Annotated in this window: 219 protein-coding genes, 3 tRNA genes and 4 pseudogenes (1 of these 226 cut by a window edge); 223 read left to right on the top strand and 3 right to left on the bottom strand. The window is 35.4% G+C overall.

The window, feature by feature from the left end:
* The 181 genes and pseudogenes from APF76_08260 to APF76_07360 all read left to right on the top strand — a co-directional run.
* Positions 1-2431, top strand: partial view of a hypothetical protein gene (locus APF76_08260; GenBank protein ID KUO50630.1) — the 3' portion only. The gene continues 353 nt to the left of window position 1, outside the view; 2431 of the gene's 2784 nt are visible here — the last part of the coding sequence; its start codon lies beyond the left edge, outside the window; it ends in the stop codon at positions 2429-2431.
* Positions 2432-2457: 26 nt separating this feature from the next.
* Positions 2458-4632 carry a (p)ppGpp synthetase gene (locus APF76_08255; protein ID KUO50629.1) on the top strand — a complete coding sequence of 725 codons (2175 nt, stop codon included), beginning with the start codon at positions 2458-2460 and terminating at the stop codon, positions 4630-4632.
* A gap of 26 nt (positions 4633-4658) precedes the next feature.
* Positions 4659-5111, top strand: a complete 453-nt coding sequence (locus APF76_08250; protein ID KUO50628.1) for a D-tyrosyl-tRNA(Tyr) deacylase — start codon at positions 4659-4661, stop codon at positions 5109-5111.
* Between the two features lie 14 nt (positions 5112-5125).
* Positions 5126-5743 (top strand): MBL fold metallo-hydrolase, encoded by a 618-nt coding sequence (locus APF76_08245; protein KUO50627.1) that lies wholly within the window; start codon positions 5126-5128, stop codon positions 5741-5743.
* A gap of 3 nt (positions 5744-5746) precedes the next feature.
* On the top strand, positions 5747-7228 hold the full coding sequence (locus APF76_08240; protein KUO50626.1) for a hypothetical protein: 1482 nt from the start codon (positions 5747-5749) through the stop codon (positions 7226-7228).
* Between the two features lie 43 nt (positions 7229-7271).
* Positions 7272-9074 (top strand): aspartate--tRNA ligase, encoded by a 1803-nt coding sequence (locus APF76_08235; protein KUO50625.1) that lies wholly within the window; start codon positions 7272-7274, stop codon positions 9072-9074.
* A gap of 16 nt (positions 9075-9090) precedes the next feature.
* A complete protein-coding gene (locus APF76_08230) occupies positions 9091-9822 on the top strand; it encodes a thiamine biosynthesis protein ThiF (GenBank protein KUO50624.1) in 732 nt (243 codons plus the stop codon).
* A 119-nt stretch (positions 9823-9941) separates the two neighbouring features.
* Positions 9942-10271: a thioredoxin gene (locus APF76_08225; GenBank protein ID KUO50623.1), complete on the top strand. Its 330-nt coding sequence runs from the start codon at positions 9942-9944 to the stop codon at positions 10269-10271.
* A gap of 95 nt (positions 10272-10366) precedes the next feature.
* Positions 10367-11668 (top strand): AAA family ATPase, encoded by a 1302-nt coding sequence (locus APF76_08220; protein KUO50622.1) that lies wholly within the window; start codon positions 10367-10369, stop codon positions 11666-11668.
* Between the two features lie 181 nt (positions 11669-11849).
* Entirely contained in the window at positions 11850-12302 is a 453-nt protein-coding gene (locus APF76_08215; protein ID KUO50621.1) for a hypothetical protein, read from the top strand.
* A 32-nt stretch (positions 12303-12334) separates the two neighbouring features.
* Positions 12335-13501 carry a cysteine desulfurase NifS gene (locus APF76_08210; GenBank protein ID KUO50620.1) on the top strand — a complete coding sequence of 389 codons (1167 nt, stop codon included), beginning with the start codon at positions 12335-12337 and terminating at the stop codon, positions 13499-13501.
* Between the two features lie 22 nt (positions 13502-13523).
* The gene (locus tag APF76_08205) at positions 13524-13892 is read left to right on the top strand and encodes an iron-sulfur cluster assembly scaffold protein (GenBank protein KUO50619.1); all 369 of its coding nucleotides are present in this window, start codon (positions 13524-13526) and stop codon (positions 13890-13892) included.
* Positions 13893-13912: 20 nt separating this feature from the next.
* On the top strand, positions 13913-14995 hold the full coding sequence (locus APF76_08200; GenBank protein ID KUO50618.1) for a tRNA-specific 2-thiouridylase: 1083 nt from the start codon (positions 13913-13915) through the stop codon (positions 14993-14995).
* Positions 14996-15114: 119 nt separating this feature from the next.
* Positions 15115-15597, top strand: coding sequence for a hypothetical protein (locus tag APF76_08195; protein ID KUO50617.1), 483 nt, complete (start codon positions 15115-15117; stop codon positions 15595-15597).
* Positions 15598-16030: 433 nt separating this feature from the next.
* The gene (locus APF76_08190; GenBank protein ID KUO50616.1) at positions 16031-17074 is read left to right on the top strand and encodes a hypothetical protein; all 1044 of its coding nucleotides are present in this window, start codon (positions 16031-16033) and stop codon (positions 17072-17074) included.
* A 153-nt stretch (positions 17075-17227) separates the two neighbouring features.
* On the top strand, positions 17228-19873 hold the full coding sequence (locus tag APF76_08185) for an alanine--tRNA ligase (protein ID KUO50615.1): 2646 nt from the start codon (positions 17228-17230) through the stop codon (positions 19871-19873).
* Between the two features lie 91 nt (positions 19874-19964).
* Positions 19965-20225 carry a hypothetical protein gene (locus APF76_08180; GenBank protein ID KUO50614.1) on the top strand — a complete coding sequence of 87 codons (261 nt, stop codon included), beginning with the start codon at positions 19965-19967 and terminating at the stop codon, positions 20223-20225.
* A gap of 64 nt (positions 20226-20289) precedes the next feature.
* Positions 20290-21240: an aldo/keto reductase gene (locus APF76_08175; protein ID KUO50613.1), complete on the top strand. Its 951-nt coding sequence runs from the start codon at positions 20290-20292 to the stop codon at positions 21238-21240.
* A 12-nt stretch (positions 21241-21252) separates the two neighbouring features.
* The gene (locus APF76_08170) at positions 21253-21672 is read left to right on the top strand and encodes a Holliday junction resolvase (GenBank protein KUO50612.1); all 420 of its coding nucleotides are present in this window, start codon (positions 21253-21255) and stop codon (positions 21670-21672) included.
* Between the two features lie 223 nt (positions 21673-21895).
* Positions 21896-22189, top strand: coding sequence for a hypothetical protein (locus tag APF76_08165; protein ID KUO50611.1), 294 nt, complete (start codon positions 21896-21898; stop codon positions 22187-22189).
* A gap of 87 nt (positions 22190-22276) precedes the next feature.
* The gene (locus tag APF76_08160; GenBank protein ID KUO50610.1) at positions 22277-23317 is read left to right on the top strand and encodes a hypothetical protein; all 1041 of its coding nucleotides are present in this window, start codon (positions 22277-22279) and stop codon (positions 23315-23317) included.
* A gap of 95 nt (positions 23318-23412) precedes the next feature.
* Positions 23413-24060, top strand: a complete 648-nt coding sequence (locus tag APF76_08155; protein ID KUO50609.1) for a hypothetical protein — start codon at positions 23413-23415, stop codon at positions 24058-24060.
* Positions 24061-24062: 2 nt separating this feature from the next.
* Positions 24063-25283, top strand: a complete 1221-nt coding sequence (locus tag APF76_08150) for a peptidase U32 (protein ID KUO50666.1) — start codon at positions 24063-24065, stop codon at positions 25281-25283.
* Positions 25280-25504, top strand: a complete 225-nt coding sequence (locus tag APF76_08145; GenBank protein ID KUO50608.1) for a hypothetical protein — start codon at positions 25280-25282, stop codon at positions 25502-25504. Before APF76_08150 ends, APF76_08145 begins: the two co-directional genes overlap by 4 nt.
* A gap of 108 nt (positions 25505-25612) precedes the next feature.
* On the top strand, positions 25613-27124 hold the full coding sequence (locus APF76_08140; protein ID KUO50607.1) for a hypothetical protein: 1512 nt from the start codon (positions 25613-25615) through the stop codon (positions 27122-27124).
* 76 nt (positions 27125-27200) lie between these two features.
* Positions 27201-27860: pseudogene (locus APF76_08135) on the top strand.
* A 331-nt stretch (positions 27861-28191) separates the two neighbouring features.
* Positions 28192-28380: a hypothetical protein gene (locus tag APF76_08130; protein ID KUO50606.1), complete on the top strand. Its 189-nt coding sequence runs from the start codon at positions 28192-28194 to the stop codon at positions 28378-28380.
* A gap of 155 nt (positions 28381-28535) precedes the next feature.
* Positions 28536-30008 carry a hypothetical protein gene (locus APF76_08125; GenBank protein KUO50605.1) on the top strand — a complete coding sequence of 491 codons (1473 nt, stop codon included), beginning with the start codon at positions 28536-28538 and terminating at the stop codon, positions 30006-30008.
* Positions 30009-30119: 111 nt separating this feature from the next.
* Positions 30120-30824, top strand: coding sequence for an RNA polymerase subunit sigma-70 (locus APF76_08120; GenBank protein KUO50604.1), 705 nt, complete (start codon positions 30120-30122; stop codon positions 30822-30824).
* Between the two features lie 92 nt (positions 30825-30916).
* A complete protein-coding gene (locus APF76_08115; protein KUO50603.1) occupies positions 30917-32005 on the top strand; it encodes a hypothetical protein in 1089 nt (362 codons plus the stop codon).
* A 172-nt stretch (positions 32006-32177) separates the two neighbouring features.
* Complete coding sequence (locus tag APF76_08110) at positions 32178-32678, top strand: HAD family hydrolase (protein KUO50602.1); 501 nt, start codon at positions 32178-32180, stop codon at positions 32676-32678.
* A 9-nt stretch (positions 32679-32687) separates the two neighbouring features.
* Positions 32688-33554 (top strand): hypothetical protein, encoded by an 867-nt coding sequence (locus tag APF76_08105; GenBank protein KUO50601.1) that lies wholly within the window; start codon positions 32688-32690, stop codon positions 33552-33554.
* A gap of 16 nt (positions 33555-33570) precedes the next feature.
* Positions 33571-34566: a hypothetical protein gene (locus APF76_08100; protein KUO50600.1), complete on the top strand. Its 996-nt coding sequence runs from the start codon at positions 33571-33573 to the stop codon at positions 34564-34566.
* 33 nt (positions 34567-34599) lie between these two features.
* Positions 34600-35343 (top strand): peptidase A24, encoded by a 744-nt coding sequence (locus APF76_08095; GenBank protein KUO50599.1) that lies wholly within the window; start codon positions 34600-34602, stop codon positions 35341-35343.
* 120 nt (positions 35344-35463) lie between these two features.
* Positions 35464-35823 (top strand): hypothetical protein, encoded by a 360-nt coding sequence (locus tag APF76_08090; GenBank protein KUO50598.1) that lies wholly within the window; start codon positions 35464-35466, stop codon positions 35821-35823.
* 147 nt (positions 35824-35970) lie between these two features.
* A complete protein-coding gene (locus APF76_08085; protein KUO50597.1) occupies positions 35971-37104 on the top strand; it encodes a type IV pili twitching motility protein PilT in 1134 nt (377 codons plus the stop codon).
* Between the two features lie 260 nt (positions 37105-37364).
* A complete protein-coding gene (locus APF76_08080; GenBank protein KUO50596.1) occupies positions 37365-38573 on the top strand; it encodes a secretion system protein in 1209 nt (402 codons plus the stop codon).
* A gap of 4 nt (positions 38574-38577) precedes the next feature.
* Positions 38578-39303 (top strand): hypothetical protein, encoded by a 726-nt coding sequence (locus APF76_08075; protein ID KUO50595.1) that lies wholly within the window; start codon positions 38578-38580, stop codon positions 39301-39303.
* A gap of 11 nt (positions 39304-39314) precedes the next feature.
* Positions 39315-40319, top strand: a complete 1005-nt coding sequence (locus APF76_08070) for a hypothetical protein (protein KUO50594.1) — start codon at positions 39315-39317, stop codon at positions 40317-40319.
* A 3-nt stretch (positions 40320-40322) separates the two neighbouring features.
* Positions 40323-40958, top strand: coding sequence for a hypothetical protein (locus APF76_08065; GenBank protein KUO50593.1), 636 nt, complete (start codon positions 40323-40325; stop codon positions 40956-40958).
* Positions 40959-41495, top strand: coding sequence for a hypothetical protein (locus tag APF76_08060; protein ID KUO50592.1), 537 nt, complete (start codon positions 40959-40961; stop codon positions 41493-41495). It abuts the gene before it with no gap.
* Between the two features lie 23 nt (positions 41496-41518).
* The gene (locus APF76_08055; GenBank protein KUO50591.1) at positions 41519-43201 is read left to right on the top strand and encodes a type II secretion system protein GspE; all 1683 of its coding nucleotides are present in this window, start codon (positions 41519-41521) and stop codon (positions 43199-43201) included.
* A 59-nt stretch (positions 43202-43260) separates the two neighbouring features.
* Positions 43261-44865: a hypothetical protein gene (locus tag APF76_08050; protein ID KUO50590.1), complete on the top strand. Its 1605-nt coding sequence runs from the start codon at positions 43261-43263 to the stop codon at positions 44863-44865.
* 55 nt (positions 44866-44920) lie between these two features.
* Positions 44921-46111: a hypothetical protein gene (locus APF76_08045; protein KUO50589.1), complete on the top strand. Its 1191-nt coding sequence runs from the start codon at positions 44921-44923 to the stop codon at positions 46109-46111.
* Between the two features lie 30 nt (positions 46112-46141).
* The gene (locus APF76_08040) at positions 46142-47653 is read left to right on the top strand and encodes a hypothetical protein (GenBank protein KUO50588.1); all 1512 of its coding nucleotides are present in this window, start codon (positions 46142-46144) and stop codon (positions 47651-47653) included.
* Between the two features lie 14 nt (positions 47654-47667).
* Positions 47668-48210, top strand: a complete 543-nt coding sequence (locus tag APF76_08035; GenBank protein KUO50587.1) for a hypothetical protein — start codon at positions 47668-47670, stop codon at positions 48208-48210.
* 18 nt (positions 48211-48228) lie between these two features.
* On the top strand, positions 48229-49338 hold the full coding sequence (locus APF76_08030) for a type IV pili twitching motility protein PilT (GenBank protein ID KUO50586.1): 1110 nt from the start codon (positions 48229-48231) through the stop codon (positions 49336-49338).
* Complete coding sequence (locus APF76_08025; protein KUO50585.1) at positions 49335-51887, top strand: hypothetical protein; 2553 nt, start codon at positions 49335-49337, stop codon at positions 51885-51887. The genes APF76_08030 and APF76_08025 overlap by 4 nt, the downstream gene beginning before the upstream one ends.
* Before the next feature lie 138 nt (positions 51888-52025).
* A pseudogene (locus APF76_08020) lies at positions 52026-52358 on the top strand.
* 430 nt (positions 52359-52788) lie between these two features.
* Positions 52789-53304, top strand: coding sequence for a shikimate kinase (locus tag APF76_08015; protein KUO50584.1), 516 nt, complete (start codon positions 52789-52791; stop codon positions 53302-53304).
* Positions 53297-54355 carry a hypothetical protein gene (locus APF76_08010; GenBank protein ID KUO50583.1) on the top strand — a complete coding sequence of 353 codons (1059 nt, stop codon included), beginning with the start codon at positions 53297-53299 and terminating at the stop codon, positions 54353-54355. The genes APF76_08015 and APF76_08010 overlap by 8 nt, the downstream gene beginning before the upstream one ends.
* Before the next feature lie 85 nt (positions 54356-54440).
* Positions 54441-55358 carry a hypothetical protein gene (locus APF76_08005; protein ID KUO50582.1) on the top strand — a complete coding sequence of 306 codons (918 nt, stop codon included), beginning with the start codon at positions 54441-54443 and terminating at the stop codon, positions 55356-55358.
* 114 nt (positions 55359-55472) lie between these two features.
* Positions 55473-55679, top strand: coding sequence for a hypothetical protein (locus APF76_08000; GenBank protein KUO50581.1), 207 nt, complete (start codon positions 55473-55475; stop codon positions 55677-55679).
* Positions 55680-55864: 185 nt separating this feature from the next.
* Positions 55865-57391, top strand: coding sequence for a hypothetical protein (locus APF76_07995; GenBank protein ID KUO50580.1), 1527 nt, complete (start codon positions 55865-55867; stop codon positions 57389-57391).
* A 17-nt stretch (positions 57392-57408) separates the two neighbouring features.
* On the top strand, positions 57409-58608 hold the full coding sequence (locus APF76_07990; GenBank protein ID KUO50579.1) for a hypothetical protein: 1200 nt from the start codon (positions 57409-57411) through the stop codon (positions 58606-58608).
* 480 nt (positions 58609-59088) lie between these two features.
* On the top strand, positions 59089-59460 hold the full coding sequence (locus APF76_07985) for a hypothetical protein (GenBank protein ID KUO50578.1): 372 nt from the start codon (positions 59089-59091) through the stop codon (positions 59458-59460).
* Positions 59457-59927: a hypothetical protein gene (locus APF76_07980; protein KUO50577.1), complete on the top strand. Its 471-nt coding sequence runs from the start codon at positions 59457-59459 to the stop codon at positions 59925-59927. The genes APF76_07985 and APF76_07980 overlap by 4 nt, the downstream gene beginning before the upstream one ends.
* A gap of 25 nt (positions 59928-59952) precedes the next feature.
* Positions 59953-60381: a hypothetical protein gene (locus tag APF76_07975; protein KUO50576.1), complete on the top strand. Its 429-nt coding sequence runs from the start codon at positions 59953-59955 to the stop codon at positions 60379-60381.
* Positions 60382-60441: 60 nt separating this feature from the next.
* A complete protein-coding gene (locus tag APF76_07970; GenBank protein ID KUO50575.1) occupies positions 60442-61371 on the top strand; it encodes a hypothetical protein in 930 nt (309 codons plus the stop codon).
* Complete coding sequence (locus tag APF76_07965; GenBank protein ID KUO50574.1) at positions 61371-61898, top strand: hypothetical protein; 528 nt, start codon at positions 61371-61373, stop codon at positions 61896-61898. Before APF76_07970 ends, APF76_07965 begins: the two co-directional genes overlap by 1 nt.
* A gap of 25 nt (positions 61899-61923) precedes the next feature.
* Positions 61924-62667, top strand: a complete 744-nt coding sequence (locus tag APF76_07960) for a hypothetical protein (GenBank protein KUO50573.1) — start codon at positions 61924-61926, stop codon at positions 62665-62667.
* A gap of 64 nt (positions 62668-62731) precedes the next feature.
* Entirely contained in the window at positions 62732-63469 is a 738-nt protein-coding gene (locus tag APF76_07955; protein ID KUO50572.1) for a hypothetical protein, read from the top strand.
* A gap of 148 nt (positions 63470-63617) precedes the next feature.
* Positions 63618-65039, top strand: coding sequence for a peptidase C69 (locus tag APF76_07950; protein ID KUO50571.1), 1422 nt, complete (start codon positions 63618-63620; stop codon positions 65037-65039).
* A 24-nt stretch (positions 65040-65063) separates the two neighbouring features.
* Positions 65064-66407 (top strand): peptidase C69, encoded by a 1344-nt coding sequence (locus APF76_07945; protein KUO50570.1) that lies wholly within the window; start codon positions 65064-65066, stop codon positions 66405-66407.
* Positions 66408-66459: 52 nt separating this feature from the next.
* Positions 66460-66855: a 3-dehydroquinate dehydratase gene (locus APF76_07940; GenBank protein KUO50665.1), complete on the top strand. Its 396-nt coding sequence runs from the start codon at positions 66460-66462 to the stop codon at positions 66853-66855.
* Positions 66856-66871: 16 nt separating this feature from the next.
* Entirely contained in the window at positions 66872-67939 is a 1068-nt protein-coding gene (locus APF76_07935) for a Xaa-Pro dipeptidase (GenBank protein ID KUO50569.1), read from the top strand.
* A gap of 49 nt (positions 67940-67988) precedes the next feature.
* Positions 67989-68546 (top strand): elongation factor P, encoded by a 558-nt coding sequence (locus APF76_07930; GenBank protein ID KUO50568.1) that lies wholly within the window; start codon positions 67989-67991, stop codon positions 68544-68546.
* Between the two features lie 73 nt (positions 68547-68619).
* A complete protein-coding gene (locus tag APF76_07925) occupies positions 68620-69087 on the top strand; it encodes a hypothetical protein (GenBank protein KUO50567.1) in 468 nt (155 codons plus the stop codon).
* A 115-nt stretch (positions 69088-69202) separates the two neighbouring features.
* Entirely contained in the window at positions 69203-69940 is a 738-nt protein-coding gene (locus tag APF76_07920) for a hypothetical protein (protein KUO50566.1), read from the top strand.
* A gap of 473 nt (positions 69941-70413) precedes the next feature.
* Positions 70414-71409 (top strand): hypothetical protein, encoded by a 996-nt coding sequence (locus APF76_07915; protein ID KUO50565.1) that lies wholly within the window; start codon positions 70414-70416, stop codon positions 71407-71409.
* 13 nt (positions 71410-71422) lie between these two features.
* A complete protein-coding gene (locus APF76_07910) occupies positions 71423-71944 on the top strand; it encodes a hypothetical protein (protein ID KUO50564.1) in 522 nt (173 codons plus the stop codon).
* Positions 71945-71958: 14 nt separating this feature from the next.
* Positions 71959-72159: a stage III sporulation protein AC gene (locus APF76_07905; protein KUO50563.1), complete on the top strand. Its 201-nt coding sequence runs from the start codon at positions 71959-71961 to the stop codon at positions 72157-72159.
* Between the two features lie 15 nt (positions 72160-72174).
* Complete coding sequence (locus APF76_07900) at positions 72175-72564, top strand: stage III sporulation protein AD (GenBank protein KUO50562.1); 390 nt, start codon at positions 72175-72177, stop codon at positions 72562-72564.
* A gap of 9 nt (positions 72565-72573) precedes the next feature.
* Positions 72574-73758, top strand: coding sequence for a stage III sporulation protein AE (locus APF76_07895; protein ID KUO50561.1), 1185 nt, complete (start codon positions 72574-72576; stop codon positions 73756-73758).
* A gap of 7 nt (positions 73759-73765) precedes the next feature.
* The gene (locus tag APF76_07890) at positions 73766-74410 is read left to right on the top strand and encodes a hypothetical protein (GenBank protein KUO50560.1); all 645 of its coding nucleotides are present in this window, start codon (positions 73766-73768) and stop codon (positions 74408-74410) included.
* An 18-nt stretch (positions 74411-74428) separates the two neighbouring features.
* Positions 74429-75040 (top strand): hypothetical protein, encoded by a 612-nt coding sequence (locus APF76_07885; protein KUO50559.1) that lies wholly within the window; start codon positions 74429-74431, stop codon positions 75038-75040.
* Positions 75037-75603, top strand: a complete 567-nt coding sequence (locus APF76_07880; GenBank protein KUO50558.1) for a hypothetical protein — start codon at positions 75037-75039, stop codon at positions 75601-75603. The genes APF76_07885 and APF76_07880 overlap by 4 nt, the downstream gene beginning before the upstream one ends.
* A gap of 79 nt (positions 75604-75682) precedes the next feature.
* Positions 75683-76066 carry an alkaline-shock protein gene (locus tag APF76_07875; protein KUO50557.1) on the top strand — a complete coding sequence of 128 codons (384 nt, stop codon included), beginning with the start codon at positions 75683-75685 and terminating at the stop codon, positions 76064-76066.
* A gap of 27 nt (positions 76067-76093) precedes the next feature.
* Positions 76094-76492 carry an alkaline-shock protein gene (locus APF76_07870; protein KUO50556.1) on the top strand — a complete coding sequence of 133 codons (399 nt, stop codon included), beginning with the start codon at positions 76094-76096 and terminating at the stop codon, positions 76490-76492.
* Positions 76493-76506: 14 nt separating this feature from the next.
* Positions 76507-77046, top strand: a complete 540-nt coding sequence (locus APF76_07865; GenBank protein KUO50555.1) for a hypothetical protein — start codon at positions 76507-76509, stop codon at positions 77044-77046.
* 12 nt (positions 77047-77058) lie between these two features.
* Entirely contained in the window at positions 77059-77280 is a 222-nt protein-coding gene (locus APF76_07860) for a hypothetical protein (GenBank protein ID KUO50554.1), read from the top strand.
* A gap of 27 nt (positions 77281-77307) precedes the next feature.
* A complete protein-coding gene (locus tag APF76_07855; protein KUO50553.1) occupies positions 77308-77712 on the top strand; it encodes a hypothetical protein in 405 nt (134 codons plus the stop codon).
* 4 nt (positions 77713-77716) lie between these two features.
* Complete coding sequence (locus tag APF76_07850; GenBank protein KUO50552.1) at positions 77717-78661, top strand: O-sialoglycoprotein endopeptidase; 945 nt, start codon at positions 77717-77719, stop codon at positions 78659-78661.
* Between the two features lie 68 nt (positions 78662-78729).
* A complete protein-coding gene (locus APF76_07845; protein ID KUO50551.1) occupies positions 78730-79578 on the top strand; it encodes a ferredoxin-NADP reductase in 849 nt (282 codons plus the stop codon).
* A complete protein-coding gene (locus APF76_07840) occupies positions 79566-80957 on the top strand; it encodes a dihydropyrimidine dehydrogenase (protein ID KUO50550.1) in 1392 nt (463 codons plus the stop codon). The genes APF76_07845 and APF76_07840 overlap by 13 nt, the downstream gene beginning before the upstream one ends.
* A gap of 22 nt (positions 80958-80979) precedes the next feature.
* Entirely contained in the window at positions 80980-82113 is a 1134-nt protein-coding gene (locus APF76_07835; GenBank protein KUO50549.1) for a hypothetical protein, read from the top strand.
* 50 nt (positions 82114-82163) lie between these two features.
* The gene (locus APF76_07830; protein KUO50548.1) at positions 82164-82394 is read left to right on the top strand and encodes a hypothetical protein; all 231 of its coding nucleotides are present in this window, start codon (positions 82164-82166) and stop codon (positions 82392-82394) included.
* Complete coding sequence (locus tag APF76_07825; protein KUO50547.1) at positions 82394-83284, top strand: hypothetical protein; 891 nt, start codon at positions 82394-82396, stop codon at positions 83282-83284. The genes APF76_07830 and APF76_07825 overlap by 1 nt, the downstream gene beginning before the upstream one ends.
* 684 nt (positions 83285-83968) lie before the next feature.
* Complete coding sequence (locus APF76_07820) at positions 83969-84580, top strand: hypothetical protein (protein ID KUO50546.1); 612 nt, start codon at positions 83969-83971, stop codon at positions 84578-84580.
* Between the two features lie 50 nt (positions 84581-84630).
* A complete protein-coding gene (locus tag APF76_07815) occupies positions 84631-86514 on the top strand; it encodes a 1-deoxy-D-xylulose-5-phosphate synthase (GenBank protein ID KUO50545.1) in 1884 nt (627 codons plus the stop codon).
* Positions 86515-86519: 5 nt separating this feature from the next.
* Positions 86520-87317, top strand: coding sequence for an RNA methyltransferase (locus APF76_07810; GenBank protein ID KUO50544.1), 798 nt, complete (start codon positions 86520-86522; stop codon positions 87315-87317).
* 141 nt (positions 87318-87458) lie between these two features.
* On the top strand, positions 87459-87989 hold the full coding sequence (locus APF76_07805; GenBank protein KUO50543.1) for a hypothetical protein: 531 nt from the start codon (positions 87459-87461) through the stop codon (positions 87987-87989).
* On the top strand, positions 87989-88855 hold the full coding sequence (locus tag APF76_07800) for an NAD(+) kinase (protein KUO50542.1): 867 nt from the start codon (positions 87989-87991) through the stop codon (positions 88853-88855). Before APF76_07805 ends, APF76_07800 begins: the two co-directional genes overlap by 1 nt.
* On the top strand, positions 88848-89417 hold the full coding sequence (locus tag APF76_07795) for a hypothetical protein (protein KUO50541.1): 570 nt from the start codon (positions 88848-88850) through the stop codon (positions 89415-89417). The genes APF76_07800 and APF76_07795 overlap by 8 nt, the downstream gene beginning before the upstream one ends.
* Before the next feature lie 48 nt (positions 89418-89465).
* Positions 89466-89918, top strand: coding sequence for an ArgR family transcriptional regulator (locus tag APF76_07790; protein ID KUO50540.1), 453 nt, complete (start codon positions 89466-89468; stop codon positions 89916-89918).
* Positions 89919-89931: 13 nt separating this feature from the next.
* Positions 89932-91623 (top strand): hypothetical protein, encoded by a 1692-nt coding sequence (locus APF76_07785; GenBank protein ID KUO50539.1) that lies wholly within the window; start codon positions 89932-89934, stop codon positions 91621-91623.
* A 213-nt stretch (positions 91624-91836) separates the two neighbouring features.
* A complete protein-coding gene (locus APF76_07780) occupies positions 91837-93156 on the top strand; it encodes a hypothetical protein (protein KUO50538.1) in 1320 nt (439 codons plus the stop codon).
* Between the two features lie 183 nt (positions 93157-93339).
* Positions 93340-94113, top strand: coding sequence for a sporulation transcription factor Spo0A (locus tag APF76_07775; GenBank protein KUO50537.1), 774 nt, complete (start codon positions 93340-93342; stop codon positions 94111-94113).
* 99 nt (positions 94114-94212) lie between these two features.
* Positions 94213-95478: a hypothetical protein gene (locus tag APF76_07770; protein ID KUO50536.1), complete on the top strand. Its 1266-nt coding sequence runs from the start codon at positions 94213-94215 to the stop codon at positions 95476-95478.
* Positions 95479-96323: 845 nt separating this feature from the next.
* Positions 96324-96917, top strand: a complete 594-nt coding sequence (locus APF76_07765) for a hypothetical protein (protein KUO50535.1) — start codon at positions 96324-96326, stop codon at positions 96915-96917.
* A gap of 16 nt (positions 96918-96933) precedes the next feature.
* Positions 96934-97341: a hypothetical protein gene (locus APF76_07760; protein ID KUO50534.1), complete on the top strand. Its 408-nt coding sequence runs from the start codon at positions 96934-96936 to the stop codon at positions 97339-97341.
* Positions 97342-97381: 40 nt separating this feature from the next.
* Positions 97382-98122: a hypothetical protein gene (locus APF76_07755; GenBank protein ID KUO50533.1), complete on the top strand. Its 741-nt coding sequence runs from the start codon at positions 97382-97384 to the stop codon at positions 98120-98122.
* Between the two features lie 33 nt (positions 98123-98155).
* Positions 98156-99331 carry a hypothetical protein gene (locus APF76_07750; protein KUO50532.1) on the top strand — a complete coding sequence of 392 codons (1176 nt, stop codon included), beginning with the start codon at positions 98156-98158 and terminating at the stop codon, positions 99329-99331.
* 33 nt (positions 99332-99364) lie between these two features.
* On the top strand, positions 99365-100081 hold the full coding sequence (locus APF76_07745) for a hypothetical protein (protein ID KUO50531.1): 717 nt from the start codon (positions 99365-99367) through the stop codon (positions 100079-100081).
* Between the two features lie 5 nt (positions 100082-100086).
* Complete coding sequence (locus APF76_07740) at positions 100087-101265, top strand: hypothetical protein (GenBank protein ID KUO50530.1); 1179 nt, start codon at positions 100087-100089, stop codon at positions 101263-101265.
* A 31-nt stretch (positions 101266-101296) separates the two neighbouring features.
* Complete coding sequence (locus APF76_07735) at positions 101297-102661, top strand: type II secretion system protein E (protein ID KUO50529.1); 1365 nt, start codon at positions 101297-101299, stop codon at positions 102659-102661.
* Positions 102658-103629, top strand: coding sequence for a hypothetical protein (locus tag APF76_07730; protein KUO50528.1), 972 nt, complete (start codon positions 102658-102660; stop codon positions 103627-103629). The genes APF76_07735 and APF76_07730 overlap by 4 nt, the downstream gene beginning before the upstream one ends.
* Before the next feature lie 27 nt (positions 103630-103656).
* Positions 103657-104574 carry a hypothetical protein gene (locus APF76_07725; protein ID KUO50664.1) on the top strand — a complete coding sequence of 306 codons (918 nt, stop codon included), beginning with the start codon at positions 103657-103659 and terminating at the stop codon, positions 104572-104574.
* Positions 104575-104584: 10 nt separating this feature from the next.
* The gene (locus tag APF76_07720; GenBank protein ID KUO50527.1) at positions 104585-107155 is read left to right on the top strand and encodes a hypothetical protein; all 2571 of its coding nucleotides are present in this window, start codon (positions 104585-104587) and stop codon (positions 107153-107155) included.
* On the top strand, positions 107133-107486 hold the full coding sequence (locus APF76_07715) for a hypothetical protein (GenBank protein ID KUO50526.1): 354 nt from the start codon (positions 107133-107135) through the stop codon (positions 107484-107486). Before APF76_07720 ends, APF76_07715 begins: the two co-directional genes overlap by 23 nt.
* A 617-nt stretch (positions 107487-108103) precedes the next feature.
* Entirely contained in the window at positions 108104-110314 is a 2211-nt protein-coding gene (locus APF76_07710) for a hypothetical protein (GenBank protein ID KUO50525.1), read from the top strand.
* Positions 110315-110470: 156 nt separating this feature from the next.
* Positions 110471-111604: a thiamin pyrophosphokinase gene (locus tag APF76_07705; GenBank protein ID KUO50524.1), complete on the top strand. Its 1134-nt coding sequence runs from the start codon at positions 110471-110473 to the stop codon at positions 111602-111604.
* A gap of 22 nt (positions 111605-111626) precedes the next feature.
* The gene (locus APF76_07700) at positions 111627-112292 is read left to right on the top strand and encodes a glycosyl transferase (protein ID KUO50663.1); all 666 of its coding nucleotides are present in this window, start codon (positions 111627-111629) and stop codon (positions 112290-112292) included.
* A gap of 5 nt (positions 112293-112297) precedes the next feature.
* Entirely contained in the window at positions 112298-113104 is an 807-nt protein-coding gene (locus tag APF76_07695) for a hypothetical protein (GenBank protein KUO50523.1), read from the top strand.
* A gap of 36 nt (positions 113105-113140) precedes the next feature.
* Entirely contained in the window at positions 113141-114208 is a 1068-nt protein-coding gene (locus APF76_07690; GenBank protein ID KUO50522.1) for a hypothetical protein, read from the top strand.
* 244 nt (positions 114209-114452) lie between these two features.
* Positions 114453-115001 (top strand): hypothetical protein, encoded by a 549-nt coding sequence (locus APF76_07685; GenBank protein ID KUO50662.1) that lies wholly within the window; start codon positions 114453-114455, stop codon positions 114999-115001.
* Complete coding sequence (locus APF76_07680; GenBank protein KUO50661.1) at positions 114982-115647, top strand: hypothetical protein; 666 nt, start codon at positions 114982-114984, stop codon at positions 115645-115647. Before APF76_07685 ends, APF76_07680 begins: the two co-directional genes overlap by 20 nt.
* Positions 115648-115704: 57 nt before the next feature.
* A complete protein-coding gene (locus tag APF76_07675; protein KUO50521.1) occupies positions 115705-116337 on the top strand; it encodes a hypothetical protein in 633 nt (210 codons plus the stop codon).
* A 78-nt stretch (positions 116338-116415) separates the two neighbouring features.
* A complete protein-coding gene (locus tag APF76_07670) occupies positions 116416-116895 on the top strand; it encodes a hypothetical protein (GenBank protein ID KUO50520.1) in 480 nt (159 codons plus the stop codon).
* A 72-nt stretch (positions 116896-116967) separates the two neighbouring features.
* Positions 116968-117861 (top strand): recombinase XerD, encoded by an 894-nt coding sequence (locus APF76_07665; protein ID KUO50519.1) that lies wholly within the window; start codon positions 116968-116970, stop codon positions 117859-117861.
* Between the two features lie 72 nt (positions 117862-117933).
* Positions 117934-119103 (top strand): phosphopentomutase, encoded by a 1170-nt coding sequence (locus APF76_07660; protein KUO50660.1) that lies wholly within the window; start codon positions 117934-117936, stop codon positions 119101-119103.
* A 13-nt stretch (positions 119104-119116) separates the two neighbouring features.
* Positions 119117-119941 carry a purine-nucleoside phosphorylase gene (locus APF76_07655; GenBank protein ID KUO50518.1) on the top strand — a complete coding sequence of 275 codons (825 nt, stop codon included), beginning with the start codon at positions 119117-119119 and terminating at the stop codon, positions 119939-119941.
* 2 nt (positions 119942-119943) lie between these two features.
* Positions 119944-121260: a thymidine phosphorylase gene (gene deoA, locus APF76_07650; protein ID KUO50517.1), complete on the top strand. Its 1317-nt coding sequence runs from the start codon at positions 119944-119946 to the stop codon at positions 121258-121260.
* Between the two features lie 113 nt (positions 121261-121373).
* Positions 121374-122525 carry a hypothetical protein gene (locus tag APF76_07645; protein KUO50516.1) on the top strand — a complete coding sequence of 384 codons (1152 nt, stop codon included), beginning with the start codon at positions 121374-121376 and terminating at the stop codon, positions 122523-122525.
* A gap of 196 nt (positions 122526-122721) precedes the next feature.
* The gene (locus APF76_07640; protein KUO50659.1) at positions 122722-123012 is read left to right on the top strand and encodes a hypothetical protein; all 291 of its coding nucleotides are present in this window, start codon (positions 122722-122724) and stop codon (positions 123010-123012) included.
* A 13-nt stretch (positions 123013-123025) separates the two neighbouring features.
* Positions 123026-123475: an anti-sigma F factor gene (locus APF76_07635; GenBank protein KUO50515.1), complete on the top strand. Its 450-nt coding sequence runs from the start codon at positions 123026-123028 to the stop codon at positions 123473-123475.
* A gap of 9 nt (positions 123476-123484) precedes the next feature.
* Positions 123485-124261: an RNA polymerase sigma-G factor gene (locus APF76_07630; GenBank protein KUO50658.1), complete on the top strand. Its 777-nt coding sequence runs from the start codon at positions 123485-123487 to the stop codon at positions 124259-124261.
* 97 nt (positions 124262-124358) lie between these two features.
* Entirely contained in the window at positions 124359-124616 is a 258-nt protein-coding gene (locus APF76_07625) for a hypothetical protein (GenBank protein ID KUO50514.1), read from the top strand.
* A gap of 144 nt (positions 124617-124760) precedes the next feature.
* Positions 124761-125336 carry a stage V sporulation protein AE gene (locus APF76_07620; GenBank protein ID KUO50513.1) on the top strand — a complete coding sequence of 192 codons (576 nt, stop codon included), beginning with the start codon at positions 124761-124763 and terminating at the stop codon, positions 125334-125336.
* The gene (locus APF76_07615; GenBank protein KUO50512.1) at positions 125320-126837 is read left to right on the top strand and encodes a spore gernimation protein GerA; all 1518 of its coding nucleotides are present in this window, start codon (positions 125320-125322) and stop codon (positions 126835-126837) included. The genes APF76_07620 and APF76_07615 overlap by 17 nt, the downstream gene beginning before the upstream one ends.
* A 98-nt stretch (positions 126838-126935) precedes the next feature.
* The gene (locus tag APF76_07610) at positions 126936-127910 is read left to right on the top strand and encodes a hypothetical protein (GenBank protein ID KUO50511.1); all 975 of its coding nucleotides are present in this window, start codon (positions 126936-126938) and stop codon (positions 127908-127910) included.
* Positions 127907-129016 carry a CoA protein activase gene (locus APF76_07605; protein ID KUO50510.1) on the top strand — a complete coding sequence of 370 codons (1110 nt, stop codon included), beginning with the start codon at positions 127907-127909 and terminating at the stop codon, positions 129014-129016. The genes APF76_07610 and APF76_07605 overlap by 4 nt, the downstream gene beginning before the upstream one ends.
* Positions 129001-129972, top strand: a complete 972-nt coding sequence (locus tag APF76_07600; protein ID KUO50509.1) for a 2-hydroxyglutaryl-CoA dehydratase — start codon at positions 129001-129003, stop codon at positions 129970-129972. Before APF76_07605 ends, APF76_07600 begins: the two co-directional genes overlap by 16 nt.
* 185 nt (positions 129973-130157) lie before the next feature.
* Entirely contained in the window at positions 130158-131468 is a 1311-nt protein-coding gene (locus APF76_07595; GenBank protein KUO50508.1) for a diaminopimelate decarboxylase, read from the top strand.
* 322 nt (positions 131469-131790) lie between these two features.
* Entirely contained in the window at positions 131791-134394 is a 2604-nt protein-coding gene (locus tag APF76_07590) for a hypothetical protein (GenBank protein KUO50507.1), read from the top strand.
* 2 nt (positions 134395-134396) lie between these two features.
* Positions 134397-135032: a hypothetical protein gene (locus APF76_07585; protein KUO50506.1), complete on the top strand. Its 636-nt coding sequence runs from the start codon at positions 134397-134399 to the stop codon at positions 135030-135032.
* 32 nt (positions 135033-135064) lie between these two features.
* Positions 135065-136051 (top strand): tryptophan--tRNA ligase, encoded by a 987-nt coding sequence (locus tag APF76_07580; GenBank protein KUO50505.1) that lies wholly within the window; start codon positions 135065-135067, stop codon positions 136049-136051.
* Positions 136035-136760 carry a hypothetical protein gene (locus tag APF76_07575; protein ID KUO50504.1) on the top strand — a complete coding sequence of 242 codons (726 nt, stop codon included), beginning with the start codon at positions 136035-136037 and terminating at the stop codon, positions 136758-136760. Before APF76_07580 ends, APF76_07575 begins: the two co-directional genes overlap by 17 nt.
* 21 nt (positions 136761-136781) lie before the next feature.
* A complete protein-coding gene (locus APF76_07570) occupies positions 136782-137315 on the top strand; it encodes a segregation and condensation protein B (GenBank protein KUO50503.1) in 534 nt (177 codons plus the stop codon).
* Positions 137316-137411: 96 nt separating this feature from the next.
* Entirely contained in the window at positions 137412-138095 is a 684-nt protein-coding gene (locus APF76_07565; protein ID KUO50502.1) for a hypothetical protein, read from the top strand.
* A 32-nt stretch (positions 138096-138127) separates the two neighbouring features.
* On the top strand, positions 138128-138529 hold the full coding sequence (locus APF76_07560; GenBank protein ID KUO50657.1) for a sporulation protein YtfJ: 402 nt from the start codon (positions 138128-138130) through the stop codon (positions 138527-138529).
* Positions 138530-138653: 124 nt separating this feature from the next.
* Entirely contained in the window at positions 138654-139247 is a 594-nt protein-coding gene (locus tag APF76_07555; protein KUO50501.1) for a spore maturation protein, read from the top strand.
* 5 nt (positions 139248-139252) lie between these two features.
* Positions 139253-139789, top strand: coding sequence for a spore maturation protein (locus APF76_07550; protein ID KUO50500.1), 537 nt, complete (start codon positions 139253-139255; stop codon positions 139787-139789).
* 90 nt (positions 139790-139879) lie between these two features.
* A complete protein-coding gene (locus APF76_07545; GenBank protein ID KUO50499.1) occupies positions 139880-140593 on the top strand; it encodes a pseudouridine synthase in 714 nt (237 codons plus the stop codon).
* Positions 140594-140683: 90 nt separating this feature from the next.
* Positions 140684-140917 (top strand): hypothetical protein, encoded by a 234-nt coding sequence (locus tag APF76_07540; GenBank protein ID KUO50498.1) that lies wholly within the window; start codon positions 140684-140686, stop codon positions 140915-140917.
* 145 nt (positions 140918-141062) lie between these two features.
* Positions 141063-141521 carry a hypothetical protein gene (locus APF76_07535; protein KUO50497.1) on the top strand — a complete coding sequence of 153 codons (459 nt, stop codon included), beginning with the start codon at positions 141063-141065 and terminating at the stop codon, positions 141519-141521.
* A 95-nt stretch (positions 141522-141616) separates the two neighbouring features.
* Positions 141617-142618 carry a ketol-acid reductoisomerase gene (locus tag APF76_07530; protein KUO50496.1) on the top strand — a complete coding sequence of 334 codons (1002 nt, stop codon included), beginning with the start codon at positions 141617-141619 and terminating at the stop codon, positions 142616-142618.
* 103 nt (positions 142619-142721) lie between these two features.
* Entirely contained in the window at positions 142722-143480 is a 759-nt protein-coding gene (locus APF76_07525) for a hypothetical protein (GenBank protein ID KUO50495.1), read from the top strand.
* A gap of 71 nt (positions 143481-143551) precedes the next feature.
* Entirely contained in the window at positions 143552-144778 is a 1227-nt protein-coding gene (locus APF76_07520) for an FAD-dependent oxidoreductase (protein ID KUO50656.1), read from the top strand.
* Between the two features lie 27 nt (positions 144779-144805).
* Positions 144806-145264 (top strand): hypothetical protein, encoded by a 459-nt coding sequence (locus APF76_07515; GenBank protein KUO50494.1) that lies wholly within the window; start codon positions 144806-144808, stop codon positions 145262-145264.
* 11 nt (positions 145265-145275) lie between these two features.
* Entirely contained in the window at positions 145276-145689 is a 414-nt protein-coding gene (locus tag APF76_07510) for a HutP (GenBank protein ID KUO50493.1), read from the top strand.
* The gene (locus APF76_07505; protein KUO50492.1) at positions 145689-146054 is read left to right on the top strand and encodes a chorismate mutase; all 366 of its coding nucleotides are present in this window, start codon (positions 145689-145691) and stop codon (positions 146052-146054) included. Before APF76_07510 ends, APF76_07505 begins: the two co-directional genes overlap by 1 nt.
* Before the next feature lie 40 nt (positions 146055-146094).
* Positions 146095-147108 (top strand): 3-deoxy-7-phosphoheptulonate synthase, encoded by a 1014-nt coding sequence (locus APF76_07500; GenBank protein KUO50491.1) that lies wholly within the window; start codon positions 146095-146097, stop codon positions 147106-147108.
* 96 nt (positions 147109-147204) lie between these two features.
* Positions 147205-147861 (top strand): cytidylate kinase, encoded by a 657-nt coding sequence (locus tag APF76_07495; GenBank protein KUO50490.1) that lies wholly within the window; start codon positions 147205-147207, stop codon positions 147859-147861.
* 5 nt (positions 147862-147866) lie between these two features.
* Entirely contained in the window at positions 147867-148475 is a 609-nt protein-coding gene (locus APF76_07490) for a hypothetical protein (GenBank protein KUO50489.1), read from the top strand.
* A gap of 71 nt (positions 148476-148546) precedes the next feature.
* Positions 148547-150625: a hypothetical protein gene (locus APF76_07485; protein KUO50488.1), complete on the top strand. Its 2079-nt coding sequence runs from the start codon at positions 148547-148549 to the stop codon at positions 150623-150625.
* Positions 150609-151646, top strand: coding sequence for a hypothetical protein (locus APF76_07480; GenBank protein KUO50487.1), 1038 nt, complete (start codon positions 150609-150611; stop codon positions 151644-151646). Before APF76_07485 ends, APF76_07480 begins: the two co-directional genes overlap by 17 nt.
* Before the next feature lie 311 nt (positions 151647-151957).
* Positions 151958-153187: a sodium:dicarboxylate symporter gene (locus tag APF76_07475; protein ID KUO50486.1), complete on the top strand. Its 1230-nt coding sequence runs from the start codon at positions 151958-151960 to the stop codon at positions 153185-153187.
* A 135-nt stretch (positions 153188-153322) separates the two neighbouring features.
* Positions 153323-154075, top strand: a pseudogene (locus tag APF76_07470).
* 76 nt (positions 154076-154151) lie between these two features.
* A complete protein-coding gene (locus APF76_07465) occupies positions 154152-155303 on the top strand; it encodes a hypothetical protein (GenBank protein KUO50485.1) in 1152 nt (383 codons plus the stop codon).
* Between the two features lie 24 nt (positions 155304-155327).
* Positions 155328-156218: a hypothetical protein gene (locus APF76_07460; GenBank protein ID KUO50484.1), complete on the top strand. Its 891-nt coding sequence runs from the start codon at positions 155328-155330 to the stop codon at positions 156216-156218.
* A gap of 85 nt (positions 156219-156303) precedes the next feature.
* On the top strand, positions 156304-156489 hold the full coding sequence (locus tag APF76_07455) for a hypothetical protein (GenBank protein KUO50483.1): 186 nt from the start codon (positions 156304-156306) through the stop codon (positions 156487-156489).
* Between the two features lie 21 nt (positions 156490-156510).
* The gene (locus APF76_07450) at positions 156511-156972 is read left to right on the top strand and encodes a hypothetical protein (protein ID KUO50482.1); all 462 of its coding nucleotides are present in this window, start codon (positions 156511-156513) and stop codon (positions 156970-156972) included.
* A gap of 19 nt (positions 156973-156991) precedes the next feature.
* Positions 156992-157423 carry a hypothetical protein gene (locus APF76_07445; GenBank protein ID KUO50481.1) on the top strand — a complete coding sequence of 144 codons (432 nt, stop codon included), beginning with the start codon at positions 156992-156994 and terminating at the stop codon, positions 157421-157423.
* Positions 157424-157458: 35 nt separating this feature from the next.
* Complete coding sequence (locus APF76_07440) at positions 157459-158817, top strand: hypothetical protein (GenBank protein ID KUO50480.1); 1359 nt, start codon at positions 157459-157461, stop codon at positions 158815-158817.
* The gene (locus APF76_07435) at positions 158786-160105 is read left to right on the top strand and encodes a ribosome-associated GTPase EngA (protein KUO50479.1); all 1320 of its coding nucleotides are present in this window, start codon (positions 158786-158788) and stop codon (positions 160103-160105) included. The genes APF76_07440 and APF76_07435 overlap by 32 nt, the downstream gene beginning before the upstream one ends.
* Positions 160106-160121: 16 nt before the next feature.
* Positions 160122-161150 carry a glycerol-3-phosphate dehydrogenase gene (gene gpsA / locus APF76_07430; protein KUO50478.1) on the top strand — a complete coding sequence of 343 codons (1029 nt, stop codon included), beginning with the start codon at positions 160122-160124 and terminating at the stop codon, positions 161148-161150.
* Positions 161151-161351: 201 nt separating this feature from the next.
* A complete protein-coding gene (locus tag APF76_07425; GenBank protein KUO50477.1) occupies positions 161352-162830 on the top strand; it encodes a stage IV sporulation protein A in 1479 nt (492 codons plus the stop codon).
* Positions 162831-163124: 294 nt separating this feature from the next.
* A complete protein-coding gene (locus tag APF76_07420) occupies positions 163125-164153 on the top strand; it encodes a hypothetical protein (protein ID KUO50476.1) in 1029 nt (342 codons plus the stop codon).
* A 120-nt stretch (positions 164154-164273) separates the two neighbouring features.
* On the top strand, positions 164274-164792 hold the full coding sequence (locus tag APF76_07415) for a hypothetical protein (GenBank protein ID KUO50475.1): 519 nt from the start codon (positions 164274-164276) through the stop codon (positions 164790-164792).
* A gap of 44 nt (positions 164793-164836) precedes the next feature.
* A complete protein-coding gene (locus APF76_07410) occupies positions 164837-166780 on the top strand; it encodes a C4-dicarboxylate ABC transporter (GenBank protein KUO50655.1) in 1944 nt (647 codons plus the stop codon).
* 235 nt (positions 166781-167015) lie between these two features.
* Positions 167016-168296, top strand: a complete 1281-nt coding sequence (locus APF76_07405) for an O-acetylhomoserine aminocarboxypropyltransferase (protein KUO50474.1) — start codon at positions 167016-167018, stop codon at positions 168294-168296.
* A 223-nt stretch (positions 168297-168519) separates the two neighbouring features.
* Positions 168520-168975 (top strand): ACT domain-containing protein, encoded by a 456-nt coding sequence (locus tag APF76_07400; protein KUO50654.1) that lies wholly within the window; start codon positions 168520-168522, stop codon positions 168973-168975.
* Between the two features lie 7 nt (positions 168976-168982).
* Positions 168983-170284 (top strand): homoserine dehydrogenase, encoded by a 1302-nt coding sequence (locus APF76_07395; GenBank protein ID KUO50473.1) that lies wholly within the window; start codon positions 168983-168985, stop codon positions 170282-170284.
* 226 nt (positions 170285-170510) lie between these two features.
* On the top strand, positions 170511-171755 hold the full coding sequence (locus tag APF76_07390) for an aspartate kinase (protein KUO50472.1): 1245 nt from the start codon (positions 170511-170513) through the stop codon (positions 171753-171755).
* 101 nt (positions 171756-171856) lie between these two features.
* A tRNA-Pro gene (locus APF76_07385) sits at positions 171857-171933 on the top strand.
* Positions 171934-172583: 650 nt separating this feature from the next.
* A complete protein-coding gene (locus APF76_07380) occupies positions 172584-175427 on the top strand; it encodes a hypothetical protein (GenBank protein ID KUO50471.1) in 2844 nt (947 codons plus the stop codon).
* Between the two features lie 740 nt (positions 175428-176167).
* Positions 176168-177652 carry a threonine synthase gene (locus tag APF76_07375; protein ID KUO50470.1) on the top strand — a complete coding sequence of 495 codons (1485 nt, stop codon included), beginning with the start codon at positions 176168-176170 and terminating at the stop codon, positions 177650-177652.
* Positions 177653-177681: 29 nt separating this feature from the next.
* Positions 177682-178899, top strand: coding sequence for a phosphoglycerate mutase (locus tag APF76_07370; protein KUO50469.1), 1218 nt, complete (start codon positions 177682-177684; stop codon positions 178897-178899).
* A 351-nt stretch (positions 178900-179250) separates the two neighbouring features.
* Positions 179251-180249, top strand: a complete 999-nt coding sequence (locus APF76_07365) for a hypothetical protein (protein ID KUO50468.1) — start codon at positions 179251-179253, stop codon at positions 180247-180249.
* An 807-nt stretch (positions 180250-181056) separates the two neighbouring features.
* Positions 181057-181569, top strand: coding sequence for a cytoplasmic protein (locus APF76_07360; GenBank protein KUO50467.1), 513 nt, complete (start codon positions 181057-181059; stop codon positions 181567-181569).
* Positions 181570-181725: 156 nt separating this feature from the next.
* On the opposite strand, the gene APF76_07355 is transcribed toward APF76_07360, so the two are convergent.
* Positions 181726-182640 carry a hypothetical protein gene (locus tag APF76_07355; GenBank protein KUO50466.1) on the bottom strand — a complete coding sequence of 305 codons (915 nt, stop codon included), beginning with the start codon at positions 182638-182640 and terminating at the stop codon, positions 181726-181728.
* 326 nt (positions 182641-182966) lie between these two features.
* Between APF76_07355 and APF76_07350 the strand changes: the two genes are divergently transcribed.
* Complete coding sequence (locus APF76_07350) at positions 182967-184376, top strand: glutamate synthase (GenBank protein ID KUO50465.1); 1410 nt, start codon at positions 182967-182969, stop codon at positions 184374-184376.
* 336 nt (positions 184377-184712) lie between these two features.
* Positions 184713-184934, top strand: a complete 222-nt coding sequence (locus tag APF76_07345; protein ID KUO50464.1) for a hypothetical protein — start codon at positions 184713-184715, stop codon at positions 184932-184934.
* Positions 184935-184965: 31 nt separating this feature from the next.
* On the opposite strand, the gene APF76_07340 is transcribed toward APF76_07345, so the two are convergent.
* The gene (locus APF76_07340; protein KUO50463.1) at positions 184966-185445 is read right to left on the bottom strand and encodes a DNA-binding protein; all 480 of its coding nucleotides are present in this window, start codon (positions 185443-185445) and stop codon (positions 184966-184968) included.
* Positions 185446-185642: 197 nt separating this feature from the next.
* Here APF76_07340 and APF76_07335 point away from each other — a divergent pair, with 197 nt between their 5' ends.
* From APF76_07335 to APF76_07200, 28 genes and pseudogenes are all read left to right on the top strand, one after another.
* Entirely contained in the window at positions 185643-185897 is a 255-nt protein-coding gene (locus APF76_07335; GenBank protein ID KUO50462.1) for an iron transporter FeoA, read from the top strand.
* A 2-nt stretch (positions 185898-185899) separates the two neighbouring features.
* A complete protein-coding gene (locus tag APF76_07330) occupies positions 185900-186682 on the top strand; it encodes an iron transporter FeoB (GenBank protein KUO50653.1) in 783 nt (260 codons plus the stop codon).
* Positions 186670-188055, top strand: a complete 1386-nt coding sequence (locus APF76_07325) for an iron transporter FeoB (GenBank protein KUO50461.1) — start codon at positions 186670-186672, stop codon at positions 188053-188055. Before APF76_07330 ends, APF76_07325 begins: the two co-directional genes overlap by 13 nt.
* 196 nt (positions 188056-188251) lie before the next feature.
* Positions 188252-189439: a hypothetical protein gene (locus APF76_07320; protein KUO50460.1), complete on the top strand. Its 1188-nt coding sequence runs from the start codon at positions 188252-188254 to the stop codon at positions 189437-189439.
* 10 nt (positions 189440-189449) lie between these two features.
* Entirely contained in the window at positions 189450-191693 is a 2244-nt protein-coding gene (locus APF76_07315) for a hypothetical protein (GenBank protein KUO50459.1), read from the top strand.
* 76 nt (positions 191694-191769) lie between these two features.
* Positions 191770-192150 (top strand): S-adenosylmethionine decarboxylase proenzyme, encoded by a 381-nt coding sequence (locus APF76_07310; protein KUO50458.1) that lies wholly within the window; start codon positions 191770-191772, stop codon positions 192148-192150.
* A 186-nt stretch (positions 192151-192336) separates the two neighbouring features.
* Positions 192337-193077 carry a hypothetical protein gene (locus APF76_07305; protein ID KUO50457.1) on the top strand — a complete coding sequence of 247 codons (741 nt, stop codon included), beginning with the start codon at positions 192337-192339 and terminating at the stop codon, positions 193075-193077.
* A 21-nt stretch (positions 193078-193098) separates the two neighbouring features.
* The gene (locus APF76_07300) at positions 193099-193821 is read left to right on the top strand and encodes a demethylmenaquinone methyltransferase (GenBank protein KUO50652.1); all 723 of its coding nucleotides are present in this window, start codon (positions 193099-193101) and stop codon (positions 193819-193821) included.
* An 83-nt stretch (positions 193822-193904) separates the two neighbouring features.
* The gene (locus APF76_07295; GenBank protein ID KUO50456.1) at positions 193905-194894 is read left to right on the top strand and encodes a pyridoxal-5'-phosphate-dependent protein; all 990 of its coding nucleotides are present in this window, start codon (positions 193905-193907) and stop codon (positions 194892-194894) included.
* Between the two features lie 203 nt (positions 194895-195097).
* Entirely contained in the window at positions 195098-196450 is a 1353-nt protein-coding gene (locus tag APF76_07290; GenBank protein KUO50455.1) for a hypothetical protein, read from the top strand.
* A 169-nt stretch (positions 196451-196619) separates the two neighbouring features.
* Positions 196620-197006 carry a hypothetical protein gene (locus APF76_07285; protein KUO50454.1) on the top strand — a complete coding sequence of 129 codons (387 nt, stop codon included), beginning with the start codon at positions 196620-196622 and terminating at the stop codon, positions 197004-197006.
* Positions 197007-197322: 316 nt separating this feature from the next.
* Entirely contained in the window at positions 197323-198027 is a 705-nt protein-coding gene (locus tag APF76_07280) for a metal-dependent hydrolase (GenBank protein ID KUO50453.1), read from the top strand.
* A 109-nt stretch (positions 198028-198136) separates the two neighbouring features.
* A complete protein-coding gene (locus APF76_07275) occupies positions 198137-199258 on the top strand; it encodes a hypothetical protein (protein ID KUO50651.1) in 1122 nt (373 codons plus the stop codon).
* Between the two features lie 176 nt (positions 199259-199434).
* A complete protein-coding gene (locus APF76_07270; GenBank protein ID KUO50452.1) occupies positions 199435-200067 on the top strand; it encodes a succinate dehydrogenase in 633 nt (210 codons plus the stop codon).
* Positions 200068-200080: 13 nt separating this feature from the next.
* Positions 200081-201844, top strand: a complete 1764-nt coding sequence (sdhA, locus tag APF76_07265; GenBank protein ID KUO50451.1) for a succinate dehydrogenase — start codon at positions 200081-200083, stop codon at positions 201842-201844.
* A complete protein-coding gene (sdhB, locus tag APF76_07260) occupies positions 201837-202583 on the top strand; it encodes a succinate dehydrogenase (protein ID KUO50450.1) in 747 nt (248 codons plus the stop codon). Before sdhA ends, sdhB begins: the two co-directional genes overlap by 8 nt.
* Before the next feature lie 136 nt (positions 202584-202719).
* Complete coding sequence (locus APF76_07255) at positions 202720-203688, top strand: heptaprenyl diphosphate synthase (GenBank protein ID KUO50449.1); 969 nt, start codon at positions 202720-202722, stop codon at positions 203686-203688.
* Positions 203689-203753: 65 nt separating this feature from the next.
* Positions 203754-204389: a hypothetical protein gene (locus tag APF76_07250; GenBank protein KUO50448.1), complete on the top strand. Its 636-nt coding sequence runs from the start codon at positions 203754-203756 to the stop codon at positions 204387-204389.
* A pseudogene (locus tag APF76_07245) lies at positions 204374-205648 on the top strand. The gene APF76_07250 and the pseudogene APF76_07245 overlap by 16 nt, the downstream one beginning before the upstream one ends.
* 61 nt (positions 205649-205709) lie before the next feature.
* A complete protein-coding gene (locus APF76_07240; GenBank protein KUO50447.1) occupies positions 205710-206654 on the top strand; it encodes a hydroxymethylbilane synthase in 945 nt (314 codons plus the stop codon).
* A complete protein-coding gene (locus tag APF76_07235) occupies positions 206644-208161 on the top strand; it encodes a HemD protein (GenBank protein ID KUO50446.1) in 1518 nt (505 codons plus the stop codon). The genes APF76_07240 and APF76_07235 overlap by 11 nt, the downstream gene beginning before the upstream one ends.
* Positions 208162-208204: 43 nt before the next feature.
* Positions 208205-209383: a radical SAM protein gene (locus APF76_07230; GenBank protein ID KUO50445.1), complete on the top strand. Its 1179-nt coding sequence runs from the start codon at positions 208205-208207 to the stop codon at positions 209381-209383.
* Between the two features lie 97 nt (positions 209384-209480).
* Positions 209481-210401, top strand: a complete 921-nt coding sequence (locus tag APF76_07225; GenBank protein ID KUO50650.1) for a delta-aminolevulinic acid dehydratase — start codon at positions 209481-209483, stop codon at positions 210399-210401.
* A gap of 19 nt (positions 210402-210420) precedes the next feature.
* The gene (locus APF76_07220) at positions 210421-211413 is read left to right on the top strand and encodes a radical SAM protein (GenBank protein ID KUO50444.1); all 993 of its coding nucleotides are present in this window, start codon (positions 210421-210423) and stop codon (positions 211411-211413) included.
* Complete coding sequence (locus APF76_07215; protein ID KUO50443.1) at positions 211413-211874, top strand: transcriptional regulator; 462 nt, start codon at positions 211413-211415, stop codon at positions 211872-211874. The genes APF76_07220 and APF76_07215 overlap by 1 nt, the downstream gene beginning before the upstream one ends.
* The gene (locus APF76_07210; protein KUO50442.1) at positions 211871-212341 is read left to right on the top strand and encodes a transcriptional regulator; all 471 of its coding nucleotides are present in this window, start codon (positions 211871-211873) and stop codon (positions 212339-212341) included. The genes APF76_07215 and APF76_07210 overlap by 4 nt, the downstream gene beginning before the upstream one ends.
* Positions 212342-212392: 51 nt before the next feature.
* Positions 212393-213688, top strand: coding sequence for a glutamate-1-semialdehyde aminotransferase (locus tag APF76_07205; protein ID KUO50441.1), 1296 nt, complete (start codon positions 212393-212395; stop codon positions 213686-213688).
* Positions 213689-213939: 251 nt separating this feature from the next.
* Positions 213940-215937 (top strand): hypothetical protein, encoded by a 1998-nt coding sequence (locus APF76_07200; GenBank protein ID KUO50440.1) that lies wholly within the window; start codon positions 213940-213942, stop codon positions 215935-215937.
* Here APF76_07200 and APF76_07195 read toward each other — a convergent pair whose 3' ends face one another.
* Complete coding sequence (locus APF76_07195; GenBank protein KUO50439.1) at positions 215938-216384, bottom strand: hypothetical protein; 447 nt, start codon at positions 216382-216384, stop codon at positions 215938-215940.
* 246 nt (positions 216385-216630) lie between these two features.
* Between APF76_07195 and APF76_07190 the strand changes: the two genes are divergently transcribed.
* The 12 genes from APF76_07190 (at position 216631) to APF76_07135 (ending at position 230615) form a co-directional block, all read left to right on the top strand.
* Positions 216631-216813: a hypothetical protein gene (locus tag APF76_07190; GenBank protein ID KUO50438.1), complete on the top strand. Its 183-nt coding sequence runs from the start codon at positions 216631-216633 to the stop codon at positions 216811-216813.
* Between the two features lie 126 nt (positions 216814-216939).
* Positions 216940-218079 carry an N-6 DNA methylase gene (locus APF76_07185; GenBank protein ID KUO50437.1) on the top strand — a complete coding sequence of 380 codons (1140 nt, stop codon included), beginning with the start codon at positions 216940-216942 and terminating at the stop codon, positions 218077-218079.
* Between the two features lie 169 nt (positions 218080-218248).
* Positions 218249-220135, top strand: coding sequence for a glycogen-branching enzyme (locus tag APF76_07180; protein KUO50436.1), 1887 nt, complete (start codon positions 218249-218251; stop codon positions 220133-220135).
* Complete coding sequence (glgC, locus tag APF76_07175; protein ID KUO50435.1) at positions 220111-221310, top strand: glucose-1-phosphate adenylyltransferase; 1200 nt, start codon at positions 220111-220113, stop codon at positions 221308-221310. Before APF76_07180 ends, glgC begins: the two co-directional genes overlap by 25 nt.
* A 26-nt stretch (positions 221311-221336) precedes the next feature.
* On the top strand, positions 221337-222446 hold the full coding sequence (locus tag APF76_07170) for a hypothetical protein (GenBank protein ID KUO50434.1): 1110 nt from the start codon (positions 221337-221339) through the stop codon (positions 222444-222446).
* Positions 222447-222464: 18 nt separating this feature from the next.
* Positions 222465-223889 carry a glycogen synthase gene (locus APF76_07165; GenBank protein ID KUO50433.1) on the top strand — a complete coding sequence of 475 codons (1425 nt, stop codon included), beginning with the start codon at positions 222465-222467 and terminating at the stop codon, positions 223887-223889.
* A gap of 16 nt (positions 223890-223905) precedes the next feature.
* Positions 223906-226317, top strand: a complete 2412-nt coding sequence (locus tag APF76_07160) for a maltodextrin phosphorylase (protein ID KUO50432.1) — start codon at positions 223906-223908, stop codon at positions 226315-226317.
* 96 nt (positions 226318-226413) lie between these two features.
* The gene (locus tag APF76_07155; GenBank protein KUO50431.1) at positions 226414-228375 is read left to right on the top strand and encodes an alpha-glycosidase; all 1962 of its coding nucleotides are present in this window, start codon (positions 226414-226416) and stop codon (positions 228373-228375) included.
* 16 nt (positions 228376-228391) lie between these two features.
* Entirely contained in the window at positions 228392-229900 is a 1509-nt protein-coding gene (locus APF76_07150; protein KUO50430.1) for a 4-alpha-glucanotransferase, read from the top strand.
* Between the two features lie 75 nt (positions 229901-229975).
* On the top strand, positions 229976-230359 hold the full coding sequence (locus APF76_07145; GenBank protein ID KUO50429.1) for a hypothetical protein: 384 nt from the start codon (positions 229976-229978) through the stop codon (positions 230357-230359).
* A 95-nt stretch (positions 230360-230454) separates the two neighbouring features.
* Positions 230455-230531 (top strand) — tRNA-Pro (locus APF76_07140).
* Between the two features lie 9 nt (positions 230532-230540).
* Positions 230541-230615, top strand: a tRNA-Glu gene (locus tag APF76_07135).
* The last annotated feature ends 71 nt before the right edge of the window (positions 230616-230686 follow it).

Here is a 230686-nt window from a genome sequence, read left to right as displayed (position 1 = left end):
CTTACAGAATGGTTATGGTTTAAGTTTGGAAATGCTTCCAGCAATAGAAGAAAAGAATTGCTCTCTAGTTATTACCGTTGATTGTGGAATTAATTCTCTTGAGGAAGTAAAGCTTCTAAAAGATAAAGGCATAGATGTAATCATAACAGATCATCATCTTCCAGGGCCCATTCTTCCTGAAGCATCTGCAGTTATTAATCCAAAATTAAAAGCACCAAAAGAAGCCTATGATCTAGCAGGTGTAGGAGTAGCGTTTAAACTTGTTCAAGCCTTATCTGAAAAATTACAATTAGAAGATCAGACCCATGAAATGCTAGATTTGGTGGCATTAGGAACAGTAGCTGATATTGTTCCGCTATTTGGTGATAACAGAATCCTAGCAAAAGAGGGTTTGGATGCACTTTCTACAACAAAAAGAAAAGGCCTAAAAGCATTGATAGATGTTTGTGGCATTAAGACAGATACCATCACTACCCAGGAGCTATCCTTTGGACTAGCACCAAGGATAAATGCGGCTGGAAGAGTAGGAGATAGTGGGCTAGCCCTTGAACTATTGTTGACAAAGTCAATTCAAAGGTCTGATGAATTAGCTAAAATATTAGACAGAACAAATAAGGAAAGACAGGTTATTGAGGGTGCTATTTTGAACCAGGCTGATGAAATGCTTAATCAACTTGACTTATCAGCACAGAGAGTTGTAGTTTTGGCCTCAGAACTTTGGCATCCAGGTATAGTTGGAATTGTAGCATCACGCCTTGTCAGTAGGATTTATAAGCCTGTAATTCTTATTGCTCTTGAAGGAGACAAAGGGAGGGGCTCTGTAAGAAGTATTTATGATTGCAATATTCATGAAGGTTTAAAATATTGTTCAGGGGTTCTAGAAGAATTTGGTGGTCATGAACAGGCCGCAGGTCTTACAATTTCACATGACAAAATTGATGAATTTAGAAAAAAGATTAACAGTTGGGCTTGGGATAACCTTAATGAAAATATATTTATTCAAAAAGTATTTGGAGATGTAGAAGTGGTTCTTCCAGAGCTTCATAAGGAGCTAGTAAAAGAGCTTGAAAACCTGGCACCCTTTGGAGAAGGTAATCCAAGTCCCCTTTTAATGTGCAGAGGATTAAAGGTTATAAAATCAAAAAAAGTTGGCAAGCTTGAAAATCATTTAAAAATGTTAGTTAGTTCTGAAGCGGCAACGATAGATGCTATAGGATTTAGACTAGGAACTTATGATGAAATTGCAAGTTCAGGAAACATGGTTGACCTAGCTTTTCAATTAGAAACTAACTTATGGAATGGAATTGAAAGTTTACAGTTAAAACTAAAGGATATTAAAGCCTCAGGATATAATAATGAAATTCAAATAGCGTCTCAAGACCCAATAGCAGAATATGATCCTAAGGATGATATAAAAGACCAATATGACTTACAAGCCATGTTTAATCATTTCTATAAAGACAAACACCATAAAAACCTATATGTTGTTTGCGAGACCGTAGATTTTAGTAATATTTTATTTAAATATTGGAATTCATATTTAAAAAATCTTACCATAGAGTCATATTTTCTATCTGGAAAAAACACATATGCTGAAATTGACCATATAATACAAAGTGAAAAGCAGAAGATAATTTTTGTATCAAGTGCCTTCTGGAATTATTATCAAAGCTTAATTGATAGCAGTAGTAGTGCTGTAATTAGGATTGATGCTTCATTAAATAATAACTCCACTAATGTAAATAACATAGTGGCTAAAATAAACTATTCTTCCATTTCATTAGGGGAAACTATAGATTTTAGTAGTTCTAATCCTTGCATTATTTGGGTTAAAGGCAAATCTGGAATGAAAACCATCTTAAGTAAATTACAAAGTACTAAGAATTCTAATAGTATTTCCATCTGGGATCCTGAATTTAATTATTATAAGCAGGGAGAAATGCTAGAAAGATTTAATAAAGGAATAACCAATGCTTTGGTTACATACCATTGTTTACCGAGAGGTTATATTACTAGGAAATCTATGGATGTATTTTTCGAGTTTCCCCTTGATAGGTTCAATTGGAATTATCTTATGATACCTTCAGATTCTACTCTTTTATACGCAGGACAAGACATTAAAGACATTAGTAATTTAATACAAGGTATGTTTCCAACTAAAGATACATTAAAGCTAATATATAAACTCGCAAGGCAGTTTAAGAGGGAATTAATAGATATTGAATATGGAAGAGTTCAGGAAATTTTAACTAGACAGGGAATAAATATAAGCGAAAAGTCTTATAAAAATATGCTTAATATATTTCAAGAACTTTCCTTAACTGGTAAGGCTGACGATCCTCAAGTTGATTTGAAAGAATCGTGGAGATATCAGGAAAACATACAACAGGAGCAGGCTATTAAGGAATTTTATAATGCTTTTGTACAGTAGTGGGAGAGTTGGGAAGGGGATAGTCTTTGCCTATAACAGATCTGATAAATCAAGTAAAAGAATATAACCCTGATGCAGAAGTAGATGTCATAATGGATGCATATGAGTTTGCCAAAGAGGCTCATACAGGACAGCAGAGAAGGTCTGGACAGGAATACATAGTTCATCCTGTGGAAGCAGCGCAAATATTGGCCGATTTACATATGGATGTAACTAGTATAGTTGCCGGGCTTCTTCATGATGTAGTAGAAGATACAAACATATCTCTTGAAAAAATATCTGAAGCTTTTGGTGAAGATGTCGCTCTTTTAGTTGACGGGGTTACAAAACTAAGCAGAATAGAGTTTAAATCAAAAGAAGAACAGCAGGTAGAAAACCTTCGAAAAATGTTTCTGGCAATGGCTAAGGATATACGAGTAATAATCATTAAACTTGCTGATAGACTCCACAATATGCGAACACTAAGACACCAACCAGCAGAAAAGCAAAGAGAAATCGCTGAGGAAACCAAAGAAATCTTTGCCCCACTTGCTCATAGGCTGGGCATCTTTAAAATTAAATGGGAATTGGAGGACTTAGCATTACGTTATATGCATCCTGAGAAGTATTACCAGCTTGTTCAGTCCATTTCTATGAAACGACAGGAAAGGGAACAATATATTAATGAAGTAATTGAGATTTTAAAAATTAAGTTGGATGAAGTAGGCATAAAATCTGACATTCAGGGGCGTCCAAAACATTTTTATAGCATATTTAATAAAATGGAAAAGCAGAAGATAAATATCAATGAGATATATGATTTAATTGCTGTTCGTCTTGTTGTAGATACCGTAAAGGATTGCTATGGTGCTCTTGGCATAATTCATACCCTATGGAAACCTATTCCTATGCGCTTTAAGGATTATATAGCAATGCCAAAACCAAATATGTATCAGTCTTTGCATACTACTGTTTTGGGTCCCCAAGGGGAGCCTTTTGAGATACAAATCAGAACTTGGGAAATGCACAAAACAGCTGAATTTGGTATTGCTGCCCATTGGGAATACAAAGAAGGGCATACGGGTGATGAACATTTTAATGAAAAGCTAATCTGGCTACGTAGGCTTTTAGACTGGCAAAGAGATCAAAAGGATGCAAGTGAGTTTATGGAGTCTCTTAAGGTGGATTTCTTTTCAGACAGGGTCTATGTATTTACTCCAGCAGGTGATGTTATTGAGCTGCCAGCTGGTTCTGTGCCCATTGATTTTGCATATAGAATCCACTCCGATGTGGGGCATCAATGTGTAGGAGCAAAGGTAAATAGCAAAATGGTTCCATTAGACTATCAGTTGAAAACAGGGGATATTGTTGAAGTCCTCACGTATAAAAGTAGTGGACCAAGCAGGGACTGGCTTAGCCTAGTACAGACTTCCCAAGCTAAAAATAGAATCAGGCAATGGTTTAGAAAAGAACAAAGAGAAGAAAATATTATTAAAGGAAGAGACTTACTAGAAAAAGAATGTAAGAAGCTTGGACTTCCCATGGGTGATACCCTAAAAACCAATAATCTTATTGAAGCCGCCAAGAGATATAATATATTTAATGTTGAGGACCTTTATGTAACCTTTGCAGAAGGAGCCTTAAGTGCAATACAGGTTTTACATTGGATACAGGAAAACTTTAAAATAAAGGTTAAAAAAGATCTCAAGGAAGAGGCTCAGGCCCAGGGAGCTGAAAAAACACTTAAACCTTTTTCTGGTTATGGAAAACCTTCAGGTGGTGTGAGGGTTAAGGGAATTGATAATTTACTAATTCGCCTTTCAAGATGCTGCAATCCATTGCCAGGTGATGAGATAATAGGATATATAACAAAAGGCAGAGGTGTATCCATCCACAGAACAGATTGCCGCAATATAGCTGGGAGTAATAATGAGCAGGAAAGGCTTATTGATGTGGTTTGGGACACTAAAACAGACGCAGTATATCAAGTTGAAATAGAAGTAAGTGGTATGGATAGACCTGGATTTGCCCTTGATGTTATGAATGCAGTTTCTGATGCCAAAACAAATGTAAATGCTATAAATGCAAGATCAACCAAGAGTAAGGTTGCAATTGTTGATATAAAGATAGAAATTCGTAATATTGGACATTTAAAAATAATACTTGATAAGCTAAAAAAGGTCAAAGATGTGATGGAAGTAAAAAGGTTAACACCGTCATAACCTAAATTGGGGAAGGAGGCGTACTTGTGAGAGCAGTAGTACAAAGAGTTTCATCTGCTTCAGTAAAAGTGTCAGGCCAAATAACCGGCCAGATTAAGACTGGAGTTCTCATATATCTAGGTGTAGGTAAAGGTGATTCTGAAAAAGATGCAGACTATCTAGCAGACAAAATATCTAACCTAAGGATATTTGAAGATGATGCAGGTAAAATGAACCTTTCACTTATTGATAAACAGGGACAGGCCTTAATAGTCTCTCAATTTACACTCTATGGCAACTGCTGTAAGGGTCGTAGACCAAGCTTTGGGGATTCTGCACCACCTGATGAGGGTGAAAGGCTTTTTAGATATTTTGTCGAACAAATGCAAAATAAATGGAAAATTGATGTTGGAACTGGTATATTTAGAGAATATATGATTATTGATTCTGTAAATGAGGGTCCTGTAACAATGCTTTTGGACAGTTCTAAACTTTTTTGAAAGGGTGAGATATTGTGTACTTTAAAACATTACCTGTAGGTAGTTTACAGAGCAATGCATATCTATTGGGCTGTGATAGAACTAAGAAATGCCTTGTTATTGATCCAGGAGATGAAGGAGAAAGAATCCTTAGTATTATAGAAAATGATGGCTATAAGTTAGAGATAATAGTCAACACCCATGGTCACTATGATCATATTGGTGCTAACAGCTTTCTTAAAGAAAAAACAAGTGCCCAAATTTATATCCATGAAGCAGATAAGGAATATTTAAAAGATGAGAACCTCTGCTTAAAGGCATGGGTTCCAAATGCAGAAGAGCTAGTTGAGGCAGATGTTTTATTAAAAGAAGGGGATAAGATAACTCTAGGGGATATCTCCTTAGAGGTAATACATACTCCAGGCCACACTCCAGGTTGTATTTCACTCAAAGGCCATGATTTACTGTTTACAGGAGATACTCTCTTTGCAGGTTCAATTGGCAGAACCGATTTGCCAGGAGGAGACTATAATACTATAATAAATTCACTAAAGGTTAAGCTAGCGTCTCTTGATGATAGCCTACCTATATATCCAGGTCATGGTCCAAAATCTAATCTAGGGTACGAAAAGCAAACCAACCCATACTTTTAAATAATGAACTACTATGTGAAATTTTCGCCAGAAAGCCTTGTAAAAACAATTGAAGATTTATTTTTAATATATTTTCCATTTCAAAAGATTAGTGAATGGACTCCTGGAAATCAATGTCACTTTGAAATAAAGTATCAAGTTAATGACACTAAAATAATAGTTAAAGCAACTAGCCATTGGCAAAAGGAAATTACAATAACTGAAGTAAGAGAAGAAATGGAAGAACATTTGAGAAGTCAGCTCAGAAGATTAGTTAGACTTGCCTTTTATAAGTTACTTTTAGAATTATTTAAACAAGACGAAAAACCATGGGGAATACTGACCGGGGTTAGGCCTACTAAGGTTGTTCACAGGCTCCTCGACCAAGGTTTAGGAAAAGCGGAACTGGATCAATATCTCAGAAAAGAATTTTGCCTAAGTGATAAAAAAATTCAAGTTGTGAAAGAGGTAGTCCAAGGCCAGAAAAAGCTATTCAAACAGATTAGTAAGAAACAAATTGGTATTAATCTATATATAGGAATACCGTTTTGCCCATCTAGATGCCTTTATTGTTCGTTTCCTGCGTATGAGGTCAAGAAGTTTTCTAACAGGATTAATGGTTATCTAGAAGCCCTAAAAAAAGAGATAAAGGAATTTCTTGCAGCTATAGAAGATTTTGATATTAATGTAGAATCAATTTATATTGGAGGAGGAACACCAACAGTATTAAATAGCTTGCAACTAGAAGGCCTTCTAAAAACATTAGCACCTCTAGTTTCTGGGTATAATCTAAAAGAATATACTCTTGAGGCGGGTAGACCAGACACAATAGAATATGACAAGCTTAAAATTGCAAAGGAATATGGGGTAACTAGGGTTAGTGTAAACCCCCAAACAATGAAGCAAGAAACACTAGATTTAATAGGTAGATTACATGCAATATCACAGATTTACGAAGCAGTATCATTGGTGCACAAGCTTCAATTAAAGTTAAATATGGATTTAATTTTAGGATTACCAGGTGAGAGCTCAGGTGTGGTTAAGAACTCTACAGAAAAGCTTATTGAGCTAAAGCCTCATAACATAACAGCCCATATACTGGCAATTAAAACTGCTTCAAAGCTTAGAAGGATTCAGGTTCACCTTCCAGAACCTTCAGAGGTATCTGATATGTATTACAAGGCTAATCAAATTCTTAGGGAAAATGGCTTTGACCCATATTACCTTTATCGACAAAAAAGAAGCTTAGGAGATCTTGAAAATACAGGATATTCTCTTAAGGGTGAGGAAAGCTGGTATAATGTAATGATGATGGAAGAAAGACAAACCATAATTGGATTTGGCGCAGGTGCAGCATCAAAATTTATCCATCAAGATGCTTTTAATATTCATGGAGTTTATTATAATCCCAAGGATTCAATAATATATGGGCAGAGAGAAAATCTAGTGCGTGATAAAGTGAAACTTCTATTAGAAGTTTTAACTAATAAATCTACAATTAACTAGATAACAATTAAGATTTTCTTATATACAACAAGGAGGAAAAAACATGTCAGTAACTGCAGAGAGCTTAGCAGGCTTAAAAAGGAGTCACCATTGTGCTCAACTAACAAAAGAAAACCTGGGTGAAAAGGTTACCCTAATGGGTTGGGTTAATAAAAGAAGGGATCATGGTGGACTAATTTTCTTAGACCTAAGGGATATAACAGGTATGGTACAGGTTGTCTTTAGTCAAGAAGTTGACCAAGCTTCCTTTAATAAAGCTGAGGATGTGCGTAGCGAATTTGTTTTAGCAATAGTAGGAGAAGTACGTCCAAGACCTGGAGGCACAGTGAATCCTAATTTACCTACAGGAGCAGTTGAAGTTTATGCTAGTGAGCTTAAAATTCTTAACCCTGCAAAAACGCCACCTTTCTATATTACTGAAAATGTGGACGTAGATGAGAATGTTAGGCTTAAACACAGATATTTAGATTTAAGAAGACCTGATATGCAGCAAATAATGATCCTAAGACATAAAGTTAATAAAGCCATCAGAGATTATCTTGACAAGGAGAATTTTCTTGAGTTAGAAACCCCTATACTAACAAGAAGTTCACCAGAGGGGGCAAGAGACTATTTAGTTCCTAGCAGGGTGCATCCCGGAGAATTTTATGCCTTACCCCAGTCACCGCAAATTTTCAAACAGCTCCTAATGGTTTCAGGGATGGACAAGTATTTTCAAATAGTTCGCTGCTTTAGAGATGAGGATCTTAGAGCAGATAGACAACCAGAATTTACTCAGCTAGACATGGAGATGTCCTTTATAGATGAGGAAGATATATATAAGCTTCTGGAAGAAATGATGGCCTTTGTTGTAAAGAAAACCTTGGGGAAAACTATACCAACGCCATTTCCTAGGATGACTTATGATGAAGCCATGAGTAGATATGGATCTGATAAACCAGACCTAAGATTTGAAATGGAGTTAAAGGATGTATCAAATATAGTTGTAAATTCCGATTTCAAAGTCTTTGCAAGTGTAGTTAAATCAGGTGGTCAAGTAAAGGCAATTAATGCTTCTGGCTGTGGTAATTATTCAAGAAAAGAAATAGATGACCTGACGAAGCTTGTTTCCATCTATGGTGCAAAGGGACTAGCCTGGATTATTGTAGGAGAAAATGGTATAAAATCACCAATTAGCAAGTTTTTAAAAGAAGAAGAAATAGCTGGGATTTTACAAACACTAGACGGAAAACCAAATGATTTGCTTCTTTTTGTAGCAGATAAACCAAATATAGTAGCTGATTCTCTAGGTCATTTAAGGGTAGAGATGGCAAAAAGATTGGATTTATTAGATGACAAAAAATTAAAATTTACATGGGTTACTCGCTTTCCCCTATTAGAATATGATGACGATGAAAAGCGTTGGGTATCCATTCACCATCCATTTACTGCTCCTGTTGATGAAGACCTAGAAAAGTTAGAATCTGAACCTGGCAAGGTAAGAGCCAAGGCTTATGACCTCGCCCTTAATGGACTAGAGTTAGGTGGAGGAAGTATTAGAATCCACAGTAGAGATATTCAGGAGAAAATATTTAAGCTTTTGGGTTTAGATAAAGAGAAAACTGAAAGTAAATTTGGTTATATGTTAAAAGCCTTTGAATATGGAACTCCTCCCCATGGCGGAATTGCACTTGGTATGGATAGAATGATAATGCTCCTAGCAGGGAAATCTAGTATCAGAGATGTAATTGCATTTCCAAAAACGCAAAGTGCTTCAGATCTTTTAACTGAAGCTCCATCAGCAGTTGATCAGCCGCAGCTTCAAGAACTGCATATTCAAACAGTATTACCCGAAGGGGAGAAATAGCAAAGAAGGTTTTAAAATGCGTTTTTCAAGAACAGAGATGTTGCTAGGACAAAAGGCAATGTCTGAAATAAAAAAGAAAAAGGTACTTGTCCTGGGAATTGGAGGGGTTGGTACCCATGCCGTTGAAGCACTTGCAAGGACAGGCATAGGAAGTCTAACCTTAGTCGATCATGATCTCATTGCAGTCACGAATATCAACAGGCAGCTTCATTCCCTGGAAAGTACAGTAGGTAGAGCAAAGGTAGAAGTAATGCAAGAGAGGGTAAAAGATATTAATCCAGTGATAGATGTAAAAGCATTACAAGAATTTTATTCACCAGATAGGGGAGACTACTTTTTAACTACTGATTATGATTTTGTGATAGATGCAGTTGATAATGTCTCTGCCAAATTAGATATTATAACTCGGTGCAAAACCAAAAACATTCCAATCATCTCAAGTATGGGTGCAGGAAACAAAATAAATCCCCTGACTCTTACAATAGATGACATTTCCAAAACCACGGCATGCCCCTTAGCTCGGGTTGTACGCAGAGAACTGAGAAAAAAGGGTATTTCAAATGGTGTGCCAGTAGTATATTCACCTGATACGCCATTACAGGTAATACAAGAAAGTACAGAGAATATTCCTCCAGGAAAAAACTCAATACCTGGATCAATTTCTTTTGTACCAGCTGTGGCCGGCTATTACCTAGCCTATTATGTTATTTCATATTTTGTAGATTCTGTGAAGGTTCGTTCAGAATGACCTACTTATATTGCTTTAGATTATCATATATAATATAATCTGACTATCGAGCTAATATAGTTAGCTCATTATTACATAGTGTGTTCACAACTTGATTATCCTGAAAGGAGAGAGTTTAAATGGCAAGTGACAAGATAGTAAAAGTATTAGATAGTAATTTTGAAACAGAGGTATTAAACTCAAAGGAAACAGTTTTAGTTGATTTTTGGGCTGCCTGGTGTGGACCATGTACAATGATTGCACCAGTAATTGATGAAATAGCAGAAGAATTAGCTGGAACAATTAAAGTGGGTAAGCTGAATGTTGATGAAAATCCACAGACTCCAGCTCAATTTGGAGTAATGAGTATACCTACGATGATTATATTTAAAGATGGAGACGAGGTTGAAAGGATAGTTGGCTTTAAAACCAAAAATGATCTATCATCGCTTTTAAAAAAGCACTCTTAAAAACTGGGTAAGTATACATTAAGCTTTCAGTTGCCTTTACAGCACTCATTAACTGTAGAAGTAATTGAAAGCTTTATTTAAAGGATGGTTAAAAGATGGACTTATTTTCCTTTTCAAAAGACCAAACGCTAAAACGATCAGCCCCACTCGCCGTTAGGATGCGACCTAGAAACCTAGACGAATTTATTGGGCAGGAGCATATTCTAGGTAAAGGCAAATTTTTAAGAAGGGCAATTGAGGCAGACAGGTTAGGGTCACTTATATTCTATGGACCTCCAGGTAGTGGAAAGACCACTCTAGCGAAGGTTATTTCCAATCTTACTAAATCCCATTTTCATAGTTTAAATGCAGTTACTTCTGGAGTAGGAGATTTAAGGCGTATTATTAAAGAAGCAGAAGAAAGATTAGGAATGTACAATGAGAAGACAATTCTTTTTATCGATGAAATTCACAGATTTAACAAATCACAACAGGATGCGTTGCTTCCATCTGTAGAAGATGGAACCTTAACCCTTATTGGAGCAACTACTGAAAATCCATATTTTGAGATTAATGGCCCATTACGATCTAGGTCAAGAATCTTTCAATTGGCTTCTTTAAATGAGAAACAAATAGAGAATATAGTGACAATAGCATCAAAAGATGAGGAAAGAGGTCTAGGTAATTATAAATTTCAGGTTACAGAAGAAGCTATCAATCATTTAGTAAAATGTGCTGGCGGTGATGCCAGAATAGCCCTTAATTCTCTGGAAATGGCTGTACTTACAACAGCACCAAACTCACAAGGAATCCGTGTCATTGATCTAGGTATAATAGAGGATTGCTTGCAAAGACCTGCGGTTAATTATGATAAAACTGGAGACTATCACTACGATGTAATTTCAGCTTTTATAAAAAGTATTCGTGGTTCTGATCCTAATGCCACTATCCATTACCTAGCTAGGATGCTTGATGCAGGAGAAGACCCTAGATTCATTGCCAGAAGGATGATTGTTCATGCTTCAGAGGATATTGGGATGGCTGACCCACAGGCTCTACAAGTTGCAGTAGCTGCTTTTAATGCATTAGAGTTCATTGGATTACCTGAAGCAAGGATAAATCTAGCACAGGCTGCACTACATCTAGCGCTAGCACCTAAAAGCAACTCTGTAATAACAGCCATAGATGCTGCTTTAAGTGATATAAGAAATGGAGAAACAGGTGAGGTACCCTCTCATTTAGCAAATGGTCATTACAAGGGAGCTAAAGAACTTGGCAAGGGGATAGGCTATCTTTATCCTCATAGTTATCCAGATAACTGGGTGGAGCAGCAGTATCTTCCTGATAAATTAAAGAATAAGAGGTACTATCTTCCTAAGAATAAAACTGAAAAAGATGGAAAAATTAACTCTGAGTAAAAAACTTTAGTTTAAGCATTGACATTTCAATAAATATCATTAATATATTAATAAGAGGATACCCAAGTAGTTTACTCGGTTTTAGCTTGATTAACTTAGCAGAAGCTTTTTTTTATACTACCACAAAGTATAAGTGCCCTAAAGGATGGTATTAAGTTTTCAAAAAGTGGGGTGGTTTAAAATGAAATTATCCACCAGAGGAGAATACGGCTTAAGGGCAATGTTTGAATTGGCTATGCATTATGGTGGAGGTCCTATTCCACTTAAGCTAATAGCTGAGAAACAGTCTATCTCAGAACCTTATTTAGAGCAACTACTAGCTAGTTTGAGAAGAGCAGGATTGGTAGAAAGCACAAGAGGAGCTCAGGGAGGATATAATCTGGCAAAAAGCCCAGAGAAAACTTGTGTAGGAGATATTATACGTACACTAGAAGGTTCTCTTGGTCCCATGGACTGTGTAAATGAAGAAAATCAGGATAATGCATGTGTTAGAGCTGGTGGTTGTGCAACCAAAATGGTCTGGGAAAAAGTTAGAGATAGCGTTACACAAGTTCTAGATTCTATAACACTAGCAGATATGTGTGCTGAAGTTAAAAAAGAAGGTTTAGTGGAAAACAAGCGGCTGGGGACTTAATAACCCGCTAAAGATAAACAGGAGGAATTGAGATGAGAAAAGTTTATTTAGACCATAGTGCTACCACAGCGGTAAGAAAAGAAGTCGCTGACTTGGTGGTAGAATATATGGTAGACAAGTTTGGCAACCCATCAAGTATTCATAGCTTTGGTAGAGAAGCCAGAAAAGCTCTAGATGAAGCTAGGGAAAAAATAGCAAACCTTATAGGTGCAGAACCTAAAGAGATATTCTTTACTAGTGGTGGTACAGAATCAGACAATGTTGCTGTACTCGGTGCAGCCTTTGCTAACAGTAAAAAAGGTAAGCATATTATCACTTCTTCAATCGAACATCATGCAGTAATGGATACTTGTAAATATTTAGAGAAGCAGGGCTTTGAGGTGACATATCTACCTGTGGATGATCAGGGATTAATAAGGGTAGAAGACCTTGAAAAGGCAATCAAGCCAGAAACTATTTTAATATCAATAATGCATGTAAATAATGAAATTGGAACTATTCAGGATATCTCGGAAATGGCAAAAATCGCTAAGGAAAAGGGTATTCTCTTCCATACAGACGCTGTACAAAGCTTGGGCAAAATTTCTGTAAAAGTCAATGAACTTAATATAGACATGCTAAGCGGATCAAGTCACAAGATTTATGGCCCTAAAGGTGTTGGAGTTCTATATGTAAGAAAGGGTGTTAAGCTAAACAGCATCATGTTTGGTGGTGCACAGGAGCGTAAGAAAAGGCCTGGAACAGAAAACCTTAGTGGAATTGTAGGTTTTGCTCTAGCTGCAGAACTTGCTGAAAAGGAAATGGAGCAAGAGACAGAAAGACTCAGTAAATTACGTGATAAGCTAACAAAGGGTATTTTAGAAAACATACCTCATACAAGATTAAATGGTCATCCAGAAAAAAGAATTGCCAGCAATGTGAACGTTAGTGTAGAATTTATTGAAGGTGAATCATTATTATTGAGTTTAGATATGAGAGGGATAGGAGCGTCTAGTGGTTCAGCTTGTACTTCAGGTTCTTTAGACCCATCCCATGTACTCTTAGCTATGGGCTTGTCTCATGAAATAGCACATGGTTCATTAAGGATGACATTAGGTAGAGAAAATACCGAAGAAGATGTTGATTATGTTTTAGAGGTGCTTCCTCAGATAGTTGATAGATTAAGAGCAATGTCACCTTTATATAATAAACACAAATAGCTTTAAGGGGGAGAAGACAAAGATGTATACTGACAAGGTTATGGAGAATTTTACTAATCCAAAAAACGTAGGAGAAATAGAGAATGCGGATGGAGTAGGTCAGGTTGGTAATCCTACCTGTGGCGATATTATGAAAATGTATATTAAGGTAAAAGATAACATTATAGAAGATATAAAGTTTAAGACATTTGGATGTGGAGCTGCTATTGCCACAAGCAGCATGGCAACTGAACTTGCTAAAGGTAAAACCATTGAAGAAGCCGAAAAACTTACAAATAAGGAAGTTGCCGAATCTTTAGGTGGTCTACCAGGAACAAAGATGCACTGCTCCAATTTAGCTGCCGATGCATTACACAAAGCAATTGAGGATTACAAATCAAAGCAAAAGTAGAATTAGGTGATGAATAAATAATGCCAAAGAAAGTATTAGTTGCCATGAGTGGTGGTGTAGACAGTTCGATAGCCGCCCATTTGTTAAAAGAAGAGGGTTATGAAATAATTGGAGTTACAATGCAAATCTGGCCTGAGAATCAGCCTCCTTCTGAAAATGATACAGGTTGCTGTAGCTTGAGTGCTGTTGACGATGCCAGAAACGTCGCAAATAATTTAGGAATACCTTTTTATGTAATGAACTTTCGTCAGATTTTTCAAGAAAAGGTTATTGACTATTTTATAGATGAATACATGAAGGGGAGAACTCCAAACCCTTGTATTGCTTGTAACCGGTATGTAAAATTTGATGCTCTTCTTGATAAGGCCATTCAATTAGAATTAGACTATATTGCTACAGGCCACTATGCTAAAATCTACTATGATGATGGCAGACAAAGATATCTCATGAAAATAGCAGAGGATTTAAACAAGGATCAAACCTATGCTCTTTATGGCTTTACCCAGGAACAACTTTCTAAAACACTAATGCCATTAGGTGAATATACTAAGCCTCAAATTAGAAAAATTGCAGCAGATCTTAACCTTCGGGTTGCAGACAAGCCTGAAAGTCAGGAAATTTGCTTTGTACCAGATAATAATTATAGAAATTTTCTTCAAAGCAATGTAGACTCTATTAAAAAAGGATCATTTCTGGATACAGCTGGAAATATCATAGGTACCCATGAGGGAATACCCTTTTACACAATAGGTCAAAGAAAGGGTTTAGGCTTAGCACTTGGATATCCCGCTTATGTGGTGGATATCCTTCCAGAAAAAAATGCAATAATAATAGGGAAAAAAGAGGAAGTATTCTCAAATGGCTTATATTCGTACAATAACAACTTTATAATGTTTGAATCATTAGAACAACCAATGGAGGTTCAGGCAAAGATACGCTATAAATCTGAACCTAAAAAAGCAATGATATATCCCGAAGAGAGTAGAGTGCGAGTAGAATTTCTGGAGCCCGAAAAAGCTATCACCCCAGGCCAGGCAGTTGTTTATTATCTTGACGACCTGGTAGTAGGTGGAGGTACAATAGGCGAAAGGTTAAAGCCTTAATCACTAAAATTTAAATACAGTTTTTTAATTTTTAAAGAAAATGTGTCATTTAGTGGCGCATTTTTTTTATAATATCTGGTAATAATATTTAATAAATGGAAAATCATAAGAGTGAAAAAATGTATAAATCAAACGATTTAATAGGAAAGCCTGTAATTTCAGTAGATAGTGGCAAACAAATTGGTGTTATTAAGGATCTGATTTGTTTATGGAAAGAAGGGCTGGTTAAGTCGCTTTACTTGGAAACAGGAAATATAATTACCAAAGATGATGCCTCTGTCCCAATAAGCAGTTTCAAAAAGTTTGCCGGAGATTGGGTTCCGCTAGTTACTCTCGAAAAATTAGAGGAATTAGAAAATCAAGAAGAGCAATATTGGACTAAATGCAAAGGTCGGAAAATAGTTTCCAATTGGGGACGAGAAATAGGATTTTTGACAGAGATTTGCTTTTCCTTCCCAGAAGGCAAAATAGATCATTTAGAAATCTCTGATGGATTACTTAAAGATTTTCTAAATGGAAGAGAGAAGATTCTCTTTAGAGACATTGAAACCTTTACAGAAAATATGATAATTATCAAAGAAAAGCTAGGAGGTGATACTTAGATGAATAATTGTCCCCTTTGTAATGGCAGAGCAGTAGGAAGGGTAGCTACAAATCAATATTATTGCTGGAACTGCTTAATTGAATATGATGGTAATAATAAGATCTATGAAGTAGAAGAGGACGGTTCACTCACAAGTGCAAAGTGAACTCGTTCAGCCAAAGCTGAACATCGGGGAATCAGATGGAGACTCTACTCCACCTGATTTAGAGCCCACTTATAGAAGTGGGGGTTAACCCATATAGAAAAAAATTTTGATAAATTTATCCGAGGTGACGATATAATGCGTGGCTTTTTAAATGGAATTGTTACAGGTGGCATTATTGGAGCAATAGTTGGAGCATTCCTGATACCTGCTAAAAAACCTGTCGTTAAAACTAAAGGCAGAATAAGGAAATTGCAGGCAAAGGTCGATGAATTGATGGGAAAGTAAAATGAATATGAAACTACTATGCCTAAGCCAGAGAAATAAAAGACTAATGCTACTAATTGGAGCATTATTACTAGTAATATATTTTTTATACATAGTCCGAGTGATATTACCCCCATTTATACTAGCATTAGTTTTGGCGTATTTACTGAATCCATTTGTAACATATATAGAAATTAAAGGAATTAATAGAGCTTTATCTATTTTCATAGTATATGCTTCTGTATTAACAGGCGTGTCGTTAGTTACGCTATATGCCTTTCCCGTCATAGCAAGAGAGGTAGAGAATTTTTCTCAGACGATTCCAATCTTAACTGCCCAACTACAGCAAACCATTACAGGTTTCTATGAAAACTATCAAAGGATTCAGATACCAGAAAGCCTTCGCCAGGTGATAGATGAAACAATTAATAATATTGAGCAGCTTTTAATTACCAGCCTTGATACCCTCGCAGACCGTATGTTGGGACTTTTTTCAGGCCTGGTTATTATTTTGTTAGCACCAATTCTAGCCTTTTATATTTTAAAAGATAAAAAGGGTATCAGTCAACGCATTATGAGTCTTTTCCCAATATCCATTCGTAAGGAAGTTTGTTATTTATGGAAGGATATCGACAGAGTTCTAACCAAATTTATTCGGGGCCATCTTCTCGTAGCATTTTTGGTAGGCCTTATGACAGCAATTGGTCTAACAATAATTAATCTAAGATTTGCCATTCTCTTAGGAATTATTGCAGGTGTTTTTGACCTAATACCATATTTTGGACCAGTAATCGGAGCTGTACCTGCTATTTTGATTGCACTACTAGATTTAAAAATAAAAGTACTATACGTCATACTACTTATGGTTGTTGTCCAGCAAGTAGAGTCCAATATACTATCTCCAAAGATATTAGGGGAAAGTGTTGGACTTCATCCACTAACTGTAATATTTGTAGTTCTTGCTGGAGGTCATTTATTTGGAATAATAGGTCTTCTTGTAGCTGTACCAATTACTGCAGTAACAAGAATTATCATAAATTATTGGGTTGATAAGATTATGACTTGATTCTTGATTTTGCTGTAATTGACATGCTTGGTTACATTTAGGTATAATATACGGGACATTATTACAAAGTGTTACCTCGTCAATAGGCTTTGTTAGTGACGGGGTTTATATATGTACATATGAACTAAGAACTTACTTCAAGGAGTGATTGTTTTGCAGGGAAAAGAATTAAGGGAGGCCTTTTTGAACTACTTTGCAAATAGGGGACACAGGATTGTTGAAAGTTCATCTCTTGTTCCACATAATGACCCTACTTTGCTATTTACAAATGCAGGAATGGTTCAATTTAAAGACCTATTTACAGCTATGGAGAAAAGAAACTATAAAAGGGCAGTTACTGCCCAAAAGTGTGTAAGAGCTGGTGGGAAGCATAATGACCTTGATACAGTTGGTAGAACTGCAAGGCACCATACCTTTTTTGAAATGATGGGAAACTTCTCCTTTGGTGACTACTTTAAAAAGGAAGCAATTGAGTATGCCTGGGAATTTCTTACTAGCGAGCTAAAACTGCCAAAAGAAAGATTATGGGTTACCATTTATTTAGATGACGATGAAGCATACGAACTATGGTTGCAAAATACTGATGTTTCAGAAGATAGAATAGTTCGGTTAGGAGAAAAGGATAACTTCTGGGCTATGGGAGATACAGGCCCCTGTGGGCCATGTAGTGAAATTATCTATGATAGAGGTGCAGAGCATTCATGTGAAAGCTCAGAATGTGCCCTAGGAGCTTGTGATTGTGACAGATGGTTAGAAATATGGAATCTTGTGTTTATGCAATTTGAAAGAGATGCAGATGGAGATTTAACACCCCTACCTAGACCAAGTATAGATACTGGGATGGGCTTAGAAAGGGTAGCCTCTATTCTCCAAGAGGTAAACAGCAATTATGATACAGATTTAATGAAGCCATTGCTTCATTGGGTTGAAAAGCATACTGGCAAACAATATTCTCCAGGTGAAGAGGGCTTTCCATTTAGGGTTATAGCCGACCATGCTCGCTCCTGTACATTCCTGATTGCCGATGGTGTTCTACCAGGTAATGAAGGAAGGGCTTATGTTTTAAGGAGAATTCTCAGAAGGGCAGTTCGGTTGGGAAAAGTAATCGGGATCGATAACCCATTCTTAAACAAAATGGTAGTAGAGGTTGGCAAACTCATGGGCGGAGCCTACCCACAAATAATTGAAAAGCAAGAACACATTCAAAAAATTATCAAACTAGAAGAAAAGAAATTCCATGAAACAATTAATGAAGGAATGAAAATGGCAAACGATATAGTTGCTACTGTTAAAAAAGAAGGAAAAACACATATTCCAGGGCATGAGGCCTTTGTATTATACGACACCTTTGGCTTTCCTCTTGATTTGACCAAGGATCTAGCAGAAGAAAACGGTATAGATGTAGATACTGAAGGTTTCCAGAGAGAGATGGAAGAACAAAGACAAAGGGCAAGAGCCGCTAGAGACGATGCTAAGGGCTGGGATTTTTCAGCTACTTTTATAGGCGCGTTAGGTGAGATAGGAAAGACAACCTTTATTGGATATGGACAAACCTCCAACGAAACTAAGCTATTATCTATAATAATAGGAGATAAATCAGTAGAAACTGCTAGTAATGGTGATGATGTATTTGTTTTATTAAAGGAAACACCCTTTTATCCTGAAGGCGGTGGTCAAATAGGAGACCAAGGGGAAATTGCTAATAAAAATGGCAGGATAGAAATTATAGATACTAAAAAGCTTCCAGATGGAAAAATTATTCACATTGGTAGAGTTGTTGAAGGTAGCATGCGTGCAGGCAGTATGGTAAGTGTATCAGTTAACAGTCATAGAAGGTTAAATACAGCAAGAAACCATACAGCAACACATTTACTTCACCAGGCATTAATGGACGTTCTAGGAGACCATGTTAATCAGGCAGGATCCTTAGTAACTCCCCAGCGACTGAGATTTGACTTTAATCATTTTAATGCAGTTACCAGTAAAGAAATAACACAAGTCGAAGATATTGTAAATAGACAACTGCTCTTTGGAAACCATCTTAAGTTTTTTGAAACTTCATTAGAAGAAGCCAAGGAACTTGGTGCTGCAGCCCTATTTGGTGAAAAATATGGTGAAAAAGTAAGAGTTGTTCAGATAGGGGATTATAGCTTGGAGCTTTGTGGGGGTACCCATGTGAATTCTACATCAGAGATTGGGATTTTAAAGATTATAAGTGAGGGTGGTATTGGTTCGGGGTTAAGACGAATTGAAGCCATTACAGGACCTGAAGCCTTAAACTATTTAAATACAATGGAATCTATCACGAAAGAGATCGGGAATACTTTAAAAACTGATTCAGAACATATAATTTCCAAGGTTGAACAGCTTATTTATGAGAATAAGGAAAAATCACGAGAAATTGAAAAACTTTCTACAAGACTAGCTAGTTATCAGTCACAAAATTTACTTGATAGTATTATAGATATAGAAGGAGTAAAACTCCTTGCAGTAAAGGTAGATGCTAGAAATATGGATGCCCTGAGAAATATGGGTGATACATTTAGAACAAAACTCCAGTCAGGAGTAGTGGTGCTTGGAGCATCCATTGAAGATAAGGCTAGTTTCCTTGTGATGGCAACTAAAGATGTTGTTGATAGAGGGGTCCATGCAGGTAATATAATTAGAGATGTTGCTAAAATTGCTGGTGGTGGCGGTGGAGGCAGGCCTGATATGGCTCAAGCAGGTGGTAAGGATCCTTCGAAGATAGAAGAGGCTTTAAATGCTGCAAAAAGTATAATACAGGGCCAGATTAAATAGTTTTGTACTGTCATTTTTTCTGGGAATAAAGGAATACTACTTATAAGTGCAGAACTTATTTAACAAGTGCCTATTCTGGGGAGGGAATTAAATGGGAAATAACAATATGGATCAAACCATGATGTTTAAGGCCAAAAAAGAAGAAGAATTTAAAGCCAAGGACATTTTGTTTGAGGTTCATGAAGCACTTAAAGAGAAGGGTTATAATCCCATAAACCAGCTAGTAGGATACCTCTTGTCTGGTGATCCTGCATACATTACAAGTCATAATAATGCTAGAGGTCTTATTAAAAAATTAGAGCGGGATGACCTTTTAGAGGAATTACTAATATACTATTTAAACAAGGAATAAAGAGAGGCTAATAAACCCTGTGCTTTTTCATGGGGTTTATTTTCTTTATGGGAGGTTAAATAAAGTGTTATACTCAAACCTTGGTAGGACAGGCCTTGAAGTCTCAAGAATCTGCTTCGGGACCCTTACCATAGGACCATTACAGAGGAATTATACTGTATCCCAAGGAACAGCAATACTCCAAAGAGCTGTTGAGAATGGAATAAACTTTTTTGATAGCGCAGAAAGCTATGCGACATATCCATATTTAAAAAAACTGATTCAGGTTACAGATAAGCAATTGATAATTGCCAGTAAATCGTATGCATATACCTATAAGGGTATGATGGAAAGTATAGAGAAAGCTAGAAAGGAAATTAATAGAGATTACATAGATATTTTCTTGATGCATGAACAGGAATCCATACTTACATTAAAAGGCCACTCCCAAGCATGGGAGGCTCTAATACAGGCAAGAGAAAAGGGTTTAGTAAGGGGCATAGGCATATCAACGCATCATGTAAAGTGCGTTTCTGCAGCTCAGGAGTTAGAAGGCATTGATGTTATTCACCCCATCGTCAACTACAAGGGTTTAGGCATAGTAGATAGTACTATTTCGGATATGCTCCAGGAAATAAATAAAGCTAAAGAAAAAGGTATTGGTATCTACGGGATGAAACCCTTAGGAGGAGGTAACTTATCCGGTAATTACTTAAAAGCACTCCAATATGCATTTTCTATCAAAGAACTTGATTCTATAGCCCTGGGAATGCAGAGTCCATTAGAAATAGATGCCAATTGCATGATTCTGGAAGAAAGTCCAATTCCAGAATCATTACACAATCAATTGCTAGAAAATGGTAAAATTCTTCATATTGAACCTTGGTGTATTGGTTGTGGAAAATGTGTAGAGAAATGTAGTCAAGGAGCTTTACAGATAAATGATTTTAAAGAAATTATTGTGGAACCAGAAAAGTGTATCTTATGTGGTTACTGCTCAACAGTATGTCAAGATTTTTGTATAAAAGTTTTTTGAGGTGATTAAACAATGAAAAGAATTGCAGGTTTAGATGTTGGCGAAAGAACCATTGGAATTGCAGTAAGTGATTTACTGGGTATAACTGCCCAAGGACTTGATACAATAAGAAGAACTGAGTTAGAAACAGATTTACAAGCAGTAGCTACTATCCTTAAAGACTATGAAGTTAATCTTATAGTTGTAGGACTACCAAAAAACATGAATAATACAATAGGACCCTCTGCAGAAAGGGCAAAAAACTTTGGAGAGATGCTTGCAGAAAGGACAGGCCTAAAAACTAAGTATTGGGATGAAAGATTAACTACAGTTAGCGCTCAAAGAGCTCTTCTTGAGGGTGATGTTTCCAGAAAAAAAAGGAAGAAAGTTGTAGACAAAATTGCTGCTGTGATCATATTACAAAACTATATGGATAGTACTAGCATTAGATGATTTTAAACTGAAAGCTATATTTGAAGAATTCATGTAGTTTTTCCTTTTTGGCAGGAGTTATTGTCCTTAATGGAAAAGTGTTAATAAAGTTTAGAATTGGTAATAATAAAAAGCATATACTGGACAAACAATTGTAACAAAAGGTATGATTGTCAAAACCATAGCTTATTAAGATTATAATGGTTGAGATGAAATATATTAATAATTAGAGGCGGTGTTAATGATGACAGAACATAATAATGAAAACTTTGAGATGGATAATACCATCACTTTAGTTGATGAAAATGGTGGAGAAATTGAATTTGAAATAATTGATATGATCGAGGTTGATGAGGAAGAGTATGCTATCCTCTTACCAAAAACAAATGATGGCGTTGGTGAAGAAGCTATCATTCTTAAAGTAGGTATTGATGATGAGGGTGAAGAAATGCTTTATGAAATTGAAAGTGACGATGAGTGGGAAATGGTTGCAAACATATGGCAAGAAAACCTAGAAGAAGATGATGATGTACAATAGTTACTTAACTTTACATAACTTATCTTGTAGAAATTAGTAGATATATGTATAATAGGTTGAGTAAAAGCCTTTCAGGAGTTGATTAAATTGGAACTCAAAGCAAATACTCAACCTAAAAAGTTTTCAAAGATAAAATTAGTAAGTGTACTGTTGTTAATAGTTGCCGTATTGTTCCTCTCCTTTGCCTATCTAAAGATAGGACAGTACGCAAGCCCAGTAGATGCAGACAGTCATCAATACGTAGCAGTTGAGATAAAAAATAATACTGGAACAGGCCAGATAGCACAGCAGTTGTTTGACAATGGGCTAATCCATAATCCTACATTTTTTAGGCTATATGTAAGAAATCAGGGACTAGATAGGCATCTTAAAGCAGGTAGATATGATTTAACTCCATCAATGTCAATGCCTGAAATAATTGATAGACTTCAAAAGGGCCAGTTGAATTTGGTATCTTTTACAATTCCAGAGGGACTTACACTTGAACAGATCGCAGAAAATCTTGAAAGACAAGGTGTAGCTGAAGCTGAGAGCTTTCTAAAATTATCAGAAGAAGGGGAATTCAAATTCCCCTGGATAAATGATCTTCCATCAGGGCCATTGAGATTTGAAGGTTTTTTGTTTCCTGATACATATCGAGTACCTGAAGGATTTTCTGAGGAAAACATAATCCAGATGATGCTTGATAGATTTACAGAAGTGTTTACTGAGGAGTACGAAGAACAAATGCAAGCACTTAATATGAATCTTCTAGAGGTTATCACTTTGGCATCAATTCTTGAAAGAGAAATCAAAAAACCTGAGGAACAAGCCATTGCTTCAGCTGTTTTTCATAACAGGTTAGCAAAGAAAATGAGACTAGAATCCTGCGCTACCGTTCAGTATGTCTTGGGTGAAGTCAAAGAAGTGCTTCTATATAGTGACCTTGAAATTGAATCGCCATATAATACCTATATAAATGATGGGTTACCACCTGGACCAATTGCAGTCCCAGGTAAGGCAGCAATTCATGCAGCCCTATATCCTACTGATGATGATTATCTGTTCTTTGTTGCTAAACCAGATGGTTCTCACCACTTCAGTAGAACTAATAAGGAGCATGAAGCAGCAAAAAGAAAGTATTTATGATAAATAACAAGAGTACTTAAGACCCTTTTCCTGAAATGGACACATAAAAGGGTCTATTCTATGAGAAAATATATAGTTTAGGAAGAGAGTTGCCCATGTTGGATAACACTTTGTTATACGAATACCTAAAAAAATTGGTTCCAAAAAGGGATTATCTATTAAAGCAGATGGAGCAGGAGGGATTAGAAGAAAAAATTCCAATCGCTGAGCCGCAGACTACAGGACTTCTATATCTATTGGCAAAAATGAATCATAGTAAAAATGTATTGGAGATTGGTACAGCTACAGGTTACTCCACTATCTGGCTTGCAAGGGCAGTAGCTCCTCATGGAAAGGTTACCACAATTGAAATAAACCAATTAAGACATAGACGAGCAAGGGAGTACTTCCAACGGGCAGGCTTGGACTCGAACATTACTCCTTATTTGGGAGATGCCTTACAAATCCTTCCCCAACTAAGAGGAGAATTTGATTTTATATTTATGGATGCAGCAAAAGGACAATATATAGCCTTTTTTGAGTATGTATATAGACTACTGGCTCCAGGAGGAATTCTTGTTGCAGATAATGTACTATTTAAAGGCATGGTTGTGCCAGGTACAAAATATCCTCGAAGGAAAAGGACAATAGTGGTGCGATTAAGAAAATTTTTACGCATGTTAAATAACCATCCAAACCTGGTAACAAGTATTTTGCCAGTAGGGGATGGAGTGGCTTTATGTTTGAAGGAAAGGAAGGAATAAACTTGAAAAAACCTGAACTTTTGGCACCTGCTGGTGACATGGAAAAACTAAAGTTTGCCCTACTGTATGGCGCTGACGCAGTTTACCTTGCTGGAAAGCAGCTTGGCTTACGAGCTTCAGCAGGCAATTTCACCCCGGGAGAAATGCAGGAAGGGGTAAACTATGCACATAGTTTAGATAAAAAAGTCTATGTGACTGTAAATATCCTAGCACATAATGATGATCTAGAAGGGCTAGAAGCTTATCTGCAAAGCCTTGATGCCATGAAAGTAGATGGCATCATAGTTTCAGACCTAGGTATAGTAAAGATCGCAAGAGAGATTGCTCCCCAGTTACCAATACACTTAAGTACCCAGGCAAATACCACAAACTGGGCAGCAGCAGAGTTTTGGAAATCCTATGGTATCAAAAGAATAGTTTTAGCAAGAGAATTGTCCTTAAAAGAAATTACAGAAATAACCACTAAGGTTGATATAGATATTGAAACCTTTATCCATGGGGCCATGTGTATGGCTTATTCAGGTAGATGTCTTTTAAGTAATTTTTTAGTAGGTAGAGGTGCTAACCAGGGAGAATGTGCCCAACCCTGCAGATATAAATATTATCTCGTTGAAGACAAAAGGAAAGATCGGGTTATGGAAATCCAAGAGGATACAAGGGGTAGTTACATTTTTAATTCAAAGGATTTATGTATGCTTGCGCATATCCCAGAAATGATAAATGCAGGTATTAAATCATTAAAAATTGAAGGAAGAATGAAAAGTGTCCATTATGTTGCTACAGTCGTCAAAGCTTATAGAATGGCAATAGACTCATATTTCCAAAATCCTCAGGAATACATATTTGATAGAAGCCTTCTTGAAGAGGTGACGAAGGTAAGTCATAGAGAGTATACTACTGGCTTCTATTTCAAGAAAATAAGTTCAGAAGATCACAATTACAACACTTCGACCTATAAACATAATTATGACTTTATAGGTATCGTGCTTGGATATGATAATGCTGATGGAATGATTATAGTAGAGCAAAGAAACAACTTCGGTGTAGGAGAAACAGTAGAGTTTTGTCCACCACAGGGAGCAAGTTTGGAGATAACTGTAACTGAAATGTATGATAGGAATAAAGAAAAAATCGAAAAGGCTCCCCACCCCCAACAACTAGTATACATTACTTGGCCAAGAGCATACCCTGAAAATACTTTGATTAGAAGAAGAAAACGATGAATTTCGATAAGGAAATCTCCATTCTGGTGAAGGTAGCAACAAGTGAGATAGATTTTTTAAATAAGATTTTAGAGGGGTACGAGGGGACAGCTCTAGTTACTACAGAAAATCCACAGGAAGGCCTAGTAAGACTTTATACTGCTTTATCAATGAAAACCATGCTTCTGGAGCTCTTACAAAAATTACCTAGAGAAGTGAAAGTTATTGATATAACTGAATAAGATTTCCACCTTTTGTCAAAAATATACATATTGAACTAATCCTGTGGGAAACTCCACCTGAATAAAGAATTCTATTTATGTATATTTAAAATTAGAAGGTGATTTTTTATGAGAAACTTTTCACATAGACTCTCTACACTACTTATAATCCTACTAATATCCTTTACTCTTTTATTAATTAGGTTAGTATATATTCAAGTAATCAACGGTGATGATTTGCGTCAGAGAGCATTTGATGTACAAAATAAATATCTTAATGCCGAGGAGATTCCTAGGGCAGATATTGTTGATAGAACAGGAATAAGTCTTTTAGGTAATCAAGTAGAGACAAGAGAAGTAATGATAACAAATGACAGGGGAATATTTATTAGTGACAATAAGGAGGAACTAGTTCAGGTAGCTGATTTAGCAGAAAACCAGTTTTTTTACCTGCCTGTCACTACACGCTATGGAAACGAATCTCTTGCCAGACACCTTATAGGTCACCTTGTGGAAGGTAGAGGAGCTAATGGCCTTGAGCGTATTTATGATGATTATCTAATAAGTTCCTCAAAATATCTATGGAAAATAGTACTGGATGGAAGAGGAAACGTAGTACAAGGCTTAAGCTTTCAAAGAGAAGAAAGAGATGTAGCTCGCAATAAGCTCATCTTAACACTTGATCGGGAAATACAAGAGATAGTAGAACTAGTCATGGAGAACCATGGTGTGTCAGGTTCGGTAGTAGTCATGGATCCCGAAAATGGTGATTTACTTGCCATTGCAAGCAGACCAAATTATGACCAAAATAATTTACTAGATCATATCGATGAAACTAATCTTTTAAATAAGGCATTTCAACACTATTTTCCAGGCTCACTATTTAAAACATTTATTGCTGCAGCAGCTCTTGAAGAAGGTGTTGTAAAAACTACAGATCAATTTTTATGTACAGGAGCTTACGTATTTCCAACAGGTCTAAGTATAAGTTGCTGGAAAAGTAAAGGCCATGGACATCTTAACTTAATAGAAGGCATGGCATACTCATGTAACCCAACATTTATTGATGTTGGATTAAGGTTAGGAAGAGAAAACATAATTAAATATGCTGAGAGACTCAAACTTACTGATAATACCGTAATGGGGTATCCTCAAAATACGATTAATAGAATTGACATTGATTACGGACCAGGAAAAATAGCAAACGCCTCCTTGGGTCAAGAAGGCGTTATGCTAACTCCAGTTCAAATGGGAGTGCTTATATCATCTATTGCTAATGGAGGTTATGCAGTAACTCCTCGTGTTGTTAAAGGGATTAAGGACAATAATGACAACCTTGTGGAGGAAGTAATTCCTATTCCTCCCTATAAAATTTGGTCAGATGATACAGTTGCTGCCTTACAGGAAATGCTTTATGCAGTAAACAGATGGGGAACAGGTACAAATGCATGGAGCAATAATTACCCATCTGCTGGAAAAACAGCATCAGCTGAAACAGGTAGTGGGGTAAATGCATTATTCTCTGGCTATTATCCTGTTGATAACCCCAAATATGTTGTTATAGTAATTGTTGAGGGTGGAAGAAGCGGCGGAGGTGACGCAGCTCCAATTTTCAAGGATATACTGGAAACTATTGGATAATAATTTTTTTATATTAACCCCGAATATGGTAAAAACTAAACCAGATAAAATTTTTACTATTTAAGGAGTGAATATATTGTTTAGACATGAAAAACGTCTTTTACATCCCGTGAAAGTAGATCAACCAAATCCAACATATGCAGCCATGCTACAAGAACAGTTGGGCGGAGCTAATGGTGAATTAAAAGCAGGCATGCAATATTTTGTACAAAGCTTTAGAATTAAAGATAAGGCTATTAAAGACTTATTCTTAGATATTGCTGCAGAAGAATTTAGCCACATGGAAATGGTTGCTACAATGATATCCATGCTAAATGGACATGATCTGCAGGGAAACTATGCAACAGCCAACCTCCAACCACATGTTTTAGGTGGTTTAACTCCTAACCTAGTCAATGCTTCGGGAATGCCATGGACAGGAAACTTTATAAACTCAACAGGAGATTTACCAGCTGACCTATTGTCAAATATTGCTGCAGAACAAAGAGCAAAGGTAGTTTACGAATACCTTCATCGCCAGATAAACGACAAAGGTGTGAGGGAAACGATCGACTTTCTATTAAATAGGGAAGAAGCTCACAATGCACTTTTTAGAGAAGCATTAAATAAGGTAAAAGATACTGGTTCAAATAGAGATTTTGGTGTGGATGAAGATGCAAGGCTTTACTTTGATTTATCTTCTCCAGGAAAACATTTTCAAGCACCTCAGCCAACTCCTCCAAGCTTTAGTAACCCTAGGGGAACGAACCATAATCAAACACAGCAGCACGGGCAATCCTATGCCCAGCAACAGGCGCAGCATCAGCAAATTCAACAACAACAACAACAACAACAACAACAATACTATCAGCATCATCACAATCCAAATCAAAACCAAAACCAAAACCAAAACCAAAATCCAAATCAAAATCCAAACTATCAGTAATCACTTCAATAGTAAGCACAACCCCCTGGTTATAAACACCAGGGGTAATTTTTTCCTTGGATAAATATTTGTTAATGAGCCTCAATTATAGTATCATAGTATCGTTGTAGAAAATTGACAAATGTTTGGAGAGGTGATAGTGATGCCAACGTACGATTTTAAATGTAAGAAATGTAGTCATAAGTTTAGTGATTTAGTTCCTATGAATCAGAGAGATAAGGTTAAGTGCCCAGAATGTGGTCACGAAACAGAGCAATTGTTTACCTGGGGAGGGAACTTTTCCATTGGTAATTCTGGTGAGGCATGTGATACATCAAAGAAATTCACCTGAGCATAAATAGAGACCGGTGGTCTCTTTTTATATATAAAAGCTAAAATAATATGTATCGCCTTTCTTATTAGCTGACTATAATATATAAATAATACATTGATAATTATGATATAATTTACTTAAAATAATATGATAAAGCTAAAGGAGTTAGATACATGTACAGCTTACTTCAATCTCTTTATGAGATTATACCGGCTACAATTGCATACATATTTTCTCTTTTAGTATTTCTCACAGGAATAGTAATCTTTTTTGAGAAAAGAAATCCTTCCCAGACTGTAGCATGGCTATTAATACTACTTGTATTTCCGGTAGTAGGCTTTGTGCTATACTTCTTTTTTGGAAACAACATTAGAAAAAGAGCCCTTTTCAAAAGAATGAAGCTAGATAATGGACCTATTGATTGTTATCAGCTTATCGAATCACAGAAGGAAAGGGTTACCCAGAAGCTGGTTTTTTGCTGTGATGAATTCAGAGATGTCAAACATAAGCTAATCAATCTCCTATTAAACAATTCAAAAACACCCTTCACATACAACAACAAATCTGAGGTTCTAACTTATGGTGTTGATGCATTTGATTCAAAAATTGAAGCAATGGAAAACGCAAAGCATCATATTCACCTGGAGTACTTTATTGTCAAGGATGATAACCTTGGTAATAAAATAAAAGACTTACTAATAAAAAAAGCCAAGCAAGGGGTTAAAGTAAGATTTATTTATGATGGATTGGGAGGCATCAACTTAGGCAAAAAGTTTATAAATGATCTTAAAGCTGCTGGTGTACAAATAAAAGCCTTTCTCCCAATTAAGGTCCCTTTTTTTAGTAGTGAATTTAACCACAGAAACCATCGAAAGATTCTAGTAATAGATGGAACCACAGGATACCTTGGAGGATTAAATATAGGAGATGAATATATTAATAAAAACCCCAATTATCCATATTGGAGAGATACTCATATAAAAATTCAAGGAGAAGCAGTTTACATAATTCAAAATGTTTTTTTAAAGAATTGGCGTTTCTTAACTGGTGAGGAAGTAGAAGGTAAAGACTACTTTCCAAAGCAGGGTAAAGTAGGACACGAACTAATTCAGATTGTACCTAGTGGTCCAGACTATGATTGGGAGTCGATTCAACAGGCATATTTCTCAATTATTACATCTGCCAAAAATAAGATTTATGTAACAACACCCTATTTAATACCCGATGAAAGTATTACTATGGCGCTTAAAACAGCTGCTCTAAGCGGTGTTGAAGTAAAGATAATAGTACCGGGTATTCCAGATAAAAAAATTGTCTATTATGCTACCACCTCATATTTTGAAGAACTAATCCAAGCCGGAGTTAAGATATTTGTTTACAAGAAAGGCTTCATCCATGCGAAGGTGCTTACAGTAGATAATACTATTGCATCAATTGGTACCGCTAATTTTGATAACCGTAGTTTTTTATATAACTTTGAGATAAATGCTTTTTGTTTTCATTCAGAAACAGTAGCACGTCTGGATCTTGATTTCTACAACGACCTCAAGGAATGTGAACAAGTAACATTAGCGGCGTTAGAAAATAAAACCCTTTGGGCAAGATTTATGGAATCAATTGCAAGGCTTGCATCACCCCTATTGTAAAGGATTAAGTATTTTCTATCATCTTCCAATAAATACCTTATACCTATACAAGCACAAATCAATACTACACTCCATATAATATAAGGTGACTCTTTTGGAGGTGGTAGATTAATGCATCCTGGTTTAGTTGGTTTGCTAATCGCTTCTATTGTAAAAGGTATAGCACTTTTAGTTTCATATATTAGTAATAATACTTTTCCTCATCCTCTATCAGAAGAGGAGGAGTATATCTATTTAAAAAGGCTAAAAAGAGGCGATGAAAGAGCTAGGCACACATTGATTGAACACAATTTACGTTTGGTTGCTCACATCACTAAAAAATTTGAAACAAGTGGTGAAGATGTTGATGACCTCATATCAATAGGCACCTTAGGTCTTATTAAAGCAATTAATACATTTAATCAGGATAAGGGAACCAAGCTTGCCACCTATGCTGCACGTTGTATTGAGAATGAAATTCTTATGCATCTAAGGGCTACCAAAAAAATTAAAGGCGAGATATCCCTCTATGATCCAATTGGAGTTGACAAGGAAGGTAATGAATTGACACTATTAGATGTATTGGGAACTGATCATGATGTAGTTGCACTTAAGGTGGAAAATGATCAAGAAAAGAAGAGAATAGTTGAAATGGTAAAAAAACTAAAAGGCAGGGAAAGAGAAGTACTACAGATGCGTTTCGGACTTTTCAATGGATTTCGTAAGACCCAGAGGGAAATAGCTAAAATGCTGGGAATATCTAGATCATATGTGTCAAGGATAGAAAAAAAGGCTATAAAAAACTTAATAAAGGAATTAGAGTCTGATGAAAAATGAAAAGCTCATCTTAATTAAAAGGAATTATTCATAATTAATCGAATATTAATACATAGTTTGTTAGTGTATGATATGTAAGGAGTGTACCTGATTTGTATATAGCAACACAGTTTTCTAAACTACAAAAAGGAATGAAACTTTCCAAACCCATCAGGACTTCTGTATCCTATAGTGTTTTACTTGCAGAAGGAACAGTTATCAATGAGAAGCATCTTAATTACCTGTATAATAAATCATTGGATACAATATATATTAAAGTAGAAGACGGAACCTTAAAAAAGGTGCTGGGAGATGAAATAAAGGTCTTAGATGCTCTTCCGGATTGCAGAACAAAAGAAGCATACTTAGATATATTGTGTACCATGCATAATATCTTTACCATAGGCAGAGAAGATAAGGAAATAGATTTTAAACCAGTAGATGATGTGGTAAAAAAACTTATTACTGAAGTCACTATAAGTGAAGACATGGTAATGCAGTTAACTTCATTTAGAAGCTATCATGAGTATACATTGACCCATTCTATCAATGTAGCACTTTTGGCAGTTTTTTTAGGTCACGTTCTAAAGCTTCCTATGTCATTATTAAGAATTATTGCATATGGTGGTCTTCTCCATGATATTGGAAAACTTAGAGTTCCTGCAGAAATATTAAATAAGCCTGGACCTCTAAATGAGGAGGAACTTGTAGTTATTCGTATGCATCCTATTTATGGCTATGAAATGATGAAAGAAAAGGCTCCCAAGTTAGATGAGAGATTCCTAGATATTATACTACATCATCATGAAAAAACAGATGGGTCCGGTTACCCTGAAGGAATATCTGGAGAAGACTTATCCTTACCAGCGAGGATAGTAGCGGTAGCAGATGTCTATGATGCACTTAGTAGTACCCGTAGCTATAGACAAAGAATGCTTCCTCATGAAAGCATAGAATATCTCTTTGTAGATGCTTGTCGTAAACATCTTGATGAAGATATGGTGAAGGCCTTTATTCATGGTGTAACAATATATCCCGCAGGAACAAAGGTAGAGCTAACAAATGGTCAACGAGGGTCTGTAATAGGTTTTCAAGAATTCTTTCCCATGCGACCTACTATAAGATTAGAGGATACATCTGAAATCATAAACCTACTATACATGCCAAATGTATTAATTAAAAATATAATACACCAATCATAACTGGCCTTTAGAGCCAGTTTATTTATGTAACTGGTAAAACTTTGATTTATTACACCAATATGTTAAAATTGCATAAGCATACATAAGTCAGGGACATTCTAGGGGACATTCCTTTCATGCAGGATGACTCCGAATTCAGCAGGGGTGTCCCCGTTCATTAAGGAGGAAAACAATGTTTGATAAATTAAAACCAAAACTTTATGTAGATTCAATATATCAGATTGACTTTGTTAAATTAAAGAAAAACGGTATTAAAGGTATAATCATAGACCTTGATAATACAATTACTGAATGGGACAACCCATGTCTGTCTGAGACAGCATGTGATTGGTTTAAACAAATGAAGGAAGCAGGTCTTAAGGCTTGTATAGCTTCTAATAATAGTGAAAGTAGAGTTGTCAAGGCAGTAGAACGGCTAGGCATACCATATGTTGCAAAGGCAAAGAAACCACGCAGGAGGGCCTTTAGAAGAGCAATGGGAATATTAAAGACAAAACCACAGGAAACCGCTGTTGTAGGAGATCAGATATTTACTGATGTACTTGGGGGGAATCGTTTAAACCTTTTTACAATCCTGGTAGTACCCTTAAATACTAAAGAATTTATTGGTACGAGACTTGTTAGAATTGTAGAAAGAAGGATTCTTAAATCCCTCGTACCAAAAAAGGACTGATAACTAAATATGAAAAAAACTATTAACGCACAAACAAAGCTTTTAGGACTTATAGGCAGTCCTGTTGGACACAGTCTTTCTCCCATGATGCACAACCATCTTTTAGGTCTGCTGGACTTAAATTATGTCTACACAGCTTTTGATTTAAAGCCTGAGCTTTTGGGTGATGGAGTAAAAGGATTAGTTGCTTTAGGAGCAAGAGGTTTTAATGTTACAGTCCCACATAAGGAGAAAATACTTCCTTTTCTCGATGAAATAGAAGCTAACGCAAAAATAATTGGTGCAATTAATACAATATTAGTAGAAAATGGTAGAACTTTTGGGTATAATACAGATATTACAGGCTTTAAGAAGTCAATATTGAGGGCAGGGTTTTCCCCAAAGGGCAAGACTGTCTCGGTTCTAGGGGCAGGGGGTGCTGCGAGGGCAGCCATCATAGGCTTAAGTGAATTAGAAGCTGCTGTAATAAATATCATCAATAGGGATCAAGAAAGAGCCCAAACGATAATAGAGACTTATGAAAAAGATGCTATAGATAACATTAAGAATATTCACACACAGGATACAGAAGAAGCTCTAAGGCAAAGCAGTCTAGTTGTAAATGCGACATCTGTGGGCATGAAGGGTTACCTTTCTGAAGTTAGTCCTATTCCTGGTGAATATCTTAATAATGGAATCTGGGTTTGTGATTTGGTCTATAACCCACTAGAAACTATCTTTCTAAAAGAAGCAAAAAGAAATGGATGCATTATAATTGATGGGCTAGATATGCTTGTGCACCAGGGAGCAGATGCCTTTAAAATCTGGACTGGTGTGGAGCCACCAAGACAGGAAATCAAAAAGTTTTTAATAAACCAGATAGCCAATGGTTATTGAAAGGAGGATAGAGAAAATGGACGATTATAGCTACAGCATTTCCGGGGAGATAAACAAAAAACGTAGTAAGCAAAAGAAGTATTATGGACTAATTATTTGCGCTTTATTATTATTGATTTTTTGTACAAATAGTGCAGTTGTAGCAAACAATCAAGGTATTATTACACTAACAATTAACAGTCATGCAATAAACTTTCCTAATCAGCTTGTAATCGAAGATGAAAAGGTAGTAGTTCCATTAAGGGGAGTCTTTGAACTCCTAGGAGCAAAAGTCAACTGGGATGCAAGCCAGGAAAAAATCACCATTACAAGAGAAGGCAATATTACTGAAATGTTCCTTGGTGAAAAAACAATAGTTGTCAATGGACAAGCTAAAAGAATGACATTAGCACCCTACTTAAGTGATGACAATAAAACCATGGTCCATATTAGAGTTGTGCAGGATGCATTTGGAAGCTTCTTGGAGTGGGATCAAGATGTCTTTGCAGTAAACATTTGGGATGAAAACTTTGTGGGCGCAGACAGGGTTGTAGATATTATTGGAAAACCTAAACCAATTGCAGTTGCCAGCAATACCCAAAATACCACTACCCCAGCAACAACTACCCAAACAACAACTACTAGGACAAGCACTAGCAGCAATAGTGCAGTTAGTCCAAGTACAAGTTCAACTCCGGTTGAGCTAGCCCCAGTATTTACACCAAGTCAAAGTACGGTATATTATACTGTGCAGACTATAAGCTTGGAAAATGGCGGCAAATATGTTGGACATGTTGTAAATGGTAAGTTTCACGGTGATGGCAAGATTACCTGGCCTGATGGTTCTTCCTATGAAGGACAATGGAGAAGCAGCCTCTTGCATGGATATGGAACCTATATTTACTCTGATGGTTCTTCCTATGTAGGAGACTTTAAGGATGGGAAACAACACGGCTTCGGAATCTATACCTATTCAGATGGTTCCAGCATAGATGGATTGTGGCAAAATGGCAGATGTATTGAGCAGTATTAATTAGACTTAAATTAAATAGAAGGAGAAAGTAAAATGCTTTTACTTATAGTTATATTGGGTTTGCTTATCGGCTCCTTTTTAAATGTCTGCATTTATAGAATACCTAAGGGGGAAACGGTAGTCTATAATTCATCACATTGTACTCACTGCAACACGGCTTTAAAGTTTATGGATCTTATACCTGTGCTTAGCTACATTTTCTTAAATGGCAAATGCAGGTACTGCGGTGAAGGAATAAAGGTGCGCTACCCTCTGGTTGAATTATTCACAGGGGGTATTTTTTTTCTTACTTATCTATATATTGGTTTTGATATCCTTTTAATTAAATACCTTGTCCTTTTTTCCATTCTTATAGTTATTACCTTTATAGATTTAGATCATAAAATTATTCCTAACAAACTAATTTTAATCATGCTTATTTGGGGTATCATCTGGCAGATTTTTCATCCAGAAATAGTGTGGATTAGTGCAGCCGCTGGAGCATTGCTTGGTGGAGGACTTCTCCTCTTAGCTGCAGTAATAAGCAGGGGCGGCATGGGTGGAGGAGACATCAAGCTCATGTTTGCAGCAGGCTTTATCCTTGGTTTATCCAACACAGCACTAGCCCTATTCCTTGGTTTTCTCTCTGGAAGCATCATAGGAATAGCCCTGATAGTATTGAGGATAAAAAGCAGAAAAGACCCCATCCCCTTTGGCCCCTTCCTAAGCCTTGGCATATTCATAGCAGCACTCTGGGGATATGAGATCATAGATTTATATCTATGCTTAATGTTTTAATAAAAACTTGGCACCTGCCAAGTTTTCTGTATTTTATTAACAATACCTTCATTTAGAGGGTATTGTTTCCTTTTTTGAAACATAATATTGTCATAGATAAAGAACTAAGGAAAGATGTCTATGACTAGGGAAAATATAGATTCGGTAGCTGTAAAACCTACTTTTAGGTTGTTGGCGCTTTTGCTTATAGGAGTAGGAATATCTAATATCCTGGATTACTTTCTAACCCTTTATGCAGTAGAGCAGGGGTTTAGAGAGGGTAATCCTATTATGAATGCAATTCTTGATACTTCCTATTTTCCAAGTGTGAAGCTTATAATAGTTCCATTATTTTTATATTTTATTTGGCATGTGCGCTCTAAGATCGGTTATAAAATATATTATTATGCCTGGTTTATCTTTATTGTATATATTTCTCTGATGGTCTACTATCTATGGCTTTATTGGATTGGATACTTAAGCTACGAAATTATGTTGTGATTTTTGGGGGCATTTTTGGAGAATTTCAAAAATACCTCTGTTTTTTTTGTCAAAGTATGGTATTATTTGTAATATAGAAGGATATTTAAATGTAAAGTGTAATTTGCAGTAGATCTTCATGGAATAATGAGGAGGATTTATAAATATATGAATATTAGTGAATTTGAGCATATTTTTGAGGAAATATATCCTGTCAATATAGATAAGCTCTTAGAAGCTACAGTTAGAAACTCTGGTTCAGACTTGCATTTAGCTGTTGGTATACCGCCAATGGCCAGAATAAAAGGGAAATTAGCACCTCTAGATTTTCCTGTTCTTACTGCTGAAGCTATCGAAGAATTAGTATTATCCATTGTTGAACCAGAGTATAAAAGGTATTTTGAAGATAACCTTGAGCTGGATATTTCCTATTCACTAGCAGGAGTTGCACGTTTCAGAGGAAACGTTATGAAGCAAAGGGGAAGCTTGGCTGCTGTTTTCAGGTCTGTTCCATTTGAGGTGCCAGACATAGATATATTAGGTATTCCTCCATCAGTCAAGGAACTTTGCTATTTATCAAGGGGCCTTGTTTTAGTAACTGGACCTACAGGAAGTGGCAAATCAACTACTTTAGCGGCCATGATAGATGTAATCAATACTGAAAGAAAACTAAATATAGTAACGATAGAAGACCCTATAGAATTCTTACATAAGCATAAGAACTCAGTTGTAAAGCAAAGAGAGGTTGGACTAGATACCCGCTCCTTTGCAAATGCCTTAAAGCATGTTTTAAGACATGATCCAGATGTTATCCTTATAGGTGAAATGAGAGATGTTGAAAGTATATCTATAGCACTAACTGCAGCAGAGACTGGTCACCTGGTATTTTCAACACTTCATACCCAAACTGCTCCTCATACAATTAACAGGGTTGTAGATGTATTTCAAGATTACCGAAGAGATCAGGTTCGTCAACAGCTTGCAAATACCCTTAGAGGTGTAATTTCACAGCAGCTTTTACCTACTGCCGATGGAGAGGGACGAGTAGCGGCAGTAGAATTTATGAAGGATACTCCTGCTATTCGAAATATGATTCGAGATGGAAAGGAACACCAGTTATATAGTGCCATTCAAACAAACCGCAACATGGGAATGCAGACAATGGACCAAGCTTTAGCCGATTTATATGCAAAAGGAAGGATAAAAAGAGACATAGCCTTAGAATATTGTATAGATAGAGTCGAAATTGAAAGGATAATGCAAAGAATTGAGAGCAACTCAAGTTCTTTTTGGAATAATTAACAAAAAGCATGAATTTTTGTAGAATAAAAGGATTCTTCCTAGTTCTTGGCGAATATGAGTATTTATTACTAAATTTCCATTAATGCATAATTTAATATTCAAAATTTTTGGGCAAAACCATCGAAAGATGGTGACTGCAAAGCCATTGGGTCTAAAGCTCTAATTAGTAGGGTTACGATAGCCAGGTTGCCATTTTGGGGTAACTATGGCTTTTTATTTGTTCATTTTTAATAATTTACTCATAAGTGAGGTTTGGTTAAATGGGAGTATATTCTTATGAAGTTATTGATAAACTAGGAAATTCGTCTACTGGTGATATAGAAGCCGATGATACTTCAAATGCAACTCGAAAGCTTCGTGAAAAGGGTTATATGGTAATAGAGATAAAAGAAATTAAAGGTTTAACTCAGGTTTCTTTTTTTCAAAGACCTCGCAAGGTAAAGCTTGGTGAATTGAGTTTATTCAGTCGTCAATTAGCTGCTATGCTTGATGCTGGTATTCCATTAACGCGAGCTTTATTTACGTTAAGTCGCCAAATTAATAACCCCACCTTCAAAAAAACAGTTGCTCAAATTGCTTCTAGTGTGGAGGGTGGCATGAGTTTCACAGAAGCACTAGAATTATATCCAAAGATATTTTCTTCACTTTATATTGGAATGATCCAGGCGGGTGAGATAGGAGGTACGCTTGAAGAATCATTACAAAGAATCTCAGAACAATTACAAAAGGATAAAACGCTTAGAGATAATATTCGTTCAGCTTCTGTTTACCCATTAGCGGTGCTTGGTTTTGCTGCTGTTGTTTTGACAGTCATGATGGTTTTTATTGTTCCTATATTTGTAAATATGTTCCCAGCAGGAACAGAACTTCCACTTCTGACAAGGATTATAGTTACATTATCAGATTTAATAAGAGGGTATTGGTATTTTTGTATAATTGGAATTTTAGCAGTTGTTTTCGGAGTACGCTATTATTTGAAAAGTCCAACAGGAAGCTACCAGTGGGATAAGGTAAAGCTTAAATTACCCGTATTTGGCTCCTTGATTCATAAGGCAGTCCTTGCTAGATTTTCAAGAACATTAGCAACGTTGTTATCAGGCGGTATTCCTGTAATGCAAGCATTAGAGGTTTCTGGACCTGCTTCGGGGAACCAGATTATCGCTGAAGCTGTGAATAATGCTAGAGAAAAGATCCAAGAGGGAAGAAGCATTGCCGAACCATTAGAGGAAAGTGGTCAGTTTCCTCCAATGGTGATACATATGATAGCAGTTGGTGAAGAAACCGGTTCACTTTCAACACTTTTAAATAGAATTGCAGAGTTTTTTGAGGATGAAGTTACCACCATGACAAAGGGTTTAACATCACTACTCGAACCAATTTTATTAGTTACTATAGGTATCCTGGTTGGTGGAATGGTTATAGCATTATACTTACCGATTTTTACGGCAATTACCAAAGTAGGGGGATAAATTAATGGGTGTAAGTGCTATTAATAAGCTACAAGACAATAAAGATGCTTTAGAGGTTGCCGCCTTAGATTATTCAAAAAGTGGAAGAAAGGAAGCATTAGATAGATTGTTAGATGCAGGCAAGGGTTTAGTGAATTATTATGCTAAACAATATTCTGGTGGGCGTATCATAGAAGACTTGGTACAATCTGGTTATGAGGGATTAATAAAAGCGGCAAAAAGGTATGACCCAACTAGACAGGTAAAATTTTCGACTTTTGCTTCTCATTATATTATGGGAGAAATAAGGCATGAAATATCCAGAGAAGCTAAATATGACCGAACTGATTGGATTATTAAAATACAAGTTAGGGTTAGAAATGCAGAGGACCAACTAAGACAGGAATACGGAAGGGAGCCTAGCTTAAGTGAAATAGCCAATGCCGTAAATATTCAGGAGCAGGGTGTCGCACAGGCAATGCTTGCTGGTAGGGTACCTTTAGATGACATTGATATTTCTAGTATTAAAAGCATTTACCATGAAAGCTTTCAGCTTCCTATTGAAGATCGCATCTTAGTAAGACAAGCTATTGAAAAGTTAAGTAAAATTCAACGTCAGGTAGTATACCTTATTTTCTATAGAGATTTAAACCAAACACAGGTTGCAGATGAGCTTGGTATTAATCAAAGACGTGTATCAAGAATATTACACCAAGCTTTAGGTAAGATTAGCTCTTTATATCATGGTTAGGGGTTGAGTATATGTTTTCATTTGGTACAAAAAGGGTGGTTGGTTTAGAAATTGACGATTGTGAGATCAGAGCGGTTGAGCTTGAAAAAAAGGGCGACATTGTTAATCTTATCAATTGGGGCAGAAAGAACCTTTCACCTGGATTAGTTAAAGACGGTATAATTGTTCAAGCTGATAAAGTGGGAGAAGAACTATCTGAACTATGGTTAGAGAAAAAATTTAAAAGCAAGGATGTAGTGACAGGCGTCTCTAACCAGGGTGTATTAGTAAGATTTGCTAATTTTCCAAAGATGCCCCAAAACAAGCTTCACAATTTTATCAGATATCAATCGCAGGACTATCTTCCCGTTTCTCTGGATACAATTGTATTTGACTACTCAATTATTGCAGAAGAAATTGAAGATGAGCATAAGAGTTTATTGGTTCTTCTTGTGGGTGCAAAAAAAGATATGATTGATAATTACGTTAGAGTTATGAGGCAAGCAAAGCTTGAACCTATAGATATCCAGGTTTCTCCATTATCATTGATGAGATTAATAGATAAAGAAGAATCAAATAAGGTTCTTGCCATTGTGGATATTGCTTATGGGTTGTCCAATATTGTTATTTCAGAGAAGGGCGTGCCTAAGCTAGCCAGAATGGTTCAATCTAGTATTCTAAATGCTGCACAGGTATCTGCTTGTACTGCTGAGGAGTTGGTATCTGGAACAAAAGAATTCATGCCCGATGCAATGCTTGCTTGGAGCGAAATACTAGCTGGAGAGATTCATACTTCAATGGGCTATTATCTAGCACAGAAAGGCGCTCAGGATGTGGATAAAATAATTTTAAGCGGTTTGGGTGCAAGTTTTGACGGGTTAGCTGAAAATTTAATGCAGATGTTGAGTATTCCTGTTGAGCTAATAAAACCATTTAAGGGTATTAGTGTAGATAGCAAGGTAAAAAGTGAAATTTCATATAAATCCTTAGATTTTGCCTTGAGTACAAGTTTGGCTTTGAGGGGAATGGAGGTATAGATATTGAATAATATAAGTTTGCTGCCACCAGAAATAAAGTTATATAAACAATCAAGGCAGAAAATGATGAACTACTCCTTTGCATTTATAATCGGTCTTATGGTCCTTTTGATTATTTATTTTGTTCTAATATTTGCTAACGTGCAGGCCAATTCCGAGTTGAATAAACTAAAAAAGGATAGAGCTACTTTGGATAGTGAAATACAGGTGCTTGGAAAATATGAGGATTTGCAGCAGCAGGTCATATTTGTTAACCAAACCTTTGAAAAAATTATGAATAATGTTCCTGATTGGGACGATTTGCTTGTAAATATAGGCTTAAATATCCCAGATGGTGTATGGCTTACAGATATGACAGCTACTCAAAGTAAAAGTAAAACTAAAAATGAAGATGAAGGTGAAGGTGAAGGTAAATCTACTACTGGGGGAGATTTGCTTGTTAGGGGCCTGGCAATAAACAATTCCCTGATCGCTAGCTGGTTAGATGAGATCCAAAAAATATCTCATGTTCAAAATGCCAATATTAGCTTCGCTAGTAAAAGGGTTGTTGATAACCAAAATGTTATACAATTTGAAATCAAGGCATCTATAACTCCCGGTGAATATGAAATACCCTTTTCAAAGGGGGTCTCCCAATAAATGGAAAAGAAGATTAATCTAAAAAAAGTTTCAATTGGTATATTAGGTGTAGCGGTATTGGGATTTATGCTTTTTTCAATGTACACACAGTTTATGTCTTTACAATTAGTTAAAGAGGATATATCCAAGGAAGAATTACTAATAACAAAAGCGGAAAAGAATCTTAAGGCTTTGAAGAGCCTTAAGGAACAGGAAGAGCTAATGTTAGCGCATGTTAAGCTATTAGACGAAGCAATGCCACCTAGTGCGGATGAATATGGTGCCATATTATACATTCAAGAAGCATTGCAGTTTCCAGATAGTGAAGTCATAGATATTCGATTTTCAGACAGGGTTTCTAATGGTGATTATAGTGAAATGCCTGTAAAGGTTGGTTATGAAGGATATTATCACGGATTAGTTACATTTTTGGATAACTTACAGAATGGCTCAAGAATAGTTCGAATAGATGGTGTAAAGATAGCTCGTGGAAGTGAAGGATTTCCGCAGATAAAGGCTGACATAGACATGAGTACATTTTATACTGATGAAAAATGAGTTGCTAAGCGGGGTGCACAATTTTGAAATTTACAGACCTTAAAAGCTATATTGGAAGCTATCTAATCGAAAAAGGTGAGATAACAGAAAAACAACTTCAGGAAGCTTTAATATATCAAAATAACTCTAAAGGTACAAGAAAATTTCTTGGTCAGGTGTTGGTGGATTTAGGCTATACATCTGAAGAAATGGTTGCTATGGCAGTTGCAAAACAGGCGGGAGTTCCTTTTGTTTCTTTAGAAAAATATGAAATAGATAATGTAGCAGTATCTATACTAGACCAGACAATAATTAAACGGTATCAAGCATTACCAATTGCTTTTGAAAATGGAAGACTGGTAGTGGCAATGGTCCAACCAAGAGATGTTATTGCAATTGATGATTTGCGTATTATCTCAGGATATGAAATACAACCCGTGTTGGTTACTGATAGCGAATTAGTAGCTTCTATAGAAACAAGAAGTAGAACGAACTTTGATGTTGAACAGGCCCCTGAAGAAGATGTAGATCAGGAAATTGTACCAGGGCATGATGCTGCAGAAAAACCAGCAGTAAAACTAGCTAATCTTATCCTTAGCCAAGCAGTCCATACTAATGTAAGTGATATACATGTTGAACCGCAAGAGAGAAGTCTAAGGATACGCTATAGGATTGATGGGGTTCTCCATGAGACGATGAGACCGCCAAGACGTTTGGCACCATCACTTGTTTCTCGCATAAAGGTTATGGCAAATATGGATATAGCAGAAAGGCGTATTCCTCAGGATGGCCGTACTACTTTAAAAATAGATGGAAAAACCATTGATGTTAGGGTAGCTTCTCTTCCATCAGCATTTGGGGAAAAGCTTACATTACGAATACTTGATAGAAGTTCTGAGCTTATAACCTTAAAAGACCTAGGATTTCCAGTTAAGCTGTTAAAGCACTATGATCAAATAATGAGATTGCCCTATGGTTTTATTCTTGTTACAGGACCCACTGGTAGTGGTAAAAGCACTACTTTATATTCCAGCTTAAAAGTGCTGAATTCTGTTGACAAGCACATTATAACTATAGAAGATCCAATTGAAAGGCGATTAGATGGTATTAATCAGATTCAGGTAAATAATCAAGCAGGAATGACATTTGCTTCTGGCTTAAGATCAATTCTTAGGAATGACCCAGATATAATCATGGTTGGGGAAATTCGAGATCATGAAACAGCTCGTATAGCAGTTGAATCAGCTTTAACTGGGCACCTGGTATTATCTACTTTACATACAAATGACTCTGCTGGCGCTATTACACGATTGGCAGATATGGGGATAGAGCCTTATCTTACTGCATCTTCATTAATAGGTGTTGTAGCTCAAAGGTTGGTAAGAACTTTATGCTCCCACTGTAAAAAGCCCTATGATATAAGCAGAAAAGAATTGTTAAAGAGTGTTCCAGATTTTCCTCTAGATAATGGAGAGGAAATTATTCGCCTTTATAAACCACAAACCTGTATTAAGTGTAGTGAAACAGGCTATAGGGGGCGTGTAGGTGTTTATGAATTTTTAATAATGAGTGAAGGCATTGGCAAGCTAACTCTTATGAGAAGTTCAACCAAAGAAATAAAAGAGATGGCTGTAAAAGAAGGAATGATAACCCTAAGGCAAGAGGGTTTGTTGAAGGCAAAGAAAGGTATCACCTCTCTTGAAGAGGTATTAAGGGTAATCGTATAGGTCTTATATTTTCTTATTTAATTTTCTAAAATTCAAAAGTGAAGGGATGTGCTGGTGGGGTGAACGATCTAAATGTCAACAAGGAGTTCGAAAAAGAAGGTCGCATAAAAGACTTTATTTCTCAAAATAAAAGACTGGTTGTTCTATTAGCAATATTAGCTGTCGTTATTATAGTTGGGATTTCAGTTAATGTCTGGGTTAATAATGCAAATAAAGTAGCAGAAGAAGAATTAATAATACCAGAAGCTGATATCATAGAAGACCAGATTGCCGAAATTCTACCTAAAACAGAAAGAACAGTAGAAGGTGATGAACTAACCACTAGCCCAGGTTCTATCCCTAAAGATCCATTCATGGGTCCTATGGTGCTTTTAGGTGTTATAACTGGGGGAAGAGATGATAATATTGCTATTATTAAATCAGGTAATACAACATATGTTGTAAAAGAAGGCGAACAAATACTTGATTATTGGAATTTAAAGGCGGTAAATGGAGACTCTGCTGTTTTAGAATCTGATGAGAGAGAAACTATGCTTAAGCTATCCGGAATGGCAATAAATTCTGAATCAACTTCTGCAACAACAAGCAATACTGTAAGCCTAGATGTTAGGAATGCTGATGTTAGAGATGTTTTATCTGCGCTAGCAATAAAGCTAAATGCAAATGTAATTTATACTGAAAAGCCTACCAATATAACATTAAAAGTAGAAAATGTTACATCCGTTAGAGCTTTAGAAATGGTGGCACAAAACCTTGGCTATAGCTATGCTCGACAAAGTGGATTGTATGTTGTTGGTAGCTCTAACAAACTTCATTCAGATTTTTTCAATCAAATGGTACTTACCAGATTTAATCTTATCTTCATTGAAGCAGAAATTGTAGAACCCCTTATAGGCAGGTTAAGTTTACCGGTAAAGAGTATTAGAATTCCAACAAACCAACAAGCAATTTGGATACAAGGTACACCACAAGCAATTCTTAAGATGCAAGAATTAATAAATGCTATTGATAGACCGGAAAATGCTGATGATGAAGAGATTTCTCTTGCATATAGATCTATTTGGACAAATGTTATTTCTCCATCTAGAGTTACCGAACTTTTATCTGATGCAGGTATGGATGTGGAAAATTATGTTATACTAGGCAGTAGACTACTTGTTTTTGATAAGGATTTATTCAGCAGGTGGGAAGAGATTGAAACACTTGTTAGAGAATTAGATAATATGAATGCAAGTGAATATAGGGTATTCGCTTTTGCATTAAAAAATACTGTGGCAAGAGATGCAGCTGAGAGACTTGATCAGTTTGATTATGAGGGTGTAAAAACTATTACTTTCAATTATCCTCAGTTTGGTCAGGAAATACTGGTTATTTGTCCACCACACTTAGAATCACAGGTATACAGTAGTTTAGTAAGTCTTGACGGCAATCGTAAAAAGATTAAAGCTCCTATTACTTCGGCTACTGGTGAAAATGCTAAGAGCATGCTTACGGCAAAGCGCACGCTTTTAAGTGAGTTAACTGATGTATCAGTAAAGGATATGTATCTTTCAGAAAACTTATCAGGAGATAGAGATGCTCCTCATTATGTATTATGGATTGAGGAAACACCTGATAAGATTCAATATCTTAATGAAATGATATTGAGGTTTGATGAGAAGTAATTTCAAGGTAGGGTAGGTTACCCCTACAAAAGAGTAAAAGGTGAGGTGAATATTAATGTTTAAAAAAAATGAGGAAGGAAGCGCAATGATTGTAGCTATCCTTGTTGTCCTTGTCCTCACTCTTCTAGGAACAGCCCTATGGAACTATAGTATGGCAGATACTATTCAAACTGCTAGAGAAGAAAAAAGAATGCAGGCATATTATCTTGCTCGTTCAGGAGCAGAAGCTGTAGCCGAAAACATAGTGAATGATACTGATAAGCTAATTTTAAAAGAGCTTGATAATTTAGGTGGTACAATCGAGCCCGCACCTTCCTATTTGGATGGTTCTACCAACCGATACTTTGAGGTTAAGATAGAAAGGCAGGATAGCAGGACATTATTAATAGAATCTATTGGAACTGTTGATGATTTATCCCAAAAAGTTACTGTAAAACTTGTTGGTGATAGTACGGGTGGATTTTTTAACATGACATTGCTGGCTAAAGGTGATATTACCTTTAGTGGGAATAAATATACCATTGACGGTTCAGTTGGATCAGCAAAGTCTGAAGATGAAGATCCATTTATTGGTCAGCACCTTCCAGATGATTTAGTGTATGATGTTTATCATCCATTTCCTCGTATTGTAATTCCTAGCTTTAGTGATGAAGTTTTAGAAGAATTCCAACCATTAGAGGATTATTCTCTTGGAAATACTGAAACAGATATTATTGACGAGAATACGATAGCTGATAGCTTTGATATTCGAGGTACCCTTACATTTAGCCCAACTGGAAATGAAGACATGTATGTTATTGTAGATGAGGATTTTGTTTTAAAAAGCAACTTAACAGTAGATACATCTTTGGGTGATGTTTACATTATATGCGATGGCAATTTTAATCACGACGGTACCATAGAGGTTTATGGGGGAGGAAACTTAATTATTTATGCAAATTATTATGTTAGCTCAGGAAACAGTACAACTATAACAAAACACGATAGTTTACCTAATGCACAGATATTTGTATGGGTATTTGGGCCTAACGGATTAGACCTTGGGGGAACTGTTGAAGCTAGTGGTGGATTTTATGCTGACATTGGAGATGCAAGCATTAAGGGAACCATTACGCTTAGTGGTTCAGTTATAGCAAACAATATAAAAGTAACAGGTGATTCTACTGTAAATAGTGAAGAATTAGAAGACGAAGGGGTAGCCCCTGATGTAGTTGAAGAGTATAGGATAAGCATATGGGGAGATTAGACCAAAGAATTTTAAAGGTAGTGATGGAAAATGCTTAAGAAGAAGGCTTTTCACCAGGATGGATTCACATTAATAGAGGTTCTAGTTGCTCTTACTATTTTGACTATCATTATAGTATCTTTTACAACCCTGTTTACTAGCAGTTATATACATATTATGTCTGCGGGTAATAAGAGTAAGGCAAACTATGAAGTTCAAAAGGACATGGAATCTAAGATAGCAGATGAAGGGGCTGATACCCACTATATTTTAGGTGTCAACTTTGATGGTTTTTATTTGGATATTCCAGGAGGACTTATTAATATTATAAAACCGCAAGGTGAAAGATCTTCAAAAGCTTCTGCATTTCTTCCTATAGTTGTTATTATAGATCCAGACCCTAAATACCTTGTAAAGATTGGCGAATCACAGGTAATTACTGTTAATATATTTGCTAGAAATGCTAATGGAATGAGCGTTAAAGCAGAGTATATCAGAGAATCAAGCGAAACTCCTATTGCTGTATCTAATACCGAAACCATTTCGAATAATGGAGTAGATTCAGATTTAACTTTAACTATTGACGACTATGGAGATGACGATGATTTTGATAATAAAGTATTTATAGAAGACATAATTAGGGTAACTATCTTCGATGATAATAATGAAAGCAGCTACGAGGCCTTATATAGGATATTTATTCCTACATTTTTAGCAGCTGGACCTGCCAACAAATTATTTGTTTCTGCAATAGGTGAAGATTGGAATTCAAATACATATACAACTGACGGCAAGAATATATATGGAGTTTCTAAGGTACCATCAGGTTTTCTAGCTGTAGGAGAATCTGGTGTTATATCCACTTCAGATGATGGGGTTTCATGGACAAAACGAAGGTATAATATTTTGAATGGCAGCAATCTAAAAGATGTGGCTGGTAATTCTAATACTATCATTGCTGTAGGAGAAAGTGGAACTATATTATACTCCAACGATCAAGGGGTAACGTGGAACGATTACGATGATGAGGGTATAGAGATAACTAATAATATTAATTCTGTTACATGGGGTAATAGTATGTTTGTTGCAGTAGGTGATGGTATTCTAACTTCAAGTGATGGTATTAATTGGACTGTTTCACAAGAAGTATATAGCTTAAACTCTGTAGCATCAGTATCAAACGATGTAATTGAAGGTGTTGATTTTGTAGCTGTTGGTGACGATGGAATTATTTTAACTGCAACTAAATCTACATCTACAAGTGACTTAACTTGGACAGAAACAGACTTTGGCGGTTCAGACCTTAAAAGTGTTACTGCTAGTGATGACGGTACATTAGTAGCTGTTGGAGAAGGGGGAAAAATTATCTATTATTTTGATGATGATACCTGGAATGAGATTAATGTAACCACGAACACATTAAATTCTGTTACCTGGGCTTTTAGTACATTTGTAGCTGTTGGGGATAATGGAGCAGTTCTTACTTCACCTGATGGAATTTATTGGACAGTTGAAACCTCAGACATTACGGATCATTTATATAGTGTAACTGGTAGAGATTGATGAGAGGTTATTTTATGAAAAAGACTACTTATGTTAAAAGTGAAAAAGGTTTCTCTCTTATAGAGTTAATTCTAACTCTAGCTCTTTTGGGTATTGTACTAGCTGTGGGCTATAACTTTTTTTTCTTTGGGCAAAGGTCATTTGCTATGGGAGAAGCGCAATCAGTTATCCAAAGTAGTGCTCGTAATACTGCAGCCATTATAACAAAGGACTTACGCAATGCCACAGAGATTACTCTTTTAGAAAGCAACCCCAGTATCGTTCCCGACGATAAAAGAGCTTTTTATCTAGATGGAAACATAATTTATCAAAAAGTCGGTACCTCAAATTTATATCAAACCGAAGCTTTTTTAGCTTCGGATGGTTTAAGCTTTAAACTGTCAGAAATTAATCTAAGTGATAAGTATAAACGATATGTATTAACCTTTACTATTATTGGTGAAAAAGAAGGTAAAAGCTATGAAATAGTGTCAAATATTCTTCTAAATAATGCTAAAATTTTAGGAGATTCGCTTGACAATACCAAGAATTTCATAGCTATAGAATACAAGAAATAGAAAGGGGACGGTTTAAAATTGGCAAATATTCATGATTTATTAAGAACTGCAGTTGATAGAGGTGCGTCCGATTTACACATAAAAGTGGGGATTGCACCTTTTATAAGGATAAATGGTGTATTAGAGACGCTAGATTTGCCTCCCCTTAGTTCAGATGATACATTAGGACTCTTAAATCAGGTTCAGGTTAATCCAGACAAACTGGAAATATTTAAGCAAACGGGTGAGATAGACTTTTCATATACCTGTAAAGAATTAGGATATTTCCGCATAAATGCATATAAATACAGGGATGCAGTAGGTATTGCATTTAGGGTAATAAATAGTGTTATACCCTCTATCAATGAATTAGGCCTTCCTGAATCTATTAAGATTCTTGCAAGACGTTCGTCTGGGCTCATCTTAGTTACTGGGCCTACCGGCATCGGTAAATCCACCACATTAGCAGCAATGATAGACTTAATAAATAAGGAAAAGTTTTGTCATATCGTAACCTTAGAAGATCCCATTGAATATCTTCATACACATAAGAAAAGTATTGTAACTCAAAGAGAGATTGGTAGAGACAGTAAAAGCTTCCCCAATGCTCTGCGAGCATCCCTACGCCAAGATCCAGATGTAATTATGGTAGGAGAAATGAGGGATTTAGAGACCATATCAATTGCAATTACTGCAGCCGAGACGGGACATTTAGTAATGGCTTCATTACATACAAAGGATGCTGCTCAAACTGTGGCACGTATCATAGATGTATTTCCTTCCAGCCAGCAGGAACAAATACGAGTCCAATTGGCAAACACACTAGCTGGTATCATCTCCCAAAGACTTATCAAACGAGCTGATGGAAGGGGCAGAATAGCTGCTGTTGAAATTTTGTTATGTACCCCTGCTATTCGTAACCTTATAAGAAATAATAAAATCCACCAGATTTATTCGTCAATACAGACAGGCTCCAAATATGGAATGCAGACCCTTGACAGTCAATTACAGATATATTATGAGAGGGGTATTATAGTAGCTGAGGATGCATTAGAGTATGCTGTTGATCAAGAAGCAATGATAACTTATTTATATGGCAAGGGTAGTAAGGTTTTTAGTAATCATGGTGTGGGGGTGAATAATAGATGAGAAAGAGAGCATTAATTCTCTTGATTTTTTTTGCAATGACCTTTTTATGTGTCAGCACAGTTGATGCAGCTGTCACTAATCAGGACAAGTATGATGCTGGTCAGAGGATGGTAAATCTTGAAATTGTTACAGGTTTTCCAGATGGCTCACTTGGACTTGAGCAAAGTATTACTAGGGCTCAGTTTGCTAAAATTGCCTTAACACTAAAAAGCTTTGATGAGACTGATGCCATGAAGGAAAATTTCACTAATTTTAAAGATGTTACAAAGGATCAGTGGTATACTGGTTGGGTGAATCTGGCATATAAGCATGAGATTATTATAGGGGACCCGTCTGGCTATTTTAGACCAAATGACACTATATCTTATCAGGAAGCAGTAACAATTCTTTGCAGACTGCTTGGATATGAAAATCTTCCATATCACTGGCCTGATAATTATCTTGAACAAGGTGAAGAAATAGGCTTAATAGAAGGATTATTTGAAAGACCGGATTTTCCCGCTCCACGTGGAGATGTATTTGTTATGTTAAGTAGGGCCTTAGATAAGCAAGTTGTTTCATGGAATACCAGGGAAGGTGAATTTTTACCCAATGAGGATATGGATACATTGTTAAACACAATGTTAGAGGACAATGAATCTATCACAGGCCGAGTTACCAAAAACTTCAGAACTGAGAATAGCTATAATAGGAATGAGGTTTGGATAGAGGCTGAAGATGAAAATGATAGTGGACTATTTAGCTTGAGGACCAATGATAATACTGATTATCTTTTAGGTCTAAATGTAAAGATTAAACATGATGATGGTCTAATATTTTCTCTAAATGTCATTACTGAACCAGATGAGATTAAGCATAGTACTGTTTCCCAATTTAGGGAGGCAGTAGATAGGAGACCTGCTGATACAACATTTAAAGGTGATAAAACCAAGTACAGGTTTAGTGATGATTTTATATGCTATGTTAATTTCTCTGAAGGCTCACTTAAGGACAAAACCGATTACTTTGGAAAATTTGTACTTGAAGAGGGTAAAATTGCATTTGCTAGTATCTATGAATTTTTGCCAGAACTAAATGGTGCTGTTGTTAAAGATGCTTCTGCGCGTTCCCTAACCATTTGGAATGATCTAGGGATTGAAGACACCTTTGAATTTAGAGATTACAGGAATGTGTATCTTGTTGATACTAACCTCAATGACATTAATCTTGATGTGCTTAGGGCAGATAAACTAGTATATGGGTTTAAAAATCGTAATAATGAGCTCCATCTAATAGTAGATGGAATAAATACAGGCGGAGAACTTACTAATATTGCAACTAATAGTATTACGGTCAATGGTACAGAATATGTTGTAAATTCTAATTATGCCACCTTTTCAACAGACAGCGACAGCTCCATTCAATGGTATAACTTCGATGCAAATAAGTTAGCCAATTTGAGGACTAAAGAAGTACAGCTCTTACTTGATATGAATGGAGAAGTGCGACACATTCGTAACACAGTTAAAGAGGAGACAGATGAGTATTTTGGTATTCTTATTGATGCCTATGGATCAGATTTTATTAATCACAGGATTTTTAGAGTATTTACCTATAAGGGTTCTACTACTGCTTATTCAGTTGAAACAGATAGTGAATGGAGAATATTTGGAAGTTCATCAGGTTTCTTTAAGTTTGATGATAAGAAAAAACTTTATGTTCCCATTAGGTATGAGCTAAATGATGATGGAGATATTAAGGAAGGGTCTCTAAGGATAATCTTAGATCCTAGCGAGATATACAACTATAATGAGTTCAATCTATCAGGCAGGGGAGCTGAGCTACTTACTGAATATCCATTATATAATCTTAAGAATATGGAGTTTGGCGGAAACTTTAACTATATCCAGGAAGGCAGCAGAAAATTCTTCATTAACAGTAATACACTTATAATGAAATATGAGAAGGATGAAGATGGCTCTCATCATAAAGAAACCCTTCTTACATGGGATAGTATTAGAAATAAGATTCCTGAGAATTCACAGGCCTATGTAGTAGGTGCACCTGGTGGAGAAGCCAAGTTTGTAGTATTTCATACAGATTTTGAACAGGTAGCAGGTCAACCCTACTATGGAATTGTAACAGAGACTCCATATGCTAAGGGTGATCAGTGGGTTGCCAAGATTAATGTGGCCGAAGAGGGCATTAAAGAGTATTATGTGGAGAAAAAGACATCCCTGGGTCGGGGTAATATAGTTAAATTTTTTGCTTATAGTAATGGTGATATAGATATTATAACTAGGTATGGAAGTAGTACAAAAACTGACTTTAGAGATGTATACAAAACCGTTGGAGAAAAAGAAGATGATTATATTGAGCTTGAGCCAACTGGTGAGGGTGGAAGCACCTTCTGGTATGAGTTTACAGATGATACATTAATATTTGACTATGATAAATCACGCTACACATTCAGTTTAGGTAGGAGTACTATTAAGAAAAATGATAGAGTTATAGTTCTTGATGACGATAGAGTTATTAAAGTGATTTTAAAAGTAAACCATATTCATTAGTTGGAGCTTTTACTTGCTTTGTATAGGATGTGAGTTGCTATGAGGTTTAATAAAAGTCTATTATTTGTGTTAATTATTTGTTTTAATATCGTCTTTTTAAACGATACTGTTCTAGCAAGCAATTTAGAAGATTATAGGGTGTATGTTAACAACGCTTCTGTTAAGCTTGATGTACCGCCTGTGATTATTGATCACAGGACATTTATTCCTTTAAGAAATATAGCTGAAGCCATGGGAGCACTAGTGGAATGGGAAGATTCTACTGAAAGCATAACAGTAATAAAGGCTAAAAATACGATTATCTTAAAGTTAGACAGCAAAAATGCTCTTGTTAATGGAATGAATAAGGATTTAGATGCTCCAGCAAGGCTTATTAATGGAAGAACCATGGTACCTTTAAGGTTTATAGGAGAAAGTCTTGATGCAGCAGTAGGTTTTAATGAAAATTCCAAGTCGATAATAGTTAATTTTGGAGTGATTAATGTCCCAAATGAAAAGCCTAGTGGTCTCGTCTTTAAAACAATAAATTTTCCTAATGATGAATTATATCAGGGTGAAACAAAAGATGGAAAGATGCATGGTCAAGGGACTTATACATGGCCTTTTGGTAAAAAATATATAGGAAGTTTTGTGGATGGAGAGATAGAGGGCGAGGGTGTCATGAACTTTCCTGATGGCGCTCAATACAGGGGTGAATTTTACAAGGGTTATATGCACGGCAATGGTAAATATATCTGGTTTACGGGAAGAATAGATGAAGGCATGTGGCATTTGGGAAAATATATGGGTGAAATGTAAAAATTCTCAAACTGTTTATTGATTTAATGAACATAAAAGCAATATAATTATAAATATGGTAATGTTGTTAACAAAAATATTTGCATACGTGAGGCGGTTGAGAATGAAAAATAATATTATTTTAATTGGTTTTATGGGAACAGGAAAGACGGCTGTTGGAAAAAGGTTAGCAAATAAACTAAAAATGAAGTTCTTTGATACAGATGAAGATATAGAAAAAGTTTCTGGAATGAGCATAGGCAAGATATTTAATGATTATGGTGAAGTAAGGTTTCGTTCTGAGGAAGCACTTGCCGTAATGAGAGCTAGTAAGCAAAATAATTATGTTATAGCTACTGGTGGAGGAGCTGTACTGTTTCCTGAAAATATTGATTTACTTGCAAAGAGTGGGATAATTGTGGCTTTGGACGCAAGTCCTGAAGAAATACAAAAGAGGGTCTCTAAAAGAAATAGCTTCAGACCACTACTAGGTAATGATAAATCCATTGAAAACATTACTAGATTACTGGAACAAAGGATACCTATCTATAATAAGGCAGATTTTAAAATAAATACCACAGGCAAAGAGCTTGAAGAAGTGGTTGATGAAATAGTGGGGTTATTAAAAAGCAATGGATAGACTACAGATTGGATTAGGTCAAAATAGCTATGATATTATACTTGCCTCTAGTGCTATAAGTGAAATCATACCACATATAGAAAATTTACATGACACTAAGAAATGTTGTATTGTTTCACAAAATAATATCTTCAAATATCATGGACTGGAACTATTTAAAATATTAAAAAGTTTGGGCTATGATGTAAATATTCATATTGTTCCTGATGGAGAGAAGGCAAAAAGCATAAAGTATTGCCGCAACCTCTTTGATTTTTTGTTAGCAAAAAATTATGACAGGCATTCACTTCTTATAGCACTTGGTGGAGGAGTTGTAGGGGATTTAACTGGATTTGTGGCTGCAACTTATATGAGAGGTATCCCATATATTCAAATACCCACTACCTTATTATCAGCTGTCGACAGTAGTGTTGGTGGTAAAACAGGTATTAACTTTGGTGGTATAAAGAATATAGTAGGTGCCTTTTATCAGCCTAAGCTTGTATTTATTAATACAGAATTTTTAAAAACACTTCCTGAAGCGGAGTTTAAAGCTGGTTTGGGGGAAGTTATTAAGTATGGGATCCTGGATGGTAAAAATTTTTTTAATGAATTATCAGAAAAAGTAAACATAATAAATCCCACCTATGAAGGGTTGCCTGCATTAATCAAAAGTTGCTGTGAAATTAAAGCACGAATTGTTGAAGAAGATGAAAAAGAGCTGACCGGAAGTAGGATGCTTTTAAATTTGGGTCATACAATGGGTCATAGCATTGAAGTACTAACAGGCTTAAGGCATGGAGAGGCTGTAGGGGTTGGAATAGTTTATGTTGCTAAACTATCCAAGAACCTAGGCTATTTAAAAAAAGATGAGGCTAAAAGGATAATTGATTTAATTAAAAAGTCAGGGTTACCCTGGGAAATACCAACCTGTATAAATCAACAGTCACTACTAGAGCTTATAGAAAAAGATAAAAAGCAGATTAGGGGCAAGGTTAATTGGGTTATACTTCATGGAGTAGGAGATGTACGCATCCATTCTCTTGCAAATTCAGAAATACCTATCATATAGGTATTTCTGAATTTGCTTGTATTCTTTTGTGAGATAATTAATTTATACCATATTATACATAAAGTATTAGAAAGAAGGTAAAGACTTGAACTCTAAGCATGCATTTGCTGTTTTTATAGCATCTTTTTTATGGAGTTCGTCCTATTCACTATCTAAATGGACTTTGGATTATTTTCCACCATCTACACTAGCTTTTATCAGATTTTTAATTACTATAGCTCTTTTAGGTACCACTATTCTGGTTATGAGAAAAAATGTAGCATTAGGTAGCTTACGGTTACATAAAATTATAGCTTTATCTGGTGTATTAGGATACACTATGTTTTATGTATTGCAGAACACGGCATTATTATATTGTTTTGCAAGTGATGCAGTACTGCTTGCTACGTCTTTTCCTGTTATTACGGCAATTATTGAAAGACTTGTCTTTAAAAAACCTATTCCAGCAACAAATTGGTTAGGTATTGGAGTTGCCATTATTGGAGTGACAGTAATTATTCAACCCTGGGCTGTTGGCAATACTATGAATCCCGAAAGATTACTAGGTATAGGGCTTACCCTGCTAGCAGGAGTCTGTTGGGCAATATATGGGTTGATTATTAATAGACTTCAAGATGTTGATACTTCGCTCATTACCCTTTGGCAGGTTCTTTATGGAAGTATTATGTTGCTGCCTTTTGTTTTATGGGAAAGACCAGTTTTCACAGGAATTCCTCCCACAGCCTGGTTTATACTTGTCTATCTTGCCTTATTTAGCTCTTTAATAGCATATTTACTATATAATTACGGCTTAAAAGGTATTCAACCTAATCAGGCAGTAAATATTCTTAATACAATGCCTTTATTTGGCTTAATAGTAGCATATTTTCTTCTGGGTGAATCCCTTAACTTAATCCAGGGTTTTGGTGGATTAATAGTAATTCTTGGTGTATGCCTCAGCCTTTCAAAGCAGGATGATACTTCTCCTGCAGTATTAAAAGTATCAGAAGAAAAAGTAATCTAAAAATACTCAGATCAATTTCTGGGTATTTATTTTTTTATAAAAATAGTTAAATAATTAACAACATAGGAAGACTTAGCATATTATATATTACATTAATTAGAGGAGGGATTTCTAATGGGTAGACCAGGGCATGGACCAGGTCCAGTATTGCCAATCTTTGGTGATGATAACATTCTTCTCATTTTGTTACTGCTGTTACTTTTTATGGGTAAAGATGACCATCATAAATGTGGTAGAGATGATTCGTTTTTGATCATCATCATAATACTGTTTTTCTTTCTTTTCCCAAAAAACTCATTCCCACTAGATGCTGAAGAATAATTATTAAAATGAGTGGATGATGGCTTGTAAAACTTCTTTTCTTTCAGTCCCCCAGTCTTAATGGCTGGGGTTTTGTCTTTGTTGGAAATATTTTAACTAATTAGACATATTTATGCAGGAATTTGCAATAATTCCAAGAAATATAATATTTAGTATATTATAAATACGTTTAAAAGGATTTAATCATGGAAAAAGGAAATCTCGAGATTGATCCAAATGTTTTATATCTAATTCCAAAAGCTATTATTCTTCGTCACAGGGTATTTCCCATTGAATTAAAGGAGAAGGTCCTTAAGGTAGCCGTGGTTGATTCCTTTAATGTTGTTGCTTTTGATGATATATACCTAGCAACTGGGTTTGAGGTTAAGCCTTTTATAGTTAGTGAAGAAGAGATTGATGAAATAATAGATAAATACTATGGTTATTCCGAACTAGATAGTAAGGCTATAAAGGAAATTTTGGAAATAGGAGAAGATGATGATAATTCAAACCTCTATAATGATGACCCTTCCTTTTCTGATCTAGAATTAAATGATGCTCCAATAATAAAAGTTGTTAACTCTTTAATTTATAAGGGAGTTATGATGAAGGTTAGTGATATACATCTAGAACCAATGCAGGCAATGGTTAATGTTCGTTTTCGAAAGGATGGAGTATTGCTAGAAATTACTACCCTGCCAAAGGCATTTCATTCATTAATGGTTTCCAGAATAAAGATTATTGGCAAGATGGATATAGCTGAAAAGAGACTCCCCCAGGATGGCAGGGCAAATTTTACATTAAACAAAAAACAAGTAGATTTAAGAATATCGTCCATACCAACAGTATTTGGTGAGAAAATTGTTATTCGTTTGTTAGACAAATCCACTATGCTTATTGGTTTAAATAAGCTTGGCATGGAGGAAAGAACATCAAATATATATAAGAAGTTAATCAAGAAGACCTATGGAATGATCCTATTTACAGGTCCAACTGGGAGCGGAAAGACTACGTCACTTTATGCCACCTTGAATCATTTAAAAAATCCTTTTCAAAATATAGTTACTATAGAAGACCCAGTAGAGTACGTTCTTCCAGGTATTATGCAAACAGGGGTAAATAATAAAATAGGTTTAAACTTTGCATCAGGGTTAAGGGCTATCTTACGTCAAGACCCTGATATTATTATGTTGGGAGAGATTAGAGATAGTGAAACTGCGGCAGTAGCAGTACAGGCTGCCATAACTGGTCACTTGGTCTTTAGTACTCTTCATACTAATAATGCTTCGGGAGCAATAGTAAGACTGATAGATATGGGAATTGAGCCCTTTCTAGTATCTTCTGCTATCATTGGTGTAATATCTCAAAGGCTAGTTAGAAAGGTATGTGCTTATTGCAAGGTTGAATATTCAGTTTCAGAGGATTCATTTGAAAGAACTATCTTGAAGATATCTCAAGATGAACCTCTAATTTTATATAAAGGTCAAGGCTGTTCTAACTGCAATAATACTGGATTTAACGGTAGAGTAGCACTATTTGAAATTCTACTAGTGACAAGTGATATTCACAAACTAATTCTTAATAAAGCATCTACAGGAGATGTTTTTCAAAAGGCCGCAAAAGAGGGTATGATGACATTTTCTGAGGATGGTATTGCGAAGGTTTTAAAGGGTATCACTACTTTAGAAGAAGTTAACAGAGTTGCCTTTGGGGTAATGGATGAATACATCTAAGATGTGTGGGTGTTAAGATGACAATTTTCAATTACAGGGTTATAGATGTCAAAGGACAGTACCAGGAAGGCACTATTGAAGCTGATGATATTAAGAGTGCTGCTATGAGATTAAGAGAGCAGGGCCTATATATAGTAAGGCTTAATAATAATAGAAAAAATTTAACCTTGGCAAATTATTTTAGTTCAGTCAAAGCAATAAATTTAGCAAATTTTAGTCAGCAACTTGGTGTGCTGGTTAATGCAGGTATCCCCTTGGTATCAGCCCTTGAAGTAGTTGAAAAACAAAGTGATATCAATAAAATGCATAAATCCATTAAAGCTGTTAAAGAGTCACTTATGGAAGGTAAGAACTTTCATGAAAGCTTAAAACAGCATCCAGATATTTTTGATTCAATGATGATTAATATGATTCAAGCAGGCGAGCTGGGAGGGGTTCTTGGAAAAATTCTTGCCAAATTAGGGGAGCATTATGAAAGGGAGCATGAAGTTAGAGAAAAAGTTAAGGCTGCTTTGACCTATCCAGTACTTGTTTTGCTTATATCCATTGTTGCGATTGTATTCATGATAGCATTTATACTACCTGTATTTGCAGGAATGCTTGGCGAAATGTCCACGTCTTTACCCTTACCAACAAAAATTGTTTTGAGTATTAGCAGTCTATTAAGGAACTACTGGTATATTAACATAATTGTTGTATTTGCGCTGGTAATTTCTTTGTTACTCTATGCCCGTTCAGCAGGAGGAAAAAAGGTTGTAGATGAGATAAAGATTAAGTTTCCATTGCTTGGTAATCTTCATCAAAAGGTAATAGTGGCACGTTTTTGCAGAACACTTGGTATACTTCTAGGAGCTGGTGTACCAATACTTCAAGCACTAGAAGTAACAACCCAAACAACAGCTAATACAGTATTTATAGAAGTATTGCACAAATGTAGAGATGTTGTAATGGATGGGAAAAGTATGGTAAAGCCATTACTGGATTCAAATATTTTTCCTTATATGGTTGCCCATATGGTAAAAGTTGGTGAGGAAACTGGTAGCTTAGATATACTTCTAATACAGGTTGGAGATTATTTTCAGAGGGAAGTAGACAGGGAAATGGACAACCTTTCAAACCTGATTGAACCTGTGATGATAATTATTGTGGGTGGAATGGTTGGATTTTTAGTAATGTCAATGGTCTTACCTATGTTTACAATAATCTCTTCCTTTTAATAAAGCTTTTGGGGTTGGTATTGGTGAGAAGTCTAAAAGGCAATAGCGGATTTACACTAATAGAAATTGTGATCGTGATTACAATCTTAGGTATATTAATGGGACTTGCTACACCCATAGTTAATAAAACTGTAGAAAGGCACTCGGTTACAGCATTTGAAGAGAATTTGCCGGAGATATAAGACTAATCCGACACACAAACATCTATGGTGAAACGACAGTTAAAATTCAAATCTTAGGGGATAAATATGTTATTAAAAAAGGTACTAAAGTTATTGAAACTAAAAAAGCTCCAGCAGGGGTAAGATTTTTAGATAGATATGGTTCAGAAATATTTTTCTCAGGCTTTGGAGTCCCCCTCGGATTAGGGGCCGCTACCATAGATATTACAAACAGCTACGGAAACATTTATGAAGTTATTATTATGGTTAATACAGGTAGGGTATGTGTTAAACCCCACCCAGAAAAATGGTGATATTAATGAAATCAACTGTAAATTCTAAAGGCTTAACATTGATTGAGGTTGTTGTAGCTTCACTTTTATTGGTATCCGCCCTAGCACCCATATTTACATTAATGCATTCGTGCCTTAATAGCTTTCATTCTGCCGGAGATAGAAGTCAGCTTGTTGCTGCTGGAAAGGCTGTTATGGAAGAATCTTTGACCTCCAGTAACCTGAGCATAGGGGAACAAAATGGACTTAGTTATTTTGAAAATCCAAAAATTAAATATGATATGTTAATTAGTAATTATCAAGATAGCTATGTGATGCGTAGCATTGAAATAAAGATCTATGAAATAGATTATCCAGAAAAACCAATATTTTTTAATACTGTTAGGGTAAGAAGATGAAAAAAGTATTTGATGAAAATGGATTAACCCTGATTGAACTAATTGTAACAGTCACCATCATCTCCTTTCTACTGGCAGGAATTTATGGAATACTAGGAGGCACCTTTAAGCTGTGGCAGCAGGGAAGTGAAAAAATAGATATCCAGCAAAATGCTCGCATTGCCCTTAACATGCTGGAAACCGATATTAGGAGGGCTGATAAGGTTTACAGCTATAGTGGGCCGTCTAGCCTGTATCTTAGTGTTAACAATCAGCAAATTCGTTACCATTTAAGTGGCACCCAAATGCTAAAGGCTGCAAGTGGCCAGGGCAATAATCCAGTTGCCTATAATTTAAAAGAGCTTCAGTATAACTATTACCCAACAGTTAGCTCTTGCACTCTTGTAGAGGTATATATGGAGCTTGAAAGCCAGGGCTACGTATATGAACTATCCTCAAAAATTAATGTTCGTGCATCAGATTTTTGACCAATTAAAACTAAGGAGTAAAGCTGTGGGCGAAAAGGGAATTGCTATGCTTTCTGTAATACTAGTTCTACTAATATCGATAGTTCTTTTAAATGGATTAATGGCAATGACAGTTACAGAAGTAAAGATTGCCATGAATGATCAACATGAAGCTCAGTCCATCTATTTGGCTGAGGCGGGAAATGAAATAGCTATAGATCATCTCTATAATAATCCATATTTTCGTGGTGAGCTTCTAAATCTCTCAACTTTTGATAAGCCCATTCATTTAGGAGAAGGCAGAATTAATAGTATTAAAATAGAAAACAGTTCACCTAATATACGACTTACTTCTGAAGGAGAGGTAGGCGGAATAAAAAGAAAAATTTCTCTTTTAGTAAAGGTAACTGTGGTAGAGGAAGAAGAGATTACTGAAATCTTTATTAATAAAATAAAGTGGCTATATGCTTTTTAAGCTTAGCCAGAGACTAGTCAAGGCAAAAGTAAAGTAAATCATAGGATGGGGTGTCTATGGTTGTTTAAATTTAAAAGTAGAAATTCACAACAATTAGGAATAGAGATTAATGGTGATAATCTGACTATTGTATTATGTAAACAAAGTAAATCAGAAATTAATTTTGAAAAGTTATCTATAAATTTGGAAGGTGGCACAGTAGAAAATGGATTGTTTTTAAATCCCCAGCATCTACTAACAACACTTAGTTCTATTGTAGAAGATAACAATTGGCAGGGTTTAAATGCTGTAACCACTATAGTTAGCCGTCAAATGGTAGTTAGGCATCTTGAACTGCCGATGATGCATGATAATGAATTAGCGGAGACAATAAAATGGGAGATTGCCCAACATATACCCTATGGAGAAGAAGAAGCGGTAGTTGACTGGCATAATCTAGGATCAATGAAAAAAGATCAACCCAATCTGACTACGGTGCTCCTAGCAGCAATTCCAAAAGAAACAGTTTATTCATATTATCAGATTTTTAAGGAAGCTGGAGTTAATTTGCAGGCAATAGATATTGTACCTGCAGCACTTAGAAGATGGCTTTTATATTCGGGTTTTTATCAATGGCCAGATGTTGATGTACTGACAATCACAATTGTAAATATAGGAGATGAAATGATAAACCTAGTTGTTATTAGGGAAGGTGTTGTTCAGTTTGCACGTTCTCTTGCATACGGGAAGCAGCACTTTTCCTCGATCGAAACCGAGGATTTAATTTCAGATGAATTATACAGATCAATAGAATACTATCAAAATCAGTACAATGGACAAAGGGTTGCTAGAATAATATTTACAGGTGCAACTGAAGCAATGAATGGTTTACATAAAAAATTAGCAAAGAAAGTAGAAGCTCCTTCAGAATTAGGGTCTATTCCTGCAATAGATGAACTTGAGCCAAATTACGCAGTTGCAGCAGGACTTTCTCTAAAGGGGGTAGTTTAATGGCGGAAATAAATCTCTTGCCTAGTAAAATCAGGCCCAGGAAGTCACTTGCATTTTCCAAAAAGTACTTAATTATCTTAATCTGCTTGCTTTTGCTGTTAAGCTATTTTTTAGTGAATCGGATGATACTCCAAAACTATATCAAGGCTACTGATAATTTGAGGTTAGACATATCACAAATTGAAAATCTTTCTGAAGAAATTGTTACCCTGAAATCTCAGAATGTAGTTCTTGAAAATAAAATTGAAAGCTATAGTACGTTGCTGGCAGAGCATAGTTCCTGGGGCGAAAAATTAAACGATATAAATTCATTAGTTCCTAGTCAATCTTGGATTACTGAATTACATATGGAAGAGGATAAATTTCTAATGATTAATGGATATGCTCTATCATTAGGAGAAATAGCGACATTTATTGCTTATCTCAATGATCAGCAATACTACTCATCAGTACGACTACATAATGCTACTGAAGTAAATCAGGATGAAATAATCCTGTTAAGGTTTGAAATAGTATGTGGTATCTAATCCAGATAGGAATTTGGGGGTAGCTATGAATTTTGATCTTAAGGATAGAGAAATCAAGCTAATATATCTATTGATATTTCTTATTATAGTAGTTGGAGTGTTTAAAATAGTAGGTACACTATCTCCGCAAACAGCTAATGCTAAAGAGGAACTTGTTGCAAAAAGCTTGGAAAAAGATAGGCTGCTACTTAAAGCTGAAGAACTAGATGAAATGATTGCAAAAAATAGCTTTCTTCAAAGTCAGTTAGAAGGATTAAAAGATCGTTTTATTTTAGAAGCGGAGGATGCAGCCTTTGTAATGTCTGAGGGGCAGGGAGAAGAAATATTGATAAAGTCTATCACACCCAAGGATGTATTCCCAAGTGAGTTTTATTTTACCAATTCATATATCATAGAAATCCAAGGAATGTATCCAGATATTGTACGTTTTATAGCTGGATTAGAAAGGAAACCGGTAAGCAGGGTTGTTGCAGTAAATTTAGAGCTTAATCATCAACAAATGAATGTTCAGGGGACCATTGCTTGGGAAATGTATACTCTTAATGAAAGAAACGTAGCAATTATACCAGCGGTTTCAATTGAACATGGTAGAGCAGATCCATTTAAAGTTCCAGATGAATACCTGGGTTTTGTATTTGCAGAAGAAATTGATGAAGTAAATCAAAAAATCCATGATAGTAATGAGATTTATGAGGATAACACCTCTGAAAATCAAGAGGAAGTGCCATTTATCTACGAAAACAGCTATAAGTTCCCAATAAAACAATAGAAACCTTTCCAATAATAAATAAATAATGTTAAAATGTATTAAGAAGTGGGGGAAAATCTTTCCAATGAAAAAATTGGCAGTATTTAGTGTTCTTCTATTTATTAGTATTTTCTTGAGTCAATCGTTACTGGCTTCTGGATGGATACTTAGGGAATATCAGGGAATGACAGGTAATATAAAAATATTGGTTAATAATACTCCTGTTAAAACGACGGTAGAGCCATTCATTTTATCACATGAAGGGGTTACCATGGTTTCCCTAAGAGATTTATCTGAAGCTTTAGGATTTGATGTTGAGTGGAACGATACAACAAACACAATTTCCATAACTGGTGATCTATTGAATGAGCTTAATACCTGGGTTGGTAAAACCAAAAGGAAAATAACAGATATTAAGGTTATCCGTAATGTTGGACCATATTATGAAAAAAAGGTCAACAATTATCAAATAGCAGGCAGGCCTTTTGCTTCTGGAATTGCTGTTAATCTTGACCAGGGGAAAACAGAACTTGTTCTTGATATAAATAGAAAATATTTATCCATGGAGGGTTACTTTGGTATAGACGACGACACAATGAACAGCTCTGGAGGTTACTTCCTAAGGATTTTTGGAGATGATCGACAACTTTTTGTATCGGAGCTAGTAAACCCATCAGATTATCCAAGATACATAGCTCCAGGAGAGATAGACTTGACTTACATTAACCGATTGACAATTAGAATGGAATGGGAAGAAATAGAGACTGGAGATTATAACAATCTTACGGCAGTCCTTGCAAATTTTAATTTTTACGAAAAATAACCAGTTTAAGAATGCAAATCAACATCTGGGATATTATTTTTTTTGCTGAAGAATACTAATAGAGAAACTAAAATCTAGAAGAAAATCTTGCTATGTAAATTTACAGAATTTATGAGGTAGAATATTTCTGAAACAATGAGGTGATTAAGTGATAAATAAGACAGATTTACAGGAAGTACTAGCCGTAGCAAAAAAATTTGGTGGAGATTTTGCTGAAATTTTTATTGAGAAAAAAAAGAGTTCTGGAATAGGATTAGAGGCTGATAAGATAGAAAGAGTGGTTAGTGGAGTAGATATAGGTGCTGGTATCAGAGTTATTATAGGTGAAAACACCTCTTATGCCTATACAAATGACCTATCATTGGATTCTTTAATCAAGGCTGCTCAAATAGTTGCAAAATCAGCAGGCAACAAAGAAAAATCGGTAACCATTGATTTATCAAAGGTACATAGTGCAGTCAATAGTGGAGTAGAAAAGGAGCCTGACTCAATACCAATTGAGAAAAAAGTTGAAAAGGTAGTTGAAGCAAATAAGGTTGCCAGAAGAATAGATGATAGAATCAAGCAGGTAATGGTGAGCTACGGAGATGTTGTTCAGGAAGTTATCATTGCCAATTCATTAGGAGAAATGGTTGAAGATAAGAGAGTAAGAACTCGTTTTATGGTTAATTCAGTAGCAGCAGAAGGCTCTTTAATACAGACTGGTTATGAAGCTGCAGGGAGTTTTGCAGGTTTTGAATTATTTGATGAAGTGGACTCCATAGAAATTGCTACTAAAGCAGCAAACCGAGCTATTAAAATGCTGGAAGCAAAACCTGCTCCTTCAGGTAGAATGCCTGTGGTTATGACTTCTCACGCTGGGGGTACAATGGTTCACGAAGCTTGTGGACATGGCCTAGAGGCAGACCTGGTTCAGAAAAAGCTTTCAGTATATGCTGGTAAAAAGGGGCAACAGGTTGCAACCCCAGAAGTAACAGTTATTGATGATGGCACAACAAAAAAGTACGGCTATATGTCCTGGGATGATGAAGGAGTAAAAAGCCGCAAGAATGTACTGATTAAAAATGGTGTTCTAGAAGAATTCATGTATGACAGGCTCACAGCAATGAAGGAAAATAGAGAATCAACTGGCAATGGAAGACGTGAGTCCTATCAAAATAGACCTATTCCTAGAATGACAAATACATACATTGACAAGGGCGACATAGACCCTGAAGAAATTATCAAAGCTACTAAGAGAGGTCTCTTGGTTGAGAAGATGGGTGGAGGACAGGTTAATACAACTAATGGTGACTTTGTATTTGACGTTGCTGAAGGCTATTTAATAGAAAATGGCGAAGTGAAGGAAGCTGTTAGAGGCGCTACATTGACTGGAAATGGACCCAAGGTTCTTAGTAAGATAGATATGGTTGGCAATGACTTAGGTTTTGCAATTGGTACATGTGGTAAAGATGGTCAGGGTGTTCCAGTATCCGATGCCCAGCCTACACTTCGAGTTAAAGAATTAGTAGTAGGTGGTACAGAAGCCCCGGGTTCTGGACCTGAAATAAGAAGAATTCGCAGACTCTAATCTATTAGAAAAAGAGGGAAGATAATGGAACAAAAATATTTGAAAATTGGACAGGGTTTAGTTACAAAAGCAAAAGAACTAGGTGCCGACTCTGCTGAAGTTTACATAATGCAGTCTCAGGACCTTTCTATTGAGGTATCTAATGGGGAAATAGAGACTCTTAAAAATGCTGAAGCAAGAGGTCTTGGAATCAGAGTTTATAAGGATCAAGGAATGGGGTATTCTTTTTCAGCAGATTTTTCTGGTACTGCTTTAGAAAGTGTTATTCATCAGGCAGTTGCCAATGCTGCAATAGTTGAAAAGGATCCATTTAATAAAATGCCTAGTGGTAATTTTGATTATCCCAAGCTAGAGCTATACGACCCAGAGATTGTTTCTACTGACTTGGAAGATAAAATCAACCTTGCTAAAGATATAGAAATAGCTGCAAAAGCAGAAGATAAAAGAATAACAATTACGGAAAACTCTACTTACCAGGATTCGGTATATTCAGTTACCATCGTAAACTCAAATGGCCTTGATGCAGTATATAGAGGTGCATATTGTGGTGGTTACGCATTTTTAGTAGGTGAAGAAGAAGGTGATAACCAAACTGGATTTGCTGTTCAGTATGGTCTAAAATATTCCCAGCTTAACCCACAAAAGATTGGGCAGGAAGCAGCTCAAAAAGCAGTAAGAATGCTGGGCGCTAAGGAAATTTCTAGTCAAAAAGCAACAGTTGTTCTAGATCCCTATGTGGTGACTAATTTCCTAGGTGTATTATCACCATCACTATCTTCCGAATCTGTTCAAAAGGGTAGATCACTCTTTACAGGTAAAATCGGAGAAATGGTTGCTGCAAAAAATATTTCTATAATTGATGATGGGATTCTACCAGGTGGCATAGCATCATCTCCCTTTGATGGGGAAGGTGTAAGTAGTCAAAAGACAGTACTAATTGAAAATGGAAAATTAAATGGCTTTTTGTATAATACCTATACTGCTGCCAAGGATAATCTACAATCCACAGGTAACAGCACTAGAGGATCATATAAATCTACTCCCGAAGTAGGAACTACAAACTTCTATATTGCAAAGGGAGATATTTCGCGAGATAAGTTAATAGGTGAAGTTGATAACGGGCTATACGTTACTGAAGTTATGGGCATTCATACTGCAAATCCTATTTCAGGCGATTTCTCTGTTGGGGCAGCGGGAATATGGATTAAAAATGGACAATTGCAGGGTCCTGTAAGAGGAATAGCTATAGCTGGAAATATAGCAAGTCTCTTAAAATCAATTGACGGTGTGGCTGATGACCTAACCTTCTTTGTGGGCAAAGGTGCTCCAACTGTTAGAATCAGCGAAATGGTTATTAGCGGAAACTGAGAAATGGGGTGAGGAAGTGAAGATATATGTGATTAATGGTCCCAATCTTGATATGTTGGGTAAGAGACCTGAAAATATATATGGCAAGGTTACTTTAGAAGAGATTAATAAGGATATTAGTAGTAAAGCAGTAGAGTTAGGTATTCAGGTTGAATTCTACCAGTCTAATCATGAAGGTGAATTAATAGATATTATCCATAAAGCAAATAGTGAAGCTGACGGGATAATTGTAAATCTAGGTGCTTATAGTCACTATAGTATTGCTTTACGTGATGCTGTAGAAATTCTCTCTATTCCTGCAGTTGAAGTTCATTTATCAAACATCTATGCTAGAGAAGATTTTAGGCATATATCCTACATTTCACCCTTGGCTGCTGGAGTAATATGTGGTTTTGGTCCTTTAGGATATAGTCTTGCTTTAGTTGCAATTAGGGATATTTTGGTGTGAATAAGGGGGAGTTATTTTGAATCAAAGAATAGAAAAAATACGAGCTTATTTAAAAGAAAAGGATATTGAAGCTTTCTTAATAATAAAACCTGAAAACATTAGATACTTAAGTGGTTTTACAGGCACTAGTGCGCAACTATTGATTACCAAAAATAGAAACTATCTAATTACTGATTTTAGATATATTGGTCAAGCCAAGCTACAATCTCTAGATTATGATGTTGTTAAGCAAAAGGGCAAATTTATAGATGAAATAAAAGAACTTTGCCAGCATGAAAACATTAAACAGATTGCCTTTGAAGAAGAGCAGATGGTCTTTAAAATGTACGAGACATATTATCAAGCTCTGAAACCAATAAACTTTGTACCTTCTTCTCAATTTTTGAAGACTATTAGATCTATAAAAGATGAACAGGAAATTATGCGCTTAAAGAAATCAGCTGCCTTGGCTGATGAAGCTTTTTCTCATATTATTTCATATATTAAGCCTGGTGTAAGTGAGAAAAAAATTGCGCTTGAACTAGAGTTTTTTTTAAGAAACAAAGGTGCTGACGCTATATCCTTTGATTTTATAGTCGCATCTGGGGAACGTGGTTCTTTGCCTCATGGAGTTGCTTCTGAAAAGATTATTTCTACTGGAGAGCTTGTGACAATGGACTTTGGATGTATTTATAAAGGCTATTGTTCTGATATAACTAGAACTGTTTGTGTCGGCACACTTGAAGCTAAACAAAGGGAAGTATATAATATTGTTCTAGAAGCGCAACTTGCAGGTGTAAATTGCCTAAGAGCTAATATGAAGTGTGAAGACCCAGATCAGGTATCACGTGAAATTATAGAAAAAGCAGGTTATGGTGAGTATTTTGGGCATAATCTTGGTCATTCTGTTGGCTTGGAAATTCATGAGGAACCTAGACTTGCAAAAGGTAATGAAGACCTTTTGCAACCTGGAATGGTTGTTACGGTTGAACCAGGAATTTATATACCCGGGTTTGGCGGGGTAAGAATAGAAGATATGATCTTAATTCATGAAAATCACATAGAAATTTTGACAAAATCATGTAAAGATATACTGGTTTTATGATAGAATGTAGTTTGATGACAAACGTCGAATAAAGGAGGTTAGATGAAAAATGATTTCTACTAATGATTTTAGGACTGGTGTAACAGTTGAAATTGACGGAGATATTTTTACAGTTGTTGATTTTCAACATGTTAAACCGGGTAAAGGAGCAGCCTTTGTTCGCACAAAACTAAAAAATATTAGGACAGGCGCTGTAGTTGAACAAACCTTTAGAGCAGGAGAAAAAGTCCCCAAGGCTCATATTGAGAAAAAATCAATGCAATATTTATACAATGATGGAGAAAGCTATGTAGTAATGGATAATGAATCATATGACCAGATTAATTTACTAAAACATCATTTCGATGGAAAGGAAATATTTCTTAAGGACAACATGACTTTAAGTGTTTTGATGTTTGGAACTGAAGTCATTGGAGTTGAGCTTCCTATGCACGTAGAACTTGAAGTCGTTGAAACAGAGCCTGGCATAAAGGGAGATACTGCTACTGGTGCCACTAAAGCAGCTACTGTGGAAACTGGAGCTATTGTACAAGTCCCCTTATTTATTGAACAGGGTGATGTTCTAAGGATTGACACAAGAACTGGACATTACATAGAAAGAGCATAACAATGTTTTAAAATCAATTGATAGAGGTTACACTATTTAAGAATATGATGAAAAAAATGGAGGTGTAAGTAAGATGGAAGATATTAACCAAAAAGTTAGTTACTTAAAAGGTTTAATGGAAGGCATGGATATTAAAAAAGACAGCAAGGATGGTAAGATTTTTGGTGCAATTGTAGATATTCTTGACGAAATGGCTGACGAAATCAACGAATTACAAGAAGTTCAGGGAGAGATTGAAGAGTATCTAGATAATATGGATGAAGATTTGAGTGATCTTGAAGACGATTTTTATGACGAAAGTGAGTGTTGTGATCATGATCATGATGAAGATGATGATGATGATTTTGATCCAGACCAAGACTATGTAGAGGTTGTATGTCCAGATTGTGGTGATACAGTCTGTTTCGAAGCAGACATTTTAAATGATGAAGATTTAATTGAAGTTACCTGCCCTAATTGTGATGCAGTAGTTTTCATTAATGATGAAGAACTTGCTGTTGAAGATGCTGATAATGAAGATGAGGATGAGGATGATCTATAAGATAGAGTTATACTAAGAATTTATGGACCTAACAAAAGTGCTTTTTATAAGCACTTTTGTTTTGCTATTATATTATTATAGAATAGCTTGGCTAAGGTTAATGGGGGAATGGAAAATGTCAGTATGGGAAGTAACTTTAATTGGTCTTGTTACTGGAGTAGTTGGTACAGGCCTAGGAGCTCTTTTTATCCTCCTTTTGGGTAGACCAAGAAATGATCTTATGGGAGGCATCCTTGGTTTTGCTGCAGGAATCATGGTTACAGTTATTTTTATGGATTTAATACCTGAGGCTATGGAAATTGGCAACTTTTTTTCTGCTTTTATAGGAATTATACTAGGAGTTAGTTTAATAGTAATCTTAGACATAGTACTTCCTCATGCCCACTTTTTTGATGAAAGTGATGCTAATTCAAAGTTTATCAAAGCGGGTGCAATTCTAAGCCTTGGTGTAGCTCTACATAATTTTCCTGAAGGATTTGCTATAGGTGCTGGATATTCAGCTGGCACTCATCTTGGATTAACCCTAGCCCTTATGATATTAATACAAAATATCCCTGAGGGAATGGCACTAGTTGTTCCATTGATTGCAGGAGGCCTTAAAAAATCTAAAGCCCTAGGACTTGCAGTTTTAGCTGGAGTGCCAATGGGAATTGGTGCCTGGTTGGGTTCTATAATTAGTTATATGTCTGATTTAGTTTTATCAACAGGTTTAGGATTTGCGGCAGGGGCCATGCTTTATATTATCTTTGATGAATTAATTCCTAATGCCAACCAGTTATCGGGTACCCATACAACTACATTTGGGACAGTTGCTGGAGTTATCTTGGGCATATTAATTTCAAATCTAGTTTAAAACCGTTAAAACTGAATTATACAATGCAAAAAGGGTAGTTTGGAATATTCCAGCTACCCTTTTACGATATTATATATGCTTGACTTATTAAGTATGAATTACTCTTCTACTTTCTCAAAATCATCCTTGCCGGCTCCACACTCTGGACAAACCCACTCATCTGGAATCTTCTCAAAGGCAGTTCCTGGTTGAACATCATTGTCAGGGTCTCCTTCTGCAGGATCATAAATATAACCACAGATTATACATTCCCATTTTTCCATTAAACCTGTCTCCCTTCAATAAATTTTATTTCTGTATCTCTATTTTAGTTTCCAATTTGTTTTTGTCAAGGGCCATAAGAGTAAACACATAAAAAATTTATATTCCTCTTCTTCTCAAAGTTCTTCAACACTATCTGAGCATTGTAGTTTTTGTGCATAATTTGGGCTGGCTCATAATAAGATTAGATATGAGAAGGGAGTGAACAAGCTTTGTCTGTAGTTTTAAGACCAAGGGTGGAAGAAGTACAAGTAACAGCAAATAAGAACCCACCACAGGAAATCTTGGACATACTTCCTGCACCCATTAAGAGTATATTTCTAAAAAATTGGGAAAAGAACACTAGTATTGAGGAGATAAGAATTAGAAAAAGTAGGCCTCTAATACTTAGACTAGCGCAAGGAGAAGTTTTCCATCATGATTTTGTAATATCTGATCAACTATTTGAAAATACCCTAAGAATAATAAGTAAAAATTCTCTATATGCTTTAGAAACTGAGCTCAGGAATGGTTTTATAACGATTAATGGTGGACATCGTGTAGGCTTTGTTGGGGAAGCAGTAACTGAAAGGGATCATATCAAGACCCAAAAAAATATTGCTAGCCTCAATATACGTATAGCACGATCTGTAGCTGGGTGTGGAGCAGAAGTTATTCCTCATATGATAGATATGCCTAACAAAAGTATTTTGCATACTATAATTGTATCTCCTCCAAGGTGTGGCAAAACTACACTTTTAAGAGATTTAGTACGATCCATAAGCTATGGAGTAGCGAAGCATAACCTAGCTCCATTACAAGTAGGTCTAGTGGATGAGAGGTCGGAAATAGCAGGTTGTTTTCACGGGATACCCCAATTAGATGTTGGACCAAGGACTGATATCCTTGATAGGTGTCCTAAGGATCAAGGAATGATAATGCTAATTAGGTCCATGGGTCCTGAAGTGATAGCAACAGATGAGCTAGGTACTCCAAAGGATGTAGATGCAGTTCGTCAGGTTGTAAATGCAGGTATTAAGTTTATAGCTACAGTCCATGGGGATAGTTTTGAACAGTTAAATAAAAGACCGTATTTAAAAGAATTACTAGCCATGGGTATATTCCAGAGATATATTTTCCTAAATAAGTTTGGTATTGGTACATGGGTTAAGGATATTTTAAACTCTCAAGGTGAAAGTATATTAAAGTTCAAGAGAGCTAAACCATGACTGGGGTGATTTTATGGTGATAAAGTTTGTAGGTTCTATTCTAATAATTGCAACATGCAGTTATTTAGGTTTCTATTTCGGAAAACAATACAATGCCAGGCTTGAACAGATAAGAAAGTTAAGAAGCTCTTTGAAAATGCTTGAAACGGAAATCAGCTATTCAATCAATCCCTTGCCTGAAGCTTTATTTAAAGTTGGTTCACGTATCAAGGGGCCTGTCCAAACCCTATATGAACATACATCAGATCTTCTCATTAAAAACATGGGCTTACCAATGGACGAAATATGGAGAACTGGATTAAATAGGCTGGCTGAAGAAAGCTCTTTAAAAAAGGAGGAGTTAGACGTCTTGGATGACTTTGGTATTGGTTTAGGGGGTTCTGATAGAGAAGAACAGCTTAAAAATTTACTTATGGTTCAAGAGCAACTAAAGGTAATAGAATCAAATGCTGAAAATGAAAGAAATAAATACGAAAGAATGTATAAAACTTTGGGTGTCCTTGCAGGAATAGCACTAGTATTGATATTAATCTGATGGGGGAAGGTATAATGTCAAATTTGGATTTAGTTTTTAAGTTGGCTGGCCTGTCTATGATTATTACTGTTATTCATCTTCTTTTGAAGCAGGCAGGAAGAGAAGATTTCGCCTATTTATCCTTGCTAGCGGGTGTAACAATAGCTCTGCTAATGGTTGTACCAGTAATTGTAGAGCTCCTTTCTACTGTGAGGTCTGTATTCCAACTATACTAAAGGGCGGTGGCTAAAATGGAGATTTTGCAAATTGTAGGTTTAGGTTTAGTTACTGCTATCATCATAATTCTAGTTAAGCAGGCTAACTCTCCAACTATTGCGGTAATTCTTAGTATACTTGTTGGTGCCACAATCTTTCTGATGATGCTCACTAAAATTGGTGCAATCATCGACATCCTCCAGCAATTAGCGGATAGGGCAAATGTAAATCAATTTTATTTGGCTACAATCTTAAAAATAATTGGAATAGCATATATAGCAGAATTTGGATCTCAAATGTGCAAGGATGCTGGTGAGTCAGCTATAGCTAGTAAAATCGAATTTGCTGCTAAAATTTTGGTAATGATCCTTGCAATACCTATATTTGCTGCCATTTTAGAATCAATAATTCGTTTGTTGCCATGAGGTGTTAATATGAGAAAAATTTTATTTATAGCACTTGTTTTGCTGCTTTATACATTACCCAACCCAGTAATCGCTGATACAGAAGAGGCCTACACTTATGATATAGAAGAACAAATAACTGAACAGCTAGAAGACTTAAACCTTACAGATATTGAAGAGTTTATTCACCAGATAGACCAGGAGGTTGGCCAATATATACCGGAAATATCTATCAAGAACACTATTCAGGGTATTAGAGATGGAAGTATAAGCCTACAAATTGGCGAAATCTTTAATGGGGTATTAAGGTATATATTTAGAGAATTTATCGCCCATTCAGCTCTACTAGGAAAACTGATTGTACTAGCAATGATCTGTGTTGTATTGCAGAATCTACAGTCAGCCTTTGCTGGCAGTACAGTAGGTAAACTATCCTATGGAATTACATATCTGGTTTTAATAACAGTTGCTGTAAGTTCCTTTATCCTAGTTATTGATACAGGCAGAACAGCAGTTGAACAGATGGTAACCTTCGTACAAGCCTTGATACCCATACTGCTAACCCTATTAGCAGCCATGGGAGGATTTACAAGTGCAGCCTTTATTCATCCATTTATGATGGTGTCCTTGGCAGTAATAACTACAATTATAAGTACAATAGTGTTTCCCATGATTCACTTTTACGCTGTATTAAGCATTGTCAGCCACATATCAGAAAAATTTAAAGTCAGCCAGCTAGCAGGATTAATAAAGGATGTAACATTAGGGATATTGTTGCTTTGTATGACGATCTTTGTAGGTGCCTTGGGATTTCAAGGGGTTACTGGTGTAGTGGCGGATACATTAACCTTAAGAACTGCTAAGTTTTTAACAGGTTCTTTTATACCAGTTGTAGGGCATATGATGACGGATGCCTTAGAAGCAGTTGTAGGTACCTCAATCCTATTAAAAAATGCAATTGGTATGGTTGGAGTTTTGGTACTACTAGCTATTTGGATATTTCCCATGTTAAAAATACTAGTAATAGGCGCCATTTACAGGCTTGCAGGCGCTTTGGTACAACCTTTTGGTGAAAGTCAAATCGGTGAAGCTTTGCAAACAATGTCAAAATGTATCAACCTGGTCTTTGCTGCTGTAGCTGCTGTTGGACTGATGTTCTTTATTGCTGTGAGTATCATTATAGGACTAGGTAACGTGACGGTTATGATGAGGTAGGTGTTTGATGGTGTTAGATGCACTTGGCGGATTAGTCAGCAATATTGCAATGATTGTAATACTGGCAGTCTTTGTAGAAATGCTTTTACCAGATAATCATATGGCAAAATATCTAAGATTGATAATGGGTTTATTTATAATAGTAACCATACTATCTCCCATAATGAGCTTACTAGAGAAAGATGACTCCTTTGAAGTTGCGACATGGAATTTTGCTGGGGATAATCGCCAGTTGGAATCTATCTTAAAAAAGGGTGAAGAAATTGGAAACTTAAATATGGAAAAAGCCTCCCAGGAGTATATAAGTAGAATTGAAGGTCAAATTATTGCACTTGTTAGGCTTATTCCAGAAGTAGATAAGGTGACTGCTGCGGTGACGATGCATAGTAATGAAGATGTAAGGTTTGGCGCTTTAAAAGGTGTAACAATTTGGGCTACACTAGCTGATCATGATTCTACTACAGAGGAAGATCTCATGCCAAACATAGACCCTATAAATATAGATTTAAGCAACAGTACATTAGAAAATGAAGCAAACCAAGCTACTGAAAGTGAAACACATGACCTTGATAAAATTGATAACCAAATAAGAGATACATTAACAAGTTTTTACGGTTTAGAAAGAAACCAAATTCAAATTAAGTGGAATTAATGGGAGGGTATTATTAAAATGGAAAGTAAAAAAGCCAAGGGTCCAAAACTTCCTGAAATTAAACTGCCTGCAAAGCAAAAAAAAGTTATATTAATTGCAATATTAATACTTGGATTTGGTATAATGCTAGCTGGTTACAAAGGGATACCTACAAGTAATGATACTATGCGTGTTGACGAACAGATTAATGAAATAGCACCTGTTTCTTATACATCTGCAATTACCCAAGCTGAAGCAGCACTTGAAAAAAGACTTGTGGAGATCTTATCTCAAATGAACGGAGTGGGCAAGATATCAGTTTCTGTAGCTTATAAAGAAAGTCCAGAATATGAATATGCAGTCAATGTAAGTACATCAGAGAAATCTATAACCGAAACTGATCAATCTGGGGGTAATAGAGTCACTTTAGATACTACCGAAACAGGGAACCTTGTATTAATAAGATCTGCAAGTAATACTGGGGAAAATCCTGTTGTAGTAAAGGAAATTAAACCAGAAATATTAGGAGTTCTTGTTGTTGCAGAAGGTGCCAGCAGTCCAATGGTAAAAGCAGAATTAACTAGGGCAGTTCAAACCCTACTTGGTATTAATCTAGATCAAGTTAATGTCGTATCGGGAGTAGGAAGGTGAATAAAATGACTATAATAACTAATAGGTACACTTTAGGGTTGGTGTTAGTTGCATTATTTTCAGCAATGCTATACATAGGCTATTTAGAGTTAAAACCCCAAGATAATCTTGCAATTATTGATACAGCTACCGAAACCAATGAAGAACAATTTGCTTGGATAAATGAAGACTATACGAATCTTAGCAAGCTCCCTGAGGGAACTGAGTTTTTTATTGAATATCGTTTGGATAGAGATAGAACTAGGGAAAGGCAATTAGACCTCTTACAAAATATAGTTGAAGATCCAAATTCTGTAGCTGAAACAAGACAGGAAGCACAGCAAAAGATATTGCAAATATCTAATTATCTAGATCAAGAGCTACAGCTTGAAAACCTTATAAAGGCAAAAGGCTTTAAGGATGCAGTAATCTTTATACAACCACAATCAGTTTCAGTAGTTGTCAATCAAAAAGAATTTGATAGAGACGAAATAGCACAAATCACAGATTTAGTAATTACAATAACCAGTCAAAACATAGAGAACATTTATATTATTCCCAATGAAGAATTATCGAATAAGTAAACTAACTGCTACTCTATTAGGTTTACTCTTTCAATCAATATGGTATAATATAGAAAATGTATTCGAGGAGGTATAAGTAATGGAAAATACTGAGTATAGAATCGGTAAGGTTAAAATAGCTGATGAGGTAGTAGCTACTATTGCTGGTTTGGCAGCTACAGAAATATCTGGGGTTGCCGCAATGAGTGGTGGAGTTGTTGGTGGAATAGCCGAAAAACTTGGCAGAAAGAACCTTTCTAAAGGTGTAAAGGTTGAAGTTGGTGAAAAAGAAGCTGCAGTAGATTTATTTATTATTGTTGACTTTGGTGCTAGAATACCTGATGTAGCTGTAAAGATTCAAGAAAACGTTGAAAAAGCAATAGAAACCTATACAGGTTTGAAGGTCATTGAAGTAAATATTCATGTTCAAGGAGTATCATTTAAAGTTGATGAAGGTACTGAGGGCGAACCAAGAGTTAAATAGAGATTAATCGTTAAGGGGAGGATTAGAATGAATACAGAGAAAGTAGAAAAAACTGAATTACAACTTGGACAAATAAAGATGGCTGATGAGGTGGTGGCTATTATAGCCGCATTGGCAGCTACTGAGGTTCCTGGTGTTAAAGCTATGAGTGGTGGAATTGTTGATGGTATAGCTGAGGTTCTTAGAAGAAAAAATCTTACCAAGGGTGTAAAAGTTGAAGTTGGGGAAAAAGAAGCAGCGGTGGATCTAAATATTATTATAGAATATGGATCAAAGATTCCTGAAGTAACTTCAATGATACAAGAAAAGGTATCAAAAGCTATTGAAAGCATGACTGGTCTTAAGGTTGTTGAAGTTAATATCAATGTTCAGGGTGTATCTTTTAAAGATGAAACTGTTGCTGAAGATCTTCATAGAGTAAAGTAGAAACGAGGTGCAACATGAACTTTGGGAATAAAATATCAAACATTTTCTTTTCTTTGTTGGGACTAACCCTTTCAGTAATTGTTTTTTTAGCTGCATTAGGCTGGATAGTGCCCATAAGCTTATTATTGGAACAGCTTGAACTCAGAGATGCAAGATTGGCAATTGCTGCAATTTCATTATTGGTAGCTATATGGGCAATTTATTCACTACAATTAGGTTTCAAGAAAAAGTCTGAAACTAGTTACACTCATATAGAAACAACAGATCATGGGCAAATACATATCACAATGGAAGCAATCGAAAACTATATTTCTCGAGCTGTTGTAACAATTAAAGAGGTAAAGGAAGTCAAGCCCCGTATCAAATTACTTCCTGAAGGTATGGCGTTATTGCTAAAAATAACAATTATTCCAGATACGAATGTTCCAAAGGTAACCAAGGAAATTCAGGAAAAAGTATCAGAATACCTTAGGGAATATGGTGGCATGAAGGTTTTAGATATAGAGATAGTAGTAGATAAAATAGCCCAGCCAGTTAGAAGTAGGGTAGATTAAGAGGTGTTGGTTATGGACTGGAGCAAAATTTTAACGGATGCTGTTACATTACATAGGGGCAAACTAATTGGAGCTACAATTGGTCTTGTATTTGGTCTGTGTACTATATTTTTTGGTTTTTGGAAGGCGCTTTTTCTTGGTGTCTGTATTTACGTTGGATATTTTGTAGGTCGCAGAATGGATAAAAACGAAGATTTTAAAGAATTACTAAGAAAATTTTGGGGTAATTCATAAGTAGTTATCAGATAGGAGGATGCTGTTTTGAGCAGAAAGGTTGCCAGGGAAAAAGCAATGCAAACACTTTTTGAAATAGAGTTATCAAAAATAGAAGCACAAGAAGCAATAGCAAATGTCATAGACCCATCTGAGCTTGATGAGCAGGGCAAAGTTTTTGCCCGTGGATTAGTCATAGGGACCCTAGAAAAATTGGCTGAAATAGATAAAAAAATAAAAGAAAGCGCAGTAAAATGGCAACTTGAACGCATAGGAAATGTTGAAAAGACAACCTTAAGAATTGCAGTTTATGAACTTTTATATGTAGATGATGTACCTGATGCTGTTGCTATCAATGAAGCAATTAATCTTGTAAAAGTTTTCAGCACAGAAAAAGCAGCTCCATTTGTCAATGGAATTCTAGACAAAATTGCTACAGATAATAGAAGGTGAAATATTGTTTTTAGGTATAGATACAAGCTGTTACACTACTTCAGTAGCAGTAGTGGACAAGTTCGAATCTTTAATATGGAATAATCGGCAGCTACTGTCTGTGCCAGGAGGAGAAAGAGGACTACCCCAGTCAGAGGCATTATTTAACCATTTAAAACGGCTGCCCCAAGTATTGGAGGATACGGGTCAGTCTTTTTGTTATTCGCAAATACAGGCTATATGTGCCAGCACCAGGCCTAGGCCTCAAATTGATTCCTATATGCCAGTATTTACAGTTTCAGAGAATATCGGAAGGATAACTGCCACATTACTTGGAGTTCCATTTTTAGAAACCAGCCATCAGGAAAACCATCTAAGGGCTGGTATTTGGTCTGGAAAGATTCCAGATAAAGAATTTTTAGCCCTTCATGTATCAGGGGGTACTACAGAGCTTTTAAAGGTTTTCTGGGAAAAGGACAAAGACTTTAAGATAGATTTATTAGGAGGTACCATTGATCTACATGCTGGTCAGTTTATAGATAGGGTAGGAGTTGCACTTGATCTGCCCTTTCCAGCCGGATCACACCTGGAAAAATTAGCACTTGAAAGTGATAAGGCTTTGGAAATTCCATCATGGGTCAAAGGGTATTCCTTTAGTTTTTCAGGCCCAGAAACCGCCGCCCAAAGGTATATGTCAGACCAAGAAAGACCAGCAAATATTGCCAGAGCTGTTGAAAATTGTATAGCCAAGACAATAGAAAAACTATTGCTTGATGCCATAAGTAAGGAAAAGATAAACAGTATTTTGCTTGTAGGTGGTGTATGCGCCAATTGGCATATTAGAAGTAGACTTAAAAAACGCTTAGAACACAATGCTGTGGGCGCAAAACTGTTTTTTGCTGCTCCTGAATTTAGTAGTGATAATGCAGTAGGAACCGCTCTGATAGGAAAAGATCAGTTTGCAAAGTAGATAAAGTACTGGTAAAATTGTAACATAAAACAGCTTGTATTCTTAAACTGTATAAGGGGGTAATCATAATGTATGAAATAGTAAAGAAAAGAGTTCTTGCACCTACAATCAAACTAATGGAGATTTCTGCTCCTAGGGTAGCAAGAAAAGCTCAGGCAGGTCAGTTTATCATAATAAGGATAGATGAAAAGGGTGAAAGAATTCCTTTAACAATTGCTGATTACAGTAGGGAGCGAGGTACTATTACTATAATCTTTCAAGAAGTAGGTAAAAGTACTATCCAAATGGGAATGCTTGAAGAGGGAGAATCTGTTGTAGATTTTGTTGGTCCTTTGGGAGTAGCAACTGAAATCGAAAAATTCGGCAAGGTAATATGTGTTGGCGGTGGCGTAGGAATAGCCCCCATATACCCAATTGCACGTGCCTTAAAAGAAGCTGATAATGAGGTAATATCTATAATTGGCGCAAGGAACAAGGATTTATTCTTTTTTGAAGATGAGATGAGAAATGCCAGTAACGAACTATTAGTGACAACTGATGATGGGTCATATGGTCAAAAGGGATTTGTGACTGACCTATTAAAGAAGATACTTGATGAAGATAAAGATATAAAAAAAATATGGGCTATTGGTCCTGTTGTCATGATGAAGGCTGTAGCTGAGCTTACTCGTCAGTATGGCATTTCTACAATTGTTAGCATGAATCCCATTATGGTTGATGGAACCGGAATGTGTGGCGCATGCAGAGTAGCTGTCGGCGATGAAACAAAATTTGCTTGTGTAGACGGACCTGAGTTTGACGGTCACCTAGTAGATTGGCAACTTGCCATGAGAAGACTTGCGATGTTCAAAGATGAAGAAAAAGCAGCAATGAATTCTCATTGTGGTGAAGGAGGTTCTTGCAAATGTCAAAAATAGTTAAAGAAAAAACAGCAATGCCCACTCAGGAAGCAGCAATAAGGGTTAAAAACTTTAACGAAGTAGCAACAGGCTATGATGAGGAAATGGCACTTAAGGAAGCTAGTAGATGTATCGAATGTAAAAACCCAAAATGTGTGCAGGGATGTCCCGTTGAAGTTCAAATTCCTGAATTCATTAAACATATTAAAGAAAAAGATTATTTAAGTGCAGCACTTAAGATAAAGGATAAGAATAACCTGCCTGCAGTTTGTGGTAGAGTGTGTCCTCAGGAAAGCCAATGTGAAAAGTATTGTATAATGGGTAAAAAAGGTGATCCAGTAGGAATAGGAAGACTTGAGAGATTTGCTGCAGACTTTGAGCTTCAGCAAGGTGTAGGAAAACCTGAAGTCCCAAGCGCTAGTGGTTATAAAGTAGCCGTGATTGGGGCCGGGCCTGCTGGTCTGACAGCCGCTGGAGATCTAGCAAAAATGGGACACGAGGTAACAATATTTGAAGCCTTACATGTTGCAGGTGGAGTTTTAATGTACGGAATCCCTGAGTTTCGTCTTCCCAAAGAAGTAGTTCAAAAAGAAATAGACTACATTAGGCAACTTGGAGTCAAGATAGAGATTAATTCAGTTGTTGGCAAAATGATTACAGTAGATGAGCTGCTTGATGAAGAAGGTTACGATGCTGTATTTATCGGTACAGGGGCTGGATTGCCAAATTTCATGAAACTCCCTGGAGAAAACTTAAATGGCATCTACTCAGCTAATGAATTTTTAACACGTACCAACCTTATGAAGGCATACAAGTTCCCAGAATACAACACTCCTATTAAGACAGGTCAAAGAGTTGCTGTATTAGGAGCAGGGAATGTGGCAATGGATGCTGCAAGGACAGCATTAAGACTAGGTGCAAAGGAATCATTTATTATCTACCGTAGATCAGAGGCTGAAATGCCTGCTAGGGCAGAGGAAATCGAACATGCTGTGCATGAGGGAGTACAACTTAAGCTTCTAACTAGCCCAGTTGCCTATTCTGGCGACGAGCAGGGTAAGCTAAAGGAAATGACATGTCTCAGATATGAGCTTGGAGAACCTGATGCTTCAGGACGAAGAAGACCTGTTCCTATTGAGGGTTCAGAGTTTAAGATGGAAATCGATGCAGTAGTTGTTGCAATAGGACAAGGTCCAAATCCGCTAGTTTTAAACACCACACCAGGTTTAAAACTAAACAAGTGGGGTAATATAGAAGCCGATGATAACGGTTTAACTTCCAGAGAAGGAGTATTTGCTGGAGGGGATATAGTTACGGGTGCCGCAACTGTTATTCAAGCCATGGGAGCCGGCAAAGTTTCTGCTCGAGCTATAGATGAGTATTTAAAATCTAAATAATTATTGGAGGCTACTAAAAACTGTGTTAAGCCACCAAAAGGTATTATCAATTTCACAGCTAACAGAATATCTAAAAAATCTTCTTGAATCAGATCCTCGCCTCTCAAACCTTTGGTTGAGAGGCGAAGTTTCTAATGTGAGCAAGCCTGGATCAGGACATTTGTATTTAACATTAAAAGATAAAGACGCTATCTTAAAGGCAGTAATGTTTCGATCAGACTTCTCTCGAATTCCATTTAAAATAGAAAATGGATTAGAAGTTGTTGTTCGAGGAAGAGTAGCCCTTTATCCAAAGGGCGGCACTTACCAATTGTACTTACAAGAAGTGTTTCCCCAGGGCATTGGAAGCTTGGAACTCGCTTACCAGCAATTAAAGGAATCTTTTTCAAAACAAGGTTTCTTTGATACTGAACATAAAAAGCCCCTTCCCAGAATGCCACAAAAAATAGGGATTATAACCTCGCCAACAGGTTCAGTTATTAAAGATTTTATTAAGGTTGTTCGTAGAAGATTTCCTTCTGTAGACATATATTTGATACCCACTACAGTTCAAGGTGACCAAGCTCCCCCGCAAATAGCTAATGGCATAAAAATCTTTAATGAGGATTTTTCAGTAGATGTTATTGTTCTAGCAAGGGGTGGTGGTTCCATTGAAGAATTATGGGCATTTAATACAGAGGAAGTAGCAAAAGCAATCTTTGCTTCAGAGATTCCCATAGTATCTGCAGTAGGCCATGAAACAGATTTTACTATATCAGATTGGGTGGCTGACCTAAGGGCTGCAACACCGTCAGTTGCAGCTGAACTTGTAGTGGTCTCATTAGAGGATTTAAAAAGTAGACTAGCTAAAATGGAAAGACATTTATATCAGTCAGCTAACAGTCTCATAAGGCATCATCAGGAAAGACTAAATGGAGTAGAAAACAGACTTCATTTTTCTGGAGAGAGCCTTTTAACAAAAAAGGAAAACAAGCTAGCCAATTTAGCTGTTCAGCTACAAGCACTCAGTCCACTAAAGGTATTAAGCAGAGGATATTCTGTTTGTCAGGATGATCATGGTCAAACAATTCTAAGCAGTAATCAAGTAGATATCGGAAGTGAAGTCAAGGTTATCCTTAATGAAGGATTCCTTGAATGCAAGGTAGAAATGAAGTAATATCTTAAAGTATTACGCCAAATTAGTTAGTTGAAAAGGTGGGGATTAATATGACACAAGTATTTGAAACGGACATTAGCCGTTTAGAAGAAATTGTTAATCTCCTTAATAGTGATAGTATCTCTCTACAAGAAGGTCTAGAACTCTTAGAAGAAGGAGTAAGTTTGGTAAAAAAATGTAATTTACAGTTGGAAAAAGGCAAAGGAAAATTACAGTTGCTTCTTGAAGGGGATAAAGGTATTGCTGTTTGGGATGCACAGGATTTGGAAGGAGATATTTAATGACTTTTGATTTAAAAACCTATCTTCATAAACAACAGGAGCTTGTAAACCAAAATCTTCAAAAATTTCTGCCACTAAAAGGAGACTATCCAAAGGAAATTATCGAAGCGATGAGGTATAGCATCTTTGCAGGCGGTAAAAGATTACGACCAATCTTAACTATTGGAGCATGTGAGACTGCTGGGGGAATTGTTCAGGACGCTATCAAGGCAGCCTGTGCAATGGAATGTATACATACTTATTCTTTAATCCATGATGATCTCCCTGCCATGGATGATGATGATTTTCGTAGAGGTATGCCAACCTGTCATAAGGTATATGGAGAAGCAATTGCTATTTTAGCTGGAGATGCTCTATTAACCTATGCCTTTGAACTATTAGCTGATGCTAATTATAATAACAAAACCCTTCTAAAAATTATTAAGGAAATCTCAATTGCTGCTGGACCAAAGGGTATGATAGCTGGACAAGTTGCTGATATGCTTTCAGAAAATGGTCAAAAAGAAAAATCAACTGATCTTTTGGACTATATCCACAAAAACAAAACTGGGGCCTTGTTTAAAGCATCTATCAAAAGTGGGGCGTTAATAGCTGGTGCTAATGATGTAGAATTAGCCGCATTTGACTCCTATGCCCATCATTTCGGTTTGGCGTTTCAAATAGTAGATGATATACTTGATATAGAAGGAACAGCTAGTGAGTTGGGCAAGCCAGTTGGTAGCGATGAAAAGAATCAAAAACTTACCTATCCTTTATTATACGGGTTAGAAAAGTCTAAGGAAATGGCATTAGAAAATGTGAATTCAGCCGTTAATAGTTTAAATATTTTTGGCAATAAAGCTTTACCACTAATTTTCTTAGCACAATATATATTAACTAGAAAAAAATAAGATTGCAATTATACTTAGTATGTGTTATACTATCTGTCTGATTGGACTGATAGGTGGAGCAATATCCTAGTCGGGATCCATTTTCTTGAAGACGGGCCTAAAAATTCGTCAAGGGCACATCGATGAAGTTCCTGGTGCTGGCTGTCGACGCCCAGTTGGGGGTTGGTGCTGGGAGTTAAGGGGGCGGGGCGATCTACAATGGCATGTAGGCGTGGACCCTACCCCCGCGGAGACCCAAGTGCGTGGTTTTTGCTAACGGGCAAAAGGTACGGCTTGGGGTAGAAACCTGTAGCTTGGTATGTAAAAGTGCTAGGTGCAGTGTAGCCTGCCTTGAGCGGTATTAGCGGGATGTAACACATAAGTACTGTATGTTGAAGGGCCCTTTGGCATACTGTATGTTACAGAAGCTTTTACTGCAAAAGAGGATAGAGATAATCGGAACCGCAGAAGAAAATTCCTAGGCTGTTCATCTTTGATGAGATTTATCAGGGATTAAAGTGCGTACTAAACGGCAATCTAGCACTATTTACGGTAACGAAATAGAGCAGCCCTTAAAGGGAAACCGCTATTGTGGTAACACATAGTGAGCTGTTGGGAAAACCAGCTGGACCTAAGACGCAACATTTACTTGATAAATCTCCATCTATCAGTACTGGTTAGATATCCATTTTAGGAGGAAGTATTATCTTGGCAAAATCAACGAATAATATACATAATGCTCTTAGACACGGTTTGATAATTGGTGCAGGAGCTTTTTTTTTAGCAATTTTAGCAAGCTTAGGTGCAAAGGTACTTTTAGATAACATTACTTCTTTAATAATAGCTTTAATATTATTACTAATAATTATACTCATAGGTATTATCTTTGATATTATTGGAGTTGCAGCAGCAGCGGCAGATCAAGCACCACTAAACGCCAAATGTGCGAAAAAGATACATGGTGCTGCTCACGCAATTGGGTTAGTTCGTAACGCTGATAAAGTAGCTAGCTTTTGCAATGACGTTGTAGGTGATGTTAGTGGTACACTAAGTGGAGCAGTTGGAGCAACAATTGTTCTGAGAATAATACTATATGCACCTTCATTTAATGAGGTTATTATTGCTACTTTAATGACAAGCCTTATTGCTGCCTTAATTGTAGCAGGTAAAGCCTTTGGTAAAACTTATGCAATACGCAAAGGTACAGATATTATTTTTAATTCAGGTAGATTACTTGAATGGATGGAAAGAAATTTGAAGATCAGAATTATACAGGATGCAAGAAGTAAGAGGCAAGAAGCAAGATGCAAAAAATAATATAAGAAGCATACAAGATGTAACCTTGCATCTCGAAAGGGGAGGCAGAAATGATTTTAGAAAAGATTTCAGGGCCGCAGGATTTAAAGAGTTTATCTATTTCTGAACTTGAGCAGCTAGCTAAAGAGGTTCGTGTTAAATTATTGGATACTGTATCAATAACAGGAGGACATTTAGCTCCCAGCTTAGGAGTAACAGAATTAACCATAGCTCTGCACTCAGTATACAATTCTCCCTCTGATAAAGTTGTATGGGATGTAGGTCATCAATCTTATGTACATAAACTAATTACTGGACGTTATGAAAAGTTTCATACCTTAAGACAATACGGTGGCATCAGCGGTTTCCCAAAAAGGGAAGACTCTGAACATGACCACTTTAATACAGGACATAGTTCTACTTCTATTTCAGCTGCTTTAGGCATGGCTTTAGCTAGAGATCAAAAAGCAGAAAATAATTCTGTGGTAGCAGTTATTGGAGATGGAGCTCTAACAGGTGGCATGGCATTTGAGGCGTTAAACTATGCAGGCGATCTACAACTGGATCTAACTGTAATCTTAAATGACAATAAAATGTCAATTGCCGGAAATGTTGGAGCACTATCTAGTTATCTAACTAGACTTCGCACCGATCCAAAATATGAAAAGGGAAAAGAAGAAATTGAAAACATTTTAAAACGCTTACCTAGAATTGGCAGTACTGTAGTACGTTTAGCAGATAGGCTTAAGGATGCCCTTAAATACCTAGTAGTACCTGGTATGCTTTTTGAGGAACTAGGTTATACATACCTAGGACCTGTTGATGGCCATAATATCCTTGCTGTTCAACAGGTTCTAAAAAGTGCAAAATCTACTAAGGGTCCTGTTTTAGTTCATGTAATAACTACCAAGGGCAAGGGCTATGAACCAGCAGAAAAAAATCCCAATACATTTCATGGGACAGGCCCCTTTGAATTAGCAACAGGAAAGTCATTAAAAAAACAATTAATTCCTAGCTATACTGAAGTCTTTGGTAAAACTCTGGTAGATTTAGCTAGAAATGATAAAAGAATACTTGCGATAACTGCAGCTATGCCAGATGGTACAGGGTTAAACTATTTTGCAGATGAATTTCCAACTAGATATTTTGATGTAGGTATTGCAGAACAAAATGCAATTACCATGGCTGCCGGATTAGCAACTCAAGGATTTATTCCTGTAGTAGCTTTATACTCTACATTTTTACAAAGAGCCTATGATCAGATTATCCATGATATCTGTTTGCAGAAGCTACCTGTTATCCTTGCCATTGATAGGGCTGGTCTTGTTGGAGAAGATGGGGAAACACACCATGGCTTATTTGACATCTCATTTTTAAGAAATATTCCAAACCTCTTATTTATGGCTCCCAAGGATGAAGCTGAATTGCAACAAATGCTCCTGACTGCTATTAAAAGCGGTGGACCCGTTGCTATACGTTACCCCAGAGGTGCTGGAATAGGTGTGCCTCTTCAAAAGAAAATTCTACCATTAGAAATTGGTTCGGGTGAAATCTTGATTAAAGGCAAACACCTTACTATAGCTGCAGTTGGACCCCATGTATATACTGCTCTTAATGCTGCAGATCTGCTTCAAAAGCAGGGTCTAAGCTGTACTGTTATTAATCCAAGGTTTATTAAGCCACTTGATAGCAAGTTAATTATAGACTCTATTAAACAGACTAAAAGACTAATTACAGTTGAAGAAAATTTCGTAGCAGGTGGTTTTGGATCTTCTCTTATAGAATTATTAGCGGAATATGATATAAATGGGATAGAGATTAGAAATATAGGTGTAAAGGACAATTTTATAACCCATGGCTCACAAAGTCTTTTAAGGCAAAAGATTGGCTTGACTCCTGAGGGAATAGTACAAGCTGCTGCATCAATGGTTGGGTTAAAAGTTGCTAACAGGTAAAGCAAATGGTTAAAAAACGTTTAGATGTGCTAGTAGTTGATAAAAACCTAATTGAAAGTAGAGAACAAGCCCAGAGGGCTATTATGGCTGGAGAAATACTTATAAATGATATTCGTATTACTAAACCTGGTACAAAGGTTGATGATGATTCGAACATAAGATATACAGGCAAAGCTCAACCATATGTCAGCAGGGGTGGACTAAAACTAAAAAAAGCAATTGATACTTTCGCTATAGATTTTACTGATAAAATTGTGATTGACATTGGGGCTTCTACAGGTGGATTTACGGACTGTGCACTAAAGCACGGTGCACAAAAAGTATATTCAGTTGATGTGGGCTATGGACAATTAGCCTGGAGCTTGCGTAATGACTCTCGTGTTATTGTCATGGAAAGAACAAATGCCAGGGGATTGACCCAGGACATGTTTCTTGAAAAAGTAGACATTATTATAATGGATGTGGCCTTTATTTCAATAACCAAAATAATGCCTCAACTCCTACAGCTTATTAAAAATGATGGAATAATAATTACATTAATCAAGCCACAATTTGAAGCTGGCAGAGAAAATGTAGGTAAAAAGGGTGTAGTCAAAGACCCAGAGATTCATAAATCAGTAATCAGAAGTGTAATATCTGAAGCTGAAAAGGTTGGTTTATACGCAAAAAAATTAGAACATTCCCCTATCCGTGGTCCAGAAGGTAATATAGAGTTTTTGCTGTTGCTAGAAGCTAATGGGAAGGTGGAAGCAGATGAGAATTTAATAAACAAAACTGTTGAAGGCAGTCAGCAGTTACGTTAATATCTGAATTAAGAATACAGAAGTCCGAATTCAGAAGACAAAATTAAGTAAGAAAGTGGCTTAAATGCACTTTCTTTTTTTATGTACATAAAAAAGGAAAACTTATGCATTCTGTTGAATAAACTATCAGAGGTGGTTAGTTTGTCTTTCTATGATCTAGGTTTTTTATTTTTGATAATTGGTGTAATTTTGTTTTATAATAGATTCACAAAATATAAAAAAAATAGGCAGATGGAGATGTTTGCCTCCCTGGGGAAAAAAGAACAGGAACTTTTAGAAAACCTAGAGGAGAAAGGCTATAAGATAAAAAAAATCAACCCAGACATATCAGTCATTATAGAAGAAGATTATAAAACCTATTCAGATAATTTTAGGTTTCCTTTTATAGTTAATAAAAATAAGAATGATTACTTAGTAAAGATGAGGAAAGAAAAGGAGTCAATTCGTATTTCAAGCAGTAGATATAGAAAGGGTCTTTTGACTGAGTGCTCTATTTTTAATGTTCAGGGAATTGTTGTTGCAGATACAACAGGGAAATTAAGAGAGTTTAATATTAACCTACCTAAGAAAAGGCTATTACCAAAGTTAATACTAATATCCATAATAACTTTTTCTGCAGGTTTTTACATTGCATTAAGAATTTTTGAATATCTTTCACAAGGGGTTAAATAATGAAAAAGATTGGTTTTATCGTTAATTTAAGAAAAGAGTCCGCACCTAAAATCGCGCATCAAGTCATTCAATGGCTCATAAAAAACAATATAGAGGTGTATTTAACTACTGAAACTGCTGATATTTTATCTTTGCCAGAGTATGGCGTAAAGACTGATGATATGTTTTCTATGTCTGAATGTATCCTTGTCCTTGGTGGTGACGGTACACTTCTAAATACTGCAAGATGTGTTGCAGGCAAAAATATACCGCTACTTGGTATTAACCTAGGGCAGTTAGGCTTCCTTACCGAACTGGAAGTAGATAAGCTCATTTATGGTTTAGAGGAACTAGTTTCTGGCCACTATCACATCGAGGAAAGAATGATGTTAAAAGCAGATGTATATAGAAACGGCAAGATTACTGGAAATTTTCATGCTCTAAATGATATTGTTATAACCAAGGGTGCCTTTGCCAGAATGATTGAAATGAATACATATGTAGATAGTGAGTTTTTGACCAACTATCCAGCAGATGGTTTAATTATATCTTCACCAACTGGATCAACTGCTTATTCACTATCAGCTGGTGGACCCATTGTTTCACCTGATATTGATGTCATAATTATTACGCCAATTTGCCCACATACCTTGTATGCTAGACCGGTTATTATATCCCATAATCAAAGTGTTAGGGTGGTACTTGTTTCAGATTCTGGCGAAATAATGTTAACTGTTGATGGGCAGGATGGTTTTCTTCTAGATGCGAAGGATGAGGTTATAGTAAATAAGTCTAACCTTACAACAAGACTTATTAAATTACGTAATAGATCATTTTATGCTATTTTGAGAGAGAAGTTAAAAGACGGGAGCAGGAATCGTGAATAAAATTCTTGCTAAAGTAACCACAATGTGTCATGAAATAATTAGTAAAACTGTTAGTGAAGGAGACCAGGCTATAGATGCTACTGTAGGTAAGGGGCAGGACACTCTTTTTTTAGCTAATTTAGTAGGTAATAATGGACATGTTTATGGTTTTGATATTCAAAAAGAGGCCATAGAAATTACCCAAATCCAACTTGCAGAAAATAGTTTGTCTAGTAGAGTATCTCTTTTTAATACAGGACATGAGAATCTTGATGAGTATATAATTAATCCTGTAAAGGCCATTATGTTTAACCTTGGCTATCTGCCAGGTGGAGATCATAAAGTAATTACTAGCACTGAAACTACAATCGTAGCTCTAAAAAAGTCAGTATCTTTACTTGCACTTTATGGGATTTTGTCAGTAATAATTTACCCAGGTCATCCTGGTGGGGATATTGAAAAAGAAGCAGTAGAAAGCTTTTTCAAAGTATTACCCAAAAATGAATTCGATGTGATAAAAGTAACCCTTTTTAATAAAATAGATAGTTCTCCATACATAATTATTGCTCAAAGAATTCATTAACTATGAAGGGGGAAAGTAGACAAACCTTTTAAAAAGGTGTCTGATAATATGAAAAATTTAAGACAACGAAAGATTTTAGAGCTAATAAAGAGTTATGACATAGAAACCCAAGAGGATTTAGTAAATAAACTACGTGAAAGCAGTTTTGATGTAACTCAGGCCACAGTATCGAGAGATATTAAGGAATTAAGCCTAATAAAAATTGCCACTGGAAATAACAAGTACAAGTACTTTGTAACAGCAGAACCTAGGCACAATCTAAATATGAATAGGTTGAGTAAGCTATTAAAGGATTCTGCCACAAGTATAGATTATAGTGATAATCTTATTGTAATTAAAACCTTGCCGGGAGTAGCAAATGCTATTGCTTCCTGTATAGACCATATTCAATGGCCTGAGGTAATTGGTACTATTGCTGGGGATGATACAATCCTTTTAGTAGTTAAGCCAAAAGAGGCTGTTCAAAGAAATCTTGAGATTCTTAATAAGCTTTTAGAATGAGAGGTGATCTGCCATGCTGCAAGAATTACATATCGAGAATTTTGCTTTAATAGAAGAAATCAATATAGAGTTTCAAAAAGGCTTTAATGTATTATCAGGTGAAACTGGAGCTGGTAAATCTATACTCATAGATGCTGTCGGTTTACTGTTAGGCGATAGGGCCTCAATTGAGTATATTAGAACTGGTAGTGCAAAGGCCATTGTCCAGGGTGTATTTTCTTTTGAAACGTCTGAAAATAATATATATAATACTAATCTTGAGGAAATTGGAATAACCCCAGAGGAAGATGGTGCCATTATCCTTACTAGAGAAATTAGTGAAAATGGCAAGAATGTATGTCGTATTAATGGACGAACAGTCACTCTTTCAAACTTTCAAAACTTAAGTCGTTTGCTAGTTGAAATCCACGGACAAAATACTACCCAGCAGCTAACATCTTTATCTAAGCAGGCAGAATTACTCGATCGTCTCGGAGGCAAAAACTTACAAAAATTACGCTTTCAAATTAATGAAAAGTATATAAACATAAAATACTTAGAAAAGCAAAAAAGCAGACTTCAAGAAATAGTTAGCAAGGGTCTTCGTGAAAGAGAGTTTCTCCAATATCAATTAGAAGAAATTTCCCAGGCCGAGCTTAATCCTGGGGAAGAAGAGATTCTCGAAAAAGAACTTAAGGTTATGGGAAGTGCTCAAGAATTACAGGGTGCTTGTGAGGAAGCAAATTCTCTTCTCTTTTCAGGAGAAAGTACTGAAACTAGTGCATATGACCTAATTGGCCTGGTAATTGATAAATTTCGAAATTTACGTGGATTAGATGAGAATTTAGATGGGTCTCTATCTGAATTAGAAAATTCTATGTATCAGCTTCAGGAGTTAGCAATTAATTTTAAAAACTACCCTCAAGATCTGAATTATGATCCATATAGAATGAAGCATGTAGAGGATCGACTTGCATTAATAAGTAAATTGAAAAGAAAGTACGGAAATGATATTGAAAATATTATTTCATTAAAGGAAAAGCTCGCAGATGAATTGTATGAGCTGGAAAATGCAGAGGAAATGCTAAAGAACATAGAGGATAAAACTTTAGTAGCTACACAAGAATATGATAGCTTAGCACAAGAAATTCACTCTTTAAGAAGATGTACTGCTGATAAACTTCAGGTAAAAACAATGAAAGCATTAAATGATTTAGTAATGCCTAATGTTGAATTTATGATTTCTATTGAGCCTTTAGCTGATCGAGGACCATTTGGTAATGACAAAATTGAGTTTCTTATTTCACCAAATCCTGGAGAACCTCTTAAGCCCTTAGCAAAAATAGCTTCAGGTGGAGAAATGGCTAGGATTATGCTCTCACTAAAAAGTATCTTAGCAGAAGTTGACAATGTACCTGTATTAATTTTTGATGAAATTGATTCTGGAATTGGTGGTTTAGTGCTAAAGCCGGTTGCAGAAAAACTTTCAGAGACAAGTCAATTTTGTCAAATAATCTGTGTTACCCATTCACCACATATAGCAGCTTTTGCAGATTCTCATTATTATATCCAAAAATTTAGCGAGAAAGATAAAACTCATACAAAAGTTTCAAAACTTTGCAAAGAAGAGGAAAAGGTTGCAGAATTAACTAGAATGCTGGGAGCAACTACCAAAGCTAAAGAACATGCTGTAGAATTACTAAAACAGAGCTTGAAGTGCAGTTAAATCTAACTGCACTTTTTTTATTCTATTAGCGCATCTTTTTTTATACTATCAATGAATTCACAAAGAAGTTTATATTAACTTGGATAGTCAGTATTGCCAGGATAAGAAAATTGCCTGAAGACACACTAGAAACAAAAGAAATAATAAAAATTATTTTTCTGTACGGGTGTCAAAAATGAATCGGGGAGACTAAAGTACAGGAGTGAATGTCATTTGCGCAAAAGTAAGTTTAGCAGAATTTATGCATTCATTATCATTGCAGTTGTTTTAGCCATAAGCTTCAGTCCCCAGATGCAAAGTTACTTCTTACTTCCAACAACACAGAAATTATCAGTTGGTGATGAATTTAATTTACCTTTAGTTTTTCCCAAAAAATTAGTTAATAATTTTAAAATGCAAATTCATGATGAAAGTGGTCTGGTAAAATCGTTAGATTTGTCTTCAGGTACCAAAAAATTTTTAAATAGTGGAAATTACACAGCAAAATTAAGTTTATTTGGTTTAATACCACTAAAGGAAATTAAAGTTGATGTTGTACCACAAATTAAAGTTTATCCATCAGGACATTCGATTGGCGTTGTTTTAAATGCACAGGGAGTTATTGTAGTTGGTTTCTCACCAGTTACAAATGAATCTAATACAGAAATAGAACCTGCAAAGGATCAAGGAATCCAAATTGGAGATATAATTTCCAAAATTAATAATCAAGCTGTAGGTAGTGATCGTGAGCTAGCAGAACTAATTGACAAGTATGGACAATTAGAGAAACAGCTTACAATAGAAGTTATTAGAAATGGCTTGAAAATGGATTTTTCCATTGAACCTGTTAAATGTGGTGATACAGGCAGATATAGAATAGGTTTATATGTAAGAGACACAGCAGCAGGAATTGGGACTCTTACCTTTTTTGAACCCTCAAATGGAAAATATGGAGCATTAGGTCATGTAATAGCAAATGCTGATATCAAGGAAGAACTTAAAGATGGAATGGGAAGAATTATTTCAGCTTCTATTCAAAATATCACTTTGGGACGAAAAGGCTACCCAGGTGAAAAAATAGGTAGTTTTAGTAATGATAAGGTTTTGTCAGGTGGAATAATGAAGAATTGTAATTTAGGTATTTATGGAATATTGGATACAATACCAAAGGATACCTACTATAGTGAACCTATACCTGTAGCTTACGCAAATCAAATAACTCCTGGTACTGCTCATATACTAACAGTACTAGAAGGTGATACTATTGAAAAGTTTGAAATTCAAATTGAAAGAGTAATTTCTCATCAAAAGGAAAATGGTAAAGGTTTAGTATTAAGAGTTACTGATCCAAGATTAATTGAGAAAACAGGTGGAATAATTCAGGGAATGAGTGGTAGTCCAATTATTCAAAATGGTAGGCTCATTGGTGCGGTGACACATGTATTTGTACAAGATCCAACCAGAGGATATGGAATCCTTGCAGAATGGATGCTTGAGGAGATTGGAATCATTCCAGAAGAACTAGTTACTGACTCAGTTTTGTCAGCATCATAATACCTTTAAACATACAGTAATCTTGAAGAAGCATACGCTGTATGTTTTCTTTTTGTGCAAAAAGTAAAATATTTGACGAATTTTAACTAATATTGTGATATTACAAAAAGTGGCAGGAAAAGCCAAATTTATGTTGAAATAATAAACCCAACTAGTAAAACTAATACAGGGAGTGTGGGTTAAGTGGATGAACCAATAAATGTTTTAGTTGTGGACGATAATAGGGATTTTTGCGGCATTCTAGGGGAGTATTTCTCGAATCAAAAAGATTTAAACCTTTGTGATACAGCTTATAATGGCATTGAAGCCTTAAAAGCTATCCAGGAAAAGGAACCAGATGTAGTTATTTTGGATATCATAATGCCTCATTTAGATGGAATAGGTGTTTTAGAAAAATTAAATTCTATAGATCTAAATGTTAGGCCAAAGATTATTGTGTTAACTACTTTGGGTCAGGAAACAATGACACAACAATCCTGTGATTTAGGAGCAGACTATTACATATTAAAGCCCTTTGACTTAGATGTGCTTGGTACAAGAATCAAGCAACTAGTAAGAGGCGAATCAACAGGTGGCGGTTCTAGAAATGGTATGGTTAAAGGTAAAAGCCTGGATATTGAAGTTACAAAAATCATTCACCAAATGGGTGTGCCAGCTCACATTAAAGGATATCAATATTTACGAGATGCGATTCTTATGGTCATTGAAGAAGTCAATTTACTTGGTGCAGTTACAAAGGAATTATATCCTCTTATCGCTAAGAAATACATGACTACCCCAAGCAGAGTAGAAAGAGCCATCCGACATGCCATTGAATTAGCCTGGGATCGTGGTAATGTTGATATGATGAACCGCTTTTTTGGTTATACAATTAATGTGGAACGGGGTAAACCAACCAACTCAGAATTCATCGCCATGGTAGCAGACAAGCTAAGACTTGGGAGTAAGGTAGGGTAAAAATTATAATAAGTCATCAATACTATACATAAAGGAAAACTCTCTGTTTTGAGTTTTCCTTATTTATTAATGTCTTTTTTTAGAAAAAAGGAGTATTAAATGTTAAGGTATAATATAAACCCGAAAAGAAACATCTTTTACAAAACTGCTTTTGATATACGTTATCTAATATTATGTTTCATGGTTATGGTTTATCCTTTGATTGTAATACCGAATCCATATAATAATTATTTTTACTTTCCTAGGTATGTAATACTAGCAATTATATCAATAATTATTATATATTCGATATTGCGAGAAAAAGTAAGGTTCAATTTAAGACATCCAGTTTTTATTCCATTAGGTTTCTTTCTTTTGTTTGGACTGCTTTCTACTGTCCTAGCTCCATACCCATTTACAGCTTGGGTGGGATTCGACATTTATGAAGGAACTACTGCTCGTTTTACAGGATTTAGCACATGCATTTTTTGTGCTCTGTTGTTCTTAATCGCATATAACACAAAACAAAGTAAAAATATTCTATATTACATGGTAATTACAGCAACAATCGTATCATTTCTAGGGCTTCTTCAACACTTTGGTATTAATTTTATTCCACATGAAGATTTTAGAACAGGAATCCGTAGTTACAGCACAATGGGAAATCCTAATTTTTTTGGAACCTATACAGTTTTTATCTTACCTGCTACCATGCTTTTGTATTTCTTTACTGGTAAAAAGCAATGGCTTATATCTACAGCTTTAATATATTCGGGCTTATTAATATGTGTAACAAGAGGAGTCTGGATAGCCTTTTTCTTCGCTTTTATTGTTATTTCAGTCTATATCTTAAGACATAAAGACATGCGAAAAAAGTACCTAACCATGGTCTTTCTACTTATTATTGTTACTGGAATATTACTACCAACAAGCAATGGACTTATTTATAAAAGGATTTTTAGCATTCCAGATCAGATTGAAGCATCAGTAAAAATGGAGGATGATGGTGGCTCCTATAGGATATACATTTGGAAGGAGTCAGCGAAATTAATTCCCCAAAACTGGGCATTTGGTATTGGACCAGAGCATCTAGGATACGCAGATATTCGACCCAAAATCAATCTAGCAGATAAGGTTCATAATGTTTATTTAGAAATTATAGTTACAATGGGTGCCTTTGCTTTTTTATCTTACATATTGTTTCTAGGCTATTTTTTAAAGCCATGGAAAAATGAATTTGGTCTCATATATTTTATAATGATTTTTTCATATCTGCTACAAGGAATCTTTAATATAGATGTAATAATGGTAATGCCACTATTTTGGATTGTGTTAGGTCTATCATTATCAAATGAAAAGCACTTAAAAAGCCATATCTATACTTAATACGTTATAACTTATTAAGATTTAGGGTATTAATAATAATATTTTTTACTTTATAAAAAATTCTTACCAATATGTCGAAAATAAAACCAATATTTTGCAAAGGTTTAGATGGGCCATAGGCTCATCTTTTTCTTATTGTTACAATATCCTGCCTAAATAGATGGGAATTATAGGTTTATTGTCGGAATAAACTGTAAATAATTGCCTTATTATGACAAACTATTTAGAAGTATCACCTTATAATTATAATCGTAGCCTAGTCCAATATAACTATAAAATATAGGTCTTATTACCTACAATCTGGTCAGAGGCTGCAAAAGGGCATATTGCCTAATATAAAAATTAATTTTAAAAGGGAAAGGAGGTTAGTTAAATGTTAAATATTTTAAAGAGATTAGTTAAGGATGAAGAGGGTCAGGGTTTGGTGGAGTATGTTTTAATAATAGCGGTAATATCTCTAATAATTATAGTTGCAGGTAAACCTTTAGCTACTGCAATTAAGGAAAAGTTTGAAGAGGTCGGAGACGAACTCACAACTTAGGACTAGAATAGAAAACATCAACAGCAATCTACTATTTAAAAATAGGTTGCTGTTGAACCTTATTTATTAAGTAGGATTGATTGTTATGAAATATCTAAAGATTTGTAGATAAAATCTATGAAGAGCATATAGAATCTGTTTTCTAGTGAATTTGGACAAAGAATAGTTGAATACAGTCTTATTATTAGCTAAATTGTTATTGTTGTTTTTATAGCAGTAGAAACATTAGGTGTGACTTTACTAAGCTTGTACAACGATGTAGTGTCTAATTGGCCATAAATATTTGTTAGAATGGAGCTTGTGAATGTATTTAGAATATAATGTTTACTTACTCTCTATACTACTTATACTATCACTCTTTTTTGATATAATAACGAAAAAAATCCCCAACATGCTTACCTTTCCGGTAATGCTTTTGGGTTTAATTTCATATACATATACAGGTGGTTTAACAGGTTTTTGGTTTAGCTTTTCAGGTCTTCTTGTAGGAATAGGAATTTTCTTAATTCCCTTTATTTTAGGGGGAATGGGAGGAGGAGATGTAAAGCTTTTAGGTGCTATAGGAGCCCTAATGGGATCCCAATTTGTTCTAATAGCTGCTCTTTACACGGCCATTGCGGGAGGCATTATTGCACTTATTATACTTTTACACAAAGGTCGCCTGTTCCTGATGATTAAAAAAGGTCTAGTGAAAATAGCCAAACCAATCTCAAATAGCTTAGCACTAACATTCAAATCTGTTTGGTTTGAAAGAATGGCTATAAATCTTTCTTTAGCAGATGCAGAAACACAGAAACAAGAACCCATAAAGTTCGCCTACGGAATAGCAATAGCCTTAGGAACCCTAATAGCCCTAACTGATTTTAGCCAAAAACTTTTCATCGCAGGTTTATTCTAATAATCGAGGTGGTACCTTGAATTTCTTATCAATTTTTAGAAAAAATGAAAAAGGCCAAGGTTTGGTTTCTTTTGCATTAGTATTACCCATACTTGCTATGTTAATCTTTGGAATTATACAATTTGGATTTATCTTTTATAGTCAGATTACAATAACGAGTGCTGCAAGGGAAGGAGCTCGTATGGCATCTGTAGGAAAACAGGATCAAGAAATCATAAATAAAATTAATAGTATTACATCTAGTATTCCATTACTAACTGTCTATATGAATAACGTTACTATATCCAATAGAGTTATTGGTTCAGAAGTAGAAGTTTTTGTTCCAGCTAGTGTGGAGATTATTGTACCAATTTTAGATAAAGCTGTTGGTGATGATTTTATTATAAATGCAAAATCAACAATGCGAAACCAAGCAATAAATTAGTTAGAAGTTTTTGTATTAAATGTTCTAAGAGGTGAAAACATTGAACAGTTTTTATAGTAAACAGGATGAAAGAGGTCAAGCTCTCGTAGAATTTTCATTGATTTTACCTTTGCTTTTATTATTAATATTTGGAATTATACAATTTGGTATTATTTTTAGTTGTTATATTTTAGTTAATAGTGCTTCAAAAGAAGCTGTGCGAATATCTGCTGTAACAGACTTGAATGATACTGACCATGAAGCAATTAATAAAATAACCCAAATAACATCTCCATTTCCATTTTTAAATATTAAAAGTATAGATATCTCCCCTGAACCTAGTGCTCGTATTCAAGGAGAAGATGTAATGGTTATGATTGATGCTTCAGTTGGTCTAATTGTACCACTAGTATTAAATGAAGAAATAGATTTTCCTATAATAAGTGCAAGAATGAGATATGAACCACATAGTCTAATAATTGAAGGCTCAGAAGAATTTGTTCTTGAAGAATTAAGCTTAAATCAGTCGGGTGATAAACTTCGAGTTAGCGTTGAATTATTAGATGGAGCTGGAAATCCCATTGGAGATGCTTTAATATATCTTGAAATTGATTATGAGGGTACTGTTATCGAAGGAGGAGCATTTACTTTGACAACTAATACCAACCATGGTAAAGATCAAGAGGTTGTGGACTTTAACAATAATAACAAAGGTACTTATACTGTTACTTTATATAGTATAACAACTTCAGACGGAACAATATATGAACAAATATACACTGATAGTGTTTATGTGAAGTAAATAACGAAATAGATGGTCAAGGGGGCAGTTTTAGTGAAACTAAAGAATACTATAGTAAAAAACAATAAAGGAGCAGTTCTTGTTATTGTTGCAGCATCCATGATCTTATTGTTGGGGCTAACAGCGTTAGTTACGGATGTGGGCTACCTTTACTTCCAAAAGAGGAATATGCAAAATGGAGCTGATGCTGCTGCTCTAGCTGCAGCATGGGAATTGCCAAGTGGCAATATTCAAACAATGGCCTCAGACTATATAGCAAAGCATAGTATTACTGGTGTTGTATATGCTCAAGCACAGAATAATAGTACTGAGGTAAGAGTTGATGTAATGGATTCTTATCCACGCCTCTTTGGTAGAGTTTTTGGTAGTTCTGATTATATAGTAAGTGCTGTAGCAACTGCAAGACAAAGAGTCACAATCGGTGGATTTCAACCTTTTGCTCCACATCCCAAAAACTATACATATGAACCGTTATCCTGTTCCTCCAATGTAGAACCTATTCTAACTATAGAAGACCATGAATTTCTTAAAGGTCGAGATATTAATAGTTTAGACAAGAAGTATTATTATTATTTTGATACAGATACAAATACAGGTCACTATTATCATGCGGGGGACCCAATTTTAAATGACTATACATATGTTGGATATGATCCTTATACTGATAAAACACAACGGCTAGAAAATTTTAAAACTGCAGTTATTCTAAATGTGATCATTGGAATTATTGTAGATGCCCAAGGGTTAACAGATAGTGCTAATTATGGACTATTAGATATGACAGGACTTAAACCAGCTGCAGGTAAAAATAATCTAGAGTGGTGGATTACAAATCCTGATGAATTTGAAATAGAAGAAACTACTAGTTTAACTCAAGATACTGAACCTGGTAAAGCAAATAAAATATTTCAAAGTAATTATGAGGATGGCCTTTCTCCTATAGATTATATGCTGGATCAGTCTGGTGGGGAATACTTCATAATTTTGCCTCACCCATCAGTAGCTTTAAATGCACCTCATTCACCTATAGTACCTGGTGATTATCTCATAGCTAAAATAAACACCGATCCAGATGATTATAGCTGTGATGACTTTAGATTAACAGGTAAAATAATCCACATTTATAACCCATATAATCCTGATGACCAAATTCTATTACAACAAGCAGGAATAAGAAAAAATAGTCCATTTCTAATAAAAAATCATTAAAAATATACCTTACTGAAAGGAGTGTCCAGTTCATTGAAACTTAATAAACGCATATTAATATTTGCTATTATCTTAGGTCTTATTACTGCAGTAGCCTTAAACTTTTATATTAAAAGCCTTGACAAACCTGCTTTAGTTGCTGTTCCCCATTCTGAAGTAATTATAGCAAAGACTACAATACCTGCCTATATTAGGATTACTGAAGAGATGTTGGACAAGCAATCAATGCCATCTGATGCTGTCCATCCTGAGGCAATAACCAGTATGGATAATGTAGTAGGAGGAATTTCAAAATCTGAGATTATTAAGGGAGAGCAGGTGCTATCAGGTAGAGTAGTGATGGATGAAACAAAAGCTACATTATCATATAGAATACCTGAAAACATGCGTGCTTTTACAATTCCAATAGGAGAGGTTAGCGGAGTAGCAGGTTTTATTTCTCCAGGGGACAAGGTTGACATACTAATATCTTACTCTGATGAAAAGATTAATGATGAGCTTACTACATACACCATGTTTCAAAACATGGAAATTTTAGCTACTGGTGAACAGACCCAGCCCAAAGATGATGCTACGAGAAGTGTAGTGAGTACATTAACTTTACTAGTTACGCCTGAAGAGGCTGAAGTACTAGTCTATTCCCTACAAAGCGGAACTTTCCATCTAACACTTCGTTCACCAGTAGATACTTCTACGGCTGATGTAGACAGTTTCAATTCTACCAATTTCGATTCATTCAGAGAGAGGTGATAGATATGGAAGTTATAAAGGTTGTAGTAGTCGAAAAGGATCAAGAGGAAAGGGTAGCTATCACCAATATGCTATCTAATGTTGAATACATTAAGGTTATAGGTGATGCTGAGAATCAGGAGCAAACCTTTGACTTACTGGAAAACTCTGATCCCGATGTGTTAATTATTGGCGTGGACATAGATGAAAATGGTTACAAGCTAGCTGAAAAAATAGCAGGAGAATATCCTGGAATCTGTACAATAATAGCTGAAACAGAGATGGGTGAAGAAACCTTAAGAAAAGCTATGTTTGTAGGTGCAAAGGATGTGATAGTTCAGCCCTTTACACCCTCGAGGCTTGTTGATTCCATTTATCGTAGCTACCAGACAGAGAAAAAGAAACAGGGTGTTCAAAGGGATAAAAATCCCACACTTAGAAAACAGGCAAAACAGGGGCAGGTTATTACAGTTTTTAGTACAAAGGGTGGAGTGGGTAAAACCTTTGTTTCTACAAATCTAGCTGTTTCACTTGCAGAAGTAACAGGAGAAAAAGTTGTTTTGGTTGATTTGGATTTAGATTTTGGCAATGCTGCATTAGCCTTAAATATTATGCCTAGATATACAATATCAGATATTATCAATGACATTCGTAATTTAGATAGAGATTTAATGGAAAGCTATTTAATTCCCCATAAGTCAGGAATTAAAGTTCTACCAGCTAATTCTACACCCCAGATAACTGAATTTATTACTGCAGATCATATTCAAATTATCTTAAGGATACTTCAGAGTAGCTTTGACTATGTAGTGGTAGATATGCCTGCAAGGTTTTATGAACCAGTTATGCCTGCTTTTCAGGCAGCAGATATACTCATGTTAATAACTACACCAGATGTTGCTACCTTGCGTAATATCAAGGCATCTCTTTTAACCTTACATGATTTGAATTATCCGAGAAAGAAAATAAAAATACTCTTAAACAGGGCTGAATCAAGGGGAGAAATAAGGGTAAAGGATGTTGAGACAACTTTAAATACTAGCCTTGCAGGTATTATTCCTGCGGAATATAAGATGGTACTCTCCTCATTAAATAAAGGTGACCCAGTAGTATCACTATATCCTCGTGCAAAGATAAGCAGAAACTTTTTAGAGCTCGCTCGGAAAAGTATGAGTAATGAAAATGGTCAGTTGAAAGTAAATTAGTATAAAATCCTTTACAAAAGGTGGGATATAAGTGTTATCAAATGATCTTACTCTAAATGGTTCCAAAAGGCCCAAACCGGTAGAAAATATTGTTAACAAAAGAAAGGAATTAGAAGAGATAGCCTCAACTACTTTAGGATATGTCATAGATAGTATTGGTAACAAACAGATAGAGACCCTTCAGAGAAAAGAAATTATTGAACAAATCAATGACAGTTTACATAGTACCCTTGAAGAACAAAATAGGCACCTGTCTCACCCTGATAAACAAAAGATAGTAAATACAGTTGTTGATGAGATCCTTGGGTTTGGCCCTATAACTCCATTAATTAATGATCCAACTGTTACGGAAATCATGGTAAATGGTCCCCAAAAGATTTATGTGGAAAGAGAGGGTAAAATTTATAAAACAGAAATAACCTTTAGAAATGATTCCCATGTAATGCATATCATAGACAAGATTATCACTCCCTTAGGTAGAAGAGTAGATGAAGGCTCTCCCATGGTGGATGCACGCTTACCTGACGGTTCTCGTGTAAATGTAATAATTCCACCTTTGAGTGTTATAGGTCCATCAATTACCGTTCGTAAATTTGCTACGGATCCCTACACCCTTGAGGATTTAATATCCTTTGGAACTTTAACAACGGAAATGGCAAAGTTCTTAAGGTCATGTGTAAGGGCAAGAACTAATATAATAGTTTCTGGTGGTACTGGTAGTGGTAAGACTACTTTTTTAAATGTGCTATCTAGCTTTATCCCCCACTCTGAGAGGATTGTAACCATAGAGGATGCTGCTGAATTGCAGCTCAAACAGGAACATGTTGTGACTCTCGAAAGTCGTCCATCAAATATAGAAGGAAAAGGTCTTGTAACAATCAGAGATCTTGTTATAAATTCTCTTCGTATGAGACCTGATCGGATAGTGGTAGGAGAGGTTCGTGGAGGAGAGTGTCTTGATATGCTTCAAGCAATGAACACCGGTCATGATGGCTCAATAACCACAGTTCATGCTAACAACCCAAGGGATGGCCTGGCTCGTCTTGAAACAATGGTAATGATGGCAGGAATGGATTTACCATTAAGAGCCATTAGAGAGCAGGTTTCATCTGCTATTGACTTAATTATTCATAGTGCTCGTTTTATTGATGGTACTAGAAAAATAACAAAGATATCAGAAGTAGTAGGTATGGAGGGAGATACAATCACCATTCAGGATATTTTTGTATTTAGGCAGGATGGCTTTGATGAAAAAGGAAATATCATAGGTAAAAATATTCCTACTGGGATCATACCTAAATTCATGGAAAAGTTTAAAGCACATGGAGAAAGCACCTCTACTGCTGTATTTAAGGCAGTTGAAGAAACTGATAATATCTGGAGGACTTTTAAATGATCTTCTATTTAATATTACTAGGGGTCTTTTTGACTGTAATTCTATTAACTATAGGCATATATACTTTAATATTTAGCTCCAGGTTGAAGGTGCTTAATAGAATTGACACCTATGCAAATGTAAAGAATAGTAGCTATTCTAAGGAAGACAGTAAAGCTAAGGGTTTTCGAGAGGAATTCTTTAACTTAATGGGTGCCTTGGGAAAACTGTTTTCTCGTGAGGCCTATAAAGAAAGCATCCAGAGAAAATTAAACCAGGCACATGTTTTAATGAAGGCTGAGGAATTTTTTGGTGTTTGTCTAGCAACTGCCTTAGGTATCTTTCTTCTCCTATTTTTAATTTCAAGAACTTTAATTCTGGCAATAACTGGAGGATTATTGGGCTTTAAGCTACCTAATATCCTCTTAGATATTAAGAAGAAAAAAAGAATGAGAGCTTTAAACTCACAATTACCTGAAGCTCTTACCATTATATCTAACGGTTTACGCGCTGGGTTTAGCTTTCCCCAGGCAATGTCTGTAGTTAGTAAGGAAATGGAAGCTCCCATTGCAGAGGAGTTTGGCAGGGTTATTAGAGAGAACTCATTAGGTAAACCAATGGAAGAGGCACTCCAAAATTTATCAGATAGAACTGATGATGAGGACCTGGATATGTTTATTACAGCACTACTTATTCAAAGACAGGTGGGGGGTAACCTGGCTGAAGTTCTTGATAATATATCCAATACTATTCGAGAAAGAATCAGAATTAAGGGAGAAATCAGAACTTTAACTGCTCAGGGCAGATTGTCAGCTATCATTATCTGTGCCTTGCCTGCTGTGGTAGCTGGAATTATCACTCTTATGAACCCAGAGTATATGCTTGTTCTTATTCAAGAAACAATGGGTTTGATTATGATAGGTACTGCCGTATTCTTTATGATAGTTGGCGTAATTCTTATTCGCAGAATAGTTGATATTAAGGTCTAGTAAAGAGAAGGTGAGATAATGGAATATATAATAGGAATACTTGTTTTTAGTACAATAGTTACTTTTGTTTTAATTCTCTATGAAGTGATTTTTGCAAATAAAATTGCAATTACTGAGAGACTCCAAGAGATTAAAAAGATAGGCAGGGAATTGGAAGATGATAATGATTTACGCAAGCCCTTTATCGAAAGAATCATTAAGCCTGCCTATTGCAAGCTTGGTAATATTTTAGGGAGTCTGGCGCCTAAAGAGATTAAGCATAAGGTTGAAAAGAAGATAATATATGCAGGTAACCCCTGGAATTTAACCTTTAATTCTTTTTTAACCATGCAGGTCGTATTAGGTGTTTTATTATCATCTATTTTTTTAGTCATATTTAAGCTAGTAGATATCCAAAGTGACAGGTTATTTCTAATTCTCATTGTGATGTTTTTGTTTGGATTTTTCCTGCCATCGGTAGTTTTAAGTTCAAAGGTAGCTAATAGGCAAATGGAGATTCAAAACAGCTTGCCTGATATGCTTGATCTTCTCCTGGTCACTGTTGAGGCGGGGTTGGGATTTGATATGGCTTTGAAAAGAGTTGCTGATAAAATGCCAGGAGAGTTGAGTAAGGAATTAAATCGTGCTCTTGATGAAATGCGTCGAGGTAGAACCAGAGAGGAGGCTCTCAGGGGTATTACAAAAAGAACAGGTGTAGCAGATTTGTCGACCTTTATTAGTGCCATCATTCAGGCAGAGCAATTGGGAAGTAATATTGCCAATACATTACGAATTCAGGCAGTTTCCATGAGACATAAAAGGAGGCAGAGGGCAGAAGAAAAGGCCATGAAAGCCCCTATTAAAATGCTTTTCCCATTAATCTTTTTTATCTTTCCAACCTTGTTTGTAGTTTTACTAGGACCAGCTGCTATTCGAATTATGCAGGCCTTTGAGACAATGTTTTAGGGGGTAAATGATGTTTTTAGCTAAAAGCAGTAGCAGGCTAATTATAATACTTTTGATTATTTTTGCTATTTTATCTCTGTGTCAAATAACTAATGCCTCTGAAGAACATTCAGAGCTAGCAAAGGAAAACCTTTGTGTTGTCCTTATAATAGACATATCTGGCAGCATGGCTGATACTGATCCACAAAGGTTACGTGAAACTGCTGCCAATATCTTTATAGATTTGTTAAGTCAAGATGACTACCTTGGTATCATCACTTTTGATGATAGAATTGAGGTAGTTGTTCCCATTCAGAAAGTAGCAAGTAATTCGAATAAAGAAGTAATTAAAAATACCTTATCTGGCAAGCCTGATCAACGTGGAAATACTGATTACACAGGAGCATTTGAGGCTGCATACGACCAGTTACAGCAGCTTGACCAGGAAGATTTAAGACCTGTTGTCATATTTCTGACAGACGGAGAGCCTAATCCTGATTCACGGCGAAGCAATGATACCGCTTTTATGAAAACATATATGGAATCCATGTGGGAAACCGTAACAAATTTTACTCTTCAAAGATATCCCATTTATTCTGTTGCCTTTAGTAACGAAATTGATCCTGATATTATTAATAAAATATCTATGGATACAAAGGCTGAAGCCTATATTTTAGATACTCCTTCTGATTTAGCACATACCTTTTATAATCTCTTAGGAAAATTAAAAAATCGCAATAATATATATGACGAAGATTACTTACTCACAAATACTGGAGAAACTCTTAGCTTTTTTGTAGATGAATATACCAATCAGGTTAATTTACTTTTTTTAGATGCCCCAGATTCTGATTATGAAATAAAGATTAAGAAGCCTGCAAATATTGATTTAATGGATGAGGGTATTACGGAAAGCATAGAAGATAATTATCGGATTCTTACCCTAGCTATGCCTGGAGAACACCATCTTGGAGAGTGGGAAATTGAAGTTTCAGGTAGAGGGAGTATTCGCCTGATGGCTGATCTAGATATTTCTCTAAAGGCCTGGCTCATGTCTCCAGTACCCTATTCACAGCACTCCTTAAATGAGTCTGTAGAATTTAAGGTGTATGTTCCTCTGGGTGGTACTACAAACCAAAATCTTGATGTGACTGTTGAATTAACAAAGCCTGGACAGGATAGACCTGAAATAGTGAAGCTTAAGCAAGAAAATGGATATTTTATAGGCATTTATGATGGAGCCAATCTGGCTGGCACCTATGATATACAGGTAAACTTACTTATGGATAATAAGGTGGTAAATACATCTTCCACAAAGCTATATGTCAAGCTTCTTCCTAGCCTTTTAACAGACTTCTGGATAGAAGATGGTTATAGGATAGGGGAAGAAGTTATAGTAACTGCTTCTCTATCAATTGGAGGAAACCGTATTACTGAAAGTAATGACTTAAAGGTTGAAAGCTTTAACCTTGTAGTTGACTATGAGGATGGTTATTCGGAATTTATTGCTTTAAATGATAGTGGAGCTGCAGAGCATGGAGATATTAGAAGTGCTGATGGTATCTGGAGCAATAGGCAAGCCTTTGATCGTGCAGGCATAGCAGAAGCTATGATAATAGTTGTGGGGGAATATAGAGGGGATGAATTTATTCTAGAGAAAAAACTAGGAGGTTTTTTAGTAGCCCCACCAGGAAATATAATTATCAATAATTCACAGGGAAGTTTATGGAGTGTTTCAGGGGGAGTTTTATCTATTCCTTTAGAAATTCAAAACATATCACATTTTAAAGAAACACTTTTTATAGATATGGAAAGTAGCTTGGGAAAACTAGTTAATACCCAAATAGTACTAGAACCAGAGGAAACTAAAACATTATATATAAATGTTGAAATGGCTACTGAACTAGAAAAAGAAGGTTATCTATTACCATTATCCTTTAGAACGGATAATGAATTAACCAGGCTAGAAGCTAATAGCTTAAATGTCCCAGTTGATATAGTTTCTAAAGGAGAGTATTTACTTAAAAAATATTACTCAACAATAGGTCTTCTCGTCTATATTTTAATTGGATTTATGGCAGTAGCTATCCTTATTTATGCTTTAGGCTTATTACTATATTTTATTCTTATAAAGCCTAGATCTATAATTTCAGGTGAACTGTCATATTGGATATCTTCTGATAATCCATGGAGCAGTATTCCAAAGAAGGTTCAATTAAAACCATTTAAAAAGAATAAGGTGATTGTTTCATTTAATCCCGACAACCAACAGGCAGATGTACATGTGAAAAACAGGGAATTTGATTACGATATTATCCTGCAAGTTATTACCGATGAAAAGACAAAAAGGTTTATACAGGGATGGAAGGTACTTCTTAAAAGGAAGCAACCCATTTCATTAAGGGTTAAGTGTACTCAACCTGGGGTACTTGAATTAAATGGTGAAATATATAGTCAAAGGGATTTACATCACAGAGATAAGTTCACTTCAGGAGGATTTGGTTTTCAATATACTGCCCCTAGTAAATTATCTAGGGAAACGTACCAAGGAAAAAACATTTTGGAAGGTAAGGTATCTAATGATAAAAGTCAAGGTGTTTAATGAATCAAAAAATACTATTCTCCTTGAAGAAGTAGAGATAGCTGATAGTTTTTTCTTAAGACTTAAAGGTCTTTTAGGTAAATCATCTCTACCACATGGGAAGGGTATAATTATTAAGCCATGTAAAGCAGTTCATACTATGGCAATGTCATTTACAATAGATGTTGCCTTTGTTGATAAAAATAATTACATCTGCCACATTATTGACTCTATGCTACCATATAAGTTTAGTCCTACTATTCGAAAAGCAGATTATGTAATTGAAGCTCCTGCAAGTACCTTTAAGACTTCTGGAACTAATTTAGGAGACAAGATTAAGCTTATATCGTAAACTATTATTTTTAGTTTTCGACATTTTTTTGGTTAATTTGAAAGTAAATTTACCACTTATGCTTTACTATACTATTTTAGACAAGTTATTAGATAAAATCTTCTATATTAGCTAAAATTCTTTGTCGAAACTATGTTAAATAACATGTTATCTGTAACTTATTTTTATTATTCCTGTGTGTATTTTCGCAGGATTTTTTACTTTATCAACCTTAAGATAGTACTTAGGAATTATTGTTAATAAATACCTATCTAATTTTCTAATAGTAAGGGGTGTGTCTAATGATAAAAAAACTTTGCGATAAATGTGGAAAATTTTCCTATTCAGCCTCATGTCTGGGTGAATGGCGCTGTCCTACCTGTGGTCATGATTTAACCAAAAGACCCGTGATGAAACTTCAGGAATCAGACATAGTAAAAAAATCAGATAATATATACACAGTCAATTTTAAATAAATATACCCATATTACTTTTACATTTTTTTTGCATCAAAAACAAGTCTTGATACTTGTCGCAGCGCATAAATAATAATAGTAGATATAGAAGGGTGGTGGCCATGGGATAAAGGTTATAGTTTTAGTATTTATAATATGAAAATTGAAGAAGGGAGGTAAAGAATGAAGAATAACAGAATTGCAAAAGTAACCATATTAGCTGTAGTATTAATAATAACTTTATTACTCACTTACAGTATGGTTCTTGCTGAAGGTAGGACTGAGACTCCAATACCAGATAACTTTCCTAATAATCATGTTCCTGCATTAAATGACTGTAATGAAATGAAAATTGATCCACCAAAAGATGGAAGATACCTTTTAGATGAAAACCCATCGGTTTATGTTTCTGTATACTTTCATTCCTCGGGTACTTTAGTTGATTGGGTATCAGATATTAATATTAGCCATGTATTTGTAAAAGGTGGAAAAGAAGGAGGAACCCTTTACAGTTATGATCCAGCAATTAAGAGCGATACAAATTTAGGTTTAGGAACAAATCAAGAGATTAGCCATTTAGTTTTTTATTGGTGCACCAAGCAAGAACATGATAAGGGTAGTATTACAGTAAATAAACTAATAACTGATGGCACAACTGATGATGAAAGTGCTGTTTTCATAGTGAAAGTTACTGGTGGACCTGACAACTACTATTCTCAAACTAAAAATTTCGGTTTAAATTCACCAGCACTATTTTCTAATTTGGAACCAGGAAATTATGTAGTTGAAGAAATCAATCTGCCAACTGGTTACAAAACTAACAAGGCAACATTTAATGTAACCATCCCTGACGGAACTACAGATGAAAGTATGCATAAAGAAGTAACTATCACTAACTACATGGAAAATGATCCTGAAAAAGGCAGTATTACTGTAAACAAAGTCATAAGTGGAGGTACAGATCAAGAGGCTAGTATAGATTTTAGTGTAAAAGTTACTGGTGGTCCTGATAACATGTACTCTCAAATTAAATTAGTTAGTGTCAATTCATCAGCAGTATTTTCTAATTTAGATCCAGGAGCCTATCTTGTTGAAGAGATCAATCTGCCAACTGGTTACAAAACTAATAAGGCAACATTTAATGTAACCATCCCTGACGGAACTACAGATGAGAGTATGCATAAAGAAGTAACTATCACTAACTACAAGGAAAGTGATCCTGAAAAAGGCAGTATTACTGTAAACAAAGTCATAAGTGGAGGTACAGATCAAGAGGCTAGTATAGATTTTAGTGTAAAAGTTACTGGTGGTCCTGATAACATGTACTCTCAAATTAAATTAGTTAGTGTCAATTCATCAGCAGTATTTTCTAATTTAGATCCAGGAGCCTATCTTGTTGAAGAGATCAATCTGCCAACTGGTTACAAAACTAATAAGGCAACATTTAATGTAACCATCCCTGACGGAACTACAGATGAGAGTATGCATAAAGAAGTAACTATCACTAACTACAAGGAAAGTGATCCTGAAAAGGCTATGTTAGTTATTAAAAAACATGTAATTAATGGTAACACCACAGATAAGGCGAAAAAATTTGATGTAGAGGTCACCTATCCAACAATGGGCGATGGTGTAGTGAAAAGGGTTATACAGGTTAGTGAGAATGTTCCAGTAACCTTGAAGGATCTAGATTTTGGAACATACACCTTTAAAGAATTAAATGTTCCTTCACCCTATAAATTTGATAGTATTTCTACAAGTAGTGTAGTTCTTTCTGTTTATGAAAAAACCGACGAAGTACTTGTTAAAAACAAAAAGGAATCTGATCCACCACCAAATGGTTCAAAAAAACCAAGAATTGATGTTAAGAAGTACGTTTCTGTAGATGGTAAGGATACTTGGGATGATGCAAATTCAGCTAGCGGACCTGAAACAACAGAAAATAGTGATGTGTTCTTTAAGTTTGTTGTTACTAATACTGGTGATGTTAGATTAACCAACATTACACTTACAGATGACTATTTTGATGACCTTGATGAAGATGAAATAGAGGATTCATTGAGTAAAGGTAGTAGCTTCGAATACATCTTTGGTCCTGTGGGTGCAGCAAATGGCCAGCACAAGAATACTGCTACTGCTACTGGAGATTATAGTGGGAGAACGTATACGGATACCGATCCTGCCCATTATATAGTAAAACAAGGAGATAAGGTGGACCCACCTCCTCCAAATGTTAGACCTGACGATCCAAAGATTCCTGATCCTGTAGTTGTTGACGAAGTTGAAGAACCTGAGCTACCTAAGACTGGTGCAAGTGGAATGCTATTGTTTGGTGGAATGGTATTAGCAGGTGGAGGTTTATTGCTCAGAAGATATGGAAAAAGATTAACTTAAAAATTATAAAAAGTGAAGAAGGCCATGAATCTTGAATATGTTGTTGCATTCTAGTAGGAGCAATAACCTTAAGGTTTCATGGTTCTTTTTTTATTTTGTATTTAAAAAGATAATATGAAATTATGTCCTTGGGCAACCTAAAAAAGGGTGTTAATCATGAATCGCTTAGTTAAAGGGCGAGTTTTAAAAAATCGTAGAACAAAGGAACTGGTTCCTAACCTAAAGCCAGGTGATATTGCCTTGATAGCCCACGAAGATTTGGATGAGATAGCAGCCAATACACTTATTGAGGCTAAAGTTAAGGCTGTCTTAAATGTAAAAAAGTCCTGCACAGGAAAATACCCTAATCCAGGTCCATTAAATTTAGTCCAAAAGGGAGTACCATTAATTGATTGTATTAATGAAGATATCTGGGAGGCTGTTAATAATGGGGATGAAATAACCATTATTGGTAGCACAATTTACACAAGCTCAGGTGCTTTTTTAGCACAGGGAAAGTTATTGAATGTACAAACAGTTAAGGCCGCTTTAAAAAAGGCAAAGGAGAATTTTAACCCCCAGCTAGAAAGCTTTATTAAAAATACCATTGAATATGCAAATAAAGAGCTTGAAGTAATTTTTAAGGAAATAGACACTTCCCATATCAAAACTACTTTTAAAGGAAAACAATGCCTGATAGTGGTCAGAGGACAAAAGTATAAAGCGGATTTACAAGCCCTTAAAAGCTATATCAGGGAAATGAAACCAGTACTAATTGGTGTAGATGGTGGAGCAGATGCACTAATGGAAAATGGTTTAAAACCACACTTGATAATAGGGGACATGGATAGTGTCTCTGATAAAGCTTTAAAATCTGGTGCTGAGCTTGTGATTCATGCATACAGTAATGGAAAAGCTCCTGGGATTGATAGAATAAAGAAACTTGGTATCAGCAATTATAAAGTACTTCCTACATTTGGAACTAGTGAAGATGTAGCCATGCTCTTAGCCTATGAAAAAGGTGTAGAACTTATTGTTGCAGTTGGAACACATTCTAATGTAATTGATTTTCTTGAAAAAGGTAGAAAAGGAATGTCAAGTACCTTTTTAGTAAGAATAAAGGTAGGCTCGATACTTATGGATGCAAGGGGAGTGAACCAGCTTTATAAACAGAAATTTAGATTAAAATATCTAATAGCAATGGTTTCGGCAGCTCTTATACCTCTAGTAATTGTACTTATGGTATCTCCCCCAGCTTTTCAATTTGCTAGGTTACTATACATGAGATTACGGCTAATATTGCAAGTTTAGGAGGATCTTTGCTTTGAAATCGATATCTGTGGTGATACCAGCATATAACGAAGAAACAAATATACGAAAAACAATTAGGGCTGTGCTTAAGGTTAAGGGTGTAGAACAGATTATAGTAGTTGATGATGGATCTACAGATAAAACGGCAGAATATGCACATAATGAAGGTGTTGAGCTTATAAGGCTTAAGAATAATCTAGGCAAAGGTAAAGCATTAAATCTAGGATGTTTGCAATGTAATAGGGAGTTAATAGCGTTAATTGATGCCGATTTGTGTGAAAGTGCTAATGAGCTTGCAAAGCTAGTAGAACCTGTAACTAATCATGAGGCTGACATGACCATAGCTGCCTTTCCAAGGGCCAAAAAAAAAGGAGGCATAGGATTGGTAAAGGCCTTAGCCAATCTGGGAATAAGAGCGTATGGGGGTGATAATTTTAAGGCACCTCTTTCAGGACAAAGAGTTATGAATAGAAAGGCATTTAATGAAGTATTTCCATTTGCAACAGGATTTGGTGTTGAGGTTGTGGCTACCATTAAAGCATTACAAAAGGGGCTATTAGTTAAAGAAGTTGAAACCCAAATGAGTCATAGAGAAACTGGTAGGTCTATCTCAGATTTTACGCATCGGGGAAAACAATTTTATCATATATTGTTTTCATTATTTAGATTAAGACTTTGGGGGAACTAGATAAAATGGCAGCTACATTCTTAGCTTATCTAATGACTAGGTTACTTGTTCCAGCTGGTATAAAAAAATTTGCTTTACTAAACTGGACTAAGAAAAATTACAAAGGAAATAGCATACCTATAGGCTTGGGGTTTATCCTAATTCCTCCTAGTGTCTTAGTGCTCTTTGCGTGGTACTATACAATATCACCTATAGCCATATCCTTTTATGCAGGTGCCATTATTATTACTGGCCTGATAGGGCTTTATGACGATTTAAAAGGAGATACACAAATTAAAGGTCTGAAGGGTCATTTCAAAAATTTATTATTTAAAGGGAAATTTTCAACTGGAATGTTAAAGGCCTTTACTGGGGTTTTTATTGCATTTATTGGAGCTCTATTATTTTCAGATAGTTTATTAGATTTTATGGTTAATTTTTTAATAATTATCTTATTTACAAATGCCTTTAATTTATTTGATTTAAGGCCTGGAAGATGTATTAAGGCATTATTTACTGTATCTGTTTTCTTATTATTCATGGCATTTATTTTAAACAATACTAGTATAGTATTATTATATCCTTTGTTAGGTTGTATCCTTGCGTATGCACCCTTTGATCTTAAAGCTAAATCTATGCTTGGAGATGCTGGCTCTAATTTTATTGGTATGAGTGTTGGTATAGTAAGCGTCTTAGTATTACCTTTTTTAATGAATATTCTAATAGTTCTTGTTTTAATAATGCTACACTGGTATACTGAAAAGAAATCTTTAAATTCTCTTATAGAAAGTAATCAGTTCCTAAGCCACTTAGATCATTGGGGTAGGAGCTAATTATTATATATAATAATTCAGGGGAGGGACCTAAAAATGATATCCAAGAAAATCGGACAGGTATTAGAAATTGAGAAAGAAAATGCTGATATACAATGGATAAAGGTTACTATAGATGAGCAATTATTTTCTGCAATTAATTATCCAACTGCAACAGGAACTGTTAAGCCTGGAGATGAAGTTGTCTTAAATACTACAGCTGTTGAACATGGTCTTGGTACAGGTGGGTACCATATTGTAATGCTAAACCTGTCTAGTATAGAAAGTAAAGCTAAAGAACCAGGGCATATCATGAAGCTGAGATATACTCCCTTTCAAATAAAGGTTCTAGCAGTTGAAGAACAAGGTAATCCTCATCATGGGGAAATATCAGATTTTAAAGACTTGAATAACATCCCAGTTATGATAGGTAGTTTACATAGCAAATTAGCTCCTGCTGCTTTGGGCTACAAATTAATGAACCCAAATGGAAAACTTGTTTACATAATGACAGACGGTGGTGCCTTACCACTTGCATTTAGTAAAACGGTACCTGTATTAAAAGAACAAGGGTTAATTGATGGGACCATTACCGTGGGGCATGCATATGGGGGAGACTATGAAGCTGTAAATATCTACTCAGGTTTAATTGCAGCAAAGGAAGTATTAGAGGCTGACGCAGTAATTATTTGTATGGGACCGGGTGTTGTAGGTACTGGAACTAAGTGGGGTTTTACAGGAATTGAACAGGGTGACATAATTAATGCAGTAAACGTTCTTAAAGGCAGAGCAATTGCTATTCCTAGAATCACTTTTAAGGATAAGAGGGATAGACACAAAGGTCTCAGCCATCATACTTTAACTATCCTTGAAAAAGTAGCATTACAGCCAGCTGAGGTATCTCTTCCCGTTTTACCTAAAGAGGAAAACGATTACTTAAAGAATCAGATTCGTGAAAGAAGATTAGATGATTTGCACACCTTTATCACCATTGATGCAGAAAAGGTATTGGACTATGCAGAACATTTGAATATCCCCTTTTCGACCATGGGCAGGTCAGTTGAAGAGGAACGTTACTACTTTTTAGCTGCTGGTGCTGCAGGAATTTTAGCTACACAGGAATAAATATGATAATATCAATTGAGTTTGCTATTAATGAATTGGGCTACAGTAGTATATTCTGAGCTCAATTCATTTAAATATTTTCGGAGTTCTTTTACCTTCCCATAGAAATAGATGCTCTTTTTATTTACAATAATATACATATACTTTCCTCCTAAGGTAATTGTCGAGTTATATTGGATACTATTTTATGTATCTTTTTTCTAATTATGTATATATTTACAATATGAATAAAGTAGGTGATTTAATGAGTAAGAAGGAAACTACAATTAATTCTAAATGCTTTTTTGAAGGCAAGATTTTACGTTTAAGAGTTGATGAGGTTCAGCTAGAAGGAGGAAAGCTTGGGAAACGTGAGATAGTTGAACATCCGGGAGCAGTTGCAATTGTAGCCATTACCCATGACAAAATGGTATTACTTGTAACCCAGTTTCGAAAACCTATGGAAAAAGATCTAATAGAGATTCCTGCGGGAAAACTAGAAAAGAATGAAACACCTCTAGGATGTGCAAAAAGAGAGTTGCTAGAGGAGACAGGCTATGTCGCTAATAATTGGCGAGAGCTTTTTGCTATCTATACATCTCCAGGATTTAGTAACGAAAAAGTAATAATCTATCTAGCAACTGAAGTGGTTAAAACTCTAGATAATCCAATGGATAGCGAGGAAATAGCCAGTATTGATTTGATTTCAGTAAGTGAGGCTTTAAAGCTTATAGAATCAAAAAAAATAGTAGATGGAAAAACTGTGGCTGGTATCCTTGCTGCCAGAATTTTTTATGAAAATGAAACAACTTAAGGTATACTTTAGTGCTGATGCTAGTGGAGCTTATGAAGCAGGCCTTAATGGTCATATTGTTGTGATAGTAGATGTTATAGATATGTCAACAAGCCTGGAAACTGCCATGGAGATGGGAGCGACAGCCGTATTTGGCTCAAGCCCGGACAAAAATAGTGCACCAGTACCAGTTAATCCTGAAAAAATTGCCACGGTTGCTGCTTCATTGGCACTACAATTAAATACTGAGATAATCATAATTGGAGAACCTAGATTCGCCAGTAAATTTGAGCATCAAAAAAACAGTCAAAGACTGATTAACAAATTAAGTGATTTAGGTGCAAAAATCTATGATTATGTTCCAAACATCGGAAAAGAAATATCTGGGCTTACAGACTTTACAAATAGAATTGTTATAGCTGCAACTAATACAGGTGGCGTGGCGTTTGATACAGCCTATAATGCTGGGGGTATTACAACAACTGCTACTATAGCTCGCACTGGAAACCTCAAAGGTAAGGAACCCGCTTTAAAAGGTGCTTTACGGGCTTATAAGCTAGCTATAGACTCACAAAAAAACATTTCGTTTGTGGCAGCTAGCTCTAATTCACTTGAAGATGTATTGGCCGCAAAGTATTTATGTGAGCTTACAAAGGGCTTGTCATAAAACAAGCCTTTCCGCATATCATTTTAATAGTTATGTGATATGGGGGGCAAAACTCAAATGATAAAGGCTTTACTTAAGGTATGGTTTAATCATGTTAAGGACCATATAGTTTTATATATACTTACACTAGTTATGTTTCTTGGAGGCAGTTCTCTGGGTGCACTAACTGTTAGTAGCTTAGGGGAATATCAGATCCAAGAACTGGTTGAGTATTTTGATTTTTTCCTTAAGGGGCTTGCCGGCTTGACTATCAATTCTGTCGTAGTTACACAGGATGCTATCTTTAATAACTTAAAGTTCATTTTTATAATATGGGCATTAGGATTAACTATAATTGGTATACCAATTATTCTATTAATAGTATCTTTTAAAGGCTTTATAATGGGCTTTACTGTTGGTTTTCTTATATTACAAAAAGGTTTTGCTGGTATGTTATTATCAATATTTTCTGTCTTACCACAAAATCTCTTCTATGTACCAAGCCTTCTTGTCTGCGCAGTAGCCTCTATTACTTTTTCATTATGCTTACTAAAAGGTAGCATGGGAAAAGGCAAATTTTCTATTTCCCAAATGTTTATTAATTATACTTTGTTACTATTTATATTTTGTATTATTACTGTAATAGGGGGCCTAGTAGAAGGCTATGGAGCTCCTTTAACCATGAAATTCATAATAACCTATTTTCAATAGCTAAAATATTAGTCTAAAATATCAACTTCCCTCATAATTTTTAACATGGAAACGTTTAAAATAGGGAGGTTTTTTTGTATGATTGTTATATCTATTTCAAGTTGGCGGAAAAAGCTGATTATTTTAGCTTGTATAATTCTTCTTGTTGCTGCCTTTAGTATAGGGCTTAACTACTACAAAAATATGAATGCTGGTGTAGAGTTTGAGGAAATGTTTGAAGACGCAATAGGATCTGAAACGGAAATGATTGAAGGTGTAACAGAGGATGGCGAAGGAACACAAGATGAAGGTGTTAAAGATGAAGAACCTACAGATCCTGCAAAGTCTACAGAACCTACAGAGACTACAGAGCCTACAGAACCTACAGAACCTACAGAAGCTACTCCTGGGGAACAAACTGAAGCTGTTGTTGATAATGATAATGGAGAAGAAGCAGGTCAAAATGAGGAAGACATAGATGAAGCTCCACAAAACTCAGAATTAGAGGAAGAATTTGAAGAAAAAGAATTGAAAAAAGGGTTCTGGGAAAAAATTCTAGAAAAGTTTCGTAAAGAATAGTTTTAATTACAGGAATTTCCCATCTCTTGTGGAAGTATTTTATATTTCAGCAAGTGATGGGAGTTATTTATTATGAGGGTTTTATTAGAAAGATTTATTCATTATCTTGCAGTTGAAAGAGCTTTAGCTGATAATACATTATCCTCTTATTTGAGTGATCTTGAGATGTTTATTGCTTTTTTAGAAGAAAAGGATCTAAATTCAGTAGAGTTGCTAAATAACCAGCATCTTATCGAATACATATTATTTCTCAAGGCAAGCAATAAAGCCCCTGCTACCATATCCAGAAATAGGGCTGCTATCAAGACCTTTTTTAAATTTCTTGTCAATGAAGGGATTCTTGATAACAACCCATCTGAAACCTTGCAATCTCCAAGACTAAGTAGAAAGCTTCCTCAAACATTATCAATGGAGCAAATTGACATTCTGCTTCAAAGACCACGAGTTAAAACAACCATAGGTTTGAGAGACAGGGCAATGCTAGAAGTTCTTTATGCTTCTGGATTAAGGGTAACAGAATTGACTTCATTAAATCTTAGTGATCTTGAATTAAATCAAGGATTTATTAGATGCTTTGGAAAAGGTTCAAAGGAGAGGATAGTTCCCCTAGGTTCAATGGCAATTTTTTTCGTAACTCAATATTTAGAGCAAGCAAGGGTTAAACTAATTAAAAAGCCTGGTGAAAAGTCTCTATTTGTTAACAGTATGGGAAACCGTTTGACACGACAAGGATTATGGAAAATCATTAAAAAATATGCTAAAGGCGCAGGTGTTAGTGAAATTACACCACATACCTTTAGACATTCCTTTGCGACCCATTTACTGGAAAATGGAGCAGATTTAAGGGCAGTTCAAGAAATGCTTGGTCATGCTGATATTTCTACAACACAGATTTATACCCATTTAACAAATAGTCATCTGAGAAAGGTATATGATAAAACCCATCCTAGGGCAAAGAATACATAAGGCATGAAAGCTAATAGATGAGGCATGAAACAAGACATAATAAGAATAGAGAGGTAGTAGGCTGATATGACGATAAATAGAGTTTTAGTAATAGTTTTAGATAGTGTAGGAGTTGGAGAATTACCAGATGCTCATCTATATGGTGATACTGGAAGTAATACTTTAAAAAATTTAGCAAGAGCAATAGGTGGTTTGAATGTACCTAATCTGGAAAGCTTAGGGCTTGGTAATATAATTGATGTCATGGGAGTGGACAGACTTGCTACTCCTCTTGGGGCTTATGCTAAAATGGCTGAAAAATCTTCTGGAAAGGATACAACAACAGGTCATTGGGAATTAGCCGGCCAAATTGTCTCTGAGCCATTTCCTACATATCCTAATGGATTTCCAGATGAGGTATTAAATGAATTCAAGCTAAGAATTGGCAGAGGAATCCTTGGCAATATAGCTGCCTCTGGAACAGAGATTATCGAAATGCTGGGTAAAGAGCATCTGGAAACTGGAAAACCTATTGTTTACACCTCTGCTGATAGTGTTCTTCAAATTGCAGCCCATGAAGAAATTATTCCCCTAGAAACCCTTTATGAATACTGTCAAATTGCTAGAGACATTTTGAAACCACCACATGGTGTTGGTAGAGTTATAGCAAGGCCATTTTTAGGGAGTCCTGGTAGTTTTGTAAGAACAGCCAATAGACATGATTTTTCTCTAGAACCGCCATACCCTATGTTACTTGATATACTTAAAGAAGCTGGGTTAGAAGTGTTTGGTATAGGAAAAATAAAGGACATATATGCTGGTAGGGGGCTTACCCAGACGATAGCAACAATCAGTAATCTTGATGGCATTAATAAAACAATTGAAGCCCTAGCTAATGTAAAGAAAGGACTTATCTTTACTAATCTAGTTGAATTTGATATGAAGTATGGTCATAGAAATAATCCAAGGGGCTATGCTGATTCCTTGGAGGAATTTGACAGAGAATTACCCAAGATACTAGTTAAACTAGGCAAAGACGATATCCTAATAATTACTGCTGATCATGGCTGTGATCCAACCATGGCTGGTACAGATCATACCCGTGAATATGTTCCACTAATTATTTACGGTTCTCAGGTGAAAGCTTTGTCTCTGGGAATTAGAGATACCTTTGCCGATGTGGCAGCTACCATAACTAGCTTATTAGGTACAAATGCACCACCAAATGGAACTGATATGAGTAAAGATTTTTTTATTAAATGAAGGGAGATAGATTATGATTAATAAAATTATTAGAGAATTGGAAGATACTAAAAAGTACATATTAAATTCAATAACTGATAAACCAGATATTGGGATTATCTTAGGTTCTGGCCTTGGCGTGATGGCCGAAGAAATAAAAAATAAAACTACCCTACCATATAATAAAATTCCCCATTTTCCTATCACTACTGTAGAGGGGCATAAAGGTCAAATGATTGTTGGAGACTTTGAAGGTAAAAAGGTTGTGGCTATGCAGGGCAGGTTTCATTATTACGAGGGTTATTCAATGGCAGATGTTGTCTATCCAGTTAGGGTCATGGGACAATTAGGCATTAAGAACCTGATTATTACCAATGCTGCTGGTGGCATTAACCTGGACTTTCAGCCAGGGGATTTAATGGTTATAAAAGATCATATAAACCTGATGGGTGTTAATCCACTAATGGGTAAAAATATTGGTCACTTAGGGGAAAGGTTCCCTGATATGTCTGAAGCATACAATCTAGCTTTAAGAGAAATAGCCTTAGCAACAGCTAAGGATTTAACAATAGACGTAAGAAAAGGGGTTTATGCAGCTGTAACAGGTCCAAGCTATGAGACTCCTGCTGAAATTCGTTATTTAAGGTCAATAGGAGCTGACGCTGTAGGTATGTCAACTGTTCCAGAGACAATTGCAGCTAATCACATGGGTATTAAAGTATTAGGCATATCTTGCATTACAAATATGGCAGCAGGTGTGTTAGACGCAAAACTAAACCATGAAGAGGTTGTGGAAACAGCCAATAAAGTTAAGGATAAATTTATTAATGTTCTTAGAGGCGTTGTCAGGAGGTTGTAGTTATGAGGGCATATGAAGTAATTTTAAAGAAAAGAAATGGACTGGAATTGACCAAGGATGAAATTAATTTTCTGATAGATGGTTTTGTTAAAGAAAGTATTCCTGATTATCAAATTGCTGCCTGGTCCATGGCAGTTTATTTTCATGGACTGTCAGAAGAGGAAACCATTAACTTAACAAAGGCCATGATCAATTCAGGAGATACTATCGATCTTTCTTTTCTTCCAGGTTGCAAAGTAGATAAGCATAGTACAGGAGGAGTTGCAGATACAACTACCCTAATTCTTGTACCACTAGTTGCTGCAACTGGTGTACCAGTTGTTAAGATGTCAGGCAGAGGCTTAGGACATACAGGTGGAACTATTGATAAACTAGAGTCAATTCCAGGCTTTAATGTGGAATTAGATTCAAAAAGTGTTTTTCAAATGGTTCATAAGTCTGGTGCTGTAATTGCAGGTCAAACAGGAAATCTTGTGCCTGCTGATAAAAAGCTCTATGCATTAAGGGATGTTACTGCTACAGTAGATATAATACCTTTAATTGCAAGTAGTGTGATGTCTAAAAAAATAGCTTCTGGGGCTGACAAGATACTGCTTGATGTTAAAGTGGGTAAAGGTGCTTTTATGAAAAATCTAGAGGATGCATTGAAATTAGCCAAGACCATGGTTAAAATTGGTACTGGTATGAATAGAGAAACAGTTGCTTTAATCACAAATATGGACCAGCCATTAGGTAGTTCCATTGGTAATTCTCTGGAGGTTAAAGAGGCCATTTTGACTCTCCGAGGGGAGTTAAAAGGTGATTTGTATCGGCTTTCTATTGAGTTAGCTTCAGAAATGTTATTAATGGCTAATGCTGTGGAAGATAAAAAGCAGGCAATTAATCTTCTTAGAGGATTAATTGAAAGTGGAAGGGCAATTGAAAAATTATCAGAAATTATCGAGAATCAAGGTGGCAATGCAAATGTAGTAAGTGATTTATCACTACTTCCACAGGCATCAACAATCACACCTGTGCATGCTGATAAAAAAGGTTGCATATGGGAATTAAATGCTGAAAAAATAGGTAAAGCTGCGATGGTCCTAGGTGCTGGTAGAGAATATAAGGGGCAGGAAATTTATTTAGAAGTTGGTGTTACATTAAACAAGAGGATTGGAGATATGGTAAATCCTGGTGAGATCATTGCAAATATCCACTCCAGGAATAAGCATAACCTTGACCTTGCCATTGATATTTTAATGGATGCCATTATCATTAAGGATGCTAGACTTGAGGATCAGCCATTAATCTTTGATAGAATATCCGTTCAAGATCTATGACGCACGATGTTGGATGCATGTAGATATCCCCAAATTAAGTGTCATAAAACCCTATTAACTTAAATAAATTGAAATAAAGGAAGCGGACAAAGAGTTAATAGGGGGAGATTTTTATGTATTGGAGTAAAGGGCCTATAATAATATTCATTTTTGCCTTTTTTATTATTGCTATTATGTGTGTACCAGTAAGCGCAGAGGTAGATATTCAAGCGGAATCGGCTATTCTGATAGATGCAGCAACAGGTGATGTTCTTTTTGACTTAGATAGCGAAACTAAATGGTATCCCGCTAGTATGACAAAATTAATGACCCTTTTGATTGCTTTGGACCTAGTTGAAAAGGGTGAACTATCCCTTGAGGAGACTGTCATTACTAGTGATAACGCTGCCAGCTACGGGGGAGCCCAATTGTACCTTGAGGTTGGAGAAGAGTTTACCATGGAAGAAATGCTGAAGGCAGTAATACTAGGTTCTGCAAATGATGCAAGTGTGGCAGTCGCTGAGCATATTGCAGGGAGTGAAGAAGCGTTTGCAGACATGATGAACGAAATGGCTAAAGAGATAGGATGTACAAATACCCATTTTGTAAACTCTCACGGATTACATGATGATGAACATTACACAACTGCAAAAGATATGGCTTTAATTGGACAATACAGCTTAAGATATCCAAAAACTTTGGAATTTACGTCAATACAGTACCATGAATTCCGTGAAGATCCTCCAACTGCTAGATATAGTCTGAATAAATTGCTTTGGTGGTACCCTGGAGCGGATGGATTTAAGACAGGAACTACTTCGGCAGCTAAAAGAAACCTTGTTGCCACAGTTTCAAGAGATGGTCTACGTTTAATAGCAGTTGTTATGGGTGTTGATGAAGTAAATGGGCATTTTAGGGAGAGTATGAAGTTGTTTAACTATGGTTTTTCAAAATTTATTTTTAAAAAATTTTATGCAGAGAATAAAGTTTTTGGTCAAGCTCGAGTCGGCAAAGGTGCTACTGATTTTGTTGACGTGATTACTACTGAAAATGTAGGCGTTACAATTCTTAAGGGTCAGGATGAAGGCTTTTCCACTAAAATATCCATATATCCCTATTTACATGCACCAGTTGAGAAAGGAACTGTAGCAGGTGAACTTACTGTAATAAAAGATGGTAAGGAAATTAAAAGCTTTGAATTAGTTACTGCATCTGAGGTTCCAAAGGGTACCCTGTTGCAAATGGTTACTAAAGTATTTAAATGTGTATTTAGTTTGGCGGTATAATACACAACTTAGTTTGAATAGTATCAAAGAAGATGAAGGGGGAAATCCCCCTTCTTTTTTTGTGATGCCTTCTATTTCGACATTATTTCTCTAAATACTATGCAGGAAGGATGTAAAAGATGGTAGAATATTTTTGTAGAATGCAACTTAAGGGGGAAACATTTTGCTAAAGGATATAGAGGTATTGGATAACAGTATGGTTATTACTATTGCTGGGGAGTTAGACTTAAGGGTGGCGGACAAGCTTCGCACAGAATTGGATGAATTAATTAATAAAAATCCAGGAAAAGATTTGATCTTGGATTTTTCAAATGTTAATTTTATAGATAGTTCAGGGTTGGGTGTTTTGCTTGGTAGATACAAAAAATTACATCCATCAGGAACGAAAATATACATAAAAGAAGTACAACCTCAAGTAAAACGTGTCCTGGAATTGTCTGGAATAATGAGATTACTTAAAGTTACAGAACAACAAATGGACATATAGGAGGATTATTTAAATGACTAAAAAGAGTGATATAATTTTTAATTCATTGAAAATGGAGTTTCTGAGTCTCCAGGAGAATGTTAGTTTAGCCAGGGTAGCAGTAGCTTCTTTTGCAGCACAAGATGACCTAACATTAAATGAATTAGAAGAAATTAAAGTTGCAGTTTCTGAAGCTGTATCAAATTCTATAATTCATGGATATGATAATTCAGAAGAAGGAATAATAAAAGTTAAGATTATTCGCTACGAAGACAGATTACAGATAGAGGTAGAGGATACTGGTAAAGGTATTGAGGATGTCGACGAAGCTGTGCAGCCAGCTTATTCTTCTGACCCTGAAAGAATGGGATTAGGGTTTGTGTTTATGTGCTCTTTCATGGATTCTTTAACTGTTAATTCAAAGCTCAGTTCAGGAACACAGGTTATTATGGAGAAACGAATTAATAATACTTTAAAAAATTAGGTGATAGGTATGGGGTCTAGATTGTCTGAGATGAATTTACCTAGATTTCCTTTATTATCCGATAAGGAGATGCAAGAGCTCCTAAAGAAGACTAAAGAAGGAGATGGGGAAGCTCGAGAGCGTCTGATAAATTGTAATTTAAAACTAGTTTTCAACCTTGTACAAAGATTTGAGAATAGAGGACATGACCTTGAAGATCTTTTCCAAATCGGAACTATAGGTTTAATGAAATCCATTGATAAGTTTGACCTAAACTATCAGGTTAAATTTTCTACATATGCTGTTCCTATGATACTTGGGGAAATACGTAGATTCTTAAGGGATGATAGTTCCATAAAAATAAGCCGTTCACTTAAAGAAACAGCCTTTAAAGCATATAGGATGAAAGAAGAATTGATAAAAGAACTAGGTAGAGAACCAACGCTAATAGAACTAAGTGAAAAATTAGATATTCCAAAGGAAGATATAATTACTGCCCTGGATGCAGTACAATCTACGACTTCTATTCATGATACTTTGTATCAAGATGAAGGAGACCCTATACTAGTGGTAGATCAGTTAAGTGACAGTAAAGTAAGTGAGGATGCCTGGTTTGATAAAATAATTGTTAAAGAAGTATTAAAACACTTACCTCAAAAACATAAACAAATAATCCTACTACGCTTTTTTCATGATAAAACACAAATGGAAGTAGCTGATATTGTAGGCTTATCACAGGTTCAGGTATCTAGGATTGAGAGACAAGCACTAAAAAACATAAAAAATATTTTAAAAGAACCTTCCTAAAGATTTATAAATTATGGGATGGTTCTTTTTTTAGCATATATAATTTATCCATGGCAATAATAATAGGGAAAAACTAATAAAGGAGGCTTATTTTAAAATGCATGTAAAAGTAGTAGAACTAGTTGGTGAATCACATTCTGGTTGGAAAGATGCCGTACAGCAAGCGGTAAATGAAGCATCTAGAGAAGTACCAAACATTACAGGTGTGGAAATCTATAACCTTACTGCTGATGTAGTAAATGGACAATTAACGGATTATAAAGCAAACGTTAAAATTGCCTATGCTACACAAAGAGGGCAGATAAACCAGCAGCAGCAGCAGTATCATCATCAATATCAAGGTGACATCCTTTAATTCTTTCTCCTTAAGCTTTAAATTTTTAGCCAATAGACTGTTGAAATAAATAATTCAGCAGTCTATTGCTATTTTTATTCTCTCTGAATATTTTACCGATGCTAAGAAAAAATAGCTAATAGGATAAAGAATTAGGATGATGATATGAAAAAGAATAAAAGGAAAGTTATTTTAATAACTGATGGAGATAAAGTTGCCAGAAAGGCCATTGAAAATGTAGCAAAGCAGGTTGGTGGGCGGTGTATCTCCCTTTCAGCAGGTAATCCAACGCCGGTAACAGGTCAAGATTTGGTTAAACTAATAATGGAAACGCCTTTTGATCCAATATTAGTAATGCTCGATGACAAAGGTGAGGTTGGACAGGGTAGTGGTGAAAGGGCCATGGATTATATTATAAATGATCCAAATATGGAGGTTTTAGGCGTAGTAGCAGTTGCGTCTAACACTCAACTTACTAAGAAAGTAGATGTTGATATTTCCATAGATAGATATGGACATGTACTAGAAGGTAGTGTCAACAAGGATGGTTACCCAACAGCCGGTGGTTTATCTGGTGATACAGTCGAAATACTAGAAGAAGAAGATGTGCCTATAGTTGTTGGAACTGGGGATACTGGTAAAATGAAAGGCTTCGATAGTAGTAGAAATGGCAATCAAGTTACATTAAAAGCTGTAGAAGAAATACTTGCTAGGAGTGGATTTCATGTCCGAAAAGGCTGACAAGGTTAATGTTACCAAAGACTATTCTAGAAATGTTGACTACCTAATGAAAAGTCTTGCTGTTGATGATAATTTTGACGTAATATACAGAGAAATGGAATTTGCTGGGCATAAATTTGGTATGTTTTTTATTGATGGTTTTGTTAAGGATGATATAGTTACACAAATTACTAGAACTCTAGAAAACCTTGAACGATCAGAAATAAGCCCATTTTCCCTGGAAAAATTAATTAAGAAGCATATCCATTATGTAGAAGCTGAAACCGAAGAGAAAATGGATAAGATTATGTATTCCGTACTTTCAGGAGCCATGGCAATTGTTATAGAAGGTGCAGATAAAGTATTAATCTTAGATGTTAGAGAATATCCAGTAAGAGGACCTCAAGAACCCGACTTGGAGAGGGTAATTAGGGGATCTAGGGATGGCTTTGTAGAGACAATAGTATTTAATGTAGCATTAATCCGGAGAAGAATTAGAGATCCCAGGCTAAGGGTTCATATTATGCAAGCGGGCAGAAGATCTCAAACTGATATATGTATTATGTATATTGATGATATAGCCAATCCTGATACAGTTAAATCTATTAAAGAAAAAATTGAACTGATAGATATTGATGGCTTACCTATGGCTGAAAAGTCAGTAGAAGAACTAATAACGCCAGGTAGCTATTGGAATCCTTTTCCAAAGGTGCGTTATACCGAAAGACCGGACGTGGCAGCCGTACATTTACTAGAAGGACACATCCTTGTTGTTGTTGATACATCACCTAGTGTAATGATTTTGCCCGTTACATATTTTCATCATCTGCAGCATGCAGAAGAGTACCGTCAAGGGCCATTATTAGGTGGCTTTTTAAAACTTGGAAGATACATTGGTGTCTTCATGTCTATATTTTTACTACCCTTATGGTTGCTTTTTGCTCTTACTCCAACATTACTTCCAGAAAGTTTAAGGTTTATAGGACCTGAGGAAACTGGGAATGTCCCCCTTTTTATTCAAGCCCTCTTTGCAGAATTAGGGATTAATCTGATGAGAATTGCAGCGACTCATACACCCTCATCACTAGCTACAGCACTAGGCTTGATAGCTGCAGTACTAATTGGAGATATTGCCATAACAATAGGACTATTCTCACCTGAAATTATACTATATGCGGCTGTATCTGCAGTAGGTATATTTTCAACCCCCAGTTTTGAACTGGGTTTAGCTAATACCATAGTGAGAATTTTTATTCTTGTCGCCACAGGTCTTTTCCTGCTACCTGGTTTTTTAGGTGCTACATTACTTGCGTTTATTTTTATAGCATTAACCAAAAGCTTCGGAGTTCCCTATATGTGGCCTTTGATACCATTAAATTTGAAGGCATTATTTGCAGTCGTATTTAGAAGTCCCGTGCCATTACATAATATTAGACTAAGCATTATACATCCTCAGGATAAGGATAGACAGCAACCAGCTCCTGCACTTAAACCAAAGCTAAAGAAGAAAAAACATAAATAAAATTAAAAGATCATCTAGAAGGCAATTTATGGAAACCCAAGTATATTTGGGTTTCTTTATGCTTATACTAAAAAAAGTATTTATTTCAGGAGGATGTTATGACAAAGATAGGTATACCACAATCACTATTTTATTATTATTACTTTCCTTTATGGTCTACATTTTTTAAAGAGATTGGTTATGAAGTAGTAGTTTCAAACACCACTAACAAAAATATAGCAACAAAGGGAGTCCAACTAACTGTCGATGAAGTTTGTTTTCCAGTAAAAATCTATTTCGGTCATGTAGCAAATCTAATTTCCAAGGCAGATTACATCTTTTGTCCAAGAATTGTTAGTATTGAGCCTAAAGCATACATTTGTCCCAAGTTTATGGGGTTACCAGACATGATCAAAGCAGCCTTTGAGGAAAAAGTAAAATTGTTAACACCTACCATCTGTCTGCAAAAAAATCAGGAGCAAGATCATAAGACTATATTTGTAAAAATGGCAAATGGATTAGGAATCCATCATAAAATTGCAGATAAGGCATGGCTTAATGCCACAACAGTACAGACAGATTATGAAAACCTTTTGAAAAAGAAATTAACCCCAGTTGATGCTTTGAAAATAATTAGCGGCAATAAAGAAGTAGAAGAGGTTTATATAGAAAATGCGCCAACACTAGCCATCCTAGGACATGGGTATAATCTATATGATGAATATCTAAGCATGAATATTATTAAAAAATTAAGAGGAAATGAATTTAACGTTATAAGTCCTGAAATGGTCGAAAATAATCTAATTGATAAGTACAGCAGCAGGTTACGCAAGAAGATCTTTTGGACATTAGGAAAGAGAATAATGGGTTCTCTTTATGATTTTATAGAAAATAACCGGGTAGAAGGTATTATCTATATTGCATCCTTTGGCTGTGGTCCAGATTCTATTATTGGTCATCTAGCAGAGAATTTGATTAGAAAAAGCGATATTCCATTTATGCTAATAACAGTAGATGAACATACAGGAGAAGCTGGGATTAATACGCGTTTGGAAGCCTTTTTAGATATGCTAAAAAGGAGAGAAGCTGTATGAAAGTAACTTTTCCCCACATGGGGTATTTCTATATTACAGGCAAGACTATTTTTGAAGGTTTTGGATTGGACGTAATTGTACCACCTCCATGTACAAAAAGAACCTTAAACCTAGGAACAAAATATTCCCCTGAATCTGCCTGTCTCCCACTAAAAATTAATCTAGGAAACTATCTTGAAGCAGCAGAATTGGGAGCGGATACCATAATTATGGGTGGAGGAGTAGGCCCTTGTCGATTTGGGTATTATGCCGAAATCCAAAGAGAAATTTTAGAAGACTTAGGTTATCACATGGAAATGATAGTTCTTGAACCCCCAGATGTTCATCTTGGGGAGGTCTGGGATAAGGTAAAATATCTAATGCACTCATCATGGTCGCAAGCAATAAAAAGCATCTATCTCTCCTGGCATAAAACTTATGCTATTGACCAGATGGAGCGTGAAGTCCACAAAATACGACCCAGTCAAAAAAATCCTGGAGAGGCAGACAATATTTTCAGGGCATTTTTAGTTGATGTGGACAAGTGTCAAGCAAGAACCCAGGTAAAGAAGACGGCTAATTATTACATAGACCAATTCAAGCAGATACCTGTGTATAAGAATAAACCTGTTATCAAAGTCGCAATTGTGGGAGAAATCTATACTGTTTTAGAACCATTTGTGAATTTTGATATAGAAAAAATCTTAGGACGGTTAGGGGTAGAGGTTTATAGGCCCTTATTTTTAAGTCAATGGATTAATGATCATCTTTTTGGGGGAATACTTCCCATCAAGGGATCAAAGGAAGCAAGAAAGCTATCAGCCCCCTATTTAAATTATTTCGTAGGAGGTCATGGGAGAGAGACAGTTGGCCATGCAGTAGAGTTAAATGATAAAGTAGATGGAATTATACAAATCGCACCTTTAACATGTATGCCTGAAATAGTAGCACAGACACTTTTATTCAAGGTTAGTGAAGATACTGGTATCCCTGCGATGACAATCTATGTTGACGAACAAACTGGTAAAGCAGGGCTAACTACTAGGTTAGAAGCTTTTACAGATATGATATATAGAAATAAGTTCTTAGGGAAGAAGGAGGATATAACTTCATGTATGGGTATTTAGGAATAGATGTAGGTTCTGTTAGTACAAATGTGGTGGTTATTAACAACGAAAATGAAGTATTACACAAACTATATATTAGAACCCAGGGACAACCAATAAAAGCAGTTCAAAAAGGATTACTTAAGATACAGGAAGAAATGGCAGAAGACTTAACAATTATGGGAGTAGGAACAACTGGAAGTGCAAGAAATTTAACGGCTTTAATGGTCGGAGCAGATGTAGTTAAAAATGAGATTACTGCACATGCAGTTGCAGCATCAACGATGGTACCAGATGCAAAAACAGTAATTGAAATTGGAGGACAAGACTCAAAGATAATAGTATTACGAAATGGAGTGGTTGCTGATTTTGCAATGAACACAGTCTGTGCAGCTGGAACTGGTTCCTTCCTGGATCAACAGGCATCACGACTTGAACTTCCTATTGAGGAATTTGGAAAGATAGCTTTAAAAAGTAAAAGTGCTGTCCGTATTGCTGGTAGATGTTCTGTTTTTGCAGAATCTGATATGATTCATAAACAGCAAATGGGACATTCCCTTGAAGACATTGTAGCAGGTCTATGTGAAGCTCTTGTACGTAATTATTTAAACAATATTGGTAAAGGGAAAAAGATTCAAAGTAAGGTTGTTTTTCAAGGAGGAGTAGCTGCCAATCTCGGAATGATAGAGGCTTTTAAGAAAGAATTACAATGTGAGATAGTTGTACCAGATTACTATGATGTCATGGGGGCAATAGGAAGTGCCCTTCTAGCGAAAGAAACTACTAAAGGTGAAAACACTTGCTTCAAAGGTTTTGAATCTGCAGTAGCTGATTACCAAGCGAGTAGCTTTGAATGTAATGGCTGTGCTAACTGTTGTGAAATAATACAGATTTTTGAAAAAGATGTTATTTTAGCAAGATGGGGCGACAGATGCGGCAAATGGGAAAATAGCACTATGAAAACACAAATTTCCTGATTTACTACTCGAAGTCGGGCTAATTGAGAAGAATTATTATTGACACCCAAGATAGCCTATGTTACTATTGGTGGCAAAGAATTAACCACTTTCCAGCTATAAATAGCATCTTAGAGCACTTGTGGCTTCAGAAAACCACAACTGACTTTCATCATAAAACAGACATTGAGAAGGAGTGATTTACTTTGAAACTTCATGGTACTTCGAAAATTAACTCTGAGGGGATTTTAGAGATAGGTGGATGCAACGCCATAGAACTGGTCGAAAAATATGGTACACCACTATGGGTGATGGATGAAGAATTAATTAGAAATACATGCCAAAGGCTTGTTAAGGCCTTCTCTCAAAAAGGAAATTCTCAAGTTTTATATGCAAGTAAAGCCTTTCTTACAACTGCAATGTGTAAAATAATTAATGAAGAAGGTCTTGGCCTTGATGTAGTCTCAGGAGGAGAACTTTATACTGCACTTAAAGCAAATTTCCCAGTAAAAAATATATATTTTCATGGGAATAATAAGGGCTTTGAAGAAATAAAGCTTGCTTTGGAAAATGGTATAGGACGTATAGTTGTAGATAACTTTTATGAGCTTCAGGTTTTAAATGGAATTGCTGGTGAAATGGATACTAAACAAGCTATTATTTTAAGAATAACACCAGGTGTAGAAGCTCATACACACGAATATATAAGAACTGGACAAATAGACTCCAAATTTGGCTTTACTCTAACTAACGGACAAGCAATGGAAGCAGTTAAAATTGCTTTAGAATTACCTAATTTAGATTTAAAGGGAATCCATTGTCATATAGGTTCTCAGATATTTGAAATGGGTTCTTATGGTCATGCTGCTCATGTAATGATTGAATTTATGAAGAACATCGAAAAAGAAACAGGCTATGTTATTGAGGAATTAAATATTGGTGGTGGACTAGGGATATACTATTCTAAAGGTGATGAACCTTCTAGTATTGAAAACTATGCTGAAGTTGTTATGAGTACAGTAAAAGAAAAATGTAATCAGTTTTCACTACCTGTTCCTAAGCTTCTTATTGAACCAGGAAGGTCTATTGCTGGTCCCGCTGGTACAACTTTATATAAAGTTGGGTCTATCAAGGATATACCAGATGTACGTAAATATGTTGCCGTTGATGGTGGAATGTATGAAAATTTGCGTCCTGCTCTTTATGAAGCAAAATATGAGGTATATGTTGCTAATAGAATGAATGACACTAATACCGAAAAAGTAACAGTAACAGGGAAGTGTTGTGAGTCTGGTGATATTCTAGCATGGAATATTAGGCTTCCAGAATTAAATCCTGGAGATATACTTGCAATGACAACTACTGGAGCGTATGGATATGCAATGTCAGGTAATTACAACAGGATACCAAAACAGGCAGTAGTACTAGTATATAATGGAAAATCAGACGAAATAGTCAAGAAAGAAACCTATGAGGATCTTATAAGAAATGATGTATTACCTGAGCGGCTCAAGTGAACTCATTTAGCCTAAGCTGAACATCGGGAAATCAGATGGAGACTCTACTCCACCTGATTTAGTCAAATTGGGAACATTCCTGGTTCTACTCACAGGTGTGTCACCTTTCCTTATAGAGAAGTGGGGGTCTTACCCATATAGAATAATTTGGACAAACGTATATACTATATAAGGAGTACTATATGTACTCCTTATTTTTCTATACATATTTCAGAAAAGATCTTTAGGAATCACATAGTTATTGCTGGTAAATTTATGTATACTATTATATATGCAGTATTATATGTCCGAAAAAACTCTTATCTACTCAGGAGGATTTAATGTGCAAGTTATCTTATCTCATTTAAATCTCGACTTTGATGGTCTTGCTTCCATGGTGGCTGCAGGGAAATTATATCCTAAAGCAAAGAGGGTGTTGCCTGAAAGATTAAGTATTTCGGTACAACATTTTCTAGCTCTTTATAAGGATAGTGTTCAATTTTTTTCACCTCGACAAGTAGATTGGCATAGAGTTGAAGAGGTTATCATAGTTGATACACCTAATTTAGACAGGGTAGGATATTTCAAAGAGTATATACAGCAAGCTAGTCTTATAATCTATGATCATCATCAGCCTTCTGGAGTGGTAATAAACAAAGTTATTTTTAAAAGAGTAGAGGAAGTGGGAGCTACTGTTACCTTACTAATAGAAGAAATGCGTAAAAACAATCTACCTTTATCATCATTTGAGGCCACAATCATGGCTCTTGGTTTATATACAGATACAGGCTCCTTTTCTTATGCCAATACTACTTCAAGAGATTTACACGCTGCGGCTTATTTATTGGAAAAGGGAGCTAACCTTGGAATTGTGTCTAGATTCTCTGAAAGACCCCTATTAGGACAACAGCAAAGCCTTTTTAATTCTTTGATGGTCAACAGTATAGAGTATAATATAAAGGGAATTGATATATTCATAGCCTGGAATAGACAGAAGACTTACCAGGGTGGATTATCTCTGCTAGCTAGTAAAATTCTAGAAGTCACTGGTGTACATGCGCTCTTTTTAGTTGTTGAAATGACTAACAAGGTATTTGTGGTTGGTAGATCAAATACTGATATGCTTGATATCTATATAATTATTTCCCAGCTTGGTGGGGGAGGACATTCTAGGGCAGCATCAGCATCTATTAAAGATGGAAATTATATTGAAATCCTAGATACAATCAAGAGTTTAATAACTAAAACATTAAAGCCCTCCATATCAGCTAAGGATATTATGAGCAGTCCTGTAAAAACAGTTTCCCCTGAAACAAAAATCGAGGAAGCTGCTAAAATTATGCTTAGGTATGGTCACACAGGTCTACCTGTGGTAAAGGATGTAGAAGTGATAGGGATTATTTCCAGAAGAGATGTGGATAAAGCAGCTCACCATGGCTTAGGACATGCCCCTGTTAAGGGTTTTATGAGTAAAAATGTCTTTACAACTTCCATGGATACCTCCTTAGAAGAGATTCAAAATACTATGATTGATGAAGATGTTGGAAGACTTCCAGTCTTAGAAGATGGCAAATTAATTGGTATTGTCTCTAGAACTGATGTTTTAAACTATTTACATGGTGAAAATATTAAGGGAGACCACTATAGTACTGTGCTTCCTGTACCTATTGAAAAGAATGTTCAGGATTTATTAGAAGAGAATATTCCTGATAACCTTTTACAGATTTTAAAATATATTGTAAATAAGACTGAAGAGTTTGATTATAAAGTGTATATGGTAGGTGGGATAGTAAGGGATCTTCTATTGGGTTATCCTAGTGAGGATATAGACATAGTTGTAGATGGTGATGCAATTGAGTTTGCAGAAGCATTAGCAAGTGATTGGGGAGGAAAGGTTACAAGTCATAAAAAATTCGGAACTGCAAAGTGGAAATTAATCAATGGAGTAAAAATAGATCTAGTTACTGCTAGAAGGGAATATTATGATTATCCAGCGGCATTGCCAATTGTGGAAAGATCAAGTTTAAAAGAAGATTTATATAGAAGAGACTTTACTATCAATGCCATGGCAATAAAGCTTAATAACCTAAAATATGGAGTTTTAATAGATCATTTTCATGGCTACAAAGACTTACAGCAGGGAAAGATTCGGATACTTTATAATTTAAGCTTTGTTGAAGATCCCACCCGGATTCTGCGAGCTGTACGTTTTGAACAAAGATTTGGATTTGCAATGGACTCCCAAACCCTTGAACTTGCTCAGAATTCTGTTGAATTAATTGAATCTGTATCAAATCCTAGAATAGCACATGAATTAAAAATTCTCTTCAAGGAAACTAATGTAATTAACTCTATAAGAAGATTAAACTACCTAAGGGTATGGTATCATCTTCTTGGCTTTGACGTTAATCAAAGCAAATTAACTCAAGTAGCAAATCTAAATAATTCTTTAAAAAAGTTGCTAAAGAGTACTGATAAAAATATTTCTTGGATTTGTTATTTGGCAATTGTTTTGTATAATACTGAAGAATGGGTAGATAAGTTAGATAAATATACCTTAAATAATTTTGATAGAAAGGTTATCCGAGATATAAAATACTGTAAGGAAAACTGGGATGAAATATTTAAGAGTCATGATAATATTACACCTGGATTCGTACATAGAATTTTTAAAAAGATATCCTTTGATGCTATTCTTTTTATGGCTACCATGGAACCGACCTGTTATAATAAATTGATAATTAATTATCTAATTGAGCGATCAAGGCTATCAATTCCTTTACAGGGTGCTGATTTAAAAGATTTAAATGTTAAACCAGGCCCTATATATAAAACAATTCTTGCAAAACTTGAAGAGGCATATTTAGATAGAGAATTTCATGATAAAGATGGAGCAAAAAGATGGGTATTAGACTACCTGTCATCAAAGACAAATGGGGGTGATTAAGAATGTTTTTTGGTTCACTTGAAGCTCTATTGCTTGGTATTCCAGCAATTTTAATAGCAATTACCTTACATGAATACGCCCATGGAAGAGTGGCTTCTATTTTAGGAGATCCTACACCAGCTTCGCAGGGAAGATTAACATTAAATCCTGTAAAGCATTTAGATGTTATGGGTTCATTAATGTTAGTTTTGATTGGTTTTGGCTGGGCAAAACCTGTCCAGGTGAATCCCTTTCATTTTCGAATTGATAGAGACAAGGGAATGATGATTGTAGGGTTGGCAGGTCCAGCAATGAATATACTAATTGCACTTTTAGCAGGTATAGGTTACAACTTCTTTGGGTTTGTGGGAATCCCTGGAACTACCCTTACTTTCGGATTGTTTTTTAATTATTTAATATGGTTTAATGTAATGCTTGCAATTTTTAATATGATACCGTTGCCTCCTTTAGATGGCTCCAAGGTACTTCGGGGTCTGATACCGAAAGGTAATTTTAAGTTATTCCATACTCTAGAGGCATATGGTCCAATTATCTTACTTGTTCTCTTGCTATTTGGTTTTATTGGTTCTATTATTAGGCCTATAATATTTTTAGTAATTGATTTCATTGTAAGATTAACTTCCTTTGGAATGTTTTAATTCAATTAATGTAGATAAAGGAGAAGATGGATATGGTTAAAGGAAGAATTTTAAGTGGAATGAGACCTACTGGCAGCCTTCATATAGGTCATTTGAGTGTATTAGAAAACTGGGTAAAGCTTCAGAATGAGTATGAGTGCTTTTTTACGATAGTTGATTGGCATGCTTTGACTACAAGCTTTGATGAAACAGAGAGTATTCCAGAAAATATCCATGAAATGGCTCTTGATTGGCTAAGTGTTGGGATTGACCCTGAAAAAAGTTGTGTTTTTGTTCAAAGTCAGGTAAAGCAACATGCTGAATTACATCTGCTGCTTTCTATGATAACTCCACTTTCCTGGTTAGAAAGATGCCCTACTTATAAGGATCAGGTACAGCAGTTAAGTAAGGAAGGTAAAGATATATCTACTTATGGTTTTTTGGGTTATCCTTTATTACAGGCAGCAGATATTCTTGTTTATAAGGCAGATACTGTTCCAGTTGGAGTGGACCAGCTTCCCCATTTAGAATTCAGTCGGGAAATTGCGAGGCGCTTTAATTATTTATACAATACCAATATTTTCCCAGAACCTAAAGCTGCACTTGCAAAGGTTTCGCTTTTGCCTGGATTGGACAAACGTAAAATGAGTAAAAGTTATAACAATTACATTGCTATTAATGAAGCTCAAGATCTACTTCAGGAAAAAGTTAGACAGATGGTAACAGATCCTAATAGAATACACAAAACAGACCCTGGCAACCCAGATGTCTGTGTGGTCTATACTTACCATGGACTTTATACTTCTGATGAGGTTTCAGAAATAGAACATAGCTGTAAAAAAGGTACTATAGGTTGTGTCTCTTGTAAGAAGAAACTAGCACAGCAGATGGAAGTTTCTTTAGCTCCCTATAGAGAAAATAGGAATTACTATTCAGAAAGACCTGAGTTAGTTAAGGAAATCCTGCAAAATGGCAAAGAAAAAGCTGGAGCTAGGGCCGAAGCTACATTACAAGAGGTAAGAAATGCAATGCACTTATAAGGTAGATCTAGAATTATTTCAGGGGCCTTTAGATCTTCTTCTGCATCTTATAGAAAAACAAGAATTAAACATTTATGACATTCCAATTGCTGTTATTACTGAACAGTATCTAGCTTATATACAAAACTTAGATGAGCTTGATCTTGATTTTGCTTGTGATTTTTTAGTTATGGCAGCTACTTTATTATCAATTAAGGCAAAAATGCTTTTGCCAAAGCCTAAAAAGGAAATCATACATGAAGAAATGGAAGATGATGATCCTAGACATGCCCTGGTACAGCACTTACTGTCATATAAGAAGATTAAAGAAGCTGCTCAAATATTAAAAGGCATCGAAAAACAGCAGAGATTAAAAGTATCAAGGCCAATAGATAGGGAACATCTTATTAGTATACTTTTCCCTGAGTTTCCCGTCACCGGCCTTGGTGTAGATGAACTCTTAAAAGCGCTAGAAAAACTTCTTAAGGAAACTGAACCTGAAAAAGCTCATATCATTCATAAACAATATTTCATAAAGAATCAGATGGCTGTGATCTTAACAAACATTAAAAAACGCCAACGGCTTCTTTTTCAGGAATTATTTGCATCGCGACCAAGTATTGCAGAAATAATTGTTACTTTTTTAGCATTACTAGAGCTATCAAAGCTCCAAAAGGTCAAGGTTATACAGGAAGATGTCTTTGGACAAATCACGATCCTGAAAAATTAGAAAACAAAGGATGGTATTTTGATGGTCCTTTTCTTTAAAAATGAAAATAAGGGGATTTTGGAATCTCTATTATTCGTTGCTACAGAACCTCTTACTGTAAGTCGTATGTCTCAAATAACTGAAATAGAAGAACAAACTGTATCAGAACTTATCAAGGAAATTCAGGATGAGTATACAGAACCACATAAAGGTTTAATGATTGAGCAGGTGGCAGGTGGCTATAGAATTGTAACAAGACCTGAATACTTGCCATATATTGAAAAACTATATAAACCACAGGTAAACCCCTTGTCACAAGCAGCTCTGGAAACTCTAGCTATTATTGCATATAAGCATCCCGTAACAAAAGCTGAAATTGAAAGTATTAGGGGAGTTAAGGCAGATAGTGTTGTTGGAACATTGCTTGAGAGAGGCTTAGTTGAAGAGGTGGGAAGGAAAGATACACCTGGGAGACCTATTTTATATGGGGTAACCAATAAATTTCTAGAATATCTAGGCCTTAATGATTTAGATCAGTTACCTCAGATAGATGGTTTGCCTCCTCTTGTCTCCTAAGGACAAGAACCCTGTATGGTGAGTTAAAAAACTTGAATGAATATAATTGCAGGTGGTGGGATAAAGTAGAAATGCAACCTTGCGAGGTGGTATTTCATGACTTTAATAATGATAGAAATAATACTATTATTAATCATTTTCCTCACCATTATTTTTATTTTACCTATAAAACTTGCGGTAAAGCTAAATAAAGATGGGAAAGATGAAGATTTTTATGTTAAGGCTTGTATCATTCCTGCCATATTTAGTCTTCAATTAGAAATGACATTGTTTAAGATTCATCTTAAGGAATTTCTACCCTATATCCTGCTAAATACTGAAACTGAAGGGACAAGCGGTCAACCCATTCATAAAGAAAAAATATACATAGATAAGCCTTGGATTTATTTAAAAAAACTAGTAGAAATATCGCCCTTTTATAGAGCAAAAATACTGTTAACATTTGTAAGACGAATACTTCTTATAAATGATGCCTTTTTTAAACAAATAGTTTGTCAGAGGCTGGTATGGAAGACTACCCTTGGTTTAGGAGATCCTGCCTTAACTGCCTTATCTACAGGCAGCATATGGGCAACCAAAAGCTTATTATATCTAAATTTGAAAAAGAATGTCCAGGTGAATTTTCCTAAACCTATTTATGAGGTTTATCCTAGCTTTACTAGAAAGGAATTCCATGTTGTTTTTGATTGCATATTTACCTTTAGATTTGGCCATATTATTACAGCAGGATTAAAAATATTAATTGTATCCATTAAATCATTATTAGCCCAAAGGGGGTAAATCACTTGTCAGAACATCCTATTGAAGCATTGATGAAAACAGCAATGGAAAGTATAAAGGAAATGGTGGATGTTAATACAGTAGTAGGGGACCCGGTCGAAACTCCTGATGGGACCATAATTATACCTATTTCGAGATTAACATGCGGTTTCGCTGCTGGTGGTGGAGAATATACTAGTAGTGGTGAGGATGAAAAGTCTGGCGAAAATGTACCTTTTGGCGGTGGAAGTGGAGGGGGAATTTCCGTTCAACCAATGGGTTTCTTGGTAGTTGGAGGAGGACATGTAAGACTTCTACCAGTAGATGGTAATAAGGCTGTTATAGATCGGATAATCGATATGGCACCTCAATTAGCAAGTCAGTTACAATCTCTTTTCAATAAATCAACTACAGACGATAATGAAGAAGAAACTCTTTACCAAGGAGGGGTATAATAAACCCTTCCTTTTATGTTATTTTTTCTTTATTAAGGCCATTTACATTCATTTGCTCAAAGTTCTATTTTTGGACATAGTCTCATAGATTTATTTTAAAGAGCTGTCCAAGGGGTGTGAGCAAATGGTTAATGTAATTTGGCTTTTTTTACTTTTATCAGGTATTGTTGTAGCAGCTATTAACGGAAATATTGAAGTAGTTACAAAAGCAGCCTTAGAATCTGCAGGAACCGCAGTTTCCATTGCACTTGAACTAATTGGTATAATGGCTCTTTGGCTAGGTATTTTAAGAATAGCCCAAGATGCTGGGTTGGTAAATGCCATAGCTAGAATAGTTAGACCTTTAACAATCTTTTTGTTTCCGTCAGTACCCAAGGATCACCCTGCTATCGGTGCCATCGTGATGAATCTAAGTGCAAATATTATGGGTCTTGGAAATGCAGCTACCCCATTTGGCTTAAAGGCCATGCAGGAGTTACAGAAGCTTAATAAAAATCCTAAAGAGGCTACAGAAGCAATGTGTACCTTTTTAGCCCTAAATACTGGTTGCATAACTTTAATACCTGCAACAATCATTGGTATTAGAGTTGTGGCAGGCTCTAATAACCCTGCTGAAATAGTTGGAACTACAATCTTTGCTACAGCATGTGCCATGATAGTTGCTATCTTTGCCGATAGGTTCTTAAGAAGTAGATACCGGAAAAAATATGGAGGGTAAAAAAAATGTTCACCGATATTATTAATATTATTTCAAAATGGGCAATTCCTTGCTTACTATTTTTTATACCTCTAATAGGTTATCTAAGGGGAGTAAGGGTTTACGAGTCATTTGTTCAAGGAGCTAGTGATGGTTTCACTACTGCTGTTAAAATAATTCCATTCCTAGTGGGAATGTTAGTAGCTCTAGGAGTTTTTAGGGCTTCCGGTGCCATGGATATGTTTGCTTCAGTTCTTAACCCTGTATTAACCCTTTTAAGGGTTCCTGCAGAAATTATTCCTCTAGCAATTATGAGACCATTGTCAGGAGGCGGAGCCCTTGGCATAGCTGCTGAATTAATAGGTGCATATGGCCCTGACTCATTCATAGGAAGGCTTTCTTCTACGATGCAGGGAAGCACAGATACCACATTTTATGTTTTAACAGTTTATTTTGGGTCAATTGGAATTGTACGTTACAGATATGCCCTTACCCTTGGATTATTGGCTGATTTGGCAGGACTGATTGCATGTATCTATATAGTAAATCTAGTTTTTGGGTAAAGTGCAATAATAGACTATTACGGATGGTTAATGCATGATAGAATGAGATATATTATAGGTAGTCATATCTCATAGAGGCGGTGTTATATTTTGGAAAGGCTCCAAAAATTCCTTGCTCAGGCTGGAGTGGCATCAAGAAGGAAAAGTGAAGAGCTTATTTTGCAGGGAAGAGTTAAGGTTAACGGTAGAGTTATGCAAGAATTAGGTACGAAAATCAATCCTAGTGCAGATAATATACACATAGATGGAAGGCTATTGGAGCGCAAAGAAGAACACATATACATACTTTTAAATAAGCCGAAAGGTTATATTAGTACTGTTAAAGACAATCATGGGAGAAAAACTGTTTTGGAATTAATCCCAAAAAACATTGGAAGATTATATCCAGTAGGTAGATTGGATTCCCAGACAACTGGTCTATTACTACTTACAAATGATGGTGAATTAACATATAAGTTGACACACCCCAAGCATGGTTTCTCTAAAACATATCGCGCCTCAGTCAAAGGAAAATTGACAGTTGAGGCAGTTACAAACCTTGAAAACGGTGTTACCTTAGATGATGGGGTGACTGCACCTGCAAAGGTAAATGTTTTAGAAATAAAAGATGGTAAAAGCATAGCCGAAATAACAATCCGAGAAGGTAAGAATAGACAAGTGAGAAGAATGTTTGATGCAATAGGTTTTCCAATCTTAAGCTTAAAACGGTCATCTTTTGGATTTTTAACTTTAAAGGGAGTAGCTCCAGGAAAATATCGATATCTCACTACATATGAAGTAAATAAACTAAAAACATTAGTATAAAGGGGTTTTCTTGTTGGTATATGGGTAATACTAAAAAGTATATAAACACCCATATTTACTAACAATTAGACTACCTAGGAGTGATTACTAATGCCAAGATGTTTAAATTGTGGTAATACTAACAGATTTGTCAGCAGTCAAATTGTTTCTTCGAGAATGCATCATCAACCCCATGGAATGGCTGGCCAGTTCTCTGATGAGGGTGGTTTAGTTCATTTAGAAAATAATAATGCACCCGTGGAAACCCATAACGAAGCCTGGCAGACTCCTGAGAAATATTTTGATACTTGTCATAATTGTGGAAGTCAAAATCTATTATGGTAGGACCTTTATATTAACATTCTATAGGTCTTTTATCCTCAGTTTACGAATAAACTGAGGATATTTATATTGTATCAATTTTTTAGAAGGAAAACATTTCTTTATATAGAAATAATATTGAAGATAAGAAGTGAGAAGGGTGGATATGATGGTTAAAAAGCATATAAATGGCGAAGTTCAGGAAACAATATTAAAGGTAAGGATTAGACTTGACTTTAAAAGTGAAGTAAAAAGTAAATTGTTTGCAAATAAAAATCTTATAAAGGCAGCTGAAGAGGCAAGGGAACAGCATGTCGCCCTTTTAAGAAATGTTCCATTTCAGGGAGTTAAGATTGATGATCTAGACTTAGGGATGGAAATCTATGTAGTATTTGATGAGACACTGGGAGAGGACGTAGCATATGCCCCTGTTTTTCTAAATTTAGAAGCAGATTCTTTTGAAGATATTGTACGTTTTGTAATGAGAGATGAATTTAGAAAAATTGAAATAATCGAGCCTCAGGAAATATTCATGAGCAAACAGGATGCAGAAAGATTGTTGTTCAAAGCTAATGCTGAATTGAAAAGTTACAGGAATGCTCTGGACAAAAAATATAATTTAAGATAAAATACAGGCTTAAGAGGGAATTGCCTTAGTTTTATAGAATTTAAAATGTTATATGATTTTTAATTAACTTAAATACATAAGGAGGTAAGGTTAAGTTGGCAAAAATGTATTATGATAGTGATGCTGATCTAGGTTTGTTAAAGGATAAAACAATTGCAATAATTGGATATGGTAGCCAGGGACATGCCCAAGCACTAAATCTAAAAGAAAGTGGATTAAAAGTGGTTGTGGGATTAAGAGATGATTCTCGCTTTAAAGCTGAATGGGATGAGGCAGTTAGCAAGGGTCTTACTGTATTGCCTGTTTCAGAGGCTGCTAAACAAGGGGATTTAATTCAAATTTTGGTACCTGATGAAATTCAGTCTGTTGTTTACATGAATGAAATTGAAGCAAATTTGGATGAAAACAATGTTTTGATGTTTTCCCATGGTTTTAATATTCACTTCAAACAGATTGTACCACCTAAAAATGTAGATGTAATCATGATTGCACCTAAGGGGCCTGGACATCTAGTAAGAAGGCAATATGAAGAAGGTAAGGGAGTACCAGCTTTAGTTGCGGTTTATCAAGACTATAGTGGTAAAGCAAAAGATATAGGATTAGCTTATGCTAAGGGGATTGGTGGCACAAGAGCAGGTGTGATTGAGACTACGTTTGAAGAAGAAACTGAAACAGACCTTTTTGGTGAACAAGCTGTTCTTTGTGGAGGTACTACTGAACTTATAAAGGCTGGCTTTGAAACTTTAGTTGAAGCTGGATATCAACCTGAAATTGCATATTTTGAGTGTTTACATGAATTGAAATTGATTGTTGACTTAATTTATGAAAGCGGATTGGCTGGTATGAGATATTCAATTAGTGATACAGCTCAGTTTGGTGATCTTACAAGGGGAAGAAGAATAGTAACAGAAGAAACTCGTCAGGAAATGAAAAAGATTTTAGCCGAAATTCAAAATGGAGAATTTGCTAGAGAGTGGATTTTGGAAAACAAGGCAAATAGACCAGTCTTTAATGCCTTAAATGAACAAGATGCTAAGTCTGAATTAGAAGTTGTTGGTAAAAAGCTAAGAGATATGATGCCTTGGCTTAAAAAATAAACGGGTTTAAAAGTGAAAGGACAAAAAGCCTTTCACTTTTTTATACTATCCATTAAGGAATAATGCCTTTGACATTGAATTGCATGATTTGGAGGAATTAAATATGAAAATAGTTAGATTTTGGGATGGTAATAAAATATCTTATGGTTCACTAGATAATCATAAAATATCACCGATTAACGGTAATTTATTTGGTAACTTTACTATAGGGAAAGAAACCCTGGAGTTTAATGAGATTCAGCTGCTAGCACCTTGTGAACCTACAAAGATTATATGTATAGGACTAAACTATCACGATCATGCTAAGGAAATGAATTTACCTGTGCCTAAAGAACCTATTGTTTTTTTAAAACCTTCTTCCAGTATAACTGGACCTGGCAATAATATTGTATATCCACCTCAATGCACTAGTATGAGTTATGAGGCAGAGCTAGCAGTAGTAATGGGTAGTGTAACTAAAAATGTAGAAGTCGAGGATGCATTAGATAACATACTTGGTTATACCTGTTCTAATGATGTTACAGCAAGAAATTTACAACCTAAAGATGGCCAATGGACAGTATCAAAGTCCTTTGATACTTTTTGCCCAATAGGTCCATACATAGTAACTGATATTTCTGCAGATAATTTAGCAATTAAGCTTATTATTAATAATGAAATTAAGCAAAATAGTAATACATCTCAAATGATATTTAGCATTCCATTTTTGGTCAGCTATCTGAGTAAGATTATGACTCTCTTTCCTGGAGATGTTATTATTACTGGTACTCCCCCAGGAGTTGGTCCAATGGAACCAGGAGATACTATTATTGTGGAAATTGAAGAGATAGGAAAACTTAACAATACAGTCACTTTGAAGTAGGTTATAGTAAAATATAAGGACGGGTTTATGTGAAAAAAGTTGCCATTGTAGGCGGTGGAGCAGCAGGATTAATGGCTGCAGTAGGGGTTTTAGAAAAAGGAGCTATACCAGTAATATACGAGAAAAATAAAAAACTTGGGATTAAGCTTTTGATAACAGGGAAGGGAAGATGTAATCTTACCAATGAACTTGAAATCTCAGAATTTGTTCAAAGGTTTCCTGGTAACGGTTCTTTTTTATATAGTGCCCTTTACAATTTTAATAACTATCAACTTATTGATTTTCTTAGTTCTCTTAATGTTCCTTGTAAGGTTGAAAGAGGAGGAAGGGTATTCCCCGAATCAGATAAAGCAGGGGATGTTGTAGAGGCATTAACTAATTACATACTTAAAAAGGGTTGCGAAATAAAATATAATACTCCTGTTGAACATTTGTGGTTAGATAATGATAATGGAAGGCTTCAGGGGATATGGGCAAAAGGAAACAATCAAAGGTTTTCCTCAGTAGTCATTGCTACTGGTGGTTTGTCGTATCCTAAAACGGGTTCTACTGGTGATGGATATAAACTTGCAAGAGAAGCTGGACATACGATTATTGATCCATTTCCATCTCTTGTACCATTAAAAACAAAAGAAGCTTGGGTTACACAGGTCCAGGGTCTGACTTTGAAGAATGTTGAAGTAACAGCATTTATGAAAGGTAGAGAACTTGGCAAAGAGTTTGGAGAAATGCTCTTTACTCACTTTGGTGTTTCAGGTCCAATAATCCTAAGCTTAAGTAGATTTGTAGTCAAAGCACTAAAGTCAAAGGGAGGACCTGTAAAAATCAAGATAAACCTTAAGCCTGCACTTGACTCTGCCCAATTAGATGCTAGACTACAAAGGGTTTTTTCTGAGCTTTCTAATAAACAGTTTAAAAATACCTTAGATGGTTTATTTCCTAAGAGTCTTATTGAACCTATGATTTCTTTAAGCAGAATTGAACCCCACAAACCAGCCCATCAGATTTCCAGGGAAGAACGAAATGGACTCGTTTATTTAATTCAAAATTTAGAACTAACCATAAATGGTTTTAGTTCATATGATGAAGCAATTGTAACCTCAGGGGGTGTCAATGTTAAGGAAATAGACCCATCAAACATGGAATCAAAAATAATTCGTGGATTGTACTTTGCCGGAGAAACCATTGACATTGACGGTTTTACTGGGGGTTATAATTTACAGGCTGCCTTTTCAACAGGTTTGTTAGCAGGACAGTCTGCTGGAGAATATACTAATACTTATACGCATAATATTTAGAAAGAAATGTTATGCGGGGGTATTAAGTTGAAGAAAATAAAGGTATTATTAATTTGTGGATGTCTATTATTAATTGCCATCTATTCCTTGTCTAACTTTGACTGGTATTATTATGTTTGGGACAGTAAATATTATGAAAAGGTTCAAGATGCTTATCTTATGCAGTTTCCTCAGGCGCGAGAAGTTGCAAGTCAAAACAATCATTTAATTACTATCACAATAAAAAGTCCAGACTTTTACTCTTTACCTTATGCAAAAATTTACGTTAATGAATATGAAATCTCTGATTTGAGAGATGGCCAAATTACACTTATTGTTGACCATGGGGATAAAATTTTTGTTGATACAAGCTTCTATGAAAGAGAACTAGATCTTGAAGTTGTTGCTACATCTGGAAGTATAGTATATCCTGTAGCTGGTGAAAGGTTTACTTTGTTGCCACAAAACAATTTGCTAGGGGAAATTGAACTTAATAGTACCAGATAGGGGGGGATACCATGAAGATAGGTAGCAAGAAGGTGGCTTCTATAGCTATAAAGTTAGCAATTAGTGAAGACCGCCAGGAAGAAGAGCAATTGAAGCAAGAGTTTAAAGCGTTGGGTATTAAAGCAGCTGCAGTTGACTATGGTGGTGAATACATTTCCTCAATCAAAAAAATTATTGAAAGATCTGTGGTAGCTGCAAAAAGAGAAGGTATCATTAAAGATACTCATGCAGATGAAGGTGCAATTGCCGGTGCAACTAGAGAGGCTCTTTCCCAGATAATGCCTAAAGCTCTGGGGTTAAATGTTGGAGGAAAAATAGGAATAGCTCGCAAGGATGACCATATTACTGTAGTTATCTTTTTTGGTATTGGACTGGTGCATTTGGATGAGATATGTATTGGAATAGCCCACAGGGCGGCACCCTAATGCAGGTACGGGGCATAAGAGGAGCCATTTCTGTTAGTAAAGATACCCAAACTGAAGTTTTAAATGCAACTAAGGCGCTACTTCTAGAAATTGTTTCTCGTAACCAAGTTGAAGTTGAGGATATTGCCAGTATCTATTTTACTGTTACCCAAGATTTAACTAGTACCTTTCCTGCAGCAGCAGCTAGAGACTTAGGTTGGACATATGTCCCGCTTCTTTGTAGTATGGAGATACCTGTTACTGGTAGTGATAAGAAACTAATCAAAGTTCTCATGCATGTTAACACAACCAAAAAACAAAAAGAAATTATACATATATATTTAAAAAAGGCTAAAAGACTGCGTCCAGACTTAATAACAATATGATATAATTTCTGGAGCACTTTATTACTAAGGAGGCATACAGGTGGTTATAGTTATGGAAGCTGGTTCTTCTCCTGGACAAATAGCATATTTAAAGGGAAAGCTCCAAAATGCCGGATTCAAAGCCCACGTTTCTCATGGTGCATCTAGAATAATCATAGGTGTCATAGGAGAAGATACAAGACGAAAATTGGAAGATATGGCTATTAAAGCAATACCTGGCGTTGAGAAAATTGTTTCCATTCTAAAACCGTATATACTTGCAAGTAGAGAATTTATGCCCGAAGATACAATTATACAAGTAGGTAGTGTGGCAATTGGAGGAACAGAAATTCAGGTGATAGCTGGCCCTTGTGCTATAGAAAGTGAAGGACAGGCCTTGGAAACAGCTCTAGCTGTAAAAAGAGCTGGTGCTACTCTTTTTAGGGGAGGAGCCTTTAAACCTAGGACATCCCCTTATTCTTTTCAGGGTTTAGGAGAAAAAGCGTTAAAAATTATGGCAAAGGTACGCGAGGTAACAGGTCTTCAGATAGTTACCGAAGTTATGGATAGTGATACTTTACCACTAGTGGCCGAATATGCTGATGTATTACAGATTGGAACAAGAAATATGCAAAACTATCAGCTACTAAAGAAGCTAGGCGAATGTAGAAAACCTGTTTTACTCAAAAGAGGGGCAAGTGCTAGTGTTGAAGAATGGCTTCTAGCTGCAGAATATATTCTTGCAGGAGGTAATTATCAAGTAATTCTATGCGAAAGAGGTATCAGAACCTTTGCAAACAATACTCGGTATACTCTGGACTTAAGTGTAGTTCCCCTAATAAAAAGCTTGACCCACCTTCCTATCATGGTAGATCCAAGTCATTCTACTGGTAAATGGGAGCTAGTAGCTCCCATGTCTAATGCGGCCATAGCTGCTGGAGCAGATGGAATAATAGTAGAGGTCCATCCTAATCCAGAAGAAGCTCTTTCAGATGGTGCCCAATCCTTGACAATTGGCAGATTTACTAGTATGATGCATGATTTAAGGGCAGTAGCAAGGGCAGTTGGGAGATAACGAATGCTAACTTCCTGATAGTTCAACTAATTGTAAGTAGAAAAACCCTACTTATAGAAGTTTCACTTGATGGAATATGCTAATGGAGGGTAACAAATGGCTAACATTGCTATAGATGGTCCTGCGGGAGCTGGAAAAAGTACTGTTGCAAAAATGCTTGCTCGCAAATTAGGCTATGTGTATATAGATACTGGTGCTATGTATAGAGCATTGACACTTAAGGCTATTGAGAATAACATTGATATTAAAGATGAGCAAACTATGACAAAACTGGCAAATCAAACAAATATAGAGCTTCAGCCGGGGAACCCTCAGAAAATATATTTAGATGAAAGGCTAGTTACAGATGAAATAAGAAGACCTGATGTTTCTCGACATGTTTCAATGGTTTCTCAACATAAAGGGGTAAGAGACAAGTTAGTGGCAGTTCAACAGAAAATTGCCAGCCGTAATAAAGTGGTTATGGATGGAAGGGATATTGGAACAAGGGTTTTACCTAACGCTAAATATAAATTTTTCCTTGATGCAGCATTAAATGAAAGAGCCGACAGAAGATATAAGGAATTGTTGGAAAATGGGTATCAGGTAAGCAAAGAGGAAATTGAAGTTACCCTTTCAATACGTGATAACCAGGATAGTTCCAGAAAAAATTCACCATTAATACAGGCCCAAGATGCAATACTGATTGACACCACGTCTCTTTCAGCGGAAAATGTAGTGGAAATAATGTGTAGGATTGTTAGGGGAGGGTGAGTACGATGCTTTATTCTTTTGCTAAGGCAATTTTTTTATTTATTTTTAAATACCTGTGTAGATGGCAGGTTGAAGGTGTAGAAAACATTCCCCAAAAAGGCCCGGTAGTTTTAATCGCAAACCATACGAGTTATTGGGATCCTATAGCCCTCGGCGTTGTTTCATCAAGGCGTGTGTCATTTATGGCAAAGGCTGAACTTTTTAAGATACCTGTATTATCTCAAATTGTTAAAGGTTTAGGGGCATTTCCGGTTGATAGGCAAAAATCCGATAGAGCAGCTCTTAGGGCGGCACTAGATATACTAGATAAGGGAGATGTCGTAGGAATGTTTCCCGAAGGAACTCGAATAAGGGATGAGGAGCTTGGAGAATTCAAGATGGGAGCCACGATGATAGCAGCTAAAGCTAATGCACCAATAATTCCTATAGCACTTATAAATACTCCCAAAATATTTTCAAAAGGTTTCTTTAGATCCTTTAAAGTAATTGTTCAAAAACCAATATATATAGAGAAAAATGAAGCCCAAAAGGTTACTTCGAAACAGCTAGAACAGATAACTAATGACATAAGACAGCAAATTTTATCTATTTTGCAGGAATTTAAAGATTTTTAACGAAACATTAATAATGTTTGATAAAATGCAGCAAAATAATAATGGATTTATTCACAGGAGTGTCACAATTAGTGAAAATAATTGTTGCCAAAGAAGCAGGTTTCTGCTTCGGTGTGAAAAGGGTAATCGAATTGGCTTACAACAATATAAATCATAATACATATTCGCTTGGACCCTTAATTCATAATCCTCAAGTTATAGCCGATTTAGAGAAAAATGGAATAAAAACCATTACTAATCTAAATGACCTGGAGAGTGGCAGTAACGTAATTATTAGGTCTCACGGAGTAGGCCCACAGGTTTTTGAACAGGCCAATGAATATTCATTAAATATTATTGATGGTACATGCCCTTTTGTTAAAAAAGCACAAAAATTGGCCCGCACTTTATGCGAGGATGGGTATAGGGTTATAGTTGTTGGAGATAAAAACCATCCAGAAGTTCAGGGAATAAAAGATTGGGCAGAAAATGTATATATAATAGCTAATCTTGATGAGGCAAAAGCCTTGCCAGAAATGAACAGGGTAGGAGTTTTAGCCCAAACAACCTTACCAGAGAAAACTTTTCGAGAAATTGTTAATTATCTTAAAGGTAGGATTGTTGATTTTAGAGTGCACAATACCATCTGCCGTGCTACACATTCTAGACAGCAGGCTGCTAAGCAGTTAGCTCCTAATGTAGATATGATGGTTGTGATAGGGGGATACAACAGCGCAAATACCGGAAAGCTTGTTGATTTATGCCGGGAAATAGGAACTCCTACAATTCATATAGAACAAGCTAGTGAATTACAACCTAGTATGTTTAATGAGGTTAAAACAGTAGGAGTGAGTGCAGGTGCTTCAACCCCAGATAGGATTATTGAGGAGGTAGTTTTGAAAATGGTTGAATTTAGTGATGAAAAGAACAACGAAGTCCAAGAAGAAACAGTAGCTGAAAATGTGGATGATACTTCAGTTGCTGTAAATGAAGAAACTGAGGTACAAAGTGTACCTGAAGAAGAACAAATTGTTACATCTGTATCCACTTTTCAAAAGGGTGACATAATTACAGGTACAGTTGTACAAATTGACGAGGAGCAAATCCTTGTTGATGTTGGTGGAAAATCTGAAGGCATAGTTCCAAAGGGTGAAATATCAGCAACTGGAGAGACCGTGGAATTAAAGCCTGGAGATGAAATAGAGGTATTTGTCATCAAGCCTGAAAATGAAGAAGGTCATCCCATATTATCAAAAAGGAGAGCTGACCGACGCAAGGCCTGGGAAAGTATTGAGGATGCCTTTGAAAAGAATATTGAATTAGAAGGTACTGCAGTTGAAGTGGTAAAGGGTGGCATCTTAGTAGATGTTGGTATTAGGGGTTTTGTACCGGCTTCTCTTGTTGAAAGAGGTTATGTAGAAAACCTAGAAGAATATATTGGAAAAACTCTTCGATTAAAAATCATTGAGCTAGAAAAAGGTAAAAATAAAGTAGTATTATCTCAAAAAGCAGTTCTTGATGAAGAATTTGAGCAAAAAAAGCAGGAAACTTGGGATGACATAGAAATAGGCCAAGTAAAAAAAGGTATTGTTAGAAGATTAACTGACTTTGGTGCCTTTATTGACATTGGAGGCGTTGATGGATTATTGCATGTATCTGAAATTTCCTGGGGAAGAGTTGACCATCCAAAAGATGTATTACAGGAAAATCAGGAAGTTGATGTGGTTGTATTAGGTGTTGATAAAAATACAGAAAAAGTTTCTTTAGGCTTAAAGCAACTACAAGAGAATCCATGGAAAACCGCATCTGATAAATATCCAGTAAATACAATAGTAAAGGGTAAAGTATTAAGGATAGCTCCATTTGGAGCTTTTGTAGAGGTTGAGCCAGGTGTAGAAGGATTGGTTCATATTTCTCAACTAGCTACTGATCATGTTGAAAAAACTGAGGATATCGTTTCAGTTGGTCAGATCGTTGAAGTAATGGTTCTTAGTGTGGATACGGAAGCGCAAAGAATGAGTTTAAGTATTAAAGATGCTCTGCCCAAAAAACCAAGTCCTCCAAAGAAAAAGGAAGATAAAAGAGAAGAATATGTTACTACCAATGATGGTGGGTTTACTATTGGAGACTTATATGGAGATTTGTTAAAAGGCAATGGAGAAAAAAAATAGACTAAAAAGAAAATTAGATCACATTGAAAACACCCTTAAGTTTCCTGATGGACCAAACTCACCAGGTTTTGAAGATATTTATCTGATACACCAAGCATTGCCTGGCATAGATTGGGATGAAATTGATACTAGCCAAAATCTGTGGGGAAAGACGTTGTCTTTCCCCTTGATTATTAATGCTATCACGGGTGGCCCAGTAGAAACAGAGGAACTAAATAAAAAGTTATCTTTATTGGCTGCTGAGTATTCTATAGGGATGGCTGTTGGGTCTCAGACAGCAGCTTTAGAATTATCTACATCTATACCAACCTTTAGAATAGCACGTAAAGTAAACCCCAATGGATTATTGCTAGCTAATGTGAGCGCTAACAGCCCTTACCATAAAGCCTTGGCAGCAGTTGATATGATCGAAGCTGATGCTTTACAACTTCATATTAACACAGCACAAGAAATCTTTATGGAGGAGGGAGACAGGCGTTTTTCCCAGTTGGAAGAGAATATTGCTGAAATTATTTTAAAATCCCCTGTTCCAATAATAGTTAAGGAAGTTGGTTTTGGGATTTCTAAAGAATGTGCACATAAGTTACACAGTATTGGAGTTAAATGGGTAGACGTAGGGGGTACTGGTGGCACGAACTTTATCAATATAGAATCTGCAAGAAGCGACAAATCAATTATCACATCCCTAGTATCATGGGGTATACCTACTGCAGCTAGCTTATTGGAAATCAAGAATGAAAATTTGCCAATCAAACTTATTGCATCAGGTGGGATAAGAAACGGATTAGATTTACTTAAGTCCATTGCTATGGGTGCTGTTTCTGGAGCTATAGCTGGTTCCTTTATAAAAGCAGCGGTAAAGCCAGGAACTGATGAAATCAATCAACTATTAACAGCAATAAAAAATGATTTTAGAAAGGGAATGCTCCTAAGTGGCTGTAAAAACATCTCTGAGCTAAGGAATATTCCGGTTATTATTAACGGCTTTATAAAAGAATGGATAGATACAAGGAGTAGCTGAAAGCGAGCTATTCCTTTTTTATTTTTATACATAAATAGACGTTTTATCGGAAACAAAGACATTATTCTTGTAATATCTTTTGTAATACTTAAAGGACTTTTGTAAAAATCTATTGAATATTATGACTGTAAATATTTTACTAACTAGTAAGATTTACGGCTATAATTACCATTATTTTATTTGATATATAATTGCTAAAAATCTAGTAATATATACTACTATGATTGTCGTTACGGAGAAAAACGGTATTTTTATTGAAAGGAGGGAACTTAGCTGCTGTTTAGAATAAAAAATAAAGGGAGGTAAATAAAATGCGTTTAGCTACCAAAATTCTAATCGGTCTAGTGGCAGGTATTATCGTGGGTTTATTTATGCAAGGTTCACAAGATATTGCAGTAAATTATATTAAGCCCTTTGGAGATTTATTTATTCGTTTAATTATGATGATTATTGTTCCTTTAGTATTTTCTTCTCTAATAGTGGGTGCCGCAAGTACAGGTGATGTCAAAAAATTGGGTAGAATGGGTGCAAAAACAATTGCCTTTTATTTAGCTACTACTGCATTTGCCGTTACCGTTGGTCTTATTTTAGCAAATATCTTTAAGCCGGGTAGTGGATTAACTTTACCAGTAGGTGCAGAGTATGTAGGACGTGAAGCTCCACCACTCATGGAAGTATTATTAAATATTGTACCAAGTAACCCAATTCAAGCCATGGCAAGTGGCTCTATGCTGCAAATCATTGTTTTTGCTCTTTTTATAGGAATTGCCATCTCATTAGTTGGTAAACAAGCAGAGCCCGTTAAAACCTTTTTCGAGGGATTTGCTGAAGTTATGTATAAAATTACTGGAATCGTAATGCAGGTTGCACCCTATGGTGTTTTTGCATTAATTATTCCAGTCGTTGCTGCAAATGGGCCTGCTGTACTTCTACCGCTTGGCAAAGTGATAGGGTTAATGTATGTAGGTGCAATCATTCATGCATTGATTGTTTATACATTAGTTATTAAAGGTTTCTCAAAGCTTACAATTCCTGGGTTTTATAAAGGCATACTCCCTGCACAGGTGATAGCTTTTTCTACATGTAGTAGTGGTGCAACCTTACCTGCCACAATAAAATGTACTGAGGAAAACCTTGGAGTTTCTAAAAGCACATCAAGCTTTACTCTACCTTTAGGCGCCACAATCAATATGGATGGAACTGCAATATACCTAGGTATATCGGCGCTTTTTGTTGCCAATGTATATGGTTTAGATTTGACTATAGGGCAGCAATTATCAGTAATATTAACAGGAACCTTAGGATCAATAGGTGCCGCAGGAGTTCCTGGAGCTGGGTTGATTATGCTTACAATGGTTCTAGCATCAGTTGGCTTGCCTATCGAAGCCATCGCCCTAATAGCGGGTATTGATAGAATACTTGATATGGCAAGAACTACATTAAACATTACAGGTGATGCTGCTGCTGCAGTCTTTGTTGATGCAACTGAACAGAAGTATGCACCAACAACAACTGAAACAGATCAATCAATTTCCACATAAGTTTAATGTAAATTTTTACTTGAGAGCGTAGATTTAAACCTCATCTAACCTAGGTTAGATGAGGTTTTTTGTATATTAGGCTACGTCAAAGGGAAATATAAACAAAGAAAATTATTACAGAAGGGAGTTATTTAAGTGGAAAGATATCCGATAGGAATGATACTTCTCATGATTGTAGCTGTTCTAATATACTTTGGATTAGCACAAAGGATATTAGATCGTATGAGGCTAACAGATAAAGCTGCTCTAGTGATTGTAGGTGCCATATTTCTTGGTAGTTTTATAGATATACCTATACCCTTAGCAAATATTGAAGGATCTATTAATGTAGGTGGTGCTATTGTACCAATTGGAGTTGCTATATATGTTTTATCTCGTGCAGGAACAAGAAAAGAAGTGATTCGTACACTAGTTGCCATAGCGGCAACTGCTGGAGCAGTTTACTTCTTTAACAGTTATGTCATGTCTGCTGACCCTTGGCAGACTGGAAGGGATATTATTGATCCCCTTTATATGTACCCAATAATTGCTGGAGGAATAGCTTATCTTGTTGGAAGATCTAGAAGGGCAGCATTCATCGCAGCAACCTTAGGGGTATTAATTCTAGATATAGTCAATTTTAGCCTTCTAGCTACTACTGGTGTACGAGGAACAGTTGCTATAGGTGGAGCTGGAGCCTTTGATGTAATCGTTATTTCCGGTCTATTTGCTGTTCTATTAGCTGAGGTTGTGGGCGAAACCTTAGAAAGAGTACAAGGAGGTCCACGCACAAAAGGAAGGGCAAAAGAACTAATTCAGGGTTTGCAGGACATAGAAGGCCCAGCACCAGCAAAGAAACCAACTGAAGAAACAATTGAAGAAAGTACTGATAAACAATTGGAAGATGAAGCAGTATTAGATCATAGAAGTATCGAGAATAGGAAAGAAAATGTTGACTCACTTGATATGGGAGGTGAAAAAAAAGATGAAAAATAGATTGTTTATATATCTTTTAGGTAGCTGTCTGCTTTTAGTAGTTAACTTTAGTGTATCTGGAGTACAGGCTAGTTTATTTGAAGAACTAGATTTTCATTCTAGTGCGCAAGAGCCGTACGAAATCTATAATGAAGAGGATGAATTACTATCTATTATGGCAAGGGTTATTCAGGTCGGTGATGAGTTAATAGCCTTTGACAATAAACACTACAGAGTAACTAAGGTAGAAGGTAGAAAGGCTATTGCTACTTATGATGGAAAGCATGACATAGAGCCTCTACAGTTATCCATGGTCTCAAGTATACCTGTTCAAGAGGAAGGAGATATTAATGACATAGTTATTGCCATCTATCATACTCATAGTGCAGAGTCCTATGTTCCTTCTGATGGTGCAGAAAGTATCCCTGGCGATGGTGGCATATTCGATGTAGGTGATGTTTTTGCTGAAGCTCTTGAAGGACAGAATTTTACTGTTATCCATGATGTAACTGCCCACGAACCTCACGATTCCCAGGCATATAATAGGTCAAGACGGACTGCTGTAGACATTTTAAGACAGGAGCCTTCTGTATTAATCGATGTTCATAGGGATGGAATACCTGACCCAGAGTATTATAGGGAGGAGATTGATGGAGAACTTGCTACCCAAATACGTTTAGTTGTTGGTAGACAAAACCAGAATATGGAGAGCAACCTGGAGTTTGCTAAGCATATTAAAGCAGCAGGAAATGAAGTACATCAAGGAATTGTTAGGGAGATATTCATAGCCCAGGGTAATTATAATCAAGATTTAGCCCCAAGGGCAGTCTTAATAGAAGTTGGAACTCACACAAATACTAAAGAAGAAGCTCAAGTTGGAGCAAAACTATTTGCCGAGATAATGCCCGCAGTAATGGGTGTTACACCCGGTGCTCCTTCAGCAGGTGGTCCACCAACACAGGGAAGTGATTGGAGTACAATTGGGTGGATACTAGCTTTAACCGTAATTGGAATAGTAGCATTTCTTGTAATAAGTACTGGTAGTTGGGAAGGTGCTCTGAATAAAGGCAAACAATTTGTTACTAAAGAATGGGCGAATTATATGGGTGGTATTAGAAGAAATCGACTAAAAGATAATGGCAAAGATGATAATAAGGAGTAAACTAATTAGAATGGGGGGATTGCCATGGAAGATTATGGTGTAATGGTGTTACTTTCTGTGGTTCTTGGTACAGCTGGAAGAATCTTTTTATTAAAAACGGACTACAGGCAGTATCCTGGTTATCCCCATGGTTATTTAACTCATATTTCACTAGGTTTTATAGCTGCTGCTTTAGGTGCAGTAGCTATTCCAGCCTTGGCGGAAAAAGAGTTTACTGCCGTCACCTTTCTAGCCTTAGCTGCCCAACAATTTAGAGAAATTAGAAATATGGAAAGAGATTCATTGCAAAAGCTAGAGGATGGAGATATTATTCTCCGGGGAAATGACTATATAGAAGGTATAGCTAGGGTTTTTGAAGCAAGAAATTATCTAGTAATGATAATTTCTTTTGGAACTAGTCTAGCAATTTTTTTTACTAACTGGATAGTTGGAGTAATTGTAGGTTTTGCTCTGATCTTTTTAGCAAGCAGGCTGATGCAGGGGCAGATGATTCAAGATATAGCAGAAGTTAAACAGGGCAAGCTATATTTTGATAATTCTCTTTTGATGATTGATGATATTGTAATCATGAACGTTGGTTTAAAATCATCTAAAGAAAAGATTTTAAAGGAAGGTCTAGGAATAGTTATTAAACCAAATGATGATAATGCAAGGGCCACACTTCACAACCCAGGTCAAAGACAAGCAATTATACATATTGCATCAACTATCATAGGTACTAAATCTGAAGTTGGTGAACAGGAATGGACACCCTTAGCTAGAAAAAATATTGATACTGGTGTTATCGGACTCTTTATTTTACCGAATGAACCTGATATAAAGGCATTAATTAAATCAGTTGAAACTTCACCAGTTTTAGAGAGCTCCAGAAGGAATATCCTTTCTACAGAGGCAGGAAAATATGCTTCTGATTGAAAGAAACCTGTCAGTATAACTATTATCATAAGAAGCGATATTTTTATTTTTAGGATGTCTGAAGTTGGATGGAAGGTGAATATGGATGGATTCAGGTGTTTTACTAGCAATTGTTACAACAAATCTAGATTTGGTAAAGGGTGGTGCTGCTCCGATATTTATAGCAAAGGATGAAGAGGAAATGGAAAAGCTTTCTTTGCTTATGAGTAGAATATTTAAAGCAATGGTTCATGATTTAGAAAATGGTGTTTATCTTTTATATAGACAATAAATAACGAAATTAGGTGAAAGCATGAAAATTGTTTATCATTGCTATGGGGGTTCCCATTCATCAGTTACAACTGCTGCAATACATCTAGGCTATCTACCTAATCACAGAAGACCTACATCTGAGGAGTTAATGGGATTGCCTTTTTTTGATAAACAGATAGACAAGGACCATGGGAAATTTAATTTGATGGGTAAAGATGAGATTGGCAATGAAGTTTACATATGTGGTTGTCGGAGCCTGGGTAGTAAAGTGGAAAAAACTTTACAAGGCGTTGCTAAGATAACAAATACACCAATAGATGACATGATTTTTATTGACACTTTAAATGGAGTAAATAATTTAATGCGTGTAGGTGGTTTTCTATCACGTAAACTTAAACTAGTATCCATGGGAAGACCTTTAGTCCTCGAGGGTACGATAAATTCTTTTAACAAATTTGTTGATATGGTAGGCGAGGTAAAAAAAAATATAGCCCAAAGATAACTGTTACTTGGAGGAAGATATGAAAATCATTTATTACTGCTCTACTGGTAGACATACATCTATATTTATGGCGCATTTACATTTAGGAAACATTTCTTTGAAAAAACACTATCAGGCTGAAGAGATAAATAAATTACAGTATTTTGATAAAATATCTACAAATGAAGAACCTTTACTAATTGGCATTGATAAAGATGCTAATGAAGTTTACACAATTGGAATTCCTAAGGAAAAAGAAATAATGGAGAAAATTATTTTAAATTTTTTGGAATTAAGGGGAAAGGAATCTTCGGCTATTAAAATGATTGATGCCGATACATGCAGCAATCCCTGGATTAAGCTAGGGATTTTTTTATCTATGAATACAAGGTTTAAATGGCTTGCTAACCAGCTTGTACTTAAAGGACTAGAAAATTATTCCTCATGCTTCTTGACTACTGCTCATAGTTAGCGGATAATTAGGGACGTGGGAATAGAGGTGGGATAATGAATAACAGTATATTTAAAGCTTTCATCAATCACGTTGAGCCCAATTCCATTGCAGAAGAAGTCGATATCAAGATGGGAGATAAACTTCTAAAAATTAATGGAACCCCATTAAGAGATATTCTTGATTATCATTTACTAGCAGAAAATGATTTTATAGAATTAGAAATTGAAAAGGAAAATGGGGAGCTCTGGGAAATAGATATTGAAAGGGATCCTCATGAACCTTTGGGGATTTCATTCAATGAAGAATGCTTTGATGGATTGAACAAATGCCTAAATAAATGTGTTTTTTGCTTTCTTAAGGGTTTGCCAAAGGGTATGAGAAAGACTCTTTATATAAAAGATGATGACTACAGACATTCTTTTTTGTATAGCAATTACATTACTCTAACAAATGTTTCTTGGGATGATCTTGCAAGGATAATTAAATACAAGCTTAGTCCTCTATATATTTCTGTACATACCACTAATCCTGAATTAAGAGAAAATATCTTGGGAAGTCGATTGGCTGGAGACATTTTTGAAAAATTAAAATACCTTGCTAAAAGTGATATTGAGATGCACACTCAGATTGTTTTATGTCCCGATTTAAATGATGGGGCAGAGTTGGATAAAAGTATAGAAGATTTATCTAGTCTATGGCCTTCCATTAAATCTCTTGCAATAGTCCCAGTTGGCTTAACTAAATATAATTATTTAGCCAATAAATATCTTAGACACTTTTCTATTGAAGAGAGTATTTTGGTGATGGATAAGATACATAAGTGGCAAAAGCTGTTTCTAGAAAAATTCAATTCACGGTTTGTATTTGCTGCCGATGAATTTTTCTTACGGGCTAATATAAATATTCCAAATGAAGCAGATTATGAAAATTATCCTCAATTAGAAAATGGAGTTGGCCTTGTTAGAAATTTTGTCAACGATTTTAAAGATTTTTTTAAGGAAAATCAATTTACTATTTTTGATCATAATAAAAAGTTTCTAATAGTTACTGGACAATCTGCATTTCCTATTATAAGTAGTCTGATTAAAGAGTTTTATAACCAAGATATAGTAACTGTTCATCAAATTGAAAATAGGTTTTTCGGAAATTCAATCACAGTTGCTGGCTTACTTACAGGAGGCGACATTATACAGGGTTTAAAAGAAGTAATCAAAGAAAATAGTATTTTACTAATTTCTGATGTTTTACTAAAAAGGGATGACAACATATTCTTAGACAATATGAATGTAAGTCAATTGGAGCAATCTCTTGACGTGAAAGTACAGATTATTGAAAACTCAGGATATGCTCTGGCAAATGCAATAACAGGAGGTGAATTAGATGTCAAAACCAGTAATAGCCATAGTTGGTAGGCCAAACGTTGGTAAATCAACTTTATTTAATAGAATAACTGGTGGTAGGGTAGCAATAGTAGATGATATGCCTGGTGTTACCAGAGACAGAATGTATAGAAATGGTACATGGCTTAGCAACCATTTCACGCTCATAGACACAGGTGGTCTAGAATTTGAAGATGAAATAAATACAATTAGTAAGAAGGTTAAATTGCAAGTAGAGACTGCTGTAGATGAGGCTGACTTAATAATTTTTGTTGTAGATGGTAAAATAGGGCTTTCTCCTGATGATTTAACCATTGCTACACTATTACGCAAATCAGGCAAACCAATAATTCTAGTTGTAAACAAGGTAGACGACTTCTCAAACTTTCAAGATTATGATTTTTATAAATTAGGGTTAGGGGAACCAATTGGTATTTCCGCTGAACATGGAAAAAATATAGGTGACTTGTTAGACCAAACTATGGCTGCACTTCCCCATTTATCTGAGGAAGAGTTTGATGAAGATATTGTTAAAGTAGCCGTTATAGGAAAGCCAAACGTTGGAAAATCTTCATTGATTAATAAGATATTAGGTGAAGATAGAGTTATAGTAAGCAATGTTCCTGGTACCACAAGGGACGCTATTGATACATATTTTGAACATGAAGACCAAAAATTCATTTTGATAGATACTGCAGGTATGAGAAAAAAGGGTAAAATTCACAATCCCACAGAGAGATATAGCGTTATACGCTCTTTAAGGGCTATTGACAGATCAGATGTGGCTTTAATCCTGATTGATTCTGTAGAAGGTGTTACTGAGCAAGATAAAAAAGTAGCTGGATATGTACATGAAGCTGGCAAAAGCTCTATCTTAGTTGTTAATAAATGGGATCTAATTGAAAAAGATACTAAGACCATGCATGAATTTGATCAAAAAATTCGTGCGGAGTTGGGTTTCATGCAGTATGCTCCTACAGCATACATATCCGCTCTTACTGGTCAAAGAGTTATGAAGTTATTTGAACTCATAAGATTTGTATCTGAACAGGCAAATTACCGAATACCAACACCTATCTTAAACGATTTTATAAGAGATATTGTAGCATTTACACCGCCACCTACTGACAAGGGAAATAGGTTGAAGATATTATATGTTACACAAATATCTGTCAAGCCTCCATCTTTTAGACTTTTTGTTAACGATCCTGAATTATTTCATTTCTCTTATAAAAGATATGTGGAAAACCAACTCAGGAAAACCTTTGGTTTTGAAGGCAATCCTATTCGCCTAGATATATCCAAAAGAAAAGAAACGTAAAGGGGGATACATTATAATGATTAATGTTGCAGTACTAGGATCTGGTAGTTGGGGAACAGCCCTTTCTTTAGTGCTTTCCGATAGCAAACATAATGTCACTCTATGGGGTAGAGAAGATGAAATTGCCAATATTTATAAAGATGACCGGGAAAATAAGGCTTATCTTCCGGGTGTAAAGCTTCCTAATACTATAAAATTTACTAGTGATATTGACAAAGCCTTGGCTAGGGCAGAGCTAATTGTTCTTTCTGTACCTTCGCAGGCAGTTAGAGAAGTCTGTTGCAACATACGACCTTACATTAAAGGAAATCCTGTTATTGTAAATACTGCAAAAGGTATAGAAATCAAAACACTTTCTAGATTATCACAGGTTATTAAGGAGGAACTTCCTTTACATAGTGATAATATTGCCGTCTTATCAGGGCCAAGTCATGCTGAAGAGGTAGGCTGTAGAATCCCCACGGCTATTGTATCAGCTTCTGAAAATAAAGGAATTGCTGAATATGTACAAGATGCTTTTATGACCCCTTATTTTAGGGTATATACTAATCCAGACATAATAGGAGTGGAAATGGCTGGTTCTTTAAAGAATGTTATTGCTGTAGCTACTGGTATTTCTGATGGTTTAGGCTTTGGAGATAATAGTAAAGCTGCTCTTATCACTAGAGGTCTTAGTGAAATTGCTAGATTGGGAAGTAAAATGGGTGGTGAACTTTTAACTTTTGCTGGTTTAAGTGGAGTAGGTGATCTGGTAGTTACCTGTACCAGTATGCATAGTCGTAATAGAAGAGCAGGAATACAACTTGGGCAAGGTAAGCCTTTAGAGCAAATTCTTAAGGACATGGGAATGGTTGTTGAAGGTATCAAAACTACTAAAGCTGCCTTTGACATGGCTAAGCTAAATCAGGTTGAAGTCCCTATTACTGAAGAGTTATACAAAATCTTGTTTGAGGGGCTTGACCCAAAACTGGGAGTGGCAAGCCTCATGGAGAGAAATAAGACCCACGAGGTTGAAGAAATAGTTTTAAACCGAAAAGATTGGTAAAGAAAAAAAGTATGGCATTTAGCTGTACTTTTTTTCTATGTGCAGGCATATTCTGTAATAATCGTCCAACCATCTCATATACATATATTGGTGAAAGAGTTTAATACTCTTTAAGGTTGGATGAAGGAGGGATGGAACAGCTAGAGTATATAATCCTGTCCTTTGAAATCATAAAAAATATAGTAAGGAGGGAAAGAAAGCGTGGATAATACGACTATCTTTCGTGACATAGCTGAACGTACAGGAGGTGATATTTATCTGGGTGTAGTTGGCCCTGTTCGCACAGGTAAATCCACCTTCATCAAAAAGTTTATGGAACTTATGGTCATACCTAATATTGAAAATCCTAATGATAGAGACCGTGCTAGAGATGAACTTCCACAAAGTGGTGCAGGTAAAACTATAATGACTACCGAACCAAAATTTATACCTGCAGATGCGGTAGAGGTAAAAATCAAAGATGGACTGAAGATGAATGTTAGGGTAGTAGATTGTGTTGGTTATACAGTAGAAGGAGCAAAGGGATACGGTGATGAAGACGGACCTAGAATGGTTAGAACACCATGGTTTGAAGATGATATTCCTTTTCAAGAAGCAGCTGAGTTTGGGACTAAAAAAGTAATCGAGGACCACTCAACTATGGGACTTGTGGTATTTACTGATGGCAGCATCTCAGATATTCCAAGAGAGAACTATGAGTCAGCAGAAGAAAGAGTTATATGGGAATTACAGAGTTTAAACAAACCTTTCATTATCATCTTAAACTCAGCTAACCCATACTCTGAAGAAACTTACAATCTTGCAAATTCTCTTGAGGAACAGTATAGATCACCAGTATTACCAATGGATGTTTCAAACTTAAAAGAAGAAGATATTATGAACATTTTAGAAGAGGCTCTCTATGAGTTCCCTGTTGTTGAAATTAGTATTGATCTACCTTTATGGATTGATGAATTGGACGAAGAGCACTGGTTGAGAGTTTCGTATCAAGAAAGTGTAAACACAGCAACTGAAAATGTTAAGAAAGTAAGAGATATTGATAATGTCATAGAGACTCTTTCTATTAAAGAAAATGTTTCTAATGTTGTTCTAAAGGATATGAACCTTGGTACAGGTACAGCATACATTGATGTAAGTGCTGATAAACAACTCTACTTTAAAGTATTAGAAGAAGAAACTGGACATTCAATTCATAGTGAACAGGAATTAATGAAACTGATGAAGGAGTTATCCATAGTTAAAAAGGATTATGATAAAATTGCAACCGGCCTAAATGAAGTTAGAAACACAGGTTATGGCACAGTTACTCCTACCCTTGCTGAAATGATACTAGAAGAACCAGAGTTAATAAAACAGGGAAGAGGTTTTGGAGTAAAATTAAAGGCAACCGCACCATCTTATCATTTAATACGGGCTAATATTACTACTGAAATCACACCTCTTATTGGCACAGAAAAACAGTGTGAAGAGCTTATTCAATATATAGTGGAAGAATTTGAGGAAAATCCACAAAAAATTTGGGACACAAATATCTTTGGTAAATCTCTCTATGACCTAACTCGAGAAGGAATTCAAGGAAAACTATACAGAATGCCAGAAAATGCACAAGAGAAACTTCAGGAAACATTAGAAAGAATAGTAAATGACGGTAGCGGGGGGCTCATTTGCATTATTATATAGTCGGTTAATCACCGACTTTTATTTTTTTTAAAAACATATTTATATAAAAAATAACTATTAATTATTTCCATACGTACAATTAAAAGAAGGATATTTGTCCTAAATAGAGAATTAAAAATCCTAGAACTATTTATAACCAAGCTAATATACTGATATGCAGATATATCACCAGAATATCCAGGAAAGTCATTATTTTATATTTCCTTATGGAAAATTCAAGACTAATTGGAGGTGATTTAGGTAAGTATCTTAATGAATTCTGCATAACATTTAAAAAATGAGGAGGTTTACAGTTTGAAAAAGAAAATTATTTTAATGTTAGTTTTTGCTTTGGTGTTAAGTTTTGCGTTAGCAGGGTGTGGTGGCCAAGAACAAGAACCAAACAATGAAGGAAATGATCCAGTTGAAGAGCCACCAGTAGTTGAAACGCTTAACATTAGTATTATCACTGGCTCTACTGGTGGTACATACTATCCGCTAGGTGGAGCTATGGCCAATGTATGGACAAATTATATTGATGGTCTTCAAGTAACATCTCAGCCAGGTGGTGCATCTGTTGAAAGTGTCAACAGAGTAAATGCTGGTGAAATTGAATTAGGAATGGCAATGAATAATATTGCTGATGATGCATGGAATGGAAAAGGCACTTGGGCAGAAGATGGTCCACAGCAAAACTTCAGGGCTATTGGTGTTATTTATCCAGAGGTATACCAAGGGGTAGCTTTAGCAGATAGTGGAATAGACTCCATTGAGGACTTAGGCGGCAAGAGAGTTGCTGTTGGCCCAGTTGGTAGTGGTACGATGGTATTAAGTGAAGGAGTATTTAGAATTGCTGGTTTGGAATTTGATGACATGACTGCAGACTATGCTGGATTTGGAGATGCCGCTAGCAAAATGAAGGATGGTCATTTAGATGCTAACTTTGGTGTTCTCGGAGTTCCAGCCGCTGCTATTCAGGATATCATGACTTCACGTGATATTAACGTAATTGAAATTGATGATGAAATGTTTGCAAAGATTAAAGCTGAAATGCCATTCTTTTCCCAGTTTATCATTCCAGCCGGAACCTATGGGAATGAAGAAGATGTTAAAACAATCAACTGTCAGGCTGCATTATATGTAACACCTGACATGTCAGAAGATATGGTATATGAAATTACTAAGGTATTCTATGAGCATGCTTCTGAGATTGCTGATGCTCACGCAGCTGGAAGATACATTAGCTTAGATAAAGCATTAGATGGTATTAGCACTCCACTTCATCCAGGTGCTTTAAAATACTACCTAGAGCAAGGTATTGATGTACCAGAAGAGATTAGGTAACATATAACTAGTATTACTATTTAAACCAACAAAGTACTAACTTGATACATTATAATATTTATCTAATTGAATTAGGAGGTGCAGGTCGGGTGCCTAAAAAAGCACTCGACCTTACCTATTATGAAGAAAATATTAGTAATAATATGTTTTATTTTGATAATTCTTGGTATTTTATTGTTTAGTAGCCATTATTATTTAGAGGTTAGAGTTAATGGTTCAGAAGAGCTTGTTTACCAACAAAAGGCTAAGTTAGATGATGAATTTGATATCTACTGGACACATTCTGTTACTTTACAGCCTGTAATCGAGAGTTATAAGCTTCAAGCTCCTGGTATTATTTCAATGGAAAAAATGATATTTGATGATAATGGACCTAATCTACCGGCACATCCAGAGTATAATCAGGTCTGGACTATTAAAGATGGGAAATTCATTGTTACTGGTTATGATAGGGTTTTTGAAAGAGTTCCCGTCACCATTGGTGCAGTTATAGCAGACCATAAATTAATATATAACGGAAAAACAACATCTCTAAAGAAAGCATTTAAACCGGGTGGATTTGTTCATGTAGGAATAGCAAATAAGATGTTCATAGAGTATTTAGTCAAGGAGGTCGAAATATGGCTGACAAAGAGATAACCCTTTCTAAAGAAAATGACGAATCCAAACAGTTCGAGACCAGTTTGGATGAGGAACAAACTACGGATGTATTGGCCAAATACGACCGAGAGTTTGCCTTTCGTAGACTACAGGGTCCAATTGCCTGGTTTTGCTTTCTTTTAGCAGTTGGCTGGTCGCTGTTTCACCTATATACAGCTTATTTTGGAACCCTTCCTGGAACATTACAGCGAGCTCCTCATGTGGGAGCAGCATTAGTATTGATTTACCTCATTTATCCGGCAAAGAGAGGTTCTAAGAGTAATACGATACCATGGTATGATTATATTTTGGCATTAGCGAGTTTTGTAGTATCCGCTTACCATGTTGTATTCTATAAGGAACTCATTTGGCGGGCAGGTTTATATACTGATTTTGACATGTGGATTGGTCTTGTCGCCATTGTCTTAATTATTGAAGCTACTAGAAGGCTAGCAGGTCCTGTTCTTATATCTTTAGCCATCTTTTTCTTAGGTTACGCGTATTTTGGAGATTACTTCCCAGGATTTATGCAACACCAGGGATTATCAATTAAAAGAATAGCGGTGTTCCAGTGGCTAGGTTCTGAAGGTATCTTAGGTATTCCGATTTACGTATCTTCAACATTTATCTTTCTATTTATGTTATTTGCAACATTTTTAAAGAAGACAGGTATTGGAGACTGGATGACTAATGTTGCTATTGGACTTACTGGACGCGCTACAGGTGGTCCTGCAAAGGCTGCTGTTATAGCTAGTGCTGTTCAGGGTACTATTTCTGGAAGCTCTGTTGCAAACACAGTAGGTACAGGTTCTGTTACTATTCCTTTAATGAAAAGTATTGGTTACAGAAAAGAATTTGCTGGAGCAGTCGAAGCTACTGCATCAACTGGTGGACAGCTAATGCCTCCTATTATGGGTGCAGCAGCCTTTATAATGATTGAATTTTTAAATGTTCCGTATACCAGCATTGTTGCAGCTGCGGCGATACCTGCTTTATTGTACTTTACTGGAGTCTTTACGACTGTGCATTTTGAGGCTGTTAAAACTGGATTAACAGGTATGCCGAAGGAGAGGATGCCTGATGTTAAACAGTTATTAAGGAAGTGGTTTTTAGCTTTACCTATTGCAGCAATTATTTATTTACTAGTAAAAGGTTTTACGCCTACCATGGCTGCTTTTTGGGGTATTGTAAGTTGTGTAGTAGCATCAATGATTCTTAAAGAAACACGGATGACCATCCGGAAGATTATTACAGCTCTAGAAGAAGGTGCAAGATCTGCATTACCGGTAGTTGCAGCATGTGCCACCGCAGGTATTATTGTTGGCATAATTACCTTATCTGGTTTAGGTTTAAAGCTAGCTGGTGGTATCGTGAGTTTAGCAGGGGGCAGCCTTATTCTAACCATGGTCTTTACAATGCTTTGTTCTATCCTACTGGGTATGGGAGTACCAACTACTGCAAATTATATTATACAAGCTACTGTTTCTGCACCAGCACTAGTAATGTTAGGGGTAGAACCTATAGCTGCACATTTATTTGTATTCTATTTTGGTATTGTGGCTGACATAACCCCACCGGTAGCCTTAGCTGCTTTTGCAGGCTCAGGTATTGCTGGTTCTGATCCATTGAAAACTGGTGTTGAAGCATTTAAACTTGGATTTGCCGCCTATTTAGTACCATATATGTTTGTCTTATCTCCAGTTTTAGTTTTAGTAAGGCCAGAAGGTGTAACCACTTTTCTTTTTGTCTTTTTAGTTGTTAAAGCTGTAGTTACTGCAATAATCGGTATGACTGCAATTGGCGGATCAACTACTGGATATTTCATGGCTAAAGATCTATGGTATGAAAGGATAATTCTCTTTGTCGGTGGTGTGACTTTAGTTAATCCAGAATTGCTTACTGATATAGTTGGATTTATACTAGTTGCTACTATCTGGTTTTTACAAAAGCAGCGTAATAAAACTCAAAAGCCTAGTATCTCGGTATAGAAACTTAACTTGACAAATAATTTAATTAGTTGTATAGTTTTAAATAATTTAATAAAGAATCTTATTTAGAGTGGTGGAGGGACTGGCCCTATGAAACCCGGCAACCCCCCTTAGGGAAGGTGCTAAATCCTGCAGCCCCAGTTTTTTATTGGCTGATAGATAAGAGAGTCGAAATGCCGTTAAAAGCCTCTTCTTATCGAAGGGGCTTATTTTATATTAAAAGGAGAGAGTAATTATGAACAACAAATTTAACTTTAACACCAGAGCACTTCATGAAGGACATGTTCCAGATAAAGACACTTTATCTAGGGCTGTTCCAATTTATCAAACCACAAGTTACTTATTTGAGGATAGTGATCATGCTGCACGACTATTCTCTTTAGAAGAGCCAGGAAACATCTATACAAGAATAATGAACCCTACTACTGATGTTCTCGAAAAAAGAGTAGCTTCTCTAGAAGGTGGAGTGGGAGCTTTAGCAGTATCTTCAGGACAAGCTGCCATTACTCTTGCAATCTTAAACATATGTGAAGCTGGGGATCATCTGGTATCATCTTCAAGCCTTTATGGAGGAACCTTTAATCTATTTGCTGTTACATTAAAAAAAATCGGTATAAATGTAACAATGGTGAAGCCTGATGTTACTGAAATGGCTAGTGCCATAACTCCACAAACTAAGTGCTTGTATATAGAATCAATTGGAAACCCAAAAATGGACATCCCTGATATTGAAGCTTTATCAAAACTGGCAGAAGAACATAATATACCGTTGATAGTTGATAATACCTTTGCTACTCCATATTTATGCCGCCCATTTGAGCATGGAGCACATATAATTGTTCATTCCGCAACTAAATTCTTAGGAGGTCATGGAACCTCAATTGCAGGGGTAATCGTAGATTCTGGTAAATTTCAATGGACTAAAGATAAATTTCCTGGACTAGTAGATCCTGATCCAAGTTACCATGGAGTTAGCTATACTGAAGTATGTGGACCCGCAGCCTATATAGTTAAAGCACGAGTTCAGTTATTGAGAGATATTGGCTGCAGTCTCAGTCCATTTAACTCTTTTCTACTATTACAAGGAATCGAGACCCTTCATCTTAGAATGGAAAGACATAGCGAAAATGCCCTTGCAATAGCGAGGCATTTGAGCACACATCCTAGTGTAAGTTGGGTAAACTATCCTGGTCTAGAGGCTCATCCAAATTATGACCATGCTCAAAAGTATCTTCCAAAGGGTTGTGGTGCACTTATGACATTTGGTATAAAAGGTGGCCTTAAGGAAGGTAAGAAATTCATTGATAGTTTAAAGCTGTTTTCATTGCTTGCTAATATAGGGGATGCTAAATCACTTGTTATCCATCCTGCTAGTACAACACATCAGCAATTAACACCTGAACAACGATTAGCTAGTGGTGTAAGTGATGATTTAATTAGGTTATCCATAGGAATAGAAGATATAGAAGATATAAGAAATGATCTTGATAATGCATTAGCAGATAGTCAAAAATAGTGTCCTAACTTTACAGCTACTATCACTTTTGATATACTTATCCTAGTTATACTGTTTCCATTGCTAATAAGGCCAATAGCTATTGAGATATAGGACTAGGTGTTAAAATAATCTTTAAAAAGAATAATTTTAACTTGCACCCCCTAAATGGGGGTGTTATAATGTCTATCATGAATGGATATATGTATTTATCACATGGACATCAAGGGGGTATTTTAATATGATGTCTAAGAAAGATAATAGTGAACAAAAGTTTTATCTTGTCAGGGCTGATATATTACCTGAAGCTATTTTAAAAACTGCTGAGGCTAAGGAGATAATTAGTAAGGGTAAAGTAGATACTGTCAATCAAGCTGTAGATAAAGTTGGCTTAAGTAGAAGTGCTTTTTATAAGTATAGAGATGGTGTTTTTCCACTTCAGGATCCACTTAAAGGCACAATAGTTAGCTTATCAATGCTTTTAGACCATAAAGCTGGTATTTTATCACAAGTATTAAATACCGTTGCCAGGGCAAATGCAAACATATTAACTATTAACCAAAACATACCTTTACAGGGTGTAGGACATGTAACCATATCAGTTGAAATAGCTCAAATGGCTATTTCACTAGATAAATTACTTAAAAATCTTAGTGACCTAGCTGGAGTGGTTAAGGTAGAGCTGGTTGGGCAGTCTTAAGGAGGCAATGTATATGGATACTATTAAAGTTGGACTACTAGGACTAGGAACTGTTGGAACTGGTGTTGCAAAGGTTTTACAAAACAATCAGGATAGTATAACTAAAAAGGTTGGAAAACCTGTTGAGTTGGCTAAAATTCTTGTAAGAAATAAAGATAAACAAAGAAATTTATCAGTACCTACTGAAATCTTAACTGATAATCCTGAAGACTTATTAGCTGATCCTGAAATCAATATCATAGTTGAGGTTATGGGTGGAATTCAACCTACAAAAGATTACATTATCAAGGCGTTAGAAAATGGTAAACATGTTGTAACAGCAAACAAGGATTTACTTGCTATTCATGGAAAAGAATTATTTGCCGCTGCTGAAAATAAACACAATGATCTGTTTTTTGAAGCAAGCGTTGCCGGCGGAATACCAATAATAAGACCTTTAAAAGAGTGCTTAGCTGGAAATAGACTAGAGCAGGTTATGGGAATTATTAATGGCACAACAAATTATATACTTACAAAAATGACATTAGAAGGTTCAGACTTTAATGAAGTACTTAAGGAAGCTCAAGAACTAGGATATGCAGAGGAAGATCCTAGTTCAGATATTGAAGGCTTTGATGCAGCAAGAAAGATAGCAATTCTTGCATCTGTTGCCTTTTGTACAAGAGTTACTTTTTCAGATGTCTTTGTGGAGGGCATTACTAATATTACGGTAGAAGATATTCAGTATGCCAAGGATTTAGGTTATGTTATAAAGCTTTTAGGAATTGCTAAAAGCATAAATGGTTACGTTGAAGTTAGAGTTCATCCAGCATTTATACCAAAAAATCATCCATTAGCTACTGTAAATGATGCATATAATGCCATTTTTGTTAAAGGTGACGCAATTGGTGAGGCAATGTTTTTTGGTCAGGGAGCCGGTGAACTGCCAACTGCAAGTGCTATAGTTGGAGATATTGTAGCTGCAGCTAGGGACATTGCATATGGTGTAACCGGCAGAATTTCCTGTACATGCTTTGAAGATAAACCTATAATTGAAATAGGTAAACTAAGAAGTGAATATTATCTTAGGCTTAAGGTTGCAGACAAACCTGGTGTCCTAGCAAGCATTGCTAGTGTTTTTGGAAACCATGATGTTAGTATAGCTTCAGTATTGCAAAAAAGTATGGGTAACAATGGTAAAGCAGAGATTGTATTAATCACTCATGTGGTAACCGAAAATAGTGTCAGGGATGCACTACAAATAATTGGTGGTATGTCTATAGTTGATACTATCTCAAATGTTATTCGTGTTGAAGGGGGAAACAAGTAAATGCATTGGCAAGGCTTATATATCAGCAATTATAAGCCAAAGGGTTTAAAAATAAAATTGCTAATAGTATAACACTACCAAGGGATTTAGAAAGTAGTGCGTCAGTAATAATAGCCCAAGCAATCAAAGATTCTTTCAAAAAATCAGGAGTTGAATGTACAATAAAAAATCTAAATACGGAAATTAATGGAGTAGAAATTATTAAGGAGAGAGGGGTAGTACAGCTATGAGCATTATGGTTCAAAAATTCGGAGGTAGCTCAGTAGCTGATGCTGAAAGAATAAAGAGAGTAGCAAAAAGAGTTGTCGAGACGAAGAGAATGGGTCATAAGGTTGTTACCGTAGTTTCAGCAATGGGTGATAATACAGATCATTTAATTTCTCTGGCAAAACAAGTATCAGATTCTCCATCCAAAAGGGAAATGGATATGCTTTTAGCTACTGGTGAACAAGTTTCAATAGCTCTTTTAGCAATGGCTATTCAAGCAATGGGTGAACCTGTAATTTCATTAACAGGTCCACAAGCTGGAATTACAACAGATAATATCCACTGTAAGGCAAGAATTCTTGATATTAGTTCTGATAGGCTACATCAAGAGTTAGATCAAGGTAGAATAGTTATAGTAGCTGGTTTCCAAGGAGCAACTATAAATGATGATATAACCACCCTCGGCAGAGGTGGCTCTGATACAACTGCTGCTGCTATTGCTGCAGCTTTAGAAGCAGAAATGTGTGAAATATATACTGATGTTGATGGAGTCTATGCTGCAGATCCTAGGATCGTTTCTAACATTAAAAAATTAGACTACGTATCCTTTGATGAAATGTTAGAATTGGCTAGTCTTGGCGCAAAGGTCTTAGAACCAAGAGCTGTAGAGTTTGCTAAAATTTATAATGTTAAGCTTCATGTAAGATCAAGCTTTAATAATTCTAAAGGAACCATCGTTCAGGAGGTCAGCAATATGGAAATGGAAAAAGAAATTGTTGTTAGTGGTGTAGCCCATGATTTAAACGCAGTAAAGATGGCAGTATTTGGCGTTCCTGATATCCCTGGAATGGCCTGTAGAATATTTAAGACACTTGCTGAGCAATCTATAAACGTTGATATGATTGTGCAAAGTGCTAAAGTGAATGGTGTTAATGATATAGCATTTACTATAGAGAAAGAGGATATGGAAAAGACTAAAGATATTTTGGAAAAGATTGCTAAAAAAATGAATGCCAGGGGTATGGGTTGTACAGAGAACATTGCAAAGGTCAGCATTGTAGGAGCTGGAATGATTACCCACCCAGGTGTAGCAGCTGATATGTTTGAAGCCTTGGCAGAAGCCAATATTAACTTAGAAATGATTAGTACCTCTGAAATTAAGGTTTCTGTCATAATTGACGCTAAGGATTGCATTAAGGCTGTTAAAACTCTAGTTGACAAATTCAACCTACAAAATGAAGATGTCGCAAATGTAGCTGGTTAAACATCCTTATAGTCTGAGATTTCCCATTGACTGTAAACTGCTGGTAAATTAACTTCTTGACTTTATATGCTTCAGGTTGTAGAATATACTCTGTAGCCTGTCGGGGCGTGGCTCAGCTTGGTAGAGCGCTACCTTGGGGTGGTAGAGGTCGTCGGTTCAAATCCGGTCGCTCCGACCATTAATATCAACGGTTTTCGGGGTTTTTTAACACATCCTTAAATATTGAATATTGACAGTAATTTTGACAGTAATTTGAATTAAAAATAGCATTACCGCCACTAGAGGGTATTCCTTTGACGGTAATGTGATAGAGAATATTATTCAGTTTGTCCTCATCTTGTATGGGGACTTTTTTTGTTGTAAATAACCCCATCTACTTAGCTATTTCGTCTGATGCTAACTGCGCCGAAACATGAGAGTAAGTGTCTGCAATGGACCAGGGTTTTGGTTTTGTGTGTGTACGAGAGAGATGATTTTATCTAAATTTCTTTCTTTTTAGTAAATAAAGGCCATTAGCTGCAATACTTAGATCATAGGTTTTAATTATATTGATAAAGGCAGTTGAATAATCAGCTGCTTTATCTTTAATGTATTAAATAAAAAATCATTCGGAATTACTTTGCTGAAGGATTCTCTTTTTATTAAAGCTAATACACCTGATACGACATGCAACTTGTTCCATAATTATACGTTTTTAGAATAATATAGAAATAAAGAAGGATAAACTAATTAGAATATAGAATACTTTTAGAAAAGATAATTCAGAATTTTCTATCAATATTTGTCTAAAATTGCTGGATTTTCACAATAAAAAGAAGGAATGAAAAAATGTTAAGGAAAAGAGTAGTCCAGATTTTTGTATTACTAATGATTTTGTTGGCTTTTTCATCAGTATCCTTTGCTCAAGGAAGTGAAGTAGCAGCCTTTGCTCAAGGAAGTGAGGCAATAGCCAAGGTTAAAGTAAATGAACAACCAGAGAAGGTTAAAGGAAATAAAGCAGCAGACAAGGTTAAAGGAAATGAAGCAGAGGGAAGTCTCACAGTAAGTAATGAAATTATACCCATGACAGAAGTAAGGATAATCAACATTGAGGTAGATTTCGGCTATTTACCTGATTTAGAAGAGTTAGAATGGACTCTTGGGGGAAAACAATTTGATGAATGGAAAACTTGGGATTTTGATGCAAGAGATTATACTGGTGATCCATTTATTCTATTCGAAACAGAACCTTATCTTGATGGAACTGTTGTAAAAGCTCAGATTAAGAATGAACTTTTGTTTGATACATCTAGTCCAACTTCTAGGACTATTCGTCCTAGAATTGTAGACTTAACTGGCTATTTTGATTTAATAGTAAAAGATATAGAAACAGGAATAGAACTAAAAAGGATAATGAGAGTGGCTCCATATGATAGTTTTTACCTTTACGATGAATTTGGAGATGTAATTGATGAAATCAAAGGAAATGTAATTAACGGTAGATATATTGAACATGAAGTCTCAGGCAAAACAAATGAAGGTAGAGATATAAATTTTGTTATAGTGGCTAAGGATAAAAAATCAGTTGATAATTATCTTAAAAAGACACTTCCTCTTATGTTAGAAAACCCAGAAGCTTTGCAAGAAAAACTCAAGGATGGCACCATAGGAGATTACAAAGTACCTATTTGGTACAATAATATTCACCCAGATGAAACCATAGGAATTGATGCTCAAATTAAACTTATGGAGTGGTTTTCTACACAGGAAACAATAGAATATTGGACATATGATGATGATGATAGAAGTGGTATAGAAGGCGACAGAGAAAAGACAAAGGTATCTATCAATGTAGATGAAGCTTTAGACGATGTTATACTTTTGTTTAACCTTACTCAGAATCCTGATGGAAGATATCATATGGTTAGACAAAATACAAATGGCTTTGACCTAAACCGTGATAACGCTTTCCAGACACAAATAGAAACTCAAATTGTAACTTCAGAGATAGCAAAGTGGACTCCATTAATCTTTTTAGATCTACATGGGTTTTATGATTCAATGGTAATAGATCCATGTACACCGCCTCATGATCAGAACTATGAGTATGACTTACTAAATAAAAATATGAATCCATTAGGTTATACCATGGGTAACGCAGCAATCGCAAATTCAACATATACACAATATCGCATTGCTCAAGATCATTGGGGGTCAGGTTGGGAGGATTCTGCACCTTCTTATACAGCACAATATGCAATGCACCATGGAGCTTTAGGATTTACTGTAGAAATGCCACAGATAAACGAGAACTGTAATACTTCGACAGTACATTTGGCTTTGGCTGCAGCGAAATATGCTATAGATGGTAAGGATGATTTATTTATGGACCAACTCGAGATTTTCAGGCGAGGTGTTCAAGGTATAGACGATACGGAAGTAGATGAATACTTTGTGGCTCCTGATTTGGAAACAGTTGTCGGAAGGGAAAGAGGGAACAATGATAACTTCTTCCCAGAATATTATGTAATTCCTGTAGAGAAAGAGTTACAAAGAAATGCTTTGGAAGCTTATAATATGGTGGAATGGCTTCTGAGAAATGGAATAAAAGTAGATACATTAGTAAAAAGTACTGATGTAGATGGTATTACTTACCCAGCAGGGAGTTATATAGTACCAATGCACCAGGCAAAACGTGGACTTGCTAATACAGTATTGTCTGACGGAATCAATTGGTCTGATTGGCCCGTTATGTATGCAGAAATTGCAATGGTTTTCCATGATTTACGTGGGTTTGACAGATATGAAGTAAGAGTTGAAGAAGCATTTGATGACAATACACGAGAAGTTAAAAAGATGGTTATTCCTAAAGGTAATATAATAATAGGTAATGACAAAGAGGTTAAGAATGCAGATGAATATGTAATAAAAAATTCTAACAATGATGCCATAAGGGTAGTTAATGAATTGTTAGCTAAAGGTAAAACCGTTAAATGGATATTAGAATCTGGTGATGGATATTCTATGGGGGACTATTTAGTTTCCAAAACAGATATTAACAATTTATCAAATAATTACGTACTTGACTTAGCCGCAGTGAATCTAACTTCGGTGAAGACAATAACTTTGGCCCAGCCAAAAGTATCAGTAAACGGTTATGAAAGTACATTTGTACTCAAGGAATTAGGTTTTAACCTTGTATCAAGGAATCAGGCAGATGTAATTGTTGATAATAGTGGAACCGAATTGCAAAGTGGTAAACACTATATTGGAGTTGGTGGAGGATCATTTACTCAATTAAAGGATAGTAGTTTAATTCCGGGATTTGACTATGACCGCTCTGATGATAAAGGTAGAGCCCGAGGCGAAGGGCTTTTACACGGTATAATTAATCAGAACAGCTTAATTACAGCTGGATATAGTGAGGAGGACTACCTATATACTACTTCAGGATCATGGATAACATCTGTTCCTGAAGGTGCACAAGTCCTTGCAAGTGTAAGTGATGGAGATGATTTCTACAAAGCTGGCTGGTGGCCAGGTTATGAAGGAGCACAAGGCCAGATTTTTGCATTTACAACGAAAATTGATGGCGCCTCCATTACCCTATTTGCCAATGACTTAACCAACAGAGCACATCCAAGGTACTCTTATAGGTTCTTAGCCCAATGCAATATTTGCGGCACAACTTGATGGAGATTCGGACTAAACAGATTATAGGGTCAATAGAAACTTGAACACTTATACTAGCTAGAGAAAAAAGATAGTTCGTCATGTAAGTGTAAAGGTCAATGCAAAAATATAATGCATTGACCTTTACTTATTATTAAAAATAAATCAGATTTCTATACAACTATTTTAAAATACTAACATGAATATCAGTCTTTGAAAAAGTGGATGTAAATAAGAGTGTATGACTCTATATATAGTATGTTACTATTTTCTTGATAAAGTTAAGTTTTGCTTGAGTAAGGACAAAGATATTCAACAGTTAATTACATATTTAGGAGATAGGTTTTGACAGTTACGGGGTTAATAAAAAGACATGCTACAATGCGTTAGATTTTAATGTACTATTTTTTACAATTAGATAAGCCATTGATACATTTAAAAATTTCCATCTATATGCATGGATTTTTGCAAGCATTTTGCCCTTCAGAAAATTGGGGTGGTAGAGGAGGTCATCGATTCAAATCCGGTCGCTCCGACCATTAATTCAACAGCAACAAAAGATGGTTTCTGAATTCAACAGAAATCATCTTTTTTATTCTATCAAAGTATAACCATGTATACATACAGTTTTACACTTAGTTGACGATTCTTAAAGGATTATTGTAGAATTATGTAGAAATAATAACTCAACATAGCTATTTATGGATGAAGTTAAAATACATTTATGTGCCTATTGGACACACTTTATATGGAGGTATACCATGTCTAATATTTATTATAGTAGTACAAGAGGGAATCATGAAAAACTCACTTTCTCAGAAGCAGTTGTTAAGGGGATTGCACCAGATGGAGGGTTGTATGTACCTTCAAAATTTCCTAAGCTCGTTTTTAATGATGATCTCTTAAATTTGAGTTATCAAGATTTAGCAAAAAAGATCCTGAGTTTATATATTGAGGATTTTTCTATTGAAGAGATTAGCTATTGTGTTGATCATGCTTATGATTCAAAATTTAGAGAATTGTTGATTGCACCTATAGAGACCCTTGATAAAGCGAGCTTTATAGAGCTATATCATGGGAAAACTTTAGCCTTTAAAGATATGGCTTTGTCCATTTTACCTTATTTATTAAAGACTGCATCAAAGAAACTTGCCATAAAAGAAAAAATAGTTATCCTTACAGCAACCTCTGGAGATACAGGAAAAGCAGCACTTGAAGGCTTTGCAGACGTTGATGGAATCGAAATTATTGTTTTTTATCCTACCAAGGGCGTTAGTGATGTTCAAAAGAGGCAGATGACTACTCAAGGGGGTGCTAATGTAACGGTATTGGGCATAACAGGAAATTTTGACGATGCACAAAACGGAGTTAAAGATATATTTTTGGATGAAGAATTAAGGGAAGAGCTAAAATCAAAGGGGTACACTTTTTCTTCAGCCAATTCCATTAATATTGGTAGATTACTTCCCCAAATTGTGTATTATGTTCATTCGTATTTAATGCTTGTGAAAGAAGGACATATAAAAAATGGTGATTTGATTAATATTGTCGTGCCAACTGGAAATTTCGGAAACATTCTTGCTGCATATTATGCAAAAAACATGGGATTACCTGTACAAAAATTTATCTGTGCATCAAACACTAACAATGTTCTCACAGATTTTCTGAATACTGGAGTTTACGATATACATCGAAAATTTGAAATGACAAATACACCATCTATGGATATTCTGATATCCAGTAACCTTGAGCGATTTTTGTACGAAATCAGCAATCGTGATTCAGCGTGTGTCACTAGTCTTATGAAATCATTAAAACAAGATGGTAGATATGAGATTACTATTAACATGAAGAATAACTTAGCAGCCTTCTCGGGTGGTTTTGCCACAGATGAGGAAACTGTTGAGGCAATTCGATTCCTTTATTCGCAGTACAACTATGTGGCAGACACCCATACTGCAGTAGGTTTTAAGGTATATCAGGATTATGTTGATGAAACTGCTGATATGACACATACACTTATTGCATCTACTGCAAGCCCATACAAATTTACAAGAAGTGTTGTAGAAGGTCTAGGTATGCAAACTGAAGCTTATAACGATTTTGAATTGATTGATATTCTTTCAAATGCAACTCATATTAATGTTCCTGAACCTATTAAAGATATTCAAGATAAACAAATTTTGCATCCTAGGGTAATTGATAAAAATAATTTAAAGAAAGAAGTCGTAGAAATACTCAAATAGATTATATATAGAAGGAGACTGGCGATATTATGAAGTATATAACAATATTGGTAGACGGAGCGGCTGATTATGAAATTGAAGAATTGGGAAACAAAACACCCTTAGGGGTTGCAAACATTCCATGTATTACTAAATTAGCTCAGCTTGGAGAAATAGGCATGGTAAAGACTGTGCCAGATAGCATGTCCCCTGGTAGTGATACTGCGAATCTCTCAGTAATGGGTTATGACCCATTGATTTATCATACTGGAAGGTCTCCACTTGAAGCTGCATCTATGGGCGTGGAATTACTTGAAACCGATGTTACCTTTAGATGTAATTTAGTAACGGTTTCTGGTGATGAACCCTATGAAAATAAGACTATGATTGACCATTCATCATCAGATATTACCACAGAAGAAGCTAGTCAATTAATTCTTGATATTAGAGAGGACCTTCAAACTGAGTTTTTGAAGTATTATCCCGGTGTAAGCTACAGGCACTTAATCGTTTGGGATAAAGGACCCTATGAATTTGATTTGACCCCACCTCATGATATCTTGGGAAAAAAAATCAAGGATTATTTACCTAAAGGACCCGACAAGGATTTTATCATTGATATGACTAAAAAATCCTATGATCTACTTAAAAATCATCCGATAAATATAAAAAGAGTGGAACTAGGGCTTAATCCTGCAAATTCCATTTGGATTTGGGGAGAAGGTAAAAAACCAAGGTTAGATTCCTTTGAAAAAAAATTCAATCTATCAGGCTCAGTTATCTCAGCAGTAGATTTGATTAATGGCATTGGTTTACTTGCAGGTTTAAAACCGGTAAAAGTTGAAGGGGCTACTGGTACTATTCATTCGAATTTTACCGGCAAAGCCAAAGCGGCGATTGAGGCTCTTTCTAGTGATGATTTCGTATATATACATTTAGAAGCTCCTGACGAATGCGGACATCAAGGTAATCTTAAAGAAAAAATAAAATCCATCGAAATTATCGACGAATTGGTTGTACGACCCATATTTGAATACTTTGAGACTTCTGGCAAACCCTTTAAATTGATGGTATTACCTGATCATAGAACACCCGTATCTATAAGGACACATTCATCAGATCCTGTACCTTATGTTATCTACGATTCCACCCAGGCAAGAGAGACACCTAATAATCACTTTTCTGAAAAATCAGCAGAAGCATCAAATTATTATTTTGATGTAGGACACAGATTAATGGATTATTTTTTAGCTAGGCATCGAGACTAATATTCACTTTTGTCCTCATCTTGTATGAGGATTTTTTTATACTATCAGAAGTATAAGTTCAAACAAGGTAGATAGTATTAACAAAGACTAAGGCTTGCGCCTGCGTCTAAGGACTTGGCGCAAGCCAAGTTTTGTTTTATAGTTAAAGAACCATTTACTATAGTTTCTTACTTATACTGTTAGCTTTACCTAAAGCCATTTGATTATTATTGGTAATAATGGTAAATTGTTAAAAGGACGACTTAACTTTTTGTTACTTACCAATTCTTACAATTTTTAAATTCAATTATGTAAGGACGAGGAGGTTATTGTATTAAAAAAATAAAAATTGCTTTAATTGGCTATGGAAATGTGGGTAGAAAATTTGTTGAACTTATTATAGAGAAAAAGGATATTATTATGAATGATTATAATTTAGAACCTTTAATTGTCGCAGCAGTTGGTACAAAAGGAGGAGCTATTGATAAAAATGGTTTAGTTTTACAAGAAATATTGAAAACTAAAGAAGAATATATTTGCACAAACCTTAATAAATGGAGAAAAGGAGTAAGTGGTCTGAAAGCTATTGAAGATACTAAACCGAATGTAGTATTAGAAGCAGGACCAACTAATCTAGACACGGGAGAGCCTGGTTTATCACACGCTATAGCTGCATTATCCCAAGGAATACATTTTGTAACTTTAAGCAAGGGTCCAATAGTATGTAGTTATAACAAATTACATCAACTTGCCAAAGAAAATAATGCATATTTAAAGTTTAGCGGCGCAACTGCAGCAGCTCTACCTACAATTGATGTAGCCATGTATTGCCTAGCTGGAACTGAAATTAGTTCAATTCAAGGAATTCTTAATGGTACGACAAATTATATTTTATCGCAAATGACGTACAATGGAATTACTTATGAGGATGCCTTGTTAAAAGCACAGCAAAAAGGAATAGCAGAATCTGATCCACGCTTAGATATTGAAGGATGGGATACTGCAGCAAAAATATTAATTTTAGCCAATACTGTTATGAATGCAGGCTTAAAAATTAATGATCTTAATGTCAAAGGAATAACAGATATTACATTAGATGAAATATATAAGGCCAAAAACGAAGGAAACGTTATTAAACTCGTGGGTGAAGTAGTTAATACATTTAGCGGAGTCAAAGTAAATATTGGGCCAAAACTATTACCATTCAATCACCCTCTCGCGGCGGTAAACGGTGCTACAAAAGGGGTCTGCTTTAATACAGATACCATGGGTGAATTAACTATAATTGGCGGAAAATCAGACCCAAAATCAGCGGCAGCGGCAGCTTTAAAAGACATTCTCACAATATATAGACCTACAGGAAAATTATAGATAGGTAACAAGATTTTTAAATATCATCAATTCATAAGAAAGGCAATTCAAACTTTCTATCTATAGTATGAGCTAAAACCACATTTGAGCAAGGAGCTAAAGCAATTACTGATTATTATGCGTGAAGATAAAGAACAAGCAAGAGAGGAGATGTTTGATATGGGAGATAAGACCCCAAATAGACCACCAAAAAAGAAGAAAAAAGTTGAGAAAGCTACTGTGCAGCCCACAATCGCAACTGGAAAAGTCCCTGTTAAGAAGCCTAAAAAATAACAAAGGCTTCTTAACGCATGAGGTTACATTAAAGCAGGTTTATGAACCGTAATGTAAGGCAATCTCACCAAAAGGTTATAAGTGGACACGTTTTTCATTGATAATTTTCTTTGAGAGCATTATAGCACTAATGGAATATCCCTTTTGAATCAACGATGAAAAGTTTGAAATAAAAGATCCAATTAGGAGTATGAAGCTTTTTAAGAATGCAGTCAGATATAAGTGCAATATTGATGGAAAAGCATTTGAGTTTTTTAATGAAGGCGAAGAGTGGTGGATTTTTAGATGAACAATAAAATGGGAAGCATTTTAGCTTTTTTATAGACGTAAAATATGTTCCCCCAGACTAAAAGGGTTTGGGGAATTTTTTTCTAAAGATGCATCGAAACCTGAAGTGGCAATAGCAATAAAGAAGGTTAAGATTGATGCTTATTGTATGATGAAATGGCAAAATGACTAAATTAATAAGAATGAAGAATTTTAATGATGAACTGCTGTGCAAATAATCCATGTTTTACAGAAGGAGGTTTATAGATGGATAATAATGATATATTAATTAGATTAAGATATGCCTTAGATATAAAAAATACAGATATGGTAGAGATTTTTAAACTTGGTGGTATCGAAGCAACAAAAGAAGAAGTGCTAAAGATGTTTATGAAATCAAAGGACAGTTACAATAATGAAGCTGACAATGATGGTGATAAATGGAATATAGAATGCAATAATTTTATGTTAGAGTCATTTTTGAATGGCCTGATTATATTTAAAAGAGGAAAACAGGATCCAAAACCAGGGCAACCTGAAAAGCCAGCACTATCTATAAAGGATAATGGAAGTGTCAATAATGTGATGCTAAAGAAATTGAAAATAGCACTAGCACTAAAAAGTGAGGATATGCTTGATATATTCGAAGAAGCAGGAGTCATTATAACAAAAGGAGAATTAAGCGCTTTATTTAGAAAAAAAGGACACAAGCATTATAAAGAGTGTGGTGATAGATACGCTAGGAATTTCTTAAAAGGATTAGCTATAAAATATAGATAATAACTAAATTCCTTGATTTATGAAGAAAAAAACACGTGGAAGGTCCTAGTGCTTCCATTGGATATGAATCTAATAAACTCTAAATACACATTAAGCCTAAAGCAACAAATGGGGTAAAAATAATCTCCATTTGTCAATCATACAGAAGGGATAGCTTCATTCAGTTACTGGATGGAGCTTTTTTGCTACATCAATGAAGTCTTTATCCTCTGCATGAATTAACCTATACTGCTCAAGAGATTCATTGTTCTTACCTAATTTTTGGTATACTGTTGCCAATATGTACCTAAAAAACATCTTGCCTGTATTTATTACCTCGTCCTCATTATCTAAAGAAATGTTCTTCATTACTTCCAAGGCTTCTTCGTGCTTATTTAGTTCTAACAGACAACTGGCAATCAAAGTAACAACAGGAAGTGAATTCTTGGCATACGCTGGCAGGGATTGCAGGATAGATAGTGCTTTCTCTGGCTTTCTATCTGCTAGTAGTGAGGCTGCGTATTCGACTCTGGTTTCTTGGTCATCATGATTGCTTTCAAAATAGTTGGAAAAGTGTTCAACTGATTTGGTAAAGTCTATTAAAAAAGCTGTTAGTTTTCCTAACAAGAGCTGGAGATCAGACGAGGATGGAAAAATCTCGGCAGCTTCGTTAAAGAAATTGAGCGCCTGATCATATTTACGTCTTTCAAAAAGATCCTTGCCGCGCATAAATTTCTTAAATGCTTTTTGGTTGGTAGATTTCCATCTTTTTAAACTTATAAATATAAAAGCAGTAAATGCTAGTAATGCTGTGGCGTATTGATTGAAGGTAATAAGAAGTAGTGCTATTAAAATAATTATGGTGGGAAGAATAGTAGGTTTTATTTCACGGGGAATAGGTAAGTATTTTGGCATTAAAAAGGTAGTCTTCATTTTCGGAGTTTCCCCTATGTCTAATTGATTATTTTTCCTGATAACATATTCTAACGCATAAAAGCCTGTCCTTGGAGTGCCCATTGTCTTGTATGTATCTGTTGTACTTGGACGTTTGCTAGGCTTGTTCTCCTTTTGAACCTTTTTTTTCAAACTCATTTATTTTCCTCCATCTATACTAAGTTTATAGTAAGTTTTAAAACAAACAGTTTCAAAGTGATAACTTACATTTAAATCCTATCAAAAAAATACAAAAAAAGAAACCTTTTTTTGGCTTCCTTAACCTCTAGAAGTCTTAAATGCCAAATTCCTAGCTTACATACTGTACTTAGGTTTGATTACAGGACTACTATCGCATCAAAATTATAACTGATAATTACATATGTCACAGATTATCGAAGGATACTAAAAGAAAGAATATCGCATAGATAAATGGGCTTGCAGTAAACTAAGTAAAAATAGACTGTTTACTAGGAGGCATTATTATGTCTGATAAGGACGAACTAATAAAGAAATCACTACTTGTAACAGCTGCTGGTCTTACAGGATATTATGGGTTGCTTTGGTTAGGTCGTAAAACAATAGAAATGGCTACTAATAGCTTTATTCATAGAATAATGGTAGATAAATTTGAGGAGAATCTTTGGGAATTTGTTTCTGCTTCCCGTAAAGTAGGACTTCAAAATATAGTTGAAACTAATCTAAGAAGCCAAGAGGGAAAAGTAATTCATCGTCCACTTGGAAGCCCAAGAAGTTTTCCAGACTTTGATGGCATAATGTTAAACTTTGCTCAACTACATAGACTACCTACAGACGAAGGACTAAAGATTGATACCGAGGTTATCATTGGACCTAAAGCAAAAAAACCTTTGAAAGTTAGTATGCCAATTATGATTTCGGGTATGGCATATGGTTTGGCGCTCTCAGCTAAAGCAAAAATAGCTTTAGCTAAAGGAAGCACCATGGCTGGGACAGCTACAAATACTGGTGAAGGAGCTTATTTGCCTGCCGAAAGGAAGTCAGCAAAAAAGCTAATCATTCAATATAACAGAGGTAAGTGGACCAAGTCAGAAAAGATATTAAAGCAAGCGGATGCTATTGAGATTCATATAGGACAGGGAGCAGGAGGGGGAACTGGACACGCTATTCCTGATAAGAATATTGATTATAAAATAAAAAGAGCATTAGGTCTTAAATGGGGAGAACAAGCTATCATTCATGCAACCTTACCAGGAATCAAACATAAGGATTATTTAAGCAAATTAGTCTCATATTTGAGGCGCCTATCAGGAGGAGTACCAGTTGGGGTTAAGTTAGCAGGTAGTAAATTTATTGAAAAGGATTTGGAGATAGTTCTTGAGGCAAAGGTTGATTTTATTGTTCTTGATGGTGCCCAAGCCGGGTCAAAGGGAACAGCTCCAATGCTACAAGATGATTTCGGGCTACCTTCTTTGTTTGCACTCAAAAGAGCAAATGATTACTTGATTGATACTCAGCAAAAAGGTAATGTTAGTCTGATAATGGCTGGAGGTTTCTATAACCCTGGGCAAATGCTAAAAGCATTAGCTCTAGGGGCAGATGCTTTGTATATAGGTTCTGTCGCTCTCTTTGCCATGTCCCATACTGAAGTTTTAGAGGCATTACCTTGGGAACCACCGCCGACAGTTGTTTTCTACAAAGGACCTCTAAATAATAAATTTAATGTTAACACAGGTGCTAAAAACTTATCTAAATTTCTTACATCCTGTAATGAAGAAATAATGATTGGGGTTAGAGCTTTAGGTAAAAAGAGTATAAAAGAAGTTAATAAAAATGATCTTTTTGCCTTAGACTCATATATAGCAAAGGTAGTTGATATACCATTAGGGTATAATAAAATTCTTTATGAAGAGTAAACAATACATGAAGGCACCAGTTTCAGAAATTAGCTACATCTAAATGGGTGCCTTTAAATAGGCAAATTTATATTTGGTTTCTTACAGCTTTCCAATCGATTACTCCCTGCCAATGAGAAACATCTATTCCTTGTAGATGCCTATTACTTAAGTTTTGCATGGACACTTCCCCCTTTTAAGAAGTTTTTTATCTAATATGATAGATTAAATATTGTAAAAAGTTCCAATATCCAATAAAAATGAGCTTGAACTTTTTTAGAAATATACCCTTTACAATACTATAATTATAATGTATTATAGAACAAATGTTTGGTATAAAATAATGGAGGTAGGTTTATGGCAGAGTTTAAATATGAAATTGTTAAAAGCCTAGGTACTTTGTCGGAAAGTACAAAGGGATGGAAAAAGGAGCTTAATCTAATTAGCTGGAATGGACGAGAACCTAAATATGATTTACGTGAATGGGATCCACAGCACGAAAAAATGGGTAAGGGTGTAACTCTTTCAGCAGTTGAGCTTAAGGAGCTAAAAGATATTATCAATCAGATAGATATATAAAATTTGTGGAAAACAGGCCATGATGCGTCATTTAGAGGCCTGTTTTATTTTGGTATTCTTTGAACTTAATCTGGATATCAGGATTTTCTTTCAAAAAACCTACTAAAGCAGATATAACCTTATATGTTGTAAAGCTTATATAGTGTTCTATTGTTTCAACATCCTTTTGTAGATTATCATTGGCACCAATCAAGTTAAGAAACTCTCGCATTGTATTATGTCTTTCCAGGAAATACTTTCCTAATCTTTTTCCTTCTTCTGTTAAATGGATCATCCCATATTTTTCATAATTTAACAGGGCCTTTTCATTTAATTTTTGAATCATTTTTGTTACTGATGGAGGCTGAACATTTAAACTATCTGCAAGTTCGGTTACACGTGTATAACCATTTTCTCTACTTAATCGATAGATCATTTCTAAGTAATCTTCCATACTGGGGGTTAAAACATTTTCCCCAGCTGCAGTCTCATACCCTCGAGCAGTATAGAACTCCTCATTATTCTCGTTCATTTAGAGCCCTCCAAAAAATTAATCTTTAGTATTTGTTTATTCGAAAAAGTGTTAGTCAGAACTAATAAGTTTAGCTAAAAATATGTTAAAAAATGTTAACAAAATTTACTGCTTTTAATAGTTTTAGTTGTGTCAAAATTTATACCTTTTACATAATGTGATATTAATTCTAAGAGAATTTGGGAGGCGAATAATAAATGTTAAACATCCCTGTACCTTTATCACAAATCCCAGTTGGTGCTACAGGAATGGTTTCTAAAATAAATTCCGAAGGAATAATTCGAAGGAGGTTGCTTGACTTAGGTTTTGTTTCCGGTACAAAAATTGAGGTTTTAAGAAAAAGTCCAATAGGAGATCCAACTGCCTATTTTATTCGTGGTGCCATAATTGCACTACGAGAAGTGGATGCAGAAAAAATATTAGTCAGTCCTTTAAAAGATAATTTATGGTAATTATGGAGGGTGAGATTATGAATAAATGGACTAAATATATAAATGAAAGATTTAACCTTTCAAATGAGTCAGGGAGCTTTGTTGTGGCCTTAGCTGGTAATCCAAACACAGGTAAAAGTACAGTTTTTAATGCATTAACAGGAATGAAGCAACATACTGGAAATTGGCCTGGAAAGACTGTAGTGCAATCTCAGGGATCCTTTATATTAAATGGACAATTGTGTACATTAGTAGATTTACCTGGAACATATTCATTACTGTCTACATCACTTGATGAATTAGTGGCAAGAGACTTCTTATGCTTTGCAAATCCAGATGCTACTATAGTAGTAACAGATGCTACCTGCCTAGAGAGAAATCTCAACCTTGTTTTGCAGGTAATGGAAATTACAAAGAATGTTGTTGTTTGTGTCAACTTAATGGATGAAGCAAAAAGAAAAAATATAAATATAGACCTTGATAAATTATCGAGTGAGCTCGGCGTTCCAGTAGTAGGAACAGTTGCACGTAATAGGAAAGGACTTAATAATTTAATGGCTACCGTATATAAAGTTGCTACAGCAGCAATAGAACCTAATCCTAGGCTTACTTTATATGATGACATAATTGAAAAAAACATTAAAGAAATAGAACCATCTTTAGATAGGCTCCTTAAAGGTAGATTGAATTCTAGATGGGTAGCACTAAGGTTAATAGAAGGTGATACAACTTTCTTAGAGGGTATTAAAGACTATCTATCCTATTTTGATGCAGATGCTGAGGTGAAAATGACATGTGTGCAGTAAATCAATCACATGTACATAGGAGTTTAGATGAGATTACAAAAAGGCTAGATGGAAATTATCATAAATCAGCTTTACGCGATAAACTTGTTAACAATATATACAAAAGGGCGGAAACAATCTCAAAGGAAGTAGTGACTGAAACAAACACTAAATTAAATTGGGAAAGAAAGATAGATGACATTTTAACTTCTAAATTTATTGGTTTTCCAATAATGCTTACAATCCTTGCATTAGTTTTCTGGATAACACTTGAAGGAGCCGAGTATCCAGCCAATGTTTTATATGACCTGTTTTTCTGGATAGAAGAAAATCTTACTAAAATGTTTTTTTACTTTGGTTCACCAGATTGGTTGCATGGATTTATTGTGTTAGGTGTCTATCGTACATTGGCATGGGTAATTGCGGTGATGTTACCGCCAATGGCTATATTTTTTCCACTATTCACCTTGCTTGAAGACTTCGGCTATTTACCACGAGTAGCATTTAATCTAGATAAACTTTTTAGATCAGTTGGTGCACACGGCAAACAATCCTTAACCATGAGTATGGGATTTGGGTGCAATGCCGCTGGAGTAATAGCCTGCAGAATAATTGATTCACCGAGGGAAAGAATAATTGCAATCTTAACTAACAATTTTGTACCATGCAATGGAAGATTTCCCACTTTAATAGTTATGGCAACAATTTTTTTAGGAGGAGTTTTTGTTACTCCTATTGGTAATTTTGCACCATTATTGACCGTTATAGGAATGATTCTTATAGGCATAATAGCAACCTTACTCGTTTCGTGGATGCTATCAAAAACCCTTTTAAGAGGTATTCCTTCTGCTTTCACATTAGAGCTTCCACCATATAGAAAACCACAGATTCTGCAGGTGATTATAAGGTCGTTATTCGATAGGACATTATTTGTGCTAATGAGGGCTATTAAGGTTGCTGCACCGGCAGGAGCAATTGTATGGATTCTTGCCAATATTTATATTGGGGATTTTAGCTTGTTAAGCCAATCTGCTAATCATTTGGATCCTTTTGCCAAAATGATAGGTCTTGATGGAATGATTCTAATAGCTTTCATTTTAGGGTTACCTGCAAATGAAATAGTATTGCCAATACTAATAATGGGTTATCTAGCTGAAGGAGCTATGTTAGAGTTGGATAGTTTGTTATCGCTAAAAACTTTGCTTGTAGATAATGGATGGACCTTAATGACTGCATTATCCTTTATGTTATTTTCACTTCTGCATTATCCATGTGGAACAACATTGTTAACTATACATAAAGAAACTCAAAGCTTAAAGTGGATGGTATTTGCTGGATTAATGCACTTAGTTGTAGCAATAATTGTATTATTTATCTTAAATCAATTGATATAAAACATTTTTCATATATATTTAAATTATTCCAAGGTTTACTTGATGTAAGGCTTGGTATTTTGTTGCTTTCATATAAATACTAAAGATATTTTTTTCAACTATAGAACATTAACACAACTATTGAAAAATCTTCATACATACTGACTAAAAAATCAGGGGTATATTAAGTAATGAAAAGAAAAGTGAGGTTATAAATATGACTAAATTTAAAGTAATGCATATTTTGCGTCTTGCAGAGGGTGGAATGTATAACCATGTTCAGAGCTTGATAAAAAATATTAATCCAGCAATTTATGAATCAATATTAGTATGCCCTGCTAGGGTTGCTGCAAAAATGAACACAAATTGTAAAGTTTATAATTTGGAGCTAACCGAAAATATTACACCAAGCAACGATCTAAAAACTTTAAATAAACTTATTCATATAGTTAATGTGGAAAAACCTGATTTAATTCATACCCATGGTGCTAAAGCTGGTGTTTTTGGAAGATTAGCAGCAAAAAGACTAGGGGCTATATCTGGCACAGTTAGTACTGTTCATAATTTCATTTACCAGTGCCCAGCGTCTTGGTTAAAGGGTAAACTGTTTTCATATTTCCAACGTCAGTTAGTTCCTAGTGCGGATCACTATATTGCTGTCTCAAATGCATTAGCAAATAACCTATGCTTTAACGAAAACCTTTCAAAAGATAAAATATCTGTCATATATAATGGTGTTAATTTAAAAGACTTTGAAATGATGTTCGACTGCAATGCGGCTAAGGAAGCATTACTCTTAGATATTAAAGAACCAGTAGTAGGAGTAATAGCACGACTGATTCCCGAAAAGGGAGTACAGCATTTTTTGAAAATGGCAGATATAGTAAGTAAAAAACTACCTGGATGTCAATTTTTAATCATAGGTAGTGGTCCGTTGAGAGACTCATTAGTTGATCAAGCCTATGATATGGGTATTGAAGCTCGTATAATTTTTTGTGGTTATAGAAAAGATATACCTATGTTGCTTCCCATCATTAATGTGCTTGTAATACCTTCTTTAAGTGAAGGCTTATCCATTACAGCCCTTGAGGCAATGGCGTCGAGAAGACCTATTGTTGCCTATAATACTGGTGGTCTTCCTGAGTTGATTGTTAATGAAGAGACTGGCCTGGTTGTAAAAAAAGGAGATATTAATGGATTATCACGTGGTGTAATGGAATTGTTAATACACAGGCAAAAAGCTGAACGTTTGGGTAATACAGCTAGACAAGCAGTTGAGGAAAAGTTTTCCTTAACTAGGATGATTAAAGATACAGAACATATCTATGAAAAAGTACTATGTTTGAAGGGATTAATGATAGAAGATCAAGTTAAAGCAGAAGTAGCTATCAATTTAAATTATTGAGAGGTAAAGAATGAAAAACAAGATTTTCTATAGTTTCTTTTTAGGATTACTTATTTATGTAATAATAGGGTTTTACAATCCATCCTTGGCTAACAACCTATACTCAGATACGGCGACCTCCCGAGTTATTATTATTGATTTGGGAGGTTTAACTCTTGAAGAGATTAAGAGATATGAGTTTAACAATTTACAACAAATTATTAGTGAAGGCTCTATTGGTTTAATGAATACTAGTACAGCAGGTCCTAGAACCAAAGAAAATGGTTTTATAACCCTGGGGTCAGGCACTATTAGTCAATGGGGAAATTCATCAGCATTGGTTTACTCAACTCAGGCTATTTATAACGGAGAAAAGTCTGGTAATACTTTTCAACGTCTAACTGGCGAAACACCTCCAGAACATGGTGGTGTTATTCTAGATATAACTCAATCTTCTAAAAGGGTCAAGATTTCAGAAAAACGTCATTGGGGACGATTAGGAGATATACTAGCAGAAAATAAAATATCTTCAATGATTATAGGTACTAGTAGTTATTTAGGGGTAGTTCATAACCAGATTTCCCTAATGTTCATGGACAGTAAAGGAAGGATTCCCCTAGCACAATTTGATACCATAAAGGAGCAGGAAATAGGTTCTCTAAGTTCTGTTACTGATTATGATAAAATAAATAAATTATTTAAATCTGCAACTAGTGATATTTCAGTTATTGGTATTGACATGGGCGATTGGACAAGATTGCAATTAGTACAAGAAATGGCTAACGAAAAACAGCTTCAGGCGACAAAAACATCAATTGTACAGTTACAGGATTCATTTATAAGTAGCATAGTAAAAGAAATGGACAAAAACAATGATTTATTAATTTTTCTTAGTGCTGCTCCGACACGTGAACAAAACAGTTTTCATAATCTTATGGTGCCAGTAATTTTATGGGGAAAAGGAGTAGAACCTGGTTTATTAATAAGTTCTAGTACTAGAAGAGAAGGTATTATCGCAAATATAGACATATTACCTACAATAGTATCGAGCCTAGATCTTGATGGTAAATACAATTTACCAGGTAGACCAGTTATATCAAAACGCATTAGTACTGAGTCTTTAGATTCTTTAGATTATTTGATTACCATGAATCACTCTATGCAGTTCATTCACAACACACGCCCTGTATTGGTAAAAGGTTACATATCATTGCAGATAATTGTTTTAGCTTTAGCTATGTTGATGGTTTTTTTCTTCCCAAAATTCTTACTATACTTACGGTTTCCATTATTATTTTTAATGTCAGTTCCCTTTGGTCTGTTATTAGTTGGCTTAGTAACAGTAACATCACTAATTCCGTATACTATTATAGCCCTTTTTCTGGCCTTAGGGTTATTAGCAATATCCTTACTTCCAAACATAGTTTTTAAATCAGGCAAATACATTGATACCCTAACTCCCTTTATTTTAATAGGTTTATTTACTTCTTTAGCCATATTAATTGACCTGTATTTTGGAGCAGAGTTTATAAAAAAATCTACCTTAGGATATGATCCCCTTGCAGGCGCTAGGTATTATGGAATTGGAAATGAATATATAGGTGTATTAATAGGTTCTAGTATAATAGGAATAAGTGGTGTACTAGATAAGTTTAAAAAGAATAAATATGTCTTAAATACCTGTAGTTTATATCTTATTCTTACCATCTTTTTGGTCGCTTCTCCTAATTGGGGTAGTAATCTTGGCGGAACAATTGCAGCAACAGTAGGTTTTAGTTACTTATTACTACATTTGTATTTTGAAAAAGTAACTGTCTTTCAGTTTTCAATGGCAGGAGCCGTTGGGATTGCGTCAATTCTAACTTTTGCCATAGCAGATAGCATGAGGGATATTAACTTACAATCTCACTTTGGTAGAACAGCATCAATGGTTTTCATAGAAGGGTTTGAACCGATTTTGGAAATAATCGCCAGAAAAATAGCTATGAATATAAAGTTATTTCGCTATACAATTTGGAGTCGGGTTTTCCTTCTTGCAATGGTAGCTCTAATTGTTGCTTTTTTTAGACCTATTTATTTAATAAAGGAACTTAAAAATCATTATCCAGAGATGTTTAATGGACTTTTTGCAATTATACTGGGAAGCATTGCGGCCCTAATTGCAAATGATTCTGGAATTGTAGCTGCTGCTACAATGTTGATCTATGCTGTTGCACCTTTATTATATCTTGGAGGCCTATCGTATTATAAGGAGAATAATGCTGAAAAATTGTAAACAATTTGATTGACAGTAAGATTTTCGTGGTTTAAAATTGATTTTGTATTAAACAGTTGGATAGGAGGAATGATAATTGAACGCATTAGGTCGCCATATCTTGGCTGAAATCTATGGTTGTCAATTCGATATTTTAAATGACGTTGAAAAGGTTGAACGAATAATGGTCAAAGCTGCACTAGAAGCAGGTGCAGAAGTTAGAGAAGCAGTTTTTCATAAGTTTAGTCCACAAGGTGTAAGTGGTGTTGTTGTTATATCAGAATCACATCTAGCAATTCATACATGGCCTGAATTGGGATACGCTGCAGTTGACGTTTTTACTTGTGGTGAAACTGTAAATCCGTGGGATGCCTGTAATTACCTCACAGAGATGTTTAGTGCCGAGTCTATTGAGTGTAAGGAAGTTTTAAGGGGTATTAATAGCTTTTCCTGTGGTAAAAAGGTGGTAAATCAATAGGAGGGATATTTATTTTACTGATTAAACATACTGAAGGTTAGTTGCGCCTTATGATACCGACTAAAGGGTATTATAAGGCTTTTTATATAATTGGTAAAATAAATTTTAAATAATAAAAGAAGGAAAGATCTTTTATTAAGAGAATATATATTTAGTTAAAGATTAAGTTAGTAGGGGGTGGCTGTTTTGGCCACAATTATGAATTTCCTAGACAATCAGCTAACACTAGCCGACCAAATTATGTTAAATGATTTTAACATTAAAAACAAATGTATCTGGGAATTATCTCAGTTTAAAATAGAAAATAAGAAGAGACATTTTTACCCAAGCTTATTCCTACTCAGTTACTCACTGTTTAAAAGGGAAAGTAATGTTAAAGTTATTAGTATGGCTGCCATAATTCAGTTAATATATCTTGCATCAGAAATTCATAAATATGAAGGTGATAATCCCGAATATCCTGTTTTAGTTGGGGATTATATATATGCTATGTTTTTTCAATACCTTTGTAAGTATGATATGATAGAATGGCTAGCTCCTCTTTCACAAACCATTAGTGTAATGCATCTTGGGAGTATGGAACGTTTTGAGAGTAACCCGGTGAAAAATAGCATTCTCAATATTATTTCTAAGGAAAATGCTGCTTTAGGAGAAATTTCATGTTTTCTAGGGGCAAATTTTGCGAATGCACCAGCAAGAGCAGTAAACTCCTTAAAAGAAATAGGCTATATCCTAGGTTTAATTTTTGGTCTGTTAGATGATAAAAGAGCATCTGTATCAAAAATCTTAAATTATATAGAAGAGGCTGAAGAACATATTTCTATAGTTTCTTCTTTAAGCAATAATAAAGAAAAAATTACAAACTTCCAGCAAATGATTAATAGTTTGAAATCTAGTATCTTGGAAGTTAATAGCAAAGTATGCTAGGGGAATGACATGACAAAAGAATTGAAATTACCAAAAGGGTATAAATCCAAAGAAGAATATGTCCATTCTATATTTTCTACAATAGCTCCAAAATATGACCTATTAAATACTATTTTAAGCTTCAATAGGGATAAGGCATGGAGAAAATTGACTGTAGACAAAACTTGTTTAATTAAAGGTAATAGAGGGTTAGATGTGTGCTGTGGTACTGGAAAATTATCCTTTGAACAAGCTAAAAGAGTCGGTAAAAATGGGGAAGTTATTGGAGTTGACTTCTGTAATGATATGCTATCAATTGCCCAGGAAAAAACACCTGAGGTTTATAAAAAAAATATAAACTGGGTTAAGGGTGATGCTACTGATCTTCCCTTTACTGATAATGAATTTGATGCTGCTACCATAGGTTTTGCTTTAAGAAATGTTCCTTCAATAGAAAAAACCATTAAGGAAATGAAAAGAGTGGTAAGGCCTGGTGGTAAAGTTGTGTCTCTGGAATTAGCAAAACCATCGGCTCCTGTTTTTAAGCAAGTATATTACTTATATTTTAATCAGATAGTGCCTATAATGGGTAAGCTAGGGATAGGCAAAGAAGGTCCATATAGTTACCTACCAAATTCGTTAAAGATTTTCCCTCATCAAGAAGAGATAAAGGATCTATTTGGTGATGTGGGCTTATTAAATCCTCAATACTTTGAGCTTACAGGTGGGATAGTGGCTATACATGTAGGAACTGTCCCTGAATAAAAAGCAAACTAGGTGCCATATGTGTTATGGTGCCTTTATTTTTGTTCTTAGGTTAAAAGATCCTAAGATTTATAATTACCTCAATAAGAAGGGAAGGAAATCTTATGTATCAAATTATATTAGATGCATCTAAAAGGATTTGGGGAGTAGCTCATAAGACACCAGTTTTAACTTCAAACAGTTTAAATGAAATGGTTAACAGTACTGTCTATCTTAAGTGCGAAAACTTCCAAAGGGTTGGCGCCTTTAAGTTTCGTGGTGCTTACAATGCCATTGGCAAACTGGTTGAGGGTGGAAAACGCAAAGACCTATTGACGTTTTCATCAGGTAATCATGCTCAAGCAGTTGCCCTTTCAGGAAAAATGTTTAATTTAAAAACAACTATTGTTATGCCCAATGATGCTCCTAAAAGCAAGTTAGATGCTACAAAAAGCTACGGAGCAGAGATAATAACCTATAATCCTAAGGAAACTTCACGAGAAGAACTAGCAAATAATTTAATGACAAAGGGTGATTATGAACTTATTCCACCGTTTAACCATATTGATGTTGTTGCTGGTCAAGGTACATGTGTAAAGGAGTTTCTGGAAGACTATCCTTGCCTTGATTATTTATTGGTCCCTTGTGGTGGAGGAGGTTTATTAAGTGGATCAGCAATAAGCAGTAAAAATATTCTACCATCCTGCAAGGTAATAGGGGTGGAGCCGAAGCTAGCAGATGATGCATATAAATCTTTTCAGTCAGGTGTTTTACACAAGGTACATAATCCACTCACGATTGCAGATGGAGTTAGAACTCCTTCGCTAGGAACAATTAACTTTGAAATAATAAAAAATTATGTAGATAATATTATTACTGTTTCGGAAGAAGATATAGTAAAAGCAATGTATTTTGTTTGGACGAGATTAAAAATAGTCGTTGAACCAACAGGTGCTCTGGCTTTATCTGCTCTTTTTAGCCAAGAATTTGATTATTTTAAACATAAAAAAGTTGGTGTAGTAATTAGTGGAGGAAATGTAGATATTAGCTCAGCATGTGAAATATTTTCTAAATTTATTGAAGATGATTTCTAAAAAATTTAAGAATTACACGGCATAATTGTCTTAGTCAATAAGATATGGTCGATTCTTAATCGCTGACTTGTATATATTGTTGATATAGCTAGGATTTTGCAGGAAAATTATAGAAAATAATCCTATAAATTGGCAGGAAAACCACCCTACAAAGTAAAATATGTAGATTTATAGTTCATTGACTTTGGAAGGGTGGTAACATAGTGACGAAACTACATTCATTGGTTGACTTACTTAAAAAGAATCTATATTTCGCAGAAGGCGTTACAGTTATTGAATTAACAAGGAGCATCCAACAAAAAATGCTACAAGATTATACTTTTCAGCAAGCTCAGAGCTTTGTGAACTCATGTTTGCATCAATGTGCTTGTTTCTATTCCTCTGATGGATATATATGGCATATGGACAAGCAAGGGTTAAGAGAGAATGATCAATTCTTTAATATGCTATTCAAACACCAGCGGGCCCTAAAGTTTTCTCCTACAAATTCTTCTGTAAAAAAAAGTCGTAAAAATACCAAGGTTATTTCACATCCTACTAACCTTAATTCCGATGGGCGATTCGTTCAATTGGAAAGTGGTAATTGGGGATTAACTGATTGGGAAGTCGATGTCAATGATTATCGATTAAGACACGTCTTAATCAAAGTATTACATAAGAACCCAGATGGCCTCACTTATGAGGAAATACAGGATAAGGTTGAAATTTATAAAAAAGCATTTCCCTCTGCGGTGCGTGATCTTTTACATAAGTATCCATATTTTGCTAAACAGGATGATAAATGGTTGTATCATCCTGAAGCTAGATCCGCCTATGATAAAACACTAGAGAAGTATCTCAAAACTCTACACAAACAGCAGCTTAAGCATTTTTCACAAAAAGTTAAACTTATAGATAAAATTAAAACACACGAAATACAACTTAGAGAAATTTGTGTAGCAAAAAAACAAATTGCTGCTTCTCTAGCCGAACGAAATAATAATGTGGAAGAATATGATCATCTAGTCCAAAGGTTTGCTGAAAAGGATTTATTACTTTCATTGAGAAAGCGCGAATTATATAGAGTTAAGGAAGAAATGCAAAAATCAGATAAAAAGGCAGATTCTATTTTATATCAGTGTAGGTTATGGCTGAATAGGACAAAGCTTAAAGAACAGGAAAATGAAAGCTTAATACAAGAACTAAATCAACTAAGGACAAATATAAGTGATTTAACCGAAAGAGAGAGGCAACATAGATACAAAACTGCGCAATTAAAAGATAAATATGTTACTGAGAAAGCAGAAATTACTAGAGAAAATGTCAACCTAAAACACCAATTAGATAAGATAATTGCTAAATCAAAAAAAGAGGAAAAAGAATTTAAAAATGAATTAGGAAAAATAACTGCTGACTTACGTAGGGTTATCCAAGAGAGTGAAGAAAGAAGATACTCAATGGAAATGATGGAACTAGAATTCCACGACCTTAGAAAGGAAAATAGAATCTTAAAAGGTATGACTAAACATCCTTTAGTACGTTTTAGCTTGAAAATAGTTGCACTTTTTAGACGGTAGTTGCTACCGTCTGTTTTTTATGCCACCAGTAGTCGTGCTTATTTTACATTAACTAAAATATACTTAACTTAATGTTTTTGTGAACATTATAGATATGCTAATGCTTAATGCAGGAAGAATGGTTAATATGTAGAATAACTCCATAATAAATCAATTGGAGGGATAAATAGTGAAAAAAGAGATATTATTTACTGATAAGGCTCCTAAAGCCATTGGTCCTTATTCACAAGCTATTAGGGTAGGTGGATTTCTGTTTACTTCTGGGCAAATTCCAATAAATCCAGTTACTGGGGATTTAGTTATTGCAGATATTCAAAAAGAAACAGTTCAGGTGCTAGAAAATTTAAAGGCTGTTGTAGAGGAGGCAGGTGCAACACTCAATGATGTTATTAAGACAACAATTTTTATCAAGGATATGGACCAATTTGCCTTGATAAATGAAACTTATGCAAAGTATTTTCCTGAAAATCCTCCTGCAAGATCCTGTGTTGAGGTGGCAAGACTACCAAAGGATGTTAATGTAGAAATAGAAGCTATCACTGCACTTAAGAGTTAAACCTTATTAAACAATTTTGACAGAAAATATTTTTCTTTTTCAGGAGGTTTTAATAAATTCCTGTGAAAAAGAATTAAAGTAAGTTTTTTTGTGGATAATATAGGAAAAACACAAAGGAGCCGTTTAACCATGGTACAAGGATTTAATGATAAAAACACTTTAAGGAAAAGACGTAATCCATTCTGGTTATCTGTTAGGGGAATTAACTTAGGAGCCTTAACTCAAAAACATGATTCATTGTGGGATGATGATGAAATCCCAAAAAAAAGTTAGTTATAAACGGCTGTTAGATATAGACACGAAAGGGGTGGTGTTTTTGGTTACGATAACTTTTCATGGCCATGCTTGTTTTGAGATTCAAGGAGTAAAGGGGAAGATAATTCTAGATCCTTTCTTAAAAGGCAATCCTCTAGCAAAGTTTGGGCCTAATGATATTCAAAATTTATCTGCCATATTGCTTACCCATGGTCATGGAGACCATTTAGGCGATACAATAGAAATAGCTTATAATAATAATGCCCAAGTCATTGCAACATATGAGCTGGCAAGCTATTTAGGAATGAAAGGAATAGATAATCATCCCATGCATATTGGGGGATCACACAGGTTTAATTGGGGATGGGTTAAGCTAGTGCAAGCGTTGCATGGATCTGGTTTAGTTGAAGAGAATAGTGTTCAGTATCTGGGTAATCCATGTGGATTCTTATTAGAAATCGATGGAACTATTCTCTACCATGCTGGCGATACAGGACTGTTTGGTGATATGAAAATTCTAAAAGATATGTTATCTGGAAAATCCATTGATATTGCACTATTACCTATTGGCGATAATTTTGTTATGGGTCCAGATGACGCTCTAACTTCGATACGTTGGATTGAGCCTAAAGCGGTTGTGCCAATGCATTATAATACATTTCCCATACTAGAGCAGGATGCAGCTAAATTTAAAGAAACAGTTGAAAAAGAAACTTCAACTGAAGTAATAATTATGGAACCAGGAGAAACTTTTCAAATAAAATAATAGTAGCTTGAAAAAGTGGGAAGTATTGTATCCATGTTGCATTTCGTTTAGTCATGAGGTAAAGGAGTTGTATAGTGTGGAAAGGATAGTTAAGTCAGTTACAAATTACTTGGATACAAAAGAAAAAGAATTAGAGTTTCTATTGAGTACCTTAGTAAACATTGATAGTGGCTCATACGATTATGGAGGTATTTCAAGAGTCATCCAAACCCTAGCGGTGAGCTTAAAAGAGATAGGCTTTAAGACTGAAATAAGTAAAACCTCTGAAACTCTAAATTTGGTGGCAAAGAAATATGGAACTGGGCAAAAAACCATTTTGCTGATAGGTCATGCAGATACTGTTTTTGAGAGAGGTACTGTCTTAAGCAGACCTTACAAAATTGAAGACAACAAAATATTTGGTCCAGGGATAGCTGATATGAAGGCTGGTCTTGTTACAATAATATATACTCTTAAAACTTTAGAAAACATCAAGTTTACTAATTATAAAGAATTTATAGTTGTAATAGGTGGCGATGAAGAAATTGGTTCTCCAACATCAAAGGAACTTTATGAAACAGAAGCTGCAAATGCTGATGCCTGTTTTGTATTTGAGCCAGGAAGAGTGGATGGTAGTCTGGTATCAGCACGTAAAGGCGTAGCTTCCTTTAAACTATCTTTCATTGGTAGCGCATCCCATGCAGGAGAATCTCCTGAAAAAGGAGCTAGTGCTATTAAGGAATTAGCACACAAAATTATAGCACTTGAAGCCCTAAATGATATTTATACTGGAGTTACAGTAACAATTGGAGTTATAAATGGTGGAACTCGTTCCAATATCATTCCGGATAAAGCAGAAGCTGAAATAGATGTGAGACTGCCTGATTTAAACACTGCTTATGAGGTCATTAATAAGATAAAGAGAATTACAGAGGAAGCTGTTGATTCTAGAGTACAAATAGTTTTAGAAGGTGGATTAAACAGACCCCCTATGATAAAAACTGAGGATACTGAAAGCCTCTTGAATAATGTGAGAGATGCTGGTTCTTTATTGGGAATGGAGATAAAGGATCAATCTACGGGAGGAGCCTCAGATGGTAACTTTGTAGCTGCTCTAGGTGTTCCTGTCCTAGATGGCATGGGCCCAACTGGAGGAAATTACCATCGAGCAGATGAATTTATATACAGGAACAGTTTATTACAAAAAACGAAACTTATGGCCCTATCACTATATAAATTAGGACTAGAATAAGACTTTAGAAAATAATAGAATAATTAAACAAATAAGGCGATGGCTTACACCATCGCCTTTAATAATATATATTTTCATATTGCATACTAGTCTACTTTGTAAAATAAAAAGGGTTTATTCTATTAAATACAGAAAACCTAAATAGTTATTAAAACCCATACAGAAAATTATTTTTTATAGAGGGAGGGTCTTATTTGGTTTGGTATAAAAATGAGTATTTTATAAGAAGGTTGCATTCACTTTCAGGAATATTTCCATTAGGAATATTTTTAATTGAACACACATTTGTAAACTCAACTGCGAGATATGGTTCAGAAGCGTATAATCTAACTGTATCATTATTACAAAGCTTACCCTTACTACTCTTTTTGGAAATGGCATTAATTGTAATACCTTTGTTATTTCATGCTTTATTTGGGATTTATATTGTATATCTTGCTAAAAACAATACTTTACAGTACACCTATTATAGAAACTGGGCCTTTTATTTACAAAGGATCACGGCCATCATTACATTCATCTTTGTTTTGTATCATGTATGGGCATTAAGAATAGGACATGCGATTTATGGATTTGAAATAAATTTTCAATCTGTAGGTAATCATTTTGCTAATCCAACTATTTTCTGGTTCTATGTAGTAGGAGTAATTGCAAGCATGTATCATTTTGGAAATGGTCTTACAACTTTTCTTATAAGCTGGGGTGTCACTACCGGCCCTCATTCCCAAAGATATGCTGCTTGGCTTGGTAACATAGTGTTCTTGGGACTAACTTTGGTGGGACTTGGTTCCCTCCTGGCATTTATTTAAAAGGGGTGAAATGATGAGTAAACACAAGGTAATCGTAGTCGGTGGAGGTTTAGCAGGATTAATGACAACTTTAAAGTTAGTTGAAAAAGGTATTCCTGTTGATTTATTCTCCCTGTGTCATGTTCGCAGATCTCACTCTCTTTGTGCTCAAGGTGGAATAAATGCGGCACTAGATACCAAGGGTGAGAAAGATTCAACCTGGGAGCATTTCGATGACACTATCTATGGGGGAGATTTTTTAGCAAATCAATCTCCTGTAAAGCAAATGTGTGATGAAGCTCCAGGGCTTATATATGCTATGGAAAGAATGGGTGTAGTATTTAGTAGAACCCAGGAAGGTTTATTAGACTTACGAATTTTTGGTGGCGTAAAAAAGAAGAGAACTGTATTTGCTGGTGCAACTACAGGGCAGCAGTTATTATACGGTCTTGATTCTCAGGTTAGAAGATACGAAGATAATGGACTAGTTAATAAATATGAAGGTTGGCAATTTTTATCAACCATTAAAGACAATGCAGGAATATGCCGAGGAATAGTAGCCCAGAATATGACCGACATGTCTATTCATACTTTTAAAGCCGATGCTGTTTGCCTTGCAACAGGGGGAGCAGGCATGATTTATGGTCGATCCACAAACTCAACTATATGCACAGGAAGTGCTGCTGGTGCAGTTTTTCAGCAGGGAGTTGAATACGCTAACGGAGAGTTTGTTCAGTTCCATCCTACTGCAATGCTAGGTGATGATAAATATCGTTTAATGTCCGAAGCCTCAAGAGGCGAGGGGGGACGTATCTGGACTTATAAAGATGGAAAACCATGGTACTTTTTAGAGGAATGGTATCCCGCTTATGGTAATTTAGTTCCTAGAGACATAGCTTCTCGAGCAATATATAAGGTATGTGTAGAAATGGGACTAGGCATTGATGGTAAACACCAGGTACACCTAGACTTAACTCACAGAGATGCTGAATTTTTGGAAACTAGACTAGGAGGCATTTTAGAAATCTATCGTAAATTTTCTGGGGATGATCCATGTTTAAAGCCTATGAAAATTTATCCTGCTCCTCATTATTTCATGGGTGGAATTCATGTTGATTGGAATCACATGACAAAGATACCAGGATTGTTTGCAGCTGGTGAATGCGATTATATGTATCATGGTGCCAATCGCTTAGGAGCAAACTCATTACTATCTGCCACATATAGTGGAACGGTGGCAGGACCAAAAATATTTGAGTATATAAATGGTCTCTCTAATACAAGTGAGGATATCGCTAGTAGTGAATTTGATGATGAAATAAAAAGGCAGCAAGAGCTTCACAATACGATTTCTAATATGCATGGCAAAGAAAACCCATATCTGTTTCATAATGAACTTGGAGATGTCATGAGTACAAATGTAGGTGTAGTTAGAACTAACTCAAAACTAAGTAAAGCAGTCGAACAGATATTGGAATTAAAGGAACGTTATAATAATATTAATGTTGTTGACAATTTACAGTGGGGTAATCAAACATCGTTCTTTGTACGTGACTTAGCTAATATGCTGGATCTAGCATTAGTTGTTGCAAAGGGTGCCTTAAATCGAAATGAAAGTAGAGGTTCCCATTATAAAGAAGAGTTTCCCGATAGAAATGATGAAGATTGGTTAAAAACTACAGTAGCCAGTTATAGTTCAAATGGTCCAATATTTAGATATGAAGATGTTGATACTTCTATTATTAAGCCCCGGCTAAGACGCTATGATGTGGCAAAGGAGGCAAGTAATAATGGCTGATTTCATTCATTTAAAAATAAAAAGACAAAATGGTCCAAATGAACAAAGCTACTATGAGGAGTTCTCTGTAAAGTATCGCCCTAACATGAATGTGGTATCTACTCTTATGGAAATAAGAAAGTATCCGGTAAATAAAGAAGGCAAAGAAACTACACCTGTTGTATGGGATTGTAACTGCCTAGAGGAAGTCTGTGGTGCATGCAGTATGATTATTAATGGCATTCCTAGACAAGCTTGTTCAGCACTAATAGATACATTAAAACAACCAATCGAACTTAAGCCATTAAGCAAATTTCCTGTTATTAGAGATTTATTGGTAAATAGAGATTCTATTCTAGAGAATTTTAAAAAAGTAAAAGCTTGGACCGAAATAGATGGTTCCTTTGATTTAGGTCCTGGTCCAAGGTTCGAAGAAGCAACAAGGGTAGAAGCATATAAGCTTTCTCTGTGTATGTCTTGTGGCTGCTGTCTAGAAGCCTGTCCTAATGTTAATACGAAATCTCAATTCATTGGTCCTGCTGCTTTAAGTCAGGTTAGATTATTTAACCAAATGCCGCTAGGACAAATGACTAAGGCAAAAAGATTAGAGTCGATAATGACAGCGGGTGGCTTAGCAGACTGCGGTAATTCACAAAACTGTGTTCAGGTTTGCCCAAAAGAGATTCCTTTAACCTCGTCAATAGCCAGATTAAATAGAGATACTATTCTTCATTCCTTGGATAAATGGTTTAAGAAGTAAAAGGCGCAGTTCATCTAAATGGTTTTGAGTACAAAAAAGCACCAAGTAGGTGCTTTTTTGTATAAAAACTTTGTTGGTTTTTGGATAATATGGTACACTATTTTAGATAACCTAGTTTACGGTGGTGACAAGTTTTTTGTTAAAATTTGATTTATTTGAAGATATACGAGATGACTTATATATAGTAGAAAAGGAAATTGAGAAATTCGTCCAAACCCCTAGTGCTTTATTGACTGAAACAAGCAGTCATCTTTTACTTGCAGGTGGCAAACGACTTAGGCCAGCCTTTGCACTACTCGCTGGAAAGTTTCATAATTATTCATTAGCAAAGCTTCTTCCTTTAGCTATAGCTTTAGAGACCATTCATATGGCAACCCTAGTTCATGATGATGTAGTCGATGCTTCATTGACCCGCAGAGGTAAGCCTACTGTAAAAGCACAATGGGGAGATAGAATTTCTTTACATACAGGTGATTATTTATTTAGTAAATCGCTAGTTTTGATCTCTGAATATAGTGATAAAAGAATATCCTCTGTTCTTGCTAAAGTAAGTGTGCAGATGTGTCAAGGTGAAATTCAGCAATTGGCTACTGCATATAGTATAGATCAAACTATCCGTGATTACTTTTATAAAATAAATAGAAAAACAGCCTTGTTGATTTCTGCAAGTTGTCAGTTAGGAGCCATTGCAGTAGGTGCACCTGATTCCTTGGTTAAAAGTCTCTCTAAATACGGTCATTTTTTGGGAATGGCATTTCAGATTACCGATGATATTTTAGATATGACTGCTGATGAGTTGGAATTGGGAAAACCAATTGGTAGTGATATAAGACAGGGTATAATAACACTTCCAGCAATTCAAGCTTTAAAAAAACATGGACATCAAAGTAGATTGGCCGAACTTCTTCAGAAAAAAGAAAAAACAGAAGAAGAGATTCAGGAAGCAATTGAACTAATTAAGCATACTGGAGGCATTGAATATTCCTTTTCAATTGCAAGAAAATATCTTGAAAAAGCAAAAAAGGAATTGAATAACCTACCCCCAGTTAGTTGTAGAGAAACTTTTGAAATGATGGCCGACTTCATATATGCAAGGAGTTACTAAGAGTAAATTTGCCATGTCTGTTAATACTAAGATAAATTGATTATTGTTGTTAAAGGGTGAAAAAAATGTCTACAAATTTATATACAATAAATGTTAATTTAAAAGGTCGTAAATGTTTAGTTGTTGGTGCAGGTAATATAAGCGAAAGAAAGATTCAGTCTCTATTAGAGTGTGCAGCAAATGTATCAGTAGTTAGTCCTAAATTTAAAACTAGTATTCTCGCATTACAAGGACATCCAAACTTAACACTCATTACTCGTCCTTTTGAAGAAAGCGATCTTAATGGCATGTTCCTGGTAATAAGTGCTACAAATGATAGAGAGTTGAATTCTAAAATAGGTACTATATGTAACAATAAGAATATATTAATTAATGTAGTAGACAAACCCGAGATTTGTAGTTTTTTTGTGCCTTCAATCCTTAGAAGAGGTGACCTTTCAATATCAATTTCTACAGGAGGAAAGAGCCCAACTCTTGCCTCTAAAATCAAACAGGATTTATCAAACCAATACGGCAATGAATATGAAAGATATGTAAATATCTTGGGTGAAATTAGAGAAAGGATTAAAACAGAGGTAAAGGACCCAGTAAAAAGGAAAGATATTTTAAATAATTTAATGGAAATAAATTTATATGAGCTCATAAAGCTACATGAGGATGGGTTGATAAAGGAGAGGATTCATAAATGTATATCCTTATAGTAGGTCTTAATCATAGAACAGCCCCTGTAGAAATCAGGGAAAAACTTACTTTTACCAAGTCACAGCTTCCCAAAGCTTTAAACGAACTTAATTCTAAAAAAGATATTACTGGTTGTATTATACTAGCAACCTGTAATAGAACAGAAATTTATGTTACGGTACATGATGTAGAAAAAGGGCTAAGTGGTATCAAGGATTTTATTGCCTCTTACTGTGATTTTAATAAAAATGATCTTAGACAATACCTATATATCAAAAGCCTTTATGATGGTGTGCGTCATCTTTTTAGAGTTGTGTCTGGTTTAGACTCCATGATTTTGGGAGAAACTCAGATACTTGGGCAAATTAAAGACGCTTATGACGATGCTTTAAACAATAAGGCAACTAATAACATACTTAATTCTTTGTTTCAACAAGCTATATCGGTTGGTAAGAGAGTCAGAACACAAACACAGATCGACCAAAATGCGGTTTCTGTGAGCTATGTAGCAGTTGAACTTGCCAAACAGATTTTTGATAAATTGTCTGAAAGAACAGTTTTGGTTCTTGGAGCAGGAGAAATGAGCCGCTTGACTGCAAGACACCTTTTAGCCAATGGCGTTTCTACAATAATGGTATCTAATAGATCATTTGATAGAGCAGTAGATATGGCTGAAGAATTTAAAGGTAAGGCAGTTAAATTCGATGACTTATTTACTTATATGGTTGAGGCAGATATTGTTATAAGCGCTACTGCAGCACGCCATTACATAATTAATCAAAAAGACATTATTTCAGTAATGCAAAAAAGACAGAATAAAACCCTTCTTTTAATTGATATCGCAGTTCCCAGAGATATTGACCCTTCGGTAAGCAATATAGAAGCTGTCAAATTATTTGATATTGATGCAATGAAAAATGTAGTTGATAAAAATTTAGAAGAAAGAAAACGTAAAGCATTAGTAGCTGAGGAGATTATTGAAGAAGAATTGGATGATTTCTTTAATTGGCTAAATTCATTGTTTGTTGTTCCTACTATTGTTGCTTTACAGAGAAAAGCAGAAGAAATAAAATATAAAGAGCTTGAAAAAGCCTGTAACAGATTAGGTGGATTCACAGAAAGACAAGAAAAAGTAATTGGAAGTATGGTTAACTCTATAATAAAGCAGCTTATTCATGATCCTATAATCAACCTCAAAGAACAAGCATCATCAGGTCAAGGACATTTATATTCTGAGATTTGCCAAAACCTCTTTAATCTAGAAATAGTCGGTCAAAAAGCTGTTGAACCAATCAACTGCAATGGAAGCAACATTAAATATGAAAAAGATGGTGATGAAGTTGAAGAAAGAGATTATTTTAGGAACCAGGGACAGTCAGCTAGCTGTATGGCAAACGAATTGGGTACTAGAAAGGTTAAAGGAGCTCAATCCTGATAGAAAGTTTTCTTTGAAGTATATTAAGACACAGGGAGATAAAATTCTCGATGTCGCTTTGTCTAAAATCGGTGATAAAGGTCTATTTACAAAAGAATTAGAAGTTGCTCTTCTACAAGGTGAGATTGACTTGGCTGTTCACAGCTTAAAAGATATACCTACACAATTACCAGATGGCTGTATAATAGGTTGTGTTACAAAGCGTGAAAACTCTCAGGATGTTCTAATTTCACCAAGTGGTTATTCCTTAAAAACTCTTCCTATACGTGCAAAAATTGGCACCAGTAGTTTAAGACGTAGATCTCAAATATTATACTATAGAAATGATCTTGTTTTAGAAGACCTACGAGGTAATTTAAACACAAGGTTACGTAAAATGGTTGAGGAAGATTTTGCTGCTATTGTTTTGGCAGCTGCAGGTGTTATTCGTATGGGTTGGGAGGATAAGATAAGTGAATATATTCCATTTGAAATATCACTACCTGCTGTTGGACAGGGTTCCCTTGGTATAGAAATCCGCAAAGATGATCCCGACACACAACATGTAATATCTGGATTACACCATGAACCTTCATCATACGAAGTATTAGCAGAAAGATCCCTATTAGAATTTCTTGAAGGAGGGTGCCAGATTCCAATTGGAGCACTAGGAAAAGTTGATGGTGATTCAATTTCTTTAGAAGCTATGGTAGCTAGCTTAGATGGTAGCATCCTAATTAGAGAAAAGATTATTGGTAGCACTAGTTTGAGTAGAGATTTAGGAATTCAGTTGGCTAAACGTTTATTATCTAAAGGGGCAGGGGAAATTCTAAAACAAGTAAGACAGGAGACTGATTCATGTGAAAAATAATAGATCTTATGTATATTTAGTTGGTGCTGGGCCAGGAGATCCAGGACTTATAACTGTAAAGGGTATGGCATGTATAAAAAAAGCAGATGTCATAGTATATGATAGGCTTGTTAATTCTAGATTGCTGGAGTATGCATCAAAAGATGCCGAATTAATTTATGTTGGTAAATCTCCAGATAGACACACTCTCCGCCAAGAAGAAATTAATAGTTTATTAGTAGCTAAAGCTAGCGAAAATAAAATTGTCACTCGATTAAAGGGAGGAGATCCCTTTGTTTTTGGTAGAGGTGGGGAAGAGGCACTTGAATTAGTAAATAATAATATTTCTTTTGAAATAGTACCAGGAATAACCTCAGCAATTGCAGTTCCTGCATATGCTGGCATTCCAGTAACCCACAGGGGCTTAACCTCAAATCTAGCATTCATTACAGGTAATGAAGATCCTACAAAAGAAGATACTGATATTGATTGGCAAAAAATAAGTACCGGAATTGGCACCCTTGTATTTTTAATGGGTATGGCAAATCTACCAAAAATTGTTCAAAAACTAATTGAAAATGGAAGATTACCTGAGACACCTGTGGCCTTAATTCGCTGGGGGACTCTTCCGGAACAAACAACAATAACTTCTACATTAAAGGATATTGTAAACAAGGCTGAAGAAAGTAAGTTTAAAAATCCCGCAATAATAATAGTTGGTGAGGTTGTTTCTTTGCGAGATGAGTTAAGTTGGGTAGAAAAAAGGCCTCTATGGGGACAGAGAGTGTTGGTAACCCGTTCACGAAATCAAGCTAGTGTTTTTTCTGAAATGATTAACGATCTTGGTGGTGAACCAATAGAATTTCCCACAATAGATATTGTCCCACCAGATGACTATACCCCTTTAGATATGGCTATAACTAGAGTAACTGAATTTGATTGGATTATTTTTACTAGTGTCAATGCAGTACAATCCTTTTATGAAAGATTACTTCTAAATAAAATGGATTTTCGTCAATTAAACGGCATAAGGATCTGTGCTATTGGACCTAAAACAAAGGAAGCATTAGAGAATTATGGTCTACTTGTAGATTATGTGCCAGGAGAGTATCGAGCAGAAGCTATAATTGAAAAAATGCAGAGTGAAAATTTAAATGGGAAAAAGATTCTACTTCCTAGGGCAGATATAGCGCGCAAAATCTTACCCGAATCACTTAAATCATTAGGGGCAGATGTGGAGGAAGTTGTTGCATATAAGACAGTAAATGGAGATGGAAAAGTAGACGAAGTTAGGAATTTACTAATAAATAATAAAATTACTATAATCACATTTACAAGCTCATCAACAGTAAAAAACTTTGTGAGTATGTTTAATAAAGATGAATTACCTAAGCTTCTTCAAGGTGTAAAACTGGCCTCAATTGGACCTATTACAACAAACACAGCAGTTGAACTAGGACTTGATATAACCGTAGAAGCATCAGAATATACCCTAGATGGACTTTTACAAGCAATTCTAGTATCATAAATTCAGGTGTTGAAAACTATTTAGGAAGGGAGGATTTCCTCCTATGATAAGTGTAACTAAATTGCTATTAAATAGCGAATACTATGGAGATAAATTAAGATATGTAAATGAAGCAAGGGGAACTCAACATGGAACAACCCATGGCATGGGCCCTGTTGTTGTATGGAATTGTACTAAAACCTGTAATTTAAATTGTATTCATTGCTACTCTTCATCTGATAATAAGAAATACGATGGTGAACTAACTACAGTTGATGCGAAAAAATTTATCGATGATTTAGCAGATTTTAATGTTCCTGTCATACTCTTTTCTGGTGGAGAACCTCTTGTTCGTGCAGATTTATTAGAACTCGCTGCCTATGCAAAGAGCAAGGGTATTCGTTCTACTATTTCTACAAACGGAACTCTTATAACACCAGAAATTGCACAAAGAATTAAAGATATAGGTATTAGCTATGTAGGTATTAGCCTTGACGGAATAGGTGACAACAATGACCGCTTCAGGGGTCAAAAAGGTGCCTTTGAAAAGGCCTTGCAAGGAATACGGAATTGTATTTCTGTGGGGCAAAAAGTAGGCTTGCGCTTCACTATTAATAGACATAACTTTATGGAATTAGATAATATTTTTAAGCTTGTAGAAAAAGAAAATATACCACGCATCTGCTTTTATCATTTAGTATATTCTGGAAGAGCTAATGAAATGATTAAGGAAGACATTAGTCATGAAGAAACTAGACAGGTTATGGATAAGATAATCTACTGGACAAATGATTTTCATAAAAGGGGAATTCCAAAAGAGATTTTAACAGTAGATAATCATTGTGATGGGATATATATTTATGAAACTTTAAAAAACAAAGATACAGAACATGCCCAACGTGTTTTAGAGTTATTAGAAACAAACGGTGGAAATCGCTCCGGAATAGCAATTGGGCAGGTAGACATGTATGGCAATGTTCATTCTGACCAATTCACACAGAATCATACTTTTGGAAATATTAAAGAAAGAAAGTTTACGGATATTTGGACCGATGAATCTCATCATATTCTGGGTGGTTTAAAAAATAGAAAGTCTCTATTAAAGGGTAGATGTGGGATTTGTTCAAAGGTTAACATGTGTAATGGAAACTTTAGAGCACGTGCTGAGGCAGTAACAGGAGACTTTTGGGAAACTGATCCTGCCTGCTATTTGACTGATGAAGAAATAGGATTACATGCATAATAGTGTTTAAGTTAAATAATCTTGATAAAGGGGGGAATCTAATTTGTTCCCAACAATTAGACCTCGTCGGTTAAGAGAAAATTCAGTACTCCGAAAAATGATAAGGGAGACTTCATTATCTGTAAATGAATTGATATTGCCTGTTTTTGTAACTCATGGGAATAAGATAAAGAATCCTATCAAATCTATGCCTGGGATATTCCAATTTTCCATTGATGAACTTTTAAGAGAAGTAGGGGATGCCACAGAATTAGGAATTCTTTCTGTAATTATTTTTGGAATTCCTACTTCAAAAGACCCAAAAGGGTTAGAGGCTTATGCAGAAGAAGGAATAGTTCAACAGGCAGTATTATCTTTAAAAAAAGAGTTTCCTAATTTACTAGTTATTACTGATGTCTGTATGTGTGAATTTACAGACCATGGCCACTGCGGTATTGTTAACCAAGGAAAAATTTTAAATGACCCCACCTTAAGCTATCTTGCCAAAATTGCTCTATCACATTGCCAAGCAGGTGCTGACATAGTTGCTCCTTCTGATATGATGGATGGCAGAGTATCTGCTATACGTAAAGAACTAGATGTTAATGGTTTTGAAACAATACCCATAATGTCCTATGCTGCAAAATATGCTTCAAAGTTCTATGGTCCATTTAGAGATGCTGCCGGATCAACCCCTCAATTTGGAGACAGACAAAGTTATCAAATGGATCCAGCCAATAGCAGAGAAGCAATCAAAGAAGTAGAATTGGATATATTAGAAGGAGCAGATATCGTAATGGTTAAACCTGCTCTTGCTTATATGGACATTATTAAAAGTGTTAAAGATAGTTTTAACTACCCAGTAGGTGCGTATAATGTTAGTGGTGAGTATTCCATGGTAAAAGCTGCTGCTGCCCATGGATGGATAGACGAGAAAGGTGTTGTGCTAGAGACACTATTAGGAATGAAAAGGGCTGGCGCCTATATTATTTTGACTTATCACGCAAAGGATGTGGCCCGTTGGTTAAAAGAAATATAGTGAGGGAGGAAGCAAAATAATGATAGTTTCTTGGAATTCTACAAATCAATGTAATATGTTTTGCGACCACTGCTATAGAGATGCTGGTGCAAAAGCAGATAGCGAGTTGTCAACCCAAGAGGCAAGGAAAATGCTTGATGAGATAGCCCAAGCTGGGTTTAAGATTATGATTTTTAGTGGTGGAGAGCCCCTTTTGAGAAATGATATTGTGGAATTAGTACAACATGCCTCCAGCCTCGGTTTACGTCCGGTTTTTGGAACTAATGGTTCACTTCTTACAAAAGACTTAGCTAAACAATTAAAAGATGCTGGTGCTATGGGCATTGGTATCAGCCTTGATAGTATGGATCCTGAAAAGCATGATAAGCTTCGCAAATATAAAGGTGCATGGAAAGAAGCAGTAAGAGGTATGGAAATCTGTAAAGAAGTAGGCTTGCGATTTCAAATTCATACAACTGTTATGGATTGGAATAAAGATGAAATAGTAAATTTAACTGATTTTGCAGTAAAGATTGGAGCAATGGCACATCATATTTTCTTCCTGGTTCCTACAGGTAGAGGAGCAAATATTGAACAGGAAAGCCTCAGAGCTAAAGAATATGAGGATCTATTAAATAAAATTCAAGATAAATCGGAAAAAGTAGAGATCGAAATAAAACCTACATGTGCTCCCCAATTTATGAGAATAGCTAAACAAAGAGGTCAAAAGGTGAGATTCGGAAGAGGATGCCTAGCAGGTACATCCTATTGCATCATTGGCCCCAGGGGAGATATACAGCCTTGTGCCTATCTTAATATTCCAATAGGTAATGTAAAGGAAAAACCTTTTAATCTCATATGGGAGGAAAGTGACGTTTTCAAGGAGCTACGTACCATGGATTATGAGGGAGGTTGCGGAGTTTGTGATTTTAAAAAGATTTGTGGTGGCTGCCGTGCAAGAGCATATTATTATCATGGAAGCTACATGGCAGAGGAACCCTGGTGTTTATACCATGGGAGGACTGGTTTATAATGGATAATGTTGATCAAAAAATACTAGAGATTATTCAGGATAGTTTTCCCATATCGTCAGAGCCATACAAGGACCTGGCGATAAGTGTAGGCATATCTGAAGAAGAAGTACTACAAAGGATAAGTAGCCTCCAAGATATGGGAATCATTCGCAGACTGGGAGCGATATTTGATTCACGTAAATTAGGCTATAAAAGTACATTATGTGCTATGAAGGTTCCAAAAGATAAGATTTCTAAAGTTGCTAAGCTAGTTAATGCATATCCTGGTGTAACCCATAACTATCTTCGAGAACATAAGTATAATATGTGGTTTACTTTAATTGCTCCATCGACAGATCATATTGATAATATCTGTAGTGAGATTATGGAGTTAAGTGGGATACAGGATTTACTGCAGCTTCCTGCTAAAAGATTTTTCAAGATTAATGTAAAGTTTTCTGTGAAAGGTGTAGGCAAATGATTACAAAAGAAGACGTTAGTATTATAAGAGAGCTTCAGAAAGACCTTCCCCTTGTTAGTAGACCCTATAATGAAGTTGCTCAAAAGTTAGGAATTACTGAGGAAGAACTTTTAAAAAAAATTAGATTCATGAAGAAAGAAGGCTATATACGTAGGATTGGTGCAGCTTTAAGGCACAGAGAAATGGGTATAGAAGCTAATGCAATGATTGTTTGGAAGGTTCCCGAGAAAGATTGTGAAAGGGTAGGCAATGAAATTGCCTCCTTCCCTGAGGTAACCCATTGTTATCAAAGACCTACCAGCAAGGACTGGCATTTTAATATTTTTGCTATGATACATTTTCCTACAAGGGAAGAATGTGAACAAATGGCAAATAAGATTTCAAATTTAGTAGGCGATTATCCTTATCAACTATTTTTTAGTACAGAAGAACTGAAGAAGATAAGTATGAAATATTTTTTAGAATAGTCTTGTTGATTGTTATATAATTAAAAGATTAAATTATAAAGGGGTTATAAAATGCTTAATTTGTCCCGTTCAAAGGAAATGTTTGCTGAAGCACAAAAGTATATCCCAGGAGGCGTTAATAGTCCAGTCCGTGCTTTTAAATCTGTAAGAATGGATCCTCCTTTTATTGCCAGAGGAAATGGTCCTTACATATTTGATGAAGACGGCAATAGTTATATCGACTATGTAGCTTCCTGGGGACCTTTAATTTTAGGGCATTGTCATCCTGAAGTAAGTAGTGCACTAAAAGACTGTTTGGAAACAGGCACAAGCTTTGGAGCTCCTACAGAGCTTGAGACAAAAATGGCTAAGCTAGTTACTGAATGTGTGCCATCAATTGAAATGGTAAGAATGGTTAATTCAGGTACTGAAGCAACAATGAGTGCTCTAAGATTGGCTAGAGGCTATACAGGCAGAGATAAGATAGTTAAATTTGAAGGCTGTTATCATGGCCATGCTGATTTTCTATTAATAAAAGCTGGCTCCGGAGCTCTAACACATGGGGTACCAACCAGTCCAGGTGTTCCAAGTAATACTGCTCAAAACACCATTACGGCCCCTTTTAATGATTTAGAAACTTTGGAAAAGATATTTTCTCAAGAAGGTGAAAATATTGCTGCCGTCATTCTAGAGCCAATTCCCGGAAATATGGGATGCATTCCCCCTGTAGATGGATATTTACAAGGCGTTCGAAAGATTACTGAACAATATGGTGCTTTGTTAATATTTGACGAGGTAATGACAGGCTTTAGGGTAGCTCTAGGGGGTGCACAATCCATTTACAAGATAACTCCAGATCTTACTTGCTTAGGAAAGATTATTGGCGGAGGTTTACCTGTGGGTGCATATGGTGGAAAGAAGGAAATTATGGAATATGTATCTCCTGTAGGACCAGTTTACCAGGCAGGAACTCTATCTGGAAACCCGTTAGCTATGACAGCGGGATATACCACTTTAAAAATACTTCAAAATAAAAATGTATATGATAAATTAGAGGAAAAGAGCGCTAAGCTTGCTGCAGGAATGAAGGGTGCTGCCCAATCAGCAGGTGCTGAGGTATACTTCACACGGGTAGGAAGCATGTTTTCAGCATTTTTTACAGGAGAAAAAGTTACTGATTTTCAAAGTGCAGCAACATCCAATATTGACAAGTTTGTGGCATACTTTAGAACCCTTCTTGAGGAGGGAGTATATGTAGCCCCTTCTCAGTTTGAAGCAGGGTTCATGTCGTATGTTCATGAAGATAAGAATATTGAAAAAACCATTGAAGCAGCATTTAAGGCTTTTAAAGCTGTAGCAAATTCATAGAACAACTAAAAACATAATAATTTACATAGGTTTGTTATAATTATACTATCAATGGAAATAATAGAAAGGCACACTCACTTCTTCATAGACCTCCTTGAGCTAAAGGACCCGGGATTATTCCCTGGGTCCTTTAGTATTTTTAAAGCATAAATTTGGTAGGAATTAAAGGAAAAATATATCTATTGTCGAAAATTAGTGAAGAAACGGGGTTTAACCCATATAGAATATTTTGGATAAAAGAGGTGAAAGAAGTGACTGATAAAACCTTGTATTTTGCATTGGATGTAGGAACTCGTACTGTAATAGGTGTTGTTCTTGAATCCAGAAATGATAGATTTCATATTTTAGCATCAGAAATTGAAGAGCACAATACTCGTTCCATGCTTGACGGGCAAATCCATGACATTCCTGCTGTAACAAAGGTTATCAAAAAAGTAAAGAATAAGCTAGAAAAAAGGATAAAAGGAAAGCTTACAGAGGTTTCTGTCGCTGCAGCCGGAAGAGCTCTCTATACACAAAAAGCTTCTGTAAACAAAAAACTAACACAAGGAGATCTTGTAGATGATAATACCGTTTACTCTTTAGTAATGACAGGAATTCAAGAGGCCCAAAAATTAATTAAGAAAAAGTACCATCCTCAAGAGGATAATAATTATTATTGTGTTGGTCATTCCGTTATTGGATATTATTTAGATTCTCAGAAAATGATAAATTTAATTGGACAACGAGGAAGTTTAATCGGGGTTGAGGTTATTGCAACATTTTTGCCACGAATAGTTGTTGATTCTTTAAACTCAGTAATTACTGGTGCGGGCTTAGTTATCAAAAATATGACATTGGAACCTATCGCAGCAAGTAGTCTAGTAATAACTGAAGGGATGAGAAAATTAAACCTTGCCTTGGTAGATATAGGTGCTGGTACCTCTGACATTGCTATATCTTATGATGGTGCCATATGCTCTTATGCCATGGTTCCCTCTGCTGGGGATATGATTACCGAGGCAATTTCTGATAAACTATTAGTAGATTTCAATACTGCAGAAGTTATTAAGCGAAAATTAAATTCAAGTACAAGTATTTCATATGAAGATATTCTTGGTATGACTATCCATACCGATGCAAAGGTTATAATCGATAAAATATCACTAGAGATTGAAAACCTAGCAAAAAAAATATCCCAAGAAATAATTACCCTAAATGGTAAAGGCCCACAAGCAATTCTGCTTATTGGTGGTGGAAGCCTTACCCCTTTATTAGCTGAAAAAATTGCAATTCATGCAGGTCTCACTAAGGATAGAGTTGCCATAAGAGGGAGAGAAGTCATTAATAATATTACTGGTGCAGCTAACAAGTTATCTGGTCCAATGGCTATCACGCCAATAGGAATTGCCTTTACCCAGACACTAGGTATAAGAAATAGCTTTGAATTTATAATAGTTAATGGTGAAATGGTTAGAATATTTGGCAGAGAAAAGCTAATAGTTCTAGATGCTCTAATTGCTAGTGGGTTTAAAAACTCTGAGTTAGTGGCCAAACCAGGTATGGGAATCACGGTCGAATTAAATAACAAGATTAAAATATTAAAAGGCCTTAAAGGAACTGATCCGCAGATTAAGATAAATGGTGAACCAGCAAATCTCGATGATTTCGTAAAATATGGAGATAAAATCACTTTTATACCTGCCCAGCCAGGAGAAGATGCAAAGGGGCATATAAAAGATATTCTTCCAAAAGTTCTAGATAAGTCCTTGTTTATAAATGGTCAAAAGCGATACCTAAAACCCATGATTTATCAGAATAGAAACAGGGTTAAGCATAATACCCCATTAAAAGATAAAGCAATAATAACTGTAAATCCCATTAATACCGTAAAGGATGTTTGTGAATATTTAGAAATAGATACTGACACTATTAAAGAAGTATCAATTAATTTATTAATTTCCTCTTTGGAAACTGAGGTACATAATAATGATGAAATAGAATTTATTTATAAGTCTAAAGTTGATAATCAGAATCATAGTACTGATATAGTACCTAATCATACTGTTAACATTACTCTTAATGATGAAAATATACTTTTAGAAGACAATAATAATCCATTGATGTTGCTAGACATTTTTAAAAAAATTAATTTTCCAACAACACCACCTCTAGATAAGAAAAAGCTTGTATTAAAAGTTAATAATGAAGATGCAGCATATACATCCTATATAAACGATGGCGATAAAGTTGAAATCTATTGGGCTTAGTTAACGGATGCTACCATTTGAAGATACATCTATGACTTTTTTCCATTGTTCATAGGTAACAGGGACAATTGATAGCCGGGGTTGACGAACAAGTTCCCAGTTTTTTAAAATATCTTTTTCTTCATCTGAATCATCATTTGCTAACTCTTTTATTTTTTGCAAGCTTACGGGTCTTTCTAATTTTGCAGTAGGTACTAATTGGAATACAAGATATTTATTATCTTTTTCTGTAGGGTCTGGATAAGGATCTGATGTTATTTCAGCAGTACCAATAATACTGCGCTCTTTGCCAGTATGGTAAATAAATACTCTGTCACCTATTTGTATCCTAGAAATATTATTAAGGGCTTGGTTTCCCTTAACACCGTCCCATATACCCTTCTTATCTTTAATCAGATCATCCCAACTATATTCTTCTGGTTCAGTTTTTAATAGCCAATAATTCATGGATTATTCCTCCACATAACCTTATTTTATGTTAAACCTTTATTCTTTTATTATTAGCAATTTCCTCTTCCTTCAACAATTTTTTCGATGACTAACACCGCTAAACTTCAACATCTGCACACACTAAATACTATTGAACAATTTCATTAGTGTTACTGGCGGTTTCTAGACCATTTAATTCATGGGTATAAGGTTCCTTGTTAAAAGCAACAATAATAAAAAAATTAATTTCAAGGAGTGGTAAATATGCTGTATTCTAGAGCAGAAGAAATACTAAATTCTCCTGCAACATTTGAGGTGTTATATCAAGGCGAACCAGTTTGGATTGATAGTTTAGATCCAAATACACAAACAGCAAAAGTTACTTTGGGTGACACCACCAGTAAGAGAAAAGATATACATGTACACGATCTTATAGAGATTAATTGATAAGTATGCTATAATTTTACAGTGTTAAGAAATAGGTTGTCATGTTGCAGGGTAGGTTGCGGCCTACCTTCTTTGTTTATTTATTCATGCATAAATGTTATCAAGATCAAGAAAGGAGTGGGGTTTTTGTCCAAGCTTAATTTAATTGCTACTGCAACTTTTGGATTAGAAGCAGTAGTAGCACAAGAGCTTAAAAGCCTTGGATATGAAGATATAACCGTTGAAAATGCAAAAGTAAGCTTTACTGGCGATGAAGAGAGCCTTTGTAGAACAAACATAATGCTAAGAACAGCCGATAGGATACGTTTGAAAGTAGGAGAATTTAAAGCAACCACCTTTGACGAGCTATTTGAAAAGACAAAAGCACTTCCATGGCCAGAGATTATTCCTGCTAATGCAGAGTTTCCCGTGGATGGCAAGTCAATTAAATCAACACTATTTAGTATCTCTGATTGTCAAGCTATAGTTAAAAAGGCAGTTGTAGAGAGCATGAAGAAAAAGTATAAAACTCAGTGGTTTGAAGAAAAGGGGCCTCTATATAAAATTGAAGTAGCTTTATTAAAAGATATAGCAACATTGACCATAGATACTAGTGGGCCAGGATTACATAAAAGAGGTTACAGAGAGCTGACTAGTACAGCACCACTACGAGAGACACTTGCAGCAGCTCTAGTCTTACTTTCAAAATGGTATCCAGATACAACCTTAATAGATCCCTTGTGTGGTTCAGGTACAATTCCCATAGAGGCTGCATTAATTGGGCAAAACATAGCACCAGGAATTAACCGTGAATTTGTATCGGATAGGTGGCCCAACATACCAAAAAGTGTTTGGAAAAAAGTTAGGGAGGAAGCACGGGATAATGTAAGAAAACTGAAACTAGACATCATAGGTACAGATATTGATGGTCCATCCATAAAGCTTGCAAGAATTAATGCCGCTAAATTTAATCTTGAACAGGATATACACTTTCAACAGCTACCTCTATCTGATTTCAGTAGCCAAAAAAAATATGGAAAAATCATTTCTAATCCTCCTTATGGAGAGCGTCTCGGGAACCTACCAGAAGTTGAAAAGCTATACAAGGAAATGGGGAAAGTATTCAGTAGGCTAGACACTTGGTCTTATTACATACTAACCTCTCATGAAAAGTTTGAAACATTATTCGGAAAGAAGGCCAGTAAAAAAAGAAAGCTTTATAATGGAAAAATTAAAGTTGATTATTATCAATACTTTGGACCAAGACCACCTAGAAAACAATCATAATTTAACCAACTGCAATAGAAACAGAGTTCGAGTTATACTCGAAACTCTGTTTTTTTGCATTATATTACATTTAAGCCTAGTTTAATCGAAAATATCCTGAAGGATTAGGGGGACATTATGGCTAATAATTTCCATATACTAACATTTATTAATCAAGGAGCAATAAATAATGTTTACTTTAAGCAATAATTATCACTCTTATTGTAGTTTTGGTGCTCATTTGTATTTTCAAAATGGTATCCCAGGCGTTAAATTTACTGTCTGGGCACCTAATGCTCGTGAAGTTAGGGTAGTAGGCGACTTTAATGGTTGGTATGGAAACAATCATGTTATGGAGACAGAATATGGAAGCGGAGTTTGGACGATATTTATTCCAGGCATTACTCATGGAGCTCTATATAAGTATGAAATTCATACTTATATGGGTGAAATACTGCTTAAATCAGATCCCTACGCTTTTTATTCTGAATACAGACCTAATACTGCTTCAAAAGTCTATTCTTTAGATGGGTACAAATGGAATGATCAGCAATGGAAGAATTATAATAGTCCGGGTTATAATAAGCCTATTTTAATATATGAAGTACATTTAGGTTCATGGAAAAGAAAAGAAAATGGTGATTTCTTAAACTATAGAGATTTTGCCAATGTATTGATTAATTATGTGTCGAATATGGGCTATACACATATAGAGCTGCTTCCTATTATGGAACACCCATATGATGCTTCCTGGGGATATCAAATTACTGGTTTTTATTCTATTACTAGTCGCTATGGAACTCCCCATGATTTCATGTATTTCATAGACATGTGTCATCAAAAGGGTATAGGAGTCATCCTTGATTGGGTACCTGGCCACTTTTGTAAGGATTATCATGGCTTAAGTAAATTTGATGGTTCTAATCTTTTTGAATCTGAATACTATGACAGAAGTGAAAATTATGGATGGGGAACATTAAATTTTGACTTTGCAAAAGCAGAAGTGAGAAGCTTTCTGATATCAAACGCTATTTTTTGGTTCGATGCATACCATATTGATGGTCTAAGAGTAGATGCAGTTGCTAACATGCTCTATCTAGATTATGGAAAAAATCCAGGAGAGTGGACTCCAAATATCTATGGTGGTCATGAAAATCTAGAAGCAATTGACTTTATGAAAAGGCTAAATGAATGTGTATTTGAAAAATTTCCATATGCATTAATGATTGCAGAGGAATCAACAGCCATGCCTCTAATCACAAAACCGACCTATGTAGGTGGCTTAGGTTATAACTATAAATGGAATATGGGTTGGATGAATGATGTACTTAGGTATATTGAAACTGATCCCATACACAGAAAATGGGAACATAATCTGCTTACTTTTTCATTTATGTATGCTTTTTCAGAAAACTTTTTACTTCCTTTATCACATGATGAAGTAGTACATGGTAAACAATCACTTCTAAATAAAATGCCCGGGGATTACTGGCATAAATTTGCAGGGCTAAGGATCCTTCTTGGTTACATGATGGCACACCCTGGCAAAAAGCTTTTATTTATGGGAATTGAACTTGGTCAATTCAATGAGTGGAATGAAAATAACGAATTAGATTGGCACTTACTAAATTTTGAAATGCATAATAAATTGCATTTATATGTGAAAGAGTTAAACAATTTCTACCTTCAAAATCGTTCTCTATGGGAATTGGACCATGAAATTCGCGGATTTGAATGGATTGACGCAAATGATTATCAGCAAAGTGTAATTACATTTTTGCGTTACGCCAAAAACCGCGATGATTATTTAATTATTGTATGTAATTTTACACCGATTCAGAGACATAACTATAGGATTGGTATATTTGAACAAGGCAATTATGAGGTAGTTTTTAGTAGTAATTATCTTGAATATGGGGGTACAGGTGTTACAGAAATGTGTTATAAATCTAACAATATACCTTGGCATAATAGAGAATATTCCATAGAAATCATACTGGCACCATTATCCACATTATTTATCCGTAAAACACAATCAAGGGGGAGTGATAAATGCAACAACAAAGAGAATGTGTAGCCATGATTTTAGCTGGTGGCCAAGGTAGCCGTCTAGGAACTCTAACTAAAAAGATTGCTAAACCTGCCCTTTCATTTGGAGGAAAATATAGAATTATTGATTTTACTTTAAGTAATTGCTCTAACTCAGGGGTTACTAGTGTAGGAGTTCTAACTCAATACCAACCATTAATTCTAAATACTTACATTGGTATCGGTTCACCATGGGATTTAGATAGAAGAAATGATGGTGTACGTCTTTTACCACCTTATGTTAAAGATGAAGGCAGGGAATGGTACAAAGGTACTGCAAATGCCATTTATCAAAATATTGATTTTATTGATATGTTCGACCCTGACTATGTACTTATATTATCTGGTGACCATATTTATAAAATGGACTATTCATTAATGCTAGAATTTCACAAGATAAAAAATGCTGAGGCAACTATTGCTGTACTTAAAGTACCTTTAGAAGATGCCCCTCGATTTGGAATTATGAATACTGATGAATCTGGTAAAATAGTTGAATTTGAAGAAAAACCAAAAGCTCCCAAGAATGATTTGGCTTCGATGGGAATTTATATCTTCAATTGGGATTTGTTAAAAAGCTTTTTAGAAAGTGATGATAAGGACAAAATCTCAAGTCATGATTTTGGAAAGAATATTATTCCAAAGATGCTAAAAGGTTGTCACAAAATGTTTGCCTATCCCTTTGTAGATTATTGGAAGGACGTAGGGACAATAGATAGTTTATGGGAAGCTAATATGGATTTATTATCTAAACAACCTCTTCTTGATTTATATACTAGGCACTGGAAAATATACTCGGCCAACTTTGCTTTACCTCCACATTACGTTGGGCCAAAGGCTAGCATTAACCAATCTCTTATCAATGAAGGATGTTTAATTTATGGGGAAGTCAATCATTCAGTAATTTCCACAGGAGTGGTTATAGGAGAAAACTCCTTGGTAAAAGACTCAATAATAATGCCTAATGTGAGAATAGGCAAAAATGTATTAATTGAAAGGGCTATTATCGGTGAAGATACCTTGATTTATGATAATACCTCTATCAAGTGGATGAGTGGTACAACTAGTGGGAATTACCCTATAGAATATGATAGTTCTGGTATAACAGTTGTGGGAGAAAAAGCATATATATCTAGCCAAGATTGTATAAAAAAGGTTGAGTAATAGTTTTTTATGTGAGGTGAGCACGTATGAAAGATGTTATGGGCATAATTACAATTCCAGATAATTTGGAATCCCTGCATGATATAACAAATGATAGAGTTGTTGCAGCAGTACCATATGGGGGGCGTTATCGCCTAATCGATTTTATATTATCTAACATGGTTAACTCTGGTATACAGAATGTTGGAATATTCATTGGTCATAAATCACGATCTTTAATGGATCATTTAAGATCAGGAAAGGATTGGGATTTGCATAGAAAAAGAAATGGTTTGTTTATTCTGCCGACAGATTACAGAAATCATGCTGGTAACCCTAGTGGAGACTTAGAGTACTTCTATAAACATTTAGATTATTTTCATGGAAGTACTGAAAAATACGTTCTTATAGCAGGCAGTAATGCAGTTTGTAATACTACTTTTGATAAGGCATTTAAATTTCATATTAATAATCATGCAGACATTACAATGCTATATTCTGACTACCCTCAACCAATATCTGTCCACAAAACTATCTTAGAAACTGATTCTAATAATCGAGTAATTGATTTAAAAGTAAATCCCGCTAGAAAAACTAGTAAAAAATTATCAATGGAAATGTATATTATGAAAAAAGAGTTGCTAATTGATATAACCGATACTTGTATATCAAAGGGTAAGTATGACTTAACAAAACATGGAATTATTAATAACTTAAAAACCCTAAATGTTTATGCTTATCACTATCCAGGTTACTTTGGAAAAATATCTTCTCTAGCTTGTTATTACAAACATAATCTTGATTTGTTAAAACCAGAAATATGGAAGGAGTTGTTCTTTAATTCAGGACCAATTTATACAAAGGTGAAAAATGAACCTCCTACCAAATACTACGAAACCTCCACAGTAGAAAACTCTCTTATTGCTAGTGGCTGCATTATTGAAGGAATAGTTAAGAATAGTATTTTATTCAGGGGTGTAACGGTAGCAGAAGGTTCGACAATCAAAAACTGTATAATATTGCCTAGAACCGAGATTAGAAACGGAGTTTATATAGAAAATATAATCCTTGATAAAAATGTCTGTATATCCGCTGATAAAACACTTATTGGCGATGAGAAGCACCCTATATATATAGGTAAAGGAAGTATTGTTTAGTTTCTAAGGAGGATTCATATGAGAATTTTATTTGCTGCTGCAGAAGCGGCCCCATTTATAAAAACTGGAGGGCTAGGAGATGTCATTGGTTCGTTACCTAAGGAATTGAAGAACTTAGGGTTGGATGTAAGAGTTATACTACCTAAATATAAAAATATACCTGAAATCTACAAACAATCAACGACATTAATTAAGAGATTTTCTATTCCTATGGGAACCACAAATCAGTTTTGTGGTGTTGAATTAATAGAGATTAATGCACTTAAAATATATTTTATTGACAATGAAATTTATTTTAATAGATCAGATTTATATGGTTACTGTGATGATGGTGAAAGATTTGGTTTTTTTTGTAAAGCTGTTTTAGAGTGCTTAATCTACTTGGATTTTCAGCCTGATGTTATTCATTGCCACGATTGGCACACAGCTATGATAAGCGTTTTATTAAAAACTCAATATAGATATCATCCTTTTTATAAAAATATTAAAAGCATTTTTACTATACATAACTTACAATATCAAGGAATTTTTTCAAAAGACATTCTAAGTCTTCTTGGTCTCAAGAATGATCTTTTTACAATTGACGGGTTGGAATTTTATAATCAAGTTAATTTTATCAAGGGGGGAATAGCTTTTTCAGATTTAATAACAACTGTCAGCAAGACATATGCTTCTGAAATCCAAACACCTCAATATGGCGAAAAGTTAGAAGGCTTACTCCTCAAGAGAAAATCATTTCTATTTGGTATTGTTAACGGGATTGATTATGAAGTGTTTAATCCGAAAACTGACTGTCATATTTTTCAGCATTATAACGAAATGACTTTAAGAATTAAAGGTGTAAATAAAACCCGTCTTCAAAAACACTTATCACTTAAAGAATCAGGTATGCCATTAATTGCAATTGTATCTAGGTTAGTCAAGCAAAAAGGTCTTGATTTAGTAGAGGAAATTTTAGATGAATTATTGGAAGAAGAAGTTCAACTGGTAGTACTAGGTACCGGGGAAGAAAAGTATGAAAACCTTTTTAAATTAGTGGTAAAAAAGTATCCTAGCAAAATATCTGCTAATATACTTTTTGATACAAAACTAGCAAATAGAATATATGCTGGCTCAGACTTCTTTTTGATGCCTTCACTTTTCGAGCCATGTGGTTTGGGACAATTAATTGCCCTTCGTTATGGTACCATACCTATTGTAAGAAATACTGGCGGTCTTAAGGATACTATACGTTCCTTTAATGAAATTTCTGGAAAAGGTAATGGATTTACCTTTGATAAATACTCAGGTTCTGATTTGTTATTCACCATTAAAAAAGCTATGCATATATTTAATAACAAACCTGTATTTGAAAATATGATAAAGCAGGCAATGCTGGAAGATTTTAGTTGGAATAGGTCAGCCCTTGATTACAATAAATTATACGAAAATCTTAGTGCATAGGGGGAATTTATTAAGAATGTTTTCCGACAAAGAAAAATTCAAAGAAGCCTTTTTAAAAAAGCTTACCACTCATCGCAGTACGAACATTGAAGAAGCTACTCCCATCGATACATATATAACATTTGGCAAGCTTGTGATGGAGTATATAAGTGAACTATGGCTCATTACCAATACTAAGTATAGGAAAGATTGCAAGAAACAGGTTTATTATTTTTCCATGGAATTCTTACTAGGTAAGCTAATGCCAACAGCGTTATTAAATCTTGGAATTAGAGATGTCTGCAAAGAAGGCCTTAAAGAATTAGGTTTGGAGTTAGAGACAATAGAAGCCATGGAGGTAGATGCTGGTTTAGGTAATGGTGGTTTAGGCAGGCTTGCAGCTTGCTTTTTAGATTCTATAGCATCACTAAACATTCCTGGCCATGGATGTGGCATTAGGTATAAGTATGGTCATTTTGAGCAAAAAATCATTAATGGTTATCAAGTAGAATTACCGGAAAATTGGTTAAGAGAAGAAAATATTTGGGAAATTAGAAAAGCTGATAAAACCTTTGAAGTACGCTTTGGTGGTTCAGTTAGAAGAGATTATATTGACGGAAAGCTAACATTTTACCATGAAAATTACGAACCAATTCTTGCTGTCCCCTATGATATGCCTATTGTAGGTTATAAAAATCAGATAGTTAATAATCTTCGCCTTTGGAGTGCCGAAAGTGCTGTTAAATATTTTGATTTCCCCTCTTTTAGCCATGGAGATTATCTAAAAGCATTAAAATATAAAGAATCAGCAGAAGCCATATCACAATTTTTGTATCCTGATGACAGCAATTGGGAAGGACGGATTTTGAGACTAAAACAGGAATACTTTCTTGTCTCCGCTGGCCTCCAGAGTATTATCTGTAACTTTAAGAAAAAAGGAATTCCACTTTCTGATTTGCATCACCTAGTAAAGATACATATTAATGATACACATCCTGCTTTGGCAATTCCCGAGCTAATAAGAATATTAATTGATGAAGAGGGCATGTGTTGGGATGAGGCCTGGCATATTACTACAGAGACTATCTCATATACAAATCATACAACACTATCAGAAGCTTTAGAAAAATGGCCATTGGAAATCTTTAAACCTCTTTTACCGAGAATTTATTTGATAGTACAAGAAGTTGACAAAAGATTTTCTAATGAGTTACAGAATAAATATATTCATAACCCTGGTAAAATAACGGAAATGGCTATTATTTCAGATGGGTATGTTAAAATGGCCCACCTAGCTATAGTTGGTAGTCATAGTGTAAATGGTGTCGCTAAAGTCCATACAGATATCCTTAAAAAAAATGAGCTAAAGAACTTCTACGAATATTACCCATATAAATTTAATAATAAAACCAATGGAATAACACATAGACGGTGGTTAATGAAGACGAACCCTCCTTTAAGTGACCTTATTTCAGACTGCATTGGAACAACTTGGATTACTAAACCTCAAGAATTAATAAATCTATTGGATTTTGTAAATGATACTTCCTTTCAAGAAAAATTACATCAAATTAAAGCCTATAATAAAAATATATTGGCAGAAGCTATTAAAAATAAATATTTTATCAACCTTGATTGTACTTCAATTTTTGATGTGCAAATTAAAAGACTCCATGCTTATAAAAGACAGCTATTAAATGCTCTTCATATTATGCATTTATATAATCTTCTAAAAGAGAACCCAAATTTAGATCTTGTTCCAAGAACATTCATCTTTGGTGGAAAGGCAGCTCCAGGCTATCATTACGCCAAGCAAATAATTAAGTTGATAAATTCTATAGCAGAAAAAGTAAATAATGACAAAGATATTAAGGATAAGATTAAGGTTGTTTTTATTGAAAACTATAGTGTATCCTTGGCAGAAATAATTATTCCTGGCACAGATCTTAGTGAACAGATTTCTACTGCTAGCAAGGAAGCATCTGGAACAGGAAATATGAAATTTATGATGAATGGTGCTATAACATTAGCTACCCTAGATGGTGCAAATATTGAAATCAGAGATAGCGTTGGAATAGATAATATTATTACTTTTGGTCTTACTGATAGAGAGGTTTTTACATTTTATCATCATGGGGGTTATAATTCCTGGGAGGTTTATAATAGTGATGAACGGGTAAAGACTATAATTGATCAGCTTGTTAATAATTTTTTACCTGCCCCTACTGGGGATTTTGTAAATATTTATAATTCTCTTTTGCATCACAATGATGAGTATTTTGTTTTAAAGGATTTCTCATCCTATGTAAATGCTCAGCAAAAAGCAAGTAAACTCTATGAAAATAAGAGCAGGTGGTTGAAAATGTCAGGGATTAATGTAGCTCACTCAGGAGTGTTCTCAAGTGATAGAACCATATCAGAATATGCAAAGGAGATTTGGAAAATCTAACTGTATGACATTAGTTCTGAAGTTGAATTCAGAAGAATACCGGCAATTCGGACAGATTATTCTACTAACATTACCAAAATAGGGAGTTGAAACTAAATGGTCTTGTTGTTTCATAATTCTCATAATGAGTATTATAGACATCCATTCGGTGCAGTACCTTGTAATAAGAAGATTACTATAAAGCTGAAAATACAGTCTGAAAAAATTCCAAATCATGTAGAAGTCCTAGTATCTATAAACGATAAACAGCACCATTATCCGATGATATTAAAAGAAGATAATCATAATCAATATATCTATGAAGGAGAAGTTATTACTTCTTCTTTTCCATGTTTAATGTGGTATTACTTTCACGTAATGATTGATGGTAAATCTCTTTATTACGGTAATAACAATAAGATGCTTGGGGGAATAGGGGAAGTAAGGTATCAAATTCCTAGTTCTTATCAAGTTACAGTACATGAAAATAATTTATCAACTCCGCAGTGGTTAAAAGAAGCAGTAATGTATCAAATATTCGTAGATCGTTTTTTTAATGGAAATGATGATAAAAGTATCAACAATGTTAAAACTAATTCATTAATCCACTCTCATTGGGAAAATTCTCCATTCTATATTAGAGACATTGAACAGGGGAATGTGGTTCGTTGGGATTTTTTTGGAGGAAATCTTCTTGGAATAATCAGGAAGTTGCCCTATCTTAAGGAACTTGGAATTAATCTCATCTATTTAAACCCAATTTTTGAATCCTCAAGTAACCATAAGTATGATACTGCTGATTACAAAAAGGTTGACTCAATGTTTGGGAGTAATGAGTTGTTTAGAGAGCTATGCACTACAGCAAAAAAATATGGAATATCTATTATACTTGATGGAGTCTTTAGTCATACTGGTAGTGATAGTATATATTTTAATAAAGATGGTAACTATCCTAGCTTAGGAGCATACCAATCCAAGGCTTCACCTTATATTAATTGGTATCGCTTTGAGGATTACCCTGATAAATATGACAGTTGGTGGGGTGTTGAAAGCTTACCTAATGTCAATGAATTAGAACCCTCATATCAGGATTTTATTATCCACGATCATGATAGTGTGTGTAAATACTGGATAAGACTAGGTGCAAAGGGTTGGCGTCTAGATGTAGTTGATGAACTGCCAGATGAATTTTTAAAGATGCTTAGAAGCGCTGTAAAAGGAATAGATTCTGAAGCAGTATTAATTGGTGAGGTTTGGGAGGATGCCTCTAATAAACTTAGCTATGGGCAAAAACGCGAGTATTTATTCGGTAACGAATTAGACTCGGTTACAAACTACCCTTTTCGAAAAACTCTCCTTGATTTTGTCCTTGGAAGTATTAATGCTTCTGAAGTCCATAGCAGGTTAATGAGTCTTTTCGAAAACTATCCACTTCACCATTTCTACTCAACTATGAATCTAATAGGTAGTCATGATGTGGCAAGAACCCTAACATTAGTAGGTGAAATGCCTTCTGAAGAGAACTTATCTTTAGAAAATAGATATAAGCTAGAACTGTCACCTGACCAAAGAAACCTAGCAATAGCACGTATGAAAATGTTATCTCTATTTCAGATGACCTTTCCTGGAATGCCTTGCATATATTATGGTGATGAAGTAGGTCTAGAAGGCTATGGTGACCCATTATCCAGAAAAACTTACCCTTGGGGTAATGAAAACAAGGATTTACTAGACTGGTATAAAAACATAATTTCAATTAGACATGAATATGATGCTTTAAAAACTGGAAAGTGGTTATCCTTAATAAAGGATGGCGATTTATATGGATATCTGAGGGTTATTGATAAAGGAATTGATGTCTTCAATCAAGCTAAAAAGAATAATTCTCTCCTTGTTATTTTTAATAGAAGTAAATATACTAGTCATTCCATAAACATAGATTTGAGTACTATACCACATAACAAAACAATTATTGATTTGATAGCTTCCAACAGTTCGAATAAAACTATAGAAGTCCAAAGGGAAAGTATTAGATTAAAAATAATGCCCTTAGAAGGCAAGGTTCTATTGTTAAGCTAAGATTTCAGGAGGACATATGCCAAAATTAAGAGAAGGCGGTATTCTATTACATCCTACTAGCTTACCATCATCCTATGGGATAGGAGATTTAGGTAAAGAGTCTTACTTGTTTCTAGAGTTTCTAAAAAAATGCAGACTAAACATATGGCAAGTATTACCGCTAGGCCCTATTGGCTTCGGTAATTCACCATATCAATCCTATTCAGCATTTGCAGGCAACCCTCTCCTGATAAGTATTGACCTCTTAGCAGATGAAGGTCTACTTCCAAGAAATGTATTGGATGATTATCCATCAAATCTAAACATGGATAAGGTTGATTACTCTAGAGTTACAAAACTTAAGGAGCAGCTATTTAGAATAGCATTCAAAGAGTTTAAAGAACTACCAAAACCAAGAGATTACTTTATCTTTTTGTCAGAGAATAGATTTTGGTTAAATGATTATGCTCTTTTTATGGCAGTTAAAAACTATTTTAATGGAGCTGTATGGAATAAATGGGAAAAATCAATAGCTTTTAGGGAACAAAAGGGTATAGATTATTATAGTAAGTTATTAATGGAAGAGATAAACTATCATATATTTATGCAATATATGTTTTTCTCGCAGTGGAACTTATTAAAAAACTATGCCAACACATTAGGTATCAAGATATTTGGAGATTTACCAATTTTCGTATCATATGATAGTAGTGACGTATGGTCTAATTCCCAGTTCTTTGACTTGGATATTAATGGTAATCCACTCCATGTTGCAGGAGTGCCGCCTGATTATTTTAGTAAAACAGGTCAATACTGGGGAAATCCTTTATATAGATGGGATGTCATGAAGAAAGATAACTATGCCTGGTGGCAAAAAAGATTTGAAATCCTCCTGAAATGTGTAAATATAATTCGGATTGACCATTTCAGAGGCTTTGAGGCATATTGGCAAATTCCAGCTAATGAAAAAACAGCAGTAAATGGTAAATGGGTAAGTGGACCAGGAGAAGATTTTTTTTCAATAATTGAGAAACATCTAGACAAATTACCCGTTATTGCAGAAGACCTGGGCTTTATAACAAGCCAGGTACACAAACTTAGAAAACGATTTCATTATCCTGGAATGAAGATTTTGCATTTTGCATTTGAGGGTGGTGAAGCAGAAATAATTAAAGCTTTAGAAAACTATAATATGGCAATCTATACTGGTACACATGACAACGATACAACTGTTGGTTGGTATAAGCATAGCTTATTGACAAAACCTCTAGTACTGAAATATTTAAAAGAATACTTCAGTATTAATTCAAGCACTAATGAAGTAGATATATGTTGGAAACTAATTGAGTTAGCTTTCATGTCGAAAGCAAAGTATATTATTATTCCTTTGCAGGATGCTTTATCATTAGACAGTACTGCACGTATGAATTTTCCTGGAACAGTAGGCGATAACTGGACATGGAGATTTAGAAAAGGTGAACTTAATGATATTATAATAAATAAATTAGCTAACTTATCTGAACAATATATTTCACAAAATAAATAACTTAATTTCACCATATCTTACTTCAATTTTCATTAAGAATAATGTACAATGTATCAGAAGAGTTATTTTAAGTAGGTGAGTAACCTGTACAATAAACTTATAAATTTTTGTGATTATTGCTTTGAACACAAAGAGCTGATCCTGTTACAAATTTTTAAAACAAATGACAAACTTTATCAAAGAGTTGAAGCTTTGGATTATGAATATGAGAATGATTACATTATCTTTAAAGCAGATAATCAAGAAGAATTCCTAATAATGCTAGATACAACTACCACTTATATTCGATTAAAACCTAACATTTCTAGTGAGCATATAGAATTCCCGCGTGAAAAAGAATGGGGTAAAAAAATTATTTTCGAAATAATTGACAAAATACATGGTCATGATATAATCTTTTCTATCGGTGTAGAAAATGAAGGTTTTTTACAAGACTATATAAGAGAATATATAGCTTAGAGATTAAAGTATTGTAAAAATATTATCAAAAATAATTATCTAAATCTATTGACTTAAGGGTATATACTTGTTATAATAAATCTTGTCGTTGTTGTCGGGGCGTAGCGCAGTTTGGTAGCGCACATGGTTTGGGACCATGGGGTCGAAGGTTCAAATCCTTTCGCCCCGACCATTTTAATAAGGCCCGTTGGTCAAGCGGTTAAGACACCGCCCTTTCACGGCGGTAACAGGGGTTCAAGTCCCCTACGGGTCACCATTTATGTTAATGAGGGCGATTAGCTCAGTTGGGAGAGCGCCTGCCTTACAAGCAGGATGTCGGCGGTTCAA

Origin of the sequence: Desulfitibacter sp. BRH_c19 (genome assembly GCA_001515945.1) — a bacterium.
Classification (GTDB): Bacteria; Bacillota; DSM-16504; order Desulfitibacterales; family Desulfitibacteraceae; genus Desulfitibacter.
Note: the sequence above shows the minus strand (reverse complement) of the source record. Positions and strands in the feature narration are given on the sequence as shown.

Coding starts and splice junctions, on each gene's coding strand:
- APF76_08240 (KUO50626.1), top strand. CDS start 5,747: ATGAACTACTATGTGAAATTTTCGCCAGAAAGCCTTGTAAAAACAATT.
- APF76_08235 (KUO50625.1), top strand. CDS start 7,272: ATGTCAGTAACTGCAGAGAGCTTAGCAGGCTTAAAAAGGAGTCACCAT.
- APF76_08230 (KUO50624.1), top strand. CDS start 9,091: ATGCGTTTTTCAAGAACAGAGATGTTGCTAGGACAAAAGGCAATGTCT.
- APF76_08225 (KUO50623.1), top strand. CDS start 9,942: ATGGCAAGTGACAAGATAGTAAAAGTATTAGATAGTAATTTTGAAACA.
- APF76_08220 (KUO50622.1), top strand. CDS start 10,367: ATGGACTTATTTTCCTTTTCAAAAGACCAAACGCTAAAACGATCAGCC.
- APF76_08215 (KUO50621.1), top strand. CDS start 11,850: ATGAAATTATCCACCAGAGGAGAATACGGCTTAAGGGCAATGTTTGAA.
- APF76_08210 (KUO50620.1), top strand. CDS start 12,335: ATGAGAAAAGTTTATTTAGACCATAGTGCTACCACAGCGGTAAGAAAA.
- APF76_08205 (KUO50619.1), top strand. CDS start 13,524: ATGTATACTGACAAGGTTATGGAGAATTTTACTAATCCAAAAAACGTA.
- APF76_08200 (KUO50618.1), top strand. CDS start 13,913: ATGCCAAAGAAAGTATTAGTTGCCATGAGTGGTGGTGTAGACAGTTCG.
- APF76_08195 (KUO50617.1), top strand. CDS start 15,115: ATGTATAAATCAAACGATTTAATAGGAAAGCCTGTAATTTCAGTAGAT.
- APF76_08190 (KUO50616.1), top strand. CDS start 16,031: ATGAATATGAAACTACTATGCCTAAGCCAGAGAAATAAAAGACTAATG.
- APF76_08180 (KUO50614.1), top strand. CDS start 19,965: ATGGGAAATAACAATATGGATCAAACCATGATGTTTAAGGCCAAAAAA.
- APF76_08170 (KUO50612.1), top strand. CDS start 21,253: ATGAAAAGAATTGCAGGTTTAGATGTTGGCGAAAGAACCATTGGAATT.
- APF76_08165 (KUO50611.1), top strand. CDS start 21,896: ATGACAGAACATAATAATGAAAACTTTGAGATGGATAATACCATCACT.
- APF76_08155 (KUO50609.1), top strand. CDS start 23,413: ATGTTGGATAACACTTTGTTATACGAATACCTAAAAAAATTGGTTCCA.
- APF76_08145 (KUO50608.1), top strand. CDS start 25,280: ATGAATTTCGATAAGGAAATCTCCATTCTGGTGAAGGTAGCAACAAGT.
- APF76_08140 (KUO50607.1), top strand. CDS start 25,613: ATGAGAAACTTTTCACATAGACTCTCTACACTACTTATAATCCTACTA.
- APF76_08130 (KUO50606.1), top strand. CDS start 28,192: ATGCCAACGTACGATTTTAAATGTAAGAAATGTAGTCATAAGTTTAGT.
- APF76_08125 (KUO50605.1), top strand. CDS start 28,536: ATGTACAGCTTACTTCAATCTCTTTATGAGATTATACCGGCTACAATT.
- APF76_08120 (KUO50604.1), top strand. CDS start 30,120: ATGCATCCTGGTTTAGTTGGTTTGCTAATCGCTTCTATTGTAAAAGGT.
- APF76_08110 (KUO50602.1), top strand. CDS start 32,178: ATGTTTGATAAATTAAAACCAAAACTTTATGTAGATTCAATATATCAG.
- APF76_08105 (KUO50601.1), top strand. CDS start 32,688: ATGAAAAAAACTATTAACGCACAAACAAAGCTTTTAGGACTTATAGGC.
- APF76_08100 (KUO50600.1), top strand. CDS start 33,571: ATGGACGATTATAGCTACAGCATTTCCGGGGAGATAAACAAAAAACGT.
- APF76_08095 (KUO50599.1), top strand. CDS start 34,600: ATGCTTTTACTTATAGTTATATTGGGTTTGCTTATCGGCTCCTTTTTA.
- APF76_08090 (KUO50598.1), top strand. CDS start 35,464: ATGACTAGGGAAAATATAGATTCGGTAGCTGTAAAACCTACTTTTAGG.
- APF76_08085 (KUO50597.1), top strand. CDS start 35,971: ATGAATATTAGTGAATTTGAGCATATTTTTGAGGAAATATATCCTGTC.
- APF76_08080 (KUO50596.1), top strand. CDS start 37,365: ATGGGAGTATATTCTTATGAAGTTATTGATAAACTAGGAAATTCGTCT.
- APF76_08075 (KUO50595.1), top strand. CDS start 38,578: ATGGGTGTAAGTGCTATTAATAAGCTACAAGACAATAAAGATGCTTTA.
- APF76_08070 (KUO50594.1), top strand. CDS start 39,315: ATGTTTTCATTTGGTACAAAAAGGGTGGTTGGTTTAGAAATTGACGAT.
- APF76_08060 (KUO50592.1), top strand. CDS start 40,959: ATGGAAAAGAAGATTAATCTAAAAAAAGTTTCAATTGGTATATTAGGT.
- APF76_08045 (KUO50589.1), top strand. CDS start 44,921: ATGTTTAAAAAAAATGAGGAAGGAAGCGCAATGATTGTAGCTATCCTT.
- APF76_08040 (KUO50588.1), top strand. CDS start 46,142: ATGCTTAAGAAGAAGGCTTTTCACCAGGATGGATTCACATTAATAGAG.
- APF76_08035 (KUO50587.1), top strand. CDS start 47,668: ATGAAAAAGACTACTTATGTTAAAAGTGAAAAAGGTTTCTCTCTTATA.
- APF76_08025 (KUO50585.1), top strand. CDS start 49,335: ATGAGAAAGAGAGCATTAATTCTCTTGATTTTTTTTGCAATGACCTTT.
- APF76_08015 (KUO50584.1), top strand. CDS start 52,789: ATGAAAAATAATATTATTTTAATTGGTTTTATGGGAACAGGAAAGACG.
- APF76_08010 (KUO50583.1), top strand. CDS start 53,297: ATGGATAGACTACAGATTGGATTAGGTCAAAATAGCTATGATATTATA.
- APF76_08000 (KUO50581.1), top strand. CDS start 55,473: ATGGGTAGACCAGGGCATGGACCAGGTCCAGTATTGCCAATCTTTGGT.
- APF76_07995 (KUO50580.1), top strand. CDS start 55,865: ATGGAAAAAGGAAATCTCGAGATTGATCCAAATGTTTTATATCTAATT.
- APF76_07990 (KUO50579.1), top strand. CDS start 57,409: ATGACAATTTTCAATTACAGGGTTATAGATGTCAAAGGACAGTACCAG.
- APF76_07985 (KUO50578.1), top strand. CDS start 59,089: ATGAAATCAACTGTAAATTCTAAAGGCTTAACATTGATTGAGGTTGTT.
- APF76_07980 (KUO50577.1), top strand. CDS start 59,457: ATGAAAAAAGTATTTGATGAAAATGGATTAACCCTGATTGAACTAATT.
- APF76_07965 (KUO50574.1), top strand. CDS start 61,371: ATGGCGGAAATAAATCTCTTGCCTAGTAAAATCAGGCCCAGGAAGTCA.
- APF76_07960 (KUO50573.1), top strand. CDS start 61,924: ATGAATTTTGATCTTAAGGATAGAGAAATCAAGCTAATATATCTATTG.
- APF76_07955 (KUO50572.1), top strand. CDS start 62,732: ATGAAAAAATTGGCAGTATTTAGTGTTCTTCTATTTATTAGTATTTTC.
- APF76_07945 (KUO50570.1), top strand. CDS start 65,064: ATGGAACAAAAATATTTGAAAATTGGACAGGGTTTAGTTACAAAAGCA.
- APF76_07940 (KUO50665.1), top strand. CDS start 66,460: ATGTTGGGTAAGAGACCTGAAAATATATATGGCAAGGTTACTTTAGAA.
- APF76_07930 (KUO50568.1), top strand. CDS start 67,989: ATGATTTCTACTAATGATTTTAGGACTGGTGTAACAGTTGAAATTGAC.
- APF76_07925 (KUO50567.1), top strand. CDS start 68,620: ATGGAAGATATTAACCAAAAAGTTAGTTACTTAAAAGGTTTAATGGAA.
- APF76_07920 (KUO50566.1), top strand. CDS start 69,203: ATGTCAGTATGGGAAGTAACTTTAATTGGTCTTGTTACTGGAGTAGTT.
- APF76_07910 (KUO50564.1), top strand. CDS start 71,423: ATGGTGATAAAGTTTGTAGGTTCTATTCTAATAATTGCAACATGCAGT.
- APF76_07905 (KUO50563.1), top strand. CDS start 71,959: ATGTCAAATTTGGATTTAGTTTTTAAGTTGGCTGGCCTGTCTATGATT.
- APF76_07900 (KUO50562.1), top strand. CDS start 72,175: ATGGAGATTTTGCAAATTGTAGGTTTAGGTTTAGTTACTGCTATCATC.
- APF76_07895 (KUO50561.1), top strand. CDS start 72,574: ATGAGAAAAATTTTATTTATAGCACTTGTTTTGCTGCTTTATACATTA.
- APF76_07890 (KUO50560.1), top strand. CDS start 73,766: ATGGTGTTAGATGCACTTGGCGGATTAGTCAGCAATATTGCAATGATT.
- APF76_07885 (KUO50559.1), top strand. CDS start 74,429: ATGGAAAGTAAAAAAGCCAAGGGTCCAAAACTTCCTGAAATTAAACTG.
- APF76_07875 (KUO50557.1), top strand. CDS start 75,683: ATGGAAAATACTGAGTATAGAATCGGTAAGGTTAAAATAGCTGATGAG.
- APF76_07870 (KUO50556.1), top strand. CDS start 76,094: ATGAATACAGAGAAAGTAGAAAAAACTGAATTACAACTTGGACAAATA.
- APF76_07865 (KUO50555.1), top strand. CDS start 76,507: ATGAACTTTGGGAATAAAATATCAAACATTTTCTTTTCTTTGTTGGGA.
- APF76_07860 (KUO50554.1), top strand. CDS start 77,059: ATGGACTGGAGCAAAATTTTAACGGATGCTGTTACATTACATAGGGGC.
- APF76_07845 (KUO50551.1), top strand. CDS start 78,730: ATGTATGAAATAGTAAAGAAAAGAGTTCTTGCACCTACAATCAAACTA.
- APF76_07840 (KUO50550.1), top strand. CDS start 79,566: ATGTCAAAAATAGTTAAAGAAAAAACAGCAATGCCCACTCAGGAAGCA.
- APF76_07830 (KUO50548.1), top strand. CDS start 82,164: ATGACACAAGTATTTGAAACGGACATTAGCCGTTTAGAAGAAATTGTT.
- APF76_07825 (KUO50547.1), top strand. CDS start 82,394: ATGACTTTTGATTTAAAAACCTATCTTCATAAACAACAGGAGCTTGTA.
- APF76_07815 (KUO50545.1), top strand. CDS start 84,631: ATGATTTTAGAAAAGATTTCAGGGCCGCAGGATTTAAAGAGTTTATCT.
- APF76_07810 (KUO50544.1), top strand. CDS start 86,520: ATGGTTAAAAAACGTTTAGATGTGCTAGTAGTTGATAAAAACCTAATT.
- APF76_07800 (KUO50542.1), top strand. CDS start 87,989: ATGAAAAAGATTGGTTTTATCGTTAATTTAAGAAAAGAGTCCGCACCT.
- APF76_07790 (KUO50540.1), top strand. CDS start 89,466: ATGAAAAATTTAAGACAACGAAAGATTTTAGAGCTAATAAAGAGTTAT.
- APF76_07785 (KUO50539.1), top strand. CDS start 89,932: ATGCTGCAAGAATTACATATCGAGAATTTTGCTTTAATAGAAGAAATC.
- APF76_07770 (KUO50536.1), top strand. CDS start 94,213: ATGTTAAGGTATAATATAAACCCGAAAAGAAACATCTTTTACAAAACT.
- APF76_07765 (KUO50535.1), top strand. CDS start 96,324: ATGTATTTAGAATATAATGTTTACTTACTCTCTATACTACTTATACTA.
- APF76_07740 (KUO50530.1), top strand. CDS start 100,087: ATGGAAGTTATAAAGGTTGTAGTAGTCGAAAAGGATCAAGAGGAAAGG.
- APF76_07730 (KUO50528.1), top strand. CDS start 102,658: ATGATCTTCTATTTAATATTACTAGGGGTCTTTTTGACTGTAATTCTA.
- APF76_07720 (KUO50527.1), top strand. CDS start 104,585: ATGTTTTTAGCTAAAAGCAGTAGCAGGCTAATTATAATACTTTTGATT.
- APF76_07715 (KUO50526.1), top strand. CDS start 107,133: ATGATAAAAGTCAAGGTGTTTAATGAATCAAAAAATACTATTCTCCTT.
- APF76_07710 (KUO50525.1), top strand. CDS start 108,104: ATGAAGAATAACAGAATTGCAAAAGTAACCATATTAGCTGTAGTATTA.
- APF76_07705 (KUO50524.1), top strand. CDS start 110,471: ATGAATCGCTTAGTTAAAGGGCGAGTTTTAAAAAATCGTAGAACAAAG.
- APF76_07695 (KUO50523.1), top strand. CDS start 112,298: ATGGCAGCTACATTCTTAGCTTATCTAATGACTAGGTTACTTGTTCCA.
- APF76_07690 (KUO50522.1), top strand. CDS start 113,141: ATGATATCCAAGAAAATCGGACAGGTATTAGAAATTGAGAAAGAAAAT.
- APF76_07685 (KUO50662.1), top strand. CDS start 114,453: ATGAGTAAGAAGGAAACTACAATTAATTCTAAATGCTTTTTTGAAGGC.
- APF76_07680 (KUO50661.1), top strand. CDS start 114,982: ATGAAAATGAAACAACTTAAGGTATACTTTAGTGCTGATGCTAGTGGA.
- APF76_07675 (KUO50521.1), top strand. CDS start 115,705: ATGATAAAGGCTTTACTTAAGGTATGGTTTAATCATGTTAAGGACCAT.
- APF76_07670 (KUO50520.1), top strand. CDS start 116,416: ATGATTGTTATATCTATTTCAAGTTGGCGGAAAAAGCTGATTATTTTA.
- APF76_07665 (KUO50519.1), top strand. CDS start 116,968: ATGAGGGTTTTATTAGAAAGATTTATTCATTATCTTGCAGTTGAAAGA.
- APF76_07655 (KUO50518.1), top strand. CDS start 119,117: ATGATTAATAAAATTATTAGAGAATTGGAAGATACTAAAAAGTACATA.
- deoA (KUO50517.1), top strand. CDS start 119,944: ATGAGGGCATATGAAGTAATTTTAAAGAAAAGAAATGGACTGGAATTG.
- APF76_07645 (KUO50516.1), top strand. CDS start 121,374: ATGTATTGGAGTAAAGGGCCTATAATAATATTCATTTTTGCCTTTTTT.
- APF76_07640 (KUO50659.1), top strand. CDS start 122,722: ATGGTTATTACTATTGCTGGGGAGTTAGACTTAAGGGTGGCGGACAAG.
- APF76_07635 (KUO50515.1), top strand. CDS start 123,026: ATGACTAAAAAGAGTGATATAATTTTTAATTCATTGAAAATGGAGTTT.
- APF76_07630 (KUO50658.1), top strand. CDS start 123,485: ATGGGGTCTAGATTGTCTGAGATGAATTTACCTAGATTTCCTTTATTA.
- APF76_07625 (KUO50514.1), top strand. CDS start 124,359: ATGCATGTAAAAGTAGTAGAACTAGTTGGTGAATCACATTCTGGTTGG.
- APF76_07620 (KUO50513.1), top strand. CDS start 124,761: ATGAAAAAGAATAAAAGGAAAGTTATTTTAATAACTGATGGAGATAAA.
- APF76_07615 (KUO50512.1), top strand. CDS start 125,320: ATGTCCGAAAAGGCTGACAAGGTTAATGTTACCAAAGACTATTCTAGA.
- APF76_07610 (KUO50511.1), top strand. CDS start 126,936: ATGACAAAGATAGGTATACCACAATCACTATTTTATTATTATTACTTT.
- APF76_07605 (KUO50510.1), top strand. CDS start 127,907: ATGAAAGTAACTTTTCCCCACATGGGGTATTTCTATATTACAGGCAAG.
- APF76_07600 (KUO50509.1), top strand. CDS start 129,001: ATGTATGGGTATTTAGGAATAGATGTAGGTTCTGTTAGTACAAATGTG.
- APF76_07585 (KUO50506.1), top strand. CDS start 134,397: ATGTTTTTTGGTTCACTTGAAGCTCTATTGCTTGGTATTCCAGCAATT.
- APF76_07580 (KUO50505.1), top strand. CDS start 135,065: ATGGTTAAAGGAAGAATTTTAAGTGGAATGAGACCTACTGGCAGCCTT.
- APF76_07575 (KUO50504.1), top strand. CDS start 136,035: ATGCAATGCACTTATAAGGTAGATCTAGAATTATTTCAGGGGCCTTTA.
- APF76_07570 (KUO50503.1), top strand. CDS start 136,782: ATGGTCCTTTTCTTTAAAAATGAAAATAAGGGGATTTTGGAATCTCTA.
- APF76_07565 (KUO50502.1), top strand. CDS start 137,412: ATGACTTTAATAATGATAGAAATAATACTATTATTAATCATTTTCCTC.
- APF76_07560 (KUO50657.1), top strand. CDS start 138,128: ATGAAAACAGCAATGGAAAGTATAAAGGAAATGGTGGATGTTAATACA.
- APF76_07555 (KUO50501.1), top strand. CDS start 138,654: ATGGTTAATGTAATTTGGCTTTTTTTACTTTTATCAGGTATTGTTGTA.
- APF76_07550 (KUO50500.1), top strand. CDS start 139,253: ATGTTCACCGATATTATTAATATTATTTCAAAATGGGCAATTCCTTGC.
- APF76_07540 (KUO50498.1), top strand. CDS start 140,684: ATGCCAAGATGTTTAAATTGTGGTAATACTAACAGATTTGTCAGCAGT.
- APF76_07535 (KUO50497.1), top strand. CDS start 141,063: ATGGTTAAAAAGCATATAAATGGCGAAGTTCAGGAAACAATATTAAAG.
- APF76_07525 (KUO50495.1), top strand. CDS start 142,722: ATGAAAATAGTTAGATTTTGGGATGGTAATAAAATATCTTATGGTTCA.
- APF76_07520 (KUO50656.1), top strand. CDS start 143,552: ATGGCTGCAGTAGGGGTTTTAGAAAAAGGAGCTATACCAGTAATATAC.
- APF76_07510 (KUO50493.1), top strand. CDS start 145,276: ATGAAGATAGGTAGCAAGAAGGTGGCTTCTATAGCTATAAAGTTAGCA.
- APF76_07505 (KUO50492.1), top strand. CDS start 145,689: ATGCAGGTACGGGGCATAAGAGGAGCCATTTCTGTTAGTAAAGATACC.
- APF76_07495 (KUO50490.1), top strand. CDS start 147,205: ATGGCTAACATTGCTATAGATGGTCCTGCGGGAGCTGGAAAAAGTACT.
- APF76_07490 (KUO50489.1), top strand. CDS start 147,867: ATGCTTTATTCTTTTGCTAAGGCAATTTTTTTATTTATTTTTAAATAC.
- APF76_07480 (KUO50487.1), top strand. CDS start 150,609: ATGGAGAAAAAAAATAGACTAAAAAGAAAATTAGATCACATTGAAAAC.
- APF76_07475 (KUO50486.1), top strand. CDS start 151,958: ATGCGTTTAGCTACCAAAATTCTAATCGGTCTAGTGGCAGGTATTATC.
- APF76_07465 (KUO50485.1), top strand. CDS start 154,152: ATGAAAAATAGATTGTTTATATATCTTTTAGGTAGCTGTCTGCTTTTA.
- APF76_07460 (KUO50484.1), top strand. CDS start 155,328: ATGGAAGATTATGGTGTAATGGTGTTACTTTCTGTGGTTCTTGGTACA.
- APF76_07455 (KUO50483.1), top strand. CDS start 156,304: ATGGATTCAGGTGTTTTACTAGCAATTGTTACAACAAATCTAGATTTG.
- APF76_07450 (KUO50482.1), top strand. CDS start 156,511: ATGAAAATTGTTTATCATTGCTATGGGGGTTCCCATTCATCAGTTACA.
- APF76_07445 (KUO50481.1), top strand. CDS start 156,992: ATGAAAATCATTTATTACTGCTCTACTGGTAGACATACATCTATATTT.
- APF76_07440 (KUO50480.1), top strand. CDS start 157,459: ATGAATAACAGTATATTTAAAGCTTTCATCAATCACGTTGAGCCCAAT.
- APF76_07435 (KUO50479.1), top strand. CDS start 158,786: ATGTCAAAACCAGTAATAGCCATAGTTGGTAGGCCAAACGTTGGTAAA.
- gpsA (KUO50478.1), top strand. CDS start 160,122: ATGATTAATGTTGCAGTACTAGGATCTGGTAGTTGGGGAACAGCCCTT.
- APF76_07415 (KUO50475.1), top strand. CDS start 164,274: ATGAAGAAAATATTAGTAATAATATGTTTTATTTTGATAATTCTTGGT.
- APF76_07405 (KUO50474.1), top strand. CDS start 167,016: ATGAACAACAAATTTAACTTTAACACCAGAGCACTTCATGAAGGACAT.
- APF76_07400 (KUO50654.1), top strand. CDS start 168,520: ATGTCTAAGAAAGATAATAGTGAACAAAAGTTTTATCTTGTCAGGGCT.
- APF76_07395 (KUO50473.1), top strand. CDS start 168,983: ATGTATATGGATACTATTAAAGTTGGACTACTAGGACTAGGAACTGTT.
- APF76_07390 (KUO50472.1), top strand. CDS start 170,511: ATGAGCATTATGGTTCAAAAATTCGGAGGTAGCTCAGTAGCTGATGCT.
- APF76_07380 (KUO50471.1), top strand. CDS start 172,584: ATGTTAAGGAAAAGAGTAGTCCAGATTTTTGTATTACTAATGATTTTG.
- APF76_07375 (KUO50470.1), top strand. CDS start 176,168: ATGTCTAATATTTATTATAGTAGTACAAGAGGGAATCATGAAAAACTC.
- APF76_07370 (KUO50469.1), top strand. CDS start 177,682: ATGAAGTATATAACAATATTGGTAGACGGAGCGGCTGATTATGAAATT.
- APF76_07360 (KUO50467.1), top strand. CDS start 181,057: ATGGATAATAATGATATATTAATTAGATTAAGATATGCCTTAGATATA.
- APF76_07355 (KUO50466.1), bottom strand. CDS start 182,640: ATGAGTTTGAAAAAAAAGGTTCAAAAGGAGAACAAGCCTAGCAAACGT.
- APF76_07350 (KUO50465.1), top strand. CDS start 182,967: ATGTCTGATAAGGACGAACTAATAAAGAAATCACTACTTGTAACAGCT.
- APF76_07345 (KUO50464.1), top strand. CDS start 184,713: ATGGCAGAGTTTAAATATGAAATTGTTAAAAGCCTAGGTACTTTGTCG.
- APF76_07340 (KUO50463.1), bottom strand. CDS start 185,445: ATGAACGAGAATAATGAGGAGTTCTATACTGCTCGAGGGTATGAGACT.
- APF76_07335 (KUO50462.1), top strand. CDS start 185,643: ATGTTAAACATCCCTGTACCTTTATCACAAATCCCAGTTGGTGCTACA.
- APF76_07330 (KUO50653.1), top strand. CDS start 185,900: ATGGAGGGTGAGATTATGAATAAATGGACTAAATATATAAATGAAAGA.
- APF76_07325 (KUO50461.1), top strand. CDS start 186,670: ATGTGTGCAGTAAATCAATCACATGTACATAGGAGTTTAGATGAGATT.
- APF76_07320 (KUO50460.1), top strand. CDS start 188,252: ATGACTAAATTTAAAGTAATGCATATTTTGCGTCTTGCAGAGGGTGGA.
- APF76_07315 (KUO50459.1), top strand. CDS start 189,450: ATGAAAAACAAGATTTTCTATAGTTTCTTTTTAGGATTACTTATTTAT.
- sdhA (KUO50451.1), top strand. CDS start 200,081: ATGAGTAAACACAAGGTAATCGTAGTCGGTGGAGGTTTAGCAGGATTA.
- sdhB (KUO50450.1), top strand. CDS start 201,837: ATGGCTGATTTCATTCATTTAAAAATAAAAAGACAAAATGGTCCAAAT.
- APF76_07250 (KUO50448.1), top strand. CDS start 203,754: ATGTCTACAAATTTATATACAATAAATGTTAATTTAAAAGGTCGTAAA.
- APF76_07230 (KUO50445.1), top strand. CDS start 208,205: ATGATAAGTGTAACTAAATTGCTATTAAATAGCGAATACTATGGAGAT.
- APF76_07225 (KUO50650.1), top strand. CDS start 209,481: ATGATAAGGGAGACTTCATTATCTGTAAATGAATTGATATTGCCTGTT.
- APF76_07220 (KUO50444.1), top strand. CDS start 210,421: ATGATAGTTTCTTGGAATTCTACAAATCAATGTAATATGTTTTGCGAC.
- APF76_07215 (KUO50443.1), top strand. CDS start 211,413: ATGGATAATGTTGATCAAAAAATACTAGAGATTATTCAGGATAGTTTT.
- APF76_07210 (KUO50442.1), top strand. CDS start 211,871: ATGATTACAAAAGAAGACGTTAGTATTATAAGAGAGCTTCAGAAAGAC.
- APF76_07205 (KUO50441.1), top strand. CDS start 212,393: ATGCTTAATTTGTCCCGTTCAAAGGAAATGTTTGCTGAAGCACAAAAG.
- APF76_07195 (KUO50439.1), bottom strand. CDS start 216,384: ATGAATTATTGGCTATTAAAAACTGAACCAGAAGAATATAGTTGGGAT.
- APF76_07190 (KUO50438.1), top strand. CDS start 216,631: ATGCTGTATTCTAGAGCAGAAGAAATACTAAATTCTCCTGCAACATTT.
- APF76_07180 (KUO50436.1), top strand. CDS start 218,249: ATGTTTACTTTAAGCAATAATTATCACTCTTATTGTAGTTTTGGTGCT.
- glgC (KUO50435.1), top strand. CDS start 220,111: ATGCAACAACAAAGAGAATGTGTAGCCATGATTTTAGCTGGTGGCCAA.
- APF76_07170 (KUO50434.1), top strand. CDS start 221,337: ATGAAAGATGTTATGGGCATAATTACAATTCCAGATAATTTGGAATCC.
- APF76_07165 (KUO50433.1), top strand. CDS start 222,465: ATGAGAATTTTATTTGCTGCTGCAGAAGCGGCCCCATTTATAAAAACT.
- APF76_07160 (KUO50432.1), top strand. CDS start 223,906: ATGTTTTCCGACAAAGAAAAATTCAAAGAAGCCTTTTTAAAAAAGCTT.
- APF76_07155 (KUO50431.1), top strand. CDS start 226,414: ATGGTCTTGTTGTTTCATAATTCTCATAATGAGTATTATAGACATCCA.
- APF76_07150 (KUO50430.1), top strand. CDS start 228,392: ATGCCAAAATTAAGAGAAGGCGGTATTCTATTACATCCTACTAGCTTA.